Below are 230,668 nucleotides of genomic sequence, written 5' to 3' on the forward strand. Positions count from 1 at the left end.
TGTTAATGTAGCGTCTTCATCGACACTACCAGCATCGTTTACTGCTACTGGTAAATCGTTTACGGCATTTACGGTAATATTCTCATTTGCTGCAGCAGTTGCGCCTTCTCCATCATTGATTGCATATGGAAAACTAATTGATCCGTAGTAATCCAAACTTGGAGTAAAGGTAATTACTCCAGCAGCTGTTACATTCACTTTTCCGTTCGTTACCGAAATTTCTTGAGCAATCCCAGGTGTTAATAATGTTCCGTTAATTGAAGTAATCGATAAGGTATTTCCGTCTGCATCTGTATCTAAAGCTAATGGCAATAATGTTACTGTACCTTCTTCAGCAACTGTATAGTTGTCATCGACCGCTACTGGCGCTGAATTGGTGTATGATAAAACTGCCGATTCCGTAACCAATTCACAAACGTAATTTGTGTCGCTCGCAAATACCCTATAGCTATTATTTTTCATAGACAAGGTTACCCCTGTCAATTTTAAATTAGCTGTAGTAGCATCAGCATATACTCCACCATCAACAATATCAGTCCAATTCGTACCTCCATCTACGCTCTCTTGCCATCTGTAGGTTGCTGCGGATCCTCCAGAAACAGTCACAGAGAACATCACATTACCCCCTACTGTAGTTGTTTTGTTAGATGGATTGGTAAGTTTGAAGGGAACTATTACATTAGTATAAGAACCAGAATAAGGAGCTGCAACTGGGCCATTAACTTTTCCAGAGGCATCCACCGTTGGAGTACCCACTCCATAAACGCCTCCATCGCCTCCATCAGCAGTTTTAGAATTATAATACTCATTGGCATCAGAACAGCCATCATTATCAGAATCCAAATCTAATTGATTTATGATTCCATCTAAATCTGTATCGTATCTATCATCAATTCCATCTGAATTGGTATCTACAAAACCAACAGTTGAAGGATCTTGATAATTTGGTTTCTTATCTGCATCTGCATCCTCAAAAGGGTCGGGTAAACCTGCAAGCTCAACGGTATCTAAAATACCATCATTATCATCATCCAAATCGCAATTTTCTGGAACACTATCAGTATCGGTATTACCAACATAATTTGGATTTTCAACAGGAATGTACAAAGAAATACTACCTCCAGCTAATCCATCTTGAGAACCATTTCTTGAAGCATCATCATGCTGCCCTCCTGTACCACCAGATGCTTGCAAAGTAACATTTGAGGGTAATGAAGCCAATGAATACAACAAAGCACCACCACCACCACCACCACCTGGGCCGTGCTTCACAATTGTTCCAATATCTTGACCATCACCACCTTTAGCACTAACAACAAGTGATGTAGTGAACTTTGGTGTTTTTAATACCACAGTCCCACCTGCACCGCCACCACCACCGCCATCTGGATTCCCTTGAACGGTTACCGGAGTTGGTGATAAACCATCAGCAATAATTTTATATCCATTCCCAATTATTTCATTGGCAAAAACAATTACAATACCACCACCATCTGCTGCCGAAGAAGGATTACCTGTAGTCACAAAACCAGTACCCCCTGCACCTCCAAGAAACACTTTATCATTAGGAAGAAAGGAAGCTAAAGCAACACCTCCTATACCTCCTGCTGCTGCTGCAAATTCACACCAACGATTACCACCAGCTCCACCAGCTCCATAATTAGAACCACCACCACCACCAGAATCACCAGCAACACCAGCTCCTCCTCCATTTGCTCTAGGCGCACGGCCTCTCTCTGTGTTTATATCGTCAATAACGATACCGTCTCCTTTGGTAAAAGAGCTACCATTTGAAGAAGGCAATACAAATTGTGTATTTGGATTAATATTACAATTATTAAAAGTACTTGAAGCATTGGTTGACATTGTAATCCCTTCATAACCTTTACCAGCGACATTAATATCTGCATTAAATACTAATTTATCGGCACTAATAGCCAATACCCCTCCCGTTTTTGTTGCATCAGTCCAATCTTGCGCTGTTAATATCCCATCAATAGTTACTGTTCCAGTATATTTTGGAATCGTTACTACTTGCACTAGACCAGCTACATTGTAGCTTCGGATCAAGGGATAACGAGGTGTTAACACATTCCCCACAATACTTGCAATTTCAAAAAACTCGTAATTACCAGCATCATTTATAGCTGTTATACTTCCACCTGAAGCATTATTGGAAGTGTTAATCGTAGCCCCTTTCATTTGAATGATTAGAGCTTTGTCTCCAACAGTAAATTTTGACCCATCGGATACTGTAATTGTATGGGTACAATTTAAATCACAAGCATTACAAACTGGCAGATTTACCCCAGTAACTGAAGTATAAGAATTAACAATTCCTGAAATCTTTGTTTGTGCAAAAAAAGAAGTACTTGAAAAAAGCAGTAACACAAAAAGCAAAGAAAAAATTACTTTTTCTCTGAGCTTAAAAGTAGTTTTTGGCATAATTAGACGGTATAATTCTTAGTATTAATATTTTAACCAAAACCATAGTTTAAAATAAAAAGCAATAATTTTTTTAGCACTATTTATTGTGTTAAAATTTTAAAATATTTAATTGGAGGCGCGAAAGTAAATATTAATATTTTAAAATTGCTTTAAATATAGAATTATTAATCAAATACTTAATTTATATCGACATACTACGCTTTTAATCGATGAAATGCATTTTATTAGTTTTATAAAGCTAAAATATTTCATGTTAAATAATTACTTGTATATAGTATTAAACATATTAATTACTTCTAAAATTTTAACAAATAGTATCAAATAAAAAAGGGAAAAAATATTTTTTTTATTAGAAATATTCTGATCTAATAATATGATTTTAAAACAGAATAATTATCAAATAATTTGAAAAAAACTTGCTTTTGATATATTTTTAAATTTAAAAAACAGCAGGAATTTATATTACTTTTTAAAAACCAACTCCAATAACAAAACGATTTGAAATCTAGTTTACAATTTGTAAGGAATCCGCTAAAAGCTACCTTCCCATATAATAGACAAGTTTAAAAAAAACTTCAAAATATAAAAAAAAAAAAAAATGCATTGAAACGAATTTCAATGCATTTTGAAGGGAATACTATTCTCACATTTTTCTATACTCTTTACAGAAAAAGTAAAACTATATACTATCTAGAATAATTAGGAGCTTCTTTGGTAATGGTAACATTATGCGGATGACTTTCGTTAATTCCACTAGCGGTGATTCTAACGAAACGTCCTGTCTCTTTTAAAGTAGGAATATCTTTTGCTCCGCAATACCCCATACCAGCACGAAGTCCCCCAATAAATTGTTGCATGCTTTCGTTCAACTCTCCTTTGTAAGGTACACGTCCGACAATTCCTTCTGGAACTAATTTCTTAACATCGTCTTCTACATCTTGGAAATAACGATCTTTTGATCCTTCTTGCATGGCTTCAACAGAACCCATTCCTCTGTAAGATTTGAATTTTCTTCCTTCAAAAATAATAGTCTCACCTGGCGATTCTTTGGTACCTGCTAATAAAGAACCTAGCATCACACAATCCGCACCCGCTGCAATGGCTTTAGGGATATCTCCTGTATATCGAATTCCTCCATCGGCAATAACTGGTACACCAGAACCTTTGATCGCTGCAGCTACTTCAAGCACCGCAGAAAATTGTGGAAAACCAACACCAGCAACGATTCTAGTCGTACAAATTGATCCTGGACCAATACCAACTTTAACACCATCAGCACCATTTTCTACCAAATACTGAGCTGCTTCAGGTGTTGCAATATTACCAACAATAACATCAATTTGAGGAAATTTAGACTTTACTTCTTTTAATACATTAACCACACCTTGGGTATGACCGTGAGCAGTATCAATAATTATAGCGTCTACTCCTGCGTGAACTAAAGCTTCGGCTCTTTGCACTGCATCTCCAGTAACTCCAATAGCTGCAGCTACTCGTAAACGACCGTAAACATCTTTATTGGCAATTGGCTTTTGAGTCAACTTAGTGATGTCTCTAAAAGTAATTAGACCAACCAATTCGTATTTATCATTTACAACAGGTAATTTCTCGATTTTATGCCCTTGCAAAACCACTTCAGCTTGTTCTAAAGAAGTTCCTTCTGCAACAGTAATCAAATTATCTTTAGTCATTACTTCAACGATAGCTCTTGAAGTATTTTTCTCAAAACGCAAATCTCTGTTGGTAACAATTCCTTTTAGAATTTTATTTTCATCAACAATTGGAATACCTCCAATGCCGAATTCTTTCATCGCCATTTTAGCATCGGCAACCGTAGAAGTCAAAGGCAAAGTAACAGGGTCGATAATCATTCCTGACTCAGCTCTTTTCACTTTTTTTACTTTGGCTGCTTGCTGCGCAATAGTCATATTTTTATGCAACACTCCAATCCCTCCTTCTTGAGCCATAGCAATAGCCATAGCACTTTCAGTCACAGTATCCATAGCAGCGGATACAATAGGCACATTTAAAGTTATGTTTCTTGAAAATTTTGATTGGATACTCACTTCGCGAGGAAGAACGCTAGAGTAATTAGGAACTAATAATACATCATCGTAAGTTAAACCTTCACCGATAATCTTGGAATTGTGTGCTTTCATGGTGCAATTTCTAGTTGAATTGCGTGCAAATATAGACAATCTTAAGCAAAAAAACACATAAATTTTACATTAATTGACTAAATTTCAGGAATTGGAACATTTGCCACTATTTACTCAACAGACAAAAATCCAATAGAAACTTCAATAATTATGTCTGAATCCAATACTTACACAATTCAAGGGCTTTCTTCAGAAGAAGTAATTGCCTCTAGAACAAAAAACGGGGCCAATTCAACCGAACATCAACAAAAAAACAACTTTTTGCACTCGCTCTTCGAATTGATAAAAGAGCCTATGTTCTTATTATTACTAACAGCTTCCAGTGTTTATTTCATAACTGCGGATTACAATAATGGCATTTTTATGCTTTTGGCTATTATTTTGGTCGTATCCATTTCCTTGTACCAAGAATCGAAAAGTAGAAATGCCATCGAAGCCTTATCTAAATTAACACAACCCAAAAGCAAAGTCATTCGGAATGGAATTGTTGTTGAGATTCCGAGTGAAGAAATTGTTTTGGGTGACTTTATACAAACAGAAGAAGGAACTTTTGTTCCCGCAGACGGAATTATCATCCAATCCAATGACTTTTCGGTTAATGAATCCATAGTAACTGGCGAATCTTTATCGGTTTCAAAGAATGAACAATCCGAAAACAAACAAGTGTATCAAGGAACTATAGTCGCAAGCGGACTAGCTATTTGCCAAGTTACCGCCATTGGAAGTCAAACACAATTAGGTAAAATTGGAAAAAGTCTAGACAACATCGTCGAAGAAAAAACGCCATTACAAATTCAAATTAGCAATTTTGTTACTTACATTTCTTTGATTGGTTTGGTTGCTTTTATCATTGTCTGGGGAATCAATTATTGGAATTCAAAGCTAATTTTAGACAGTCTGCTTAAAGCATTAACACTCGCCATGAGTATCATCCCAGAAGAAATTCCGGTAGCTTTTACTACTTTTATGGCACTTGGTGCTTGGCGATTACTACGAATGGGTATTATTGTAAAACAGACTAAAACAGTAGAAACTTTAGGGAGCGCCACCGTTATTTGTACCGATAAAACTGGCACCATCACCGAAAACAAAATGAGTCTTGCCGAATGGTTTACTCTTGATGCTACAACGGTTACAGCAAGCCATACCAATTTAAACCCTAAAGAACAAGAACTTATCAAGGCTGCAATGTGGGCAAGTGAGCCCATCCCTTTTGATGCTATGGAAATAGCGTTGCATGAAGCCTACACAAACTCCACAGCAACAGACGAGCGTCCTTTCTATAAAATGATTCACGAATATCCTTTGAGTGGAAAACCACCCATGATGACACATTTATTCGAAAACAAAGAAGGAGTACGAATTATTGCAGCCAAGGGAGCTCCAGAAGCCATTATTGCCTGTTCTAAACTATTGGAATCTGAAAAAGAAAAAATCAACACAGCTTTTCTTGCTATGACAAAAAAGGGATTTCGTGTGTTGGGCGTTGGGACTGCTGATTTTAACGGAACCAATTTTCCTAAAACACAACAAGAATTTGAACTAAATTTCAAAGGGCTGGTTGCTTTTTATGACCCTCCAAAAAAGAATATAAAAGCTGTTTTAGAAACTTTTTATAAAGCTGGAATTACCCTAAAAATAATTACAGGCGACAATGCCGAAACCACCGCAACAATTGCTCAACAAATTCGTTTTAAAAACCCTGAAAAAATACTCAATGGAGACGAACTAATGCAAATGAGTCCTGCTACATTGAAAGAAAAAGTAATGGAAACTACTATTTTTACCAGAATGTTTCCAGAGGCAAAACTCAAAATCATTCAAGCGCTAAAAGACAATAATCAAATTGTAGCTATGACTGGTGATGGCGTAAACGATGGGCCTGCGCTAAAATCAGCGCATATCGGAATTGCTATGGGCAAAAAAGGAACAGAAATTGCCAAACAAGCCGCGAATTTAATTTTGGTTGACGATGATTTTTCAAAAATGACAGACGCCATTGCCATGGGAAGAAAAATCTATATGAATCTCAAAAAAGCCATTCGCTACATCATCTCTATCCATATTCCCATTATTTTAATTGTGATTATTCCGTTAGCTTTAGGTTGGATGTATCCCAATATTTTTTCGCCGGTTCACATTATCTTCTTAGAAATGATTATGGGCCCCACCTGCTCTATCATTTATGAAAATGAGCCCATGGAAGACAACCTCATGACACAACAACCAAGACCGCTGAGCACTACTTTTTTCAGTTGGAAAGAAATCACCATTAGCCTAATTCAAGGACTTTGGATTACCGTAGGATTGTTGTTTATTTACCAATTTGCTGTAATCAATCAATATAGCGAAAATAGTACCCGAACTATGGTATTTTTGACCTTAATTTTCTCGAATGTGTTCTTGACACTAGCCAATCGCTCCTTTTATTATTCGGTTTTAACCACTTGGAAATACAAGAATAATCTGGTAGTACTAATTATTGGCATCACACTTTTCATTACGGCTTTACTGCTTTTTATTCAACCATTATCTAAATTTTTCTTATTCGAAAAAATCACTTTACTTCAAATAGGATGGTGTACTCTAGTGGCTGCAATTGCCGTCTTTTGGATTGAAATTTATAAATTCTTCAAAAGAAGAAAGAGCTAAAAAGTTTAAATTTCAAGAATAAAAAATTCCAAATTCCAACTATAACTTTGGAATTTGGGATTTACTATTTAGGATTCAGGATTTGGGATTCAGGATTTGGGATTCAGGATTTAGTATTTGGGATTCAGGATTTGGGATTAAGTATTTGGGATTTAGTATTTGGGATTTGAATTATCTAGTATTCTCCCTCTTTTTTCTCAGCAAAAATCAGATTAAGTCCTAGTTGAAAAGAGGCACTTTGCGCCTTGGCAACATCTCTAAGTTCTAATAAATTATCAGCCATCAAATAAAAATTGACAGGCCCTATTTGTGTTGACAAACCTAAACCAATATTCTTACTCGAAAAAGAATCAACGGTATACGTGGCTTTAGCTTCTAAACCAGTAAAAATTTTCTTTCTATAAAAAGCCGTCAACGCCATCATTGGAAGTCTTGGTGTAGACATCGCAAAATATTGCAATCCGACAGAATTATTAAATTTCGTTGTTCCATCATTAGCTTTACAATTACAACTTTCATCTTCGGTTTGCCCGAAAGAATATTGATAAGAAGCATTCAATTTTACTGGTCTCCAAGACGTATAACTTCCTTTAAGTGTATCTCTAGGAAAAGCATCTTCAAATTCTTGCGACACATTATTACCCCCTGTTCCTGTAAAAAAATCAGGAAGAATTCCTTCATATTTATAAATTCCTCTAGCGCGATAACTCTCCGTTTCTTTAGTATGACGAATAAAACCTACATCCAGGATACTAGCTGTAATTTGGATATTCTTTTTCGGATAGTAGGTCAAACCCGCATCAAAACCCAAACCTAAATTCCCTCCTAAAAAGGCTCTTTTTTTAATGTCTTTAGCCACATCCGAATCATCTCCTTTATCATCATATTTAGCGATTCCAGAAGTATTCAAAAGCATGTCAGCCGAGATTACTTGGTCATAAATAGTGGTATTGCCTGTAGAAGGAATCGTGTAAAGATATCCTGAATTTTTAGTGGAACGCGCATCAAAAATGCTCGAATAAATTTTACCTCTAACTCCCCAAATAAGCTTCTCATTTTGTTTTTTATTGTACCCTAAATGAAAAACACTTACCATTTCGGCACGAGCATTGAAGTCACTCAAATTAAAATATTTTCCTAAATAGTTTTGATTGCCATCTAATGCTAAAATGGCGAAATCTTTAGGAACATAGCTCAAAACATCCGTTTCTTCATACATTCCAAAAGAGATATATGCGGTATGATTCCAATCGCCGACTTTAAATCCGCCTTGAAAAATTTCTAATTGTTGATTTACATTTACTTTGTCATTCCTTGAAGTCGAAAAAATCACCTTTCGCAATTTGGTATTAAAATCTACGCCATCAGCTGCAAATAAATCATAGACAGAAAAACCAGTAGACCCTACATTTGCAGAAAAACCTGACAATAAAGGCACTCCCGCATACCATTTATAAGTTACATCAGCTCCTGGATTCAAGGATAACGATTGAGGTATTGCAGTAAAATTATACAACACAGCTTTATTTTGAGCGAAAAACAGGTTACCTACTAGAAGAAGCACCATTAGAGTAATTTTTCTCATTTAATATCAAAAAAGGCGGTTAGATTAGAACGTAATTTCAAATTTCCTACACTACTAGCGTTCAACGGCGGCCCTGACAATAGTGTAATTACAAAGGCAATTTTCTTGGATTGTTTCAAAGCATCGAGGTTCGCTCCTTGATAAACCACTGTTTTTGTAACTATATTTGAACTCCCAATGTAGGCCGGAATATCCATTCTAATGGAAGTTACAGGCGCATTGGCATCATCCAAAAAGAAAAGTTGTAGTTCGAAGGCTCGGTTGATTGTATTATCGACTTCAAAAAACAAATCCGTTTGAATTAGATTTTTTTTAAAAAAAGTATCATTAAAAACTCCTAGTTCTGGAGTATCAATACTCACAGTTTGTTCTATACCATTATTTACAAACTGCTTTGCTGCCACGTCAAAACTTGCCAAATTACCTATAACAACAGGTCGTAGTTCAATATCATTAGCTTGGTCAAAATCAAGATCACTACTACAAGACCCTGAAATAAATAATAAAAACCAACTGAGAAAAATGGGGGCTATTTTCATCCTTTTAAATTTCATATTTTATACTAAACGAATAGTTACTAATTTTTAGTATCAGTTACTTAATGAAACGCCCCAAATAATTTGGAAGCTTCATTATAAGCACTTTCAAAACTCATTGCGCTCAAATTAGTATTTTCTTTTGCTGCGGTAAAATAAGAGAGTAGTTTTTCGGTAGGCATATTTCCTGTCAATCGATCAGTAGCCATAGGACAACCGCCAAAACCCTGAATCGCTCCGTCAAATCGTCGACACCCGGCATGATAAGCTGCATCTACTTTTTCAAACCATTTATCTGGAGTAGTATGCAAATGAGCGCCAAATTCAATTTCCGGGTACTTCGGAATCAAATTAGAAAACAAATGCGTGATGACCTCGGGGGTTGAACTTCCTACTGTATCAGATAACGAAAGGATTTTTACTCCCATTTGCGCCAATTGTTCCGTCCATTCACTCACAATTTCTTCGTTCCAAGGATCTCCATAAGGATTTCCAAAGCCCATAGAAAGATAAGCGATTACTTCTTTGTTAGTCGCCTCTGCTATGGCAAGAATTTCTTCTAATGTCACTAATGATTCGGCTATTGTTTTGTGGGTATTTCGCATCTGAAAGTTTTCAGATATAGAAAAAGGAAAACCTAAGTATTGAATCGGTTGATGTGATGCAGCATCTTTTGCTCCTTGTACATTGGCAATAATGGCCAGTAATTTACTTTCGGTTTTTGTCAAATCCAATTGCTCTAAAACCTCGGCCGTATCTTGCATTTGAGGAATTGCCTTTGGAGACACAAAACTCCCAAAATCGATACTATCAAAACCTACTCGCAACAAAGATTGAATATATGAAACCTTTCTAGCTGTCGGAATAAATGCTTTTATTCCTTGCATCGCATCACGAGGACATTCGATAATTTTTATTGGCTCCATAGCTTCAAAGATAAAAAAAGGAATTAAAGTACAAAGCCGAAAAGTAAGAAAGTGATTAGCAATTAGTCCTTAGTATTCGCTAATATTTAAGTACAGACAAAAAACGCAACAGATACTGTTGTTTTTACCTGAAAACCACTATTCCTTTTGCTTCAAAATCGCTTTATTAATCGCTTTGATCAAAGCGGGACCTTCATAAATAAATCCAGTGTACAACTGAATCAAACTCGCTCCTGCGGCCAATTTTTCAAGAGCATCGTCCGGAGTATGAATCCCTCCCACTCCAATAATTGGGAAAGCATGGTTACTTTTTTGCGATAAAAATCGAATCACTTCCGTAGATCTCTTAGTCAAAGGTTTTCCAGATAAACCACCTGCTTCCGATTTAGCTTCAGATACTAAACCTTCTCTCGAAAGCGTAGTGTTGGTGGCAATCAAACCTGCAATTTTAGTTTCGGCCATGATCTCAATAATATCTAAAAGCTGATCGTCCGTCAAATCGGGAGCTATTTTTAGCAAAATAGGTTTTGGTTTTGCTTTGGCTACATTCTTGGTTTGTAACGTTTGGAGTAATTGTGTCAATGGCTCTTTATCTTGTAAAGCACGTAAATTCGGAGTATTAGGCGAACTCACATTTACCACAAAATAATCCACATAATCAAAAAGGGCTTCAAAACAAATTTCGTAATCCGCAGTAGCTTCTTCATTGGGAGTCAGTTTGTTTTTACCAATATTCCCTCCGATAAGCACCTCAGTATTCGATTTTAAACGCTCTACCGCTTCTAAAACTCCGCCGTTATTAAATCCCATTCGGTTTATAATGGCTTCATCTGAAATTAATCTAAAAATTCTTTTTTTAGGATTTCCGTCTTGCCCTTTTGGGGTTAAAGTTCCTATTTCGATGAATCCAAATCCAAAGTTGGAAAATTCTTTATATAAACGAGCTTCTTTGTCAAATCCTGCTGCTAATCCTACTGGATTTTTAAATTTTAACCCAAAAACCTCTCGTTCCAAACGTGGATCTTCAACACAATATAACATTCTAAAAATAGCCGAAAAACCTGGAATTTTAGAAATAAATTTGATAAAAGCAAAAGTAAAATGATGTACTTTTTCAGGATCGAAACAAAAAAACAAAGGGCGAATAAATAGTTTATACATATTTGTAGTAAATCTTATTGTGTTGAAACGCAAAAATAAAGAATTGATTTTAGAAAGCATAAAAAACAAGCAATTATACACCAAATGAAAATTTAAAAAGCAACACGAAATATGTACCTTTGTTCAAAAATTAAATACCATGCAACACCTAATTGATCGTTTTATAGGTTATGTAACTATAGATACTGAATCAGACCCAAACTCTGAAACTACACCTAGCAGTGCAAAACAATGGGATTTAGCCCATAAATTAGTAGAAGAACTAAAGCAAATTGGCCTCCAAGAAGTAACTATTGATGACAAAGCCTACATCATGGCAACGTTACCTAGTAATATTGACGAAAAAGTTCCCACCATTGGTTTCATTGCTCATTTTGATACTACTCCAGATTTCACAGGAGCCAACGTAAAACCTCAAATTGTACCCAATTACGACGGAAAAGATATCGTGCTCAACGAAGCACAAAACATCGTTCTATCTCCCAAATATTTCAAAGATTTATTGCAATACAAAGGACAAACTTTAATCACCACCGACGGTACCACCTTATTAGGTGCCGATGATAAAGCGGGAATCACCGAAATTGTAACCGCAATGGAATTTCTAATCAATAATCCAGAAATTCCGCACGGTACCATCAAAATTGGATTTACCCCAGATGAAGAAATTGGTAGAGGAGCGCATCATTTTGATGTGGCAAAATTTGGTGCCGATTGGGCTTACACTATGGACGGCAGCCAAATTGGTGAATTAGAATATGAAAATTTCAATGCTGCTGGAGCTAAAATCACTTTCAAAGGAAAAAGTGTACATCCAGGATATGCCAAAGGAAAAATGATCAATTCAATGCTAATTGCTAATGATTTTATTAGTGATTTACCCAAAGGCGAAACGCCTCAAGAAACCAAAGGCTATGAAGGTTTTTATCACGTACATCATTTGAAAGGAAGTATCGAAGAAACCATTTTAGAGTTAATCATTCGAGATCATTCGAAGACTAAATTCGAGAAAATGAAAGAGCGTCTTGAGAAAATGGTCAAAAAAATCAACAAGAAGTTTGCCAAACAATTTGGAGAACCAATTGCCATTGCCGAAATCAAGGACCAATATTACAATATGAAAGAAAAAGTACTTCCCGTAAAACACATTGTGGATATCGCGGAAGAAGCTATGAAACAAGTTGGAATAAAACCCATCATTAAACCAATTCGTGGCGGTACTGATGGCTGTCAATTATCATACAAAGGATTGCCTTGTCCCAATATTTTTGCGGGTGGTCATAATTTTCATGGAAAATATGAATATGTTCCTGTAGAAAGCATGCAAAAAGCGGTAGAAGTAATTGTGAAAATTGCAGAATTGACTGCCAAAGAAGATTTCGACTCTCCTAAAGAAAAGTCTAAATCCAAAAAAAGTAATACTTAATTAATCCCCACAAAAAAATCCCAAATTCCATAGAGTATCTTGGAATTTGGGATTTTATATATAGAAAAAAAATACTATTTCTTAGTCAAAGCAGCACTCATTTCCATTGAAATGGCAGAACGTTCCATTTTCAATTTACCAGACATGGTTTCGATGATTACAGTAGTTGCTGCTAACTCGGCTATTTTTCCGTGCAAACCACTTTTAGTCACAATTTTATCACCCACTTTTAAAGCGCTTTCAAATTCTTTTTCATTTTTAGCACGTTTTTGTTGTGGTCTAATCATGAAGAAATAAATCACCACAAACATTAATAAAAACGGCAAAAACTGTTGCAATTGTTCCATAATAAAAATCTTAATTTGTTATTTATTGTTTTTTTTTTATTCTATACTGCCAATCCTATCAATTACAGCAATCCTCTTCCTACTTTTAGTAATTTCTTACTTTCTGTCAATTCTTTTACCAGATTATCTAAAATTCCATTAATAAAAATACTACTTTTAGGAGTAGAATATTCTTTAGCAATTTCTAAATATTCATTTAAGGTTACTTTAACTGGAATGGATGGAAATTTCAAAAATTCGCAAATAGCCATTTTCAAGATGATAGTATCGATTTCTGCGATACGATCACTATCCCAATTAGGTGTTTTATCTTCATAAGATCTCGCAAGTTCTTTTTCGTTTAAAACCGTTTTTCGAAACAAATCACGAGCAAAATCTCTATCTTCAATATCTTTGAATAATTTTGGCACTCTAAAATTATCCTCTTCAATAGGCTTCAAAGCTTTTAACTGTTTCAAAATTTGCGTATTCACCATTGGAATATCATCGATCCAAGTTAATTTATCATCTTCAAGATATTCATACAACTTCTCGTTCGGAACGATAACTTCTTCAAAAAGTGCGGCAATAAAATCTCTATCTTCTTCAAACGTATTGATGGTATTACTCATGTATTTGGCATACAATTTACTAGCCTTAATAGCATTCAACAAAATGATAATATAATCATCATTCAAAGTCCAATTGTTGATTTTACGATTTTCTAAGGCAATACTCAATGAATTGTTTTCAGCCAAAATCTGAAAAACAGCATTTTTAATAAATTTTTCATTGGGATTACGTTCTTGAGCTGTAGCAAGATGCTTCTTACTTGAGAGATGTAGAAAAACCTCTTCTTTTTTACAAACTTCCATCAAAGAAGAAACCATTGTTAAGTATAAATCTAATATACTATCAATGCTGTAAAAAAGAAATTTCTCCTCTTTTTCTAGATTATCTGAGCCATTTTGATGGATTGCATAAATGGATTGCATGACTTTAACGCGAATGTGTCTTCTGTTTACCACCGTGTAAGAACTTTAAAAATTAGCTGGCAAAATTAATGATTTCATCCTTTAAAATAAAATTTGGGCCGTTATTTATTTAATAAATAAAAAAGTGCTCTAATTACCGAAAGATTTAAAAAATCATTCGTTTAATCAGAACACTTTAATAGGAATAAAATTTTTATTTGCTATTAGCAAGTTTTCTTTCAGCAATACGACGTTGCGCAATAGTCAAAGCCGCTTGATGCGTTGTTATTTTATTAGCTAAAGCAAAATTGAAAATTTCCAAAGTGGTATTATAGATATTTTCAGTTTTCGCCATGATTTCAGCTTTACCATAATGCGCTAACTCAGCATACACATTAATAATTCCTCCCGCATTGATCAAAAAATCAGGTGCATACAAAATGCCTCTTTCTTGCAAAATTGCACCGTGAATAACTTCGTTAGCTAATTGATTATTAGCGGCACCTGCGATAATTTTGGCTTGAATTTTATGAATCGTGGCATCATTGATAGTAGCTCCCATTGCACAAGGCGCATAAATATCAACCTCAGCCGCATATACATCAGAACCTGTAAAAACAGTAGCATTGTATTTCTTAGCCACTTCATACAAGCGCTCTTCATTAATATCTGCAATAGTCACTAAAGCACCTTCTTTAGTTAAGTATTCTACCAAAGCTTCCCCCACATGACCGATACCTTGTACCAAAACTTTTTTACCCGTCAACACGTCTGAACCAAATTGTTGCTTGGCAGCCGCTTTCATTCCCATATACACTCCAAAAGCAGTAACAGGAGATGGGTTTCCTGCCCCCCCGCGTTCTTCAGAAATGCCGGTAACATAGGGTGTGACATCTCGAACGATATCCATATCTGCTGTTTCCATTCCAACATCTTCTGCTGTGATATATCTTCCACTTAATGAATGTACAAATTCACCAAACTTTCGCATTAACTCCGGCGTTTTTTGTGTTTTGGCATCACCAATAATTACCGCTTTTCCTCCTCCAATATTCAAGCCTGTAATTGCAGATTTAAAAGTCATGCCGCGAGACAAACGCAAAACATCATTTAAAGCCTCCCATTCATTAGCATAATTAAACATTCTAGTTCCTCCCAAAGCCGGCCCCATAACTGAATTATGAATACCAATTATTGCTTTTAAACCTGTATCTTTGTCATTGCAAAATACAATTTGTTCATGGTCATCAAAGGAAATTTGTCCAAAAACAGGATCCATTTTTTGAAACTCCTTGTCTGTTGCTAGTATTGCATCCATAAGTGTGGTGTTGTTTTATATTTTATAAATATGATAAAATTTCGATTCAAAAATATAAAATTTTTACACATAACCTAATTTTGAATGTATATTTTAATAATACCATAATTACCAACCTTATTTAGCGCCTTTTGAAATAGTCATTTTTTTAACACCAAAAAATAATTATTTACTCAAAACCGCTTGAACATCATTAAAAATGAAAGAATTACGCTATCTAGATAAATACTTTTTAAAATACAAATACAGTTTTTCAATTGGTATTCTAATCACCATTATCGCTCAGTTTTTTTCCCTTTACACTCCAAAATTAATCAGTAGTTCTATTAGCGCTATTGAAAAATTTGACAAGCTATCCAGTGTTGAAAAATCATCTACCTTACTCATTAGCAATTTTAGAAACGAACTTACTCAAAACGTTTTATTAATTATTACTACCACAATTGTTGCCGGTTTTTTAACCTTTTTGATGCGTCAAACATTAATTGTAATGTCTCGTCACATTGAATTCGATCTAAAAAATGAGGTTTTCAAACAATACGAAAACTTATCCCAAAACTTCTACAAACAAAATCGTACCGGTGATTTAATGAATCGAATTAGCGAAGACGTTTCCAAAGTCCGCATGTATGTTGGCCCTGCGGTGATGTACTCCATCAACACTTTTATCCGATTTGCCATTGTAATCGCCTATATGTACAATGTCTCACCCCGACTCACCATTTATACTTTACTCCCCTTACCCTTGCTCTCTTATGCAATTTTTAAAATCAGTTCAAAAATCAACCAAAGAAGCACGATTTTCCAACAATATTTATCCAAAATTTCAAGCTTCACCCAAGAAATTTTTTCTGGAATAAGAGTAATCAAAGCCTATTCGTTAGAAAACCAACAACAAAATAATCTTATCCAACTGGCAGAAGAAAGCAAAAGTAAAAGTTTAAATTTAGCTCGAGTACAATCCCTATTTGGCCCCTTAATGCTAGCATTAATAGGTATTAGCAACCTAGTAGTTATCTATTTTGGAGGTATGCTTTACATTGACGGGAGCATTCAAAGCATCGGGACAATTGCTGAATTTATTCTATACGTAAACATGCTCACTTGGCCCGTCGCTTCATTAGGCTGGGTTTCCTCTATGGTACAAGAAGCCGAAGCTTCACAAAAAAGACTAAATGAATTCTTGAAAATTATTCCAGATATTCAAAATAAAAACATAAAAAAATCTACAATTGAAGGACAAATTACATTCAAAAATGTAAGCTATACTTATCAAGACACAAATATTCAAGCCTTAGAAGACATCTCATTTACAGTAAAAAAGGGAGAAACCTTGGCTATTCTAGGAAATACAGGGTCAGGAAAATCAACCCTATTAGCACTCATTTCCAGAATGTATGATGTAACCAATGGACAAATTAACATTGATGAAAATGAAATTAGCCAATTGAATCTTTACGATCTCAGAAACAGTATAGGAATCGTACCTCAAGACGCATTTTTATTCTCCGATAGCATTAAAAACAACATCAAATTTGGCAAAGAAGATGCTACAGATGAAGAAGTTTTCGAAGCTACCAAAAACGCCGTTGTTCATGACAACATCATCGCTTTCAACAAAGGTTACGAAACGATTTTAGGAGAAAGAGGCATCACACTATCTGGCGGACAAAAACAAAGAGTCTCCATTGCCAGAGCCATTATCAAAAACCCTCAAATTTTACTGTTTGACGATTGCCTATCTGCTGTTGACACCGAAACAGAAGAAACAATCTTGAATAATTTATTCGAAATCTGCAAAGACAAAACTACTATAATTGTCAGCCATAGGGTCTCCTCAGCCAAAAATGCAGATAAAATTATTATTTTAGAAAATGGAAAAATTATTCAGCAAGGCACTCATAATCAATTACTAAATCAAGAAGGATATTATTCAGAACTCTATTTAAAACAACTTTCGGAAAAAGAATTACTATAAATGTTGTTTTATCAATAATTTTTTATGATTTTTGATTGCTATTTATAAAAGGATCGAAAGAATTATGAGAGAAAATGACATGTTAGAAAAAGAAGAAATTTACTCCAAAGTGTTACGCGCTGGAAGAAGAACGTATTTCTTTGACGTTAGAGCCACCAAGGCTGATGATTATTACATTACCATTACGGAGAGCAAAAAATTCACCGAAGAAGATGGATCTTTTCACTTCAAAAAGCACAAAATTTATTTGTATAAAGAAGACTTTGCAGCATTTGAAGAAATTCTAAATGATATGACTTCTTATATTTTAAACAACAAAGGCGAAGAAGTAATTTCTGAAAGACACCAAAAGGATTTCAAAAGAGACTATGTAACGGAATCTTTAGAAAACGAAAACACTCCTAAAATATCGAGTTTTACAGACATCGATTTTGATGATATTTAAAAATCAAATTAGAAACTAACAAAATCCAAAAGTCATTAGATTTTTGGATTTTTTTTTTTGAAACAAAATCTACTGCATCCAGCAAAATCTCAATAGGCATATCACACCAAGACACCCTTCAAATCAAGATTAAATTCAAGCTAGCTATTCGCTTAAAAAAAAGTAGCCGCGAATTCCACCAATTATCATTAATTGCCATCGAAATCGAAATTGAATACCATCAATGCTATCAACTTTAATAATTTGTGTCATTAAAACATTTCGTAATTCGGGATTTATTACTGAATTCGTGGTATAAATTTTTAAATGCGAATGCCCTGAAAAAAAATTAAATCAAGACCAACACTTTAAACCATCTTTAAATTATTAAACGCTTTCCTAAAACTGATTCAAAAAAATTGCACCTCCTTTCACCAAACTACTTTATGAAATTCGCAAACCGTTAGCGACTTTAAAATCGGGAGCAAGTAAAACAACATCTCCTTTGCCACCAACTGCACCCAACACTAGACATTCACTCATAAATTTACCGATTTGTTTTTTTGGAAAATTGATCACTGCTATTATTTGCCTACCCACTAACTCTTCTTTTTGATAACGCATTGTAATTTGAGCCGAAGATTTTCGGATACCAATTTCAGCTCCGAAATCAAGAGTAAGTTGATACGCAGGGTTTCTCGCTTCGGGAAAATCGCGCACTTCCTGTATCGTAGCCACCCTCATTTCTACCCGTTCAAATTCTTGCCAACTCAATGACATTTGATTCTCTAAACTCATAGTTTTTAGTTTTTAACAATACTACAAAAAAAATCTCAAAGCACTATTACTTTGAGATTTCTTAATTTATAAACTGTACATTGAGTTTCTAGAAGATACTCATTGAAAACTTTTTATTTCACATCCATTAATTCAACATCAAAAATCAAAGTGGCATGTGGAGGGATTACTCCTCCTGCACCACTTGGTCCATAAGCCAAATCAGATGGAATCACAAAGCGAGCTTTGTCTCCCACTTGCAACAATGCAATACCTTCATCCCAACCTTCGATTACTTGGCCTTGCCCTAAACGGAATTCGATTGGTTTTTTTCGTGGATAAGAAGAATCAAATACTTTTCCATTCTCAAGAGAACCTTCGTAATGCACCGCCACTGTTTTTCCGTTTTCTGCTTTTTTACCATCCCCTCTTTGAATGAATTGGTAACGCAAGCCACTTTCGGTTTTTTCAAAACCTGCAGCTAATTGCTCCATTTTTGCTTCTGCTTCCGCTTTAAGTGCCGCCTCTTTTTTCATTCTCGCGCCTCTTAAACCTATAAAAGCTTCGATTGCATTCCAGTTTTGAGCCTCTTCCCCTACACGGATTATCTCCAAAGTTTCTAATTTATCTCCCTGAGCCACTGCATCTACAATCTCCTGCCCTTCGATAACATGTCCAAAAACAGTATGCTTATTATCTAACCAATTCGTTGGTACATGGGTAATAAAAAACTGAGAGCCATTAGTTCCTGGACCAGCATTTGCCATAGACAATACTCCAGGACGATCATGTTTTAATGAAGGATGGAATTCATCATCAAATTTATACCCAGGATCTCCAGTACCTGTTCCCTGAGGACATCCTCCCTGAATCATAAAATCTGGAATTACTCTATGAAAAGATAAACCATCATAATATTTTACTCCTTGTGGCTTTACTTTATTTTCCATGTTTCCCTCTGCCAAGGCTACAAAATTACCTACAGTTCCCGGAGTTAAATCGTGAGTTAATTTTACTAAAATCGTTCCCTTTGAAGTATTAAATTTAGCGTATATACCGTTTTCCATTCTTTATTTATTTTTTATTGAGCAGCAAATTTACAAAAATAAACTCGATATCAATTTCAACATATTCAAATTAATAATGCAAAAGCAACATTAAAGCGCTCTTCAATATACTACCAAAGCCTTTTTAAGTCTCCTAGTGAAACTCAAAAAGGCTCTGAGAGATCCTAAAAATATTTTCAATGATAAAAAACTAATTCCTTCTCAAATTTGCTCTATTGCCAGCAGCAGATCTTGCACTCGAATTCGCAGCTGGCCTTGTCATTGGACTAGCCGCAGGCCTAGCCGTCGGCCTAGTAACTGGGCGACTTGCAGGAACAGATGGTCGAGTAGTTGGAACACTTGGTCTGTTAGCAGGCACCGTTGGTCTTGAGGAATTTGTATTTTGATTTGATGGAACAGTTACAGGGCGGTTTCCATTGCTATTGGGAGAAACAGGACGATTAGGCAGTTTATTAGATGGCAAGGTAGAAGGGCGATTACCATTAGTATTTGGTGCCACAGGACGATTTGGATACTTATTGGCTGGCAATGTAGAGGGACGATTTCCTGATGGACGATTGGGCACATTGGGTCGAACCACTGGTGATGCAGGTTTTTTATAAACCCTACCGTTATAAGTGGAACGATACAAACCATTTACACGATTGTTAACAACAATAGGTGAATAGGATCTTCTATTGGAGTAATAAGTGCGGTAATAAGGCGTTCTGATCACCACCGTTCGATGGTAATAAAAATGATTTTGATAATGCCTGTGATATCCCCAATAACTATGATAGTACACCGGGCGCCATGGCCTCCAATAAGAAGGATAGTAACCCCAACGCCAAGGAGAATGCCAAGGTATAAACAAAGGAGAAAAAAGATACAGCACCACTGGCCAAGCACTTACTGTTGGACCTGAATCTGCATTATAATTATTAGTTGTATTGTTAATTATAGTGGTGCTATTTCCTGAATAGCCGGGATTAGGTGTGTCGACTCTTTTAGAAACGTCTTTGGGCTCAATGATATAATTTTTACCATACAATTCTTCATCCCCGATAATTTGCACAATAACTTCCCCCTTTTTATTTCTTTCCACCTCAATAACAGCAACATCTTGTTTTTGCGTTGCATTTATCGCTACTTGTAAAACGATAAAATGAGTATTGTCTTTTTTCTCACTAACCACTTGAATGTAATCAATGTTATTATCATTATTTAAGTCTAAATTATTGATTTTGCTTTCTTGATTATTGATCGCTGTTTCAAAATCCTCTAAGGTTTTTGACTTTTGAAAAACATCTAAGACAGCGTATAAATTAAGGTTATCACCAGGCAAATCCAATGCTTCTGGTTCATCATTGTACTGTCCATAAACCGAAAAACTGAGACTATTTATAAGAAAAAGCATCAATAATGTTAAAATTCGTTTCATTTTATATCAATTTTAAAATGTTTATTAATTACTAAGATAAGAAAAATAAAGAATGGTTTAATGCAAATAAAAACTTGACCAACAAATAATTGTTTTTTTTTGCAGAGACCTAAGTTCTTAAAAATTATCCTTCTATTGCAATTATAATTTGTATTACAATAATTCCGAAAACGAAACGCCTATCCCGAAAATAGTTTGCTTGTAGTTATGATCTATCATAGAATCTCCATAGCCATTAAAAAACTGAAAATGCCCCCTTAGGTTTCCTTTGATTGGAAACCCCCAATCCAATTGAATTTGTCCATTATTAAATGCTCCTGTTCGAAGGGAATGCTGGCCATGTACCGTAATTATATTCCTTTTTAACAAATAAACAAAAGTAGCATCTGCTCTTCCAGTGTAATCTTTTATATCAGGATTATCTTCTAGTTGAAAGGCATACCATGCTCTAACAATAAGACTCCAATTTTTTTCTTCAAAAGCAGCAAAACCTATCACTCTATTCCAGCTTCTAGAAAGTGTTTGCGTTCTTCCATTGGATTGATGATTAATAGAAACTCCAACCATTTTACCTTCCAAACCAAAAACTTTAAAATTTACTGGAAAATTTAAAATGAGTTCTGGCTCATAATTAGTTTCTCGAAATGGCCTTGAAAACTCATTATTATACACTTGAAAAAATGATTTTTGTGTATATCCTAACCACAAATCTGCTTTTTTGAACAAAATGTCTTGAGCTAATTTTATTTTGACACTCAATTGAAATTTGGTTTCAACATTATTCAACGTCACATATTTATCAACCACCACTTCAGTTCCAGAATTATACGGAAGTTCATTGGGTTTAGAAGAGTATCGAAATGGCAACAAATAAATAGGCTTATATTTAGTGAGCAAAAAAGTGCCGTTTTGCTTATCTCCTTCCAACTCCCATATTTGGGTGAGCGTTTGAAACTGACCCAACTTTGAAGTAATCAAATTAGATTGTGCCTTACTAGTTAAAACAAATAACACTACAAAACATAGAATAAAAACCGAAGTGTTATCCTTTTTTATCACATTTTTCATAAACAAACTTCTAATAATAATTAATGAATTTTCAGTTTTATACTCTCAATTAAAAAAAACTTTCAATTTTACTTTTTGAAAATCTCTATCAAAGCTTTCGTACCTAGCTTAACTCCTAAAGGAATTGCGTTCAAATCTACTTCAAAATTACTGTTATGATTAAAAAACGGAAACAGCTTGCCTTCTTTAATAGCCTTTTCTGACGCTTCTTTATTGGCAATACCAAACAACATATAGTCATAAACTGGTTTTGGATTGTGTATAACCAAATGATGAAATTCTTCGGAACCCATAACTGCATTGATATACTTGGTAACAAAAACTACACTAAGTTTACTTTTCCAATTGTAAACCTAATTTAACTAAACATACAACTGATGTACATCTAAAAGTTCTTTATCTCTGAATACTGACCATGTTTTATTGGTCAAAAAAGAATAAGTCCATCCATAAGGCTCATTTAGAAAAACAATGATTGGACCTACCCTAAACTTCTTTGTTCCAAGAAAATCATTTGTGGAACTTGGTACTAAAACAGCTATACTAACTCCCAAAACTACTGTGTTTACTAATTTTCTTGGCAAAAAAAAAAGCATTTCCTAATGCATCGCTCAATCCAGTTTGTGTCTGATTTGGCCCTGTTAAATCTTGCTGAGAAACTATTTGCAAAACCATACGACTAATTAAGTTTAGATTTTCGTTTAGGTTCATTGGAACCACTAGCTGAAAATTAGTATTTGATCTTTATCCATTCAAAGGCCTCAAACCAACATACAAATTACTTTGAAAAGAAGCACTAATCAAAGATGAAATTGGATTTTCTTATTTCGCAACAAGTTGTTGTAGTTCTTTCCTTGATGTTGATGAATCTTGAACATAACTTGAATAGAGAACAAAAACAATTTTTAGTAAATAATTCATTAAATTATTTATTTAACATTTTACTAGAAAATAGACTTTTAAGCAAATGTAAATTCTAATATTTTGAAATAAAACACATTAAACAAATATTAACAAGTGTTGATCTTAAAAAAAGTATTAAAGAAAAAATTAAAATTAAAACTTAATCCTAAATATTTAAAAAACTGACTATAAACCTACGTTTTGGGAGATATTACAATTGTCGTAATTCTATAATCATTTATACCTTAAATAAAACACAACAAAAATCAGTAAGTAGTCAATTAAACTATGGTTAAAAAAATACATTTTTATCTACTTAATTAACAGCTATTTATAATTTAGAACGTTAATATTTTTATCTTTATAAATATTAACACTTTAAAAAAACAATTTTATGGAAAAAATCATTCATGTAGTGTCCATTTTTTTAGGATTATTAGTCCTAAACGAAGTCTTCAGAAGGTCAAAATGGCTTTCATTAATTGTTTTTGTAGGTATTGCTGCTGTTTTAACTTTTACAATTTGGCCAACTGCCGCAGATCATCCAGATGCAACCATCAATACTTGGTTCCACACAGCCAAATTGTATTCAGCGATTGCAGGAGTTCTAATCTTTATTGTTATTAGGTACACAAAATTAGGAGAAAACAAAAACTTACTTATTTTTCCAGCACTAATCCTTGCAATAAACATATTAGAAGCCGTGATGAGAGATTTTGAGCTTGGCGGACAAAATGGTGGCATTTGGCATTACCTTAATGGTGTTGCAGGCTTATTATCTATTGTAACTATCTCGGGTTGGGTTGGAATCAATGTAACCAAAGACAACATAAAAGACATGATTTGGCCAGACATGCTTGTATTTTGGATCATTGCTTATGATATTTGGAATTTTGCTTACATCTATTTCTGTGTTCCTCAACATACTTTCTATAATGTAGCTGTATTGTTTTCTTGTACAGTTCCAGCCATATTTATCAAAAAAGGAACTTGGCTTCAAGCTCGAGCCATAACATTAAGTGCTTGGATGATGTATTTATTCACATTCAATTATTATGTTGACAATCCAAATACTTATATAATGCCAGAATATAATGAAACGATGTTACTCATTGTTGGTCTAATCAGTTTTGGTGCCAATGCTGCTTTTGCTTGGATACATTTCTCTAAAATGTTCAGAGAAAAACGTTTTGGTTTTGGTCAAGAAGTACATGTTAACTAATTAACACTAAAAGATAAAATAAAAAAAGAATATTCAAAATGAGTATTCTTTTTTTTCATAAATTTAGCTATCTAATTTTAACATAACGCATTAAATAAATTCGTATGAACAAAAAATTATTTTTTCTTGTTGCGTTTTGTTTTGTAATAACAACTGCTATTTCACAAATTGCTGTTTCATCTAGTCTCGAGGAGGCCATCAATAAAGCATTACTTAAAAGTAGTTCCTTAAAAAACAAAGAGCTTGAAATTGAAAAACTTACATTGCAAGAAAAAGGAATTTGGAATAAATATATTCCAACAGTGGAGGCCACAGCCTTGTATTCCTATTTTGATAATAAACTCACAGTAGATTTGCCAGCTACACAAATTCCGATAGTAAACTATCCAATTTTTGACGGCAAAACATCATTTAAAAATTACGGCAATTTGTTTAATGGTAGTGTGATGGCTAAAACTGTTTTATTCAGTGGATTCCAAATTCCAAATGCAGCAAAAGCCGTTAAAGAAAAAGCAATAGGGACAGCCTTTTTAAAAGATTCAGAAAAAGATGGCATCATAAAAGACGTCATCACAACTTTTGATCAATTATCGCTTTTACATTCTATCGAAAAACTTTTAAACGACAGTAACAGTAGGTTAAACATAGAAACCAAACGAGTTACTAAAGCCGTCGAACAAGGACTTGCTATTCCTTATGATCGCGATAAAATAAAATTAGCCTCATTAGAATTAGATTCAAAACGAATAGAGTTAAATGGAAAAAGACAACTTATTTACAAAAAATTGAATTATTTAACAGGTTATAGTAATACAGAAATAGATCAGGTGGTCTACAATTTAGAACCTTACATACTAAGCAATGAGAAATTAACCACTGAAAACAAGCAAGAAATAAAAGCACTAGAATCATTCAAGAATGCCTATGAATTTCTATTGAAAAAAGAAAAAGGGACATATTTGCCTACTTTAGCGGCTTTTGGAGGAGTTGCTTATTCTAGTTTATTTAATGCTCGTGCCACAACTCAAGTTATTACAGGAATTAACGAGGCTTTGTATTTAGGATTAAATGAACTTACAATTAGTGATAATTGGATTGTTGGAGCTGGTTTAAAATGGGAAATTTTTGCAGGATTTGAAAGAGAACACAAAATACATGAGGCTAAAATAAATATTGAACAAGTTCAAAATCAAATTGATGACACCAAAGAAAAATTAGAATTGTTATTAGAAAACAATTATATCAACTATACTGTTTTAAATCAAAAAATTGCAATTACTTCACAGCAAGAAAAGATTGCTACTAATAATTTAAATCTAGCGGTAAAACAATATAAAGAAGGTCTAATTTCGATTTCAGAACGCTTAGAAGCAGAAAATGATCTTTTCAAAAATGCTGTTTTAAAAGTAAATGCCATCATAGAGCAACGTCTATCTGTAATTGAAACCATCATCGCTACAGGTGAACTATCTTCAAAACTAAAAAAATAATTTTTACTTATTGGCAAATAATTCAGCCACTGTTAAATCAAAAAAAGACTATCATGAAAAAAACGATTGTATTCCTTTCTTTAATTATAATGCTTTTTAGCTGTAAAAAAGCTGAAAATAGAAGCCTTATGCAAGGTAAAGTTGAAAACGAACAAATTGCAATAGTCAGTAAAGTTCCGGGTAAAATTGTACAATTACTGGTAAAAGAAGGTGACTTTGTAACTAAAGGAGATACTTTAGCAATTTTAGACATTCCTGAAGTCGATGCAAAGAAAAGCCAAGCTGAAGGCACTGTTGTAAGTGCTAAAGCACAATATTCAATGGCCTTAAAAGGAGCTACAGACAACCAAATAAAACAACTAGAGGCAAAAAAATCAGGATTAAAAGAGCAATATGAATTTGCACAAAAATCAATTAAACGATTAGGAAATATGCTTAAAGACTCGCTTGTATCTCAGCAAATGTTTGACGAAACTTTTGCAAAATATCAAGGAGCACAAGCACAATACAACGCCGTATTGGCGGAATTAGATGAAGCCAAAAAAGGAGCCAGAATAGAACAACAAACTATGGCCTTAGGACAACAAGAGAGAGCCTATGGAGCCCTACAAGAAGTAGAAACCGCAAATAAAGAACGATTTGTAATAGCTCCACAAGATATGAGTATCGAAACCATAACTTTAAATTTGGGTGAATTAGCTTTGCCAGGATACACTCTTTTTAATGGTTATATCAATAATAGTACCTATTTCAGATTCACACTACAAGAGAGTCAACTTAAAGGATTCAAAAAAGGACAAGAGATTACCATTAGTATCCCCAACTCCGATAAAAAGGTAAAGGGAAAAATATCATTAATAAAGCAACTTGGAGCTTACGGAAATATAGCTACTGCATATCCTGATTATGAACTACAAGAAAGCTTGTATGAAGTAAGAGTTTCTCCTATAGATTATAATGAAACTAAGGACTTAATTACAAAAACTACTGTAACTTTAGCTTTATAAATATGCGAAATTTCTTTCATTTATTAAAAAGAGAGTTCCAACTCTTTTGGCAAAATAAAATATTACGCATGCTCTTTATAGGTGCTCCTTTATTGTACGCAATATTATTAGGCTACGTATACAGCAAAGGAAAGGCTACTGATTTAGCTATCGTTGTAGTAGATTTGGATCAATCCGAAATGAGTGCCAAAGCTATTGAAATGTTTAATGATGACGAAGTTTTAACCATTAAAGCTGTGTTGTACGACAAAAACAATCTTTCAAAAATTGCAGTTGATAATGGTGCAAATTGTGTTGTAATTATACCGAAAGACTTTCAAAAAGATGTGCTCACTAAGCGTTATCCAGAAATAATCACCTTTGTCAATACGGCCAACATATTAACGGCTAACTTTTCATCAAATGCCATTCAAGTTTGCTTAGGCACTTTAAAAGTTGGGGTACAATACGAAACGTTGAGAAAACAAGGCGTCCCAGAAAAACTATTAGCATCACAATACGAACCCTTTAAGACAACTTTTATTAAAAAATTTAATAGAAGTAGTAATTACCTATATTATTTATGGCCTGGAGTATTATCAGCAGTTTTGCAGCAAGTAATGCTTTTAGCCTTAGCGCTATCGTTTGCTTCAGAATTTGAGAATGGCACTTTCCGCATTCTAGTGGATCAATGCCCTTCCATCATCAAAATGATGAGCATAAAAATCATCCCTTATTTAATAATGAGTTTTGGTGTTTGGTTATTGTATTGGATGTTTACTTTTTACTTTAATATTCCCTTTTTTGAAAATTTATGGGAACTCACATTTGTGGCAGGAGTATTTGTTATATCCGTATCGTTTATTGGTATATTAGTCAGTATTTTAATTCCAAGTCAATTAAAAGCAACAGAAATCTTAATGGTTATAGCTACTCCAAGTTTTATTTTGAGTGGATTTAGCTGGCCTTTAAGTCAAATGCCGGGGTGGATTCAAGGAATCGCTAATGTAATCCCGCTCACTCATTTCTTAAATGCATTCCGAATCTTAATAATCGAAAATGGAACACTAGGCCAAACTTATGCTTCTATCAAAGGCATGATTATTATTGGCGCGGTTTGTGCCATATTGGCTTTTATTGCTTTGTATTTTAAACGTAAAGAAGTTTTAAAAACGCAATTATAAACAAAAGACAAGTGAATGAACACTTGCCTTTTATATTATTTTAGAAAAAGTAACCTATTTCTTTTCGATTTCTCGCATGCTATCCATTTTCTTATGAGCAAGGAAACCTTTGATGTCTTCAAAATGTTCTACCACACGTTTGTTTCCAAACTCAAAAACTTTTGTTGCCAATCCGTCAAGGAAATCCCTATCGTGCGAAACTAGAATTAAAGTTCCGTCAAAATCACGCAACGCATCTTTAATAATATCTTTAGTTTTCATATCCAAGTGATTGGACGGCTCATCCAGAATCAAAAGATTTACGGGTTCTAATAACAATTTAATCATGGCCAAACGCGTTTTTTCTCCACCTGAAAGCACTTTTACTTTCTTTTGAATATCATCTCCTTGAAACATAAACGCTCCAAGAATATTTTTTATTTGCGTTCGAACATCGCCAACAGCTATTCTGTCAATGGTATCAAATATGGTTGCGTTTTCATCCAACATTGCTGCCTGATTTTGAGCAAAATAACCAATTTGTGCATTGTGACCAACTTCTACAGAACCTCCATTGATTTCAATTTCCTTCATAATGGCTTTAATCATGGTGGATTTACCTTCCCCATTTTTACCAACGAAAGCTACTTTTTGACCGCGCTCAATTACTAAATTGGCATCTTTAAAAATCAATTTATCACCATACGCTTTTTCCAAATCTTTAACAATAACAGGATATTGACCCGAACGAGCCGATGGTGGAAATTTCAATTTTAAAGCCGAAGTATCAATTTCATCCACTTCGATCGGAACAATTTTTTCTAGCATTCTTACACGTGATTGCACAGCATCAGTTTTAGAAAAAGTACCACGAAAACGCTCTATAAACGCTTGATTATCGGCGATAAATTTTTGTTGCTCATCATAAGCTTTTTGCTGATGAACGCGTCTGTCTTTACGTAATTCTAAATAGTGAGAATATTTGGCTTTGTAGTCATAAATTCTTCCCATTGTTACTTCGATAGTTCGGTTTGTAATATTATCAACAAAAGCTCTATCGTGAGAAATTACCATAACGGCTTTGGCTTGATTGATTAAAAAGTCTTCTAACCATTCAATACTATCCATATCCAAGTGATTGGTTGGCTCATCGAGTAGAATTAAATCAGGTTTTGTCAAAAGGATTTTTGCCAATTCAATTCGCATTCTCCAACCTCCAGAAAATTCTTTGGTGGGTCGATTGAAATCTTCTCTTTCAAAACCTAAACCTTTTAATATTTTCTCAACTTCAGCTTCATAATTAACCTCTTCTATAGAATAATATTTTTCAGACAGTTCAGAAACTCTTTCAATCAATTTCATATACGCATCACTTTCATAATCCGTACGAATAGTCAATTGCTCATTGATTTCGTCAATTTCTTTTTTCATATTCAAAACACCCGCAAAAGCTTTGGATGTTTCTTCCATAACGGTACAATTATCTTCCGTCAATAAATGCTGTGGCAAATAAGCTACCACCGCATCACTTGGAGCCGAAATTACACCACGAGTAGGTTTGTTTGCACCAGCAACTATCTTTAACAAAGTAGATTTTCCCGCTCCATTTTTACCCATAAGGGCAATTTTATCGGTTTCATTGATAGCAAAGGTAACTTCGCTAAAGAGCGTTGTGCCACCAAATTCAACGGCAATATCGTTTACTGTAATCATTAATTTAAAAATAAAAGGTTAGAGGTTAAAAATCAGATGATTTCGAACGCCAAAATTTTGAAGGTGCAAAGATAGTTTAAATAAAGAATTGCGCAATTGGTAACCCCATTAACTACAAAAAAAATGCCTCTCCAAAACAGAAGAGGCATTTTCTATAAATAACTGAAGCACCAACTATTCTTTGCGATATTTTTTTGTAACTTCAAAAACGTGCTCTAAAATTGCTGCTTCTTTTTCATCAAAAACAATATTTCTTCGAGACATCACCAATTTAGCAGTTTCAAAAGCTTTTTTGGTTAAGTAAGTGGTAAATCCTGAAGCACCTCCCCATGAAAAACTTGGCACAAAATTTCTAGGAAAACCACTGCCAAAGATATTAGCACTCACTCCTACTACAGTTCCAGTATTAAACATGGTATTGATACCGCATTTACTGTGGTCCCCCATCATTAAACCACAAAACTGAAGTCGGGTTTTCGCAAAACCCTCAGTTTCATAGCTCCACAAACGTACTTCTTCATAGTTATTTTTAAGGTTTGAATTGTTACTATCCGCTCCAATATTACACCATTCACCCACCACTGAATCACCTAAAAACCCTTCGTGTCCTTTATTAGCATTAGCAAAAAGCACTGAATTCTTTACTTCTCCCCCTATTCTTGAACCCGGACCAACTGTTGTCGCGCCATACACTTTAGCCCCCATTTTTACTTGAGCATTCTCACATAAAGCAAAAGGACCTCTAATAACTGAACCCTCCATAATTTCTGCATTTTTTCCAATATAAATTGGTCCTAATGTAGCGTTTAGGGTTACAAATTCCAATTGGGCACCTTCTTCAATAAATACATTTTCAGGAGCAATCACATTCACACTTTTAGGAATGAGTTGCGATCTTCTATCCTGAGTTAAACAATCAAAATCTTCCCGAATTGCAGCATCATTTTTAGAAAAAATATCCCAAGTATTTTCAATTGTAATACAGTCGTCGTTGTATTCTATAATCTCATACGTATCAAAATCAACTTCTTCTTGGTTTTCAGAAGTATAAAAAGCGATGATCTCGTCTCTTTTGAAAATAGCTTGATTGGGTTCTAAATTACTCACCAATTCCGCTAAAATCGCATTCGGCAAGAAAGAGGCATTAATCATAACATTACCCTCTAATTCAACCATTGGATATTTATCCGACAAGTATTCTTCCGTTAGAGTCGTGGTAGTAGACCCTAGATGTAATTCCCATTTTTGTCGAATGGTCATAATTCCTACCAAAATATCAGCGACAGGACGGGTAAAAGTAAACGGTAACAAAGCATTTCGAGCAGGACCGTCAAAAAGAATGTAATTCATAAAAAATTGATTTGGCTATTGTTTCTTTTTCGATTTGGTTATCACCTACAAAGTTACTTTATTTTATGGTACAATTTCAACTCAAGCCCTGAGTAATCACTACCCAACAAAAAAAGCCTCTCTAAAAAGAAAGGCTTCATTGTATTTGAAAAACGAGTTAAAATTATTTAACGTGTTTTGCGTATTTTGTTTTGAATTTATCAATACGTCCTGCAGTATCGATAAGTTTAGATTTACCTGTGTAAAAAGGGTGAGAAGTTCTAGAAATCTCCATTTTTACTACTGGATATTCAACACCTTCGTGAATAATTGTTTCTTTTGTGTCTGCAGTAGATTTAGTAATAAAAACATCGTCATTTGACATGTCTTTGAAAGCAACTAATCTGTAATTCTCTGGGTGAATACCTTTTTTCATCTTAAATCTTTTTTTATTAGTTCAATTATAATTTGTTTTGCAGCTTTTCTTCTGAATGAAAAGGTATAAACATCTTATAACTTTTTATTTATACTGTTATTTTTGAGTGTGCAAATTTACACTTATTTTTAGAAATACAAACCTTTGTTGCTTTTTTTTTGTGTTTACCTAAAAAACATTTTGTTCTACTCCTAATAAATGCAGAATTGTTATATTTGTAGATTAATTTAAAACCTAACCAATATGATTAACGAAACTATAAAAAAAAATGGGGTTACCTTTGGTATAATTAGCGGAATCATTTCCTGTTTAATTACGGCTACCATATATGCAATTGATTTAAATCTATTCCTTAATTCTTGGATTTTCATCATCATCATTTCATCTTCTCTTGTACTTTCAATCGTATTACTCTCAAAAACTAAAAAAGAAATTCAGACTGATTTTTCTTTTAAGGATGCTTTTACAACTTACTTTATTTATGCTGTTGTCGGGATTTTAATTGCAACAGTTTTCAATATAATTCTATGGAATTTTATTGACCCGTCTGCTAAAGAATCTTTAGAAGAAATGACTATAAAATACACCGTTTCTATGATGCAGAAATTCAACGCACCTTCCGCTGCCATCAACGAAGCCATTAAAGGAATGAAAGAAAATAGCCCTTATGACATAGCGGCACAATTAAAAGGCTTCTTTACTAATCTTGTTTTCAGCTCAATCTTTGGACTTATTATGGCTGCCTTTTTCAAAACTAGAAGATCTTCTCAAGAATAAAACAATTAAATGAATTTATCTATCCTAATCCCGCTTCTCAACGAAGAGGAATCCTTACAAGAATTGTACACTTGGATTCTAAAAGTGATGCAATCCAACAATTACTCCTATGAAATCCTTTTTTTGGATGACGGAAGCACCGACAATTCTTGGACTATTATTGAAAATTTTGCGTCAACAAATCCCAACGTAAAGGGGATTCGTTTCATGAAAAACTTTGGAAAATCACAAGCACTTCATGCTGGATTTGCTCAAGCCAAAGGTGATGTAATCATCACCATGGATGCCGATTTACAAGACAGTCCTGACGAAATTCCGGGATTATACAATAAGATTACCCAAGAAAAGTACGATTTAGTTTCAGGTTGGAAAAAGAAACGCTACGACTCGGTGGTGGCCAAAAACATCCCTTCTAAATTATTCAATTGGGCAGCGAGAAAAACCTCAGGCGTTGAACTTAATGATTTCAACTGCGGACTCAAAGCTTATAAAAATGTAGTTGTAAAAAATATAGAAGTATCAGGTGAGATGCACCGTTATATCCCTGTTTTAGCTAAAAATGCTGGATTTGGAAAAATAGGTGAACAAGTAGTACAACACCAAGCCAGAAAGTACGGAGAAACAAAATTTGGAATGGATCGTTTCATTAATGGTTTTTTGGATTTAATAACCATTTGGTTTTTATCCCGTTTTGGCAAAAGACCCATGCATCTTTTTGGCGCAATTGGTTCATTGATGTTTATTATCGGTTTTATGGCAGCAGCCTACATTGGAGTTTCTAAACTGTATCACATGTACAACGATATGAAATACATTTTAGTCACTAACAATCCGTGGTTTTATATTGCATTAACGACCATGATTTTGGGTACTCAATTGTTTTTAGCAGGTTTTCTGGGCGAAATTATCCTTAGAACAAAAAACAATGAAACTCGATATAAAATCGCGAATCAACTCAATTTATAATACCAACTCATTAAAAATTTAAACATAATTTATTGTTTCATATAAAATCAATATAAAATGAACATTCCTCAAAACATCCTAGACGCCTTGAATGTATGGCTTACGCCAACATTTGACACCGCCACACAAAAGGCCGTAAAAGAATTGATGACCACCGCACCAAAAGACTTAGAAGAAAGTTTTTACAAGAATTTAGAATTTGGAACAGGAGGAATGCGTGGTGTTATGGGCGTGGGCGATAACAGAATCAACAAATATACCTTAGGAAAAAGCACACAAGGATTATCTAATTACTTGAAAAGCGTTTTTCCAGGAGAATCTATAAAAGCAGCCATTGCATTTGACTGTCGTCACAACAGTAAAACATTGGCCAAAATAGTGGCTGATGTGTTTTCGGCTAACGGAATTGAGGTGTTTCTTTTTTCAGATTTACGCCCTACACCAGAATTGTCTTTTGCCTTAAAACATTTGAACTGTCATTGCGGAATTGTACTAACCGCCTCTCATAATCCTCCAGAATACAACGGTTACAAAGTATATTGGCAAGACGGTGGACAAATCGTTCCTCCACAAGACGGAGCGATTATTGATGCTATTGAAAACCTTAAATACGATGAAATTAATTTTACGGCGAACGAAGATTTGATTCATTTTATTGATACCGAAATAGACCAAGCGTTCATTCAATCTTCTATCGAAAACGCTAGTTTTAATACTCCTACTGCTGCCAAAGAAAATTTAAATATCGTTTTTACCTCTTTGCACGGAACTTCTATAACGGTTATTCCTGAAACGCTGTCCAAAGCAGGATATTCTAACGTTCAAATTGTTGAAGAGCAAGCTGTACCAAACGGCGATTTCCCAACAGTAAAATCTCCAAATCCAGAAGAGCCGGAAGCGTTAACCATGGCTTTGGCTTTGGCGGAAAAAACGAATGCGGATATCGTAATTGGAACTGATCCTGATTGTGATCGCCTTGGCGTTGCTGTTCGTGATAACGAAGGAAAAATGGTATTGCTTAACGGCAATCAAACCATGATTTTAATGACCGCTTTTTTATTGAAAAAATGGAAACAAGCTGGGAAAATTAACGGCAAACAATTCGTAGGCTCTACCATTGTTTCTACACCTATGATGATGGAATTAGCGACTGCTTATGATGTAGAGTGCAAAGTAGGCCTAACAGGATTTAAATGGATTGCCAAAATGATTAAAGACTTTCCTGAGTTGGAATTTATTGGCGGTGGAGAGGAAAGTTTTGGGTTCATGGTCGGCGACGCTGTAAGAGATAAAGATGCTGTGGCTGCCACGCTACTAATTTGCGAAGTGGCTGCTCAGGCTAAAGCCAAAGGAAGTACTGTGTATAAAGAATTAATCGAACTTTATGTGGATCACGGTTTTTACAAAGAACATTTGGTTTCGCTAACCAAAAAAGGAATGGATGGCTTACAAGCTATTACTCAAATGATGATTGATTTGCGCGAAAATCCTTTAAAAGAAATCAATGGCCAACGCGTGATTATGGTGGAAGATTACCAATCCTCTATTGCCAAAAATTTGTTGTCAGGCGAAGAATTGAGTATGGATATTCCAAAATCGAATGTCCTTATTTATTACACAGAAGATGGTTCAAAAATTTGCGCAAGACCAAGCGGTACCGAACCTAAAATTAAATTTTATATTAGTGTCAATACCGAACTTGAAGCAATAGCTGATTTTGAAACTGTAGAAAACATATTAGATCAAAAAATAAAAAATATCATTGCAGCTATGCAATTGAACTAATGGATAAAAATTTAATAAAACTAATTCCTTATACAAAAAAATATCAATCACACATCCTTTGGAATGTGATTCATAACATTTTGTATGCCTTATTTAGCACTATCTCAATGCTTACTTTATTACCAATGATTGAAGTATTGTTTGGTAAAAACAAAGTAATAGAAAAAGCACCTGTTTATAATGGCATAGAAAACATCATGCACTATGGAAAAGACTTGTTATATTACCAAATTTCAATAATAACAAAAGGAAGCGGTCCACAATTTGCGCTATTATTAGTAGTAGCTTTAGTAATCACTACCTTTTTATTAAAGAACGTTTTTAATTACTTAGCTTCCTATCACATCATGCACCTCAAAAACGGGGTATTAAAAGATTTGAGAAAAAAAATGTTCGATAAAATAATCGAATTGCCCATTTCTTATTATTCTGAAAAAAGAAAAGGTGATGTAATGGCGCGAATGCTTGGCGATGTAAATGAAGTACAAAATTCTTTTTTTTCAATTTTAGAACTTGTTGTTAAAGAACCACTAACCATTGTTTTTGCCTTAATAACCATGTTCGCCATTAGCTCAAAACTAACCTTTTTTGTTTTAGTTTTTATTCCACTCTCTGGCTTAATCATTTCAAAAATTGGTAAAAATCTTAAATCAAAATCTTTAAAAGCGCAGAATGAAAGTGGATTGCTCATTTCCATCGTTGAAGAAAGCCTAGGAGGATTGAAAGTTGTAAAAAGCTATAATGCCGAAAACACTTTTAAAAACAAATTCAACGATTCCATCACTAGATTATTACAATTATCTAACAGTATTGGAAACAAAAACAACCTTGCCTCCCCCTTAAGTGAGTTTATGGGTATTACTACTATTGCCGTTTTATTATGGTATGGCGGAAATTTAGTTTTAGTTGACAAGACTTTAGATGGATCTGCATTTATTGTCTATCTTACTTTGGCTTACAACATCCTAACACCTGCAAAAGCAATTTCTAAAGCATCGTATTCGGTAAAAAATGGTTTAGCCGCAGCGCAACGGGTTTTTGAAGTTTTAGAAGTTAAGAACGAAATAACCTCAAAAGACAATGCCGTAACAAAAACAGCCTTTGAAGACAAGATTATTTTACAAAACATCAACTTTAGATATGAAGAAGAAAATGTATTAAAAAACTTTTCTCTTGAGATAAAAAAAGGACAAACCGTAGCTTTAGTAGGACAATCAGGAAGCGGAAAAAGCACCATCGCCAATTTATTAACGCGATTTTACGACGTGAACGAAGGAATTATTTCGATAGACAATCACGATATTAAAAATTTGAATTTACACTCATTAAGAAGCTTAATAGGACTAGTAACACAAGACAGTATTTTATTTAACGACACTATTAAGGAAAACATTGCACTTGGCAAACCTGACGCCACCGATGAAGAAATCATTGAAGCTTTAAAAGTAGCTAATGCTTATGAATTTGTTTCGACGCTTCCTAAAGGCATTTACACTAATATAGGCGACAGTGGAAACAAACTGTCAGGAGGTCAAAAACAGCGTTTGTCTATTGCTAGAGCAGTACTCAAAAACCCACCAATCATGATTTTAGACGAAGCAACTTCTGCTTTGGATACTGAAAGTGAAAAATTTGTGCAAGTAGCACTTGAAAACATGATGCAAAACCGCACTTCTATTGTGATTGCGCATCGCCTTTCCACCATTCAAAAAGCAGACATAATTGTGGTGATGAAAAAAGGTAAAATAGTCGAACAAGGAACACATGAAGAATTGATCACTATGAAGGGTACTTATAACAAATTAGTAACCATGCAATCCCTTGAATAGTCTGAAATGATTTGTATCTTTAAAGAAGATTATTTTCTTTTTAAATTTTACAAATGTATCTAGACAACCCCAATATAAAACTTCCCGAAGCCCCTGAAACTATTGTCTGGAAATACCTAGACCTGTCTAAATTTTTAGATTTATTATTATCTCAAAAATTATTCATGTCTAGGTCAGACAAATTTGAAGATCAATATGAAGGCACATTTAGCGAGCCCACTTATGAAGAAATCAAGAAACTCTCTAAAGACAATCCTGATTTTTTAAAATACTACAAAACTCATCGCGAACAAGTAGCCATAAGTAGCTGGCATATTAACGAATATGAATCCTTTGCAATGTGGCAAATTTTCACTCAAAACAGTGAAGGTTTAGCAATACAATCCACCATCAAAAGACTACAAAAAGCCTTAGCGCCAGAAGATCATTTTAAACAATATATTGGAGAAGTAAATTATATCGACTACAAAAAGGAATACATTCCCTTTGACGACTTATTTTTTCCTTTTCTATATAAAAGAAAAAGTTTTCAATATGAACGAGAAGTTCGTATTATCAGCGATGTTACTGAAAACAATTTAAAATTGAATGATGGCTTAAAAATAAATGTGGATATCAATCAATTAATTGAGAAAATTTACATTCATCCCAAGTCCGAAAACTGGTATAAAAATTTAGTCATTCAATTAGTTTCTCAGTTAGGATTTGATATTGAAATAGAAAAATCTGATTTAGAAAGTGATATTTTAATCTAAACTATATTGGAGCATATCGAATCACTTCCCAATGTTTCTTACTCAAATCGATATAATTATAATGAACTACATCTTTCTCATCAAATTGCCCGTTTTTATTGGTATCTTCAATGGTTCTAAAATACAATCTGCTAGTGGATTCAATTACATTCCAATCAATCAATTCTTCTAAATCAGTAGAAATTTTAGTAAATTTTTTTCCGTTACTAAGACTTAAATAAAGCGTATTGATATCATTCGTATCTAGTTTTCCGTCTTTATTTGTATCCGCATCTACCATGGTGTATACCATAATTTGCTTTTGGATTCGATCAGCCACCGGCTTTAAGTAAGTCGCTGTTTCAATCAAAATAGGCTCATTGGATAATGCGTGTATCGAATCAGAATCAATTTTTTGAAATTTTAAATTTTGTAAAAAACCAGTGATTTCATTTTGAGCTACATTGCTAATTGTAAAACTAGCATCATTAACCGCCGAAGAACCATACTTTGATTTTAATCCTTTTTCATAAATTCGTAAATCTCCTATTGGATGAATCAAATACTCAGTTCCTTCCATTTGTATAGGCAAATCAGCAATAGCCACTTTGGAAGAGTCCCGTTTTGGCATTGAAGCTGTTTTTGGCGTTTTATCATAGATCACCTTCGGACTTTCTACTTCTTTTTGACAACTAGTCATAAAAAGTATTCCCAAAACCAAACCGACGATTGTATTGTTTTTCATGCTTGACATATTTATTCAAAAGTAATCAATTCTATCAAATCCCTTCCTACTCTTCTGCAAAATCAACCTAAAATTGAAAGGTTCTAAAATCGTGCATTTAATTTAATATTAAAAACACGAGTGGTCATATAATTTGGAATCCCATATTGTGTTTTTGTATAGACATCTCGAACCCACGTATTAGTTATGGCATTTTGATTATTAAAAATATTAAAAACCTCTAATCCAATAGCGAGTTCTTGAAAATGATTAGCCCATTTCTTATAGGATTTAGTACTATTTTTATCTACTAAAAGTTTAGAAAACCCTACATCGGCACGACGGTAATCTCTCAACCTATTTTGATATAAATAAGGATCTGCATAAGACGGTGATCCTCCAGGCAAACCGGTATTATATACCAAATTGAGATACAATTTCACACTCGGAATATTGGGCATATAATCTTGAAAAAGCATGGCAAATTTTAGCCGTTGGTCGGTAGGACGAGCAATAAAGCCTTTCCCATTAGTATTTTCCTCTGTTTTCAAATACCCAAAACTGATCCAAGATTCCGTTCCGGGGACAAACTCACCATTCCATCTTAGATCAATTCCTTTGGCATACCCTTTTGCCTCATTATTTGCAGCATATCGAATCCTCACATTATCGATGGTATAGGTATTTACATCCGTTAACGATTTATAATAAAGCTCCGAAACCAATTTAAAAGGACGATTCCACAAAGTAAACATATAATCATTTGCTACAACCAAGTGTATTGATTGCTGTGCCTTTACATTCGGCTGTACCGCGCCTTCATGATCCCGAAGTTCACGATAAGAAGGCGGTTGATGATAAAACCCTCCTGATAATCGAAACAACAAATTGGCCTCGACAGCAGGCTTGTAAGTCAATTGCACTCTTGGACTCACTGTAATCAATTGCTTTCCAGAAACAGCGCCTCCACTAACCTGCCAACTTTGGGTTCTTATCCCCACATTACTCCATACTAAACCGTTTCCTACATTCGCTTTACAACTCCATTGTACATACCCAGAAAATCGATTTATCGAATTAAAATTTATAGCGCGTACCGCTTGATAAGGCACTAATGGTCCTTTATAAACGGCATAAGGCTCGTCTTTTAGCGGAAAAACAAGTGGTCTATTTATTGAAAACCCTGCAGAATCAATTACTTCCCATTCGCTTATTCGATCACGAATAGACTCTCTAGTATATTTAACGCCCCATTCTACACTATTTTTATTCCAGTCATGCAGTCCTTTTAGCTCAATTGTAGCTATTAAAGCATCCAAATCATTTCTGGCATGATTTAATTGAGAACCTATCCCACGAGAAAAAGTTACTTCCCCGAGGTTTTCGGAGCCAATAGTAGCATCCACTTCGCCTAACCGGTATTCAGCCAAAATATCAAAATGCTCCTTTTCTAAAGTATGAAAAACCGATGCTATAAGTTTGTAAATATTGCTTTCAGAAGAAGAAAAAATTGTTTTTAAAGCTCCAAAATAAGTGCGATATTGATCTTTTTCTTGACCTTTATAAAAAATCAGTAAAGCTTTGGGATCATTAATGGTCCCAAAATTTGTCTTCCGAGTTAAAGGCTCATAATTATAATTGTTTTGAGATACATTTCCTAAAAAACTCCACTTCCATTTAGACGAAGCCTGAAAATTAACAGCCGTTTGCGCATCAATAAATGAGGGGGTGAAATTAGTTTGTGTTTCCTGACTATTAACTAACAAGCTATTATTGCGATAGCGTAACCCTGTAACTGCAGTCCATCGTTTGTCTTTCGAAATCAAATCTAAAGAAGCACTTCCCCCTAAAAAACTAGCTTCCATGGTAGCACCAAACTGCGTGGGAATTCTATAAGTGATATCTAAAACAGAAGATAATTTATCACCAAATTTTGATTGAAATCCTCCAGCAGAAAAGTCTATATTTTGAATTAAGTCGGTATTTGTAAAACTCAACCCTTCTTGTTGTCCAGAACGAATTAAAAAAGGGCGATATACTTCCACTTCATTTACATAAACTAAATTCTCATCGTAATTTCCGCCTCTAACGGCGTATTGAGTACTCAATTCATTATTAGAATTTACGCCAGCCAAAGATTTTAAGACATTTTCAATCCCGGGATTAGCCCCCGGAATGTTTTTTATAGTAGCAGCATCCATCGTCAAGATACCTTGTATTCGTTTTTTATTGTTTGCTGTAACAATCACCTCTCCCATCTGCTCTTCTTTATCATTTAAAACCATATTAAAATCAACCACCTCTTTAGGTTGAATCGTCAAAAATAAAGTCGCCTTTTTGAAAGAAAGATGGCTAAAAACTATCGTTAGCTTTTGATTTGAAGGAATCGAGATAGAATAAAAGCCTTTTGAATTTGATAGAGATGTCAGTCCTTGCACAGTTATAGTAACATCACTTATAGGATTATTAGTGGCATCGTAAATATACCCTTGTAACTTGCCTTTTTGACAAAAAACAGGAGATACTAAAAAGAGAAAAACAAGAAATAGTAGATGAAATTTTTTCAAATAGCAAGTTATTTAAGGATTTGACTTCTAAAAAAACGAGTCTCAAAGGTAGTAGAATTTCCCATTTGATCTACTACAACCACTTTGAGTATATTAGCTCCTTCTGCAACTATTCCATCACTAAAGTCATGGGTGAGTTGTCGGGTTTTGTTATCATACTCCATCAATATCCATTGGTCATTCAAAAAAGCATTGTAGGATTTAATACCAGATAAAGCATCATAAATAGAAAGTTTCAATTCTTTTTGAGAAGTAATCCATTTTCCTTCAATAGGTTTTGCAATAGTAATCACTGGATTTACATTATCCAAAACAAGCCCATATTTGCCTAAGGTTTTGACTCTGGCAGAAAATATATTTTCCTTTACAACTGTTGGATTATAGGAAATACGCCCGCCTTCAATCCTTCCCAAGAACATCTTTTCTTTTTCGAATGTGGTATGCGTTGAATCTTGCACTTGAATAGTAAAATTAGCATGTACCGGAACCGTATCATCATGTAAAGTAAGCACTTTATTAGCTACAGCGAAATTTAACTCAAAATCATTATAAAAAGTATTGGCTGGAAAAGTAACCGTCCAATTTTCTTTTTCAAAAATGTATTCTTTTTGGGCTTTGATAAAATAATTCGCAGGAGTCGCTTCTTTGGGAATCACCCCTGACTTTACATCATAAATTATAGGAATGGAGATTATTGTTTTATTTTTAAAAAAATCAGCCACCTCAATGCGATAAGTCCCAGTCAAATTAGGCACAACCGAAATTATTCCATTACTGGCATCGGTTTTCACAATACTCAAATCAAATGGTGCTGTTCGAAACAAGCGTTGTATGCGTTGTTGCGATTTTTTATACTTAGCATAATCTATCAACACATTGATATAACGCATTTCATCAAACGAATAAGTTCCAAATTGATAGGCATACGTGGGCGTTCCGTTGTAAAATGCTTGTACTTCAAAAATGCCATTTTTATTAAATGAAACATCATCCATGTCGGTAGCCACAATTCCAAAACCAATTCTTCCATTAGCCATAACGGGATCAGCCAAATAAGTACCGTCTTTTTGTAAGATCAAATTAATAGGAATGGGACGTAAGGACTGATTTACGATTGTTTTGTCATCTAAAGGGTAGGCATAAACGGCAGTAACTTGTGGTTTTTTGGAATCCTTTAATAAAGTATCAAAACCAAAAAACAAGGCATTAATCACAAATTCGGTTTGAGAATCTCTAATTTCAAAATGAAGGTGAGGTCCCTCAGAAGCACCCGTATTTCCTGATAATGCGATAAGTTGCCCTTTCGTAATTGGCACTTCATTAGGACGTAAAAAAATCTCTACTTCAAACGATTTTTCATCATACTGCCTTTTTTTAATCAATTCCTGAATAGTACCCACTGCTTTCTGCAAATGGGCATAAACTGTAGTAAATCCGTTAGGGTGGGTAATGTAAATTGTTTTTCCGTTCCCAAAGGTTGATATTTTAATTCGAGAAATGTAGCCCTCTGCAGCGGCATAAACGGGTAGCCCTTCTCGCTGTTGCGTCTTGTAATCCCATCCTGCGTGAAAATGATTGGGACGCAATTCACCAAAATTTCCAAATAATTGCATCGGAATATCTAAGGGAGCTCTAAAATAATCTTTAGGATATTGATTTTGCGCTGTCAGCGTAATTCCTAAAAACAGTAAAAAACAATAAAACTTCATTTTAATCTTTTTGCTAAGGTAACCAAAACTCTTAAAATTAAAAAAAAAGAATAAAAGAATAAATAAATCACTGACTATCAGCTCACTAAATATTTTAGCACAAAAAAACAAATAAAATATTGCAATACTAAAAAGGAATACTAACTTTGTAAGATTAAGAAATGAATTGGTTATAAAATGAGTGTAATTGCAGAAATAATTGATACTCTTGAAAATAAGATTGTAAAACTTTTTTCTAAACTAAAAATTATAGAAAAAAACAATCTAGAATTGCAAGATAAATTAAGTGATGCAACACAAATCATATCCCAACAATCTGTAGAGATTGAAATGCTGAAAAAGCAGTATGAAGCACTCAAAATAGCCAATGCATTATTAGGCAGTGACAACAATAAAAGAGATACAAAGCTTAAAATAAATTCATTAATTCGTGAAATTGATTACTGTATAGCCCAGCTATCAGATTAAAAAATGGAAGAAAAGCTTAAAATAAAAATATCAATTGCAGATAGAGTTTACCCGTTAACGGTAGATCCATCACAAGAAGAAGGACTGAGAAGTGCTTCCAAAAAAATTGATATGATGATTAAGCAGTTTGAAGAAAATTATGCCGTTAGAGATAAGCAAGATGTTTTAGCCATGTGTGCTTTACAATTTGCCTCTCAAGTGGAACAAAAACAGATTGACAATGCAATTAATGGCAATGAAACCATCGATAGATTGCAAAAAATCAATGCTGTTTTAGATCAATATCTCGATTAACGTTCATACAAAAGATTTAAGATACTGCCTACATTAGTTCTTATTTGATAAACTCAACACTAACAATTTAGAATGAGCGAATCATCGTTACTATAGCAAGCCAATTCAGTTTGGAAGCTTGAACAACGAGTTAGCTCAAAACTTGTCTTTTCGAGTTTATACAATCCCACTAATGTAGGTTTTTTTATACATATAATTTAAACACAAATGGATAGCACATTATTAATAATTGTTTCAGGAATAATAGGTATTGCGGTTGGTTTTGGTATTGCCAAAATCATTGAAAAAAGTAACATTTCTAATTTAATTAAGAATGCCAAAAAAGAAGCCTCCTCAATTTTAAAAGACGCCAACTTAGAAGCTGAAAACATTAAAAAAGATAAGATTCTTCAGGCAAAGGAAAAATTCATTGAATTAAAATCAGAGCACGAACAAGTAATTTTAGCAAGAGACAAAAAGGTAGCCGAAGTTGAAAAAAGAGTTCGTGACAAAGAATCACAAATTTCAAATGAATTGTCAAAAGCCAAAAAAGTAAATGACGAATTCGAAGCCAAAAAATCAGAATTTCAAACTAAAATTGAATCGCTTGATAAAAAACAATTAGAAGTTGAAAAATTACATAAAAGTCAGTTACAACAACTAGAGGTTATCTCGGGCTTATCTGCCGATGAAGCAAAAGAACAATTGGTGGAGGGATTAAAAGCTGAAGCAAAATCAAAAGCCATGTCTCATATTCAAGATACTATTGAAGAGGCAAAACTTACTGCACAACAAGAAGCTAAAAAAATAATCATTAACACCATTCAGCGTGTAGGTACTGAGGAAGCCGTGGAAAACTGCGTTTCGGTATTCAACATTGAATCTGATGATGTTAAAGGAAGAATTATTGGACGAGAAGGTAGAAACATCCGAGCGCTTGAGGCCGCAACAGGTGTAGAAATTATTGTGGATGACACCCCAGAAGCTATTATTCTGTCTTGTTTTGATCCTGTTCGTAGAGAAATTGCTCGTTTATCATTGCATAAATTAGTAACGGATGGACGTATTCACCCAGCAAGAATTGAGGAAGTAGTAGCCAAAACTACAAAACAAATCGATGACGAAATTATCGAAGTTGGAAAGCGTACCGTTATCGATTTAGGAATCCACGGATTACACCCTGAATTGATTAAAGTGGTAGGTAGAATGAAATACCGTTCTTCGTATGGACAAAACTTACTACAACACTCACGTGAAGTATCTAAACTCTGTGGTATCATGGCTGCCGAATTAGGTCTGAATGTTAAGCTAGCTAAAAGAGCTGGTTTACTTCATGATATTGGAAAAGTACCTGATGCTGAAAGCGATTTACCACATGCTTTACTTGGAATGCAATGGGCAGAAAAATACGGCGAGAAGGAAGAAGTTTGCAACGCCATCGGAGCACACCACGACGAAATCGAAATGAAATCGCTATTATCACCAATCATTCAGGTTTGTGATGCTATTTCAGGAGCTAGACCGGGTGCCAGAAGACAAGTATTGGATTCTTATATTCAACGTTTGAAAGATTTAGAAGAAGTAGCTTATGGCTTTACTGGAGTTAAAAATGCTTATGCTATTCAAGCTGGTAGAGAGCTTCGTGTGATCGTAGAAAGCGAAAAAGTATCCGATGACAACGCTGCAACCTTATCTTTTGAAATATCTCAAAAAATCCAAACAGAAATGACCTATCCCGGTCAAGTAAAAGTTACTGTAATTAGAGAGACAAGAGCAGTGAATATTGCTAAATAAAAATCAATTCTTTTTAAAAAGAGGGCAAAATTTAAAATTTGCCCTTTTTTTATGTCTAATGCTAATTTTTATTAGAAATCTACTATTACTAAACTAAGTTGTTGGCAATATAAATTGTCGTATTTAATTCCGACTTCGACTTACACTATTTCGCTAATAATTTACCCATCAATATTCTCGCTAAGACAGAAAGGCGCACTATTCACACTTTCTTTGCGACTTTGCGGCTTTGCGAGAAATTAATATAGAGTATGACACTATTTTATTCTAATTACTTAATTCACTATTCTTATACTCTTTTTAGCAGCGTTCTGTGAATGAATATCAGTTGTTGTAAAACTATGGTATTATTTGCCTACTGTCATCCTTTGTGCCTTCTGCAAGACTCAACCTGTAGGTCTATTAGCCTAGCATCTGCGTTTCAAGAAAGTCATGCTATGACAATTTACAACTAACTTAACCGCAAAGCGTTTGCAAAGGATAATCGCAAGGTTTGCGAAATTTTGTGCTTTGTGATAAATCTTAAACCCAGATTCCGCATTAGAAATCTACTACGACTAAATTCTTCTTCAAAACCAAGAACTTACTCCTATTTTTAAATTCAAAATACAAAAGTACTCCTTCTTCAAAAATAGTCCGTGAGCCCTTGCTTTTATTGAATAATTCAGTCTCGCTACGAAGTCTAATGCGGATTCTGGGTTAAAGATTTTGATATCGTTTTTGCAAACAAAATACCCCTTAACGAACCAGCATCAAGGGGTATAGTATAAAAATATTACGATAGCAGTTACAGTACTTAAATTTCTAAAAAAAATCAGTAATTATAGTACTAACTCTGAAATTCAATTTACTTAGAAAGAGAGAAAGTCACTCCTGCTACTAAAAACTGATGATTCAAAAAACCAAGATTTTCTCTGGCATCAGTGGCGTTGTAGGTATAGTTTAACCAAATTGGCATTACGATACTTTCTGATAATTTCACTTCCTTAGTTACTTTACAACCTAGATTCACAAAAGAAGGCTTGTCATAATCTCCTGCATTATAATATTGTGCTTTATTGTTCCAAACCACTCCTAAAACCGGAGCTATAGTAATTCCTAAAGGCGCCTCATAGTTGTACCCCACTTCTGTATAGGTGGTATAATTTTGCTTTCCTTTGGCATCAAATTCATCTTTGTATCTATAATCATTACCCGCCAAAAACGTACTTGTAGTAACCCAAAGTGGCAACCCATGCTCAGAGAAATCAAACATTAACATCAAATCGAGAGTATTTGAACTAGTGTTTCCCCAATCAAAAAACTTGTTGGAAACCCCTTCTTGTCTATCTGTAGAAGGCCAATAATACTGTTGAGCCGAAACCGTAAGAAAATCGCTCACAGTATAATTAAGCACAATATCAATTTCTCGATAGCCTTTGGTAGTACCATTGGCATCATAATATTCTTTTTTATAATTATGCGTTCCCCAAAAGCCTACCGAAAAACGATCAGTTACATTATAATTTCCGTATAACTGCGTTACAGGGTAGTCTCCTCCCCAAGATTGTCCACGCCAAATGTATCTTGAAGCTAAATCCAGGTTTAAATCCCAAGTCCCTTTTACAGACTCTGTCTCAGCGGTAGTTGAATCTTTGGCAACCGATTGTGCCTTCACGAAACTTGACAATACAAGCATTGATAATAAAATAGTTTTTTTCATTTGGTTTGGTTTTTATTGATTTGATTAGTATTCTTAAATAGTCATTTTTTTGATTACTTCTTGAGCAGCAATTCTTCCAGTTTCTGCAGCTCCATTCATGAATCCCTGATAGTCTACGCTGCAGTGCTCTCCAGCAAAAAACATGTTTCCAATAGGAGCTGCTGTATGCAACATAGCTGTATTCCATTGCCCTGGTTTTGGGCAAGTATAACTCGCTTTTACCCAAGGATAAGTAGACCATGCCGCAAAGACATGCTTATTGGCATACGCTTTTTTAGACCCAGGAAATACTTCATCTAATTCATGAAGATATCTGCTGATTTCATTCTCTGGTAAATCCGTTTTCCAAATATGATTAGCTGGAGCATATTTATTATTGATCGCTATTTTCGAAAGGCGGATAGATTCATCACCACCAAAGAAACAGCAGTAAGCACCTTTGTTACTGGCCACACTTTTAATACTACTAGAATCCCATCCATCGTGAATATCCTTATGAAATAAGTAACCATAAAATTTGTTTTTACCCTCACGCCACGGTCTATTTTCATATCCAATGAACAATTTATTATTTTGACCATATCCTAATTCTTGTATCGAATTCTTTTTTTCAGGAGTCATTTCTGGTAAGTCCATTTTCACCTCTCTCAACATCGTGAATGGTAATGTAAGAATCACAAAGTCTGCTTCAACTTCTTTGTTATCTTTAAAAGTCAAAATGTACTTTTCATTTTTTTTAGAAATTGCAGTAAGCATTGAATTCAAGACAACAGGTTGTTGCAATTTTGCAGCAATATTTTCAATCAGCTTTGAATTTCCTTCTTTAATTCTGTATTTTTCATCACTGTCACCAAAGATTTTAAAGCCTTCAGAAGTATCCGTATCAATCATATCTAAAAAATTAATAGCAGATTGTTCTGAAGTATCCAATCCAAATTCGGCCAAATAAGCTGCCGTGAAAGCATCCTTCAGCCATTGTACACATTTTAAAGATTTAATGTACGCTGATAAAGTCATTTTATCAAAAGCCAAAGCAGCTGGAGTATCATAATCTTCACCTAGGCTTTCGGCATCTTTGAGTATTTTCGGTGCTATTTTTTTAAATTCTTTTATTATTTCTTCATCAGAAATATGTCTTCCATCAAAAAAATAGGTTTCATGAACCAATGCTGCCGCTTTAGATTCAGCATACATGTCCACTAATTCTAGATTAAATTCTTTGGCCAATGCCAACATATCTTCATGATTAGAATCGACGAAATCACCACCAAATTCTGGATGAATTCCCATTTGTAAGGCATCGTTATAATGCGTCAAAATGCGACCTCCTAAACGGAAACTTCCTTCGTAAACTGTAGCATTTATACCTGATTTACTCAACTGATACGCCGCATTCAAACCACCTATTCCGGCGCCAACGATCACTACTTTTTTATCATTTTTAAGCGGTACTTTACCATTGGAAACCTCCTCAACATTTGGCTCTGTAGCTTTTTTACAACCTATCATTGAGGTTCCAATTATACCGGTAAGTAAACCAAACTTCGCTACATCACCTACAAATTTTCGTCGGGTAACCGCATCCGCATTTTTAAACGCAATGATTTTATCTACCTCAATTTCAGGGTTCTCGTTTGAAAATTGAGCTAATTTTAAATTTGCTAAAATGTTTTTTAATACTGTTGATTTTGGATTTCTCATGGGTTGGTTTATTTGGTTAGCACTAAATTATTACACAAAGATTTACAGTGAGATCACAGAGATGAACAAAGGTTTTTTAATAAAAAATCTATAATTTCTTTAAAGATTTTGAATGATTTCTGCATTCAAATAGTTGCTTTATGTTTCCTTTACGAATCCTTTGCGAAATGTCTATTCAATAATAACAGATTTCATATTCATAAATTCTTTCATTCCTATATCAGCTAGTTCTCGACCGTAACCCGATTTTTTGATACCTCCAAAAGGAATTCTCGAATCTGAACGAACTAAGGAATTCACAAAAACATTCCCCGCTTCAATTTTTCTAGCCAATTGATAAGCATGTGCTCTATCTTCAGTCCAAATTGCAGCTGCTAAACCATAGCGATGATTATTGGCAATAGCAATGGCATCATTCTCGTCCTTAGCTCTTATAATTGTTGCCAGTGGTCCAAAGGTTTCTTCTTGAAACGCGATATTATTGGCGTCAACAAAATCAATCAAAGTAGGTTGAAAATTACAATGATCACGCTCTCCTCCTACTAGAATTTTTGCTCCTTGTTTTAAAGAATGTTCCAATTGGTAGCTTAATTTTTCAGCCAAATCTATTCGCGCCAAAGGCCCCATGTTAATTCCGTTTTGCAATGGATTTCCTTGTTGTAATGCAGCAATTTTTTGCGCAAAAAGGGCAGCGAATTTGTCCGCTACTTTCTCTGTAACAATAAATCGTTTGGCACAAATACACGCTTGTCCAGCATTGAGCATTCTAGATTGAGTAGCAACTGTTGCTGCCTTTTCCAAATCGGCATCATTCAAAACGATAAATGCATCCGATCCTCCTAATTCCAATACCGATTTTTTAATATGCTTACCCGCCAATGCAGCTACTGATGCACCAGCCATTTCACTACCTGTTAATGTAATTCCAGAAACAATATCGGAAGCAATTACACTTTCTACTTGAGGAATATCAATATTTATTTGTTGAAAAACCCCTTCAGGAAAACCCGCTTCTAAAAATGCCTTTTCAATGGCTTTGGCACAACCAATTACATTTGGGGCATGTTTTAATAAGGTAACATTCCCCGCCATAATTGCTGGAGCTGCATAACGCAATACTTGCCAAAAAGGATAATTCCAAGGCATGATTGCAAAAACAGCACCCGAAGGATCGTATACCGACATACTTTTGAAAGGGGTATCATAATATTCGTCTTTCAACATTCGTTCAGCATTTTCAGCGTAATAGTCACAGTTCCCTGCTGATTTTTCAACTTCCGCAATACCTTCGTTAAGAATTTTACCCATTTCGTTAGAAATAAGCAATCCTAATGCTTCTTTTTTAGAGCGAAGAATATGGGCTAGTTTTTTCATTTTATCTGCTCTTTCTTGAAAAGAAGTAGTACGCCAATTCTTAAAAGCAGTTTCAGATATTTTAATTTTTTGAGTCAATTGCGCATCAGTTAATACCTCGTGCTCTGCTATTACTGCTTGTGTATACGGATTTATTGATTTGAATATCATTTTTTTAAGTTTCTAAGTTACTAAGAACCTAAGTTTATAAGTTTATTTTTAGAAAGTGAGAATTTTAGATTATAAGCGTATGTTTTTTTTACTCTTAAAAAACTTAGTTGCTTAGAATCTTAGAAACTCAGCATCTTCAATTTAGTACCATCCCACCGGATCAGTATCCAGATTGATGTTGACTTGTTTTACTTCCAAGTAATTTTCTATACCATACAATCCCAATTCTCTTCCTGTTCCAGATTGTTTGTAACCTCCCCAAGGCATTTCATTAAAGGTAGGATGATAGAAATTCACCCATCCAATACCGGCTCTAATTTTTGGCATCACCCTGTGTACTCTGGTAACATCTTGAGTAAACAAGCCATAGCCTAACCCATATTCTGTATCATTAGCCATAGCAATTGCTTCTTCTTCGGTTGAAAACTTTAACAATGCTACAACTGGTCCAAAAATTTCTTCTCTGGCGATGCGCATATTTGGAGTAACATTTGTAAAAATGGTGGGTTCAATAAAAAATCCTTTACTATCATCTGTATTTCCTCCAAAAGCCAATGTTGCTTCGCCTTTTCCTACTTCGATATAGGCTTTAATTTTATCAAAATGAGCTTGAGAAACTATTGGTCCCATTGTATTTTCGGCCTCACTTCCATCACCCACTTTTATATTTTTGGCTCTTTCAACAAACTGTTTTACAAACTCATCATAAATAGTGTCTTGAATCAAGATTCGAGAACCTGCTGTACAAACCTGACCACTATTGGCGAAAGCCGCAAATAATCCCCAATCTATTGCTAAATCCATTTTACAATCGTCAAAAATGACTACAGGGTTTTTTCCACCCAATTCTAAAGTGACTTTCTTAAGATTTTCGGCAGCGATTTTGCCAATGTATTTTCCTGTTGAAGTTCCTCCAGTAAATGCAATTTTATCAATTTTGGTATTGCTGATTAAAGCATTTCCCGCAATTGGACCATCTCCAGTTACGATATTGATTACTCCTTTTGGAATATCCAATTCATCAATTAATTGTGCCAAAAACAAAGCAGTAAGCGGTGTTACTTCGGAGGGTTTTAACACCACTGTATTCCCGGCCGCAAGAGCGGGAGCCAATTTCCAAGCGCACATCAAGAAAGGAAAATTCCAAGGAATGATTTGAGCACAAACCCCAATAGCCTCACGAGTCACATAACTAAAAGAATTACCCGGAACACTCATCGTTTCCCCATGTATCTTGGTTGCTAAACCTGCGTAGAACTCAAAGCAAGACGCCGCATCATCGATATCAAATTCAGCTTCACGAATGGGCTTTCCATTATTAGCTACTTCTAGTTTTACAAAAGCTTCAAAATTGTCTCTAATTTTTCCTGCAATTGCAAACAATATTTTCTGACGGTCCTGTGCTGTTTTACTCTTCCATTCCTCTCCATCAAAAGCAGCTCTTGCTGCATCTATTGCAGCATTTACATCTTCAATTTGCGCTTCTGGAACCGTTGCAATAATTGCTTTGGTCGCAGGATTAATAATAGTTCTTGTTTTTCCTGAAACAGCCTCTACAAAAGCTCCGTTGCTATACATTTTATACATAACTTGTCTTTTTATTTTATATATTTCTTAATTATCCTTCAATAACTACTAAAACAGTTCTTAATGCTTCTACAAATTCCGTCGCATTTTCTTTAGTAAAACAAAGGGGTGGTTTTATTTTTAGGATGTTGTAAAAATCACCCGTCGGGTAAACTATAATTCCATTTTTCTTCATAGCCTCACAAATCAGTAATGCTTTATGACTATCTGGGTTTCTAGACCTTTTGTCTGTTACAATATCGACTCCCAAATACATAGCATGTCCATAAACAGCGCCAACACAATCAAATTCGGGTAGCAACTTTTCGAATTCATTTTTGAGGTATTGACCTACCTCTAAAGCATGTTCTTGTAGTTTTTCGTCGGCAATAACATCCAAAACTGTATGGGCAATTTCACTAGCCACCGCATTTCCAGCGTACGTATTAAAATAGGTATATTTCTTTTTATAAGCATCTGCAATTGCTCTAGTTGTTACCACCGCCGAAATAGGATATCCATTTCCCATAGGTTTACCTAAAGTAACTATATCTGGCACGACACCTTCTTTTTCAAATCCCCAAAAATGAGTTCCCATTCGTCCGAAACCAATTTGAACTTCATCAGCAATACAAACCCCACCAGCATTTCGAACCGATTGATACACTTTCTGCAAATAGGTTTTAGGCATTTCTACACCACCACCAGAACCCAATAAAGATTCGGATATAAAAGCAGCAACACCCCGACCTTGAGATTGTATGTTTTCAATTTTGGCGGTGACATCTTGCGCATACAAATCAGCCACATTGGAAACATCTTCTCTGTATTTCCCTCTAAAAGTATTAGGTTGCATCAATGGATGTGTATAGGACCTAACACTTTTTGAAGCCGTTGGATTATCCATTAAACAACTGCTTATTTCGTCAACTGCGGTGGTATTTCCGTGGTATTCCCCATCAATAACAATGACATCTTGTTGTCCGGTATAACATCTCGCCAAACGCAAAGCCAAATCATTCGCTTCACTACCTGTACAAGCAAAAAAGACCACTTCAAGTGATTGAGGGAAATATTTCAGCAATCTTTCAGCATATTCGATATTGTTTTTATATAAAAATCGAGCATTTGTATTCAATTTTCTCAATTGATTGGTTGCTGCCTCTGTAATTTCAGTTCTGGAATGTCCAATGTGAGCTACATTATTTATGGCATCAAGATACCTTTGTCCATTTTCATCAAACAGATACTGTTTCCAGCCTCGAACCAAATTCATTGGTTTTTTATAATAATATTCTTGTGCTTGCTGAATCACGGCATCCCTTCTTATTGCCAAATTATCTTGATTCTCTTTGGCAATTTCATTGTCAATGCCCAGCAAAAAACTTGGATTTTGACATACTAAATTCCAACCTTTTACTTCGCTTGGAGAACAAAATACAGGAGCCGTTCCCGAATGATCGAGCTGAATCATAAAATGACTTGGAAAATTTTTCAAAGGACTTTCTTTTGAAACTGTTCCCAAAATTGATCCCGATTTTATCGAGGTATTTTCTTCAAATTTCGTGTCGATTCCGTAAACATTTAAATAGAATTCACCATATCTAAAAATAGATTTTCCATTAATTTCCTTTTCAAAAACCAAATTAAAAGGGGCAAAAATCACAGTTCCTTGTGGAGCAAAAACACAAACCCCCAACAAAAATGTTTCCGATTCATTCCTATTTTGACCAACAGATTTTATAATAGGTGTCAAATACTGGGTATATCCAAATCCATTTTGAAGCTGTTTTTCTATATTCATTTTGCATAAAGCATCATCAATACAAGCTCCATCATCATAAATTGGAGCAATAGGAGAAACGTCTACCAAAGGCAAACAAATCTCTTTATCCAACATAAAATCAAGATTTTTTTCTGTTTTTTGAAAAGGTGTGTAAAAACCACAGGCTTCTTGAAATAAATTTGTTGCAAATTCATTTTTCTCAGATAATAAACTTTTGAACGTATTTAGATCCACAATTGCCTGTTTACGTACATATGAATTCTCTGGCTCTAAATGTAATTGTCGAGCAGAAGCACAAACAATTAAGGCAGAACGCAACCGAATTAATGTATACAAAATTTCAACTTCCTCTTTTGTTATTGGAGCAATTTGATGGTAATTCTTGATTACTACATAAGCATCATCAAAAGGTGTTGTTGTGTCCGTCATTACTGTTTCCAATAACAAAACTGCTAATTCACCAATAGTCCAAGACCAGCAAACATCCCCAAAATCAATTAAACCCTGTACTTGATCTCCTGATTCATCAAGCAGCATATTATACCTTGTTAAATCGGCATGGATCACACTTTTTCTTAAATTTTCTAAGACACCCGATTTACTTTTACTATTAGAAAGTATTGCAACAATGGATTCTTTTGCCTCTTTATCTTCTACAAAAACGATCCAATCCTGAATCAGTTTTGCCGCAAATTGCAAATCCCATTGAATGGGACGATCTGCTGCTTCATGAGAAAAAGAAGCTAGCTTCTTGGACAAGTTTCCAGCGAATTGCCCAATATTAACCAATAATTTATCCGAATGAAAAGGCACATTTGACAACATTGTCCCTTCTAAAAATTCAAGCACACGCCACCAATGACCTTGATGAAATACCATTTCGTCACCTGAACTTAAATCAACTGTTTTGGGAATTTCATTCGAAGCTAAATGAAATAAGACTTTGTTTTGAAGATCCAACCAATTTTCTGGTGTTGCTACATTAGCAATTTTCAATACATACTTTTTTCCTTCTTTAGTTTTAACCAAAAAATTTTGATCCAAATAGCTGTCTAATGGCTTAAAAGAGCCATTAATATTCCAATGATCATTTAAAACTAAAGCAGCTTGCTCTATAGAAAAAGTTGGACAAGTTAAAGTAGTAGCTTCCACACTATTTATGAATTAAAAATTTGAATAAAATGTGCCGCTAAATAAATTGTAACCGATTGTCCTATTATTTTAGTCAACACAACTGATGAATCTTCTGTTTTAATAATCTTTTGACCATATGCCGTTACTAATTTGTATTTTCTATGATTCCCTACAAATATTATATCCTCAATTGTAACTTGAAGACTAATATCATGCACTGTATCAAAAGAAACATTCTCGGGTCTAATGAATAGAATTCCTGAATTATCAGTAATACCATGACTAAAACCAAAGGTCTTATCTTCTAAAACAAATGCCGTTTTGTTTTCTATTTTCACCGGAATCAAATTAGCTTCGCCAATAAAACTCGCTACAAATTTTGTTTTTGGATTATTGTACAACGTTTGACTGTCCGACAATTGCTCAATAATACCTTGATTCATAACTGCGATTCTATCCGACATGGTCAAAGCTTCTTCCTGATCGTGGGTGACGTAAACAAAGGTTTTATTCAAATCTTTGTGCAATTGTTTCAATTCAAATTGCATTTGTTTTCTTAATTTCAAATCCAATGCTCCCAAAGGTTCGTCTAATAAAAGAATTTCGGGATCGGGCGCAATGGCTCTAGCAATGGCAACGCGTTGTTGCTGTCCTCCTGACATTTCAAAAGGTTTTCTGTTTTTAAAAGCCGTCATTTGAACCAATTCCAGCATTTCATCCACTCGCTTATTGGTTTCGGTTTTGCTTACTTTTTTTTGGTGCAAACCAAAAGCAATATTCTCGGCCACATTAAGATGCGGAAACAAAGCATAATTTTGAAAAACCGTATTGACATTTCTTTTATAGGGAGGCAATTGTGAAATATCTTGTTTATTGAGTAAAACTTGGCCATTATCAGGTGTTTCAAAACCAGCAATCATTCGTAATGTTGTCGTTTTTCCGCAACCACTTGGGCCTAAAATGGTCAAAAATTCTCCCTCTTGAATTTCTAAATCTAAATTGTTTACAATAAGGGAACTTCCGTATGATTTACTGATTCCTTTTAATTCTAATTTACTCATTTTACTCTAGTTTAAGGACGACATCCTTTTATAAATCTTAATACAACCTACTTAGTAATAACTTTTTTCATTCTAAAACCAGAAGTTACAAAACCTTCATTTAGATAAAAATTCAACGCTTTTTCAGAAACATCAGGTCTTGGCGTATCGAGTTCTATTCTTTTCCAACCCTCTTTTTTAGCAATAGCGAGCACATACGCCATCAATTTTTGTCCATTTTTTTGAGAACGAAAATCAGGCACGATATACAATTCATTGACAACACCTAAATTGCCTTTTGCATAAATTGCATTAGTTACTACATACGTAACAAATCCAATAATTGTATTGGAAACAACAGCTACAATTATTTCTCCTTTAGTCAAAAAATCAGATACTATCTCATCATATTCCTCGGCTTTGTAATCAAAATCTATTTCTTTATAAAATTGAAGATTCATTTTTTTAAAAACTTCGATTTCTTCTTTTTGCAATGTTCTAATATCAACTTCAATAGTTGCATCCGAGGTTAAATTTGAGATTTCCTTCATTTTTAATTCTCTTTATTAAATTTTAATGAAATAAAAATGGCTGCTGACGATATTAAAAATACCAAAGTTGCTACAGCATTTACTTCGGGTGTAATCCCTCGACGCATCATTCCGTAAATTTCTATTGGCAATGTATTTTCTCTTGAAATCAGGAAAAAAGTAACAGGAATCTCATCCATTGATAACACTAGTGATAATAAAACGGCACCAATAATAGCTGTTTTTATATTGGGTAAGATCACTTTAAAAAACGCTTGCAATGGAGTGGCACCCAAATCAAAAGCAGCCATTTCTAAATAAGGATCTAATTTTTTGAAACGTGCTAAAAGCTGCGTAATCATAATCGCAATCAAAAAAGTGGTATGACCAATAAATACGGCTTTCAATGAAAGTTGAATTCCCATTAAAGGAAAAAGACTCAACATGGCCACTCCCGTAACAATTCCTGGAAGCGTAATGGGAAGCAAAATTAATTTTAGCAAAAAGTTTTTACCAAAATAATCATACTTGTGTAGCGCATATGCAGACGGTATTCCAATTACTAAAGCTGCCAGTGTACTTGATATTGCGATTACAAAACTAACTTCAACAGCATTAATCATCGATTGATTGTGCATTAATTTTATGTACCAATCCAATGAGTAATGTTTGATTGGAAATGAACTAACCGATTCTTTATTAAAGGAGAACCAAATAATAATGAATATAGGAAAATACAAAAACCACAGCACCGAAAAGGCAGAAAAGGAAATTATAAAGGCTCTTACTTTTTTCATAATTATTGCGTTTCGTGTTTTTTCTCGTATCGAGAGGAAAGTTCCAATACTATAAAAACCAAAATGAGTAAAACTGCTCCAACTGCTGATCCCAGTGGTTTGTCATTGGATGTTCCAAATAAATTTTGAACGATGCTGGATATAAACAATGTATTGGGACCACCCAAAAGTGACGCCGCCAAGAAATCACCAAGAGTCAACACCAACGCTAAAGTCCCTCCAGAAATAACTCCTGGCAAGATTAAAGGGAAAATTACTTTTCTAAAAGTTACCCAAGAATTAGCGCCTAAATCTTTACTCGCTTCTAGCAATGATTTTGAAATTTGTTCGAATGAAGTATATATAGGAATACATACAAAAGGCAAAAAGATATATATCAAACAGAGAATTACCGAAAAATCTGAATATAAAACAAAACGCAATGGTTTATCTATGATACCAGTATTTAGAAGTGAAGCGTTTAGAATTCCTTGTTCACCAAGAATAATTTTCCAAGCATAAGCTCTTACAATATAAGACATCCAAAAGGGCAATACAATTAATGTATAATAGAAAGATTTGTTTTTTGTTACTTTAAAAGCAATAAAATAGGCCAACGGCAAACTCAACAACACACAAACAATTGCAACAATAATTGCATAAATAAAGGTTCGAACCAACGTTTCATAATACAACGGATTCGTGAAAATTTTTACATAAGAATCAAAATTAAGATCATAAACTACTTTACCAAAGTCATCGGTCGCCAATACACTTTGTGTCAAAATAAAAAAGTACGGCAGGACTAAAAAAAGTAATAGCCAGAGCAATAATGGAAAAATTAATATGTATTTATTGAAGTTCTTCATTGTAAAAATCATACTTTATGGTTCAATATCAAAAATAGCAGTAGCCATTCTTTTTGTGATTTGTCCTGTAGGAAGTACTTCAGTTAAAATTAATTTTTGAGCACTTTCACTATTCAAAACCTCAGACATGTTTCTAATATCGCCGCAAGGCACTTTATTGTTTTTTAATTCATTGAGCAAATAATCACTTTCAAATTGTAGAAAAGCGTTGGCTAAATAAACACTTAAACTTTCCCTGTTTTTAACCCTTGAACTGTTCGATTTAAAGCGAACATCAGTTACTAAATCACTACTTTTTAAACAGCTACAAAGCGATGAAAACTGTTTGTCATTCCCTACCGCTAATACGATTGCTTTAGTATCTTTTGTGTAAAATGTTTCGCCATAAGGAGCAATATTTGGATGTAAACTTCCTATTCTTTCTGGAATTATTTCACCCATTAAATAATTTGTAGCCTGATTGGCCAATGTAGCTAAAGCAGCATTATACAAAGAAACATGAACTGTAGCGCCTATATTTGAAACACTCCTTTTTAATAATGCAATTAATATAGCCTCTTTAAGATGGTGCGCTGCCAGAATATCAATAATGGCAATTGGGACTTTTACAGCAGCACCTTCTTTTTCTCCATTTATATACATGAATCCAGCCTCTGCTTGCAATACAACATCAAAAGCAGGAGTATCATCAGTAGCACCGTAACCACTTATTTGTGCATAAATGAGTTTTGGAAATTTACTTCTAAGGGTTTCAGCATCTAATCCAAGTTGTATAGCAGAAGCGTGTTTGAAATTAGCAATAACAATATCTGCTTCTGCAATCTCCTGCAACACTTCATCAAAATCTTTTGGAACAGTTAAATCCGCCCACAACACTTTTTTATTATAATTCACAGAACTATAATACCCTGATTGATTTTCTTTGGATTCTGATGCTAATAGCCAGCTTCTAGTTACATCGCCATTATTAGAAGGGTTCTCGACTTTTATAACAGTAGCACCCAATTCTGCAAAAAACATTCCTACTGCAGGACCAGCCAAAACCCCCGATAATTCAAGGATTTTTAATCCTGCAAATAGTTCTTGTTTTTTCACACTGAAGTAATTTTGAAAAAATTAAGGATACCTATTGGTTTTTTACTTCACTCCAGATTTCATTGTATCTTTTTCTGTTTTTTACTGGTTGCCAAAAATTCAAAGTTTTAAACATATTATCCATGCTTGCCACATCCATTAATTTTTGAGTTTCTGGAGTTAACAGGGCATTCGCTTCTTGATTTGCAACATAATACTGCGTAAATTCAGCCACCTGAGCCATTACTTTAGGTTGGGATACATACTCCAACCAAAGTTGCGCCAATTGTTTATTTTTGGCTCCTTTTACAATCATTAAACGGTCAATCCAACCTGTTGCTCCTTCAGTAGGAATAACAGCTTTTATGTTCATACCTTGCTTGTTTAAATTCGCAGGAGTCAATGGCCATCCCACTGCAGCAACGACTTCTTTATTTTTGAATAAATTATCCAATTCCCCTGCTGAAGCCCAGTTTTTACGAACCTGAGGTTTCAATTCAACCAATTTAGCTTTACATGCAAGCAATTGTTCTTCGGTTAAATTGTATAAAACCGATTGATCTGTTTTATCATATCCTAACAACTGTGCCGCTAAATAAATAGACGAAATATCATCATACATCGCGATTTTTCCTTTGTATTTTGGATCAAAGAAAAGGTTCCATGAAGTTGGAGCTTCTTTAATTACATCTGCATTATATACTAAATAATCAGGCCCCCAAGTAAATGGCATTCCGTATGTTTTTCCGTCTTTTTGAACATCTTTCATTCCAGATAAAACGGGTGAAATTGATTTCCAAGCCGACAGTTGATCCACATCTAAAGGTTCTACTAAATCGGTTGAAACAATATAACCCGCTACATCAGATGACGGCGTAATTACATCATAACTTGCTCCACCACCACTTTGCAATTTTGAAACCAACTCATCTGAAGATCCAAAATAGGTGCCTTTAACGGTAACTCCATATTTCTCTTCAAATTCTTTGGTAAAAGAAGCATCAGCATATCCTTCCCAAGCAAGAATATTAAGAGTTGATCCTTTAAGTGCTTTTAGATCTAAAGCATCCGATTTAGTTTCTTCTGCTTTTTTGCCACAGCTTGAAAATAAGCCTGCAATTACTAATAATGATAGTGCAATTTTTTTCATTTGGTTTTTTGGTTGGTTATATAGATTATAGAAATTTAGAAGTCTAGTCAGAAACGTATCAACTCATTTTGGTTCTCTTAAAGGAAGCTTTACTTCTAATGATGCTCACTTAATTTAGTAGTCGGATCAATTGGCCAGTACATTAAAACTGAACAATTTCCTGATCGTGGATCATCTAAATAATCAAATAATGGTTCTACTAAAATGAATCCACATTTGGTTTGCGCGGTTACAGTAGGGTCAATAATTTCGCCTTTTATTAGTTTATCACAATATTCTGCAATAGTCATTTGATCTTTTACTTTGTCAAAACCAATTGGCATTCCGGCAGTCATTTGTCCTAAACATCCTAATTTTACAGCTACTTCTTGACGGGCATTGTAAATTTGCCTTCCAATTCCTTGCCCCTGATAATCAGGATGAACAGAAACATCAAGCCCATACAACCATTCCGCTTTTGGATCATGTGTTCCTAACCATAAATTATCCGATATTTCCAAGAAAGTATGGTGTCCTTTGTGATAATTTTGCTGTAAAGTTGTAGTAGCAGCAATTACTCTATCTCCATCTAAAACAATCATTTGACCTTCAGGAAAAATTTCCATGTGTCGCAAATATTGCTCTTCTGTCATTAATTCTTCAGCTGATAAAGTTGGAAAAACAATTTTTTGAAGTTCTGCTTCTTGTTTTGCATATTCTGGTGTAGCAGTCTGTAAAATGTATTTGCCTAAAATTTCTTTTTTCATTTGATAAAGTATTAAATATTTTAATTGGAATTTGAAATGCACTAGCACATATTGCCGTAACTAATCAATTTCATTTCCAAATATTCTTTCAATCCTTCGGATCCTGATTCGTGACCAATTCCACTACTTTTTATTCCAACGAAAGGCAATTCTGTTCCATGTGCTGCCCACTCATTGATTCCAACCATTCCAAATTCTAAATTTTCGGCATACACATTAGCATTTTTAATGTGATTGGTAAAAACATAAGATGCTAATCCATATTCTGTATCATTTGCCCATTCAATCACCTCTTCTTGAGTATCAAAAGGAATGACGATCATCAACGGTCCAAAAACTTCTGTTTTGATAAAAGCTTGATTTTGTCTAGCTTCAATTAATGCAGGATGTACAAAAAATCCTTTTTCTGATTTTTCTCCACCAATATGTACAATTGCTCCTTCACTTTTAGCTTTTTCGAGTAGTGCCAAAGAATGATTTTGCTGTGTTTTATTAATCAGTGGCCCCACAAAATCAATATTTCCACCATTGATTCCTGTTTTTAGTTTCGAAATATCCTCTTTTACAACAGCAACAAACTGATTGAAAATACTGGAATGCACATAAAAACGCTGCGGAGACACACATACTTGCCCACAATTTCTCAATTTTGCTACTAAAGCTTGATGAGCAATAGCCGCTACATCCACATCTTTATCAATAATTACAGGGGCGTTTCCTCCCAATTCCAATGACAATTTGGTAGATGTTTTGGATGCGCCATCCATCAATATTTTTCCAACACGGGTGCTTCCTGTAAAACTTATTTTCTTCAATAACGGATTTTCAATCATTTCGATTCCGGTAGTGACAGGTTCGGTATTGATTAAATTGAAAACGCCTTTTGGAATTCCGGCCTCATGCAAGGCTTTCGCCAAATTAAAACTTGACAAAGGTGTAAATTCAGACCCTCTTAAAACCACACTACAACCCGCCGCTAAAGCAGCACCGATGGCTCTTGCAGGATTATAAGCAGGGAAATTCCAAGCGGTAATAACTCCAACAACGCCCAGTGGTTGATAAATTACCATAGATCGTTTGTCAAGTCTACTTGAAGGAATTACTCTTCCATAACTGCGTTTTCCTTCTTCTGCATACCACTCAAAAAGATTAGCTGAAACTTGCCACTCCCCTCTTGCTTCCAACATTGGTTTACCTGTTTCTAAAGCGGTTTCAACGGCAAAACTCTCCACATTTGCTCTTATATAATCGGCTGCTTTTTTAAGAAACTCAGCTCTATAATAAGGCGTGGTGTTTTTCCACCCTTTGAAGGCAGCGTCGGCAGCAGTAATAGCTAATTTACAGTCTGCTACATTTCCGAAAGGAACTTTGTCAATTATCGCTTCAGTCGCAGGACTCTGCAAATCCCATGTAGTTCCGTCTATCGCGTCACACCATTCACCATTTATATATTGCTTTCTCATTACAGTACTTCTTTAATAGTTTCTTCCAATATGGCCAATCCTTTGTGTAACACTTCATCTTCAATAAACAATGGACTTAGTATTCTGATACAATTTCCGTAGGTGCCTGATGTTATAATAATTAATCCTTTAGCTAAACATTTGTCTACAATGGCTTTGGTAGAAACGCCGTCAGGCAAACCCGTAACAGGATTCGTAAATTCTATCGCAAGCATAGCACCCAAACCTCTTACATCTGTAATATTTTTGGGATACAAACTTCTCCATTGATTAAATTTATCGTGAACGATAGCTCCCACTTTTTCAGCAGCTTCGTTGATATTGTTTTTTTGCATGTAATTGATACTTGCTAAAGAAGCCACACAACTTAAAGGACCTCCTAAATAGGTTCCTCCTATTAGTCCAGGTTTGATACTATCCATAATTTCTTGCTTACCAATAACAGCACCAATAGGCATTCCTCCTCCCATGGATTTCGCCCAAGTGGATAAGTCAGGGGTAACTTCAAAATGTTCGTAAGCCGCCCATTTACCGGTACGACCAAACCCAGATTGCACTTCATCAAAAATTAAAAGGATGTTATTTTCGGTACAAAATTTTCGTAAATACTGAACATATTTTTTAGAGGCAACTGTGAATCCACCTTCGCCTTGAACCAATTCTAAAATCACAGCTGCGGTTTGAGTGGCAGATACCGTTGATGAAAAGGTTTTATGTAATTTCATGATCATTAAATCATCAAACTCGTCTTGAGTCATCCGAGAAGACATACTTGGCTTGTAATAAGGATATTCCAAACGATACACCTCAGGAGCATACGGCCCTGCTCCTTCTTTGTATTTCACATTAGAAGTGAGGGTCATGGCCATCATGGTACGTCCGTGAAAAGAACCATCAAAACAAATAATTCCAGATTTTCCTGTAACAGCACGCGCTATTTTTATAGCATTTTCTACCGATTCGGCCCCAGACAAAGTTAACATTGCTTTAGTGGCTTCTCCATGAGGCAAAAGTTCACATAATTTCTCTGTAAGATCTAAATATTGCTCATAAACCGAAACGTTAAATGAAGCATGAATGAATTTTTCAGCTTGTTGTTGAATTGCTTCGATGATTTCAGGTACGCCGTGCCCTGCATTATTCACGCCAATTCCACCGGCAAAATCAATCAATTCTCTACCATCTGCATCTACAATTATAGCTCCTTTGGCAGATTGAATGCTCGATGGGTTAAAGATTCCTAGTGCATTAGGAACACTTTTTTTTCTTCTTTCGTATAAGTTATCTGTTTTATTCATTTTATTTGTTTGATAATTTTGCAAATTCCAAATCCGGTTGAGCGAATTTGTGAATTCTCATATACATTTTGGTTTGGGTATCAAAAACCCCTTCTAAAACATGAATTTTGGTACTGATAAATTCATTCAAATGTCCCATATCTCTACACATCACATTGGCTTCGATATCAAAATCTCCAGATATTGATGCTAAAAAACTAATTTCAGGAAGTTTTCCTAGCGCTTCTAAAACACTATCCATGTGTTTTTTGGGCATGACCGAGATTAATAAACTTGCATAAGCATTAAAACCAATTTTGTTGGGCTCAATTCTTCCAATTATTTTAAGTGTACCGTCTTCAATTAAATTAATATACCGATGTCTTATGGTACTAACGGCAACATTAATTTCTTTTGAAATTTCGGTAAAAGACATTCTTCCGTCCTTTTGAAGCAAGGTCAGAATTTGAAAATCTAATTCGTCGTCTAAAATACTCATATTCTATTTTTTTGTAAATATTATTTAATTCAAATATAAAATTAATTTATTTACAAAAAAAATATTTTATTTTTATTTTTTTTACAATCTATATTCGTTCATAAACCAATCGTCCGGTACTCCAAGTTTGTAATGTTTGCACATTCGAAACCGTTTCCAACTCAAAAGGGTTTGTATTCAGAACAATAAAATCTGCATATTTCCCAACAGCTAAACTCCCTTTTATGTTTTCTAGATTGTCCGCAATGGCACTTCCTTGTGTATAAGCATAAAGCGCTTGTTGTAAAGAAATTTTTTGGTTTTCGCCAATAACAGAACCATCTGCTGCTTTACGAGTAATTGCCGTTTCGATATTTACCCACGGATTAATTTCCTTTACCACAGGACCATCGGTAGAAAGCGCCAAATTGATGCCATGATCCAAAACCGTTTTGCAGGGATACACTTCTTCGAGTAAATCGTCCGATAGCGTATTTTTGAAATTATTGGCCAATTCATAAATAAATATAGGCTGCATTGCAGCAGTCATATTCATCCGTTTGAAATCCTGAATATTTGACTCGGATAAAAAACCCAGGTGCTCAATTCGATGTTTCAAAGTAGGATCTACTAGAAACAAATCACTGTACACTTTTAAAGTTAAATCTACTGCTTGATGACCAATGGCATGAGTAGCTACAGAAAATCCTTTTTGCACCGCTTCTTTGGCTGTTTCAAAAAAACGATCATAATCCAAACGGAGCACTCCTTTATAGCCATCCGTGTTTTTGTAAGGCACATTTAGTGCTGCTGTGGCGGAACTTAACCCTCCATCAGAAAAAAACTTTACGGTTTTGATTTGTAAAAATTCGGATTCATAACGTTCCGGTAAGGGTTGAATTTGGTCACTCCCATCAGGAATTCTTAGCGGGAATACATTCATTCTAACTTTTAACAGGCCTTCTTTGTCTAATTGAAGGTAGGCTGCTAAAAGTTCTTCATTCGCTGCAGGATCGGTGGCACTAGTAATTCCAAGGCTTAACAAATAATTATGTGCTTCAAAAATCATCGTTTTATACTCCTCAAAAGTAAACTCAGGAATCGTATTCATGATTAACCCCAAAGCCCTTTCGGTAAAAATTCCTTGTAAACTTCCGTCTTCGTTTTTTCGAATTTCTCCTCCAAACGGAACAGGAGTTTGCTCATCTACATTAGAAACTGAGATAGCTTTGCTATTAGCAATACCAATATGTGCACACGTTCTTATGACAAATACAGGTCGATCTGCTACCACTTCATCTAAATCCTCTTTGGTAGGCAGTCGTTTTTCTTCCACTACCATTTCGTTGATACCACGAGCCAAAATCCAAGGAGTATTAGGATTCTTTTCTGCAAATTCTTTTAAAACTTTCTTGAATTCAACTATAGATTTCACGCCTCTAACGTCTAACATAAAGGTACGCAAATGACCAATTTTCCATACGTGAATATGGGCATCATTGAGTCCTGGCACTATTGTTTTTTGATCTACATCATATTCATTATCAAAAAAAGCATATGCTTTTCTAAGGTCTGACTCTTGACCAAGCGCCACTATCTTCCCTTCAACACCCACTACCATCGCTTCCACCAAAGGATTATGGGGGTCGAGTGTATAAATTTGGGCGTTATAAAACAATTGAAATCCCATACTTTCTTCGTTTATTATTCAATGACCATTTTTAGAATTGGTTTATAGGTATCCACCCTTCTGTCTCTATGAAACTGCAACAAATCAGCTGCTTCTTTACAAAAATCAAGATCAATATTGGCATAAATAATTTCTTCTGCATCGCCACCTTTGGTCATGATTTCACCCAAAGGGTTACTAACAAAACTAGCGCCATAGAAAGTCATATCAGAGCTTTTCCCTTGCTCGGTTCCTACTCTATTGACTGCTGCAATATACACCGAATTGCAAATTCCGTGGGCACTAATTACTTTTTCCCAAGCGCTTGCAGTACTCAATTCAGGACGATCAGGTTCAGAGCCAATAGCCGAAGGATAAAAAATTATTTGAGCCCCTTGAAGCGCAAAAATTCTAGCTACTTCAGGAAACCATTCGTCCCAACAAATGCCAACGGCGATTTTACCAAATTTTGTTTTAAAAATCGGATACCCTGTATTACCTGGGGTGAAATAGTATTTTTCCAAATATTGAGGCCCATCGGGAATATGATTTTTACGGTATTTTCCTAAATAAGTACCATCTGCATCATAGACCACTACACTATTAAAATAGATACCAGGTTGCACATATTCATACATGGGGACTATCGTAACAATTCCTAACTCTTTTGAAAGTGCTCCAAAACGATCAGAAGTAGCTCCGGGTAGAATTTCTGCATAGTCATAATAAGCAACATCAACATCTTGCCCAATATATAAGGTATTGAATAATTCTTGCAAGCAAACAATTTTAGCGCCATTTTGCGCAGCCTCTCTAGTTTTATTTAACGCGTTTTTTATATTTTGTTCTACATTTTCAACACAAGCAGACTGAATGAGTGCTATGGAAACATTTGTATTCATTGGTTTTTATTTTAAAATTTTAAACAATTACCATTTCAAAAAAAGGCAATTGAGGATAAAAAGAGAAAAAATCCTTGTATTTTTTTTAGTACTTAATTAATGGTTTTTGTTGGGTATTACAGTGAATTCCTCCTCCACCAATATTGATAGCTCTTGGATCAAAAGTGATTACTTTACGATCAGGAAAGGTTGCTTGGAGAATGTTTAAAGCTTTTTCATCGAGTTTTTTCCAAGCTTCAGGAGCACCGGGTTTCCAGAATTTTTGAGCAATTACTACTTTATTTGAAATTAAAAAATTCAAGTAACTAGAGGCCAAAATAACTTTAATTGGTTGGTCTTTAGGTAGTGGATTTTGCAATTTGATACTGTCATTAGAAGCCAAATAATCATAAACCCCATCACCTGGTTTCAACGTTTCTAGTATCGCTGGAGCTGAAGGCATTGGAACTAAACGAAAAGCTTTACCATCTTGATCTTTGGCTTGTTTTAGCACCGCTAAATTAGCATCCATTCGGCGTTTATTCTCGGCGGCGATTGGATCTTTTTTTGCTTCTTCAGCTGAGATTTCAGTGTATAAAATAGTCGTAGGGTTTGCAAAACGAGTGTGTTCATCAATATGTCCTCCGGTGGTGATAACGGTATAAATTTCCTTCACTCCTTTTTCATTAGGCAATTTAGATTTAAAGGTCAAATCATCATCATAACGTCCATAGGGAAGCCAAATTACATGAGACACTCCTAACAATCGCTTGTATTCTGCCTCCATTTGGGCTTTTGACATTTTAGGGTTTCGTTGTTTTTCAACTTTTTCCACCACAATCATGGTTCCTTTTCCATTAAATTCTCGGTTACCACCTTCGCTAATCATGGAAGAAGAATTGAATTTAAGTTTCGCTTCTTGCGCTACTTTTTCATCGATTTTTTCTTCTGCTAAGGAATAGTCTGAATTATCAGCTTCATACCCCCAACCATTAAATGCAAAGTCGGCAATTTCGAGTTGTTTTTTTTCATTGACTACATAAATCGGACCCATATCACGCCACCAAACATCATCATGAGCAATTTTATGAAAACGAACTTTAGCTTCTGGCACACCATATTTAGTCATCAATTCTTTGATTCTCTTAATCTGATCTTCATAGACGTATCCTTTTTCTGGATTATCCGGATTGACCGCAATATCTAAATATACATTAGGAGCAAGAGCGGCCCAAATTTGAACATGCAATTCTTCTACAGACCACCCCGCTTTGTTTTCATAAGTAGGCCATCCCATCCAAACTGACTCTTGAGGTTCAAACTCAGCAGGAAATCGCACTTTTGAAACAGCAGTAGTAGGAGTTGCATTATTTTCTTTTTTACAACCCAAATAAAAGGCACTACTTACTAACAAGACATAAAAGCCAATCTTTTTTTTCATAAACTATTTTTAGTTGGTATTACTTAAATTAAACTCCGAGCTACCTCCCGACTACGGTAGCAGTCGGAATTATAATTTGATTACAATTAATCGTGCCAATTGCAGAAGATTAAAAAAAAACGCTACAATTGCTATGATGATAATTGTTAAGCCAATTGCATTTTTTCGTTGGTCACTTCATGAATTGCCTTTTCAATCACGTCTAATCCTTCATTTAATTGCGCATCGGTGATTACAATTGGAGGTAGAAAACGAATACAGTTGGTGTACAATCCAGCTCTAATTAAGATGACCCCATTGCTAACTGATTTTTTGATCACTGCCATAGCAAAATCCATATCAGGTTCTTTTGTTTTTCTATCTTTTACAAATTCTACGACCAACATGGCACCAATGCCTCTCACCTCAGCTATAGCAGGATATTTTTCTTTCATAGCATTAATTCGGTCTGTTATGATTTGTCCTACATGCACTGCACGATTCAAAAATTCAGGCTTTATGATTTCTTTAACTGTGGCCAAAGCACCCGCTACAGCAATAGGGCTTCCGCTATACGTACCTCCTATTCCTCCTAAATGAGGGGCATCCATAATCTCGGCTTTCCCTGTAATTGCCGAAATAGGCAACCCAGAACCGATCGATTTTGCCATAGTTACAATATCCGGAACTACTCCAGAATGCTCAATGGAAAGGAATTTTCCGGTTCTTCCTGCTCCAGCTTGCACCTCATCTGCTATAAATACAATTCCGTGCGTGTCACAAACTTGACGTATTTTTTCTAAAAATCTTTTAGGTACAGGAATAAATCCACCTTCTCCTTGCACCGGTTCAATTATTATGGCTGCTACAGCTGAAGGGTCCACATGAGAGATTAAATTTTGATCAAAGCGCTCAATACAAAAATCAATGTATTGCTCTTCAGTCATACTGTCCGGTCTTCGGTACACATTAGGGGAATGAAAACGATAAATATCTTGTGCATAACTTCCAAACCCTTTTTTGAATAATCCATATTTACTAGTCAAACTCAAGGTCAACATAGTTCTACCGTGATACGCTCCTTCAAAACAAATTATAGCAGGTCTTTTGGTGTAATATCTTGCAATAGACACGGCATTTTCAACCGCTTCTGATCCAGAATTAGCCAATAACGTTTTTTTAGGAAAATCCCCAGGAGTAATCGCATTTAACAACTCGGCAAATTCTAGATAAGGTTCAAAAGTCGTAACCAATGCTCCGGGATGGATGTATTGGTCCAATTGTGCTTTCACAGCATCAACCACGGCTTGTGGCCTGTGCCCTAAATTTACCATTCCGATACCTCCAGCAAAATCAACTAATTGATTTCCATCAACATCCCAAATAAGGGCTCCTTCAGCTTTTTCTACTACCACTTCAGTAGATTTACCCAATCCTGCAGGCAATGCTGCGGCTCTTCTTGCTAAAATTTCTTTGCTTTTTGGACCAGGTATTTCAGTTACTTTTTTAATTTCAGTTCCCATTTTCATTTCTTTTATTTAAACTTATTGATTCAATTTTGTATTCATTATTTTAATGCAGCATACTACACCACAAAAACATATTTTATTTTGATTTATTTTTGAATGGTTATGTTAATTTATAATTCTCATCTACTGGATAATACATTAAGATACTAGCGAAACCAGCTTCAGGATCGTTGATGTAATTGTACATTGGGCGAATCCATCTAAAACCTGCTTTCATTTGAGGCGTAATGGTAGGATCGGTGTATTTTCGAATTTCAAGACCATAACAATATTCTTCAATACTAATTTTGTCTTTGTAGCGTCCGTAGCCAATGGTCATACCTGCGATAATTTGTCCTTTTAGTCCTAATTTCTTGCAAACTTCATGTCTGGCCAAATACAATTCTCTAGAAAGTCCTAGCCCCCTGTATTCAGGTAAAACTCCCATATCAATACCATACATCCAATCACCTTCGGGCATTTGCACCTTGGTAATCCATAAATTATCCGTTTCTTCCAAAAAAGTACTATCATGTTCCGGAAAAAAACATCTAAAAGTACTAGCAGAAGCAATCACTTCTCCGTCTTTCTCGATCACCAATTGGCCTTCTGGAAATACTTTGACATGATTTTCAAAATGAGCATGGTTCAAAATCTCTGAGGCATGTAAAGTGGGATAGCATTGAGACTGAACATACTCCATAGCCATTGCATCATATACTGTTGCGTTGCGCACTAAAAAATCACCATTCAATATACTTTTACTTATCATATTTTATCAACTTTAGGTGTTATAATAGCAAACCTGCTAAAAGATATAGTATCATTGAAATTGCAAAAATGATAAGTTGATAGGGAAATTGAGCAATACCATGTTTCATCATATCCACTTTACAAGCTTGAGCAGTAAGGACTCTGTTGTCTGAGAAAAAACAAGCAGAAGCTCCCCACACGGTACCAGAAGCCAAAGCGCCTTGAGTAAGCCAAAAATCAGCGCCCAAAGACTGGGACAATAAGGCAGTCGTTGGTACCAAAATTGCATAAATTCCCCAGTTTGAACCTGTTGCCCAACAAATCCAAGCCACCAATCCAAAAACAATCATAGGTAAAGTAGTCCCGTTTAACCAAGAAATACCTTGTAAATTAGTAGCTACAAACTCATTAAAGCCTAAGGCATTTTGCACATCTTTCAATAAATAAGTAAAGCCTAATACAGTTAAAACAAAAGTGATGGTTTCCAATCCTAACACAAAATGCTTAGATATTTTATTGAATTTAATCACTTTAAAAATTAAGAAATAACAATACGTAAAAACTACTCCGGTTGCAATTCCTCGCAAAGCATCTATGCTTCCAAAAATGGATTCTGCTGAAAAATCTAGCGCTCCCCAATATTCTTTATCCCATGGATAAGGAAAAATAGTACACCAAACTAACACACTTAGGGGCAAGATAAAGTATTGTAACTTTCCGGGTTTGCTGTTTTTTTTCTTTGTCAATTCAAGATTAACTTCAGGTACAACTACTTCGTTTTCTGCTTGTTTGATCAATTTAAAATCAGGAATCAGTTGAAACACCACCAAAGCACCTATTATTAAAGAAATCCAAGCGGAGAAATTATAAGGAATCGTGTGCACAAAAGCTTCAATAGCACCGCCATAAGGCTCACCATCTGCACCTACCAATCCTTTAACATTGACCAATTGTGAACCATAAAATATAGTCCACGTTGAGATAGGAAAAATAATCGTAAACGGCACGCAAACAAAACTAAGCACCATGGCCAATTTTTCTCTAGAAACACCAAATTTATCAGTAATAGGTCGCATAGTATTTCCAACAGATAAGGCACTCAAATAATCGTCAAGAAAAAAGAAAAAACTCAAAAAATACGCCATAATCAAGGACCCTTTTTTGGTTGTTACATGCTTTTCAGAATAACTAGCCACTGCTTTTATCCCGCCAGAAGCACTAAGTAATTGAACAAAAGCACCATACAAAATACATACTAAAATTACCCAAATCAACCCTTGGTCATGGGCATCACGAGCAATTGAGGTAAACATACCATCAAACATATTTAATGGAAAAATTAAATTTTCCCCGTTTGGAAAATACTCCTTAGAGCCTCCTAACATCGCTAATAAGCCAAATCCCACCGCGCAACCCACAATAAGTGGTTCGAGGGCTTTCCTTGTTATAATAGCGGTACCCAATACTATAAATGCTGGGACGAGCGCATAGGAATTATTGAAAAAAAACAGACTAGCTAAAAATAATAAAGCTATGCCGATAATTGTTGAAATGGACTTCATTTTTGGTTTTGTGGTTTTTGAGGTTAGTAAAAAAATGGGTTAGTTATAGCACTTCCCTGCAGTAATTAAATATACTATCCAAAAACAAGGTTTTGTAAATTAATTAACTTAATCAGGTTCGTTTTGTAAATCTAACAATATATTTCAAATAAACAAAAAAATATTTTATTATTTTGTTTAAAATTGTATATTTGAAAAAAATAACCACTAACTATGATATACCAAGAAGTAAAAAATTTCAGCAATGGCGCATTTGTTTCTGCCAGCTCTAGTACTATTCATAAGGTAATTTCACCTATTGATGGCCAATTATTAAGTACCTTCAATGAATCTACTATTGATGACTTAAATACCATAATTAAGCAAGCTAAAATTGCCCAAAAAGCATGGCAAAAAGTAACATTAAAAGAACGTGCTCAGGTTTTTTATCGTTACAAACAATTATTAGAAAAAAACAGTGACGAATTGACTCAAATTATTCATCACGAAAATGGCAAAATCCCCAGTGAAGCCAAAGCCGAAATTGACAAAGCTATCGAGTTAACGGAATTTGCCTGCTCTTTACCTCAATTTGTAAATGGAGAAAACATGGAGGTCAGCAAAGGAGTATATTGTTCCTCTACAAGAGTCCCATTAGGAATTGTGGCCTCAATTGTGCCTTTCAATTTCCCTACCATGGTGCCGCATTGGACGATAGTAAATGCTTTAGTTTTAGGAAATGCTTTTGTTCTTAAGCCCTCTGAAGCCGTTCCAATCAGCAGTCAATTTACAGCACGATTATTAAAAGAAGCCGGATTACCCGATGGATTATTCAATATTATTAATGGAACGCAACCCACCGTAGAAGCCATTTGTGACCATCCTGACATTACCGCCATCACCTTTGTTGGCTCTACAAAAGTGGCTAAAATTGTTTACCAAAGAGCGAGTCATAATTTGAAACAAGTGTTAGCATTAGGCGGAGCCAAAAATCATATTATAGTACTTCCCGATGCCAATCCTGAAATGGCAGCCTCTAATATCATTGCCTCAATGAGCGGATGTGCCGGACAACGATGCATGGCAGCTGCGACCCTTATAGCAGTAGGTAATTGTGAAGCCATACTAGAAAAACTTACCGCAGAAGCTCAAAAAATCCAATGTGGATCTACTTTAGGGGCAGTCATCTCAAAAGGAGCAAAAGAAAAAATTGAAGGCTATATCACAGAAGCCGAAGCACAAGGAGCAAGCATTTTATTAGACGGAAGAAACACTGTTGTACCCGGAAAAGAAAATGGCTTTTACGTAGGCCCTACGCTTATTGATCATGTAACGGCAGACATGAAAGTGGCTCAAGAAGAAATTTTTGGTCCGGTATTATCTATTATCAGAGTACAAACGCTTGAAGAAGCTTTGACTATCGAAAATAACAATCCTTATGGAAATGCTTGCTCAGTCTTCACTCAAAACGGAGGGTTAGCGAATTATGTTGCCGAAAATGCTTCGGCAGGTATGTGTGGTATCAATGTAGGAGTACCTGTCCCACGCGAACCATTTGGTTTTGGTGGATGGAACGAATCGCGTTTTGGATCAGGAGATATTACTGGCAAAAGTGCTATTACCTTTTTTACCAAAGAAAAGAAAACAACAACTAAATGGAATATTGAAGCAGGAATCAACTGGATGAGTTAGTACAAAATTATTTGTATTAATCCAGTCTCTGTATTTTAATTCTTACCAATCAATCTTTTTAAAATGCTAACAAAAGAACAAATCATCAATGACAGTAAACAATACAGTTTGTTTTCATGGTCAGCACAGCATAATCTCAACCCAATTGCCATTGAAAAAGCTTCAGGTGTCTATTTATATGACTATGACGGCAACAAAATAATTGATTTTTCCTCTGGATTAATGTCCGTTAACATCGGACATGGGGATCAAAGAGTCACCAATGCGGTAGTCGAACAAATGCAAAAAGTAAGTTTTGTGACACCAAGTTGCACTACGGAAGTACGCGCAAAACTAGCCAAAAAATTAGCTTCAATTTGTCCAGGCGATTTAAATAAAGCATTTTTTACCTTATGTGGCACTTCCTCTGTAGATAATGCTATTAAACTAGCGCGGCTTTTTACAGGTAGACACAAAATAATCGGAAGGTATCGTGCGTTTCATGGCGGATCCATCGGAGGAATGTCTGTAGGAGGCGACCCGAGAAAACTTGCTAATGATGGCCAACAAATGCCTAACACTGTTTTATTAGACGATCCCTATTATTTTTTCGGAATGAAACATTTGGACGATGCTACAAAACTGCAGCTTAGCTTAGAATATGTAGAACGTATCATTCATTTCGAAGGAAAAAACAATATTGCTGCTTTTATTTTTGAAGGAGAAAGCGGTTCTTCAGGTTGTCTTCATTATCCAAAAGGCTATTTAAAAGGCATCAAATCGTTGTGTGATACCTACGGGATTTTATTTATTGCAGATGAAGTAATGTCCGGATTTGGACGAACAGGAAAATGGTTTGGATTTGAAAACCATGACATCATTCCGGACATGGTATGCATGGCCAAAGGCTTAACCTCTTCCTATCTTCCCTTAGGATGCCTAATGGTTTCAGACAGGATTGCTGAAAAATTTGAAAACACACCGATGATGATCGGCTTAACCTATAATGCACACCCAGTAGCATTGGCGGCTGCTCTTGCCGTGATTAACATTTACGAAGAAGATCAATTAATTGAAAAAACAAGACAACGAGGGGCTTATTTGGAACAAAAAATAGAAATGCTCCGTAGTAAACATCCTAGTATGGGAACGTTTCGAAATACCGGCTTATTGGGATGCTTAGATGTACTAAAAAATAAAAATACCGGTGAACTCATCGCACCTTATAATGGAAGCGGAGATGAATTAAAAGTCACTAATTTGATTGCAGCCCAATTAAGAGAAGCTGGATTATACACTTTTGTTCGCTGGGGCTATATTTTCATCGCTCCTCCATTGTGCATCAGTGAAGCCGAAATTGATGAAGGTTTAGCCATCATTTCAAAAGCCTTAACAATTGCTGATGCTCACTTAGAAGACTAGTTATTATTTACTATAATTCCATTTTACAATGGGTATTCGCTTTTAAAAATTAACGCCACGAATTCACTAAGAAATCAGGAATTATAAGGTGCTTTAATGACACGAGTTATTAATATTGATGAAATTCGTGACATTCCATTTTAATTTAGATGATAATTAGTGGCTAGCACTGTAATTGCTTCACCGTTTCACAATGCTTGAGTTGTGGCTGACTTTTTTTACTTGACCATCCGTTACTTGTACCAACAATAAAAGGAAAACGGATGACACAAATTTAAACAGATTTTCTATTTACGAATCATTGAAAATCTGTACATCCGTGTCATCCGTGTTCCATTATTAAAATGAGGTACACATAGCTGACATTCCAATTAATCTTTTACGATCAAAAACAAAAAACCTACTAAAAAAGCACTGAATACGACAGAAACAAATCCTAAAAAATTACACTAATAGGATTCAGTAGCGTTAAGATCACAAACATTCTAACGAATATTCTTTTTAAAATAAATTTTGAAGGTAGAACCAAAATTCAATGCACTTTCAACTTCAATTTTACCCCCCATACTTTCCAATTGATTTTTGGTCAAATACAGTCCCACGCCTCGTGCATCGTTGTTTTTATGAAAGGTTTTATACAATCCAAAAATAGCATCTTTATGTTTGTTTAAATCGATGCCTAAGCCATTGTCTTTAATGTTCAGAATAATAAATTCCTCATTTTCTTCGGAGGTAAAAATTATTTTGGACACTTTCTTGCTATCGGAATATTTGATTGCATTAGTTATTATATTCAACAAAATACTCTCTAAATAAGCCGGTAATCCCTCTATAGTGACACAACTTTGGGTATAATTAAGCACTACTATCTCTCTTTGTTTAATTGAATCATGCAGTACATCCAAAACTTTATTGACATAAACATTCAAATTCAACTCTTCTATTTCTTTATCTTTTACGGTGTGGATATTCACCAAATCATTCAAGTTTTCGATGGTTGAAAATAACTCATCAGAGACAATTTGTATATTACTCAAGGTGTCAAAATCAGACAACAACGCTTCTTTGTGTAAGTCCAATAATGATTTAATATTACCACTATGGGTCCTCAAATTATGAGATACAATGTGAGCAAAATTGAGTAACTTATTGTTTTGAGTATTCAAAATTTCTAACATTTTTGCCAATTCCAATTCTTTTTCTTTTTGATCAGAAATGTCTGTATGAGTACCCACAATACGTAAAGGTTTCCCATCAGTATCTCGTTCAATGACTTTTCCTCTATCTAAAATCCACTTGTAGCGACCATTACACAAAACACGATGGCAAGTCTCATAAAAAGGAATTTTATTTTCAAAATGCAAATTGATGTTACCATAATATTCATTGCGATCATCGGGATGCACGCGTTCGTCCCATTCTTCGGGAGCCGCCACCAAATCGGACTCGGTAAGTTCTAAAATTTTCATAGACTCTGAAGAATAATATACCTTTCCGGTTACCATATCCCAGTCCCATACCCCACGATCTGAGGCTTGAACCGCAAAATGATAGCGTTCATCTGCCACTTTCATACGTATTTCCTGTTCTTTATTTTCGGTCACATCCGAAATTAAGCCATAAAAAACAATCTCATTGCTGTCATTTTTCTTTGGAGTCGCCTCGATTCTAATCCATTTATAGCTACTATCTGGCAACAGCAATCTAAATTCTGTATCCCAAACTTCAATAGTCGCCACTGACCGTTCATAAGATTCTAAAAAACCTTTAAAATCGGGTTCGTAAATCGTATAATTGGACAATTTGTTGGCGTCTTCTAAAAATTCATTAAAAGAAAATTCATTAAAAAAATCGACAGGCTTACTCAGAAAATCAATTGCAATCTTGCACTCCTCATTGATTCGTATTTGAAAAATAATATTGGGGAGTTGCTTGATTAGGCTTTCGTATAACTGATTTAAATCCTCAGGATTTCTATTTTTGGGAAATATCATGGGTAAGCTTCTTATATTTTGATAAAAATACTAAAAAGTTTTAATCCCACCACATGGTTATGAATTTCAAGCTTTTAATAGTAAAAAAAGCTAGTGCGGTGTCTCGGAAATCATTTCTAAAATGCACCAATTAGAAAAGTTTGTCCTTTACAAGTAAAAAAAATCAAAATAAGCTGATGTTACTCTTCTTTATTAGCTGCTGTTTTATTTGGTACTTCTAAAAAAATTCATGAAGTTCATTTTCTTGGATGATACGTTTGTAGCACTTGTTTTAGAAATTTACGGTCTAAGTGCACATAAATTTCTGTTGTAGTTATCGATTCATGTCCTAGCAATAATTGAATAGAACGAAGATCCGCTCCGTTTTCTAATAAATGTGTAGCGAAGGAATGCCTAAAAGTATGGGGACTTATTATTTTCTTTAATTCGATCAATTCTGCAAGATTTCTGATAATAGTAAAAACCATCGCTCTTGTTAGCTGACGGCCGCGTCTGTTTAAAAACAAAGTATCCTCAAAACCTTTTTGTATATTTAAATGTATTCTTTTGGTTTCTTTGTAGAGAGTAATATACTTTTGAGTTAGCTCGCCTACCGGAACAAAACGTTGTTTATCCCCTTTTCCACTTACTTTGATGAATCCTTCCTCAAAAAAAAGATCTGAAATTTTTAAACTTATCAATTCTGTAACCCTAAGACCACATCCGTATAGCGTTTCAAGCATGGCGCGATTGCGTTCCCCTTCATTCGAACTTAAATCAATGGCCAAAATGAGATCATCTATTTCATCAATTGTCAAGGTATCCGGAAGTTTTCTACCTAATCTAGGCGTTTCAATCAATTCCATTGGATTGTCACTCCGAATATCTTCAAAAATCAAGTAAGAAAAAAAACTCTTGAGCCCAGAAATTACCCTAGATTGAGATCTAGCATTCACCTCTTTGGATAAGGCATAGATGAAAAATTGCACGGTTTCCTCTGTAATAGAAATAGGAGTTTCCGTAATTCTTTGCTCTGATAGAAATAAGCAAAGGCGTTCGATATCAAAAGTATAGTTCGCCACCGTATTCGCTGACAAACCACGCTCAATTTTCAAATACGATTGATATTCTTTTATGTAATGACTCCAACTCATTCTACAAAGAAACATAAATTTAGGGCATAAAAAAACCTCCTTTTTAGGGGAGGTTACTACCGCAATTCAAAAAAAACGTTTTAAAAGCATACCAAGGCTTAAAGAAGAAAATAGTACCTAGTAACCTATTCACCAATCTGTTTTACTAAATAAAATCACTACACTAGGTTGAGAGGAATGCAATTAACAAGGTAAAGCTTATTTACAATTCTTGGATACCAGAAAAAAATAGTGTTAATTCGCAGCTTGTAAACCCAAATAAAAAACTACCATGAAAAAAATGATTATTGTTGCCGCTTTTGCTTTGTTAGGCAGCTGGAATACACAAGCTCAATTGTTACACTTCGGGGCCAAAGCAGGAATCAACTATGCTAATCTTACAGGATCTGAGATTATTGTGAACAAAGAAAATTATAAATCTGAAGCGATCTCAAGTTATCATATTGGTCTGTTAGCAGAAATCAAGTTAACCGAAAAATTCGGCGTGCAACCTGAACTTTTATACTCTACTCAGGGGGCTTCCTACAAAAATGCAATCAAAGAATTCACTAACGAATTGGGCTACTTGTCTATACCTGTAATGGCTAAAATTTATTTAAACAATACATTTAGTCTTGAATTAGGCCCTCAAGCTTCCTTCTTATTAAGCGAAAAGAAAAATGTAGATTTTGAAGATTCTAAAACATTTGACTTTGCCATTGCAGGCGGTTTAGGTGTCAAAATCACAAAAAGCATTTTTGTTCAAGGACGCTACGGATTAGGATTAACAGAAGTTTCAACGAATGCTAAAGCTAAAAATTCTGTAGTACAGGTCTCTGCAGGGTTTATGTTTTAATAAATTTCAAAAACAACTACAAAACCGTACTAGTATTTAGTGCGGTTTTTTTATTTTTACCAAAAACAACCATTATGCAAATTGCTATTATTAACGGTCCTAATCTCAATTTATTAGGAAAACGCGAACCTGAAGTGTACGGAAAAGTAACCTTCGAAGACTATCTTGAAACCCTTAAAGAAAACTTTCCAGAAGTGCGGTTTACATATTATCAAAGCAACATTGAAGGTGAATTGATTGATAAAATTCAAGAATTCGGATTTTCTTATACCGGAATTATCCTCAACGCAGGAGCTTACACGCATACCTCCATAGGAATAGGCGATGCGGTAAAAGCCATTACCACTCCAGTTATTGAAGTACATATTTCCAATACCTTTTCAAGAGAAAGTTTCAGACATCAATCTTATATTTCGGGCAATGCGAAAGGAGTCGTCCTTGGATTTGGTTTAAAAAGCTATGATTTAGCAATTCAATCCTTTTTATAGATTTAAAAATTAACAAAAAATTAAGGTGTAAGTTTTTTCACATGTGTATTTTTACAGAAAAAACACATGAAACAATTTTATGTACTTGCCTTTCTTTTATTTACCTTTTCTTGCTTGTCGCAAATAAGAGGAACGGTAACTGACGAAAAAGGAACACCGTTGCCTTTTGTTTCCGTAATTGTTCAAAATTCCTATTCAGGAACGACTACCAACGAAAAAGGAAAATACGAACTTCAACTCAAAAAAGAAGGGGATTACATACTCCTTTTTCAATTTCTTGGTTTCAAAACCATCAAAAAAAATATCCACTACGAAAAAAAATCAATTCTACTTGACATCCAATTGTTTGAAGAAAACTACAACCTCAACGAAGTAGTCATCAATCCAAAAAACAATCCTGCTAATGCCATCATCAAAAGTGCCATAGCCGCACGAAAAGAAAACGCTGAAAAAACGGCACGATTCACCGCTGATTTTTACTCCCGTGGATTATTTAAAATCAAAAATTTACCCAAAAAGATTTTAGGGATGAAAATCGAAATGCCAGATCAAATGACTGCAGGATTGGATTCAACCGGTAGCGGCATTTTGTACTTATCAGAAACCGTTTCAAAACTCACCTTCGAAAAACCCAATAACTACAAAGAAAAAATAATTGCTTCCAAAATTTCAGGAAACGATAAAGGCTTTAGTTACAATACTGCTCGCTCTTCATTTTACGATTTTTATGACAATACAGTCGATTTTGATGTAAAAATGATTTCGCCCATAGCTAGCAATGCTTTTCAATATTACAGATACAAACTCGAAAGCACTTTTTTTGACGAAAACAACCATCAAATCAACAAAATTAAAGTGATTCCAAAACGCGACAAAGAGCCCGTTTTCGAAGGTTATCTCTATATCGTTGAAGACAGTTGGGCGATTTATGCCGTTGATTTAGACATCAAAGGCTATCGTATGCGTAATGAATTCACCGAAGTGATGACCTTAAAACAAAATTTCAATTATAATTCAAAAACCAAAATTTGGAGCAAAAATGCCCAAAGTTTAGCGTTTACCGCTGGTGCTTTCGGAATCGTGTTTTCTGGAAAATTCAATTATGTGTACAGCAATTATGAATTCTTAAACACTTTCGATAAAAAAACCTTCAGCAACGAAATTGTTAGTTTTGAAAGTAATGCGAATAAAAAAGAAGCAACTTTCTGGGAAAACACAAGACCTATTCCACTCACCGAAGAAGAAAGCAAAGATTACATCAAAAAAGACAGCATTCAAACCATACGTTCGTCCAAAACCTATTTGGATTCAATAGACAAAAAACATAATAAATTCAAAATAACAGCCCCAATAATGGGTTATAATTACAAAAACACTTTCAAAAAATGGTCATTCGATTATGCGGGTCTACTAGATATTAGCTCCCTAAGTTTCAATACTGTGCAAGGATTCAACCTGAATTCCGGCTTTACCTATAAAAAATGGGATGAGGATTCAGGTAAAAGTACCGCCATCGCCACTACATTCAATTATGGTTTTTCAGACGAGCGTCTTCGCGTAGTCGGAAACTTTAGCCATCGATTCAATAATCAAAATTATGCCACAATTTGGGTTGCTGGAGGAACGGCTGTTAAACAATTCAACGAAAACAATCCAATTTCTCCTTTGATCAATTCGATAAGCACACTCTTCTTCAAAAACAATTTTATGAAATTGTACAACAAAGAGTTTTTCAATGTTACCTATTCTCAAAATATAGCCAACGGTATCAACTTTACCGGAAAACTAGAATACAGCCAACGCAAACCTTTATTTAATTCTACTAACTATACCTTTATCAAAAATGATGACCTTTATTCTTCAAACAATCCTTTGGATCCTAATGATTATTCAACTGCTGGTTTCACAACTCATCAGTTACTAAAAGCCAATTTGAACTGGCGTATTAACTTTGGCAACCAATACATTTCGCGCCCTGACGGAAAATTCAACCTCCGAAACGACAAGTATCCAACCGTGCTTTTAGGCTACGAAAAAGCCTTTGCCGCTAGTCAAAAAAATAACGAGTACGATTTAATTAGCACACGAGTTCTGTACGATATTTCGCTGGAAAACAAGGGCAAATTAGGAATAAATCTAAAAGCTGGAAAGTTCTTTAATGCAAAAAACATTGCCTTCATGGACTACAAACATTTCAACGGCAACCAAACCCACATTGGGCAATCAGAACGCTATTTGAATGTATTCAACCTTTTACCTTATTATAGCCAAAGCACAAACGATGCCTATTTTGAATTCCATTCTGAGTACAACGACAATGGGTTTTTCATGAACAAAATCCCTGGGCTCAACCTTTTAAAAAGCAATTTAATGCTCGGTTTTCACAACTTAGCCGTTCCAAATCGCAAACCTTATCAGGAACTAAGTATAGGTTTGGACAATTTAGGCTTCGGAAAATTCAAACAATTGCGAATAGATTATGTGCGTTCCTACCAAAATGGCTTCCAAGGAGATGGAGTTATTTTCGGTTTAAAATTCTTGAATATTTTAGAATAATTAGGAGCAGAAAAAAGGGGCTTTCTGGCCAGCAAAGTCCCGTCATCCGCTATATCTTTTTTTAATAACCCAAACAAAACCCTTCTAGAATTCAAAACTCCAGAAGGGTTATTAAAAAAAGGATGCCGCTACTACCGGGGCTAAAAGGAAGCATCTTACCTTTTTGCTTTCGTAGTGACTTAAAATTAATTCGGTTCTACATGAATCAACACATGTCCTAAAGAAGGATTTTTTGCTCGAAGGGTATCTTTTAAATCATGTGCAATATCATGTCCTTCTCTCACTGTAATGGTACCTTCTACCCTTGCGTGCAAATCCACATGATACTGCATTCCTGCTTTTCTAATAAAACATTTCTCAGTATCTAGCACTCCTGGAACCGTTAAGGAAACGACTCTAATTTCCTCCACCAATTCATCATATAGATGTTCATCCATGATCTCGCTCAAAGCCGGTCTAAATATTTTATAGCTATTGAATAAAATAAAACCAGAAGCAAAAAGAGCTGCCCAATCATCGGCAGATTCATAACCTTTACCAAAATAAAGCGCAATAGAAATCCCCAGAAATGCCGCTACCGAAGTAATAGCATCGCTTCTATGATGCCAAGCATCGGCTTCCAAAGAAGAACTATTGGTTTCTTTACTTCTTTTCATCACTAGTTGAAACGAATATTCTTTCCAAATAATAATGGCTCCCAAAATATAAAGTGTCCATGATTTAGGTAATTCATGAGGAGTACCTATATTCTGAATACTCTCATACGCAATAATCGTTGCCGAAGTAATCAAAAAACCGACCACTAGAAACGTAATCAAAGGTTCTGCACGACCATGACCGTATGGATGATTGTCATCCGCAGGCTTACTTGAATATTTGATTCCAAAAAGTACCAAAAAGGACGCGAAAATATCAGTAGTAGATTCAATCGCATCGGCAATTAACGCATACGAATTACCAAAAAAACCAGCCAATCCTTTTACTATTGCCATACATGTATTGCCAATAATACTGAAATAAGTTGCTTTTATAGCTGTTTGTTCGTTAGTCATAAATTAGTCCTTAGTACTTAGTGATTAGTCCTTAGCATTTAGTCCTTAGCAATTAGTCAATTTGGCTAATTACTAAGGACTAAAACTAATTATTAATTTTAAGCGAATTGTTGATTTAGTAAAAACTACTATTTTATTTGATTAAGATTTAGCAACTAGTCCATTGAGCTATTCACTATTGACTAATTACTAAGTACTCAAAAAAATTAAGCTCTTACAATATTGGCTCCGATAGCTCTAAGGCGCTCATCAATGCGCTCATAGCCTCTATCAATTTGTTCAATATTTTGAATAGTGCTTGTTCCCTTGGCAGAAAGTGCAGCAATCAATAACGAAATACCCGCACGAATATCTGGTGAAGACATAGTAGTAGCTTTCAATTGCGATTTGAAATCATGACCAATAACTACCGCTCTATGGGGATCACACAAAATGATTTTTGCTCCCATATCAATTAACTTATCTACGAAAAATAAACGGCTTTCGAACATTTTTTGATGTATCAATACATCCCCTTTTGCTTGAGTCGCTACAACCAAAACAATACTCAATAAATCTGGAGTAAAACCAGGCCAAGGCGCATCAGCAATGGTTAAAATAGATCCATCAATATCTGTTTTTACCTCATACCCATTTACGTGTGCTGGAATAAAAATATCATCTCCTTTTTTCTCTAGTGTAATCCCTAGTTTACGGAATACATTTGGAATAACGCCAAGATTTTCCCAACTTACATTTTTTATAGTAATCTCAGATTTAGTCATTGCTGCTAATCCTATCCAAGAACCAATCTCAATCATATCTGGAAGTATGCGGTGTTCACAACCTCCTAAAGCCTCAACGCCTTCAATAGTCAACAAATTAGACCCAACACCAGAAATTTTAGCACCCATGGAGTTCAGCATTTTGCATAATTGTTGCAAATAAGGCTCACAAGCAGCGTTGTAAACTGTAGTTGTACCTTTAGCCAAAACGGCAGCCATTACGATATTGGCAGTTCCGGTAACCGAAGCTTCATCTAATAACATGTTCGCTCCAGTTAACCCTTCTGGCGCCTCAACTCCATAAAAATGGTCTTCTCTATTGTATCTAAACTTAGCACCTAAATTGATAAATCCTTCAAAATGGGTATCCAATCTTCTTCTTCCAATTTTATCTCCCCCTGGTTTAGGAATATAGCCTTTCCCAAAACGAGCTAATAATGGACCAACAATCATAATCGAACCACGCAAAGAACCACCTTCTTTCTTAAAGGCTTCAGTCTCTAAATAGCCCATATTTACTTCATCGGCCTGAAAAGTAATCGAACTATTGCCGTTTTTTTGAATTTTAACTCCTAGATTGCCCAACAAAGTGATTAACTTGTTGATGTCAATAATATCTGGAATATTATTGATTGTTACTTTTTCTGGAGTAAGTAATACGGCACATAAAATTTGTAACGCTTCATTTTTTGCTCCTTGTGGGGTGATTTCTCCTTTTAATTGAATTCCACCTTCGATTTTGAAAATTCCCATTTGTTATACCAATTTATATTAATCAATAATTACCCAAATATAATTACTGCGGTTTTCTATTTTGATTTTTGTGCATCGGAGTTTTGCCCGACTTGTTCTTATTGTTTTGATTCTTCTGTTGATTAGAAGGTGTGATTTTATTTGACATCCTTTTATTGGTTCGAAGTAAATCTGTAGTCCCTAAAAGCTCTTCTTTACTTTGCAATAAATTCAATTTTCCTCCTGAAAGTTCGTATAAATGCTCAAAAATAACATCGTCTTTTACGGTATCTTTATTCCAACTCAAATACGATTTCTTCATGTGATTGGCAATTACTTTGACCAAAGCACTTTTCATTTCTCCTTCCTCCCATTTATTGGCAACATCAATCATGTACTTAATGTTATTCCCATAATAACGGTACTTAGGATAGTTTTGCGGATATTGCAGGACCTCAGGCTTCAATTGTAAAACTTCGCGAGAAGGTATCGGATATGGAGAATCTACCAACAAACGAAAATCAGACATGATAAACAATTGATCCCATAACTTATGCTGAAAATCAGGCACGTCCCGCAAATGAGGATTTAAGCTCCCCATTACTTGAATGATGTATCTTGCGGCTTTATTACGCTCTTCATCACTTTCTATAACAGTAGCCTGCTCGATCAACTTTTGCAAATGACGACCATACTCAGGAATGATTAAATGTATTCTTTCAGAATTGTATTCTAAATGATACACGACATCATTAGCATTTTCTTTTTTATATTTTTCGATCATATTTATAGGGAAACAATACCTTCAATTGTAGATAATTCTTGATATTTTTCGATAATTTCTTGTGAATTCTTCATGGTCACATCCACAGAAACGCTTGTAAATTTACCCGTCTTCGATTTGGTGGTTTTAATAACTGCTCCCATACAATTAAAGGCTTCTTCAACTTTTTCTACGTTACCATTAACAGAAGGAACGATAAATTTAAACAAATATTCGGCTGGCCAAGTATTGCTTTTATCCAATTCAACTTGCAATCTTTCATAAAAGGCTGCAGTATCTTTTTCTTTGTCTTTATCCATTGCTAAATTAAAATAAAGGCAAATATACGTTTTTGAATGCAGATTCAAGAATTTACTTCTGGGATTTCGTTTTTTAAGAAAGATTTTAAAGCAAAATTAAGAGGATTCTGAAAAAATCATCCCGAAGCAGTAAGCTAACACTTGAGATAATTTCGCCACAAAAAAGAAAAAAATGAGAAAAAAAACCAATCTAACACCAAACTAAGGCGAAAAAGTTTTAGAAACCAATAAGTTTAGGTAAATTTGCATTTTTATTTTCAAAACGTGCAGAAAGAAATCATCGTAATAATTGGTGGCCCTGGAACTGGGAAATCAACCCTCATCAATCAGCTCACTTCTTTGGGACATTGTTGTTATCCCGAAATATCCAGACAAGTAACCGCTGAAGCTCAAAAATCAGGCATAGAACAATTGTTTTTAGAAGACCCTTTATTGTTTAGTCAAAAATTATTAGAGGGTAGAATTCAACAATTTAATGACGCCGAGAAAGAAGAGCATCCATTTATTTTTATAGATCGCGGAATTCCTGATGTGGTGGCATACTTGGATTACATTGGCGATCCCTATCCTTCTCATTTTGAAGAAGCTTGCAGCACCTATCATTATTCTAAAATTTTCATGCTCCCCCCTTGGAAGGAAATTTACCAAAGTGATAAGGAACGATACGAAAATTTTGAACAAGCACAACAAATTCATCTTCATCTAAAAGAAACCTATCAAAAATATGGTTATGCTATAATTGAGGTCCCTAAAGAAACCGTTGACAATAGAATTCTATTTATCTTAGATCACATTTCAGAAAAATAATTTCCCTAATTCAACTGATTTCTATTTGTGAACCCGAAACTATAATCCATGCAAGAAGCCTTATCTATTTTAAGTAAGTACTGGAAACACGATAGTTTTCGTTCGCTTCAAAAAGAAATCATTGCATCCGTTTTAAATGGAAAGGATACTTTAGCTATTCTCCCCACCGGTGGAGGTAAGTCGATATGCTTTCAAGTACCGGCACTAATGAAGGAAGGCATCTGTCTTGTAATTTCGCCACTTGTCGCTTTAATGAAAGACCAAGTAGCAAATCTTCAACTCCGAGGTATAAAAGCCATAGCGTTAACAGGAGGTATCGGATCTAACGAAATGATTGACTTATTAGACAATTGTCAGTTTGGTAACTATAAATTTTTGTACCTATCCCCTGAACGATTACAATCGGAATGGATTTTAGATCGCGTAAAAAACTTACCTATTAACTTAATTGCTATTGATGAAGCACACTGCGTCTCTCAATGGGGACACGATTTTAGACCTGCTTATTTAAAACTAAGTTTACTAAAAAATCATTTTCCAAAAATCCCTTTCTTAGCCTTAACCGCAACTGCTACCCCTAAAGTTAAAGAAGAAATCATAAGAGATCTTGCCATGGATTCCCCTGTCATTTTTCAAAAATCATTCGCTAGAAAAAATCTGGCCTATATGACGTTTGAAACTGAAGACAAATTATTTCGAATTCAACAAATTCTAACCAAAAACCCTGAGCCTTCCATCATCTATGTAAGAAACAGAAAATCGTGTTTAACTATTGCGTCACAACTCAATGCTCTAGGATTTAAAGCTACATTTTATCACGGTGGCTTATCCTATAAAGAGAAAGAAAAAAACATGCAATGCTGGATGAATGAACAAGCACAAGTTATGATCGCTACCAATGCCTTTGGTATGGGAATTGACAAAGCCAATGTAAAAACAGTCATTCATATTCAATTACCAGAAAATCTGGAGAATTACTACCAAGAAGCGGGAAGAGCAGGAAGAAATGGTGATAAATCATTCGCTATTTTACTACACACACCCTCGGATACCCTTCAAGCAACATCACAATTTATTCATAATTTACCAGATCGCGAATTTGTCAAAACCATTTTTGTAAAACTTTGTAATTACTTCCAAATTGCGTACGGAGAAGGCATAGACGAACGATTTAGTTTTAATTTAAATCATTTTTGCACTAAATACAATTTTTCAGTTTTAAAATCCTATAACGCTATTCAGTTTTTAGATCAGCAAGGAATATTGACTTTATCGCAAGAATTTTCAGAAAACATTACCTTACAATTTCTAATTCCTTCAAAAGAAGTTATTCGATACATAAGTCTTAACCCAAATGACGAAGAAATCATACTTACTATACTTAGAACGTATCCCGGAATATACGACATGCAAACAGCTTTTAACCTTCCTTTAATTGCAAAAAAAACAAAAGAAAAAGAAGAAAAAATTCACTTGGTTTTAAACAAACTGACCGAAAAAGGCATCTTAGAATATCACTCCAAAAATAATGACAGCACACTAATTTTCAATGAAGTTCGAGAAGATCAGCTAACTATCAATCGCATTATTAAACATTTAGACCCACAAAACCAAGTTAAAAAAGACCACTTAAACAGTGTTTTAAACTATATCAACAACCAAAAGCAATGCAAAAACGAATTGCTTTTAGCTTATTTTGGGGAAATAACACATCAAAATTGTGGTACGTGCTCCTATTGCATTTCCCTCTCAAAACCCATAAAACCTGAGACACCACTGACTGAAACCATCCTAACACTCTTACAAAATAACGCTTTAAATTCTAGAGAAATTGAAACTATAACTCGTAAAAAATCTGAAGCCATTATCTTTGCACTGCAAGAATTATTGGAACAAAATAAAATCAGCATACAAACTAACAATAAATACACCTTAGCATAAAATGGAAAAGTTACGAATCGTTTTCATGGGCACACCTGAATTTGCCGTAGGAATCCTAGACACCTTATTAAAAAATAACTACACCATAGTTGGGGTCATCACGGCCGCAGACAAACCTGCCGGCCGCGGACAAAAAGTAAAATATTCTGCAGTAAAAGAATATGCATTAAAAAACAACTTAAAAACACTCCAGCCAACCAATTTAAAAGATGAAAATTTCATTGAAGAACTAAGAAAGCTAAACGCAAATCTTCAAATTGTAGTTGCTTTCAGAATGCTACCAAAAGTAGTCTGGGAAATGCCTGAACTAGGCACTTTTAATTTACACGCTTCGCTATTACCAAATTATCGCGGCGCAGCACCTATCAATTGGGCCATCATCAATGGAGAAACCCAAACAGGAGTAACCACTTTTTTTATTGATGATAAAATTGATACGGGCGCTATGATTTTGAGTAATAGCACCGTTATTGAAAAAGACGAAAATGCTGGAGAATTACACGATCGACTAATGCACCTTGGCAGCAAAACAGTGCTCGATACACTCCAACTTATCGAAGCAGATAATGTTAAAACAACCCTACAAGAAGATGACAACGAAACAAAAACTGCCTTTAAATTAAACAAAGAAAACTGCAAAATAGACTGGAATCAACCGCTCGAAAAAATACATAATTTAATAAGAGGCCTAAGTCCATATCCAGCTGCATGGTGCTACTTTCAAGACCTTGAAAAAGAATACACTGTAAAAATTTACGAATCAAAAATCGAATATGCTGAACATTCTAATCCTATTGGAAGCATTGTTTGTTCTAAAAAAGAGATCAGAGTCGCCGCCCAAAATGGCTATCTATTGCTTTTGAATCTACAATTACCCGGAAAAAAAAGAATGAAAGCTTCAGAAATCCTAAATGGGTTGATTTTTTCAGAAAACGCAAAAGCTTTATAAAGTCAATAAAATAAGGCTATCACAAGGCTTTTATGGCTTTATGAAGGACTTTTATGAACAAAAAAAGTAAGTTATTAACAAATACAGCTAAAAAACACAAAATCTCTTGCGAAGTACCTAAATCCTACTAAATTTGTTCTGATAACATTTTTAACCAACAATTAATAACTATTTATTATGAACAAATCAGAATTAATCGACGCTATTGCTGCTGATGCAGGTATTACTAAAGCAGCTGCAAAATTAGCATTGGAATCATTTTTAGGAAATGTGGGTGAAACTTTGAAAAAAGGCGGAAAAGTATCTTTAGTAGGTTTTGGATCTTGGTCAGTTTCTTCAAGAGCTGCTAGAGATGGAAGAAATCCACAAACTGGAAAAACTATTCAAATTGCAGCTAAAAATGTTGTGAAATTTAAAGCTGGTGCCGAATTAGAAGGAGCTGTTAACTAATCCTTTCTAACAAAAATACAATCAAAACCTTCCCTATGGGAGGTTTTTTTTTGCTTTTTAACGATTATTTTTGGCTATACTTTTATTTTTTTGTTAAATTTAAAGAAAAAAACAAAGATGATTACAGAGAAATTAAAAAAAGGCCATTTGCTCATCGCAGAACCTTCCTTAATCGGAGATCTATCATTTAATAGATCTGTAATACTTTTAGCTGATCATAATCACGAAGGCTCCATCGGATTTATTATTAACAAACCTCTGAAATACACCATCAATGACTTGATACCTGATATTGACGCCCGCTTTAAAATTTACAATGGAGGTCCGGTCGAACAAGACAATTTGTACTTTATTCATAATATCCCACAATTAATCCCAAACAGTGTTGAAATTTCAAACGGGATTTATTGGGGAGGTGACTTTGAATCTGCGAAAGAGTTAATCAATTCAGGACTTATCAGCAAAAACAACATTCGTTTCTTCTTAGGATATACGGGTTGGGAAGAAAAACAACTAGAAAACGAAATGGAAAGTCATTCATGGATAGTGGCACAAAATCCCTACGAGAACAAGATAATTGGAAAATCATCTACCCATTTTTGGAAAGAACAATTAATGGAACTAGGAGGCGATTATTTAATTTGGTCAAACGCCCCCGAAAACCCTTATTTGAACTAATTACTGAAGTTTATTATTAAGCAAGGTAAGTAACAACTGTGAAGTCTCAGTAACAAAAGTCTTTTTTCTATAATTAGTTATGGGCTGTATTCCCTTGATTACATTTGTAATAAATAATTCATCTGCTTTTTGAAGATCAAAAGGAGAGATAGTACCTTCCACAACATCTAACGCAGTCTCCTTTTTAACCAATTCTAAAATTTGCTTTCGCATAATCCCATTCAAACAACCTTCTGAAATCGGAGGAGTAGTTAAAGTGTTTCCTACTCTCATAAACAAATTTCCCTGAAGCGCCTCCACCACATTTTTGCTGTCATTTAGAAGAATACAATTATCTAAATCATTTTCTTTTGCAAAAATACTACCCGTTACATGAATCATCTTGTTCGTAGTCTTTAGAGTAGAAAGTAATTGCTTAGTCACATAGAAATCTTTGTATAAATCCACCTCATACGCTTTCTCTACAATAGTATAAAGCACATTATCTAACTCAGATGCTTGAACCAAATAAGAAACGGTTGTGTCTGTTGGCAAATAATACCCTCCAGAATTTCTAAAAACAGTAATACGAACGCGAGCAGCAGGAGTATACTTAAGATTTTTAACTAAAAAAAGGATTTGTTCTTCTAAAAATTCCAATGTAAAATGCATCGGTATTTCCATTCGAACGATTCTCATGGCCGACATTAGCCTAAAATAATGATCTTCAAAAAACAATATTTTTCCATCCACTACTTTTAGGGTTTCAAAAACACCATCACCATAAAGAAAACCCCTGTTTTGCACTAATACATTTGAATCTGATTCCTGTACCTCACCATTAAAAATAATCATAAAAAAAGCCCTAAAATTAATTCAGGGCAAATATAATCAAATATAGTCTTAATTAAAGACTTTTACTAAACTGAACCTATGAGATGTTTTAAATCTGAAATTTGATTTCCCCACAACTGGGAAGCTTCTTCTATCTCGTTTTTTTCAGCGAAATCAATCACTAACAACGACACATCTTTAGTCAACTCGTCCTCAAGAATGTGTAATTCAAAAAAATACTCTGTATCTTTATTTTTATCATCCACCCATTTAAATTTCACCTTCTCTCCAGATTTTTTGGAAGCTAACCTCGCCTTTTCTTGCGTATCATCCCAAATAAACGTGAAGAATTCTCCTCTTGAATTGACATCATCAGCAAACCATTCCGCTAATCCTGAAGGGGTTGAAATATATTGATACAACAATTGTGGAGAAGAGTTTATAGGGAATTCAATTTCATATCTTACTTTTTGAATCATGGCTACATTTTTTTTGGAAATATAAGAATTTAATGCTTAATGAAAAGAATTTTTAAAAAAATATTTTTTTTTTGCTTCTAGCTTGTCAACTCTAAAATTATTTATATATTTGCACCCGCATTCAGGAATTACTTTAAAATCCCGAACACGGCGAGATAGCTCAGTTGGTTAGAGCGCAGGATTCATAACCCTGAGGTCCCGAGTTCAAATCTCGGTCTCGCTACTAGGTTGAAAAATTGAAAAATGTAGATTTTATGCGGCTTTAGAGTGATTTAAAGCCGCTTTTTTTATGTCTAAAATTATCGCCCTTTTAACAAATGAACTCGCTAGCGCACACGTTTTGAGTTTAAAAAAGAAATATTCTACACCCAATATTTACGATGCCAATGGAGATTTATCCAAAAGATGGTACGTATATTATTCCTTCAGAAATCCTGAAACTGACAAGCTAGAAAGACAAACTCATATCTATGCTGGCGTTAATAAATTCAAAACTCTCAGAGAACGTAAGAATGCCATTAAGATCTTAGCTCAAGCCGTTGAGAATATTTTGGAAAGTGGATACAATCCTTACGAGGATGAAGAAATCGTTTCTACTAGTGAAGAAAAGAAATATACAATTGAAAATGCTGTTACTTTTTCTTTGGAATTAAAGAAGAACACTTTAAAAGATAACAGCTTTAGAGATTACAGGGTAAGAATAAAATCATTTGAAAAATGGCTTTTTGCTAATGGATTTGAAAACCGCACCATCAATTCTGTAGATAAAAAAACAATTATTACGTTTTTAAATAGTGTTTTATCCGCCACTAGTGCTAAAAACCGCAACAATACCCGAGCCATTTTATCGATGTTTTTTCAGTCTTTGGAGGATAACGACATTATTCCAGACAATTTTGTCAAAAAAATCAATGTATTAAAATCCAATCCTGAGCGAAACAAAACCTATAGCAGTACACAAGAAGTAGATATTTTCAATTATCTGAAAAGTAACGATGAATTGATGTTGCTATTCATTCAATTCATTTCTTATAATCATTTACGCCCTGTTGAAGTGGTACGCTTACAAATTAAGGACGTAAACGTAAAAGATAGACGACTTTATGTGAGAGCCAAAAACAAAGCCGTAAAAGTGAAAATCATTCCCGAGATATTACTTTCTACATTGCCTAATTTGGATAAATTCAATCCCGAGAGTTATTTATTCACTCCCAGTGGAATTGGGCAAGACTGGGCAACGAATGAGACCGACAAAAGAGACTATTTCAGTAAACGTTTCAAAAAAGTAAAAGATAGTTTAGGCTTAGGTAAGGATTATGGTCTTTACAGTTTCCGACATACTTTTATTACCAAACTGTACCATGAGTTTGTAAAAAATAGTACACCATTTGAGGCTAAAAGTAAATTGATGCTGATTACTGGTCACGAAACTATGGTTGCTTTGGATAAATATTTACGTGATATTGATGCGGTACTTCCTGAGGATTATTCGCAACACATTAATAAAGCAGAATAATTCTTTAAATAAACAGATTTATGGTTATTGCTTATTATTTGCAATCATAAAACATGGGTTGTTCAAATAGTTCTAAAATAGACAGACTATTGCTTTCTGGCTCGCTGTTTTCAAGTGCAACTAATCTTTTTGCAAAATCAGTACAAGAATTAAAAAAGAAATTTATTTTACCAAAAATATCATTACGTTGAGAAATAGATTTGTTAGATAACGCATTATCAAACTTATGTTCTTCAACGATAGTGTTGTTTTGGTCTAAAATGTAAAAATGATAGGATTTAATTTTACTTGATTCGGATAGATCTTCCACCTTAAAAACTAGCGAATGAATACTATTTTCACATAAAACAAAAAATCCTTGATAACCGTTAGCTCGACCAAAATTTATTGTTACAAACTTTAAATTTTTAATGACAACATATTTAAATTCACTAAATTTTAATTTGACCTCTTTAGCAATAGCACTTTCTTTATAAATTATAAATTCATTAGCTTGGTCTAATCTGAAAAAAGCAGGGTGAATTAAAACTTTCTCTCCATTGTTTTTCAGTACATAATTACCAGAATCATTATTAGAAAAAACACTTGTTAAAGTAAAAAACATAATAAATAGTAAAAAATACCTCATTTGGATTGAAAAATTTAATTTTTTCAAATGTAATTGCAATGTTTTTCTAATGTGTTAAAAAAACATTAAGCAAAAATTATTAAAAAAAATCCTAAATGTAACTACTCTGATACGTTCAATCGATGCGGTACTTCTTGAGGATTATTCTCATCATATCATTGCTATCCGAAAGTCAAAAATAAAAAATGCCTGAGAACCCGATAGCGCGGATTTGCAATCCGTGCCCACAACGGCTATCACGCTGAAATAATAGAAACCAATTGGTTAATAAAACAAAAAGTGAATTATATCCACAACAATCCAGTAAAAGAGAAAGTAGTTAGCTCACCTGAAGATTACTATTTTAGTTCTGCTAGAAATTATGCGGGGTTGGACAATGATTTAGAGGTCGTAATGTTGGACTTATTTTAGATTGTTGATGCACTGTGTGGGCACGGATTGCAAATCCGCGATATCCAACCGAAGAAATTTATGCCATATCCGAGCGATCGGGCTCGCTACTAAAGCCTCAAATTTTATATTTGAGGCTTTTTTTATCTCATAGTTAAGGGTGTCCTACTCTATTTAAACCAAAAACAAAGTTTTCAGAAAATATAAAATTGTATTACTACTGCACTCTGAATCATTTAATTCTTATATTTGGGGCATACAAATAGTATTTAACCCCTCTTAATCAGATTACAATGAAAAAAATAGCCACTATTTTAGCTTTTTCATTCTTTGCTTTATCGATTCAAGCACAAGAAGCTCCAGCTAAAGAGAAAACAAAGAAAGAAGCAACAACTACAAAAAAAGAAGCAACTAAAACAAAGTCCGAATGCAAAGCAGAAGGAAAAAAATGTTGCTCTTCTAAAAAATCAAAATAAAAAAATGCCTCAATCGAGGCATTTTTTTTATAGTTTACTTAAATCTAGCACTTATTATTTTACTCTAACGCTCCACTCAAAATCCATCTCAGAAACCTGAATTCCCTTTTCATCGGTTCCAATAGATTTCATCCAAAAGGTTTGTCCCTCCCCTGTAGCAATAGTCTGTTGTATTGCTTCTTCTATCAAATGCCCATCATTACAGATAAATGTAATTCTTCCGGTGGCTTTTTTGGTAAAACTCCCTTTATTGTTAGCCACTAACATAGATATTTTTCTACCGCTTTTTTGAATTTGATACATTACTAAAGCCCCTGTAGACAACTCTGCAGCCATAGCTTGAACAGCAAAGTACATAGAATTAAACGGATTTTGATTGATCCAGCGGTGCTTTACACTCACTACACATTGTTTTTCATTAATAACCTTTACTCTTACTCCGCACAAAAAAGCAGAAGGCAATTTGAATAATAAGAATTTATTCAATTTTGATACATTTATTTCCATTATTGGTTAGTTTTTGGGTAAAAATACAAAAAAATACTATGCATACATATAAAAATAAAACTTACGCCTCATTCAAAACGCTTTAAAGTTATAACAGCTCTAAACAACTGTAAAACAACGCAAAACATATAGCACGCAAAAGATTAAAACACATCAAAATTGTTAATATTGTGTTAACATTTACTACTATGCGATACAAGATACTTTCTTTTAGATATATATTTGCATAAGAAATTACTATATACTTTAAATCATGGAAACAGCATCAGAAAAAAACATTGCAACATTTACTCACCTGAGTACATTGAGCCAGTATATAATTCCTTTTGGAAATTATATATTCCCTATCTTGATTTGGACTTCAAAAAAAGATCAATCAGAATTTGTAGACCATCACGGAAAACAAGCTATTAATTTTCAATTGAGTATCCTTATTTACTCTTTGGTTATGGCAGCCATTGCGTTACCGATATTAATTTTTACTGTTTTTAACAATATGACCTTTGATGAATTCTATCATAATCAAGGATTAGTGATGAGAGATTTTAATTTTGAAAACCACATTGGACTTATTACAGTTGGAATCATCGCTGCTCTTGCTTTTGTTGGATTCAAAATAGCAGAATTCTTCTTAATAATTATTGCAGCTGTAAAAACATCAAATGGAGAAAAATACCAATATCCATTCACTATTCCCTTTATAAAGTAATCAATTATAAAGTAGTATGTAGTAGTCTAATCAACTCTATAAATCATCTCAACTATCACCTGTAATGGAAAGTAATCAAAAAACGAACAGTTCTAATCCAACAAAAAATCAAAACGAAAATTATGAACATTGAAAACACAAAAGCCCAGATGCGTAAAGGTGTTCTCGAGTTTTGCATCTTATCTGTATTAAAAGAAAAAGATGCCTATACTTCTGAAATATTAGACACTTTAAAAGACGCTAAATTGTTAGTCGTAGAGGGAACCATTTATCCTTTGTTAACTCGATTAAAAAATGACGGATTACTCAACTATCGCTGGGAGGAATCAACCTCAGGGCCACCACGAAAGTATTATGGTCTAACCGAAATAGGTCAAACCTTTTTAACTGAATTAAGCGGCACTTGGAATGAATTATCCGACGCTGTAAATCTAATAACCAACCAAAAACAATAGTCATGAACAAAACTGTAAATATAAACCTAGGCGGAATGTTCTTCCATATTGACGAAGATGCATACCAAAAATTAACTCGTTATTTTGAAGCTATAAGACGCTCATTATCTAAATCTTCTGGTCAAGAAGAAATCATAAAAGATATCGAAATGCGTGTTTCAGAATTGTTGAATGAAAAACAAAAAAGCGAAAAACACGTAGTAGGACTGAAAGATGTTGACGAAGTTATCGCAGTAATGGGACAACCCGAAGATTATATCATTGAAGAAGAAACCAATAATTCTCAAAAATTTAATGATTACAGCACTAGAGCTACCAAAAAATTGTACCGTGACAAAGAAAAAGGGATGATTGGTGGTGTAGCTACAGGTTTAGGACATTATTTTGGTATTGATGCCGTTTGGTTAAAAATCATGTTCTTAATCTTTGTTTTTGCTGGATTTGGCACTGGTATATTGGCTTATATCATTCTTTGGATTGTAACTCCTGAAGCCATCACTACTTCAGAGAAACTAGAAATGACGGGAGAACCCGTAACGATTTCGAATATTGAAAAAAAAGTCAGAGAGGAATTTGAAAACGTATCTGGCAAATTCAAAAATGCCGATTATGACAAAATGGGAAACCAAGTAAAATCGGGAGCCGAAAAAATTGGTAACTCCTTGGGCGATTTTATTATGACTGTTTTCAAGGTTTTTGCTAAAGTATTAGGGGTAATTTTAATTATGACTGGACTTTCCATACTTGTCTCATTATTCATTGGAGTCTTTACATTAGGTTCATCGGCTTTCGTGGATTTTCCTTGGCAAAATTTTATTGAGGCTGGTAATTTCTCTGATTATCCGGTTTGGAGTTTTGGATTACTCATGTTCTTTGCGGTGGGAATTCCGTTCTTTTTCTTGACCGTTTTAGGATTCAAATTATTGTCCCCTACCATTGGCTCAATAGGCGCTATTGCTAAATATAGCTTACTCGCTTTATGGTTAATATCGATTGCTATTTTAATTTCTATTGGTATAAAAACAGCCACGCAAGTCTCTCATGATGGAAAAACAGTTGAAAAACAAAATATTCCTTTGAGTACAAACGACACTTTATTCGTAAAATTCAGATACAATGATTATTACACCAAAGATATTGACGACCATACTGAGTTTGAATTTGTACAAGATGCTGCGAACAACAAATTGATCTATTCTAATAATGTAAGCTTACGAATTCTGTATACCGATGAAAAAGCACCTTACCTCCAAATTGAAAGGACTGCTAAAGGAAAATCGTTTCAAGAGGCTAAATTCAGAGCCGAAAAAATTCAATACACTATAAAAATTGAAGGGAATCATCTGTACTTAGACAATTATTTATTGACGGATGTGAAAAATAAATTCCGTGACCAAGAAGTAGAATTGTATTTATACTTACCAGAAGGCACTTTATTGAAACCAGACGCATCGGTGCAAAATTATGATCGTTCGGATGACAGCTTTTTTAATTTACACTACAGTTCAGACAATTACGTTTACAAAGTAAGCAATTCTCAAATAAAATGTTTAAATTGCCCAGAGGATGAAAATGAGTGGAATGATGTAGAAAACAACGACGAGACTGCCAATGTAACAATTAACGACGAAGGCATTTCGATTAAGAAAGATACTTTGATAAAATCAAACAACGATTTTAAAGAATTAAAGATTAGCAAAGACGGTATTATTATTAAAACCAAATAGTCATGGTAAAAATCATCACTTTAGTAACCAAATTCATAATTGCTACCTTAACCACTTTACTGTTTGCTTCCTGTAACTTGTCTACAAATTTCAATTCCATCACGGGAAGTGGCAAGGTTACTACCGAAAAAAGAATTGTAAATGGCGATTTTAAAAGTATTGAAGTAGGAAACGCTATAGATTTGGTCATAGAACAAGCCGATAAAATTGAAATCATAGTAGAAGCCGATGATAATTTGCAAAAGGAAATCACTACCAAAGTAGAAAACGGCAAGCTAATTATTGGTTGTAAATACAGTTCATTCATAAATATTACTTCCAAAAAAGTAATTGTTCGTGCTCCTATTATAGAAGGTATCGAAGCCAATAGTGCTTCGACTGTAAATAGCAGATTTACTCTTAAAGCTGCTGAATTTAAGATTGATGCATCGAGTGCGGCTTCTTTGGATTTGAACGTAGAATCTGAAAAAATAATTTGCGATTCTGGAAGCGGAAGTAGTATTGAATTGAAAGGTAAAGCAATTAACCTGCAAACCAATTCTTCAAGCGGAAGTTCGATCAATGCTGGCGAGTTGTTGGCAAACGACATCAAATCTGAGGCTTCATCAGGAAGTATTCAATCGCTACATCCGTTGGTGAGTCTTGATGCCGAAGCGTCGAGCGGAGGAAATATCTCCTACAAAAACAAACCGAAAAGACTTAAGAAAAGTGAAAGCTCTGGCGGTTCGATAAGCCAAGAATAGTTTTTAGTTGAAACAAAAAAAAGTCCTTCGCTGTGAAGGACTTTTTTTTGTAATACAAATTTCAGTATGTAACTAAATAAGAGACCATTGCTCCTCTTTAGCCCCGATCGCAGTGGAAATCCTTTGTTGCCGGGGTTCGGCAACAAAGATTGTAACGGAGAGCGGGACTTTGCTCACAAAAAAGCACTTTGATTACTGCTCCTAACAAAATTATTCTTTGGCAGCCAAATAACGTTCGGCATCCAATGCAGCCATACAACCTGTACCTGCAGCGGTAATGGCTTGGCGGTATACGTGATCGGCGGCGTCTCCTGCTACGAAAACTCCTGCTACATTCGTTTTTGAACTTCCCGGAACGTTTACGATATAACCCGTTTCGTCTAAAGTCAAGTAATCTTTGAAAATATCGGTGTTGGGTTTGTGACCAATGGCTACGAAAAATCCGGTAGCTGGAATATCATACACTTTATCGGTGGTTTTGTTTTTTACTTTGATAGCTGAAACCACTTGTTCATCTCCTAAAACTTCAACTGTATCGTGGTTTAAAAGGATTTCGATATTTTCGGTTTTGCGTACTCTTTCCTCCATAATTTTGGAAGCTCTGAATTTTTCGCTTCTAACCAACATGGTTACTTTTTTGCATAACTTAGATAAGTAGTGCGCTTCTTCGCAAGCAGAATCTCCTGCTCCAACGATTACTACTTCTTGATTTCTGTAGAAAAATCCATCGCAAACGGCACAAGCAGAAACGCCGCCACCCATTTTTAAATAATGTTGTTCTGAGGGTAATCCTAAATATTTTGCTGAAGCTCCGGTAGAAATAATTACGGTTTCGCAGTGCAATTCGATAGTGTCATTAATCCAAACTTTGTGGATACCACCAGTGAAATCAACTTTGGTAGCCCAACCATCGCGTATATCTGCACCAAAACGTTGTGCTTGTTGTTGCAACTGAATCATCATTTCTGGACCAGTCACACCGTCTACATAACCTGGGAAATTTTCTACTTCATTGGTTGTAGTCAACTGTCCTCCCGGTTGCATTCCTTGGTACAAAACTGGATTCATATTGGCTCTAGCAGCATATATGGCAGCTGTGTATCCCGCAGGACCTGAACCTATAATTAGGCATTTTATTTTTTCGATAGTATTTGACATGATGTTTTGAGTTTTTTAAAATACACGCAAAAATAGGATTTTAAAAAATAATAACTCACTTTGAAGTATTTGTTTTGATTATGGAGGAATAAAAAAAATCCCTTCTGAAACTCAGAAAGGATTTAGTCGGGGTGGCAGGATTCGAACCTGCGACCTCCTGCTCCCAAAGCAGGCGCGATAACCGGGCTACGCTACACCCCGTAACGCGGGTGCAAATATAAAATTGTTTTTTGGGTATCACAAGTATTATCACAAAAATTAAATTAAAAAAATAAAGTACGTCCATAAAATCACAAAAACCTTTGTTCCCAAGGAATTTCGAAGTAAACAAATTGATGCCAACAATTAGATTCAGAAAACATTCACAAATGTTAGAAAATAGATTTTCAATAACCATAAAAAATTGTATTTTTACCGCTCAAAATTTAAAAATAAAATGGGCAAAATCATTGCTATTGCTAATCAAAAAGGAGGAGTTGGAAAAACCACAACATCCGTAAATCTTGCAGCTTCCTTAGGAGTTTTAGAAAAAAAAGTATTATTAATTGATGCTGATCCTCAAGCCAATGCCACTTCTGGTTTAGGGATTGATGTTGAATCTGTAGAAATTGGTACCTATCAAATTTTGGAGCACAGCCATACACCAAGAGAGGCCGTATTACAATGTACCGCACCCAATGTTGATGTAATTCCAGCACACATTGACCTTGTCGCCATCGAAATTGAATTGGTTGACAAAGAAAACAGAGAATATATGCTTAAAAAAGCATTGGAAAGTGTAAAAGCTGATTACGACTACATTTTGATTGATTGTGCACCTTCTTTGGGACTTTTAACTTTGAACGCGCTTACTGCAGCAGATTCTGTTATCATTCCGATTCAATGTGAATACTTTGCCCTTGAAGGATTAGGCAAACTGTTAAACACTGTAAAAAGTATTCAAAAAATACACAACCCTGATTTGGATATTGAAGGATTACTACTCACCATGTATGATTCGAGATTACGTTTGTCAAATCAAGTATTAGAAGAAGTTCAAAAACACTTCAATGATATGGTTTTTGAAACGGTAATTCAACGCAATGTGAAATTGAGCGAAGCGCCAAGTTTTGGTGAAAGCATCATTAATTATGACGCTACTAGCAAAGGGGCTGTAAACTATATTCATTTAGCTCAAGAAATAATTAAGAAAAATAGCAAATAGGTTTTATGACAAAAGCAATAAAAAAACAAGCACTTGGCAGAGGTTTATCCGCATTATTAAAAGATCCTGAAAACGACATTAAATCGGTTGAGGATAAAAATGCTGACAAAGTTGTTGGTAATATTATTGAGCTTGAAATTGAGGCTATTGAAATAAATCCATTTCAACCTAGAACAAATTTCAACGAGGAATCGTTGCGAGAATTAGCCACTTCTATCAAGGAATTAGGCGTGATTCAGCCTATTACTGTTCGAAAATTAGATTTTAATAAATACCAGTTAATTTCGGGAGAACGTCGTTTACGTGCTTCAAAACTAGTTGGCCTTACGAGTGTTCCTGCTTATATTCGTATCGCTAATGATAACGAATCATTGGTCATGGCCTTGGTGGAAAACATTCAACGTCATGATTTAGACCCCATTGAGATTGCACTTTCGTACCAAAGATTGATGGATGAAATTCAATTAACTCAAGAGCAAATGAGTGAAAGAGTAGGAAAAAAGCGTTCTACTATCGCTAACTATTTGCGCTTATTAAAACTAGACCCTATCATTCAAACGGGTATTAGAGATGGTTTTATTAGCATGGGACACGGACGAGCTATCATAAACGTTGAAGATTTAGATGTTCAAGCTCAGATGTATCAAAAAATTGTGAGTCAAAATCTATCCGTTCGTGAAACAGAAACTTTGGTGAAAAACTACCATGAAAGTTTACTGCCAAAACCAAACCTTCCTGGTAAATCAGCCGCTTTTCTAATAGATGAAGAGCAGCAAAATAACTTTAATTCTTATTTTGGAACCAAAGTTGATTTGAAAGTAGACCCTAAAGGGAAGGGAAAAATCACCATTCCTTTTCATTCTCAAGAAGATTTAAACCGAATTATGAAATTAATAAAAGGGTAGTGAATAAATTGCTTTCCATATGCATCATTACACTTATACTTCTAAATCATACTGCTTTTGCTCAAAATAAAAAAGCTGATGTACTAGCAGTAAAAGAATCCGTTGCACCACTTGATATTGACCCTCTAACTCCGGCTAAGGCGGCTTTTTATTCTGCCATTTTACCTGGATTGGGACAAGCCTACAACAAAAAATATTGGAAAATCCCATTAGTTTATGCGGGAATAGGCACGAGTTTGTATTTTTATATTGACAATAATAGAAAATACAATCAATATCGTGATGCTTACAAAAGAAGATTAGAAGGCTTTACCGATGATCGATTTTCTTTTTTAGACAACAGCAGGCTTGTTGCGGGGCAGAAATTCTACCAACGTAATCGTGATTTATCAGCTTTGGTAACCGTTGGATTTTATGTGTTGAATATTATCGATGCCAATGTAGATGCTGCAATCATCCAGTTTAATGTCAATGAAAATCTTTCATTAAAACCGGAAATTTATCCCAACGATGTAACGTTTCGTCCTAATGTGGGACTAACTTTTAATTATACTTTTTAAAAAAGGACTTATTTTAAATCAAAGAAAATGAAAATTGCGCTTTTAGGATACGGAAAAATGGGACAAGTGATTGAAAGAATCGCTTTGGAAAGAGGCCATGAAGTGGTTTTGAAAAAAGACGAATTCAATACTTATGATGGATTAGAAACTGCAGATGTTGCCATTGATTTTAGTGTTCCTGCAGCAGCAGTAGCTAATATTTCTGCTAGTTTCCACAATAATGTTCCTGTCGTTTCTGGTACAACAGGTTGGTTAGCACATTATGACGAAATGATTGCCCTTTGTCAAGAAAAAAATGGGGGCTTTATCTCAAGTTCTAATTTTAGTTTAGGCGTCAATCTTTTCTTTGAATTGAACTCCTATTTGTCCAAAATCATGGCTCCTTACGATTCGTATAAGGTAGCTATGGAAGAAATTCACCATATCCATAAATTAGATGCTCCTAGTGGAACGGCAATCACTTTGGCCGAGGGAGTAATAGAACACAGCAAGTATACCCAATGGACTTTGGAAAATCCGACGGAAAATGAGATTCAAATTGAAGCTATCAGACAAGGCGAAGTACCAGGGACACATACCGTAACCTACACTTCCCCGATTGATGCCATCGAAATCAAACACACGGCTCACAATAGAGAAGGATTTGCATTAGGTGCTGTTATTGCTGCCGAATGGTTAGCAGGAAAAAAAGGGGTTTTCACCATGAAAGACGTTTTAAATTTTAATAATTAGAGCACTACGTAGCTTTTAAAATACCGTTTGTATGACACTATATTCTTGGTTTGTATTCTTTTTAGTTATTCAACTCATTCATTTTTTAGGCACTTGGAAAATGTATGAAAGTGCCGGCAGAAAACGCTGGGTTGCCGCTGTTCCTATTTATAATGCCATTGTTTTGATGAAAATCATTGGCAGACCTACTTGGTGGACGGTTTTATTGTTCATTCCAGTAATCAACTTGATTATGTTCCCGGTTATTTGGGTAGAAACCCTTCGCAGCTTTGGAAGACGTACTACACTAGATACTGTTTTGGTGATCGCCACTTTTGGCTTTTATTTGTATTATATCAATTATACTCAGCCATTAAATCATGTAACTGATAGAAAATTAAGCCCTGATCACAAAGCTGCTGATACGGTTAGTTCTTTACTTTTTGCTGTAATCGTGGCAACGGTAGTGCATACTTACTTTATCCAACCTTTTACAATTCCTACTTCCTCTTTAGAAAAATCATTGTTAATTGGTGACTTTTTATTTGTGAGCAAAGTAAATTATGGCGCTAGGGTACCTATGACCACTGTTGCGCTGCCTATGGTGCACGATACGATCCCACTTACCAAACAAAAATCGTATCAAAAATGGCCTCAATTGCCTTATTTCCGATTGCCATCTATTGAAGATATTAAGAGAAATGACATTGTGGTGTTCAACTGGCCTGTGGATACCGTTTATAAATTCAGAGATAAATCTGGTTTACGCGTGGATAAACCTATCGATAAAAAATCAAATTATGTAAAACGTTGTGTGGGTTTACCCGGCGATAATTTATCGATAAAAGATGGAGTAGTTTATATTGACGGAAAAGCACTTGTTTTACCAGAAAGAGCTAGACCGCAATACTCTTACAAATTGGCTTTAGATGGTAAAACACCCATTGATTTTGAATCTTTGTTTAAAGAATTGGATATCACGGATCCTGCGGGATTCATGGACAATGAAAGACGTGATACTTTATATATTAGCGCCTTAACAAAAGAGGCAGCAGCACGTTTCAAACAGGTAGCCGGCATAACTGCTGTTACAAGAATTGTCTCTAAAGAAGCAGAAAAAAGTGTTTTTCCTCATACCCAAAACTGGAATCAAGATAATTACGGACCAATTTATATTCCACAAAAAGGGAAGACGGTTGCTTTAAACTTACAGACGCTTCCTTTTTACAAAACTCTTATTACTGATTACGAAAATAGAGAATTGAAAGTAAACGGCACTGAAATCAGAATTGATGGAAAAGTGGAGACTAGCTATACTTTTGGTCAAAATTATTACTGGATGATGGGTGACAACCGTCACAACTCTGAAGACAGTCGTTATTGGGGATTTGTGCCTGAAAACCATATTGTAGGAAAGCCTGTTTTTATATGGATGAGCTGGGATACAAACGGAAAAGGACTCAACAAAATCCGTTGGGATCGCTTGTTTACGACGGTGAACGGTGAAGGACAGCCTCAATCGTATTTTAAATATTTTTTAATCGCGCTAATTGCTTTTTTTATTGGAGAGTATTTCTGGAAAAAAAGAAAAGCGAAAACCGAACTTTAAATTCAAATTGTAAGTATATCCAAAAGTCATATTCTCCTTATCGGATGATATGACTTTTGCCTTTTAAATCAAATGTTATGAATACACTGCTACATCCTTCCTACTTTCCATCGATTAGCCAAATGGCAACGATTATCCAATCGGATGCTGTGACCTTTGAAGTGGAGGATAATTTTCAAAAACAAACGAATAGAAACCGTACTTATATTTATAGTCCCAATGGGATTCAGTTGTTGAATATCCCTGTAAAACATTCTAATAAAGGCCATCAGAAAACAAAAGACATTGTGATTGAAAATGATTTTGATTGGCAAAAACAGCACTTTAAATCGCTAGAGGCGGGGTATAGAAGTTCGCCTTTCTTTGAGTTTTTTGAGGATGATTTTCGGCCTTTTTTTGAAAAAAAGCACACGTATTTGATGGAATTGAATTTTGAAACCTTGGCTTTGATTGAAAAGTGCCTTCGTTTACCGATTTCTTTTACTAAAACAGAGGAATATTTTCACGAAGTTGGCGCGGATGTTTTGGATTGTAGAACGCTGATTAATGGCAAAAAAGATCCCAACCTATTTGAAAGCTACTCCCAAGTTTTTGATGACAAACATGGTTTTATCAACAATTTAAGCGTGTTGGATTTAATCTTTAATGAAGGAAAATTTGCGTTGGAGTATTTAAAAACTCAAAAGGTGGTGTTGTAATTTTAGCAAAAAAGCCAATTGTTTGATTTTAGCCCTGATCGAAGCGGCATCCTTTTGTGTAGCGGTAGCGGAACAAAAGATATAGCGTAGAGCAGGAATCCATGTTTACTGAAAAGGCCTTTTGTTTCGCTCCTGAAAAAAAATTAAAAACTCAATTTGGCCATGATGGGATAATGATCTGAGTTTTGAAATTCTGGAAAACTTTGAAATTCTTTGACTTCCATTTGATCATCGGCGAAAATGTAGTCAATTCTTGCTGGGTAATAACGAAAAGTGTAGGTTTGCCCGAATCCTTTTCCGGCTTCTTCAAAAGTGTCACGTAGTTTGCCTTTTACATTGCGATACACGTAGGAAAAGGCGCTGTTGTTTAAATCACCACAGATGATTACGGGGTATTTTGTTTCTTTTTTATGAGCTATAAAAATGGCGGCTTGTTCTTGTTGTTGTTTGAAAGCTTTGCTAATACGATTCAATAATTTTTGGGATTTTTGTTGATTGATTACTTCGATGTTTTCTGAAATTTCATGTACGTCGGGTGAGATTTTGATGGATTGAAAATGGATGTTGTACACTCGAATAATATCTTTTCCGCGTTTGATGTCGGCAAAAATGGCATTATTGTTTGAATTTGGAAAAACAATATTCCCTTGATTGATGATTGGAAATTTGGAAAAAATGGCTTGTCCGGTGCGGATTTTGTCCCCTTCTATAAAAATATAACGATGTGGGTAGACTTTTAAATCGATGTTTCCATGATTTGAATATTCTTGAATACAAAGAATATCAGGGTTGTTTTGATTGATAAAAGCTAGTATTTCTTGTGGAATATCTTCTCTGTCTATCCATTTAAAGACATTGAATAGCCGAACATTGTAACTCATGATTTTGAAATCTTTGGGAGAATCTTGGTAAGGCTTGGTGGTGAATTTGTAAAATTTATTGATAAAAGTAATTCCCATTAGTAAAACTAAGCCGGATAATATCATTCTTTTTTTGAATTGAAGCGCCCAATAGATAAAAAACAATCCGTTGAGTACAAAAAACACGGGCATAAACAAGGTGAATACTGCTAATAACGGAAAGACTTTGGGGGATAAAAAAGGAAACAAATAGGCCGTAAACGTGAACACAGTCAGTACTATGTTCAAGAAAAACATTATTTTATTAAACCAAGAAAGGTTTTTCATTTTGTGTTTTTTGTTTAGGGTTTTGTATTTTTTGTCGATAGCGATAATTATTGCGAATAGGGTGAAATTACTATATTTAACTAAATACGCCAACGATAACGCTTTTTTTTGCTATTTACCTGCTTTGAATAAAAATTCTTTTTCTTCGCTAGTTAAACAATCATAACCGGATTGACTGATTTTATCTAAAATCTCATCGATTTGCTGTTGTGTTTTGTCTTTGGTTATAATTTTGGAGGTCGTTCTAGGTGCTTCTTTTTTATGGTAATTGACATGTACTTTTTTGAAGGGTGTTTTGTTTTTTTTTTGAAACAATTGGGTAATAAAATCAATACTTCCTGTTACTAATTTACTTAAATCATAGCCATTGACCAACAATTTTATAAATAAGAATCCAAAAAAGGCTCCCGCAAAATGAGAGATATGTCCCCCCATATTTTCTATACGAAATTGAAGTACATCAAGCAATAAAACAAAAGCGGTTATGTACCACAACTTTACTCGGCCAAAAAGGAGCAATTGTACTTCCATTAGAGGTTGATAAGTTGTAGTGGCTACCAATATTGCATAAATTGCTGCAGAAGCCCCTACAATTAACGAATTGTATTGCATAAAATAATAAGACAACACAAAGACAATCCCTGAAAATAGCGCACTTAAAACATACAATCCTACGAACTGTTTGGTTGTAAAAAACGTCAAAAACATCTGACTGCAAAAGTGTAAAACGATCATATTGAAGAACAAATGACCTATCCCGTCGTGAAAAAACGCATAGGATATATATGTCCAAGGCGAGCGTAAAGAAACCAAAGGATCTGATGACAATGCAATCCAATCAGGAAATGCAAATTGACCTAATTTAAATTGGTAAAAAAGCGGTATAGAGATTAAAAATATCCCCACATTCCAGAAAATGAAGTGCAACGCAACATTCCCCAAACGGTAACGCGACTTTAAATCATCGAATATATTCATAGTAATTATGATGCATTAATAATCCAAAAAGTAACAAAGCTATAAAAAAGAAATTTCTTTTAATTCCAACGATTGTTGTTGAATTGATTTTTTTTCCAATACCACATCATTATAAACCCTAATAATGCTCCGCCAAGGTGAGCAAAATGTGCAATTCCTGAAGAACCACCAAAGATAGAGCCGCCAGAAACACCCGAGTACAAATCAATTAATAGTAAACCTGGAACGAAATATTTGGCTTTGATAGGAACAGGAATAAACAATAATGCCAATTCAGCATTTGGAAACATAAACGCAAAAGCCACCAACAGTCCATAAATTGCTCCGGAAGCTCCTACCATTGTACCCATGTAAGCGCCTATGAATTCTCTGAATTCCGTTACTGTTAATAATTCTTGCCAACGAGTATCCATTTTGCCTTCACTTAAAACCTGTAGAATTTCAGCTTTAGAAAAACCACTAGACACTAAGGTTTGCAACCCATTTTGGAAAAAATAATAATTTACAGCCGTATGCAATAATGCCGCTCCTAATCCGCAAGAGATGTAAAAAAACAAAAACTTTTTACCGCCCCAAAAATGTTCAAGAGCAGAGCCAAACGAATACAAAGCAAACATATTGAACAAGATATGCATGATATTGGGCAAAGGAGCATGCATAAACATATGCGTAAAAATTTGCCACACCTGAAAATCAGGATTCTCAAAATAATACATAGACAATAAGTGATAGGCGGGTTCGCCCACAATCATAGAGCCAATATAAAACAGCACATTAATAATCAATAATTGCTTAACGGTTGGGGTGATATTCATCATACAGCAAATTTTTTATCTAAATCTTCCACACGCATAGTAATGAAAGTAGGTTTATTAAAAGGAGAAACATTGGGTTCTTTACAAGCAAAAAGTCCGTTCACTACGTTTTCTTGTTCTTTTTCGGCTAAAAAAGTACCGGTTTTAACGGCTAAACTCTTGGCCATAGATTTGGCAATTGTATCGCTTTGACTAAAACTGTTTTCTGGAATCCCGTCTTGCAAATCAGCTAATAATTGTTCGATTACTAAGGCTACTTCGCTTTCCGTTATGGTCACAGGAATCCCCGAAATCACCACATGATCTGTGGCAGAGGTGTCAAAAACAAAACCTGTCGCCTGTAATGTACTTTGCAATTCTGTGATTAATACCATCTCATCTGTTGAAAAAAACAAATTCAACGGAAACAACAATTGCTGACTAGCTGCTTGATGCATGGTCATATTGGTCAAAAATTGCTCGTACAAAATTCGTTGGTGTGCACGTTGTTGATCTACAATAAGCATACCTGATTTTATTGGCGAAACGATATATTTTTTATGTATTTGATAGGTTTTTTGAACCGTTTGTTCTACTTCATTCTCTGAAAATAAGGAAGAAGAAATCGCTTCTGTTTCAAAAGCCCTACTGGAAAACGGCTCGGGTTCAGGTTCAAAATCTTGCTTCAAGCCTACATATAAACTTTCCCAACTTGTGGAAGCTTCTGGTTTTTTATAACTAGAATAGGATTTTTGAGGTGTTGGCGACGATGCTGCAAAAGGATTAAAATTGCCATTTACTTCAATGGTGGGGACAGCCCCTTCTAAATCCTTATAGTGGTAAGGTGTGTCTAGATTAGCATCGCGTTCAAAATCTAAAACAGGAGCCACGTTAAATTGTCCTAAACTGTGTTTGACAGAAGCTCTAAGAATAGCATACAAGGCATGTTCATCATCAAATTTAATTTCTGTTTTGGTAGGATGAATGTTGATGTCAATTGTATTAGGTTCCACCGTGAGATACAAAAAGTAACTGGGTTGTAATCCATCTTTCAAAATGCCGTCAAAAGCAGCTAAAACTGCATGATGCAAATAACCACTTTTTATGAATCGGTCATTGACAAAGAAGAATTGCTCTCCTCTGCTCTTTTTAGCAAATTCAGGTTTACTCACAAACCCTTGAATGCTCACTATTTCTGTTTCTTCGTTTACAGGAACTAGTTTTTCATTGGTTTTACCTGCAAAAATACCTACAATTCGCTGACGCAAAGTAGCTGGAGGCAAATTGAACATTTCATTTCCGTTATGATAAAAAGTAAAATGAATTTTGGGATGTGCCATAACGACTCTTTGAAATTCATCCACAATATGACGAAACTCTACTGTATCTGATTTTAAAAAATTACGCCGAGCAGGAATATTAAAGAAAAGATTTTTTACGGCAAACGAGGTTCCTTTAGGCAAAACAGCGACTTCTTGGGAAACAAATTTACTTCCTTCAATGATGATATGAGTTCCTAATTCTTCCTGATCTTGTTTGGTTTTCATTTCAACATGTGCAATGGCAGCTATAGAAGCCAAAGCTTCTCCACGAAAGCCTTTGGTGTTTAATGAAAACAAATCTTCGGCCAAACGAATTTTGGATGTAGCGTGGCGTTCAAAACACAAACGCGCATCTGTCACGCTCATACCAACGCCATTATCTATAACTTGTACCAGCGATTTTCCGGCATCTTTTATAATCAATTTAATATCGGTGGCTTTGGCATCTACGGCATTTTCTAGTAGTTCTTTTACTACAGATGCAGGTCTTTGTACTACTTCTCCAGCGGCAATTTGGTTAGCGACGTGATCCGGAAGCAATTGAATAATACTCGACATTAAAAAAAATAAGATTTAGAGGTTACGAATTTCTGATTTGGATTTAAAATACAAAACCAAGGAGGACAAATTTAAGCAAAAACTATTGGGTTTTACTAGCGTCGTACTCATAAAAAAAAACAAAAAACCTATACTTGAAAAATCGAAGTATAGGCTGTATTATTGAGAAACTATTACGCTATTCTTCGAGTTGTAATGGCTTGTCTTCAAGTTGTAAAGCTCCTGCTTGTAATAAATTTTGATGCTGAAATTGGTGTGTAAGTGTGGCTTGATGACGAATATAGGCCATTTTTATGGCTGCAATGGCGGCTTCCGTACCTTTATTACCGTGAATACCGCCACTTCTATCAATAGATTGTTGCATGGTATTATCTGTTAAGACGCAAAATATCACGGGGATATCGGTTTGTACATTGAGATCTTTGATACCTTGGGTAACACCTTCGCATACAAAATCGAAATGCTTGGTTTGTCCTTGAATAACACAGCCAATTACGATTACGGCATCTACATTTTGAGTTTGCAGCATTTTTTTGGCTCCATAAATTAGTTCGAAACTACCGGGTACATTCCAACGAATAATGTGTTGTGCGGGTACTTGATTTTCTACAAGTGCCTGTAAAGCGCCATTGTATAATCCTTCGGTGATGGTTTCATTCCATTCGGCTACTACAATTCCGAAACGGAAATTTCTAGCATCAGGAACTTCATTTTTGTTATAATCTGATAAGTTTTTGTTTTCGGTTGCCATGGTATTCTTTCATTTTAATTAAACGTGCTGTGGTACAATGTTGCTTTGTCAGGATGTTTACAAAAAAGGACTTTTGCTACTCTCTAGCCCCGATTGTAGTGAAAATCCTTATGGCCCGGGGTTCGGGGCATAAGATTGTAACGAAAAGCGGGACGATGATGGCATAAAAGCCTTATTTTGCTGCTCCTGAAAAAGCGGTATAAATATAGGTATAAAAAAAGAGGTTAGAAATGAAAGTATTCAAAATTGATTTCGAATGCTTTGTTTTCTAACCTCTGAATTATTTTTGAAATTAGGGCTTTGTTACTGCGCTAATCCGATTAGTCCATCTACTGATGCGGCTTCTGGTGAGGCATCGTAATTGTCTTTGATGTCAGTAAAATATTTCAAAGCTTCTTCTTTTTTACCAAGACTCAAAGCTGTTTTTCCTGCTTTCATTAAAAAACGAGGTGTAGTAAAATCGTTTTTATTACTTTCGGCGGCTTTTACATAAAAATCAAGCGCTTCTTGTGCTTTGTTTGTTTGTGCATAAGCGTCTCCGATAGCACCTTTGGCTAAGGCGCTTAGGATAGCATCTTTAGAACTGAATTTTTCTAAATAAGTGATCGCTTCAGTGTATTTCCCTGTGTTTAGGTAAGCAATTCCTGCGTAGTAATTCGCTAAATTTCCGGCATCTGTTCCTGAATATTCGTCAGCGATTTTAACAAATCCGAATTTTCCTTCAGAACCGTTTAGGGCTAATTTGTAGAGAGAATCACTCGCTACACCATCGGTTGCTTTTTGGAAATTTTGTTGTGCTACAAACATTTCATTGGCTGCTTCTTCTTCTTTTGGAGTAGCAATAAATTTCTGATAGGCTAAATAACCAACGGTTACTAAAGCAATACCTGCCACAAAACCTATGATTATTTTTTGATTTTTGGCTACAAAATCTTCGGTTCTTGAAGCGGTTTCGTCTAGTTTAGAGAAAACCTCAGCGGTAGCGCTGTCTTTTTCATTAACTTGAACCTCTTCGATGGGTTCTTTAACTTCTTTTTCTTTTGGTGCTTTATATCCTCGTTTGCTGTAAGTAGCCATTTAAAATTAATTTAGTGAGTCGCAAAAATAAAATTTTTATTGAAACCCACACAAAAAAAATCAATTTTATATTCAGTTTACTTCTATTTATGGTTTCAATTGGTGAAAAGCACATAATATCAATTATATTAAATAAATTTGCCACTTGCAAAATAACTAGCTAATAATGCTTTTTTGCAAAAAAAAAACGAGATGCTGACACCATGTATTTAAAAAAAATTTCTCTTTTCAATTATAAAAATTTTGCCGAAGCTGAATTTGAATTTGACCATAAAATCAACTGTTTTGTTGGCAAAAACGGAATTGGGAAAACGAATGTTCTGGATGCCATTTATCATTTGGCTTACGGTAAAAGTTATTTTAATCCGTTAGCTATTCAAAACATTAAACACGGTGAAGATTTTTTTGTAATTGATGCTTTGTTTGAAAAAAATAAACGCAATGAGCAAATTGTTTGTAGCATTAAAAAAGGGCAAAAGAAGCTTTTAAAAAGAAATGGCAAGGCTTATGACAAATTTTCTGATCATATTGGACTCATTCCTCTAGTGATTATTTCGCCTGCTGATAGGGATCTAATAAGTGAGGGAAGCGAAACACGAAGAAAATTTATGGATAGTGTGATTTCACAACTTGACCCTATTTACCTTCAACAGCTCATTCAGTATCAGAAAATCCTCAATCAACGGAACGCTTTGTTGAAATATTTCGCTTTGAATCATGTTTTTGACCACGATACGTTATCAATTTACAACGAACAATTGGATGGCTTCGCCGATACTATTTTTGAAAAACGGAAAGCATTTGTTTCAATTTTTATTGCTATATTTAACAAACATCATAAAGCCATTACTGGAAACGCCGAGGAGGTGCAACTAGTATACGAGAGTCATCTTTATGAAAACTCGCTCTTAAACTTATTAAATGGAAATTTAGGAAAAGATCGAGCCTTACAATACACCAGCGTCGGCATCCATAAAGACGATTTATCGTTTGAAATCGATTCGTTTCCTATCAAAAAATTTGGTTCACAAGGCCAACAAAAATCATTTTTGATTGCGCTAAAACTGGCTCAATTTGATTTCCTAAAACAACAAAGTGGCGTAAAACCAATATTGCTTTTTGATGATATTTTTGATAAATTAGATGAATTTCGCGTATCCAAAATTATTGAAATGGTCAAAGATGACTCGTTTGGGCAACTCTTTATTTCAGACACACATCCGGAACGAACTGAGGCTATCATTCAATCAACGCATCAAAGTTATACCGTTTTTAAACTATAATTCATTGCCATATGAATACTCTAACGATAAAAAAAACAGGCTTACTATTGCTTTTTGTTTGTACGCTTTTAGCGCAATTTTTTGTCTACAAAATATGGCGTTCTGATACTTATTTGCAAAATAATATTAACCAAAATGCCGCTTCTTTTTTAAAACCAAATCAATCTTTAGTGTTATCCAACTTGGCTACCAAAAATTATCTTGAGGCAGGAAATCATTTTAATGAATATATACAAAATCATAATCCAATTTATTTGAAAAAATACCAGCTATCTCTTGATAGTATGGCCGTATATCTTGATAGTTTAAACTATTTAAGTAGTACTAACAGGGATTTTTTTGTCGTAATTAAAAACAAAAAACAAATAGAATTAGAAGTTATCACCCTAAAGAAAGCATTGGACCAACTCATTAATCAAAAAATTGATACCGACAAAAAAGGTCTTAACGCTACTCTATTCATTAAAAAATTCAATTACGAAAAAATATTAAGTTCTATTACTTATGATACCATTAAAAAAATAACAGAAACTAAGAAAAAATCACTTTTTGGAAGAATTGGAAATGCACTAAAAGGAAAATCTGATGTTAACAAACAAGAAGTACAGTCGATTATAAAAATGGTCTTTAACAATCAGGAGAAGAGCGGCACCTTTGAAGACCAACTTCGAAATACATTTTTACTAACCGAAAAATATTACATAAACAATCTTGAAAGAATAAAACACACTTACAATTCCCTAAAAAACAAGGACCAAGAACTATTAAATATTAATAAAAAGATTCAAGATAAAAGTCAAAAACTTATTCTTGCCTATTCAAAATCGGCTCAAGAAGCAAGCCGAAAAAAATTCAACCAAGCAATTCAAGTCTACAGCATCGAAAATAGTCGGCACAAAAAAAGTATTTTCTATTTACTGATTTTAATGAGTGCCGCCACTGTTATTTTAATTTTGTACACTATTTACGCCTACCTAAACGAGAACAAATTAGCCAAAGCTAAGGCTACGGCCGAAAAAAATCTTGATATCAAAAATCAACTCATAGGAATGCTAAGCCACGAAATGAGAGCGCCTTTGAATATTATTGCTACTTTTTCAGAAAAACTTAAACTACAAAATCTTAATAGGGAATTGAAGCCTACTATTGATTCACTTCATTTTGCGGCCTCATCATTACAAAATACAGTAAATCAAATTTTAGATTTTCTAAAAAATGAACAATCAAAACTAAAACTGTATAATTCCAAAATAAATCTCTACCATGAAATCAAGTCGCTCTTAGAATCGTTGCAATCACTTTCAGAAGTTAAAAAGATTATCATAATTCCGAATATAAATTCATCAACCAATACAGAAGTATGGGCAGATCACGTGAAAATTCATCAGTTATTTTACAACATTATTATAAACGCTATCAAGTTTACCAATGAAGGAACCATAACTGTAACTGTTGATTTAACTAGACAACCTAATAAATACCGACTCGATGTTTCCATAATTGATACCGGCATTGGTATTCCGCAAGAGGACCTAAAAAAAGTTTTTAATCAATTTTATCAAAGTAAAAGTCACGAAAAACAAATGAGCTCCGGCGCAGGATTAGGACTCAATCTATGCAAAAACATTGTAGATCTTTATGATGGCAAAATCACTATTGATAGTATCCTAGATCAAGGAACCACGATATCATTCTATCTGCTACTTGACATTCCTACTGTAGATCAAGAAACTTTTGAACTCAAATTGACCCGTAAATTTAAAGATAAAAAAATAAAAACTGCGGTTATTGACGATGACCCTATCACCTTACAAATCATCCAAAAATTAATCACTTCCATAGGATTTGAGGTGTTTTTATTTGAAAGAGCTCCCGCTTTACAAGACTTTTTAAATAAAAACACTGTTGATGTAATCATTAGCGATATGCAAATTTTTGATTATACTGGAATTGAACTTTCCAAAGATATCAAAGCACTCAAAAATCAAAACAGCAGCAAACCCATTATTGCATTATCAGGCGACACCTATTTAGACAGCATTGAAGTCAAAGAAATAGGGTTTGACGATTTAATCATTAAGCCCATAAACAAGGAAGAATTTTATCAAAAACTGTACAACCTATTATAAAGATAATTGTACTTTTATCCCATAAAATTAGCCGTTATGAAATACTATTTCCCATTATTACTGTCTTTTATTTTGTTTATTAATTGTCAAGGACAACCTTCCCAAAACATACAACTACTAGAAGCTTCAGCTTTTGCAGAAAAAATACAAAATACACCTAACTCACAAATCCTTGACGTAAGAACGCCTCAAGAATTTGCGGGCGACCATATTGAAAATGCCAAAAATATAAACTGGCTCAATGCTGATTTTGCTACAAATGCTGCAACATTAGACAAAACAAAACCCGTATTTGTGTACTGCAAAGCAGGAAGCCGCAGTAATAAAGCCGCAGCAAAACTAGCAGAAATGGGATTTACAACCATTTATGACCTACAAGGTGGTATCCTAAAATGGGAAGCAGCTGGACTTTCAAAACCAAGTGACAAGCTTGTTGGCATCAACAAACAACAATTTGAAGCGCTTTTGAAGTCAGACAAAAAAGTACTAATCAATTTCTTCGCGCCTTGGTGTGCGCCTTGCAAAAAAATGGAACCGTACATTTTAAAAATGCAAAAAGAAAATAGCGACAAAGTTGTTATTGTTCGTTTGAACGCCGATGAAAACAAAACCATTATGAAAGAACTAAAAGTAGAAGAACTTCCAACCCTACTTTTATATGAAAACAAAAACCTAAAATGGAAAAGTAGCGGATTTGTAAGCGAAGAAGATTTGAAAAAACAAATACTATAACTATGGTTTCTGAAAGCACGATACAATTCTTGAAAGATTTAAAAACCAACAACAACAGAGAGTGGTTTTTAGACAATAAAAAACGATACGAAGCGGTAAAAAAAGAATACTACCAACTAACAGCTGATATATTGGATAGTATGAAAGCTTTGGATCCAGCCTTAGCACTTTTGGAAGTAAAAAACTGTGTATTCAGAATCAATCGTGATATTCGTTTTTCAAAAGACAAATCACCTTACAAGACCCATTTGGGCATTTGGCTTTCTACTGGCGCAAAAAATGTAGAAACGGCTGGATATTATTTACAAATCGATGCCGAAAATCCTTTTGTTGGTGGCGGAATGTACTGTCCTCAACCCGAACAAATTCAGAAAATCAGAAAAGAAATCAACTTTTTTTATGACGATTTAGTAGCCATAACTAGCGACAAAGATTTCGTGTCTAATTACAAAGCACTGAATCGTGACGAAAATTCAACGTTAAAAAATCCACCAAGAGGCTACGAAAAAGACAATCCTGCCCTAGAGTTTTTAAAGTTAAAAAGCTACACCGCCACAGAAAACTTTAGTCCTGAACTTTTGACGCACAAAGATTTCATTCCGTTAATGGTCCAAAAAATGATTGCTTTGCGACCGCTAAACGAATTCCTCAACAGAGCTTTAGAAATAGAATAACCTGTTTGCAACAGACAAAATACTACTCCCTATGGAAATCCTTGAAAATTTTTCATTAAAAAAATACAACACTTTTGGCATTGAAGCCAAAGCCAAACAATTCGTTGCCGTACACTCTACCGAAGAACTACAACAAGTGTTAGCACAGCATCCCAACGAAAAAAAATTCATTTTAGGAGGAGGCAGCAATATGCTGTTAACCCAAGATATTGACTCCTTGGTCATCCACATCGATTTGAAAGGAAAAAAGATAATCGATGCCAATGACGATTTCGTTTGGGTCGAAGCCCAAGCTGGCGAAAACTGGCACGACTTCGTACTTTGGACCATCGAGCAAGATTTTGGTGGACTAGAAAATATGTCGCTTATTCCGGGTAATGTGGGTACCACTCCGGTTCAAAACATTGGGGCTTATGGCACCGAAATCAAGGATACTTTTATTTCGTGTCACGCGATGCACATAGCCACTCAAGAAATCAAAAATTTCACCAATACCGATTGCCATTTTGGATACCGAGAAAGCATTTTCAAAAACGAAGTAAAAGGTCAATTCGTAATCACTAGCGTGATTTTCAAATTAACCAAGAGAAATCACCACATCAACATCTCTTACGGCGATATTACTGGAGAATTAGCCAAAAACAACATTACGCAACCCACGCTAAAAGACGTGAGCAATGCCGTAATTGCCATCCGACAAAGCAAATTACCCGACCCAAAAGAACTTGGCAACAGCGGTAGCTTCTTCAAAAACCCAATCCTTCCGAAAGCCGATTTCGAAAGCATCCATAAAAAATTTCCCGAAATGCGCTTTTTCGAGGTCTCTCCTACCGAGGTCAAAGTACCTGCGGGTTGGCTAATCGAGCAAGCGGGTTTCAAAGGCAAACGCTTTGGCGACGCCGGAATTCACAAAAATCAGGCGCTAGTGCTGGTCAATTATGGCAACGCAACAGGGCAAGAAATCGTGGCGGTCTCCAAAAACATCCAAGAAACTATTTTCAACACCTTTGGCATCCACATCGAGGCCGAAGTGAATATCATTTAGGAGCGAAACAATAGGCTTTTCAGGAAACAAGATTCCCGCTCTTCGTTACAATCTTTGTTGCCGAACCCCGGCAACAAAGGATTTCCACTACGATCGGGGCTAGCGAGCCACAAATGGCTTTTTTGTAAACATCCAAAACTCTCAAAAAATGTACACACCCGATATTTACCAATTAGAAAATCCCGATAGCATTCGCGCCTTTCTAAAAGAAAATGCTTTTGGTATATTAATCAATCAAACCAACGGAAAATTGTGGGCCACGCACATCCCAATGGAATTGGATTACAATAGCGAGGGTAAAGAAATTTTGCACGGTCATCTCTCCAAAGAAAACCCTCAAGGTATCGCTTTTGAAGACAATACCGAAGTTTTGGCCGTTTTTACGGGTCCGCACGCTTACATTTCGTCTTCTTGGTACGACCACGAAAACGTGCCCACTTGGAATTACACCGCCGTTCACGTATACGGCAAAATAAAAATCATTCACGGAGAAGCACTAATCAATTCTCTAACAAAATTGGTAGACAAATACGAACAAGCTTCAGCCTGTCCGGTAAGAGTTAGTGAACTATCCAAAGCTACGATGCGACAAGCCAAGGGCGTAATTGGCTTTGAAATTGAAATAACCCAAATTGAAGCGACACAAAAAATGTCTCAAAATCGCGATGACCACAATTACAAAAACATCATTCAAGAATTAGCAAAAACACAATCTCCTTCAGCTATTGCCGTTTCAGAAGAAATGAAAAAATTAAGAAAGTAAATCACCGTTTGTATGGATAGTTTGCAATTGATAAGTAACTTTGCAGCCATCCTATCAGAAACTAATTAATACAATGTTTTTATATCTACTATACTTTTTTATCGCTCTAATCGTAATACAATTTGTATACTATATTGGCGTTTTTAGTAAATTTTCCTTCACAAAACCAGAAGTAATTACACCCAAAAACATTCCCGTTTCAGTAATCGTTTGTGCCAAAAACGAAGAAGAAAACGTCAAAGAATACATTCCGATTCTTGCACAACAAGACTATCCAACTTTTGAATTAGTATTAATAGATGACGCTTCTAGCGACGAAACATTAGAGGTTTTTGAAGCCTTTGAACAACAATACCCAAACATCCGATTAGTAAAAGTAAAAAACAACGAAGCCTTTTGGGGCAATAAAAAATACGCTTTGACCTTGGGGATTAAAGCGGCAAAATACGAGCATTTGTTATTCACCGATGCAGATTGCTTCCCACTTACCAAAGACTGGATTACCCATATGGTCGCTCATTTTGACCGTGACAAAAAGATAGTTTTAGGCTATGGAGGTTATACCAAAATCGCCAATTCTTTTTTAAACAAAATCATTCGCTACGAAACGGTACTAACGGCTATACAATATTTTTCTTGGGCAAAATCTGGTCGCCCTTATATGGGAGTTGGACGAAATTTAGCCTACAAAAGAGACGTTTTTTTTAATGTAAACGGATTTATTGACCACATTCAAGTGCGTTCTGGCGACGATGATTTATTTGTCAATCAAGCAGCCAATAAAGAAAACACAACCATTGCTTACACTCCAGAAAGCTTTACGTATTCTGAACCTAAAAAAACATTCAAAGAGTGGTTCAATCAAAAAAGAAGACACGTAGCCACGGCTGAACATTACAAATGGGGAGACCAATTCCAACTTGGTGTCTTTTATTGTTCTCAATTACTTTTCATTGTATCCGCAATTGTATTGCTAGCTTTTCAATTTGAATGGATTATCGTTGCAAGCTTAATCGCTTTCCGATATTTATTCACTTGGATTAGTTTTGGATTAGGAGCTAAAAAACTAAAAGAAAAAGACATCATCTATTGGTATCCTGTTCTTGAATTTTGGCTTATATTCACACAAATTAATATCTTTATTACCAATATTTTTTCAAAACCTGTCCATTGGAAATAAATAAAAAAATTGAAAAAGCTAAAAAAGGAGATCAAATCGCCTTTACTTTCTTACTAGATCACTACTGGAATGAAGTATACGGCTTTATGTTAAAACGTACAGAAAACGAGACAGACGCTGAGGATATTGCCATAGAAACATTCTCAAAAGCATTCGATAAAATTAGCACCTACAACAGCGAATTTCAATTCAATACTTGGTTAATTGCCATTGCAAAAAATGTTCACATCGACTTATTGCGCAAAAAAAGATCCAATCTTTTCGTAGAAATCACCGAAGAGCAAGACAGACAAGCTCAAAATATTGCTGACACTACTCCATCAGCAGAAGACGAATTGATTACAGAGCAAAATTTATCTCGTTTATTGCAGTTCATCAAGGAATTAAAACCACATTATCAAGAAGTCATTCACTTGCGTTATTTTCAAGAATTAAGCTACCAAGAAATCGCTACTAAAATTGACGAACCTATCAGTAATGTAAAAATCAAACTCTTAAGAGCTAAAAAATTACTAGCAGAAATTATCCAGCAAAAACGCTAGTTTTATCAAGAAGCCAAACTTCTTCATTTTAATTTTTACAACCAAAATACCGTATTACAAAACATTATACATTAAAAAAGTTAAATACTTGCAATTGTTTTTATAATTTAACACAATAAGAAAACACTTATTGACGTTGTTAAATATAAAAATACTGCTTATGATTCTATAGTTACTTAACCTCTAAAACTATACACCATGTCTAAATTAAGTATTTACGAAAGCCGCTGGATCGACCTTGTTTTTGAAGACAAAAACAAAAATTATGGAGCCTATCAATTACGACAAGAAAGCACCAAAAACACGGTATCTGCTTTTTTTCTTGGGATATTACTGATCACAACTATCGTCTGTATTGCTGTAGTTGCCAACAAAGTGAGCCCCAACACCCTTGCCATACCTGAGATTCCCGAATTTGTAGTACGTCCAATTGATTTAGATAAAATCATTCCAGTAACACCTGAAGAACCTGTTAAAAAAACTGCGCCTCCAACGGTAAAAAATCCTGTTGAAAACGTGGTAACCACTCAACAAATGACCAATCCACAAGTTGTAAATGCAGATGTAGCTACTCCAGACGTCCCTAAAAACAGTGAATTCTCGCAATCTAGCACTACAACCGCTGTTAGTGGCGACGCTACAACTGGAACAGTGACTACTGCAACGCAAGGCACAACTCCCGAAGTAGAATTACCCAATAATAGTATTGTAAACACCACTATACTTGACAAATCACCAGAATTTCCTGGTGGAATGAAAAAATTCTATAGCTACATAGGAAATAACTTTGCAAAACCAGATATCGAAGGAATAGAAACCATCCGTATATCAGTAGCTTTTGTAATTGAAAAAGATGGAAGCTTGACAGATATTCGCATCCTTAAAGATCCTGGATATGGATTAGGACAAGAAGCCATTAGAGTCTTGAAATCCCTAAAAACCAAATGGTCGCCCGGAATTTTAAACGGTAAACCGATGCGCACCGCTTACACACTACCCATAGTTATCAAAGCAGAATAACTTCAAAAAAGCAGCACAATTAGTCCTGCTTTTTTTTACTTGACTATACGTTACTTGTACCAATAATAAAAAGGAACGCGGATGACGCAGATTCAAACAGATCTTTTTTTATACAAATTATTGAAAATCAGCAAAAATCCGTGTCATCCGTGTTCCATTGTTGAAATGTGGTACACATAGCGGACAGTCATATTTTTTTATGCAAAATTCACTCAAAAACTGATATGTTAACTTCTTTTTTTTCAATACAACTTTGCCCTATCTTTGTGACTCTGAAAAAATGAAGATATGGAAACCTTAACAGATAACAACTTACCCGTTGGCAAACCAAAATGGTTAAAAGTAAAATTACCCATTGGACAAAAATACACTGAATTACGCGGATTAGTAGACAAATATAGCTTAAACACCATTTGTACCTCAGGGAGCTGCCCAAATATGGGAGAATGCTGGGGAGAAGGAACTGCAACGTTTATGATTTTAGGGAATATTTGTACTCGTTCCTGTGGTTTTTGTGGCGTAAAAACAGGTAGACCAGAAACCATTGACTGGGACGAACCTGAAAAAGTAGCACGATCAATAAAAATCATGAATATCAAACACGCTGTCATCACAAGTGTAGACAGAGATGATGTTAAAGATGGCGGATCAATTATTTGGAACGAAACGGTAAAAGCAATCCGAAGAATGAATCCAAACACCACACTAGAAACACTAATCCCAGATTTTCAAGGAATAGAAAGAAATATTGATCGCATTATTGAAGCCAATCCAGAAGTGGTTTCACACAATGTAGAAACCGTTCGAAGATTAACCCGTGAAGTCCGCATTCAAGCCAAATACGACCGAAGCCTAGAAGTGTTGCGCTATCTAAAAGAAAAAGGCATCAACAGAACAAAATCTGGAATCATGTTGGGTCTAGGCGAACAAGAAGAAGAAGTTTTTCAAACTTTAAGAGATTTACGCGAAGCTAAAGTAGACGTTGTAACTATTGGTCAATACTTGCAGCCCAGCAAAAAACACCTTCCGGTAAAAGAATTTATCACTCCAGAACAATTTGCTAAATACGAAGCTTATGGGCTTGAACTTGGTTTCAGACATGTTGAAAGCGGACCACTTGTTCGTTCTTCTTACAAGGCACAAAAACACATTTTATAATTAGGATTCCCCAAAAAAAACACCAAATAAACAATTGAAAACAAGAATTGCAATTAATGGTTTTGGACGCATTGGCCGAAATTTATTTCGCCTTTTAGTCAACCACCCTACAATTGAAGTTATCGCCATAAACGACATTGCTGATGTGGCAACAATGGCTCATTTGATAAAATACGACAGTATCCATGGAATCCTATCCGAAAAAGTAAGCCACGACGGCACCAATTTAATCGTGGCCGATAAACATTACTTGTTTTTTAACGAGAAAAACATAGCTAATCTGGATTGGAGAAAACACAACATCGACTATGTCATCGAATCTACGGGTAGATACAAAACTTTCGAAGAGATCAATGCACATATTTTAGCCGGTGCCAAAAAAGTGATTCTATCAGCTCCCGCTGAAGTAGAACAAATAAAAACGGTGGTTTTAGGCGTAAACGATCACATCCTTGACGGAACCGAAACTATTATATCCAACGCCAGCTGCACCACAAATAACGCAGCACCTATGATCCAGATTATAGATGAATTATGCGGTATTGAGCAAGCTTATATTACCACCATACACTCTTTCACTACTGATCAAAGTCTTCACGACCAACCTCACAAAGACTTGAGAAGAGCGCGTGGCGCAAGTCAATCGATCGTACCCACAACAACAGGTGCAGCCAAAGCACTCACAAAAATATTCCCTAAATTAGAAGGGAAAATTGGAGGCTGTGGCATTCGCGTCCCGGTTCCGGATGGTTCATTGACTGATATTACTTTTAATGTCAAAAGAGCCGTGACCATTGAAGAAATCAATCAAGCTTTTAAAAATGCTGCACAAAAAGAATTAAAAGGAATTTTAGACTATACAGAAGACCCCATCGTTTCAGTAGATATTCTGGGAAATTCCCATTCTTGCCTTTTTGACGGTCAGCTTACTTCTGTCATAGACAAAATGGTAAAAGTCGTAGGATGGTATGACAACGAAATAGGGTATTCCTCTAGAATCATTGATTTAATTTTACGTACTAAATAGAGGTTCAGAAAATGAAACAAAAAATAAAATACTTTTTGATGACCCTTTTAGCGAGCAGCACTCTGCTCTTCGCATCGAGTACACCAATCATCGATAGTATTTCTATTTACCATGATTTATCGCAATATAATTTCAAAATTCACAATTATGAAAAGGCATTATATTTTGCTAATAAATCATTTCAATTTGGACAAACCTCTAAAAATATTGAAGCTCAAATTAAACAAAGTTTCGACTTAGGTAAAATGTATTTTAATCTTAAAAGATTCCATGAAGCACAGTACTATTTTGAACACAGTATTCAACTAAACAACTTATCTCCCTCAGACTTCAACAAATTCAAAGCCTTATATTTCGCGGCTTTCTGTGCTCTTGAAAAAAAGGAATGGAACAAAGCTACCGCACTTTTTTCAAAAGCCGACAGCATAAAACTCACAAACAGCAGCGAAAACAGCAGAAGAAATCATTTGCTTTTAAGAAAAGCAAAAACCTATTTCAACAAAAATCAATTACAAACAGCCTCTAATAATTTCGAAAGCCTTCTACTAAAACTTGATCCCAATGTAGAAAAAAACATTCTCGAAGAAGTGTATTTATATTCTGGAATTATTGCCTTAAAGAATAAAAATTTCTCGGTTGCTCAGCGTTTCTTAGAAAAAGCCTTACCCCTAAATCAGACCACAAAAAATTTAAAAAACAAGGAAACGTTACTACTTAATTTAAGCAAATGTTACAAGGGTCTGAGAAATTTTGATCGAGCTTATTCCTACTTAGAGGAATATCATTTATTAAAAATGCATTTGGCACAAAAAATAAATGCGCAACAAAACATTGAAAATTTTAAAAAATTCAAACTAGACGAAGAATACAAAACAACCATTAAAAAAAATAAAGAAAAACAAAAGGAAGAAGAAACTAGCAGGTATTCTAAGCTTATTAATATTTTGGCCATAGCACTCATCACTATTTTATCACTCTTAAGTTTATCCCTTTACAAAAACAATATCATTAGAAACGAATCCAACAACCTGCTTAAAGAAAAAAATCAAGAGCTCATCATTGCTAAAAACAATGCCGAAAAAGCTTCAAAAGCCCGTGCGGAATTCCTTTCAACGGTCAGTCATGAATTAAGAACACCGCTAAATGCTATTAACGGAATCACCCATTTATTACTAGAAGAAAAACCTAAAAAATCTCAATTAAATTATTTAGCTTCCCTACAATTTTCAGGAAATTATTTGGCTACTTTCATCAATGAGATACTAGAAATCAACAAAATTGAATCTAATAAAATAGAATTAGAAAGTATCTCTTTTAATTTAAAAGAACTCTTAGAGAACATCCAAAGTTCCTTACACAAATTTGCGGTTACAAACAACAATAGCTTTGAGCTTCATTTTGATAGCGAAATTCCTGAGTATTTAATTGGTGACCCAACTAAATTGTCTCAAGTGTTTTTAAATTTAATCAACAATGCACTGAAGTTTACTCATGATGGAAAAGTAACAATAGTCGCAAAATTGATTTATATAAATGAGGAAGACACCAAAATAAAATTCAGAATCATCGACACCGGAATTGGAATTCCGAAAGACAAACTTAAATTAGTCTTTGAAAATTTCTCTCAAGGATCCGTAGAAATCAATAGAAAATATGGCGGAACAGGACTCGGCTTGACCATTGTAAAAAAATTAGTTAAAGTTTTAGGTGGAAAAATTAAGCTTGAAAGCGAAGAAGGAAAAGGATCTACTTTTTCCTTTACTTTACCTTTTAAATTAGCAGAAAGTTTAGAAGAAATTCCTGAAAAAGTCGCCAATTATGATGAAAATCAGTTCAAAAGCAAAAAAATATTATTGGTAGAAGATAACAAAATCAACCAAATGATTACCCAAAAAATGCTTGAAAACAAAGGAATTATTTGTCTTATTATTGACAACGGTGAAGGTGCTGTACAATTAATGAATGACACAGAACATGAATATGATTTGGTTTTAATGGACGTACATTTACCAGGTATAAATGGAACAATAGCGACCCAACAAATCAGAAATTTTGACACCAAAACCCCAATTATTGCCTTAACCGCTATTTCCCTGGATGAAAACAGAGAAATGCTACTTTCTTACGGCATGAACGATGTTATCACCAAGCCTTTTATTCCAGAAGAATTTTACACCACTATTTCTAAATATATTTAAACCGAGATTTATTCACATTAGAAATCTACTGTCACTAAATTCTTCTTCAAAAAGTCGAACATTGCGGGTTATTATAAAACTTAAAATCCCATTCAAATTTCAGACAAAAAAACTTAATAAGTCATTATTAACTCACGGATTAATTTTCTGACTTTGGGTTCTGCCCCTTTTGCAGCCTCCAATACTTCATCATGAGAAATACTATCAATACTATCTGCGTCTCCCATATCGGTAATTACTGAAATCCCAAAAGTCTCCACTTCCATATGGCGTGCTACAATCACCTCAGGAACGGTAGACATTCCTACACAATCAGCCCCTAAAATTTTCACCATTTTGTATTCCGCCAAAGTTTCAAAAGTGGGACCTTGTAAACCTAGATAGATGCCAACATGTATTTTAATGGCTAATTGTTTTGCTAAGTGGGAAGCATGCACAATCATTTTTCGGCTGTAGGGTTCACTCATATTCACGAAACGAGGACCAAAACGTTCATCATTCTTACCTCGCAATGGATGTTCAGGCAAAAAATTAATATGATCTTTTAATACTACTATCGAACCCACTTGGTACTCCGAATTCACCCCTCCAGAAGCATTAGAAACAATCAATTTGCTTATACCTAGATATTTCATTACTCGAATAGGAAACGTCACTTCTTTCATCGAATACCCTTCATAATAGTGAAAACGACCTTGCATCGCCACCACCTTTTTGTCTCCAATAGTTCCAAAAACCAGGGCACCTTTATGACCTTGTACAGTGGATACTGGAAAATTTGGAATTTCAGTATACGGCAAAGTGTACACAATTTCCATTTCGTCCGTAAAACTTCCTAATCCTGAACCTAAAATCACCCCATATTCGGGTGTAAAATTGATTTTATTTTGAATAAAACTAACGGTTTCTTGCACTTGTTCCCACATAATCTAAAATGGTTTGATCGAATTCTTTTTCATTATTGACAAAAGAACTTCGAATTGGTAAATAATACAATTGTTCGGAAAGCATGGAGTCTTTCAAACGAACGTAATCTTTTTCAGTAGTAATAATTTTTCTTCCCTTGGCTTGTTTTTGAATAGCAGTAATTTCGCTTTCACTAAAATGATGATGATCTGGAAATGTCAAACAAAGGTCATTTTCTTTTTTTAGGTACTCAAAAAAAGGTTCTGGTTTTGCAATTCCTGCCAAAAGCAATTTGGATTCATTGCCTAAATCGGCCAATTTCAACTTAGTCTCTTTTGAGTAAATCGAATCCTCATACTCAATAAAGGTAAAGTATAATTGTTGATTTTCGGATAAATTGAGCTGCTTTTCAATGCTTATTTGCTCTGCCTCAGAAAGGTTTTTAGGACATTTAGTCACCACTATAATCGCTGCTCTTTGGGCTCCTGTTCTACTTTCTCTTAAATTACCGGTAGGCAATAGAAAATCATGGGCATATAGATCCCCAAAAGCCGTTAAAAGAATATAAAAACCTGCTTTTACTTTACGATGTTGATACGCATCATCTAATAAAATAATTTCTGGAGACTTTTTTTGAGACAACAATTCTTCGATACCGTTTTTCCTATTAGCATCAACAGCTACTTGAATCGCAGGGAATTTTTGAAAAAACTGAAAGGGTTCATCTCCCAAAATCGCAGCATTGACCGAAGCATCAGCCAAAATAAACCCTTTGGATTGCCTTTTGTACCCTCTGCTCAAAGTCGCTACGCTATATTTATTTGAAAGCAACCGAATCAAATATTCAATTTGCGGAGTCTTACCTGTTCCGCCTACACTTAAGTTCCCCACTGTAATAATGGGCAATGAAAATGTATAGGATTTTAACAATCCAACATCAAAAAGATAATTCCTTATGAATGTAATGCTACCATAAATAATGGCCAAAGGAAACAACAAGGTTCGGAGTAACTTCATACTACGAAATTAGAACAAAATATTAAAACATGCCCAAGGAAGCATCATTTTATAGCAATAATAACACTAATTAGGGCTAGTTCTTCTTTCCATGTATTCTTTATGTTTTGTAAACAAAAAATCAAGTAAAGTCAACTCATTTTTATTCAGAAACACTTTTTTTGACTCAGGATCTTCCGCACAAAACTCCAAAAAATTAGCTGTTTCCTGTTTTTGAAGTTTGAATTTTTCTTGAAAAAAATCAGCGTCTAGATTATTTAGTGCATACGTTTTAAAATCCTCCTTAGCTTGTTTTTTTCTTTTTTGGTTCTCGGAATTTTTGAATAGACTAATAATTTTTCTTCCTATTTCAATAAAATCCATACCGTTAGTAATAGTCCCGTCATATACCGCAGGGTTTTTGAGAATAGCGGCTTGTTTTGCCATTCGCAATGCAGCGGCTTGCTCATAATTCAATTTCGGCACTTTAATCGTGTTGTTTTTAACCACAACTTCATCCAATTCAATGGCCGAACCTGTAAGTTTGACAACCAATCTATCGGTTTTAAAACTGGCGGGAGTGATCACCATTTTTTTAAAAACATAGTCCTTTGAATACAATACTACCACATCATTATTTTTAGCCCCAATTTCAAAAAAACCATGTTCATCCGTTTTCGTACTTTGTTCAGTATTCAAATTGATTACCTCGACTCCTTTCACGACTACAGTATCACTTACTACTTTGCCTCGTAAAAAAGTAGTGGTTTGTGCATTTCCGTTAAAAACAAATAAAAACCAAAAAACCAGCAAAAATCGCTTCATACGAAAATAATATTTAGACTACAAAAATATTAATTCCCTGGTTTATCCTTCAAAAAACATCATAAATTACTGTTAACAAATCTTCAAACATCCCAAAAAAAACAAAAACTAGGGGCAAACTCTCTTTCATCTTCAAAATAAAAAATCTAGAAAAACTGTATCTTTGTTAACAATTATGAGCACTCACAATGTTGAGAAAAATGCAAATTCTGACCTATATAAAATATTTTTTGAATGAAAATAAAACAAATCCTGACCATACTAGAAGAAATGGCACCGCTAGGCTATGCCGAAGATTTTGACAATGTAGGCTTACTGGTAGGCAATCAAGAGGCCGAAACTACTGGTGTTTTGGTTTGTCACGACGCCTTAGAAAACGTGATTACAGAAGCCATGGATAAAAACTGCAATTTGGTTGTTTGCTTTCACCCCATTCTTTTTTCGGGCATCAAAAAAATTACGGGCAAAAATTATGTTGAAAAGGCTATTCTAAAAGCGATTAAAAACGACATTGCAATTTATGCCGTTCACACTGCTTTAGACAATCATCCTGAAGGGGTGAATAAAATTTTCTGTGATGCCTTAGGTTTATTCAATACCAAAGTATTGGTTCCCAAACAAAATTATATTCGCAAATTAGTTACTTATACTATTCGCGAAAATGCTGATGCCGTTCGCAATGCTTTGTTTCAAGCAGGAGCAGGAAGTATAGGAAACTATGACAAATGTAGCTTTAATTCCGAAGGCACATTTACTTATCAAGGGAACGAAAACAGTAATCCGGTGATTGGAGAACGTGGTATTTTGTCAACGGGAACGGAGACTCGCATTGAAGTAGTTTTTGAAAAACACTTACAATCCAAAATCCTTAAAGCGCTTTTTGATACTCATATCTACGAGGAAGTGGCCTATGAAATTTTTGATTTGCAAAATAATTATCAAAAAATTGGGCTTGGAATGATTGGCGAATTAAAAACTCCAATGGAAGAATTGGCATTTTTGCATTTTGTAAAAGAAAAAATGCAAGCAGGAGGCATTCGCTATTCCTCATTATTAGGAAAGCCAATAAAAAAAGTAGCGGTTTTGGGAGGCGCTGGAAGTTATGCCATTTCACATGCCATCCAAGCAGGAGCCGATGCGTATTTGACCGCAGATTTGAAATACCATCAGTTTTATGAAGCAGAAAACCAACTCCTTTTGGCTGATATCGGACATTTTGAAAGTGAACGCTATACAAAAAATTATATTGTTGAGTATCTTCGAAAAAAAATCCTTAATTTTGCACCCGTCTCGCTACCAAGCGGAATCGTTTTATCAGAAGAAAATACAAATCCAGTTAAGTACTTATAGAATATGGCTACTACGAAAGAATTAAGTGTTGAAGAAAAGTTAAGAGCAATCTACGATTTACAACTTATCGACTCAAGAATTGACGAAATCAGAAACGTTAGAGGAGAACTTCCTTTAGAAGTGGAGGATTTAGAAGACGAAGTTGCAGGTTTAAGCACCCGTACTGAAAAATTAAAAGCGGATCTTGAGGTGATCGAAGACTTGATTAAAGCAAAGAAAAATGCTATTGATGAACACAAAGAAGCCATCAAAAAATACACCAAACAACAAGAAACAGTTCGTAATAATAGAGAATTCAACTCTTTGACTAAAGAAGTAGAATTTCAAGAATTAGAAATTCAATTGGCTGAAAAGCAAATTAAAGAAATGAAAGCTTCTATCGAACACAAAAAAGAAGTAATTACGAATTCAAGAGAAAAATTAGAAGCTAAATCATCTCACTTAAAGCATAAAAAATCAGAGTTAGAAGCAATCATGGCTGAAACTCAAAAGGAAGAAATGTTTTTGACTCAAAAATCAGAAGAGTTTCAAGCTACTATTGAAGAGCGTTTATTAGCCGCTTACACCAGAATTAGAACAAGCGTTCGTAATGGTTTAGCGGTAGTTTCTATTGAAAGAGGTGCTTCTGCAGGTTCATTCTTTACCATTCCGCCACAAACTCAAGTGGAAATCGCTGCAAGAAAAAAAATCATTATTGATGAACATTCCGGAAGAATCTTAGTCGACAGTGTATTAGCCGAAGAAGAAAGAGAAAAAATGGAGCAATTGTTTGCTACTATATAATTCATGTAAAGCCTCCGCAATGGAGGCTTTTCTTTTAAAATGAAAACCCTTTACATTAAAGCTATTGGCTTTGCCATTAATATTTTAAGCATTGCTTTTCCCAAGAAAGCTACACAATGTGCCTATGCCCTTTTTAGTGAGCCTAGAAAAGGGAAACTTTCTCCTGAGCAACTTCCGAAGATTCTTCAGGAAGCCAAAACAGAAAAAATACAGCACGGAGATTCGTGTTTTCAAACGTATACCTGGAAAGGTAACGATACCGTAATTTTATTAGTACACGGTTGGGAAAGCAACGCTTCTCGATGGGAAAACTTACTACCCTTTCTTCAAAAATCCGGCAGTACCATTGTGGCCATAGATGCTCCCGCGCATGGTTTATCCAGTGGAACTGAATTTAGCATTCCTCTATATTCAGCTTTTATCCATCAAACTGTCCAAAAATTTAAGCCTAACTACTTAATTGGTCATTCAATAGGCGGTCAAACTTGTTTGTACTATCAATCCTTACATCGCAATAAAGACATTGAAAAAATGGTGATTCTAGGAGCTCCAAGTGATTTCAATATTATTCTTTCTAATTTCATCTCCTTACTCCAACTCAATTCCACCATTGCAAAAAATATTGAGAACCATTATTTGACACATTTCAAATTGAATATTCATGAATTTTCCAGTCAATTGTTTGCACAAAAAATTAGTACCAAAGGATTCATTGCCCACGATATAGAAGATACAGTGGTGAAAATTACAGAAGCCAAAAAAATTGCTAATTCCTGGAAAAATGCAGACTTATTAGAAACTAAAGGATTAGGGCACAGTATGCATGATGGTCATTTGTATACTAAAGTAACCCAATTTTTGTTTGAATAAACCAAAAAAATGGCGATTCACTGTAGCCATCGAGTAATATTTCAACATAAAGTATCACAATAAGTGCTCTAAACTGCTATTCCTTTTTGTATTTTTGCACTATGGAAGAAAATCTAAAACGACTGAATAAGTTTATTGGAGAAACGGGATATTGTTCTCGTCGAGAAGCCGATAAATTAATAGAAGATGGCCGAGTAACCCTTAATGGTGTGGTTCCTGAAATGGGAACTAAAGTTTCACCACTAGATGAAGTGCGCATAGACGGGAAATTGATTACCGAAAAGCATGATAAATTGGTCTATTTAGCTTTCAACAAACCCGTTGGCATTGAATGTACCACCAACTTGGAGGTTCGAAATAATATTGTGGATTACATCAACTATCCTAAACGCATTTTCCCAATTGGTCGATTGGACAAAGCCAGTGAAGGCCTGATTTTTATGACTAATGACGGAGACATCGTGAACAAAATTCTCCGTGCGAGAAACAACCACGAAAAAGAATATACGGTTACCGTAAACAAACCCATTACTGATCGTTTTATCGAACGAATGGGCAATGGTGTTCCAATATTAGATACAGTAACTAGAAAGTGTAAAGTAGAGCAAATTAGTAAATACATTTTCAAAATTATTTTGACCCAAGGATTGAACCGTCAAATTCGTAGAATGTGTGAGTATTTAGGGTATGAAGTTACTGCTTTGAAACGTATCCGAATCATTAACATCTCTTTGGATATTCCTGTAGGACGCTACAGAGATTTAACCGATACTGAAATCAAAGAGCTCAACGCACTAATCGAACCTTCTAGTAAAACAGAAGAAGCCAGTTTACCCAAAACAGAAGCTCCCAAACGAAGAGCCGAGTTCCTCAAAAAAGACGATCCTAGATTTAAGAAAAGGGGAGAATATTAAGAAGTCCTTCCATAAAAAAAGATGTAATAGCGCTAAAGAGCCCGTTCTAAAAAGCGGGCTTTATTTATGGGTAAAAATTATAACATCTCCTTTTTGAAAACAATCAAAACCAGCGTTTCTTTTTAAATAAAAACACCCCAAAAGTAGAGAGCAATACCGATACAAAAATCAAAATAAGCATTCCATAATTGTTTTCTTCCAAATTATTCGGCACATTCATTCCATACAAACTTGCTATAACCGTTGGAATCATCAAAATAATAGAAATAGAGGTCATTTGCTTCATGATCGTATTCATATTATTGGATATTACCGAGGCATAAGCATCCATAGTCCCAGTCAAAATATCACTATAAATGTTCGTCATTTCCTGTGCTTGACGCAATTCTATTTCTACATCTTCTAACAAATCGGGATCGAAAGACTCTCTTTGTACTTTTAGATTTTTTAATTTGTGCAACAATATATCGTTCCCTTTCAGAGAGGTTACAAAAAAGACCAAACATTTTTCTATTTGAAGTAAGGCTTGTAATTCTTCGTTTTTGATGGACTTTTCTAGGTTTTCTTCTGCTAATTTAATTTTTTGATTGACTTGTTTTAAATACTTCAAATACCAAACACTTGAAGACAGTAACAACTTCAAAACCAAATCAAAATAATCTTTAATATCGCTGTTTTTCCGTCTGGTATAAAGCACAAAATCACTTAACATTTCTGTTTTATGAAAACTGATTGTTACACATAAATCTTCTTTAAAAACTAAACCAACCGGAATAGTATTAAAAGGCAATTTTACATCATTGGTGTTTATGGGAATTCTGAGAATGATCAAAGTCCACCCATTCTCCACTTCTATACGGGGTCTTTCATCAATATCTTCGATGTCATTATAGAATTCTTCAGGAACTTTGAGTTCTTCTAAGAGATATTTTTTTTCTTCTTCTGTTGGACATTCAACATTAATCCAACAATTAGGAGTCCACACACTAGACTCTATCAATCCGTTATTATTTTTGTAAAACGCTTTCATTTCAAAATTCTATAGGTTAAGTTACAGCCTCTTGAAATGAGTTTCAAGAGCTTTAAATTTTAAATACTTCCGAATAATAATCGTCCATTTGGGCTAATACTTTTAAGTTTTGCAAAAGTATTCTTTAATTTTTAAAAAAAAGAGCTATTGCATCATTAATAAATTCATTAAACAAAAAAACCCCAAACTTTCATTTGAGGTTTAAGAGTGGTATACCATATTTTGTTATTTCATTCTCATTTTTCTAGCTAATAAAGTATTTTGTAACAGCATCGCTATGGTCATTGGTCCAACACCACCAGGTACTGGAGTGATGAATGAAGATTTTTTGCTTACCCCATCAAAATCAACATCACCGGTGATTACATATCCTTTTGGGTGGGAGGCGTCTTCCACTCTAGTGATTCCTACGTCAATTACAACCACGCCGTCTTTTACCATATCGGCTTTCAAATAATTAGGAACACCCAATGCTGTGATGATGATATCCGCGTTTTTAGTAAATTCTTCAATGTTTTTGGTTCTACTATGAGTTAAGGTAACGGTTGAATCACCAGGATTCCCTTTACGACTCATCAAAATACTCATTGGTCGGCCCACAATATGACTTCTTCCAATAACAACTGTATGCTTCCCAACTGTATCCACTTTATAGCGTTCTAGCAATTGCATGATTCCAAATGGAGTTGCTGGGATAAAGGTATCCATATCTAAAGCCATTTTTCCGAAATTTGCTGGATGGAAACCATCAACATCTTTATCTGGGTCAATTGCCATTAATATTTTTTGTTCATCAATATGTTTTGGCAATGGCAATTGTACGATGTAGCCGTCTAAATCATCATCTTCATTCAATTCTTTTATTTTCAGCAACAGCTCTTCTTCTGTAATATTTTCTGACAAACTCACCAAAGTAGATTCAAAACCAATTTGCTGACAAGAGCGTACTTTGCTGCCTACATAAGTTAAACTTGCACCATCTGTACCTACAATTACTGCTGCCAAATGAGGTACTTTCTCCCCATTATCTTTCATTTGTTGTACTTCGATGGCGATCTCTTTCTTGATATCTTCCGATGTTTTTTTACCGTCTAATAATTGCATTATTTGTATTTGATTTAGTTGTGTTATGTTTTAAATAGTTATAAAAGACAAAGGTTTAAACCTCATGTGATATGACTTTTAAACCTTTGTTTTTTTATCTTGGCATACCTCCTGGCATTCCTTTCATTCCGCCCATCATTTTCATTAAATTCTTTCCGCCTGGACCTTGCATCATTTTCATCATTTTGCTCATTTGGTCAAATTGCTTCATCAATTGATTGACTTGTTCTACTTTGGTTCCAGAACCTTTTGCGATTCTAACTTTGCGTTTGGCGTCGATTAGTGCGGGTTTACTTCTTTCTCCAGGTGTCATAGAATGGATAATGGCTTCAATATGTTTGAACGCATCGTCTTCAATTTCGATATCTTTCATGGCTTTAGAAGCACCTGGTATCATTCCAACCAAATCCTTCATGTTACCCATTTTCTTTACTTGTTGAATTTGAGTCAAGAAATCGTCGAAACCAAATTCATTTTTAGCAATTTTCTTTTGTAATTTTCTAGCTTCTTCTTCGTTGAATTGCTCTTGTGCACGCTCTACCAAAGAAACTACGTCTCCCATTCCCAAGATACGTTCAGCCATACGAACAGGGTAGAATACATCAATGGCATCCATTTTTTCTCCTGTTCCTACAAACTTAATCGGTTTGTTTACAACAGTCTTGATAGATAAGGCAGCTCCACCACGAGTATCACCATCTAATTTTGTCAAGATTACGCCATCAAAATTCAAACGATCGTTGAAAGCTTTAGCGGTATTTACTGCGTCTTGACCTGTCATAGAATCGACTACAAACAGGGTTTCTTGTGGTTGAATGGCTTTGTGAACGCGTTCGATTTCGTTCATCATTTCTTCATCCACAGCCAAACGACCTGCGGTATCGACAATCACAACATTGAATCCGTTGGCTTTGGCGTGTTTGATAGCATTTTGAGCAATTTCAACAGGATTTTTGTTTTCTGGTTCAGAATATACCTCAACGGCTATAGAGTCTCCAACCACATATAATTGTTGAATCGCTGCTGGACGATAAATATCACAAGCAACTAACAGTACTTTTTTATTTTTTTTGGTTTGAAGATAGTTGGCTAATTTACCTGAGAAGGTAGTTTTACCAGAACCTTGTAAACCTGACATCAAAATTACGGATGGATTACCAGACAAATTAATTCCAGCAACATCACCTCCCATTAATTCTGTCAATTCATCTTTTACTAGTTTTACCAATAGTTGTCCTGGTTGCAGTGTTGTCAATACGTCTTGACCGATTGCTTTTTCTTTAACTTTGGCTGTAAAATCTTTGGCTATTTTAAAATTAACATCGGCATCTAACAACGCACGACGCACTTCTTTTAGCGTATCGGCTACATTGACTTCGGTGATTTTTCCATGACCTTTTAGAATATGGAACGCTTTATCTAACTTATCGCTTAAATTATCGAACATGGTAGTATCTCTCTTAAATTAAGGCGCAAATATAAGGTAAAGTTGCAAAGTCTCAAAGATACAAACTTGTAAAATTTAGATTTTATTCAATAAAAAAACCAGCCAAAATGACTGGTTTATACCGTAGAATGCTTTTTTTAGTTAGTCTTTGTCATCTAAATGCGTTTCATTTTCGAGTAAATCTTTTATTTCATGTCCAATAGCAGAATGACTGTCTTCAATACTTGTACTAATTTCAATTACTCCATCCCCATCAGTATCCAATAACAAACCTTGATTAGCTAATGTCACTAGTTTAGCCATCAAAGCATCCAGTTGTATTTTTATATTAAGCGCAACACCGCTTCCATCAACAGAAAAATCTTTTGTCGGGTCGATAAAATCCATTTCAAGTTCTGCATCTTGATCGCTCCATATCAAGAGTGGTTTGCCATTCACTGTTCCTTTGATTACAAATGTTTTACCATACATATCTCCTGCAACAAGGCTTTTGGTAAACATGAATTTTATTTCTTCATACTTAGCATTTGGAACATCTACAGAAGTAATAAATTGGCTCAAAGGTTTGTTTGGATCTAGTAAATCCAGTAAAAAAGGACCTACAAACTTTACATCTTCATGCAAAGGGTCTTTGTCATGCATTGCATCTTCTGCATCTGTCTCTAACTTAATATTTCCAATATTTACCTGAAAATCTGTGATAACCACTGTTGATGCAGCCGTACGCCCAGTTAAAGAAGTCTTTCCTGTTGTAGAAAGTGCCGTAGCTTTTAAACTAACATTCCCACTTGTTGTATTTGACGAATCGTTTGAGCAAGAAATTGCGACAAGAGCAGCGATTGCTAGAATTAAATGTTTTTTCATTGTATAGTATTTTTAATAGTTAGTAATTCATTGTTAATTATTCTTTTCGAAATACAGATAATCGTTATCTGTATTGCCATCATTTTTTCTAAAACGCAATTGGGAATTATTGAATTCAAACACTTTCCAATCTTCATCTAATTTTTCCAAGACATCTGATTCAAATTTCATTTCAAATTCACGAACTCCATTGTCAATCTTTGTTTTCCAAGTCCCATTATAGGAAACTCCAGATTTCACAGCGGTAACAGTATAATTTGTATTAAAAGTAAACGTATAACCAGCATAATTCGAAGTTTTTTCGGTTTCATGATAGAAATAGGAAATTTTCCAAGAATTACTGGTGATTACTTGTGTAAAATCAAGTGATGCATTACTGTTTTCAGGGCAATTGTCAATGGCATACTTAATAGCATTTTCAAACTGAGAATTATTTGAAATTGTAGTAACTGAATTGTTAGCTCCTACTATCGAAATAGGATACCTCAAGGCTATAAATTGCCCACCATTCAAATTCTTTATAAAATCAAAAAATAATCTATCACTTGTTATTTGAACAGAACTTGCAATTTGATTTAAACTATTATAAATATTAATTGTAATTGGATAATTAATAGTTAGACAATTTATCTTAGACAAAAGATCAGGTTCTGCATTCCAAGTAGCCAGTAGAGCATCAAAATCAGATTGGTTACCAATAACTTTTTCTACATAATTATAATAAATCAATGTTACAGGAAAACCAATTTTGACGATATCATTATCATTTGATTGAGCATTAATGTTATCTCGTACTTTTTGATAATCTGAAGTAGAATTTATTGCAATAACCACGTCATTTACAGTTACATTGTATGAGAATTTAACAGTACAATAACTAGATTGATCAATAATATTGTCTTCTACTGTTTTTACCATTGCAACTCTTTGCAGATAGGTAGTAAGCGGAGAAGACTTTGTAATTGTTTCTTGTGTACTGTATTGCTGTTCATCTATTTCACTTTGGCAAGAGAAAAAAAGGAACAAACTCATAATAGTCAAAAAATGCAAATAATTTTTGAAACTTAGCATAATATCTTTTTAATCAAATGTAAAAATTTAAACTTATTTATTTTAGTGCCCTCTTGACATACTTTACTTACTTCTTGTACTAAATACATTTTTTAATAACATAAAAGTGAACTGGCTTCTATCATATAAGCCTAAATTTCACGTTAAAGAATTGGTGGTGTTTTAGTATTTAGCTAATTTTAAACAGCCAATCTATGATAAAACAATTTAGTTTACTTTTACCCTACCAAAATTTACAACAATCGTATTAAAAAAGTAAAAATCGAAAGACACAAATGCTAAAAGATTACAATTCAAATACTTGTGATGAAATTATTTTTTCGTCTTTTTTTAAAAATCATGCAAAATCACTTCGAAATTTTCTATACTACAAGTTTGGAAATATGGAACAAGCTGAGGATTTGACTCAAGAAGCATTCATTAAACTTTGGCAAAATTGTGCCTCTGTACCTATTGAAAAAGCAAAATCATATCTATATACTATTGCCAATAATAGTTCACTTAATGAAATTAAACACAAAAAAGTAGTCTTAGAATATGAAAAGCAAAATACAGGACTTGATAAAACAAACGAAAATCCCGAATATATTCTAGAAGAAAAACAATTTAAAAACAAACTATTAAAAGCCATTGAAGATTTAAATGAAACACAGCGTGTTGCTTTTTTAATGCATCGTATTGATGGTAAAAAATACAGCGAAATTGCTCTAGAATTAAATATAAGTGTTAAAGCTGTTGAAAAAAGAATTCATTTAGCTTTAGTAACCTTAAAAAAAACAATTGATTTAAAGTAGGGTCAATCAAACTTTACTTGTTTTATAATTATAATCACAAATTTCATGAAAAAAAACTACCTTTTATCTAAATGGTTGAATAACGACCTGACAGAGTCTGAATTAATTGATTTTAAAGCTGATCCGAATTTTGAAAAATATGAAAAAATTAAAAAATATTCGGCTGATTTAAAAGTAACTGATTTTGATGAAGACGCTATCTTAAAGGAAATTCTTAGCCAGAAAAAAACACAACCAAAAGTTATTCCATTATACAAAAATTGGATGTTTAGAGTAGCTTCAATACTATTGATTGCACTAAGCATTACATTCGCTTTTCAAAATTTTGCAACGGAATCACAAAAAGCACTTAACGCAAAAAGAACAACTTTCTCCTTACCGGACAACTCCGAAGTAGTCTTAAATGCTGGTTCCGAAATTGAGTATAAAAAATGGAATTGGAGTCATAATAGAAAACTGGATTTACAAGGAGAAGCCTACTTTAAAGTGGCAAAAGGGAAAAAATTTGAAGTGGTGACCAATTTGGGAAAAGTAACTGTTCTTGGTACACAATTTAATGTAAAAGCCAGAAAAAATCGTTTTGACATCACCTGCTACGAAGGAAGGGTACAAATAAACTACAAGAATTTTGAAACCATAATAACCCCTGGAAAAAGTGTGACTTTTGAAAATGGTAAGCAAATCAATACTACTTTAAAGGCGTCAAAACCAGAATGGCTTGAAAATCAAGTTTCCTTTAATCGTGAAAATTTACGCAATATATTAGATGAAATTCAACGGCAATATAATGTAACCATTATTCTAAAAAACAAGTTCTCTAACGAATTATTTACCGGTAAATTGCCAACCGACAACCTTACTGTAGCCATTAAAATCATTACTACAACATATGATTTGAAATCAAATAAAATTACAGCAAACAAGATAATACTTGAATGAAAATAAATGCTTTTTAGACTCTATTTTTACATTTTATTTTTCTGCCTTGTTTTTGTCACAGCCACACATGCTCAAGACAAAAACAAAGCCGTTGCCTTAAAAAACATCCTCGAGTCAATTGAAAAGCAACATCATGTGTCATTCAATTATTTAGAAAATGACATTATTACTTCAAAAATAGTCCCTCCAAAAAAATCGTTGTCTTTGGATATGAAGATTAGTTATCTTCAAAAAAAAACAACCCTTCAATTTCACAAATTAGACGAAACATTTTATACTATTTCGAGTCAAAAAGAAACAGAATTTGTATGCGGGTACCTATTTAATAAAACTGACAATTCACCTATTGCCGGGGTAAACATTCTGTCTTCAAATGGAACCCATACTATAACTAGTGACACTGGGTACTTTGAAATAAAAGGAGAAACTTCAAACTCAATTACCATAAGTCATATTGGATATGCTACCCAGATAGTTTCACTTCAGAAACTAACTCATACAAATTGTCTTAAAATATACCTAGAGATTGAAACTTTAAATTTAGACAGTGTAATCGCAAATCATTATTTGGCCTCTGGTATTTCTAAAACAATTGATGGCACATTCGAAATAAAACCAAAAAAACTAGGGATCATGCCAGGCCTAATTGAACCCGATGTATTACAAACCATGTTACAAATTCCTGGTATTTACAGCACAGAAGAAAGTCTTGCGAGTATAAATGTAAGAGGTGGGACAAATGATCAAAATTTATTTTTATGGAATGGCATAAAAATGTATCAAACCGGACATTTTTTTGGTTTAATATCAGCTTTCAACCCCTATTTACCCCATACAATTTCTATTTCAAAAAACGGAAGTTCTCCTTTTTATGGAGAAAGCGTTTCGAGTGTAGTCGATATTTCATCGGATTCAAAACAGCTGAAAAAATCAAGTTTTAGTGCTGGAATAAATATGATAAACGCGGATATTTATTTTAAATTTAACGTAAATAAAAAAGGCTTTTTGGAAATTGCTTCTCGACGCTCAATTACGGATTTAGTGCATACTCCAACTTATGATTCCTATTACAATAAGGCGTTTCAGAATACAACAATCACTAACTATACTACCAATCAAAATATAGATTTCAAAAGCGAAGAAAAATTTAAATTTTATGATATTTCGCTCAAATATTTACAGAAAATTGGAAAAAAAGACCAACTCGTTTTAGACCTCATTACTATAAATGATCAACTTAATGTGTTTCAAAAGTCCACTATTAACAATGCAGCACAATCTGAGAATAATATTTTAATTCAAAAAAATCACGGAGCAAATTTTTCTTGGACCAGAAACTGGAATCCAAAAAGCAGTACTAAAATGAACGCATTCATCTCCTCCTATGAACTTGATGCAGAAACTAGTAAAATTGAAAGTTTTCAAACAGTCAAGCAAGAAAACTTAATGCTGGATAATGGTTTTAAAATCGAAAATAACCATCAAATTAATTCTAAACTTAGCATCAATGAAGGCTATCAATTTGATGAGATGGGAGCAACAAATTTGGATGCAGTGAACAATCCCCTATTTTATAGAAAAATTAAACAAGTGTTACGAACTCATGCTTTAATAGTCGAAGGAAAATACAATAACCCGACAAAAAAAATAAATTTAAATACCGGAATACGTATAAATTATATAGAACAATTTAAAAAAACACTCGTTGAACCCAGACTACAGTTCAATTACGAAATGATGCCAGGCTTAAATTTAGAGGTATTGGGCGAATTCAAAAGCCAAAACTCTTTACAAATAATTGATCTTCAAAAAGACTATTTTGGAATTGAAAAAAGGCGTTGGATATTGTCCAACAATAACAGTATTCCGATTCAAAAAAGCAAACAAGCCTCTATTGGCATGTCTTTCAACAAAAACAATTGGTTGTTGAGTCTTGATAATTTTTATAAAACAGTAACGGGAATTAACAGTTCAAGTCAAGGTTTTCAAAATCAGTTAGAACTGGTAAAAATTAATGGAGACTATACAGTTTGGGGTAGTGAAATACTGATTCAAAAGAAAATAAATCATTTTACAACCTGGATAAGTTATGCTTACAACAACAATAATTACCTCTTTTTGGATAGTACTCCTAATGAATTTCCAAACAATTTTGAGGTTACTCATTTTGTCTCGTGGGCAGGAACTTATGAAATAAAAAAAATAAAAATGGCCTTAGGGTCAAAGTGGCATTCCGGAAAACCCGAAACTACCCCTTTGTCAAATGACATAGACAATAGCAATCCATCAAACCCAAAAATTACTTACAATTTTCCTAATAATAAAAATTTGAATGACTTTTTTCAAATCAACTTTTCGACAACTTACAAATGGCAAACTTTTAATAAAACGGAATATGATTTTGGCTTTTCTGTGATAAATGTTACCAATCGAAAAAATGAAATTAACGAATTTTATAAAATAAATTCTACTACAAATACCATTGAAGATGTAAAAACATATTCGTTGGATCGCACTTTCAATCTCAGTTTAAGAGTTTCTTTTTAAAGCTTTTTCTCTTTTTAAGCTTTAAAAATTAAAAATTATTTTCCTCTTTACAACTAATTATAACTACTTGTAAAACAATTTTTTAGACTTAATTTTTAAGCTATTAATTTATTTTACACTGAAGTTATATTTCATTACTCTCAAAAAAAACACATCATTAGGTAGGGTAAATCACTAGATGATGGTTTTATGTATGTACTCAAATTAGTAACGTTACTCTGAATACAACCCAAAAAGACACCATCTGTATCTTTTAATTTTTAAAACAAAAAACAATCCAACAAAAAGAGCCAAATGACAAACACTAAAAAAATAGTACTCCTATCATTACTCGCCATTGTCCTTTTGGGAGTAACAAGTTATAGCTATATCATGTATGGCGGAGCAAGAGACTTAGCCTCCGAGGAGACTGCGTATGTGGTTAATTCAACAAGTATAATTGAAGAATTTACGAAAAACATTGATGTTTCCAACACAAAATACCTTGAAAAACCAATTGCAATTTCAGGAACGATAACAGCAATTAATGGTCGTCAGATTATCATTGACCATTCAATTATTTGCAATTTAAAAAACCCAGATATTAGCATTAAAGAAAAACAAAAAGTGATAATAAAAGGGAGAGTCATCGGGTATGATGACTTAATGCTTGAGCTAAAACTAGATCAATGTTTCATTGTTAATAACTAAACTTCATGAATATTAAACCCATTTTGCTCGCCGTTCTTCTATTTGTATTTTTTCAAAAAGCAAATGCACAAGATGATTTACTAGACCAACTAGATGTAAAATCAGACAAGAAAGAAGTAGCAACAGCCGCTTTCAAAGCATTGCAAATATGCAATATGCAATCGACAAAATTACCTGTAAAAGGAGAGTTTTACTTTTTAGTTTCACATCGCTTTGGTGATTTGACAGAGGGACTTCAAAACTTTTTTGGATTGGATGAAGCCAATACCAAAATTGGAGGTATCTATGGTATTACCAATTGGCTGTCCATAGGAGCATCAAGACATACTGACAAAAAAATATATGAATTGGGCTTAAAATATAAACTTGCCAATCAAATGGTTGATGGATTTCCTGTTACAATTGTAGGATATAATACCATTGATATCAATAGTGAACTTGATAAAGCCAATTATCCTCAATTACAGTTTAATAATCGGGTGGCATTTTCCTCTCAATTATTAATTTCAAGAAAATTTACCGAATCCTTATCGTTTCAAATAGCTCCAATATACATTCATAAAAATCTTTATGATAACCAGAATGAATATGCTGATCTGATCCTTTTAAGTTATGGAGCCAGATACAAACTAACCAAAAGATTGAGTTTAAATGTTGAATATGGCTCTCGATTAAGTGTTTTGGATGGCTTTTTGGATACAAAATACCATAATCCAATAAGTGCTGGTTTAGACATAGAAACTGGTGGACACGTTTTTCAATTGGTTTTTTCGAACAGTCAAGCGATGAACGACGTTTCTTTTTTTTCGAATGCCAGTGGAGCCTGGATTGGGAAAGGAATTTACTTTGGATTTAATATGTATCGCGTTTTTTAAATATAAAATAAACAATAACAAAACCAACAATAACCTATAAATAAAGTGATTATGAAAAAAGTAGCAATGTTTTTAGTAGTCGTAAGCAGTATACTAATGTTATCCTGCGAACCAAATACTTACGCAGAAATTGAACAACCAGTAGGAACTCCAAGTCCGACACCAACGCCGACTCCAACTCCAACACCAACTCCAACACCAACTCCAACGCCGACTCCAACTCCAACTCCAACACCAACTCCGACGCCGACACCGACACCAACAAACGTAACTTACACCAAAAACATACAACCTATTATTGCTACAAACTGTACTTCTTGCCATAGTTCTGGAGGACAATCACCTGCTTTAGGAACGTATACACAAGTAAGTAATGCATCCAAAACTGGTAAATTATTATGTACTATACAAGCACAAAATTGTAAAGTAATGCCACCAAGCGGTAAAATGTCTCAAGCAAATATTGATTTAATTCTTCTATGGAAAACCCAAGGATATTTACAATAAAAAACATGAAAAAGTCAACACTTATACTACTAATTTTGATGCTGGGAAATACTGTTTTCTCACAAAAAATGATTACCAGAACAGGTTTAGTTACTTTTGAAGCCTCAATGCCAAGCTTTGAAGAAATTGCTGCAAAGAATAATACTGCCTCTTGTATTTTGGACAAATCTACAAGTGATTTTGTTGCATTGGTTTTGATAAAAGGATTTCAATTTAAATCCCCATTAATGGAAGAACATTTTAATGAAAATTATATGGAATCGTCTGTTTATCCAAAAGCAACTTTTAAAGGGAAAGTTTTAAATCTTGATTATAAAAAATTAACCAGTACAAAAAGCGCTTACGATTTAGAAGGAGACCTGACTATTCATGGTGTTACAACAAAAATTAAAACAAAATTAAACTTAAGTTTAGTCTCCGGAAAAATCATCGCAACTTCTAGTTTTGATGTAAAACCTCAGGATTATAAAATAGAAATTCCAAATCTAGTAAAAGGTAAAATTGCTAAAAGTATCAATATCAATTTAAATTTTTCATTGGAAGATCAATAATTTAAAAAGACACCAAGCAATTTAGAGTAAGTAAAACCAAGCATATTTTGATTAGCTTTAATCTTTGTGCTGCATGAAATTCAAATAAAATAATTAATGTAACTACATAGAATCATGGATTAATAATAGGCAAAGAATAATTACAAATAGCACTATTTCATTCTTTTAAACTATTAATCCTATTTTTTATATGTGGTAAAAATAATTCACCCAACTGCTTTTGAATAAAAAAAACGCTTGTAACAGGATTGTGAATATCCTATACAAGCGTTTTTATATTTGCGACGATTAAAATCCTGATTTTATAAATGTCAAATGCGTTTTGTAATGGTGCATCATTTTTACATCCTACTTTAACAGTTTTCGGCTATTTTTTTCGTGCTGATTTTTTTGTATTTGTTTAAAATTTGGAGCGTATTATCTAAGGGAACTTTACATAATCAAACTTGATTTTCAACTATTTGGTATGAATCCAAAAAAGCTTTATGTTTACTTTTTAGCCCTGATGGGAACGGCATCCTCCTGACTTGTGACTAAACAAGGCAGGAGATATAGTGGACAGCGGGAAACCTGCCTACAAAAAAAGCCTATTGCCTCCGCTCCTAAAAATTATTGTATTCTAAAACTGGAAATAAATAAAAGGTACCAATTCGCTTGAAGCCATTGCAGTAACCAACCAGAAGGTAAGCGCAAGAATTAGGGCTTTGAAAAGCATCGGTAGCTTGTCGAAAATCGTTTTTAGTCCTTGAGTGATTTGGGCTGGAACAAAATGCAATGCGTACCCAATGGCAATCATTATAAACACGTTTTCGTAGCCTGAAATTACTATCGCCCATTGTTCCCAATTGAATTGTAATTCCCCAATTGAAGTAATCATATCTAAGGCCACAGAGAAATCTTTGGCTCTAAAAAATATCCAACAGAAAACTACAAAATGAAACGTAACTAATACCGAAATAACTGTGGTAATGGCTTTCCAAAACGTGAATTTAGAATCTTTAGAAGAAGGAAAATAATCCGAAAACAATTTATTAACTGCCAAAGCAATGCCGTGTAAAGCCCCCCAAATAATAAATTTAACACTAGCACCGTGCCAAAAACCACCTAGTAACATTGTAGTCATTAAGTTCACATTAGTAAACATCGTTCTTTTCTTGTCTTTGGCTAATAAGAAAGTCAAACAGAAAACCAACAGTGAAGCAATAGCAATCACCAAAGGAATTGGACTCACTGGATAATACCAAGTTGCCCAAGCTATTAATCCTGCAAAGAATAATGAAGGAAATAAAAACCCTCCGAAACTCCCGCGACGGTTTCCACCTACTGAAATGTATAAGTAATCGCGCAACCAAGTAGATAATGAAATGTGCCATCGTCTCCAAAACTCGGTGATAGAAGCGGATTGATAAGGCGTTCTAAAATTGAGTGATAATTTAAATCCCATTAACAGCGCAATCCCGATTGCCATATCCGAGTAGCCTGAAAAGTCGCAATAAATTTGAATGGTGTAGCCATAAGAGGCCATTAGGTTTTCGAAGGCAGTATAGCTTTTTGGGGCATCAAATACACGATCGACAAAGTTCAAGGAGATATAATCGGAGATGACGGTTTTTTTGATTAAACCGCCTATGATTAAGAAAATGGCAGAGTCAAAATCTTCACGAGACAATTTTATTTTACCATAAATTTGTGGGATAAACTCCGATGCTCGCACGATAGGTCCCGCCACCAACTGTGGAAAGAAGGATACGAAAAACATATAGTCCAACATGTTCTTTGTTGGTTCTAATTCTCGTCTATAAATATCGATGATATAACTCATAGACTGAAAGGTATAAAACGAAATTCCGACAGGTAAAATCACATCGATAAAATGGATTTGGCCTTCGAAGATTTGATTATAAGAATCAATTAAAAAATTAGAATATTTGAAATACCCTAGGAAAGACAAATTGAAAACAATACTGATAAACAAGAAGAATTTGCGATAGCTTTCTTTGGTTTCTTCGTAAAGAAATTTGGCCAACGTATAATCTACTAATCCCGAAAACAGCAACAAACAAAAATAGATTCCGCTGGATTTATAATAAAAGAATAACGAGAAAGCAAAGACATAAATATGTCGGTACACTCTAGTTTTGGCTTTGGTGGTGAGTATATAAATAGGATAAAACAATAAAAATAATCCCAGGAAAAAAGCGGTATTAAATAAAATTGGCTCTTTAGGATTAAAGGTAATCCATTCTTCTAGCCTTATAGCATCTATAGTGCCAAAAGTAGTATTTAACCAATTTGTTATATCTGAAAAAGTAATCAAAATCGTTGTTATTTATTAAATTCGTTAAAAGCGTTTAGCAATACATTGTAGAGCATATTCCCTTGTAGTTGATAACCGTTAGTGGTATAGTGCACTCTATCTGGACTCATCAATCCTTTTCCGTAAATTTTACTTACGCCATGCATCCCACCGAGAGTTTGAAACAAATCCCATACGGCATAATTTCCTAATGTGGCATAACTTACTAAACTTTTGGCATACTCATCTACAAAAGTATTGAGTGTATGATGAGGCAAATAAGAAGGTGGCGGTGTGACCACTAAGACATCGGCTTGCGGATTTTGTGTTCTTACCTTCAATAAAAATTCTTGTACTTGTTTTAAATACTCCAAAGGGGTGATTTTACCATAAGATTCATTAGTCCCTAATGATACAATAATTAAATCTGGCTGTAGGACTTTCAATTGGTCAAAAAACAAAGGATTTTTATTATAATCCGAATATTTAGCTCCATTTACTCCTATATTATGATAGAGGATTCCGGAGTTGTTGTTTTCTAAAACCAATCCGTTTAGGGTGTAAACAGAGGCTTCTTTGTTGGGCAAAATCACAAAACGATCCAATGGTTTTTCGGATGCAAACGCATAATAATTTTCTTTTTGTTCAAAAGAATCGGAATGATAAAGAGTACTGGTTACCGTTTTTTCATGAGTTTCATTGCTAGGAATTTTTAATGTTTTCCCTGCGGTTATTTTAGTATTTGCTAAATTATTCTCTTTTTTTAATTGAGCTGTGCTACAATGATAACGTGCCGCAATGGTAGAGAGTGATTCCCCTTTTTTGATGGTATGTGTTACTTTTTTGGGCACTGTTTTTACGGTTACCTTTTTCTCAACCTCCCCTGCCCTTTCAAAAAGAGGTTCATTGTTAGGTGTAATTAATTTTAAGGTAGTAAAAGCATACGCCTTGTTTTTTACCATTACATTTAAACGCAAACTTTTGGAGGTGCTGCTTAATGAAAAACCACTGATTCCCACGGGACTTCCGTTTACGGGCAAAATATTTTTATAATTAGACCATTTTACATTTGAGGAAAATCGGACATCAGGCGAACCATTAGTATGCGCCAATGTGTAAGGAAAAACCAAACCTCGACCGGCATTTCCAAATTGTTTTTGCAGTTGTGTTCTAGTCACCGCTGTCATGACATCGCCTTGAATATGAGAATCGCCAATGTGAACTATATTCAATTTTCCTTTTTGGGTATTTTGAAGTACTTTTAATTTGGTAAAAAAAGTTGTCAGTTGCGCTTGGTTTTGAACTCTTTGTGGATAGAATTCTTGTCCAGCAATGTCTTGGGTAGCACCAAAAACCATAAGCAATAGTATTATAGTGTTTTTAAAAAACGTTTCAAAACTTAATATCGCCAAAGACAAAATATTAGTGTTCATCTACTTCTTCTAGTTTAGTTTCTATCGGGATTTCGAGCAGCGTGTCTTTTTGAATTTTAGGTTTAACCGCATTGGCCGTATTCCTCAACCTTTTATAGTCTTGGTAACCTTTCATGAGATGTTGGTACAACAAACCCGCTACTTTTTTGGAACCACGGATGTTAAAATGAGTATAATCCTTATTAGCCAGTACAGGTTCGTTTTCAACCCATTTCACAATAGAACCATCACCTCCCATAAGCGTATATAAGTTCACATAGGCCGACTGCGTTTTCAGGGCATAATTGCGTTGTGCGAAAGTCAAAGGTACCACAGCAGAATCAGTTTTCATCTCCGTTTTGTACTTGGTTGCCTTATCCGCTGTTGAAACAATCAAAATAGATGCCCCTGGAAAACCCTCTCGCAAACGGTTGACAGTTTTGGTCATACTTCGGGAGTACCAATTGTAATCTTTGGTCCCATAATTTAACACATTAGTCCCATAATGCAAGACAATTAAATTATAGTTCAATTTCTTTTGGAAAGCTTGCATCAACGCAGGGTCGAATTTCGAAATTGGGATTCCAGAATTACCTCGTTGCGAGAAATTATCAACATGCACTCCTTTCCCATCATCAAAATTAAGTCCGTAAATGGGGACGGATTGTGCATTTTTGAAGCTCAATCTCAGGGTCTTCAAGCTTCCTTTTTTTAAAATAATGGTATTCAATCTGTTGACTGCGGTCAAGGTTTTGTGAACAGAATCTGTAGCTATAGTGTAATTGACTACCCCAAATAAATTATCGGAACTCCCATAAAATATGGTTGGATTATCCAAAACATTGGCGTTTTTATATCGTCCCGCAGTATATTTAACCCAAATATCCTCCGAAGGATGATTTGCGAAAAATACCTGGCCATTTACTCCAAAAGGACGGATTGGATTTTTTACCGTGAGATACGATTGCTTTTTCCAATTGGTCGAGAACTCATGCAAAATTGAACTTCTAGAAGCCGCGGATTCAGAAGAGATCGAGACAAACCCAACTCCTTTCCCTCCAAAATTATTTTGAAAAGCACTACGTATATCTTGTACGATCATATCGCCATCTGTCATTGAATCTCCATAGTAGGCGATACGAACTTTGGCATTTGGGTTGTTTTCTAATTGATATAATTGTTCGTAAAAAGGAATCAAATATTGATATCCTTTATAATTTTCTAGTGTTTCTTCTGGAAAAGTTACGCCTAGCGATTCCTCAAAAACAATCTTTTGATCTGCTAGTGTATCATTGGGCGTTACCAAAACACTATCCGATTCTGACTCAAAAGCATCAATAAGCATACTATCGATGAGTACATTTTTGGAAGGCCCTTTGGACTCGGCAAAAATTCTTTTGGGTAAAACTTCTTTTAATCCCAAAAAAAAGCAAGCCGCTAAAAAAATCACCAAAAAGGATCTAAAGAAATACGAATTGGGTGTATTCACAGGTATAGGAGAGTTATCGGTTATCAGTATGAAGTAGTAAGATGGAACTGGTACCACTTGTTACTTATTTACTGCACTATTTTACATTACATGCGTTCAGGTACATTGATTCCCATCAAGCCGAAAGCAGCCGCGATGGTATCAGCCACTTTTTTAGACAATTGTACTCTGAAAATTTTCTTAGGTATGTCTTCTTCTCCCAAGATAGAAACCGCTTGGTAGAACGAATTGTACTCGCGAACCAACTCATACGTGTAATTGGCAATCAAAGCAGGGCTATGATATTGAGCTGCATTTTGAATCACTTCTGGGAACAATTCTAATTGTTTGATCAATTCTTTTTCTTTTTCGTTTAATTCGGTTAGAGCACTTGTCGCAGAAAAATCAAAAGCCGCTTTACGAATAATCGACTGGATTCTTGCATAAGTATATTGAATGAAAGGCCCCGTATTTCCAGCAAAATCTACCGATTCTTCTGGATTAAACAAGATGCGTTTTTTAGGGTCCACTTTTAGAATGTAATATTTCAAAGCTCCTAACCCAATGGTGCTATATAAAGCCGTCTTTTCTTCGGCTGAATATTCGTCTAATTTCCCTAAATCTTCTGCGATTTTTTGAGCTGTATCCGTCATTTCTTGCATCAAGTCATCGGCATCAACTACCGTTCCTTCACGGCTTTTCATTTTTCCCGAAGGTAAATCTACCATTCCGTACGAAAGATGATACAAGCTAGAAGCCCAGTCAAAACCTAGTTTTTTCAATATCAAAAACAATACTTTGAAGTGGTAATCTTGTTCGTTACCTACTGTGTACACCATCCCTCCTACATCAGGCATGTCTTTTACACGCTGAATGGCGGTTCCAATGTCTTGTGTCATATAAACCGCTGTCCCGTCGGAACGCAAAACAATCTTACGGTCCAAACCTTCATCGGTCAAGTCAATCCAAACGGAACCATCAGGATCTCTTTCGAAAATACCTTTATCTAATCCTACTTGCACGACATCTTTTCCTAGCAAATAGGTATTGCTTTCGTAATAATAACTATCAAAATCAACACCCAAATTCTTGTAGGTAGTCGCAAAACCATCATACACCCATTGGTTCATTGTTTTCCATAGCGCTTTTACTGCAGCATCACCAGCTTCCCATTTCAATAACATTTCTTGGGCTTCCAAAAGAATTGGCGCTTGTTTTTTCGCTTCTTCTTCGGTTTTACCTTCGGCTATTAATTGGTTGATTTCTTCTTTATAGGCCTTATCAAAAGCTACGTAATAATTACCCACCAATTTATCTCCTTTCAAGCCTGAGCTTTCTGGAGTAGCTCCGTTTCCGAATTTTTGCCAAGCCAACATCGACTTACAAATATGGATTCCTCTATCGTTGATGATTTGTGTTTTGTATACTTTTTTTCCAGAAGCTTTGATGATTTCCGCAACAGAATACCCCAAAAGATTGTTTCTAACGTGCCCTAAATGCAAAGGTTTGTTGGTATTGGGAGAAGAATATTCTACCATTACCGCTTTGGCATCCGGACTTGGCGTTACAAAACCATAACGGGTGTCGTCTTTGATTCCGTTAAAGAAATTCAAATAATAGGCATCGGCAATGACAATATTCAAAAATCCAGAAACCACGTTGAATCGTGCCACTTCCGCTACGTTTTCTACCAAATAGGTTCCTATTTTGTTACCTAACTCTACCGGATTACTTTTGATCACTTTCAATAAGGGAAAAACAACTAAGGTAATATCGCCTTCGAATTCTTTTCGAGTCGCTTGAAATTCAACTTTATCAAGAGAAACGTCAAATAAGGTTTGAACGGCTTTATGAATAGACGGGGTAAGAATATTTTGTAATGACATGTAAACTGTGTTTTAAAAGTGGGCAAAGATACTGCTTATTTAGCAATTAGAAAACCGCTTATTTTATGAATATGTTCGATTTTTCCTAATACTATTCAAAAAAATAACAGTGTTTTCTGCATTCTTTGAAATAGAATCAAAAAAAGATGTTACAGCACCCTTTTCTAGCAATAAATCCCTGACTTAAAATCAATTAAAAACAAATATTGTTTAGCAAAAACGAGCCCAAAAAGCCTACAAAAAGGGAATAATCGTCTCTCAAAGTAAACATTTCTTAATTTTTCTTGTAACATATCGCAAAGTTAGTAGTCTAAATACAACATCAATCAAAATCAATCAATAATGAAAATCAAACTAATCACTTTTCTACTACTATGCGTAGTGGGAATAGGAACGGCACAAAATTCTGGGAAAATCACCGGAAAAATCACCGAAAAAACTTCAAACGCTCCGATATCTTATGCTATCGTTTCAATCAAAGATAACGGAAAAGTTATCTCGGGCGCAAACACTGATGACAATGGCGAATTCACCATTAAGAATTTGGCGTTAAAAAGCTATACTATCGAAATTCAATACATCGGATTTAGAAAATACATCGGTTCAGCCATTTTAAGCGAAAATAAAAAAGAAGCTACTTTTAAAGTTAGTTTAGAAGAAGAAGCCACACAATTGAAAGGCGTAAACATTGTAAGCGAACGCTCAACCATTGAACAAAAAATCGACCGAAAAGTAATCACTGTCGGAAAAGATTTGACCACGGCAGGTGCTTCGGCTTCTGACATTATGAATAATATTCCTTCTGTAAATGTGGATCAAGACGGAAAATTATCGCTGCGTGGCAATGAAAATGTGCGCGTCTTAATTGACGGTAGACCGACCAATATTGACCCAGCGCAATTGCTAAAACAAATCCCATCGACTTCTATCAAAAAAATAGAATTGATTACCAATCCGAGTGCCAAATACAATCCTGAAGGAATGTCGGGCATCATCAACATCATCTTGCACAAAAATGCTAATAACGGCTTTAACGGAAGCTTTAGTGGTGGTATTACCTTTGGTGAAACTGCGAAATACAACCAATCTTTGGATATGAATTACAAAGTAGGCAAAGTAAATTTCTTTGGTAATGGAGGACGTAATTTTGGCACCTATTTCAACGATGGAAACCTTAGACGACTGGATCAGGATATTGATCAAAAATTGGATATTTCTAATGAAAACGATTCGTACTTGTACAAAGTAGGAATGGATTATTTGATCAACGACCACAACACCTTGTCTTTTTACACCAACCAAAACAAAGCGGATGGAACTGGAAATGTAAACACCAATATTGACTACAATAACGGGGGAATGACTGACAGAATTCTGCAAAAATCCACTTATGAAGGACCCAATAAAACCGGAACTTACAACTTGGCGTACAAACATATTTTCAAAAAAGAAGGTCACACGCTTGATGTAGAAGCCAACTTTAACGATTACAAAGAAACACAAAGAGCGAGTTTTGATACCGAAACAACGACGACTAACAATTCAAACAGCACTGTTATTTTCAAAGACAATATCCAAGACGCTCAAAAACTAAGTACTTTTAATATTGATTATGTCAATCCAATTAACGAAAAATCGACACTTGAAGCAGGTGCTGAAGCCAGAATTACAAGAACCGAAAACAACTACAGTACCGGAAATCCATTAGTAGCTCCAGCCGATCAACAATCGAATTATACTTACGATATTGACATTTATTCTGCCTATGCCACTTTTGGTCAAAAATTCAAAAAAATCAGCTACCAAGTGGGAGCGCGTTTTGAAAGTTATAAAGTTGCTGCCAACTTAAACAGAGGAAAAACCACCTTTGATGACGATTACCTTACCGTTTATCCTTCTGCTTATTTGACTTATAATTTGAATGAGAAAAATACGCTGCAATTTAGCTATAGTCGTCGTGTAGACCGACCTAGTATAGATCAAACGAAACCTATTCGTGAATTTGCAACTCCATTGGTAACTTCTTTTGGAAATCCAGAATTACGTCCACAATTTACCAATTCGATTGAAGTAAACTATACCAAAGTTTTAACAAAAGGAAGTATTACCGCTGGGGTGTTTGTGAGAAGCATCAACGACCAAATCAGCCGTATCTTGTACCCTGACGAAAATGACCCGAGTGGACAAAGACAGATTTTGACCTACACCAACTTCGACAACAATACGGCTTCTGGATTTGAAGTGTCTGCCAATTATAAAATCACCAAATGGTGGGACATACAACCAGCTATTGATTTTTCGAGCATCAAACAACAAGGTGTGGTTTTCCAATTCGATCCAACTACCAACACTAGCAAACCTTTGGAAAGAAATGTGACTGTTTCAGCTTTCAATGGCCGATTGAATTCTAACTTCAAAGCCAACAAGCGCTTGAGCTTTTTACTTTTCGGATTCTACAGAGGAAGTGTGGATGGATTGCAAAACAACAGCAAGGAAATGTACAAAATAGACAGTGGTGCACGCTATACTTTGCTAGACAACAAAATGAACATTAGTGTGCGTTTCAACGATATGTTCAACACTATGCGTTATGCCTTTGATGCTGAATATCCTTACCCACAAACGGGAGAATTTACTTGGGAAAGCCAAACGGTATACTTGGGTGTAACCTACAGTTTTGGTGGTGGAAAAAACAAAAGTTTACAACGCAAACAAAGAGACGACAATACGAATAAAGGAGGCGGAGGTATGTTTTAATTTTTTATTTTTTATTTCTTGTAGTAAGAATCCCTCTAAAGACTGCCAACTTTGGAGGGATTTTTTGTAAAACCTTTTTCGGTGTTAGTATTGATATTTTTTCTTTCTAGTTCAACCATTTCTTGAAATTTGAAATAAAAAAAGGGCAGCCAAATTAAAATTCTGCTATTTTTACTTTTTAAACGAATAAAAAAGTATTCCTTATTTTCCATGAACAAAATTTCTAAATTTCAATCCCCACCCTTTTTAAAAAAAGGAAACACCATTATGATTGTTTCTCCTGCTGGATTTTTGAAAGAAGCATCTGTAATCCAATCAGGGATACAATTAGCAGAAAGTTGGGGGTTGCATGTTGTACTTGGTCAGCATTATGATAAGAAATTCAATCATTTTGCAGGTACTGATGAAGAACGCCTTGAAGATTTACAAAATGCATTAGACGATCCAAACATTCATGCCATTTGGTGTGCGAGAGGTGGCTATGGTACCGTTAGAATTATTGATCAACTCGATTTTTCAAAATTTATTCAACATCCCAAATGGATTATCGGTTTTTCAGACATTACCACTTTACATTGCCAATTGCATAAAATTGGTTTTCAATCGTTGCATGCCACAATGCCCGGAGGAATTGCATCGGCAACAACTTTAGCCAAGGAGACGCTTTATAATGCTCTTTTTCACAAGCCATATCAAATCAACATTCCTTCAAACTCGCTTAATAAAACTGGATCTACAGAAGGAATTCTAGTTGGAGGTAATTTATCAATAATCGATTCAATGCTAAGTAGCGCTTCCCAAATTGATTGGAAAGATAAAATCATGTTCATCGAAGAAGTTGGAGAGCACCTCTATCGTGTGGACAGAATGATTTATAGCTTAAAAAGAAGTGGCGCATTGGAGCATTTAAAAGGAATTATCGTTGGTGATTTTGAATACGAGGTAGAAAGCAACTTACAATTTGGAGGTTCGCACAGAGAAATTATACTAAATGCTGCGAAAGCGTATTCTTATCCTGTAATTTTTGATTTCCCTGCCGGGCACATCAATAATAATGCTGCCTTAATCTTTGGAAAAAAAATAAGGCTGATTTCAAATTTAGAAACCACTCAAATTAACTTTTAGCCATGATACAAAAAGTACTAGCAATACGTTTGAATGCTTTTTTTAAACTTTGCAGCGTATTACTGTTCACATCCCTTTTTATAAATTGTTCTAGTCAAAAAAACAGATTAACCACTAAATCCCCACCAAACCTAAAAAAAGGGGATACTATAATGGTCCTTTCACCTTCCAGTAATTTATCTGATACTACTGTTTTAAATGATGGCATCCAATTGATGAAAGATTGGGGATTCCATGTACTATTAGCGCCACATGTTTACGCCAAACATTATACATTTGCAGGTACTGACCAACAGAGAACTCAGGATTTACAAACGGCTTTTGACAATCCGAAAATTAAAGCCATAATGTGTGGCAGAGGGGGTTATGGTTTAAATAGAATCATCGATGCTTTAGATTATACTAAGTTCAAAAAAAAACCAAAATGGTTTATTGGGTACTCTGACATTACTGTTTTACACAATGAATTCAATAGGCTTCGTATTCCCTCCATTCATGCCACCATGCTTGGCGCCATCACAAAAGCCACTCCCGAAGCCAGAAACACATTGCAGAAAGCTTTGTTTGGATTACCTTATTCAATACAAACTCCAACTGCTTTAGAAAGTATACTTGGGGAAGCTGAAGGCGAATTGGTTGGGGGTAATTTATCTTTGATTGATGCCATGACAGGTAGTCGTTCACAATTAGAAACTAAAGGTAAAATTTTGTTTTTAGAAGAAGTTGATGAACCCGCATACAAAATAGACAGTATGATTAGAAGTCTATTGCGTAGTGGTGCCTTTGACGGAATAAAGGGACTTATAATTGGCGATTTTTCTATGAAGGAATCCAAAGAGGATTTTGGATATACCTACAAACAGATTATTTTTGAAGCAGTAAAGAAGTACCATTTCCCTATATATTTTGACTTCCCAGCCGGACATATAAAGGATAATAGAGCTTTGCTATTTGGTAAAAAAGCAACACTAAAAGTAGGTAAAGAGCAATCCGAATTGCAATTCAATTAACATCCGAATAGTAAAAATGCCCAAGATTTAATTTTAGATCTAGGGCATTCTTTTGGCTTGTATATAGCTTATTAAATAATTTCTTTTATAAACTTTTCTATTTCCTCTGGTTTGGTTATGGGAGCAAAACGTTTGATTGGCCGTCCTTCTTTGTCAATAACAAATTTGGTAAAATTCCATTTGATTCGATTTCCTAAAATACCACCTAAGCTATTTTTCAAAAAGACAAATAAAGGGTGAGCGTTGCTTCCGTTTACGTCAACTTTGGCGAACATTGGAAAACTTACCCCATAATTAACCGAGCAAAAAGTTTCGATTTCTCTCTCAGAGCCTTTTTCTTGTTGCCCGAATTGATTGCAAGGAAATCCTAAAATCACCAGTCCTTTATCAGAATACTTTTGATACAATCTTTCCAATCCTTCGTACTGTGGTGTCAAGCCACATTGACTAGCGGTGTTTACTATTAGGACTGTTTTACCTTTATAGTTATCCATCACCATTGACTTCCCCTGAATCGTTTTGGCTTCAAAATCATAGAAATGCTTAACGGAAAAAGAGGTGCTTTTGTTTCTAAAAAAAGTAAAAGCCCCAGTACACCAAAGTGCCCAAATTAGTAACAAAGGTTGAAAAAACAAGCGAATCAGTCGTTGATTATCTGTATTTAACCCAAAGGAATCGATGTGGTGATAATACTGTGAAAGATTGCCAGGGAAAATCAAAATAAAAAATAGTCCTAATACTACGCCTACCGCTCTTTTTTGTTGTATCCAAAATAAAAGGGCAATTCCCAAAACTATTTCGACGATTCCTGAAATCAAAACCACAAATTCCATAACGTTCTGATCTGTACTAAGCCATTTAGGGACTTGCGCTAAAAAAGCAGTGCTATTGAATGTAAGATGACTTACTCCCGCATAAATCATGAAGCTTCCCAAAAGAAGCCTTGAAAAATTTTGTAAATGTGCTGTTTTCATTTTTTTAATTTGAATACCTTTTAGTGATGTTCCCTACAAATATTACTTTTTTAATTTAAACACTTATAACAGTAGCTTTTTAAAAACCTATTATAAAAGATGTCAAAAGGAGTATTTGAACGAAAAAAATAAATTCCAAAACTACTAGCCCGGTACATTAGACACTTCATTTTTGAGATTCCCTGTAGCTTTACTAAACGTAATAGTACAATAAATTACCTTTTCCTTGGTTGCAATCGTATCCATTTTTTGAAACGCATCCATTGCCATCAATTGTTGTAATTCTTGATACAATTGATCGATTCGGTTTGCTTCAATTTCAATTACTAGAGTAACCGCAACATCTGAAAACATCACAGCATTGATAATACAACCAAATCTAGAAACGACACTCTGAATTGCTTCTAATGCGAAATGTCGTTCTAGAGAAGTATACCCTTTCCAATAAATATTTTTCATTCTCCAATTGATTATTTCTGCAAATTACAAATCGAATGGTAAAAAATAACCCAATAAAAATATAAAAAACAACGGCTTAAAATCCGTTGTTTCAAAATACATAGATTCAAGAAAACTATTGCATTACTCCTTCAATACCTTACGCTGCGTAACATAATACACTGGAATTCCGGTAAGCATAATCAGTACGCCCCAACCACAAGTAGAGAATTTTGTAAACAATAAGGAAATACAAATTGCCGAAGCAATGACAATATACAAACCTGGTAAAAACGGATAACCAAACGCTTTGTAGGGACGTTCTGCATTGGGCATTTTTTTACGCAGAATAAAAATACCATAAATGGTCAAAATGTAAAAAATCAAGACAATGATGATTACAAAATCCAATAAATCACCGTATTTGCCCGTCAAACACAAAGCCGAAGCCCAAACACACTGTGCCCAAAGCGCCCAACCTGGTACACTTTTCTCATTCAGTTGTGCGGCTTGTTTGAAGAACAAACCATCTTTGGCCATGGTATAATACACTCGGGAACCCGCCATAATCAATCCGTTGTTGCACGCAAAAGTCGAGATCATAATCATCACTGCAATAATCACCGTGCCATACTCGCCAAACGTATACTGAGAAGCTACCACGGCTACTCTATCGGATTTGGCGGTTGCAATTTCTTCCATTGGAATAACAGCCAAATACATCAAATTGGTCAATACATAAATAATCGTAACGATAAAAGTCCCGAGAAATAAACTCAAACCTACATTGCGCTTTGGGTTTTTTATTTCCGCGGCGATAAATGTAACGCCAACCCAAGCATCACTAGAAAACAAAGAGCCTACCATGGCGGCAGAAATTCCGGTTAGCAAGGCGGTTCCTGCAATGGGAGTCCATTGTTTTGTATCTAAATTATAGGATTTGGGTTCCCATACATCAGTCCAATTCATATCCCAAACTTCCGCTTTTGCAGCGAGGAGGAATCCAAAAACAATCAAACCAAAGAGAGATACAATTTTGATAATCGTAAGGACAGTTTGTAATGTTTTACTATTTTTTACGCCGCGACTATTAAGATAGGTCAAGAAAACAATAGTAATAATAGAAACGATCTGAGCCGCATTGAGTTGAAAGGCACCTAATTGCATTACAACATTTTCATCACTTAAAGAAGGAATCAAATAGGCGGCAAATTTAGAAAAACCTACACCCACCGCAGCAATAGTTCCGGTTTGAATCACGGCAAAGAAACTCCATCCGTAGAGAAAGGCAATCAATTTGTTGTAGGCTTCTTTAAGGTAGACATATTGCCCCCCTGCATTGGGCATCATGGCGCTCAGTTCGCCGTAACTCACAGCGGCTATCATGGTGATGATTCCTGAAATGAGCCAAATTAAAGTTAGCCAAGCGGCTGATCCTACTTGTCTGGCAATATCAGCACTTACAATAAATATTCCGGAACCGATCATGGATCCTACTACTAGCATGGTGCCGTCTAAAAGTCCGAGTTCGCGTTTGAAATCTTCGGGGTGGTTTTGTTGCATGGGTTATTATTATTTGGTTTTAGTTGGGCTAAAGATATACTTTTTTGTTAAAAATAAAATTTTTGAATGAGTTCACCATTAAGATAGTATGGAAATTAAGGTTTTATTACCTATTTCTTACTGAATCTTAATGTCTTAATGGTGAAAGAATTTGGTGGTTTTTATTACTTACTGCTACTGGTTTAAAAAAACACTAAGCCGATACATAGAACTTGTTTTTTTAGTATTTTTGAAGGTGTCTCCAAAAGGGTACTTTGATTACTTTTAGCCCCGGGAGGAGCGGTATCCTTTGTCTTTTTTCTTTAAAAAGACAAAGATATAGCGGATCACGGGACTTTGATGGCCAAAAATCCTATTGCCTTCTGCTCCTAATTTTTTGACTATTAAAACTATTGACTATGGAAACTGTTGCTTCTTATTTAGCGAAATTCCCGGAAGCAAGTCGGATGAGAATGTTGCAAATAAGAGCGCTACTAATGAAAAAAGTTCCGGAGGTGGAGGAAAGCATTAGTTATGGGATGCCAGCATACAAAACTTTTGGGAAGCCTTTACTTTATTTTGCTGCCTATAAAAATCACATTGGTTTGTATGCTACTCCTTCAGGGCATACTCATTTTGCTGAGGCTTTATCGAAATACAAACAAGGGAAAGGTTCTGTCCAATTTCCAAACGAACAGCCACTCCCGCTTGATTTAATCGCTCAGATTATAGCGTTTAGGGAGGAAGAAAACAGAAAAAGGTTTGGCAACTAAATTTTAACGGTAATGAACTGCTATTTGCCCTAATTGTCCTACTATTTTTACAGAATCTTTCATGGAAAGTTTGGACCCGTCCGCGTGAATCCATCGATTTAATGGTTTTTCAAGGATCATTCCTTTAGTTTCATTGAGTCCGTATATTTTTTTCATTCGCATAAAAATTTCTACATCAAATAGCCATTTGGTAATAAATTTTTCTTGAAATGTTTTTTGTACAATTTCTTTGGTCATGATTTTGGCTCCACATTGGGTATCATTGATTTCCATGGACAAGGTTTTTCGAATGATAAAATTGATGGTTTTACTGATGATGGCTCGTGCGGATTCTTTGGTAATATCTGCGCCCATTCTGGAGATTCGGGATCCAAATACGAGTTTGTATTTTGAATTAGAAATGGCATCGGTTAAATCATTAAAATCTTCGAAATTAGTGGACAAATCAGCATCTAGGAATCCTACATAATCAAATTGGGATTGTTTGGCTAAATGAAGCATTCCTAGGCGCACGGCTTCGGCTTTACCTCCGTTTTTTTCGCAGTCATAGATGCTGATGTAATCCTCTTTTCCTTTGATTAAATCTTGGAGTACTTCTAGAGTTCGGTCTTTGCTGCCGTCATTGACAAAGCAGAGATGGTAGCCTAAATTTTTGTGTACAAATTTCCTAAAATCTTCTCCTAAAAGACGTTTTTCTTCATTGTAACAAGGGATTACGACTCCTACACATTTGTTTTGTATGTAGCGTTCTTTTCGGTCAATTTGTGGGCTTTTTTCGGCATCTTCTTTTTCTGGACTTCCTATTAATCGTTTTACTCGGAGTCCGATTTCACTCAAACTTAATGGTTTTTTCATATAGTCATCAATTCCTAAATCAAAGCCCTTGATGATGACTTCTTCGTCTGTATTGCCAGACAAAACCATTATGGGAGTGGTTGCTTTCTTGTCGTGTTTGATGTATTTGACCACTTCCAATCCTGAATTTTCAATATTGAGTTCTTCCCCTGACAAATTGATGTCTACGATAACCAAACTTGGTGTGTACAAATCAAATTTCTCAATAGCTTCAGTGATGGATGTGGCAGTTACCACTTCGTATCCTAGATCGTGCAACGATTTTTCTAATGATAATAAAACTAATTGTTGATCATCAATAATTAAAATTTTCATGGTGGTTAAGTTTTAGATTTTGCTAAATGGTGTGAAATGCTTTTAGGTACATAGCGACAATTTTGTCCATTGTCAGTGCATTGGCTGCATTAAAATTAGCCATGGCAATATTTTTTCGATGAGTATCATCTAGAAGGATGTTTTGAATTGCGCTAGCTAAGGAATCAACGTTGTCTGGTATAAAAAATTCGCCTTGATAGCCTTCGTCTTTGACCAATAAGGCTAAGTCCCCAAGATCCGGCATGATTACAGCTTTGCCGTAACTACCGGCTTGATGTAAAACCCCTGAACTACCGGTAGTGGAGGTATAGGGAAAAACAACAATGGAACTTTCGGTAAAAATTCGTTCTACATCATTTTCTTCGACATATCCTGTAAAGATATTGCCTTTAATGTGTTGGTATTTTTTTTGAACAGATTCAAGATAGCCTGGGGTATTAGGGCTATCCGTTCCTGCTATGACAACGACTAGTTCCTCTGGATACATTTTTCTAACTTTTTCTACGGCTTCTATTAAAATTTCTACTTTTTTGTAGGTTCCAAATTTTCCAAATGCCATAATTTGAAGTGGTGCCGGTTTTTTATCGAAGTTGGGTTCTTTGATTGTTTCGAAGGTGCCGTGCGGAATTAGTAGTACCCTTTTTGTTTTGTATTTTTCTTCTAAAATTTCTTTATACTTATGAATAGTTACCGCTACTCTATTGGCCTTTAACAAGCATTTAGTCAAATTTGAACCTATAAAATTATAGATACTAATTAAAATTTTACTATCGGTAAATCCCGCTTTCTCTAAATCTACTTGCTCGAGTATGTTATGTAACAACACTATGGTTTTGTACCCCATGAATCGCAAAAACATGGGGGTCAGCAATCCTAAAGCCGAGGGAATTTTTTTATCTCCAAATTTCACAAACTGCAGATTAAATAAAACACAATCGGGCTTGGTTTTATGTACTCTATACAGGATACGAAACAGCGTACTATAACTATTGAATTTCCAGCACGATTCCACGCTGATTTTTTCTTTATTTTGAAAATCCAATTGCTTATTTTCTTTCGTTTCATCAGAAAGTAAAATAAGCTCGGTTACCTCATCATTTAACACAAAGTTTTTAACCAAATGATATCCGTATTCATTGAGTGTTACCTTGCTTGGAGGGTAGGCGGTTACTACTGCTAATTTCATCTTATAATGGCTATTAAATTATTAATTTGAATTGTTTTTATTCAAAAGAAAAAATAAAGTTTGGGACAACAACAATAAAAACATAGCAATCAATTGCATACTAACAACCTGTTCCAAAGAGCTATGATACAATAGAATTAATACAATTTGAAAACCACCAAAAAAAGCGGCTAGAGCAACGGGAAAATATTTTTGTATAGATAAAAAATAATAGGCAAAAATATTGGAAATAGCAAAAACCGAGGTTGCCAAGGCATACTTCCAAAGTAAATTGGCAATGGACAGATAATCGTTACCAAAAAGTATTTTGACCATTAACTCTGGGAATAAAAACGTAGCACCAACGATAATTGTAGCCAAAATAACAACATAAAAAACATATTTGAATAAGACTCCGTGGGTCGCTTTTCCTTCCTTTTTCAGTAAAATGACTTTGGGCAAAAGCAACATCACAAACATCCATGCGACAAAGTAAACCACCCGTCCTATAAGGGCTAAGGAAGCATAGAGTCCTGCGTTATAATTATCAAAGTAATGCTTGACTAGCAAAATATCGCTGTTGTTTATGATTATTAATGTGAATTCATAGCAAGCGGTAATTAAAAAAAACAGCACAATAGGCTTGGTTTGAAGAGGCTCATCAACTTTTTCTTTAGGTTGCATGATTATTTTTTGAAAAGGAATCAATCCTACCACTATTGAAATCAGTATTCCAATGGATACAAAAACGGAAGAAGTTGTTTTTGGAAAAAAATAAAGCAAGCAAAAAGTCACCGACAACCGGCAAAACATTTCATAAAAGTAGGTTTTAGAGAGGTCGAATAAATTATTTTGTCCTTGATACAAGCCCCTATTTACGCTCATTAAAAAATAAAAAGGGAGGGAAAACGAAAATAGTGTAAAAATAATGGAAGTTTGTGTGTTCAAAATTTGACTTAAATACCCACTAAATACAATTCCAAAAACAGCCAAAATACTACCAAAAATAACGGCTCTAGTAGCTATAAAACGCAAAAATTGTGATAAAAAAGAATTTGAAAATAGAACCGCATATTTAGCCGAGACGATTTGAAAAGTCATCCCTACAAAGGAAAGCACTAAAAGCAGTGTAATTAGGATGGCTGCATCAGCAAATGCAGCAGGACCTAGAATTCGTCCTAGCAACAAATTATAGAAATAATTACCGAAATTAACAACAAACATGGTAATCATAAAAAATTTATCGGGGCCTAAATTTTTGTAAACCTGTTTTATTTCCATTATAAAATTTGGGTATAGAGTATTGTTACTACACTTTTTTATCTCAAGTATCCCATCTTCATATCTCATTGATAATCAAATGTAATAAAAAAAAATTATTAATTTTTTATTTACATAAAAAAGAATGACGTACTACTCATTTACCCATAAAAAAAACAACTATTTCCCCTTAAATATGCTTTTCAAAAATCAAATTCTTCAAATTATCATAAAAGTAAGCCTTTTTTATTCGAATTATTATTTCTAAATCGAAAGTCAAATCAGAGTAAAATTGATTTTGAAAAGTATCCACTATCACTTCTTTCAGCATCACCTTTGGCGTGTTTTTCGAGGAGCACCATTGTAAACCGGATATGTTTCTAACGAAATTCAACAGTATGTCGTTAGCTATTTCTCTAAAATTAATTGCTTTTACCTTTTTAGGAAATTGACACCAAGGATTACCTACTACAATTTTAGCACTTGATTTTTTTATTTCCTCAACCATCATATTGAATTGTGTCAAGGAAACAGTTAAGTCTTTGTCAAGGTAACCAATATAATCCATTTGATGATTTTGCGACAGCCTTATCATAGCCAATCGAAGTGCTTCTGAAAGACCACTTTTAGTGTTGCATTTGAAAATGGTGATTCTATTTTTATGTTGTTTTTTTATTTTTTTCAGAAACTGAGAATACACTTTATTACTTAAATCATCTAGAAAACATAATTGATAACTTGCGTTTTTGTGAACGTAGTCAACATATTCGTTTAGTTTGGCCGTATCTACGAATAGCAAATAAGGAATTATCACACCTATAATTTTGTCCTGTAAGAAGCTTTCACATTGCGCATCCAAATAACTTGTATTTACTGCTATAATCTGGCTTAACTTTTGGGTCAAATCCTGATACCCAATTTGTTTTTTTATAAAATCGGTTGCGCCTATGGCTAGACTTCTAGATTTAATGTTTTCGTCCATATTCCCAGATAGGACGAGTACAGGAATGGAATCTTTTTTTATGTTCTTGATATAATCAACGATGTCAAGTCCTGTTTTTTTGCCCTCAACCAACAAATGATTGTTGAACAAAATATCTTCATTACTGACTGGCATGTTAATATCTGTAATTACAATATCAGGCATAAATTGATCATACAAACTTATTGCTTCCGTAATATTTCGGGATTTAATCACCTCAATATTCAAATCTGATAAACATTTTTCGAGAAACAATAAAACTAATTCTTGATCGTCTGCAATTAAAGCTTTCATAATAAAAACATTTAGATACTGTAAAATTACTACTGATCTAGCATTTAAATTAAATTGTTAGATTAGCGCCAATTATTTAAGGTCGAATGGTTTATATCTATAGATGATTCGTTATTTTAATATGAATTATTGTTATATTTACATAACTGATAACCAAAAAAACATCCCTTGATTAGAGAAAAATCCAACAAATATCTTCTCACTGCCTTGTTATTTGGAGTGGTTTTCCATTCTAGTGCCATATTTTACACTCTTGAGAACACCTACGACGCACTTATTCACTTATTTTTCGGGAATCATTACGCTCATAGTTGGTTTGAACCATGGAATTATAGTTGGTATACCGGATTTACTGTAATGGGTTATCCGCCATTAGTGCATCAAAGTATTGGTTTGTTGTCGTTAATTGGTGGGTTAAAATTTGGTTTATACACTGTAGCCATCATCGGAATCGTGCTTTTTATCACAGGAGTATATCGTTTTTCACTACTCATGACGGGTAACAAAAACGTTGCTGGATATGCCTCGCTCTTAGCCATTTTTTCTTCTTCTTTTGTTGAAACGCTACATGTTTTTGGACAATTACCCAGTATTGTGGGCATTTCGGTTTTGATGCATGCTTTGCCTGAAATTTATAATTGGATTAAAAAGGGTAAGAAAAAAAGTTTCTTCAACGCAGTGTCATTAATAGCAGTTACCGTTTGCTCGCATCATGTTACGCCTTTGTTCGGAATGATATTCTTCATACTACCCTTAATTGGCACAGCGGTCATGGATGCCGCTCGAGATAAAGTGGAAAATTACAAAAAGGTCACTTTTAAAATTTTCATAATCACGGCCATTCAACATTTAAAGCGAATGATTTTGTTTGGGGGTACCGCTGTCTTTTTGATTGTTTTTTGTATTCTTCCTTATTGGATCAATTCTAAAAAAAATCCAATAACTCAAGTGCCTATTCCACATGGAAGCAGAGATAATTTTATTGAAGTTACCTCATCTGGATTGATGTTTTTTGTTATTCCGTGGGGTGTTCTGTTGTTTTTATTACCTTACTTTTTTTATCGCTATTTTAGTAAACGCTACCTCTTTTTTGGGTTGTCTTTTTCGTTATTAGCCTTATTGGGTACTGGAGGGACAACGCCTATTCCGTTGAAAATTTTAGGCGACAATGCTTTCAACATTCTGACCTTGGACCGTTTTACTTTATGGGCGACGTTCATGAGTTTGCCGCTTTTTGGCGAATTGATTTATCGATTGGTTGAAGGTGATTTGCGAGATAGTTTAGAAGCAAAATTTGGCTCGGTTTATTACAAAATTGTAACGGGACTTTTTGCAGGCGCTTTTTTATTGATGGCAATTTTCACAATCACGCTTAGCTATTTTCGTCCCTTACAGCCTCAAAAAATCAATACGCTTCCAATTGTCAATTTTTTAAATCAAGATCAACATGACAAATGGCGTTATTTGCCTTTAGGATTTGGCGATCAAATGGCAGTGTTATCCTATCAAACCAGAGCCATGACCGTGGACGGAAATTATCACTCCGCCAGACGGCTTCCGGAATTAACCTCCAGAGCCATCGAACGTTTAGAAAATTCAAAGTTTAGAGGACTCGAAGGCATCGGGTCATTACAACAATTTTTGACCGTTCCCGAAAAATACAATCTGAAATATGTCTTTTCCAATGATAAGTTTTACGATCCTATTTTGTACTTCTGTGGATGGCATCGCTTGTCACAATTAGAAAATGGCATCATGGTTTGGGAAAAACTTAATGTTCCTCCTTTGTCCAAAATTTTGCCTTTTGAAGAAGTACCGGTTTACCAAAAATTACTTTGGGCCATCACCCCTATGGCGACAGTGCTTATTGCTTTCATCCTAAATATTCAAATGATTTTCTATCAGGCATTGAAAATAAAACTCCTTGTGCAACCTGATTTTCTAAAATATTCCCTTAAATATGATCATTTTTCTAATAAGATACTCACCGTTATGCACATTTGGGTGATTCTAATTATGGGAATTTTATCCTACTGCATTTATCTTTTTTACATCAATAATACCGCTCAAATTAGCCCAAAAAATGTAGTAAAAGCATATTATGATGCCTTAGATTACAAAGAATTTGAAAAAGCCCATTCCTATTTGGATCCTACCTATCATAAATCTTTATCCCAATTTATGTTAGAAACTTCCGTACAAGATGGTATTTTAAATTCTTATGCAAAACTCGATGCTATTGATATGAAGATTACTAATCTTTCTGCCAATAGAGCCAAAATTAAAGTGTTTACAAAATGGATAACCCCAGTCCGAAAATTATCCAAAGAATACCTGCATGAAGTCATCAAACGTAAAGGAAAATGGTTCATCATTCCAAATAAAATTGATTTAGACATTCCTCCTGATCAATTTGTAGCCAATAATACAACCGAGTATTACAAACACGGAAGACGCGCTGTATCTACTCAAGTTACCTATCATGAGGACATTTTAAAACAACCTGTCCTAGAAATCTTATCGGCAAAACTCATCTACTTTAAAGGGGAATACATCATCATTGGAGAACTACAAAACGTAGATGACTTACCCGCAGATGTGGTGTTGAAATCGACGCTATACAACAAAAACAATAAAATGGTGGCTACATTCAACTCCAAATATGAAATCAAACACAAACTCTTACCCAAAGAAATTACCAGTTTCAAAGTCAATTTTGAAGATATCGCTTGGGCAAAAAAAACAGATATCAAACCAAAAACTTTTGATCCAACCGAATTTACTCCTGCAGAGCTCAACGATAAACCCTTTACTTTTGATATTCAAAGTGCCGGAAACGTTGCCATAACCGATTTATACAATCAAGTAGCCCTTTCTGAATTAACCATTGAAGAAAATCATCTCAAAGGCACACTATTTAATTACGGAATACAAGAAAGTACTATTCCGGAATTACTGATTTCCTATTATGACCAAAACAAAGAACTAATCTACGTGGATCATTTTTTCCTGGGAGATGGAGTAAGAGTGGAACGCAAAAATTATTTTGACTATGAACTTAAAAATTTAACCCACTGTAAAGTCATCCTTTCGAGTCTAAAAAATTGTTTTGTAAACGGCTTGAGTAACGCCTCAATTTCAGAAGCTATTGTACCAAACAGAAATTATACACATGCTCCACAACAACTGCAAAAAGTGAAAGGCAGAGGTTTTAGCTATATTAAAATTGAAATCAATAATTTCATAGGTAATCCAAGATAATGAAAAAAAGCTATTACATCATACTCAGCATTATCTTGTTGTTCCTTTTAGGATTTGGATACTCATTGCCGGATAGAAAACCAGTATTCCAATTCCAAGAATCGCCTACGCCTCCTATTGCAGGACATCCTCTTACATTGGCCTTCAAAAGTAATCTTAGTAATCTAAAACCTGAATTATTTATTATCCATTCCTACGGAAAAACAGTTTTAGAAGCTACAGAAAAAAACAATACTTATTTTTTTGAACTGCCCAAAAGTTATTATTTCAAAACAGGTATTGTGTCTTGGTTTTTAATTGTAAAAAACCAAACCCTTCAAAAAGGAATTCTTAAAATAGAGCCCAATGACGCGACAAAAACGGAGATAGAAAACTATTTAGGCCCCAGAACCATATTGGCAGGCGGGAAGGAATTTACAATGCTCGTAACCATCCCAACAGACGCTTATGATAATCCTAAAAAAGATCAAACTAACGTACTAGTGAAATATCAATTTTTAGAAAATATAACAACAACTCTTTTAAAAACGAATTTTTTCATCACCTGGTACTCCATCTATTCACCTAACAAATCCGGAAAATTATTAGCTTCATCAGAATGTGAAAAGATAGCCACTAAAGAAATTGAGACCGAAATTTATCCCAATATCCCTACTAATTTCACGATATCGTTTGACAGAAACCACCGCTTTGCAGATGGCAATCATTTTACCAAGTTTAGTACTTCCCAAATAAAAGACACCTACGGCAACATCATCAGTGACGGCACCCTAGTTTCCTTTATAATTAGAACTAAAAATGACTACATCCTAAAAAGTTTTGGGGCAACTATCAACGGAATCGCTACAGCAACTATCTTACACCCTGATCATGCCGAAAAATATAACGTTAAAGGATATGTAACCGGTATTGCAGAAAGTAATGATCTTTTCATCACTTATGCTCCAGTAATTACTACCTTTCAATATCAATTTTCTAAAGATCATAGAACACTCAAAGTAGGACCTTTAAAAAGTTTTATGAAACAATTAGTACCCGACGGCATCAAAGTAGTGGTAAAAGTGTTCCATAAAAATATGCTCCGTAACACCATTCAAGAAGAAACCACCAATGGGGTTGCTACATTTAATTTTTTAAAAGAATATTACCCCTTAAAAAAATATAGCTTCGAAATCTCTACCATGGGAATCACTAAAAAAACAAAAACACTAAACTATGAGTCTCATCAATAATAAAAATATCATCCGATTAGTGTTATTAAGTTCCTTTATTTTTATAAACGTTCTCTTACTTTATGGTTTAAGTAACGTATTAGAATTTCTAAATTCAGGCGCTGATAGAAAAAATATTCTTCACTTAGAAAAAGAAACCATCAATACCTATCTACCGAAAGTAATTTGGGAAAAAATCGACAATGAAGGCCGTGTCATGGAGCCTAATACCTTACAAATTTTAGAAAAACATTACCTCCTTTCTTGGTACATAAGAAACAATGCCTTTGAAGAAAATAAAAAAAATGGTATCGAAGATTTTTATACCAAAAGCTCTAGAGCCAATTTATTTAAAACAATAGATTACAATAAAAAAAATAACATCCACATTGAGAGTACCACGATTGAACATCATCCCAGAATAGAATTTTATAGTGCCGATGGACAACAAATTGCTTTAACCGATAAAAATGTAATCGAATTTCAACATGTTTACAAAGACAAAAACCTGATAGCTGAAATTCAAGATACGGCTACTTACAAAATTGTCTTCCTATTAGAAGATGGATTTTGGCGCATTCGCCACTTTTATAAAGCGCCAAAACTTCCATTTTTAAAAGACACGCTTCCCACGCTTTCCGAATTTAAAATCGTAGGCAAAAAAATAAAATTCAAATCCAATGACTTTGTCATCAAAGGCATCAATTATTATCCAAAAAACGCGGCCTGGGACATGTTCGGAAAATCATTCCAATTAGACACGATTGCAAAAGATTTTGATATTATTAGCCATGCTAAATTGAATACCATTCGAATTTTTATTCAATATGAAGATTTTGGTAAAGCGGATGTAAAACCTGAAAAATTAAGAAAATTAAAAGCAATTTTGGACTTAGCCGAACACAAAAAACTAAAAGTTATTGTGACTTTATTTGATTTTTATAGCGATTATTCTTTAAAAGATTGGTCTCTAACATTACGACATGCTGAAAAAATTGTGTCCACTTTTAAGTTACATAAAGCCATATTAGCATGGGATTTAAAGAACGAACCCAATTTAGATTTTGAAAATCGTGGCAAAGAAAATGTGCTACATTGGCTAGAGCAAATGGCCACCTTAATTAAAGAAAGTGACCCTAATCATCTAATTACCATTGGCTGGTCAAACTCCACAGAGGCCACTCATTTAAAAAACAAAGTTGACTTTATTTCGTATCATTTCTACAATGCAATTAGTGATTTTGAAAATGAACAAGCTCAACTTAATAAAAAAACCTCCAAACCTATTGTCGTACAAGAATTTGGAATCCCCTCCTATAAAGGAATTTGGAATTGGAATGGATACAACGAGGAAGAACAAGCACAATATCATAAGCAAATGCAACTTCTTTTTAAAAAAAACAACGTCGCCTTTATGTCATGGACACTGTATGATTTTCCAAAAGTCCCTGATATTGTAGCGGGCAAATGGCCTTGGCAAAAATTAAGACAGAAAAAATTCGGTTTTATAAATGAGAAAGGAATCAAAAAAGCCGCTTTTCAATATATCAATCATTAAACATCTTGGTGCAATCCCTTATTAAGTAGTTTAGAAAATAGAAGTGAAAATTTTACCAATAGTTATTAAGAAAATTAACTTAATAGTAAAAAAACACTCGAAAGCAGCAACAACCGTTTAAATCTTATATTTTAATTTAGCCTTGCGTCGCTATTTCTCTGATTTTATCGTTTAAAGTTGTAACTATTTTCGTAAATTAGACCTTGACTGTCAATGCATTAGTCCCGTAACATTTATAAAACCTACCCATGAAAAACTCAGCTAAATTACTGCTTCTTTTAGTATTAATGCCTGCCCTACTGTTTTGTCAAAACATGCAATCTGGATTTTCGAATTTAGAAAAAGGAGAATTTGATCAAGCTGAAATTTTTTTCAACACTATTTTGAAAGAATATCCACAAAATAAGACCGCGAGGCTTTGTTATGCCAGAGCTGTGGGATTAAACAAAGACCCACAAAAAGCGCTAGCCTTATTCACAACCTTAAGAGCCGAATATCCCGAGGATCTCGAAATAAAACTGAATTATGCTGAATCGTTACTTTGGAATAAAAAATTTGATGACGCAAAAGTTTTTTATAAAGTACTCGTTACGGATTATGAAAGCAATTTTGTAGCTCATTTAGGCTATGCAAATACCCTTTCAAATTTAAAAGAATATAACGAAGCCTTGCAACAAGTCAATAGAGCACTTGAAATTTCTCCAGGTAATCAGGGAGCATTAGTCTCCAGAAAATACATAAAATTAGGCTACGCAAACGAAAAAATAAGCGACAAAGAATATGATAAAGCGGAACAATTTTATGACGAAATACTAAATGATTTTCCCGGAGATAAAGAAACTTTATTGAATAAAGCCAATTTGTATTTAATTACAAAAAATATTGCCAAAGGTAAAAGTACTTACGGCATACTTTCGAAAGACAATCCAATACTTTCCTTAAACGGACTTTCGTTACTTGAACATCTAGATGGAAAAGAAAAAAAAGCATTAGAAAATTCCAATAAAGCGATCAGCGAACTTTCGACTTCAACACCAATTGAATTAATCAAACAAACGCAAGAACGTAATGTTCAAGCCTTAATTTGGAACAAAAAATACACACCAGCAGCAAATAAAATTGATGAATTAACCAAAACTTACCCTAATGAAAACTGGGTTTTATCCTTAGCCGCCACCCTTGCTATCTATAAAAGTGAATTTAAAAGTAGTATTTCAAATTATTCCAAAATACTCGAAAATGATAACAAATCCTTTGATGGTAATCTAGGAATTGCCAACGCTTTTTATGCCTCAGGAAAAACAGACGATGCCGTTAAAGCAGTATATCAAACACTTGAAATCTTTAAAAAACAAAATGATGCCACAAACTTTTTAAATAAGATAAAGGAGGATTATACACCCTACTTGGAAGAAAAAATAAGCTATTCATTTGATAATGGTAATAATACAGCCCAATCATTTAAAACTTTGTTATTCTTTCCAATATCTACAAAATGGGCTGCAAGTGCTACCTACCAATTTAGAAAAACCGGAAATTCACAAACAGACATACAAGCAAATTCAAATGATTTTTTATTGGCTTTTGAGTATAAATTCCATCCTAAAATAAGTTGGAATTTTGAAGGAGGTGTAACCACTGCTAATGCAACGCAAACAAGTTATTCTCAACCTCTTTTTCATTCATTTTTCAAAATAAAACCATACAAATTGCAAGATTTAGAAGTGGGATACAAAAGAGAAGTTCAAAATTTCAATACCGATTTAATTGAAGAAAAAATAGCAACGAATAATTACTATTTCAATTTTAACCTTTCTAGTAATTTTAACCTAGGCTGGTTTACACAATATTTTTTCACTACTCAAACAGATGACAACACAAGAAACTTACTTTTTACCTCGCTTTACTACAACATTCTGCCAAAACCTGCTGCCAAAATAGGACTAAATTATCAATATATTAGCTTTAAAAATCAAGTTCCAAACACCTATTTTAGTCCCAGTAAATTCAATGCTTTTGAAATTTTTATAGATTGTTTGAAAGATGAAAAAATAAGCTTAGCCAAAGAATGGTTTTACAGTGCTAATGCGGCCTCGGGCTTCCAATTTATTGAAGACAATAAGAAACAATTTACCTACCGAGTACAAGCTAAAATAGGCTATAAATTCTCTAATAGATTACTAATGAATTTATACGGCGGACGAAGCAATATCGCATCGGTTACTGTGGCTGGATTTACATACACGGAATTCGGATTACGAATAAAATGGTATTTGTACAAACTTCCACTTTTTAAATTATAAGGCTAGCTTTTTTATTACCCTTAAAATTCTAACCCTATTTTCAAGGTAAGTTATTGGCAAAATCAATTATCGCATTTAATTCCGGTTTCGACTTACACTATTTCGCTAGCAATTCACCAATCAATATTCTCGCTAAGACGCAGTATTCATATTGCTTTCTTTGCGGCTTTGCTAGAAATCAATATAAAGCATAACAGTATTTTATTCTAATTATCCCAGAATCCGCATTAGACTTCGTAGCGAAACTGAATTATTCAATAAAAGCAAGAGCTCAAGGACTATTTTTGAAGAAGGAATACTTTTGTATTTTGAATTTAAAAATGGGAGTAAGTTCTTGGTCTTGAAGAAGAATTTAGATGTAGTAGATTTCTAATGCGGAATCTGGGATTATTCAAATCTAAAAGTTGTTAAACCCAGAATCCAATAAAAAAACCACCTTTTGTGCATAAAAGGTGGCTTTCAACATTACTACAAAATAACTAATTAATCAATTCACTATGAACTTGTTACTGTATTTTTTATTCTCTTTTGTGGTGACTTCAAAAAAGTAAATTCCTTTATTTAGGTTGGCTACATTTACCTTCACTTCATTAGAACCTGTTTTTTGATTGTAGTTCTGAATCAAATTACCCAAAACTCCGATAATTTTAACCGTAGCTTCTTCTGTAAATTCAGGAAGTACTATTGTAGTTTCTACTGAACAAGGGTTAGGATAACTGAAAATTTTATTCGTGGCTAGAGAAAAGTCATTTATTCCTAAAGTGCCGTTTGTCGATAACCTCAAATCATTGATGGCTATGGCAAAACTTTGAAAGGAAGCATAATCCCCAATAGTTGAAAAAACAAATCCTTTTAATTTTTCATTGTTATAGCTTTGTCCTTGAGCATTTTTAAAATCTGCGAAACTTATACTTAATTCTTTGGCGGTGAGGTTCGGATCTACTTGAAGACGGTATCGTTTATTCCAATCTGTCAAATTTTCTGTTACTAGCACCATTTCTAGCGCTTTACTATTCTCAACTTTAAATTTGACATAAGAAAAGCCTGTTGCGTCAAGTACTAATTCTCCCGGAAGTAAATTTCTGAATAAGTTTACTGTACCTTTCACTGTACCTTCCACTTTGACATCTCTTTCCACCATATAGTCATTTAAATTAGCTTTACTAGAAGCCACTTCTTTGGATACTTTCGTGGCTATATTGTTAATTTCAAATTTAGTAATTACAGTTTCAGCAGCTTGATAATCTAAACCCCAAGGCCCATCGGCCATGTATGCAGCATCAAATTTTGAGGTATTGTTTTCTTGAATAGAAAGTCCTAAATCGAATAAATATCCTGTATCTACTTCTACATTTTCAGTGTAACTTCCGCTTAAAGTCAAATTTTTGGTAAAATTATCGATTGAAGAAAACTCCGTCACTTTTTTGTTGCCTGTAAATAGCAAAGAGGTCGCTTTTGATTTATTGACTAACGATAGGGTTAGCTTTCCGTCTTTGTAAACTCCTTTTCGTATAAAAACAGCAGGGATTTTATCAGAAACCACATCTTGCGTTAGTGCAGCTTTGGCTTTAAATTCTTTGATGATACTATTTGTAATACTGCAAACTTGTCCCATATTCATTCCCCAAACTTGAAAATTCAAATAGTCTCCTTTGGGATACTGGCTCAAATTCCAATAACTCTGCAATTTTGCAGTTCCATTTGGATTCAGAATTGAGAAATGCAATGCATATTCAAGTGCTCCATTTTCTCTTTTTATTTTACTCATAATCATTTCAAAATCATCTATGGTAATCGTTCTGATATCCTCCAAAGAAGAGCTATTCAAACGATCACAAATCGCTTTGGAGTGACTATATACTTCAGTTTGCGTAGTTGTTGCGAGCACCGCTGCCACTCTTTCATTGGCTTGATAATAATCAACCGAAAATACTTCAGTAGCATTAGTAATACTTTTTAAATCATTGGGGCTAGAAACAGTACTAGTTTCTGAACCATACATAGCTGTGACTGGTAATAAGGAATTAATAGCAATTCCTGCGGCACTCTTTGCTCCTGCACTGGATTTAATGTATTTTTTTTGAGTTTCTTTTTTATCATTATAGGAATTGTTTTTCATTCTACTAAAGTTCCTTTTAGCAATTAGAACCGCCAAGCTACCCTCACTTTCAAGTCCACCGTTATTCCCCGAAGTCACATTATTAGAAATGCTTACATCCGCAATGTTTTCAGAAGTAATAGCATCATAAGGGTTGGCCGTAATATAAAAAATAGCATCATTAAAATCTTGATCACAATTGCCGTAATCCCTTCTAATATCCTCAAAACCTAACAAAATTCTCTGGTTGGTTGGATCATTTAATAACACATTGTGTTGTCTTAAACTAGCGGTCCCTTCAGGATTAAATCTCGTATCTGAGAATAATCTCCACAAGCCATTGGTCACCGCTGATCCATTCCACGCGTTGGCTAACAATACCCATCCAATACCTGTTCCTGCTGGAAAAGTACCAATTTTTACTTTATCTCCAGCTAGCAATGAGCCACCACTCCCTTGTCCTGAAACATTTGGAAAAATTATAGTAATATCTGAGCTACTAGGAGCAGCAGTGGGGGGATTATTAATGTCGTAAGTGTAAAATCCTAAAACATTTCTATATCCCGCTCCTTCACTTACAAAAGTAACCCAAACATCGGCTGGTTTTGTAACAACAATATTTGTATCATATCCTGAGGAGATGTACTGTGGATTGTAAGTAGGTACCGGATAATTCTCTGGTAAAGAATTCGATACTAGTGCCAAAGTTGCGGCATTAACCACATCCTTTGTATCAAAATACATTGGTGTTCCGTCAGAGGTATAGGATCCTAAAAACTTGTAGCCCTGGGAATACCCAAAAGAAGTTAATAATAATACCAAAAAAAGTAATGCTGTTTTCATAGCTTGTAATTTTAGATTTGAGACTAAATTAAAAATACTTTTGTTGCTAAATTGTAGTAATAGCCCAACGAAAGATATCTATCGATGAGTAGCAAAAAAATAACGATTAGAAAAAAAATAAGATGCGCATTTTTCCTGAGGTACAGAAAAATTAAGCTACAGTAGCTTGAGATCCCACTCTAAAATTTAAAGAGGCTAAATTTTAGACACACCATACAAAAATTTATTACTATAATAAATTTAAACGTTTCATTAATTCAGGTCGATTTGATCGACTAACGGGCACTAATTGTTTAGTGATTAACACACTATTATCTTCAATGTCGATAATTTTGGTAATATTAATAATAAAGGAACGATGTACTTTTAAAAATAAATGTTTTGGTAATTTCTCTTCAATTTTTTTTAAGGTAGAATGTACAATGTAATTTTTATTTTCAGTTAAAATGTGAATATAATCTCCTTTTGCTTCTACAATTGTTAAAGAATTAAATTCAATTTTAATCAATCTTCTATCAATATTAACATAAAACTCCTTGGTATTATCCACTGATACTGGCGCATTTACAAAATCAACAGGCTTTGTATTTTGAGAAACTAATACTTTGTGAACCGCTTTTTGAAAACGTTCTAAAGTAATTGGTTTCACTAGATAATCTATGATACATTCATATTCAAAAGCTTCAATAGCTAAATTTTTGTCAGACGTCACCAAAATAATCTTTGGCGGATTTTTAATCAATTGTATAAAGTCAAAGCCTGTAAAATCAGGCATATGAATATCCAAAAAAATTAAATCAACGTCATTTTGATTTAAAAATTTTATGGCATACACCGCATTATCAAAATGATCTATCAGGTTAAGCTTTTCTTCGGTAGCAATCATTTGGGCAATTACTGCTCTTGCTAATGCTTCATCATCAATGACTATACAATTCATAAACTATTCATTATCATAAAGTTACAACAAAATTTTGTATTTTGTTTAAGATTTCTTCAAATTCTTTTTTCATTTCAATTTGATCGATTTTTAGGGCGTTTTCATATTTTTCGGCTATAGCATATCCTTCTATTAACCCTAAAAAAGACACTTTATGTTTTAATTTATGCACACAATCTGCGGCTACTTTATACTCGTTTGAGATAATAGCTTCCTGATAAATTTTCACTTCTTGGGGAAGTTCAGATTTTAAGATTGAAATAATTTTAATTTCAAATTCCTTATTTCCAGCCGATAGTTGGTTGATATATTCTAAATTAGGATTTTCCATTGTTTTTAGGTAAGGTAAAATAAAAAGTAGTTCCTTCTTTTTCTTCGCTTTCAAGCCAAACTTTGCCATGATAAAGTGAAATAATTTTCTTTACAATGGAAAGTCCAATTCCAGGGGCTTGGGTATCGTTATCTAATTTAGTAAACACATTGAAAATTCGCTCAAAATACTTTGGATCAATGCCTTTACCGTTATCTTTTACAAAAAATTCAAAATGATCAGATTTGTCAATACAACCTACCCTAATACTTCCGTAGTCTTTATCTGAATTTTTGACAGCATTTTCGATTAAATTTAATAAAACTTGTTTAAATCTAACAAAATTACCATACACAATCGGTAAATCATCTTCAATCGTAATTGTTATGTTTTTTGGAATTACAATCGTTTTAACCACTTCATCGCATAAATGATTAAAATCCACTAATCGATCTTCGGACTTAATTTTATCAATGGTAGAATAATCTAATATTCCTTTAATGAGTAAATCCATTTTTTCAACATTGAAAATCACCTTTTTTAAGGATTCCATTCCATCTTTCGCAATTACTCGCTCATAATCTGACATGAACCAACCTATCAAAGTATCAATATTACGTAAAGGAGCCTTAAGATCGTGAGACACCACATGAGCATAATCACTCAATTCTTTATTTTGTTTTTCTAAATTTTGCAATAAAATTTCTCTTTGTTCATTGATAGAAACAATTTCGAGAGCTTGTTGTTTTAAATACTCGGCGGTATTGAAGGCTGTATCCTTATTTATTTTGGATACTTCGACATTCATAGATTCGAATATTTCTTCTAATTTTTTGTTGATTTCTTTTAAACTTTCGGCTTCTGCACGTAATTTTTGATTGGCAAAAAATAATTCATCTGAACTAATTTTCATTGCCCTTTGCAACATGATAAGTTGTTGATCAAAATCATCATATGAAGCGTTAACTAAATTAAGAAAATCCTGAATCTCTTCTAATTGTTCAGGTTTCAATTTCTTCTTAATTTGTCGGCTTAAAAGTGGATTCATTATTCGCTGATTAATGTTAATGTCATGGTTTGATTATGTAATTCACAAAAGGTATTATCTGAAAAAGGAGCCATCTCGCCATAAGAATAAAACCCACAGATTGCCGTTTTTTGACCAATTACATTATGAACTTCTTCAATTTCTTCTTCTACTCTTTGCTTCATTACAAGCTTACGGCCTACGCAACTTACAATTAATGCTAATTGAGGAGGGTTCACTCGGTTTTTCATTGCTTGATTCCCAGCATTATAGGCACCTTGAACCAATTCATCATTAGACGCCATCATTAATTGTACTTTTGAATTCATAGGTACATCACCTGCAAGTGTCATTGAATTATTATTTTCATCAATACTTAAAATGGTTCTAACAACAGGTCTATCTTTGTTTTCTTTGGTAACATTTAAGGGATACAAGAGAGAAGATTGCGGCAATTCGTTGGCTAACTCTCCTAAATATTTTTTATACAATTCTAATGCAGGTAATCCATCAATTTCATAAAGCACATTTTGATCTGATTTTGTGATCATTCGTTCAGGCCCAAAGGCGCTCCAACCTCCCACACTAGCTACAGAAAATTCCAAACTATCACCATAAAAACCAATCAGTACTACTTCACCTGCTTTGGGATTTTCTTTGTATGAGGCAACTGTTTTTTCAAATTTATGGCCATCTCCACACATACCGCCAGAAATGATATGCTTGTCTTTTAAATCGGTTTCTAAGCCTTGAATTAAGGCGCTACCATTAACAAAACTTCCTTCAGATATCAAAAAAAGATGCTTGAGGTTTTGTTCAGGAAACTGTGCATACAAATCTACACCTAATTTAACTGCATCAAAATTATAATCCAAAATATTAGCCCTTTTGATAATAAAACTTGATTTTTCAAATTCTACAACAGTGACTGTAATCGATTCATCAAAAACATTAGTGGCCAGAATTTCACCTGATGTAGAGCCATACACAATATCTTCATAAGGAAATTCCTCTCTAACTGCATCGATAATCATAGTATTTTCTAACATCGCTCGATTTCCAAAAACGAGAACTAATGGATTCTTTACCTCTATTTTTGGTGACAAATAACACCATTCTTGGTTTTGCATCAAATATGCTTGTATAATTTTCATAAGCAAAAAATATATGTAAGGTTACTACTGATTTACTATTTACAATCTGAATAGGTACTCTAAAAAATATTTTTAGGGATTCTAACAAAAAATGTTGTGCCAACTTTTACTTCACTTTCGATCCAAATCTCACCTTTGTAGTTGTCAATAATTCTTTTAACAATAGACAGTCCGATACCTGTTGAATGCTCATTTTTTGTAAATGATTGAAATATCGCAAATACCCTTTCTTGATTCTCTTTTGCTATGCCGGGGCCATTGTCTTCTATTGAAAATACATAATTATTTTCATCTTCCTTAAAATCTACTTTAACCCATCCCGGGTTTTTATCAACATAGGTAACGGCATTTCCAATTAGGTTTTGAAAAAGTTGCTGCATTCTATATTTATCGGCTCTTATTGTAGGTAATTTTTGAACAATTTGCACCGTCACCGTTTCAGGAATATGGATGATGCTTATTAAATTGTTAATGATATCATTAACATCAACAAAATCCGTTGTAAGTTCGATAGTATCAATTTTAGAGTACGTCAAAATTCCTTGGATAAAGTGATCCATCTTTTCGACTTTACCTTGTATTTTGTTCAAGTAATCCAAAGTATTCATGTTTAAGGCATCTTGATTATCTTCTTTGATCCAAGAAATCAAAGCGTGAATACTTCGTAGTGGTGATTTTAAATCATGAGCTACAATTTGGGCATAATTATTCAATTGCTCATTTTGATTTTCTAAACGCAACAAGAGTTGTTCCTTTTGATGCTCTAAATTTTTTTGATCTGTAACATCCAAATGTACTCCTATGGATCCGATCAACTCTCCTTTTACATTATAATTTGGAGCTCCACTTATAAGTAAATATTTTTCTGTCCCATTTTTGATTCTAACTTTTACTTCATAGGAAATGATACCTTCCGTTTTATTGTGTTTAAGATTTAATACATTTTCACCAGCATTGAAATAGAAAAAATCTGATTTTTTACCTATCAATTCTGAAATAGTGTAGCCAGTGATATCACAAAAAGTTTGATTTGCAAATACTATTTCGTCTTCTAGATTTACCTCAAGAAGTCCCATTTTCATACTTGCGATAACATTGCTGTACTTATCCTTCTCTACTTTGATAGATTCTAAAAAGTTTTTTTCAAGGCTAACATCTTGCTCTATCGCAAAAAATTTAAAAATTTTACCATATTTATCCCGTAAAGCCTGTCCTTGTACTCGAATCCAGTATTTTTGTTTAGATTTTGAATAATTTAGAATATCACAATTAAAAGGTTCTCCTTTTGCTATTTGATTCCTTAAATATTTTACAGTTTCCGGATCCGTTTCTTCACCTTGTAAAAAATTTCCTGGTCTCTTTCCTATAACCTCATCGGAGGTATATCCCGTCATTTTTTCAAAACTTTTATTAACCCATTCAATATTGCCGTTTTTATCAGAAATAATCACCGCGTTAATATTTACATCTGCTATGGACGACAAAATATGTAATTTTTCTTCTTTTTGTTTTTCAAGCGTTATATCATCAATCATCGCAAAATAATGAGTTAAACCATTTTCGTTTTTTATGGGTTGTCCTTTAGATCTTGACCAAAAAGAGTGACCACTTTTTGTGTTGTGCAATAATTCCACATCAAATGTTTTACTTTCGTGAAAAGCCGTTACCATTTTTTTAACGTCTTCAAGATCTGTATCCGCGCACTTACCAATTTCTATGGGAGTCCTTCCGTAAATTTCATGCTTGGTATATCCCGTTAAGCTTTCGTAAGCTTCATTGCACCAATAAATTTTTCCATCTGGATAACAGAAAATTACTCCATTTTTGTTAGCACTTGCAACTACAGATATCTTATTAAGTTCTTGTTTATCTTTCTCTAAAACTGCCTGTTCTAATTTTACAGTAGTCAGCATATTCTTCAAACCTTCGTTATGGGCTTGATATCCTTTTAAATCAGACAGATATTCGAAAATAGGGGCGTGAACCGAAAAATCATGATTGGACAGTCCCATATTTTCAATACTCTCTATATCTTTAAAAATAGGAGTGCCTAGAAATAAATAATCAGAATCACTTTTTGTTATTTGCCCTTCGAGTCTTATCGTGTTTTCTGGTAAAAAATTCAGAGTTACAGTTTCCTTTGAAACTAAGCAAATCGTTTCTAAATCTGTGATAGTATCATATGGTTTATCTAATTTAAAAAAAGTCCAGAAGTTTGCGCCACTACTGAGCATTGGACACATTTTTTTAAGGGAAGAACCAATATTTTTAATATATAAATCTTCATTAATCAAAATATGAAAAGGAAAGATTGTATCAAAGGTAGGCTGATTGAAGTGGAATTGAATATTTTCCATGTTGAAAAAATTTGGGGATTTTTATTCGAGAAAAAAAACAAAAACTAGCAAGCTATCAAACAACTATAATAGCTTAGCAATCACTAATTTACAATATTTTATCTTTAAACGACACATTTCATCGATGAAAAACACTTTGATGGAATAATTACGTAAAAACACGTAAGAAAAAATCAATGTTTCATAAAAAAACACCTTAATTATTTTCGACTAAGGTGTTTCTCAATGCTTGCAAAAGAAATTATTGTTCAATCAATTCATTCGTACTCCAATATTCTATTAACTTCTTAATTCGTACCAGATAATCGTCATACTTTAAGGGTTTAATTAGATATCCTGCAATTCCAATTTTGTAACATTCCAACAAATCACTATGATTGCTAGAGGTAGTTAGAACAATAGAAGGTATGTATTTCAAAACGGGATCGTCTTTCAAAATTCTCAAAAATTCTATACCATTTAATTTAGGCATGTTTAAATCTAAAACAATAATGTCAGGAATTATTGAACGGTCTTTCAAAACTTCAAGGGCTTCTTCTCCATTATTAGCTTCAATAATCTTATGGTTTATTTCTAGATTACTTAAAACTCTATTAAATTTCATTACTTCAATAGCATCATCTTCTATTAAAAGTATATTTAGTGCATTTGCCATTTTTATAAGTTATAAGATTGTTTAGTAAAATTAACTTAAAGATACATTTGTTTTTTTAAATATCGTTAATTAACGAGTAAGTATCGATGAATAAACCATAAGTATCGATGAATGGTAATATTAAACCTAAACTATTATTAATCCTTAGATTTTACACAATCTTGCAAAGCAGCTTCTAAACTTTTAAAATGAAAACGAAATCCAAGATGTAGTAATTTATGGTTTGATATCCGACGACCTGTTAACACAATCACAGCCATTTCACCAAGAATGAGTTCCAATACAAAAGCGGGGATATTAGGCAACCAAACTGAATAATTATAAACAGACGCTAGGGTTTTGGTAAAAAGACTATTGGTAGTACTGTCCTCAATTGTTGCGTTATAGGCCCCTTCCATCTGATCATTTTCAATCGCCTCGAGATAAATTGCACATAAATCATGAATATGTATCCAAGGCATAAATTGTTTTCCTGAACCTAAAGGAGCTCCTAATCCTTTTTTAAATATAGGAATCATTTTTTGTAAAAAACCTGCTTTATTTCCCAATACTAAACCTGTACGTATCTTTACCGTCCTAATACCAAGGGATGCGATACCATCGGCAGCTTTTTCCCATTCTTCGCAGACTTTTCCCAAAAAATCATGTCCCACTTGCGTTTCTTCTGTGCAAATACCTTTCCCATTCAAGGCGCCATAAATACCTATTCCAGAGGCTGATATAAAGGCTTGTACTTTTTTAGCATTTGACTTTAATACATTTCCTATTAAAGTAGTCGATTGCACTCTACTCTCTAAAATAGCTTTTTTACGGGCCGCCGTCCATCGTGTGTCACCAATGGATTCTCCTGCGAGATGAACGATGTAATCAGCCTCCAAAATCGCTTTTTCATCTATCGTCCCCGAAGAAACATCCCACAAATAATAAGAAACCGCTGCAGTATTTGGCCGTAATGTTCTAGACAAAACCAAAACTTCATAGCCTTTCTTGACCAACAAAGAAGTTAAATAAACACCAACAAATCCAGTTCCTCCTGATATTACGACCTTCTTTTTCATTTTATTTTTTGTGTTATCAAAAATAATTATACAAACATAGGTTAAATTTTTGTTTAACTTTATTAATAATAAGTTAAACAGTATTATCTTTATACTCGAATTCAAATACAATCAAAATGGCAACTAAAAAGACCGTAATAACCAAAGATCAAATTGTTTCCTATTACATGAATCATGTTTTAGAACATCATGAAAAACCAAAATCAATTTACCAATTTGCTAAGAACAACGGATTTCAAGAAAGTGAATTCTACACTTTTTTTGGCACGTTGGACGCTATCGAGAAAGAAATCTTCATACAATTCTTTGATAAAACCCTAGAATTACTGGAAAAAAACCCGGCATATACTAGTTATGACATGAGAACTAAATTGCTAAGTTTCTATTTCACGTTCTTTGAATTGCTTACTGCGAACCGAAGTTATGTTTTATATGCATTGCAACAGCATAAAAATCAGTTAAAAAACGTAATGCTTTTGACAGATGTTCGAAAAAAATTCAAAAATTATATAGGCGAAATAACGACCGATGATTTCCGTGTTCAAATAGAACGTTTTCAAGAATACCAAGAAAAAGCAACCAAAGAATCCCTTTGGATACAATTTTTACTCACTTTAAAATTTTGGATGGAAGACAGTTCCGCTGGATTTGAAAAGACAGACATTTATATAGAAAAATCGGTAAAAGCAGCTTTCGAATTGATGAACATCACTCCTATTGACAGTTTAATAGATTTTGGGAAATTCCTATTCAAAGAAAAAATACAGAAAAACAAATGAAAACCATAGACTATATTCCTACTTCAAAAATTGAACGAGCGACCAAATTGGTGCAAACGGGGGCAAAAGTAGGCGTGAATTACTTAAAATATTACGGCGAAAAAATGGTCAACTCAGACCTCACAAAAGACAAACTCAACGAAGACAATGCCGAAGATATTTATGACGGCCTAAAAAGCTTGAAAGGAAGTGCGCTGAAAGTAGCACAAATGCTGAGTATGGATAAAAATTTTCTGCCTCAAGCCTATGTAGAAAAATTTTCATTGTCGCAGTTTTCTGTTCCTCCGCTTTCGGCTCCTTTAGTACTTAAAACCTTCAAAACTAATTTTGGCAAAACTCCTTATGAGATTTTTGATGAATTCAATGCCGAATCGGTAAACGCTGCGAGTATTGGTCAAGTGCATTTGGCTAAGAAAAACGGAAAAAAGTTGGCGGTAAAAATTCAATATCCTGGCGTTGCCAATAGCATTTCTTCGGATTTAGCGTTGGTCAAACCAATGGCGATTCGAATGTTCAATCTACAAGGCAAGGATTCTGATAAATACTTTAAAGAAGTAGAAGACAAATTGATTGAAGAAACCAATTATACGCTTGAACTAAAACAAAGTCAAGAAGTAGTGGCTGCCTGCCAAAAAATTGACAACTTGGTTTTTCCAGCCTACTATCCTGAATTTTCATCCGATAAAATCCTAACGATGGATTGGATGACGGGCAATCATTTATCGGAGTTCACTGCTAAAAACAGCAATCAAGAAACCGCCAACAAAGTAGGACAAGCGTTGTGGGATTTTTATATGTACCAAATTCACATCTTACGAAAAGTACACGCCGACCCACATCCTGGCAACTTTTTGGTAGACGAAAACCAACAATTGGTCGCTTTGGATTTTGGCTGTATGAAAAGCATTCCGAATGACTTTTATGTGCCTTACTTTGAATTAATCAACAAAGAAATTATTGACAATAAACAACTCTTTAATGCCAAATTGTTTGAGCTTGAGATTTTAAGAAAAGAAGATACTCCAGAAGAAATTGCCTATTTTACGAGTATTTTTTATGATTTGCTATCGCTGTTCACTTTGCCGTTTCAAAACACGCATTTTGATTTTTCAGATGAAGTATTCTTTACCAATATTGCACAATTGGGCGAGCGATTTGCCAAAGACACCAACCTCCGCAAGATGAATGGTAATCGAGGCTCCAAGCATTTTATTTATATGAATAGAACCTTCTTTGGTTTGTATAATTTGATGTTTGACCTCAAAGCTTCCATCACCGTAAATCAATACCAAAACTATTTATAAAATTGAAAAAAACGCACTTACCTTCCAAAATATGCATGGTCTGTAATCGCCCTTTTGATTGGAGAAAAAAATGGGAAAAAGTTTGGGACGAAGTAAAATATTGTAGCGAAAAATGCAAAAGAAACAAAAAGGTTTAGTTTGGTTCAGAAATGACTTAAGAATCGCGGATCATCCAGCGCTGCAAAAGGCTATTGCTGAAAACGAAAGCGTAGTTGGCGTGTATTGTTTTGATCCAAAACAGTATGCAATAACAGCATTTGGGTTTAAAAAAACAGCTCATTTTCGAGCACAGTTTACTATAGAATCCGTTCAAGAATTAAGAGCAAATTTGGCAACTCTTGGTATTACACTTTTGGTGTATCAAGACGCAGCGGCAGCTGTTCTTCCTAGTTTAATTGAAAGCACCTCTTCGACTACGATTTACTTTCAAAACGAATGGACCAGCGAGGAAAAAGAAGAAATTGAGAGCGTGAAAAAAAATTGCGGCCCAACGGTTGAATTTGTCGCTACTTATCATCAATTTTTATTTCCACCAGAAGTCATTCCGTTTTCAATAGCCGAAATACCTGCTGTTTTCACACAATTCAGAAATGCTTGTGAAAAAAAAGCAATAGTCCCAAAAATTGGTAAGCTAACCGCCATGCGAGAATCCAATACAATTGACACACAAACCGCAATTCCTACTTTAGAAGATTTAGGATTTACAACCTTTCAAGTAGATAGGAGAACCGCTTTTCCTTTTCGTGGTGGCGAAAATCAGGCATTGGCAAGACTGCAAGAATACCTTTGGAACACCAAAAAAATCAGTCAGTACAAACAAACTCGTAACGGATTGATTGGAACAGATTACAGCTCAAAGTTTTCGCCTTGGTTGGCCAATGGATGCCTTTCGCCCAAAACCATTTATTGGGAAATCAAGCGCTACGAAAAAGAAGTAGAAGCCAATGAGTCCACGTATTGGTTGATTTTTGAATTGCTTTGGAGGGATTACTTCAAATACATTTCGCTTCAAAATGGCAATGTGATTTTTAAAATTGGGGGCATTCAAAACCGAGAGTATCAATGGTCGCAAGACAAAAAAGCCATCCAACAATGGATTAACGGGACTACGGCAGCACCTTTTGTGAATGCGAATATGCTGGAATTGCAACAAACAGGTTGGATGAGCAATCGCGGACGACAAAACGTAGCTTCTTACTTTGCCAAAACTTTACTCCTAGATTGGAGAATTGGAGCAGCCTATTTTGAATCGATGCTTTTGGATTATGACGTACACAGCAATTATGGCAATTGGATGTATGTTTCAGGTGTAGGCAACGACCCTCGTGATAGAAAATTCAATGTCGCCTTGCAAGCTCAAAACTATGATAAACAGTCCAAATTCCAACAACGCTGGCTACAACAACAACTTTTTTAAAAGATGAATTCGAATAAAAAACATATCAATATCGTTTGGTTCAAAAGAGACCTTCGTTTACAGGACAACGAGGCTATCCATAATGCAATCCAATCCGGTCAGCCTACACTTTTACTATATGTTTTTGAAAAATCGTTGCAGAACGATGGACATTATAGCGAAAGACATTGGAATTTCATCAAGCAATCTATCATAGCCCTCAACGCAGAACTTCAACCGTATCAAACAAAAGTATTAGCTGTAAATGGAGAAGTCATTAGCACCATTAATAGCATACTCGAACTATACACCATCAAAAATGTCTACTCGCATCAAGAGACGGGAATAAGAATTACGTACGAAAGAGACAAAGCTTTCAAAAGATTTTGCAAAAACAACCAAATCAATTGGGTAGAAAACATCAATAATGGCATTTTTAGAGGGCTAAAAAACCGAAGCAATTGGGTGATGCAATGGGAAAAATATATGAATGAGCCACAACTTGCTTTTTTACCAAATGAAGATAGTTTTCTAAAATTGACCCAAATTGATAAATTAGAACGCTTACTAGAGAAAACAAATTTGACCACCATTCCCGATGCCATTTTTCAAAAAGGAGGCACAGAAATGGGGCAGAAATATTTGGAGTCCTTCTTTAAAAATCGGTATTTCAATTATAGCAATCATATTTCAAAACCATTATTGGCAAGAAAAAGCTGTAGTCGGCTTTCTCCCTACATCGCTTGGGGAAATTTATCTACCCGAGAAGTATTGCAGAGAGCTGCTACTTTTCGATTGATTTGTACTGACAAAAAACAAATAGATTCCTTTGTATCGCGACTCACTTGGCAAGCCCATTTTATTCAAAAATTTGAAATGGAAGAAATTATGGAATTTGAAAGCATCAACAAAGGCTATCACGATTTAAAAAAGAAAGTCAATCCCTATTTCGTTGAAGCTTGGAAGAAAGGACACACAGGGGTGCCTCTTGTGGATGCATGCATGCGCTGCCTTAACGAAACGGGCTACCTCAACTTTAGAATGCGCGCTTTATTAGTGTCGTTTTTTACTCATAATCTCTGGCAACCTTGGCAAGAAGCTACACAACATTTATCGCAAATGTTTTTGGATTTTGAGCCGGGTATTCATTATCCACAATTGCAAATGCAAGCCGGAGAAACTGGGGTTAACTTATTGCGCATTTACAATCCAATAAAGAATAGTTTAGAACATGATCCGCAGGGAGAATTCATCAAACATTGGGTTCCAGAGCTTCGAAATTTACCCGTTGTCTTTGTACATGAACCTACTAAAATGACCTTTTTGGATCAAAAATTCAACAATTTTGAATTGGGAAAAGACTATCCTAAACCGATTGTCAATATTGAACGAACGCGAAAATTTGCTTCAGATTATTTATGGAAAATGAAGAAAAATCCTCTAGTTAAAGAAGAAAGTAATCGGATTTTGAAATTACATACCCTAGCCGATATTGGCGATAGCGATTAAAAAAACTATTCACAGAACAAACAACATTTAATACCAAAATATAAGTCAACTAAGTTTTTTAAAAAAGCCTATTCATCCAATTAGTTATAAGTAAAAATAAGACACTAGTAGTTTCAACTACTTATTTGAACTATAAATTTCACTTTTAGTAATTCAACCCAAAACTAATTTGACTGATATGTTTAAATATTTTTTGATAAAAAAGGGATTCAGATATAACCAAAAAAATTATAAAAAGCCTTAGCTATGCCTAACAAAATAGCCCTTACCGAATTAGAAATCGACCGAATTATAGAAATGGCTTGGGAAGACCGAACCACTTTCGAAGCCATACAATTGCAATTTGGATTAAAAGAACAAGAAGTCATCGACTTGATGCGAACCGAAATGAAACCTTCAAGTTTCAGACTTTGGCGTGCTCGAGTGCAAGGTCGCAAAACCAAGCACGAGAAACTTCGAAATTTTAGTGAAGGAAGATTCAAATGTACTCTCCAGCGACAAATCACGCATAACAAAATATCAAAACGATAATCCAAACTCAACTACATTATGAAAAACATCGTAATCATCGGCGGAAGCAAAGGAATTGGTAGTGCAATATTACTACAACAGTTACAATCCAATCAAGTATATAATATCAGCAGAACGGCGCCAGATTTGTCACATCCCAATTTAACACACTTTGCAGTTGACATTTTGAAAGACCCGCTTCCAGATATCGAAAATGTGGACACATTGATTTATTGTCCTGGCTCGATTACGCTAAAACCCATTGGGAGTCTAAGTGTTACCGATTTTAAAAATGATTTTGAAATCAATGTCATCGGAGCTGTACTGGCCATTCAAAAATATTTGCCTGCACTACGAAAAGGAAAAAACCCCTCGATACTTTTGTTTAGCACCGTGGCGGCCAAGTTAGGAATGCCTTTTCATGCGAGTATTGCTACTGCCAAAGCAGGAGTAGAAGGTTTAGTAAAATCTTTGGGAGCAGAATTGGCTTCGGTGATCCGAATAAACGCCATCGCACCCACAATTACAGAAACCTCATTAGCCGCAGGAATTTTAAGAAATGAACGAATGAAAGAAAACATGATCGAACGCCATCCGATGAAAGGTTTTTTAAAACCAGATGAAGTAGCTCACATGGCGAATTTCTTGATTTCGGAAGAAGCAAAATCCATTTCGGGACAAGTTTTTGCGTTGGATTATGGAATCGTAAGTTTTAAAATATAAGGCGAGGTGCTTTCATCGACAAAAAACATAAGAATATCGATTTTATTTATTTTTTAAACACTATTTTAACTATATTTATAATAAATAAAAAACATTTTAAATAAATTATTAAATTTTTCATAAACTTATTTTTATTTAAAGTGTATTAAAAAATCCCTTTACATTCATTCTATGCTCTCTTGAGATAATTGTTAGATCCATAAATTAAGTAAGTATGAATATTCTATTAACAGGAGCCACAGGATATATTGGCAAACGACTACTTCCGCTTCTAGTGGAACAAGGGCATTATGTGATTTGCTGTGTTAGAGATAAAGATCGCTTTTTCTTACCGGATCACTTAAAAAATCAAGTCAAAGTAATTGAAGTTGATTTTTTAAACCAAGAAAGTTTAATTGCCATTCCTAATGAAATAGATGCAGCTTATTATTTAATACACTCCATGTCTGGCTCCGCTACCAATTATGATGAGTTAGAATACAATGCTGCTGTACATTTCGTAGATCGAATGAATGTTACTAGAGTCAAACAAGTGATCTACTTGAGTGGAATCATAAATGACACGCAATTATCCAAACATTTAGCCTCAAGAAAAGCAGTAGAAAATGTACTAAATACGGGTTTATACGCCATTACCACCTTGAGAGCAGGAATTATAGTAGGCTCAGGAAGTGCTTCCTTCGAAATTATTCGCGATTTAGTTACCAAACTTCCGGTAATGATTACTCCAAAATGGCTCAATACCAAATGTCAACCCATTGCAATATCTGATGTTTTAGAGTTCCTGACCAAAAGTTTGTATCACCCCGAAACCTTAGATCGAAATTTTGATATTGGTGGTCCAGATATTTTAACCTATAAAGAGATGCTCTTGGGCTATGCCGAGGCTGCGGGTTTGAAACGCCACATTTACACAGTCCCTGTTATGACTCCAAAACTCTCTTCTTATTGGCTTTATTTTGTCACTTCAACCTCTTACAAATTAGCCACAGCCTTAGTAAGTAGCATGAAAGTAGAAGTAGTTTGTCAAGACAATCGCATCAATACCCTATTAAAAGTTACTCCCATCAGCTACAAAGAAGCCGTGAGAAGAGCTCTTGTAAAAATTGATAAAGACGATATTGTCTCAAGCTGGAAAGACGCTATGATAAGCGGGCAATTTATGGGCAATGTAGCCGATTATCTGAAAATACCCAAAAAAGATTGTTTTATTGACCGCCGCAAAAAAGAAATTGTCAATCGAAAATTTACTATGGAACGCATTTGGTCCATTGGGGGAGAAACCGGTTGGTATTATGGTGATTGGCTGTGGAAAATCCGCGGTTTTTTTGACAAAATAGCTGGAGGCGTAGGCCTTCGAAGAGGACGAACTAACCAACATGACATTCATTCAGGAGATGCCTTAGATTTTTGGAGAGTACTGTATGCCAACAAACAAGAAGGTAAACTCGTTTTGTACGCCGAAATGAAACTCCCCGGCGAAGCTTGGCTAGAATTCAAAATCATACACAATACCTTATACCAAGCCGCTACCTTCAAACCCCACGGTTTTTGGGGCAAATTGTATTGGTACTCCGTTCTGCCTTTTCATGGCTTTATCTTTGAAGGCATGATTAATAAATTGATTAAAAAATAAATTCCAAAAGTTAAATTCCAAATTCCAAGGCTTGTGCAAAACCTTAGGATTTGGAATTTATTTTTTCTGGAATTTAGCTCAGCTATTAAAAAACATCTCAAAATCATTTACGTAAAGCTTTTGCAAAAAAAAGAATATATTTGGTTAGGATTAAAGAAAAGGATTCAATTAGCTGAAAAAAAAGTATGGCAAAAGACAATTCAAAAGTCAACACTAATAACGAATTAATACTACGTTCTTCTACAGCAGAATATTTGACATTTATTGCAGCAACTGGAGAAGGTGGCGTGGAAACTATTTATGCAGATGAAAATATTTGGCTGACACAAAAAATGATGGGAACACTTTATAATGTAAATGTAAGAACCATTAGTGACCATCTTCAAAAAATATTTGTAGACAACGAATTAGAAAAAGATGCAGTTATCCGAAAATTTCGGATAACTGCATCAGATGGCAAAAATTATAATACACAACATTACAATCTTTCAGCTATTATTGCTGTTGGTTATAAAGTAAATTCTGAGCGAGCTGTCCAATTCAGAAAATGGGCAACACAAATAGCAAAAGAGTTTACCATCAAAGGATTTACTATGGATGATGAACGTCTAAAAAATGACGGTACTATTCTAGGTAAAAAATACTTTGAAGAACAGCTACAAAGAATACGGGAAATCCGATTGAGTGAACGTAAATTCTATCAAAAAATAACCGACATTTATGCTACAGCTATTGATTATGACGTAACAGCTCAAGCAACTAAACGTTTTTTTGCCACAGTACAAAACAAATTACATTGGGCAATACATGGTCAAACAGCGGCAGAAGTTATTGTTAACAGAGCCCAATCACCAAAACGAAAATATGGGCTTGACAACTTGGAAAGACGCTCCAAAAGGTAAAATTCAAAAATTTGATGTTAGTGTTGCCAAAAACTATTTGTCTGAAAACGAAATGAAACAATTGCAACGCCTAGTTTCAGCCTATTTAGATATTGCTGAAGATATGGCGTCAAGGCAAATTCCAATGACAATGGAAGATTGGGAAAATCGCCTAAATAAATTTATTGAAGCCACCGATAGAGAGATATTACAAGATATAGGAAAAGTAACTGCTGAAATAGCCAAAGCTCACGCAGAAAGCGAGTTTGAGAAATACAGAATAATTCAAGACCAATTATTTGAAAGTGATTTTGATAGAATCGTTCAAAATCAATTGGCTCCTAAAAAAGAATAAGATACACCAAACGTTGGAAATAAAACTTAAATGTATCACTACTATGACACCCTTTTAAATTCCAAATTCCAAATGGCTAATAGCCTTGGAATTTGGAATTTGTATTTTTAAAAGTTTACTACCCTACAACTTTTTCACTTTCAATCGCAAACTATTACTTACCACACTTACACTGCTGAGAGCCATAGCTGCACCCGCGAGCATCGGATTGAGTAAAAAGCCATTAAACGGAAATAGAATCCCCGCCGCGATAGGAATGCCAATCACATTATAAATAAAAGCCCAAAATAAGTTTTGGTGTATAGTAGCCACAGTAGCTTTTGACAATCGAATCGCTTGCGGAATCTTATGCAAATCCGAGGTCATTAGCGTCATATTGGCGACTTCCATCGCAATGGCGCTTCCTTTTCCCATAGCAATACTGACATCGGCTTGGGCCAATGCGGTGCTGTCATTAATCCCATCACCCACCATAGCAACTGTTTTGCCTTGAGCTTGTAATTCTTTGATAAAATCGGCTTTTTGTTGAGGCAACACTCCGCCTTTATAGTGAGTAATTCCCATTTGTGTAGCCATCGCTTGTGCGGCTTTTTCAGCATCGCCCGTTAGCATATATACCTCAACACCAATCTGTTGCAACTCACGAATCGCTGCCGCAGAAGTTGGTTTTACTGCATCCGAAATGGCCAAGAGCGCTAAAACGCTAATTGCATTAGCAAAGCCAATTACGGTTTTGGCTTCGGCTTCCCAAACGGTACTTTTTTGAAGAAAGTCTTCGCCTATTTCGATTTGGTTGGCTTTTAAAAAAGAGGGATTCCCTACAAAATACTCCTCACCTTCTACTTTGGCTCTAACGCCTTGCCCTGTTATACTCTCAAAATTAGTAATCGCAACCGTTGGAACTCCTTGTAAATGTTGCACCACGGCTTCCGCCAAAGGATGCTCGGATTGCGATTCGATACTCAACAAAATGGAACGTAAATGAGAATCGACAGTACTCCATTGTTCACCAGTTACTTTCGGTCTTCCTTCGGTGATGGTCCCTGTTTTGTCTAGAACGATGGTGTCTATTTTTTGTGCCAATTCTAAACTCAGTGCATCTTTAATGAGAATGCCATTTTCGGCACCCTTGCCTACTCCAACCATAATGGCTGTTGGAGTTGCCAATCCCAAAGCGCACGGACAAGCAATCACCAAAACAGTGACTAAAGCCATAATACCTTGCGTAAAGCCATTTTCACCCCCTAAAATCCACCACAAAACAAAAGCCAAAACTGCAATCACCATAACCACAGGCACAAAAATACTAGCGATAAAGTCGACCTTTTTTTGAACTGGGGCCTTGCTTCCTTGTGCGTCTTGGACCGTTTTGATAATATGAGCCAAAAGCGTTTCGGAGCCAATTTGGACGGCTTTGAACACCAAACTACCTTTTTGATTCAACGTACCTGCCCAAACTTTTTCGTTTGCCTTTTTGAGTACGGGAATGGGTTCGCCGCTTAACATACTTTCATCCACATAAGAATCTCCACTTATGACAACACCATCGACTGCAATACGTTCGCCAGGTTTTACCAGCAATCGATCCCCAACTTTAACTTGCTCGATAGGAATTACTTTTTGCTGCTCGTTGTCGAACCACAAAGTAACCGTATTGGGTTGCAACTCCATCAACTTTTTTATAGCGGTGGAGGTATTGGATTTGGCGTTTTCTTCTAACCATTTGCCTAATAAGATAAAAGCTACTACAACAGCAGCCGCTTCAAAATAGACGTGTCCGTGCAATCCTTTTTGATGCCAATACTCCGGAAACAACGTATTGAAAACACTAAATATATACGCGACTCCTGTACTCAGCGCTACGAGTGTGTCCATATTGGCTGTACGATGTTGGGCTTGCTTCCAAGCATTTATAAAAAAACTACTTCCAAATCCGAAAACAACAGGAGTTGCTAACACCCACATAATTTCGTTAGCATAAGGCATTTCCATAAAAAACATACCAATAATTACAATAGGCAAAGCCAATAGCAAAGCCCAAATGGTTTTGGTTTTTAAAGTGGTCATTTTTTCTTCTTGTATCGCAGCCAAGGTTTTACTTTCATTGGCTTCTTCCTCAATAAACAAATCATAGCCTGCGTCTTGCACCGCTTTTTGGACTTCGGATAGGGTAATGATTTTTGGAAAGAACTCAAGGGAAAGGATTGCCGAAGCATAGTTGACTTCGGCTGAAACAATCCCATTTAAGGCTTGAACTGTAGAAGCGATTTTATTGGCGCAAGACGCACATCCCATTTGTAAAACTGGAATTTGTCTCTTTATAGTAGTTTTCATAGTATACTGTTTTAAATTACAGTACAAAATTACTTGGAATCAAATTGAGAAGTATTACACAATTATCCTAAAGAATTACAACAATTTCCGAAGATAAACAGTGAATACTTTTTCAAGCATCCGTCATCTAAAAAAGAGCCACGAATGCACCAATTGCAGCTAGAATGCTATAATAATTGTGGTGCACTTTGCTTTGGTTCTTCAATTCACAAATAACATGAATTTTAGAATTTACGCCATAAAAAACACCTTATAATCAAGAAAATTTCCCCAAAAAAAACAAGAATAAACACTAATTTCTAACCGTTTTTTATTCCACGAATTCTTAAGGATCTATAAAATTAGTGCAATTCCATTTTAATATTTATAAAAATTAGTACCAATTTGTGCATTCGTGGCTAACTTTTTTAAGGGAAACGAACTACTTTGCTTACACTTGATCTAAAGGAATCCGTCGTTCGGTACGAAGATTTTTGAAATAACTCGGTGTTAATCCTGTTACACTTTTGAATTGATTGCTCAAATGGGCCACACTTGAATACTGTAACTGAAAGGCAATTTCACTCAAAGTCAACTCGTTGTATACTAATAACTCTTTTACTTTTTCAATCTTTTGTGCGATGAAATATTTCTCAATTGTGGCCCCCTCGAGTTCAGTAAACAAAGTAGTAATGGATTTGTAATCACAATCCAATTGGGTACTCAAATAGTCGGAAAGGGTATTTTTGAGTGCCGAATTTTGATTTTGAACCAAATCAATAATCAAGGTTTTCACTTTTTCAACCCCTTGCTTTTTTTGGTCTTCGATGATTTCAAAACCAACATTTTGAAGTGTTTTAGCTATAATTTCTTGGTCGCTTACAGCAAGTTCCTTTTCAAAAACTACTTCACCAAGAGATACGGAAAGTGGCGTAAATCCGCTCTTTTCTAACTCGGATTGTACCACCATAATGCAACGATGGCACACCATATTTTTGATGTAGATTTTCATTTTTGGAGTTTTTTGTAAAAGTACAAAATATGCGATTGCTTATTTCAAAATCCCAGCTTTGTATGTAGCGATGGCGCGGTCTCTAGCCATAGCGTGTTCTACCATAGGTGCACCGTAACCTAAATCAAATTCAGGAATCCATTTTCGGATGTAGTGGCCTTTGGCGTCAAATTTTTGCAATTGAATATCAGGATTGAAGACTCTAAAATAAGGAGCAGCATCGCAACCAGTACCTGCAGCCCATTGCCAATTACCTACATTGGCAGACAAATCATAGTCTAAAAGCTTTTGAGCAAAATAGGCTTCGCCCCATTGCCAAGGCAATAACAAATGTTTGCACAAAAAACTAGCCACCACCATACGCACTCGATTGTGCATATAACCTGTAGCATTGAGTTCGCGCATACCTGCGTCAACCATTGGATAACCTGTATTTCCTGAACACCACCGCTGAAAATCAGCTTCGTCATTGCGCCATTCTATACCGTCGTAAGCTGATTTAAAATTGTGTTGGACTACTTTGGGGAAATGATACAAGATTTGCATAAAAAATTCTCTCCAAATGAGTTCGCTCAAGAAAACGTCATTTTTACGAGCAGCCCAATTCACTAATTTTCGGACACTAACGGTACCAAATCGCAAATGTGGCGACAAATAAGAGGTCGTATCTAATGCTGGAAAATCACGGGTTTCGTGATAATTTGCGATTTTAGTCAAATTGTGGGGTTTGACTTTGATGGCACTAGCTTCAAAACCAATAGCAGACAAGGAGGGAAATTCGAAAGAACTAGAAAACCAATTTTTAGAAAAAACGCTCGTATCTTGCTCCGCAACGGGTGACATCGTTCTGTATTTTTCTAACCATCTGTTTTTATAAGGCGTGTAAACCGTGTAAGGCAAACCGTCGGCCTTGGTGATTTCGGCTTCTTCAAAAATGACTTGGTCTTTGAATGCCTGAACTTTTACGCCATTTTGAGCTAACAATTCGGTAATCTGTTGGTCTCTTTTTATAGCATAGGGCTCGTAATCTTTATTAAAAAATACTTCTTTGACCTCAAAATCTGTCATTAATTGTTGCCAAACTTCTTGGGTTTTTCCTTTTTTTACTATAAGAGAACTGCCAAATTCAGCTAATTTTTCGTTGATTTTCGAAAGTGATTCGTAGATAAAAGTAACTCTAGCATCGTCTTTGGGCAACTGCTCCAAAATGGCATCGTCAAAAATAAAAAGAGGAATTACGGGAAACGGACTTTGCAAAGCCTCAAATATCCCGACATTATCTTCTAACCGCAAATCGCGACGAAACCAAAAAAAAGTAACCGATTTCGACATTATTTCTGGGTATTAAAAATAGAATCCACTGCTTTTTCACGGAAAGAGAAAATTTCATTCAACTTGTTTTTGACTACAAGTCGATTCATTATTCTTCCTAAAATCCCTAAAGGCAAGGCATAGTGCACAACATCAGTCATTTTAACTCCTGTGGGTGTGGCTTCAAAAAAATGTTTATGATGCCATAATGTGTAAGGGCCAAATCGCTGCTCGTCTATAAAATAACTTTTATCTTTTACGGCTGTTATGATGGTCATCCAACTGAGTTTTATTCCCAGTAATGGTGACACTTTGTACTGAATAACCTGTCCGGGATAAGCGGTGCGTCCATCAAAATCAGTAATTTGAAAGCCCATGTCTGCCGGAGTTATCTTCTGTAAATTCTGTGGACTAGAGAAAAAAGCCCAACATTCCTCAAGAGTAGCATTGATGTGTTGAACGGATTCTTTTTTATAAACTTTCATGATGTGTACGATAAATGTTGTTGATTGCCCTGCGTGAGGGGTAGTAATGGAGCTCTTGTTGTAGTGGCGATCAAGGCCACTACAACAAAGCGGGAATGGATGACCCGACCCCCGATTGGGGAATGGTGTCGGTAGTATACTCGTGTTTCGGGGGGCACGCCCAAAACTACATTTTATAATATTTGAACGGAACGAATAGCATTCCGAAACATTCGCCTTGTTCTTTACCTAAATGTTTGTGGTGTACTTTGTGGGCTTTTCGTAGTCCTATGAGATATTTGTTGTTGGTGTTTTTGAACCATTTAAAGCGTTGATGAATCAATACATCGTGGATTAGAAAGTAACACAATCCATAAAAAAAGATACCCAAACCTATAAAAAAAAGATAATTAAGACCGCCTTCTGCACCAAAATAAAAAAGAAGAATACTAGGAATGGCAAAAATTACGAAGAAAATATCGTTGCGTTCAAAGATATGCGCATATTTTGGCTGATGGTGGTCAGCGTGAAAATACCACATAAAACCGTGCATGACGAATTTGTGGGTACACCAAGTGACACATTCCATAATCAGAAAAACCCCTAAAAAAATAAAAAAGTTAAGCATTGTTGTTGTGTTTATTTTAATTTAGAATTAAACCATTCTCAATTTGTACGTCACAAAAGATTGTGCTAATAAGCCCGCTTTGGAATAATTGGATACTCGTATTCTTTCGGTTCCGATTTTATGACAAGGAGTACTTTCGAGTTTGCGTAACAATTTCAGATAATACACATAGGCTGTAAAAACCCCAAATTTAGCTTCGAGTGGTAATTTTTTGATGCCTTCGCGTGCTACTCTAAAATCTTCTTTAATTTCGGCAATGATTGTTTTCTTGGAATCTTCATCAAACGATTTCAAGTCGACACCTGGAAAATAATTGCGATTTAGCACCAGATTATCGTCTTTTAAATCTCTAAGAAAATTCACTTTTTGAAAAGCAGAACCCAAACGCATAGCTTCATCCTTTAGGAAATTGTATTTGTCTTCATCGCCTTTTACAAAAACTTTCAAACACATTAACCCTACCACATCAGCCGAACCATAAATGTATTCTTGGTATTCGGATTGGGTGTGATAGTCTGATTTTATCAAGTCGAGTTTCATACTCTTTAGAAAAGCCTGTACCAAATCATCCGAAATATTATTTTCTTTTACAGTAGTTTGAAAAGCATTGAGAATCGGATTCAAACTGATACCTGATTTTAAGGCTTTATAATATTCGATTTCAAACTCTTGAATTAATTGTTCTTTGTCAAATCCATGAAAAGAATCGACAATTTCATCGGCAAAACGAACAAATCCGTAGATATTGTAAATGTCACGTCTGATGCTTGGCGCAAGCATATAAACGGCTGTAGAGAAGGAAGTACTGTAATTTTTGGTTACTAATTTACTGCACTTAAAGGATACCTCATCAAATAATTGTTTCATAATTAGGCTACTGAAATTTGGTTATGGATTAATTCTGATACTAGTTTTCCTGAAATTAATGCAGGAGGTACTCCTGGACCTGGCACGGTTAATTGCCCTGTGAAAAATAAATTTTTGACTTTTTTACTTTTCAATTTTGGTCTAAGAAAAGCCGTTTGTAACAATGTGTTCGCCATTCCGTAAGCATTTCCTTTATAGGAGTTGTAGTCTGCTACAAAATCATTTTTACAAAAGGATTGTTTAAATATAATATTTTTTTTGACAGATTGTTGCGTAAGTAGCTCAAAACGAGTAATTATTTTATCAAAGTATTCTTCTCTCAATGCCTCTGTATCATTTATTCCGGGAGCTAAGGGCACTAAAAAAAAGGCGGATTCCATTCCATCAGGAGCTGCGGTTTTGTCAGTCAAGGATGGAAAATTAGCATAAAATAGTGGTTCTTTAGGCCATTGTGGCTCATCGTAAATATCTTTGGCATGTTGGTAAAAATCGACATCGAAAAACAAGGCATGATGCGAAATATTTTCTATTTTTTTATCAAAACCTACATAAAACAGTAATGAAGACGGTGCAAAAACGCGACTTTCCCAATACGCTTCTGAGTAAGCTCGATGCTCTTTATCCAATAAAGTTTCTGTATGATGATAATCGGCACCGCTAAGCACAATATCAGCAGTAATAGTTTGCCCGTTGACCACAATTCCGGTAGCGGTTTTATGCTCTACAACAATTTTTTCGATGGTTGCTTCGGTGACAAATTTCACCCCAACTTCTTTCGCTAAAGTTTCCATCGCGCGAACCACGTCAAACATGCCTGTTTTGGGGTGCCAAGTACCTAAACCAAAATCAGCATAGTTCATGAAACTATAAAATGAAGGCGTATCCGAAGGTTTTGCTCCAAGAAATAATACTGGAAACTCTAAAATTTGAATTAATCGTGGGTTTTTAAACTTTTTGCGAACGTCGCGGCTGATATTACTAAAAAACTGTCCTACTTTTTGGGCTGTTTTTAGAGTCACCAATTCCAGAGGAGAAACACCTGGACGATAGACTAAATCTTTAATGGCTATATTATAATTACTTTGTGCTTCGGCCATGAAAGCTTGCAAAACTTTCCCACTTCCTTTTTCAATTGCTTCGAAAGTATGAGCTATATCATCAAGATTATCAGCTATAGCTATAAAATCATTGATTCCGAAATATACTCGATAGGCAGGAGACAGTTTTATTAGCTCATAATAATCTGTGGTTTTCTTTCCAAAGTCGGCAAAAAATCGTTCAAAAATATCTGGCATCCAATACCAACTCGGACCCATATCAAAGGTAAAACCTTGCACTTTGAGTTGTCTTGCTCGACCTCCAATGGTTTGATTTTTTTCAAAAACAGTAACGTCATGGCCACTTTTAGCTAAATAACAGGCGGCCGACAGGGACGAAAATCCTGAGCCAATAATTGCAACTTTATTCATTTTATTGTTGGGGCGTTAATTGTATTAGGGTTGCTCTAAACGGCATCAATTAATTCTGGGATAGATTCAAACACTCTGCAATCATCCCCTAATACTTCGGGTCGAATTGCTTCTACTAATCTACCTATAAACCAAAGTTGTGTTCCATCTCCCAGTAACTCTTTTTGCATTGTTTTTACATATTCATTCACACTTTCACGATCCGGTTGCACAGTCATATAGGAAATATAAGTAATGTTATCAAAAGTGTTTTTCAACATAGGCAAGTTATCGATTGGCATGCTTTCACCTAGGTAAATCGTTTTATAACCTTGTAATAACACTTCATAATGCAAATACATCAAACCTAATTCGTGAATTTCATTCATTGGCAAAGACAACACAAATACTTTGTGAGTATTTGTAATTTCTTGCTTTTGTTGTTGTTCAATATTGACTAATAATTTCTGCTTGATTAAATAACTCACAAAATGCTCATGAGCTGGGGTTATGGTATCTGTCTGCCATAATAAACCCAACTCATTCATTAACGGCACAAAAACCTGCATAAAAACTTCTTTAAAAGTCTTTTTAGTTATTAACCAATCATAAGTTTTAAAAAACATGTCTTGATCAAAATTCATCATGGCTACCTTAAAATCACTAATTGCATGATTATTTGCATTTTTGGTAGTTACAATTTCTCTAACTAAAGTAGGTATTTTCTCTTCTGAATAAGTAGCTATTTTCGATATTTTATACCCATAATCATGAAGCAAGGTAATATTCAACAGCTTTTGTAAACTTTGTAAATCATACAAACGAATATTAGTATCCGTTCTCATCGGTTGCAGCACATTGTATCGCTTTTCCCAAATACGAATGGTGTGCGCTTTGATCCCAGAAAGATTTTCCAGGTCTTTAATGCTGAAAACATTTTTTACATTGTTCATTGTTTTTTAAATTTTATTAAACAAAAGTAAAAATTATTTTTGACAAACCGCGAAAATTTACAAAGTTATTTTTTCATAATGATTTAGCTTATCTAAGTGAAGTATGGTAAAAATGTGTTTTTCGCTGCTTTCAAAATTGGGTTGAAATTTTGCACCATATACTATTTCAGAAAAAATATAGGAAGTTCGTGTGGCTACCGTGGTGCTGTACATATCGTCAAATGTTTTTACAAAAACAAGCACTTCTCCCGTAATGGCAGCGAAATCAGCAGCAGTAAATTGAAAAAGAGGGCTTTTTTCAGTAATTGGATGTACTAGAGTCCAGCTCAATACTAGAGAATTTAATTTATTCATCTCTAAATCTAGGACATAAAAGGTGTTGATCGGTTTTCCATTTTCTATGCTATTCAGCCCTAAAGTAACACTGACTTCCGTGTCCAAATAATTGGTATTCTTGTAAGGTGCCATCCTAAACATGAGCGCATTACCGTCTTTGTAAGGCGCTATTATCGCATTATCGGAAAATTTTAAATAGACTTTCGGCTTACTAAATCGACCAAAAAATAGTCCCGTTGCAATTGCAAAACTCAAAAGACCAATTAATGCTTCAGCCGCAGACAAGGAACTCGCTAAGAAACCTACGGGACTAATGTGTCCATAACCCACCGTAGTAAATGTTTGAGCACTAAAAAAATAGGCGTGACCGAACTGTATCCATTGACTTTGATTTTGGGATATTCCATTTAAATTTTCAATTCCAATGGCGAAGTAGCCTATAGCAAACACAAAATTTATAGCGATATAGAACAAAAACAATAGCGCTAAAAATTTCCAGGAGGGCATATCAATGAGCGTATGATACCAACTGTGGTGCTCCAAAAAAGACAACCCAACTCGCTTTACACTAGTTTTTCCATTTTTATCAAAAAAACGTTTGCCATTAGTTGCTGCATTTGCTCCAAATCCAGTGTTGTTTATTGGGGTTAATTTAGAATTTAATCGTTGAAATAGTGCCATAAAATGTGATGATTATTTCCTTAAAATAGGGATTTGCTTAGGTAAATTAAGTAACTTTTTTAGTGGATGCCGAAAAAATATTGGTAGTAAGATAATTACTTCTAAAAACAAAATAAACACAAATACAACCATTTGGCAAGAATGAAAAAAATCGAACCTGAATAAGAAAAATTCGGTTTATTTCAATTTTAGTCCTAATGAAACGCTTGTAATTAAAGTGAATTCGTGAAAATTCTTTTATAATAAACAAAGCCTACATGTGTAAACATTCGAAAGCTTACCTCCCTCCTTTTTGAACACAATAAAAGTAACCAATTAAGGCTAGAATTTATATGCTACATTTATCTAAACAAAAAAAAGTTATTTTTATAGGCGCAACAGTATTCTAAACAAAAAAACAAACTTATGAAAGAAATTACCAAAGCTGACATCAGTCAAGAAGTTTTTGATTTATATGATGATTACGCCCATAATAAAATTGAAAGAAGGCAATTTATTGAAAAATTATCGCTTTTTGCTGTGGGGAGTTTGACTGTTCCTACCTTACTTAGTTTCATCACACCCAACTATAAAGACAATCAAACTATCGCAGCCGACGATCCAAGATTAGAGTCAGCCATAATTAGCTACCCTTCGCCAAAAGGAGGCGGAACAATCAAAGGATTACTTTCTAAACCAACAGACAAAAAGAAAAAACTACCCGGTGTTATTGTAGTTCATGAAAACAGAGGCCTAAATCCTTACATTGAAGACGTGGGAAGAAGAGGTGCACTCGAAGGCTTTATCACTTTAGCACCCGATGCTTTGAGTCCGCTTGGTGGATATCCTGGCAATGATGATGCTGGTCGAGAATTACAAAAAAAACGGACCCGTGAGGAAATGCTAGAAGATTTTATAGCGGCTTACGAATTTTTAAAAGACCATAAAGACTGTAATGGCCATGTGGGAGTAGTAGGATTTTGTTTTGGTGGATGGATTGCCAATATGATGGCCGTTCGGGTTCCAAAATTAGGAGCTGCAGTCCCGTTTTATGGTGGCCAACCTAGCGCAGCAGATGCCCCGAAAATTAAAGCACCGCTCTTGATCCAATATGCAGGCTTAGACATTCGAGTTAATGAAGGTTGGCCCGCTTATGAAACTATATTAAAACAAAATAAAATCGATTATACAGCCTTTATCTATCCCGATGTCAATCATGGTTTTCATAATAATACCACACCGCGTTATGATGAAAAAGCCGCTAACTTGGCTTGGGAAAGAACTATTAACTTCTTTAGAAAGCATCTTAAATAAATTTTTCAAAATACATTTTATATGAACGAATCATTAAGTCCAATAATTGAAGCTCAACAACTCAAAGAGATGCATAAAAAAAAATCTTTGGTTTTGGTTGACGCTTCCAATGGAACGAATACGAGACAAAACTATGAATTAAAACACCTTGAAGGAGCCATTTTTGCAGACTGTAACACCCAATTGGCCACTATCGGCGCAGATGTTTCCAATGGAGGAAGACATCCCTTGCCAAGTATTGACGATTTTTCAAAAACGTTGGGCAATTTAGGGATAACGCCTCAAACTTGGATAGTGGTCTATGATGATAAAAATGGAGCGAATGCAGCTGCGCGATTTTGGTGGATGCTTAAAGCGATAGGTCATGAAAAAGTCCAAGTGTTAAATGGTGGTATTCAAGCAGCAGAAAAAATAGGTTTTCCTGTAAATTCAGATCCAGTTGCTATTATAAAAAAGGACAAATATCCTTGTACCACTTGGCAATACCCATTGGCTTCGATTGATGAAGTTGAGACAGTAGCCAAACTTCCTTCACATACCATAATAGATGTTAGAGAAACTTTTCGCTATAACGGCGAAAGTGAACCAATAGATGTAGTTGCAGGACACATTCCTGGAGCCATAAACATTCCTTTTACGCAAAACCTCGATGAAAACGGTCTCTTTTTAGCTCCTGAAATTTTAAAAGAAAAATACGAAGCTATCCTTGAAAAGTCTTCATCAGAAAATACCATTGTACATTGCGGATCGGGAATTACGGCTTGCCATACTGTATTGTCCCTACATCTTGCTGGTTTTGCTATCCCGAAATTATATGTAGGCTCTTGGAGCGAATGGAGTAGAAATGACAAACCCATAGCGAAACTGTAATTTATAAAAAAAAGCAGTGGTGGTATCACTGCTTTTTTGACGCAATCCAATTTCAAAACTGTTTAGTACTGATACTGGTTTCAAGATGGATTAGTAGTTTTGGATTCATTTGGCCTAATGATCATTCTCAAATCATGGTCTTTGGTGAAATATGCGATAGACCAGTTGTAAAAGGTTGCGATTTTATTTCGATAATGCATTAAAGAAATGAGGTGAACAAAAACCCAAATAAACCAGGCAAAAAACCCCTTAAAATGAAGGTTTTTAGGCAAATCCGCCACTGCTTTATTTCGGCCGATTATAGCCATAGAACCTTTGTCATGATATGAAAATTCTTTTAAAGGTTTTCCATTCGCTAAATTATCAAAGTTTATGGCCAAATTTTTGGCTTGTTGCAAGGCGACTTGGGCAACTTGTGGGTGGCCATCCCTAAAATTTGGATCTAAAAATTGAATAGCGTTATCTCCAATTGCGTAGGCATTTTCTAAACCTTCAATAGCGTTAAAAGCATCAGTTTGAAGTCTTTTTCCTCTTCCAAAACAGTGCTCAGGAATTCCATCAAACTTTTGTGATGTAACTCCAGCAGCCCAAATTAAATTTTCAGTTTCTATTATTTTTCCATTACTCAAGATCACTTTTTGATTTGAAAAATCGGTAACCTGCGTATTTAAATAAACTTTGACTCCTATTTTTTTTAGTTCTAGTAGCGTACTTTCTTGTGCTTTTTTACTCATAGGAGATAAAAGTTGCGCACTTCCATCTACTAAGTAAATATGAGCATTTACAGGCAGTTTGTTGAATTCTGGATAGTCTTTTTTAAAAATGGTTTTGCGCAATTCTGCAAGCATTCCTGAGATTTCAACTCCGGTTGGCCCACCTCCAGCCACCACAATATTGAGTTTTTCTTTTAATTTCTTCTTGTTATCGAGTAATCTTGTAGCTTCTTCTAATTGTTTTAGTAAAAAATTACGCATTTCTAAAGCATCGTTCAAGGTTTTCATGGGAATTGCGTTTTTCTTTACATTTTCCATACCAAAATAGTTCGTAACGGTGCCTGTAGCCATTACAAGATAGTCATATGATAATGTTCCTGTATCCAGTAGTACTTTTTGTTGAGATACGTCAATTTTGACGAGAGCCCCATTCACAAAACGCACATTTTTTTTATCCCGTAAAAGTTTTCGATAGGGATAACTAATATTAGAAGGTTCTAAAAATCCAGTGGCAACTTGATAAAGTAAAGGTGGAAAAAAAACATAATTATTCTTATCCACTAAGATGATTTCGTAGCTGGTATTTTTGATGTCTTTTGCTAAATTCAGACCCGCAAATCCTCCTCCAATAATGATGATTTTTTTCATTTATGTAAAATTTATTTTTTAGCGGTCATATATGGTATCGCCTTTTATTTATTGGTTTGTGCTTGCAGCAAACTCTTTGTTAATGGCGATTTCATGTGATTAGGCTTTAATGTGAAACTACTTTTAAACCAATAATGGAAGCAATCAAGGTAGTGATAAAAAACAATCGCCAAAAACTAGCCGGTTCTTTGAATACAAAAATTCCAATTAAAACGGTACCCACTGCGCCTATGCCTGTCCAAACACCATAGGCTGTTCCTATTGGAAGCGTTTGTGTGGCTTTAATTAATAAAGTCATACTAATCAATAAAGAAAGTAAAAAACCAGCATACCAATAATACATTTCGATACCAATTGTTTCTTTGGCTTTGCCTAAACAAGCAGCAAAAGCTACTTCAAATAATCCAGCGATAATAAGTAGGATCCAATTCATGTTTGTGTTAATTTATTTGTAATGAATCTAAATTAATGAATTAAAACGAGATGACCTCTTTTTAAGGACATTTAAAATGTACAATTTCCATTAGTATTATTTTTTTGTAAATAATTCCTTCTACTTCTAATAATTTTAAAATAAAAGTCCTTTTTTTATTCGACTATAACAACCCTAAAATCATAAAAATACACAACGGTGTTACTGAGTGCAACAAGTGTAACATCTTGTTTTACAAATAGTAACGTTATATTTTTGCACTGTTAAAAAATATAACTGTTCATGAAAAAATTAATTTATGTTGTAACTTTATCGTTACTAGTAACATTGAGCTATTCACAAAAAAAGTCAATTATGAAAAATGAAAATGAAGTTTTGAATCCATTCCCAAAAACCTTTTCCCATGTCGGAATTACTGTTCCAGATATTGAAAAAGCAGTTAAATTTTATACAGAAGTTTTGGGATTTTATGTCATCATGCAGCCAACAGTTGTTAAAGAAGAGAACGAAACCGCCATCGGTAAAATGTGTATCGATGTATTTGGAGAAGGCTGGGGTACTTTTAAAATTGCTCATTTATCTTCAGGAGACAGAATTGGATTCGAATTGTTTGAATTTAAGGAAAGTAAAGAACTAAAACCTAATTTTGAACCTTTCCGTTCTGGGCTGTTTCACTTTTCAATTCAAGATCCTGATATTGAAGGATTGGTTAAAAAAATTGTAGCCGCAGGAGGAAAACAAAGAATGCCTATTCGCGAATATTACCCTGGTGAAAAACCCTACCGCATGTGTTATGTAGAGGATCCTTTTGGAACGGTATTCGAAATTTACACGCACTCTTACGAATTGCATTATTCACAAGGTGCGTATAAATGATTTGATTTTGCAAAATCTTGTCCCCACTGATTCAATTGTAGAATAATGGGGATAATGGTTTTACCAGCTTCCGTTAATTCGTAGTCCACTCTTGGAGGAGTAACTGGAAAAACGGTTCGTTTCACTAAAGCATCTTTTTCCAAAGCACGCAAAGAATAAATAAACATTCTATTAGAAATATCTGTGATACTTTTTTGTAATTCTCCCGATCGAATTGCGCCGTCTTTTAAGTGAAATAAAATAAGGCTTTTGTATTTGTCTCCAATTAAACGCAAGGTAAAGGCAAGGGAGCAATTGAATTCCTTGTTGTCGTATCGTATGGTTTCTTTTTCCTTTTTCGGACTCATCTTTTTTAAATTTAAAGTTAGATAAAAATTAAAATACAAAGGTTGAAATTTTAAAGTATTCGAACTTCCTATAGCAATTTATGTTTTGTAATTTACATCAAAATTAACAATTGTTGTAATTTGAAAAACAACAATTTATGTAATTTAACGTTGTTTTCTAAAAAATAAATTACCCATTTTAATTGTAAGGTTATGAAAAATGTCGCTCTTTTTTTAATTGGACTAACTACGGTTTATTTAGTTTTTTTTATTGCCTTTTGCCAAGTAGCAACTTCCTTTACAGCAATGAATGTTTTATTCATCATTGGCAATGTATTAATCGTTGTCATGGTATATAAGGTACTAAAAGATGTGTACAATACCTCCAAAACATTCAAAGATTGGTATGAAGATCATTCAAAAATAGTAGAAAAATCATAGCTAGTCACTATATTTTTTTGATAGTAGAATACAAAAGATTAAGATATATTTTTCCTTTTTTGGTAGCCTCAACTTTCATTTTTTTTCGATCAATGGTTGTTCCTTTTCCAAGAAAATTTACTGGAATTTTTAATTTTTCAATTTCAAAACTCACGGCCACTTTTTTAGGTAAAACATCTTTGGTTTTTTCATATTCCATAGCCATTTGATAGGCGCCATCTTTTTTGGTATTGATTTCGGTAGTATGAAGGCGTTTTGTTTTTTCATCCAGCCAAACCGTAGCTATCGAAAAATCGGCTTTTGGATCGATAGGGATAATATTTAAGACTTTACAGAGTTTACCATTTTTAACTTCTTTTCCTCTGTCTACCGTAATATAAGGATATTCGGTGAGACTATTTAGTGAAAAATCTAAACCACGTTTGGGTAAAAGCACAAAATCATCGGCATCTATTTTTATTCTTTTACCTTTAGAATACGTAATAGTGGCTTGTTTTTCGGGCATATTGATAAAAGAAATGTCCACTTTCAAATTCAATTTAGCATTGAAAAAAGTCACAGAATCCATTCGCTGTTTCAAAGCCACTATATCCTTATCGATTTGTTGCGAAAAACAGGAAGTAATAGACCATAATAATAGTCCTATGTAAGATGATATTCTCATTAGTCTAGGTCTTTTCGGATAAATAAATAAGTGCCCAATAAGGTAGTCATCAGGCTGTAAAAGGAAAGTAAAATAGTATTGAAATATACTTGATTCCAAGCGATTTCAGGATAAAAGAAATATTGCCAACTATCAATTAATTTCACATAAAACCATTGGTTTAAAAAGGCGGAATTTAAATCTATTTTGAGAAATAAATTGGTAAAAACAAGAAAAAAAGTACAGGCTATCCAAGTAGCGGTGGCCTCTTTAATTTGAATGGCTAAAGTCATACTTACTACAGTGTAAAAGACCATAGAAAATCCACCAGAAATAAAGGCCAACAAAATGCGCTGTTTAGCAATTGTGTCTGTGAAAAAGTTCAATGATTCTAAATATACAATCAAATCACCTTGACCAAATAATGCATTTGAAAAGAAAATGGAAGTGATCGCAAGAAATAATAAAACAACTATAGTCAACTGAATGGCAACGAGATATTTTGCAACGATGAATTGACTTTTACTTACCGGCTGTAAGAATGTAGCTTGTAGCGTTTTGTCCTTGTATTCCGTTGTGATCATTCCCGAAACCAAAATCATCAAGATTAAAGGCAGATGAAACCAAAGCGTATTCAATAACAAATACACCATCAAATTACCATTTAACAAATTACCATTAAAATAGAACGATTTCCGTAAATTTTCAAGCAGAAGTTCGATAATGTCAGTACCCTGAAAATAGGCGCCAACCAAGACCAATCCTTCTATGATTATAATAGCCCCAAGTGCCCAATAGGTTCTGTTTTGTTTGAATAGTTTGTACCATTCTATTTTGATTAATTGCCACATCGTAGTTAAATTTCAAAGAGTTCTTTTATGCTGTAATCGGGTATGCAGGATTCTATTGCGATTCCTTCCAGCAGTAATTCTTGCAATAAACCGCTAATTTTATCAGATCCAATGGCCACCCATGCCATTTGCCCGCGTATTTGAAATTCATACTTTTTCAATGCTTTTGCTTGAGCAATTCCTTTTCCATACAAAGCATAGCCAATAGTGTGTGTTGATAATAGTTCTTGTGTTGGGCCACTATGCGCTATTTTCCCTTGTTTTAAGACGTAAAGACGATGGCAGGTTTTGGCAATTTCTTCAGTGATATGCGAAGAAAGTATAATAGAAAGTTGATGTTGTTCACAAAGAGTAAGAATGAGCTCTCGCAGGGCTGCCACACCTACTGGATCCAATCCATTGAAAGGTTCGTCTAAAACCAATACAGCGGGTTGATTGAGTAACGCAATGGCAATCGCCAATCGTTGTTTCATTCCCATTGAAAATCGACTAACTTGGTCATTACGATTGGGGTCAAGGCCCACTCGTTCGAGGTATCCATTGGCGAGACTTGTGGAAAGTTGTAACCCTTGAATACCCGCAAAAAGTTTTATGTTTTCTGCAGCCGAAAGATATTCGTAAAGTCCAGGTTTCTCAATGATGCCTCCCAAAGGTTTGGCATGATGCCTTGGAAGTACTACCGTTCCACTATCAGGTCGGATTAAGCCAAAAATAATTTTAAACAAAGTGGTTTTTCCAGCACCGTTAGCTCCTAATAAGCCAATGATTTCCCCAGGAGGACAATGCATGGAAACCCCGCGAAGGACTTCCAAATCGCCGTAGGATTTGTAAATATTTTGTATTTCCATTTATTGAGTAATCTTTATTTGAATCGCGTGATAATCAAATCTTGATTGATAACTTGGTTCCAAAAAAGTGCGATTCCAGAATTTTTTGCGGAATAAAAACAAGGGATCATTGACCATAAAATAAGGTACGAAATGATACCATTTTACTCCTTTTTGTTTGTAATAATTATCTATTTGATCTTTGTAACCTAGCTCATTTGCTGCAACTGTGGCTGCTATGCGTTGGCATTTTGAAACTATATAGGTATCACAAATACGTCTGTTGAAGCCATGTACAAAAAATTGATCTTTAGCTCTTTTGTAGTTTTGAAAGCGTGACCAACCATCGGCTAGTACCAAAAAAATGTGTAGAAAGGAAAACAAAAAACAGCTTAGCCAAAACAGTATTGCTATTTTACCTCTATTCAGAACTGCATCATGCAATTGAATACCATAAATCCAAGCTTCAAGGATGAATAGAATTAGCGAGTAGTATAAAAGCTCACCCACCTTCAAATAGGAAATAAATAAAGGGGGTTGTTTAGGCAAATCAGTAACAAACATTTTGAATAGCTTAATTTAAAGGTCTAGTCTAAAGTTAATAAAAAGAAATATTTTGAAAACAAGTATTTCTAGAAATCATTAATTGCGTCAATACTACTCATTTCCAACACCCTGTATTGATAATTATTTATTTGTTTCTTATTTATGCAACTGATTTTCAGGTCGTGCTATTACAAATTAAAGAAAAACAATTCGAATTACCTTTAAACTCGAATTTATTTAGCGTAGAATTATGATGTCTAAAAAATAACGTTATTATTTTGCAAAAAAGTATACAAAGTATTGTTTTATTCTAAATAATGATAAAAAAAAACCACTAATTACAAATGATGTAAATAGTGGTTTTTGATTGAATTTAGTGATGTTTACCCTCTAATCAATTTTCGGTATTTCAATCGTTTTGGAGTCAAATCGCCACCTAAACGTTTCTTTTTGTTTTCCTCGTATTCAGAGAAACTTCCTTCGAAAAAGTAGACTTCTGAATCTCCTTCAAATGCCAAAATATGGGTGCAAATTCTATCTAAGAACCATCTGTCGTGAGAGATAACTACGGCACAACCTGCAAAATTATCTAAACCTTCCTCAAGAGCACGTAACGTATTTACGTCCAAATCATTCGTTGGCTCATCTAAAAGCAATACGTTGCCTTCTTCTTTCAAGGTCATCGCTAAGTGTAAACGGTTGCGCTCTCCACCAGAAAGCATCGATACTTTTTTGTTTTGCTCGCCTCCTCCAAAATTGAAACGTGACAAATACGCTCTTGAGTTTACTTGTCTTCCACCCATCATGATTAACTCTTGCCCATCGGCAAAATTTTCCCAGATGGATTTGTTTGGATCAATGTTAGAATGTGATTGATCAACGTAAGCGATTTTTACGGTTTCTCCTACCGAAAATTCACCGCTGTCTGTTTGTTGTTCGCCCATAATCATTTTGAAAATAGTCGATTTACCAGCGCCATTCGGACCGATAATCCCAACAATTCCTGCTTGTGGCAAGGTAAAGTTCAGGTTATCATATAATAATTTTTCTCCAAAAGCTTTGGCAACATTTTTAGCTTCGATTACATTGGTTCCCAAACGCGGACCATTAGGAATATAGATTTCTAATTTTTCGTCTAATTGTTTTTGGTCTTCATTCAAAAGTTTGTCGTAGTTCTGCAAACGTGCTTTTTGTTTGGTTTGACGACCTTTGGCACCTTGACGAACCCAGTCCAACTCACGCTCTAAAGTCTTTCTGCGTTTCGAAGCCACTTTTTCTTCTTGCGCCATTCGATTCGATTTTTGATCTAGCCAAGAAGAATAGTTTCCTTTCCAAGGAATTCCTTCTCCACGATCTAATTCTAAAATCCAACCGGCTACATTATCCAAGAAATAACGGTCGTGTGTCACGGCAATTACAGTTCCAGCATATTGTGCTAAATGTTGTTCTAACCACAATACAGATTCAGCATCCAAGTGGTTGGTTGGCTCATCTAAAAGTAATACGTCAGGTTGTTGCAATAACAAACGACATAAAGCTACACGACGACGTTCTCCACCTGAAAGATTTTTGATGGGTGTATCACCCTCTGGAGTACGCAAAGCATCCATTGCAATTTCAAGTTTTGTATCGATTTCCCAAGCGCCTAAAGCATCAATTTTATCTTGCAAAGCCGCTTGACGATCCATCAATTTGTCCATTTTGTCTGGATCAGAATAGTTTTCTTCAAGACCAAACAAATCGTTGATTTGGTTGTATTCTTCGAGAACTGCCATCGTTTCGGCAACCCCTTCACGAACAATTTCGATTACGGTTTTGGAATCATCCAAAATTGGTTCTTGCTCTAAATAACCAACGGTATAGCCGGGTTGAAAAACAACATCCCCTTGATAATTTTTATCAACGCCTGCAATAATTTTTAAAAGAGAAGATTTACCAGAGCCATTAAGACCCAAAATACCAATTTTGGCTCCATAAAAGAAACTCAAATAAATGTTTTTTAATACTGGTTTATCTGCACCTTGATAGGTTTTACTCAATTTCTGCATCGAGAAAATGACCTTCTTATCGTCTGACATATTCTTAGTTTATTAAATTAATGTGTATTGTTTGTAATCGAGGACTTTTTTCAAAAAACTACACGCGGCCTTTCAGAGAACTAAAAACCCATGCGTTAGCCAGAAAACCAATTCCTACTGCTGCAAATCCCCATCCCGAAACATCTCTGTAACGAAATGCGCCTAATGCAATAAGTAGTAATCCCATTACTATCATTATAAATGTTGCCCATCCCAAGATGGTATTTTTATTCATTCCCATAATTTGCGGTATATTATTTTTTTTCGGAACTGCAAATATCGGTATTTTTTATAGATTTTTGAACTAAATTCTTATTCCTGAAATAAAATCATTGCGCTATGAGCAGGAATCGTTAGGGAATGATTTGTTGATTTTTCTGACAAAGTCAATTCTATAACCGTGCCATCAGCCGCAATTTTCCATGTACCGTCAAGTTGTAATGTTTTTGGACTTGAATCACCATTATAGTACACTCTGATATTTTTCCAGACATCACCATTAGCATTATCTTTTAGTGTAAAGCCTACTAAAAGAGGGTCGTTTGTATTCAAAAATTCCAGATGGTCTTGAATCATTTTTTCGGAAGGCATTTTAAAAGCAGGATGTGCTTTTCTCAGTGCTACTAAGTTTTTGTAATAGTGATACAATGCTGCGTTTTCGTGTTTCCAATTCCAATTGATTTTATTGATACTGTCCGGGGCGTTATAGGAATTTTCTACACCGCTTTTGGTGCGTTTCATTTCAACTCCCATGTGTAAAAACGGAATGCTTTGAGCTGTAAAAACAATGGTATTGGCTAATTTATCCATAGCCACCAAATCTTTTTCTGAAACAGAAGGATTCGCAATTTTTAACTTATCGTATAGTGTGTTATTATCGTGACAAGAAACGTAACCAATGACTTTTGTTGGAGCATCAGCATAAGGAAACTGTGCATAACTTCTACTTTTGTCATACTTTATCTGCGGATGATTAGTGGAGGCAACCACACCAAATTCAACTATTTCTTTGAGATTTTTATGGCCACTCACAAATCCTTTCTCTTCAACATTGGACCAATGTCCTTTTATACCATCTCGAATGTCATCTGAAAAAACAGCTATATCATTCAATTGTTTGACATGATTTTTTAAGGCTCTTTTCTCTAAAGGAAGCGGTGAATCTCCAGCTGTCCAGCCTTCACCGTATAAGAAAATGGAGGGGTCAATTTTTTTAAGTTCTTTTGAAATGAGATTCATAGTTTCGATGTCATGAATAGCCATTAAATCAAAACGAAAACCATCTACATGATATTCTTTTACCCAATATTTTAAGGATGAAAGCATGAATTGTCTTGCCATTGGTGTATCTGATGCGAATTCATTACCACAAGCCGATGCATCGGAACGCTTGCCGTCAGCCCAGTTTCTGTAATAATAACCAGGAACCAATTGGTCAAAAATATCCGTCGAACTGGTGTGATTGTACACTACATCCATCACCAATCGAATATTGGCTTGATGCAAGGCAAGCACCATTTCTTTGTATTCTTTCATTCTCACCAATCCATCAAAAGGATCGGTGGCATAAGAACCTTCTAGAGCATTGTAATTTTGTGGATCGTATCCCCAATTGTATTGTGGTTTATCTAAAGTAGCTTCGTCAATTGATTTGTAATCAAAAACCGGAAGCAAATGAAGATGGGTAATCCCTAATTCTTTGAGATGATCTAATCCAGTACTTTCTCCAAAACTATTTTTGGTGTTTTTCTCAGTTAATCCAAGAAATTTGCCTTTGTTTTTAATACCTGATGAAGGATCTATCGAAAAATCACGAACATGAGCTTCATATAAAATAATATCTGCTACCGATTTCAGTACGGGTTGTTTGTCGGTATTCCAACGGGTAGGATTTGTTTTTTTGGGATTGAAAATTAGTCCTCGATTACCATTTACACCAACACCTTTTGCATAAGGATCGGGCATTTCTTTAGACCATTTGCCCTCATTTTTGGCCTGCAAAGTGTAATAGGTATTATGAAAATCTCCTTTTAATTCGATGCTCCAAACGCCTGTTTTAGCCTCATATATCAAGTTTTTTGTAGCAAAGGCATTGCCTCCATTTCCTTTAGTGTATAGATGAAGCTGTACTTCTTCGGCGTTAGGACTCCAAAGCTTTAAGATTGTTTTACTAGAAGAATACGTCACTCCAAGATCTTCCTGAGAATAAACAGGATAGGAGTCAAATGAAGCGTATTTTATAGTGTTAGTTCTGGAATTTTGAGCTTTAGCCCAAGGCATCATTAGAAGTATCCCGATACTTAAAATGATATTTTTAAATAAAGTTGTCATGAGTATTTAGTTGAAAATTTTATATAACATTTCTTTTAGCAAATCGCCATTCGAAAGTGCATTGGCTCCAACTCCTTTGCTTTTTACATCAATATCGCGCAAGGAGCCCACAATTTGGCTCACTTTTCTCATCGGATAATTTTTAATAGCCACATCATAATCTTTTAAGAAATATGGATTAACCCCTAAAACAGCTGCTACATTTTTTGGATTTTTATCTTTCAATCCATGATATTTCAGTAGTTGAATGAAAAAACTAAAAACCAATCCTGTGGTCATTACAAGAGGATTGTCTTTTGGGTTTTGCGCAAAATTTTCTGCAATGGTATACGCTTTTAATTGATTGCGTTCGCCAATTGCTTTTCGTAATTCAAAAACATTAAAATCTTTACTAAAACCAATATTTTCCTCAATATGATGTGCAGTAATGGTACTTCCTGCAGGTAGTATGATTTTTAGTTTTTCAAGCTCATTGTTAATTCGGCTCAAATCGGTACCCAAAAATTCAACCAACATTGCAGATGCTTTGGGTTCGATAGCGTACTTTTTTCCAGCCAAAACTCGTTTAATCCAATCGCCTACTTGGTTTTCATATAGTTTTTTACTTTCATAAACTAAACCGTTTTTGGCTAGGGTTTTGGTGACTTTTTTGCGTTTGTCTAGTGTTTTGTATTTGTAACACAACACCAAAACGGTAGTAGGCATAGGCTTTTCGGCATAGCTTTCTAATTTGTCGATGGTTCTTGAAAGCTCTTGTGCTTCCTTAATAATCACCACTTGACGTTCAGCCATCATAGGATAGCGTTTGGCGGTACTTACAATGTCTTCAATAGTGACATCACGACCATACAATACAGTTTGATTGAAGCCTTTTTCATCTTCGCTCAAAACCGTATCTTCTATAAAATCGGATAATTTATCAATGTAGTAAGGTTCTTCCCCCATCAAAAAATAAATAGGTTTTAGATTCCCTGCTTTTATATCGTTTACAATTTTTACTACTTCGTCCATTTTTTGGGTATATAATTTGAAACGGAAGGTGTGTTCTTTATTTTGGCTCAGGCCATTCGCTTTTAAAAATATCCGCCACGATTTCACTAATGAATCACAAATTAAAACGTGTTTTAATACTGCGAATCACTACTATTGCTGGAATTCGTAATATTCAATTTCAGTTTCGATGATAATTAGTGTCAATTGTTGTAATTCGTGGCTAACTTTTTTTTAGATGCGAATGCCCAGTATTTGGTTGCTATCAAATGAAAACAACCAACAAAATAACTATTTTTGCTGCATGCAAGAACTCAATTTTCCATTTTACACTTTTCGATTCAAAAATAGCGAAAATAAAGCGGCTATTTTTGATGAAATACGTAAAAAATTCATAATTCTCACCCCGGAAGAATGGGTCCGACAACATGTAGTACAGTATTTAATTCAAGAAAAAAAATACCCAAAATCCTTGATCAATGTTGAAAAAGTATTGCATGTGAATGGAGTACGAAAACGATATGATATTGTGATTTATAATCCAAACGGAAGTATTTTTGCTTTGGTTGAATGTAAAGCGCCACATATTACCATCAGCCAAGCTACCTTTGATCAAATTGCACAATACAACATGACTTTAAAAGCCCAATTTTTGATGGTGACTAATGGTTTACATCATTTTTACTGTACCATGGATTTTGAAAACGAAAAGTATGACTTTTTGAGAGCACTTCCAGAATACCAAAATTTAAATTTTTTACCTAAATAAATACAATGACTTTAGCTGTAGTAATCTTGAATTGGAACGGAGTTTCTTTGTTAGAACAATTTCTACCCACACTCATAAAATGTTCATCCGAAGCTACTATTTACATAGCTGATAATGCGTCTACTGATGCCTCGATTTCTTACGTTAAAACAAACTTTCCTCAGGTCCAAATTATCCAAAATGAATCCAATTATGGGTTTGCAGGCGGGTATAATGAAGCGTTGAAAAATGTAACTGCTGATATTTTTGTATTGGTGAATTCGGATGTGGAAGTTACTCCAAATTGGTTGAATCCGATGATCACAACATTTGAAAATGAACCACAAACGGCTATCATCCAACCCAAAATTTTAGATTTTAAAAACAAAGAATATTTTGAATATGCCGGTGCAGGTGGCGGTTTTATTGACAAATATGGCTTTCCGTTTTGTAGAGGACGTATTTTTGAAACCATAGAAAAAGACTTAGGACAATATGATGACGCCCTGTCTATTTTTTGGGCCTCTGGGGCTTGTTTTTTTATTCGTAGTGTGGTTTACAATGAATTAAAAGGATTTGATGCTAGCTTTTTTGCACATCAAGAAGAAATCGATTTGTGTTGGCGTGCCCATAACAAAGGATATGCTGTAAAATATAATCCTAAATCCGTTGTATATCATGTGGGTGGAGCCACTTTACAACAAGGTAATCCCAAAAAGACCGAATTAAATTTCAGGAATTCACTTTTTATGCTGACTAAAAATTTGCCTAAAAACGTTTTATACCAACGGCTTTTTATACGGCTTTTGCTCGATGGTGTTGCAGCACTTCAATTTTTAGTAAAAGGAAAACCAAAACATTTTTTTTCTGTTTTGAAGGCGCATCTCGCTTTTTATCAGTATTTTAGTAGTCAATTTAAGAAAAGAGCAACAGTTCAGAATGTGTCTTATTACCAAGTAAATAGTATTGTTTTCTCCTATTTTATAAAGAATGGCACTGTTTTTGGAAAGTTAGTTTAACAATATTTTATACCTAGGGATTTACAATTTGATTTAACTTTGTACAACATTATTAAAATAAAAATTATGAAAAAAATAGTATTAGCTTTATCAGTTTTAGCTTTATTAACTTCCTGTGTTTCTAAGAAAAAATATTCTGCTTTAGAAGCAAAAAATAAAGAAACGCAAGATTTGTTAAATACAGCTACGGTAAAATTAAACTCTTGTTTGGAAGAAAGAGCAGGATTAGCCGCTACCGTTGAAGGATTAAAAGAAAAAAATCAATTATTGATTAATACCTCTAAAGATATGACAGTGCTTACTACAAAAGGAGCCGAAAATATCGAAAAAGCATTAGAATCTATCAAAGAAAAAGATTTGAAAATCAGCAGAATGCAAGATGCTTTAACCAAAAAAGACAGTGTTACTTTGGCTTTGGTTACCAGTTTGAAAAGTTCTGTTGGTATTTCTGACCCAGATATCGAAATTAATGTAGAAAAAGGAGTTGTATTTATCTCTATTGCCGATAAATTATTATTCAAAAGCGGAAGCTATGATGTTACTGATAAAGCCAAAGCAGTATTAGCTAAAGTGGCAAAAGTGGTTAACGACAAACCTGATTTTGAGTGTATGGTTGAAGGTCATACCGATAACGTTCCTTACAGAAGTAATGGTGTTTTATTAGACAACTGGGATTTGAGTGTAAAACGTTCTACTTCTATTATCAGAGTATTGACTAATGATTTGGGGGTAAAACCTGCTCAATTAATCGCCGCAGGAAGAAGTTCTTATGTGCCTTTATTTGAAAATGATTCACCAGAAAACAAAGCTAAAAACAGAAGAACAAGAATTGTGGTGATGCCAAAAATTGATCAATTTTATGACATGATCGAAAAAGAAATGAAAAAACAACAACAATAATTTTTGTTTTCAAAATTCAAAAAAGGCTATTTCAATTGAAATAGCCTTTTTTTTATCCCTAATCAGTCTCCTCAAGAATACTATTTCATTAACCTAAAGCGAACTGAATTGCAAATTACTTAAGTTTTTGTATATCCCATTTTCCAAGGCAATTAACTCTTGGTGTGTCCCTTTTTCAGCAATGCGACCTTGATCTAAGACCAGAATTTGATCCGCACTTCGGATAGTGGATAAGCGATGGGCAATAATGATACTCGTTCTTCCCTGCATCAAAATTTCTAACGCTTCTTGTACTAATTTTTCACTTTCACTATCCAAAGAGGAAGTCGCTTCATCTAAAATCAAAATACTTGGATTTTTAAGTAATGCTCTTGCAATGGCGATCCGTTGTCGCTGCCCTCCGGAAAGCTTTATTCCACGCTCGCCAACAATAGTCTCAAATTGTTCCGGAAAACCTTGTATGAACTGCAATGCATTAGCTTGTTTAGCCGCCAACATAATTTCATCATCAGTAGCATTAGGCTTTCCATACGCAATATTTTCTTTGATCGTTCCGCCAAACAAAATAACATCTTGAGGCACCACACTCATATTACCACGTAAAGCCTCTAAATCATAATCGAGCATGTTTTTATCATCAATCTTGATCGTGCCCCCAGTGACATCATAAAAACGAAGCAACAAAGACGCAATCGTAGATTTTCCAGCCCCACTAGGCCCCACAATGGCAATTTTTTGGCCAGCCAAAGCCGAAAAACTTACTCCTTTTAACACTTCAATTTCTTTGCGTGAAGGGTAGGTAAAGGCAACATTCTGAAAAGTAACCTCTCCTTTTATTTTGGGGAAATTAGGAAATTCAGTACTATTGGTATTTTCAGGTACTTCTGCTAATAATTCAAATACACGCTCCGTTGCTCCAATGGCTTTTTGCATTTGGGCATACAACTCAGCAATTCCACCAGAAGAAGCCCCAACATAGCTTGAATATAAGATAAAAGTAAACAGTTCCCCTACCGTAATTTCGCCAGCTATGCTTAATTGCACGCCATACCAAACTACACCAACAATAGTTCCGAACAAACAAACAATTATAAAAGAAGCAAAATAGCCACGCAATTGCCCGCCTTTTATAGCGACTTTTACCACTTCTCTAATTTTTGTAGTATATCTTTCTATTTCATACCATTCATTGGCAAAAGCCTTAACAATACTTATCCCTTGCATGGTTTCCTCAACAACAACCTGACTTTCGGCGACCTGATCCTGTACTTTCTTGGAATATTTTCGAATGTATCTCCCAAAAAAGACAGCTGCAACACCAACCAAAGGAACTACAGAAATCATCATTATGGTTAACTTAATGTTGATGCTAGCTAACATCACAAAACTCCCTACAATAAGAATAAATTGCCTCAAAAACTCAGCAATAGTAGTAGTTAACGTATCCTGAATTTGACTAATATCGTTACTGATTCTACTATTTAATTCCCCTACTCTTTTTTGAGAAAAGAAAGACATTGGTAATTTAACCAAATTAGTATACAGCGCTAAACGAACATTTGCAAGCGTATTCTCCGTAAAATTGACAAATAATGATAATCGAAAAAAAGAAAAAATAGATTGCAATACTAAAACCAACGCCAACCCTAAGGCAATTTGATTTGCTAAGCCACTGTCTTTCTTATTGACACAGTCCACGAGCATTCCCATAAATTTAGGAAACGCAAGCGCTGTGACACTTGTTAGTAATAAAAACAATAATCCTAAGTAAAATTTCCAAGTGTGGTTTTCAGCATAGTTGAATATAATCTTAGCTTTATTGATAGAGGTAGTCGTAATTTTAGCTTTCGGCAAATCGTTTTCTTTAAATCTTCCCATGGTATTTTTTTATAATGGCCAAATGTACCATTATGATGCCCTATTACAAAAAAATAATCACAGTTAGTTCAAAATTTAAGACACTGAATTACAGCTATTAAAAAAACAACTCGATTTTTTTTTATTTTTTTAATCAAAAAGGCTTGCAAATACGAATTCTAGCTGTATATTTGCACACGCAATAGGGCGATTAGCTCAGCTGGTTCAGAGCACCTCGTTTACACCGAGGGGGTCGGGGGTTCGAACCCCTCATCGCCCACAAATAAAATCCGTAATAACTTGAAAAAACAAGTTTTTACGGATTTTTTATATTATTTATCCCGAAATTTTCTCAAAAATATGGGATCCCTTTCAAAAATTGAAAAGTAAACCATCTCAATAAGACTATATTTTCACTTCCTAGACTGTCTTTTTATTGTATTAAAAATTCTACAATGACTTTATTTTTTACTAAAATACCCTCAAAACAAGTAGTGCAATTAAAAAATAATTAATACAACTCGGTTATTATTAAAAATTTTATTTAATTTACTAAAAGAATGAATTAAATTACAAAACTAAACAAATTCAAGATAAGCTTGCGTTTATATTCTTGTCATTTTTTTAAAACATTATAAAAAAATCTTATCCTTCACACCTCTTTTCCTTCTCAAAACCATCAAACCTTTATAAAGCATGAAAATTAATTATATAGTCCCTTTCTTTATAGCCTCTTTATTTTTGGCAAGTTGCAGCGCTTTAAAAAAAGACCCATTAAAAGAAGTTGTACACGTTAAATCCGGAATTATTCAGGAAGTTATTCAAAACCCAGAACATGAAGTTCAAATTATTTACACTCAAATCAAAAGAGGAAAACATGGAAAAATAACTTTTAAAGATTACAAATACCAAGTAAATAACAATAATTATCACTATCCAGCGAGCACGGTTAAATTTCCAATTGCAGTAATGGCGCTAGAAAAACTTAGTAGTATCCCAGACGCTTCCATTAATTCAGAATTTAGTATTGGAGACAATCCTAAAAAATGGAAATTTTCGGAAGAAATATCAAAACTATTTGCTGTTAGTGAAAACGAAGCTAGTAACCATCTCTTTGAATTCATAGGATATGATTACTTGAATGATGGCATGCATAAAAAGGGTTTGTACCCCTTTCGCATTACCCATCGTTTGTCTACTCCCAATTCAAGTAGCTTGACCATTCAACCTATTACCTTATACAAAGACAACCAAACAACAAGTATTTTTCCATCCACCATTTCTAAAAAATTCGAACCTTTAACATTGAATAATGTTAAAAAAGGAATAGGATATTTGAATGACGAAACCAACACTATAATAAATTCGTCCTTTGATTTTTCAATGAAAAACGATTACCCCGTTGAGACATTGCACAACACACTCAAAAGAATTATTTTCCCAGAAACTTTCAAAGAAAACGAGCGTTTTCATCTTTCAGAAAAATTTAGAGAATTTGTACTTTTTTCCATGCAAAATTTACCCAAAAATGCAGGGTATGATCCTAAAGAATATTACGACGGATATTGCAAATTTTTAATGTTTGGTGATACCAAAGAAAATATCCCTGATCATATCAAAATTTACAATAAAGTAGGAGATGCCTACGGAACCCTGACTGACTGCGCTTACATTGTAGACACTAAAAACAACCTAGAATTTATGGTAACCGCTACTTTATTAGTAAATAAAAACAAAATTTTTAATGATGGCGTTTATGAATATGAAACCGTAGGCTTCCCGTTTTTAGCAGAACTTGGTCGCCAACTCTATGAAAAAACGAAAAACAAGTAAACTCTTTAGAGCTTGTTTTTGATGCTAGGTGAAATGGCATTTGAATGAAATAAAAAAAATAATTTTCACAAATAAATAGTTTTTTTATTTCAGAATTACAAGGTAGTCGTATACAATCGAATCCAAAATAATTATACCAAATCAGAAATAATCTTAAACAAGCTCTTAATTCAAGGTCAAAGCACCTAAAATTTCTTCTGATAAGAAAGGACCTCCTGGATACTTGGCGGTATAATCTAAATTCATCCAAACTTGACCACGTTCGTCAATATGATAATGAATTTCTTTATTCCAACTTTCTCTCAGAAACAATTCATTTTTAATCAAATAATTAATTTTTTCCAAATCTTGCTTGGAGCCAATAAGTATTTCTGGATAGATATGCCCCTTGGTATGAATTAATCTTGGTGTGCCGCCTATTGCCCGTACACAAGCCGCCATCAAAATCGAATGATCGTCACAATCTCCCGAAAAATAAAGCAACGATTCAGAGGCCGTAGCGATATAATCACCATCTTTCGGATCGTGAACATAATTCCATCGCGCATTTATCTCTTTAAATACTGCAAAACACTGAATGATGGTTCTATAATCTGAATAGCCAGTTATCGTTTTAAAATGTTTAGTCGTTGCCATAATAGCAAAGTTTCTAACCTTAGGACTTTGATATTCTATGGCACTTTTAATTTTTGACTTATTAGGAAAAGGTAGCAATTTTGCAATGATAATATCTTGCGGATAAGGACTATCAGACATGGTATACAGCATAGAATTATAATCTTCTACTACACTATCAAAACCATAACTACCAAAAACGCTACCATAAATAAGCATAAAAAAATAAAGTAAAATAGCCAAAAAGGCTAGCGTTTTTAATGCATTTAAAATATAATGAACAAGGATAAAAACTAGAATAAAAATAAAAATACGATCCAAATTATAGCCCCAATTTAGATCTATTACATTATGATGAATGATAATAAAAACAGGAAAGGTTATTAATAAATTTAAAATAGAAATAATAACTATATCCCATGGTTTCCTGACTTGAAGTTGGGTTTTAAACGTATTGAAATCAATGTTTCTTGGTGTTATCATATCATTGAAAAGAAGTAGTATTATACCTCTTTAACTACATTGGCAAATGTACTTTTTTTATCAATAATACCGAGTTTCAATAATTGATTTTGGACATTGTTTAACACATTCTCACTCAATTGATTTTGGGACCATTCGGTTAAAGCCAACCATTTTTCAAGATCTTCCTCTTTTTGATGATAACGAGCAGCAAGAATGGCTAAGACACCGGTTAATGATTTAAAAACTAGCGTATAGCCATTAATTACTCTCAGTATTTTTCGAATAGCGTCTGGATTTTGATCCAAAATTTCCTCTCGGACAGCAATAACAAAACAAGGCCAAGGTGTGGGACAATCATCTATTCTCCTGAAAATTCCTTTGTCAACAAGTGGCTGCGTCATAAATCGTTCCCACATAAAATAATCAGCGGTACCTTCCGTCAAAGCAGTAACGGCACCGTCAATGGTATTGACAATTTCGAATTGTAATGAATTTACATCCCACTTTTGGTTACCGGCATTGACATAAGCCATTAATTGAGAACCAGAACCTATTCTTGAAATGGCAGCTTTGGTACCTTCAAGTTGCGCTAAGTTTTCGTATTTGGATTGTGTTGCAACATGAATTCCCCAAATCAAAGGAGTTTCTACATAGACTTGAACGATTTTTGAAGGATTGCCTGCGGTAATATCTTTTACGATACCTTCGGTTAAAATAATAGCAACATCCGTACTTCCATCGCGAAGCATTTGACACATTTTACCGGTGCCTTCTGGAACATCCGTCCATTGCAAATCGATAGCTTCTTTTTTAAAATCTCCATTTTCTATGGCTAAATGCCAAGGCAAATTAAAATGTTCTGGAACACCAGCTATTCGTATTGTTGTCATTTATTTTTGATTTAGATTCAATAGTTGCCACCATTTCCAATTGATGCCGTCTTCAGCTGTATATTCTTCTACAAATTGCATCCCACATTTGCTTAGGATATGATTAGAAGCACCATTTTGAGCGTGGGTGTAAGCATTCATTTCTTGTATTTGCATTTGATTAAAACCATAATCCAACCAGAATTTTGTGGCTTCGGTGGCGTAGCCTTTGTTCCAAAAGCGCTCGTCCAGGCGGTATCCGTAATCGTAGAAGTTGGTATTCCCATTTTCTACATGATCGTTGATGAACTTAATACCTGTCCAACCGATGAACTGACCATCTTCTTTTAAAAAAGTAGCAAAACGACCAATTCTATTGGCTGCATATTGTTTTTGGAGCGATTCAATCACTGGATATATTTCTGTAATATCATGAACTGGTTTGTTCCATAAATATTTGTGAACAATAGGATTAGAATCCATAATAAACATAGCTTCGGCATCGTCAATCGTAAAAGGGCGCAGTATTAATCGGTCGGTTTCGAGGTTTAAATTCATATTTTGTTGTAATTATTGCGCTAGTTTATTCAGTGTATACAAAATAAGTTCGTCTACAGCTTTATAAGGATCTTGGCTGAAAGTTCCGTTAGCACGATTAGCAATGATGGCATTCATAGATAAGCAATGATGTCCAAGTAACTTACCGAGACCATAGATTGCGCTGGTTTCCATTTCTAAATTGGTAATTCGATGTCCTTCGAAAGTAAAGGAATCCATTTTAGAATTCAATGCTGTATCTTGGATTCCTAAACGCAACACACGTCCTTGTGGTCCATAAAAACCACCAGCGGTTGCTGTAATTCCTTTGTGAATTTGCTCACTTGCAATTAATTGCTCCAACTCAGGGGAACAACCTATAAAATAAGGCGTTCCTTTTTTCAAATCCCAGTTGGTATGCTCGATAAACGCTTTTTCTAAACGAGTCTCAGAAATCGAATCAATCAAATAGGAGCGAAGCATGTTGTCTAATCCTAGTCCGTATTGGGCCATCACAAAATGATCTACTGGGATATCAGCTTGCAGAGACCCTGAAGTTCCAATTCTGATGATTTGCAATGCTGTTAGAGTATCTTTTACCTTTCTAGTTTTCAAATCGATATTGACTAAAGCGTCAAGCTCGTTGAGTACGATATCAATATTATCAGGACCAATTCCAGTAGAAACCACACTAATTCGCTTGCCTTTATAGGTACCAGTTTGCGTTTTGAATTCTCTTTTTTGAACGGTAAACTCAATAGCATCAAAGTGCTTAGTGATTTTTTCTACACGATCTTGATCACCCACAAACAGAATTGTAGTTGCAATTTGTTCTGGCTTTAAGTTAAGATGATACACACTACCATCAGGATTGAGTATTAATTCGGAATCTTTAATCATAACCTATGTTTAAATTGTTTAAGGTTTAATCGTTTAATGTTGTTAAACTGAGTACTAAAAGCTGCATACTGAACACTCTATTTTACCCTCCAACTCTTTTTGTTTTAAAGCCTTTTTCTTTTAAAAGAGTCATTATTTTATCGCGGTAATCTCCTTGAATGATAATCGCTCCTTCTTTAAAAGTACCACCAACACTCAATTTTGTTTTTATTTCTTTGGCTAAAATTTTGAAATCTTCATCGGTTCCTTCGTAGCCTTCTATAATAGTGGTAGCTTTTCCTTTTCGTTTTTCATATTTGCAAATCATCGGTTCTTTTTGCACATACAATTCGTGTGCTACTTCCTCAATGGGTTCGTCAGGAAGGGGTTGATGATCTGGAAAAAGATGTTTTAATTGGTCTTGTAAATCCATAAAATTGAACTTTTGAAAAAATCAAATTCCAAATTCCAAGAAGGTAGGCTTTGGAATTTGGAATTACTGATAGTATGTTTATACTTTTACTTTTTGATTAAACCCAAATCCACCAAACGCTCATATAAATAATCGCCAGCAGTGATATCATCAAATAATTTAGGGTGTTGGTCATTGATACAATTTTCCAAGCAATTCAGCTTCATATCGCTAACAGGATGCATGAAAAACGGAATAGAATAACGTGAGGTTCCCCATAATTCTCTTGGTGGATTCACCACTTGATGAATAGTTGATTTCAAACGATTATTGGTATGACGAGATAACATATCACCAACATTAATCATTAATTCATCAGGTTGTGCCATAGCATCAATCCATTCGCCATCGTGGTTTTGCACTTGTAAGCCTTTTCCTTGAGCACCCATTAATAAGGTAATCAAATTAATATCTCCGTGAGCTGCTGCACGAACGGCGCCGTCTTTTGGCTCATCTGTGATTGGCGGATAATGAATAGGTCGCAAAATGCTATTACCATCTTTTACGTATTGGTCAAAGTAAAATTCGTCCAAACCAATAAACAAGGCTAATGCTCTTAATACATAAACCCCTGTTTTCTCAAGCATTTGATAGGCTTCTTTACCAACTGAATTAAAATTAGCTAATTCTGAAACTTCAACATTGGCAGGATATTCGCCAGCGTATTTTGAACCTTCGCTTACATATTGGCCAAAATGCCAAAACTCTTTCAAATCTCCAGCTGAGCGTCCTTTGGCATGTTCTTTTCCAAAAGAAATGTAGCCTCTTTGTCCGCCAATACCTGGAATTTCATATTTTTCTTTTACTTCGAGAGGAAGTGTAAAAAAGTTACGAACTTCGGCATACAAGTTCTCAACTAATTCGTCATTCAAAAAATGACCTTTTAATGCTACGAAGCCTATTTCTTCGTAAGCGGTTCCGATTTCATTTACAAATTTTTGTTTACGTTTCGGGTCATCCGAAAGGAAATCACGCAAGTCAACACTAGGAATGTTTTGCATATTATTTGAATTTTGATAATTTAGAAGCTTTTTAAAACTTCTAGTTACAAATGTAAAGAATATTTTCAATTCTGACTTTTTAAAAAATCATTTGAAATTCAAAAAATATAACAAAAACAATCAAAACTGTTATATTTTTATATCTTTGAAGCACTCATAAAAATCGAAAACCATGACTTTTGATAGAAAAGAACTTAGCAACGAACAATTAATTAGTCTCTATAAAAAAATACTGCTTCCTAGACTTATTGAGGAAAAAATGTTAATCTTGATACGACAAGGTAAAGTATCCAAATGGTTTTCAGGCATTGGTCAAGAAGCTATTGCTGTAGGTATTACCGCTGCTTTAGAGCAAGATGAGTATATATTGCCAATGCACAGGAATTTAGGAGTTTTTACAGGAAGAGACATTCCGTTACACCGATTATTTTCTCAATGGCAAGGTAAAGCAAATGGTTTTACAAAAGGTAGAGATCGCAGTTTTCACTTCGGTACCCAAGAATATAAAATTATTGGAATGATTTCGCACTTAGGCCCTCAATTAGGAGTGGCAGATGGGATTGCTTTGGCCAATACTTTAAAAAAGAATAATAAAATTACTGCTGTTTTTACGGGAGAAGGAGCGACAAGTGAAGGCGACTTTCACGAAGCTCTAAATATTGCGGCTGTTTGGGATTTACCAGTTCTTTTTGTGATTGAAAATAACGGTTATGGACTTTCAACGCCAACGAATGAACAATACCGTTGTGAAAATCTAGCCGATAAAGGAAAAGGTTACGGAATGGAAAGCCATATTGTGGATGGCAATAATATTTTGGAAGTTTTTACTTTGATTTCAGAATTAAAAGCTTCAATGATTGAGCGTCCACGTCCTATTTTGCTAGAGTTTAAAACCTTTAGAATGCGAGGTCACGAAGAGGCAAGTGGTACCAAATATGTTCCTCAAGAGTTGATGGATTTATGGGCAGTGAAAGACCCTGTTGCGAATTATAAAGACTTTTTACTTCAAAATGGCATTCTTACAGAAGCAGAAGATGCTGAAATCAAAGCAAAAATAAAACAGGAAATCGATACCGATTGGGCTATGGCTAATGCCGAACCTGAAATTGAAGCTAGTTTTGCTGAAGAGTTAAATGATGTTTATCAACCCTACGTTGCAGAAATTGTTGAACCATCAGGAGCTACAGAAAATATTCGTTTTATAGATGCCATTAGTCAAGGATTAAGACAATCCATGCAGCGCTTCGAAAACTCTGTAATCATGGGGCAAGACATTGCTGAATATGGTGGAGCCTTTAAGATAACCGATGGCTTTGTGGCTGAATTTGGAAAGGAACGCGTTCGAAATACCCCTATTTGCGAAAGCGCCGTAGTATCTGCCGCTATGGGATTGTCCATTAATGGATACAAAGCCATAATGGAAATGCAATTTGCAGATTTTGTGTCTACAGGTTTTAATCCAATAGTGAATCTTTTGGCTAAATCACATTATCGTTGGTTAGAAAAAGCCGATGTTGTGGTCCGAATGCCTTGCGGAGGTGGAACTCAAGCGGGACCTTTTCATTCTCAAACCAATGAAGCATGGTTTACCAAAACACCAGGTTTGAAAGTAGTGTATCCTGCTTTTCCTTATGATGCCAAAGGATTATTAAATGAATCCATTACTGATCCAAATCCGGTTTTGTTTTTTGAACATAAATTATTGTATCGTTCTGTTTATCAAGAAGTACCAAAGGAATATTATACGATTCCTTTAGGTAAAGCAGCCGTTTTAAAAGAAGGTAATCAAATCACTATTATTGCTTTTGGAGCTACCGTTCATTGGGCATTAGAAACATTGATTAAAAATCCACAAATAAGTGCAGATGTAATTGATTTAAGAACCTTACAACCTTTAGATACCGAAACTATTTTTACTTCGGTAAAGAAAACAGGAAAGGCAATTATTGTTCAAGAAGACAGTCTTTTCGGCGGAATCGCAAGTGATTTGTCAGCATTGATTATGGAAAATTGCTTTGAATATTTAGATGCACCAGTAAAACGAGTAGCCAGTTTGGATTCACCTATACCTTTTACAAAAACTTTAGAAGATCAATATTTACCCAAAGGCAGATTCGAAAAGGAATTATTAGAGCTAATCCAGTACTAA

At 34.7% G+C, this 230,668-nt stretch carries 201 protein-coding genes, 3 tRNA genes and 1 other RNA gene; 91 read left to right on the top strand and 114 right to left on the bottom strand.

Going from position 1 to position 230,668, the window contains the following annotated elements; genetic code table 11:
- Together ACSVH7_RS11770 and guaB are read right to left on the bottom strand one after the other, a co-directional pair.
- The coding region (locus tag ACSVH7_RS11770; protein WP_438066893.1) for a cadherin-like domain-containing protein at window positions 1-2,445 on the bottom strand (2,445 nt) is incomplete at its 3' end.
- A 689-nt stretch (window positions 2,446-3,134) separates the two neighbouring features.
- Window positions 3,135-4,607, bottom strand: a complete 1,473-nt coding sequence (guaB, locus tag ACSVH7_RS11775) for an IMP dehydrogenase (RefSeq protein WP_438066894.1) — start codon at window positions 4,605-4,607, stop codon at window positions 3,135-3,137.
- Between the two features lie 150 nt (window positions 4,608-4,757).
- Between guaB and ACSVH7_RS11780 the strand changes: the two genes are divergently transcribed.
- A complete protein-coding gene (locus ACSVH7_RS11780) occupies window positions 4,758-7,259 on the top strand; it encodes a cation-translocating P-type ATPase (RefSeq protein ID WP_438066895.1) in 2,502 nt (833 codons plus the stop codon).
- A gap of 175 nt (window positions 7,260-7,434) precedes the next feature.
- On the opposite strand, the gene ACSVH7_RS11785 is transcribed toward ACSVH7_RS11780, so the two are convergent.
- The 4 genes from ACSVH7_RS11785 to ACSVH7_RS11800 all read right to left on the bottom strand — a co-directional run bounded on the left by ACSVH7_RS11785 (window position 7,435) and on the right by ACSVH7_RS11800 (window position 11,467).
- Window positions 7,435-8,826 carry a DUF5723 family protein gene (locus tag ACSVH7_RS11785; RefSeq protein ID WP_438066896.1) on the bottom strand — a complete coding sequence of 464 codons (1,392 nt, stop codon included), beginning with the start codon at window positions 8,824-8,826 and terminating at the stop codon, window positions 7,435-7,437.
- A 14-nt stretch (window positions 8,827-8,840) separates the two neighbouring features.
- Window positions 8,841-9,383, bottom strand: a complete 543-nt coding sequence (locus ACSVH7_RS11790) for a hypothetical protein (RefSeq protein WP_438066897.1) — start codon at window positions 9,381-9,383, stop codon at window positions 8,841-8,843.
- 59 nt (window positions 9,384-9,442) lie between these two features.
- Entirely contained in the window at window positions 9,443-10,306 is an 864-nt protein-coding gene (locus tag ACSVH7_RS11795) for a hydroxymethylglutaryl-CoA lyase (RefSeq protein WP_438066898.1), read from the bottom strand.
- Between the two features lie 138 nt (window positions 10,307-10,444).
- Complete coding sequence (locus ACSVH7_RS11800) at window positions 10,445-11,467, bottom strand: quinone-dependent dihydroorotate dehydrogenase (RefSeq protein ID WP_438066899.1); 1,023 nt, start codon at window positions 11,465-11,467, stop codon at window positions 10,445-10,447.
- Between the two features lie 139 nt (window positions 11,468-11,606).
- On the opposite strand from ACSVH7_RS11800, the gene pepT reads away from it, so the two are divergent.
- Window positions 11,607-12,893, top strand: coding sequence for a peptidase T (gene pepT, locus ACSVH7_RS11805; RefSeq protein ID WP_438066900.1), 1,287 nt, complete (start codon window positions 11,607-11,609; stop codon window positions 12,891-12,893).
- Window positions 12,894-12,967: 74 nt separating this feature from the next.
- On the opposite strand, the gene yajC is transcribed toward pepT, so the two are convergent.
- The 3 genes from yajC to ACSVH7_RS11820 form a co-directional block, all read right to left on the bottom strand.
- A complete protein-coding gene (gene yajC, locus ACSVH7_RS11810; RefSeq protein ID WP_438066901.1) occupies window positions 12,968-13,240 on the bottom strand; it encodes a preprotein translocase subunit YajC in 273 nt (90 codons plus the stop codon).
- A gap of 62 nt (window positions 13,241-13,302) precedes the next feature.
- Window positions 13,303-14,214, bottom strand: a complete 912-nt coding sequence (gene nusB / locus ACSVH7_RS11815) for a transcription antitermination factor NusB (protein WP_438066902.1) — start codon at window positions 14,212-14,214, stop codon at window positions 13,303-13,305.
- A gap of 193 nt (window positions 14,215-14,407) precedes the next feature.
- Window positions 14,408-15,511: a Glu/Leu/Phe/Val family dehydrogenase gene (locus ACSVH7_RS11820; protein WP_438066903.1), complete on the bottom strand. Its 1,104-nt coding sequence runs from the start codon at window positions 15,509-15,511 to the stop codon at window positions 14,408-14,410.
- A gap of 199 nt (window positions 15,512-15,710) precedes the next feature.
- On the opposite strand from ACSVH7_RS11820, the gene ACSVH7_RS11825 reads away from it, so the two are divergent.
- Both ACSVH7_RS11825 and ACSVH7_RS11830 read left to right on the top strand, forming a co-directional pair.
- Window positions 15,711-17,489, top strand: a complete 1,779-nt coding sequence (locus ACSVH7_RS11825; protein WP_438066904.1) for an ABC transporter ATP-binding protein — start codon at window positions 15,711-15,713, stop codon at window positions 17,487-17,489.
- A gap of 64 nt (window positions 17,490-17,553) precedes the next feature.
- Window positions 17,554-17,934, top strand: a complete 381-nt coding sequence (locus ACSVH7_RS11830; protein WP_438066905.1) for a PUR family DNA/RNA-binding protein — start codon at window positions 17,554-17,556, stop codon at window positions 17,932-17,934.
- Window positions 17,935-18,357: 423 nt separating this feature from the next.
- Here the strand turns inward: ACSVH7_RS11830 and ACSVH7_RS11835 are convergent, their stop codons facing one another.
- From ACSVH7_RS11835 to ACSVH7_RS11860, 6 genes are all read right to left on the bottom strand, one after another.
- A complete protein-coding gene (locus ACSVH7_RS11835) occupies window positions 18,358-18,693 on the bottom strand; it encodes a tRNA-binding protein (protein WP_438067087.1) in 336 nt (111 codons plus the stop codon).
- A gap of 131 nt (window positions 18,694-18,824) precedes the next feature.
- Window positions 18,825-19,757 carry a peptidylprolyl isomerase gene (locus ACSVH7_RS11840; protein WP_438066906.1) on the bottom strand — a complete coding sequence of 311 codons (933 nt, stop codon included), beginning with the start codon at window positions 19,755-19,757 and terminating at the stop codon, window positions 18,825-18,827.
- A gap of 190 nt (window positions 19,758-19,947) precedes the next feature.
- The gene (locus tag ACSVH7_RS11845) at window positions 19,948-21,177 is read right to left on the bottom strand and encodes a hypothetical protein (protein WP_438066907.1); all 1,230 of its coding nucleotides are present in this window, start codon (window positions 21,175-21,177) and stop codon (window positions 19,948-19,950) included.
- 153 nt (window positions 21,178-21,330) lie between these two features.
- Entirely contained in the window at window positions 21,331-22,245 is a 915-nt protein-coding gene (locus ACSVH7_RS11850) for a phospholipase A (protein WP_438066908.1), read from the bottom strand.
- A gap of 68 nt (window positions 22,246-22,313) precedes the next feature.
- Window positions 22,314-22,538 carry a hypothetical protein gene (locus ACSVH7_RS11855; protein ID WP_438066909.1) on the bottom strand — a complete coding sequence of 75 codons (225 nt, stop codon included), beginning with the start codon at window positions 22,536-22,538 and terminating at the stop codon, window positions 22,314-22,316.
- Window positions 22,539-22,607: 69 nt separating this feature from the next.
- The gene (locus tag ACSVH7_RS11860) at window positions 22,608-22,799 is read right to left on the bottom strand and encodes a hypothetical protein (protein ID WP_438066910.1); all 192 of its coding nucleotides are present in this window, start codon (window positions 22,797-22,799) and stop codon (window positions 22,608-22,610) included.
- Window positions 22,800-23,542: 743 nt separating this feature from the next.
- Here ACSVH7_RS11860 and ACSVH7_RS11865 point away from each other — a divergent pair.
- The 4 genes from ACSVH7_RS11865 (at window position 23,543) to ACSVH7_RS11880 (ending at window position 28,030) form a co-directional block, all read left to right on the top strand.
- Window positions 23,543-24,370, top strand: a complete 828-nt coding sequence (locus ACSVH7_RS11865) for a DUF5692 family protein (protein WP_438066911.1) — start codon at window positions 23,543-23,545, stop codon at window positions 24,368-24,370.
- 104 nt (window positions 24,371-24,474) lie between these two features.
- On the top strand, window positions 24,475-25,860 hold the full coding sequence (locus ACSVH7_RS11870; protein WP_438066912.1) for a TolC family protein: 1,386 nt from the start codon (window positions 24,475-24,477) through the stop codon (window positions 25,858-25,860).
- Between the two features lie 53 nt (window positions 25,861-25,913).
- Window positions 25,914-26,867, top strand: coding sequence for an HlyD family secretion protein (locus tag ACSVH7_RS11875; protein WP_438066913.1), 954 nt, complete (start codon window positions 25,914-25,916; stop codon window positions 26,865-26,867).
- A gap of 68 nt (window positions 26,868-26,935) precedes the next feature.
- A complete protein-coding gene (locus ACSVH7_RS11880; RefSeq protein ID WP_438066914.1) occupies window positions 26,936-28,030 on the top strand; it encodes an ABC transporter permease in 1,095 nt (364 codons plus the stop codon).
- 54 nt (window positions 28,031-28,084) lie between these two features.
- On the opposite strand, the gene ACSVH7_RS11885 is transcribed toward ACSVH7_RS11880, so the two are convergent.
- From ACSVH7_RS11885 to ACSVH7_RS11895, 3 genes are all read right to left on the bottom strand, one after another.
- Window positions 28,085-29,722, bottom strand: coding sequence for an ABC-F family ATP-binding cassette domain-containing protein (locus ACSVH7_RS11885; RefSeq protein WP_438066915.1), 1,638 nt, complete (start codon window positions 29,720-29,722; stop codon window positions 28,085-28,087).
- 174 nt (window positions 29,723-29,896) lie between these two features.
- Window positions 29,897-31,072 (bottom strand): GlmU family protein, encoded by a 1,176-nt coding sequence (locus ACSVH7_RS11890; RefSeq protein ID WP_438066916.1) that lies wholly within the window; start codon window positions 31,070-31,072, stop codon window positions 29,897-29,899.
- A 163-nt stretch (window positions 31,073-31,235) separates the two neighbouring features.
- A complete protein-coding gene (locus ACSVH7_RS11895; RefSeq protein WP_315152961.1) occupies window positions 31,236-31,487 on the bottom strand; it encodes a type B 50S ribosomal protein L31 in 252 nt (83 codons plus the stop codon).
- Window positions 31,488-31,730: 243 nt separating this feature from the next.
- Here ACSVH7_RS11895 and ACSVH7_RS11900 point away from each other — a divergent pair, with 243 nt between their 5' ends.
- The 5 genes from ACSVH7_RS11900 to ACSVH7_RS11920 are packed head-to-tail and all read left to right on the top strand — an operon-like array spanning window position 31,731 to window position 37,599.
- The gene (locus ACSVH7_RS11900; protein ID WP_438066917.1) at window positions 31,731-32,264 is read left to right on the top strand and encodes a DUF4199 domain-containing protein; all 534 of its coding nucleotides are present in this window, start codon (window positions 31,731-31,733) and stop codon (window positions 32,262-32,264) included.
- Between the two features lie 9 nt (window positions 32,265-32,273).
- A complete protein-coding gene (locus ACSVH7_RS11905; protein ID WP_438066918.1) occupies window positions 32,274-33,230 on the top strand; it encodes a glycosyltransferase family 2 protein in 957 nt (318 codons plus the stop codon).
- A gap of 57 nt (window positions 33,231-33,287) precedes the next feature.
- A complete protein-coding gene (locus ACSVH7_RS11910) occupies window positions 33,288-35,015 on the top strand; it encodes a phospho-sugar mutase (protein WP_438066919.1) in 1,728 nt (575 codons plus the stop codon).
- Window positions 35,015-36,844: an ABC transporter ATP-binding protein gene (locus ACSVH7_RS11915; RefSeq protein WP_438066920.1), complete on the top strand. Its 1,830-nt coding sequence runs from the start codon at window positions 35,015-35,017 to the stop codon at window positions 36,842-36,844. The genes ACSVH7_RS11910 and ACSVH7_RS11915 overlap by 1 nt, the downstream gene beginning before the upstream one ends.
- Window positions 36,845-36,897: 53 nt before the next feature.
- A complete protein-coding gene (locus tag ACSVH7_RS11920; RefSeq protein WP_438066921.1) occupies window positions 36,898-37,599 on the top strand; it encodes a hypothetical protein in 702 nt (233 codons plus the stop codon).
- Between the two features lies 1 nt (window position 37,600).
- Here the strand turns inward: ACSVH7_RS11920 and ACSVH7_RS11925 are convergent, their stop codons facing one another.
- The 3 genes from ACSVH7_RS11925 to ACSVH7_RS11935 form a co-directional block, all read right to left on the bottom strand.
- On the bottom strand, window positions 37,601-38,323 hold the full coding sequence (locus tag ACSVH7_RS11925; protein WP_438066922.1) for a hypothetical protein: 723 nt from the start codon (window positions 38,321-38,323) through the stop codon (window positions 37,601-37,603).
- Window positions 38,324-38,406: 83 nt separating this feature from the next.
- Entirely contained in the window at window positions 38,407-40,869 is a 2,463-nt protein-coding gene (locus tag ACSVH7_RS11930) for a TonB-dependent receptor (protein ID WP_438066923.1), read from the bottom strand.
- A gap of 8 nt (window positions 40,870-40,877) precedes the next feature.
- On the bottom strand, window positions 40,878-42,578 hold the full coding sequence (locus ACSVH7_RS11935) for a M23 family metallopeptidase (RefSeq protein ID WP_438066924.1): 1,701 nt from the start codon (window positions 42,576-42,578) through the stop codon (window positions 40,878-40,880).
- Between the two features lie 177 nt (window positions 42,579-42,755).
- Between ACSVH7_RS11935 and ACSVH7_RS11940 the strand changes: the two genes are divergently transcribed.
- The 4 genes from ACSVH7_RS11940 (at window position 42,756) to rny (ending at window position 45,113) form a co-directional block, all read left to right on the top strand.
- Entirely contained in the window at window positions 42,756-43,046 is a 291-nt protein-coding gene (locus tag ACSVH7_RS11940) for a hypothetical protein (protein WP_438066925.1), read from the top strand.
- A gap of 3 nt (window positions 43,047-43,049) precedes the next feature.
- Window positions 43,050-43,340, top strand: a complete 291-nt coding sequence (locus ACSVH7_RS11945) for a cell division protein ZapA (protein WP_438066926.1) — start codon at window positions 43,050-43,052, stop codon at window positions 43,338-43,340.
- 51 nt (window positions 43,341-43,391) lie between these two features.
- A non-coding RNA gene (ssrS, locus tag ACSVH7_RS11950) (6S RNA) lies at window positions 43,392-43,498 on the top strand.
- 49 nt (window positions 43,499-43,547) lie between these two features.
- Window positions 43,548-45,113 (top strand): ribonuclease Y, encoded by a 1,566-nt coding sequence (gene rny, locus ACSVH7_RS11955; protein WP_438066927.1) that lies wholly within the window; start codon window positions 43,548-43,550, stop codon window positions 45,111-45,113.
- Window positions 45,114-45,960: 847 nt separating this feature from the next.
- Here rny and ACSVH7_RS11960 read toward each other — a convergent pair.
- The 21 genes from ACSVH7_RS11960 to ACSVH7_RS12060 all read right to left on the bottom strand — a co-directional run bounded on the left by ACSVH7_RS11960 (window position 45,961) and on the right by ACSVH7_RS12060 (window position 71,722).
- Window positions 45,961-46,815, bottom strand: a complete 855-nt coding sequence (locus ACSVH7_RS11960) for a hypothetical protein (protein WP_438066928.1) — start codon at window positions 46,813-46,815, stop codon at window positions 45,961-45,963.
- 33 nt (window positions 46,816-46,848) lie between these two features.
- Window positions 46,849-48,516 (bottom strand): flavin monoamine oxidase family protein, encoded by a 1,668-nt coding sequence (locus ACSVH7_RS11965; RefSeq protein ID WP_438066929.1) that lies wholly within the window; start codon window positions 48,514-48,516, stop codon window positions 46,849-46,851.
- 171 nt (window positions 48,517-48,687) lie between these two features.
- Window positions 48,688-50,040: an NAD-dependent succinate-semialdehyde dehydrogenase gene (locus ACSVH7_RS11970; protein WP_438066930.1), complete on the bottom strand. Its 1,353-nt coding sequence runs from the start codon at window positions 50,038-50,040 to the stop codon at window positions 48,688-48,690.
- A gap of 141 nt (window positions 50,041-50,181) precedes the next feature.
- Window positions 50,182-51,627 carry an aldehyde dehydrogenase family protein gene (locus ACSVH7_RS11975; protein WP_438066931.1) on the bottom strand — a complete coding sequence of 482 codons (1,446 nt, stop codon included), beginning with the start codon at window positions 51,625-51,627 and terminating at the stop codon, window positions 50,182-50,184.
- Window positions 51,628-51,658: 31 nt separating this feature from the next.
- The gene (locus tag ACSVH7_RS11980) at window positions 51,659-54,544 is read right to left on the bottom strand and encodes an aminotransferase class III-fold pyridoxal phosphate-dependent enzyme (RefSeq protein WP_438066932.1); all 2,886 of its coding nucleotides are present in this window, start codon (window positions 54,542-54,544) and stop codon (window positions 51,659-51,661) included.
- Window positions 54,545-54,549: 5 nt separating this feature from the next.
- The gene (locus ACSVH7_RS11985) at window positions 54,550-55,587 is read right to left on the bottom strand and encodes an ABC transporter ATP-binding protein (protein ID WP_438066933.1); all 1,038 of its coding nucleotides are present in this window, start codon (window positions 55,585-55,587) and stop codon (window positions 54,550-54,552) included.
- A 47-nt stretch (window positions 55,588-55,634) separates the two neighbouring features.
- Window positions 55,635-56,117: a GNAT family N-acetyltransferase gene (locus ACSVH7_RS11990; RefSeq protein WP_438066934.1), complete on the bottom strand. Its 483-nt coding sequence runs from the start codon at window positions 56,115-56,117 to the stop codon at window positions 55,635-55,637.
- A 2-nt stretch (window positions 56,118-56,119) separates the two neighbouring features.
- Window positions 56,120-56,893 (bottom strand): ABC transporter permease, encoded by a 774-nt coding sequence (locus ACSVH7_RS11995; RefSeq protein WP_438066935.1) that lies wholly within the window; start codon window positions 56,891-56,893, stop codon window positions 56,120-56,122.
- Window positions 56,894-56,895: 2 nt separating this feature from the next.
- Window positions 56,896-57,657, bottom strand: a complete 762-nt coding sequence (locus tag ACSVH7_RS12000) for an ABC transporter permease (protein ID WP_438066936.1) — start codon at window positions 57,655-57,657, stop codon at window positions 56,896-56,898.
- Between the two features lie 99 nt (window positions 57,658-57,756).
- Window positions 57,757-58,836 (bottom strand): CaiB/BaiF CoA transferase family protein, encoded by a 1,080-nt coding sequence (locus ACSVH7_RS12005; RefSeq protein WP_438066937.1) that lies wholly within the window; start codon window positions 58,834-58,836, stop codon window positions 57,757-57,759.
- A 31-nt stretch (window positions 58,837-58,867) separates the two neighbouring features.
- Window positions 58,868-59,965, bottom strand: coding sequence for an ABC transporter substrate-binding protein (locus ACSVH7_RS12010; RefSeq protein WP_438066938.1), 1,098 nt, complete (start codon window positions 59,963-59,965; stop codon window positions 58,868-58,870).
- Between the two features lie 95 nt (window positions 59,966-60,060).
- Window positions 60,061-60,711: a GNAT family N-acetyltransferase gene (locus tag ACSVH7_RS12015; protein ID WP_438066939.1), complete on the bottom strand. Its 651-nt coding sequence runs from the start codon at window positions 60,709-60,711 to the stop codon at window positions 60,061-60,063.
- Window positions 60,712-60,752: 41 nt separating this feature from the next.
- On the bottom strand, window positions 60,753-62,174 hold the full coding sequence (locus ACSVH7_RS12020; RefSeq protein WP_438066940.1) for an aldehyde dehydrogenase family protein: 1,422 nt from the start codon (window positions 62,172-62,174) through the stop codon (window positions 60,753-60,755).
- Window positions 62,174-63,472, bottom strand: coding sequence for an aspartate aminotransferase family protein (locus tag ACSVH7_RS12025; protein WP_438066941.1), 1,299 nt, complete (start codon window positions 63,470-63,472; stop codon window positions 62,174-62,176). Before ACSVH7_RS12025 ends, ACSVH7_RS12020 begins: the two co-directional genes overlap by 1 nt.
- 1 nt (window position 63,473) lies before the next feature.
- Window positions 63,474-63,950 (bottom strand): Lrp/AsnC family transcriptional regulator, encoded by a 477-nt coding sequence (locus ACSVH7_RS12030; RefSeq protein ID WP_438066942.1) that lies wholly within the window; start codon window positions 63,948-63,950, stop codon window positions 63,474-63,476.
- 88 nt (window positions 63,951-64,038) lie between these two features.
- Window positions 64,039-65,619, bottom strand: coding sequence for an amidohydrolase (locus ACSVH7_RS12035; protein ID WP_438066943.1), 1,581 nt, complete (start codon window positions 65,617-65,619; stop codon window positions 64,039-64,041).
- A 14-nt stretch (window positions 65,620-65,633) separates the two neighbouring features.
- Window positions 65,634-66,500 (bottom strand): carbon-nitrogen hydrolase, encoded by an 867-nt coding sequence (locus ACSVH7_RS12040; RefSeq protein ID WP_438066944.1) that lies wholly within the window; start codon window positions 66,498-66,500, stop codon window positions 65,634-65,636.
- Window positions 66,501-66,585: 85 nt separating this feature from the next.
- Window positions 66,586-67,920, bottom strand: a complete 1,335-nt coding sequence (locus ACSVH7_RS12045; RefSeq protein WP_438066945.1) for an agmatine deiminase family protein — start codon at window positions 67,918-67,920, stop codon at window positions 66,586-66,588.
- Window positions 67,921-68,066: 146 nt separating this feature from the next.
- Entirely contained in the window at window positions 68,067-69,422 is a 1,356-nt protein-coding gene (gene gabT, locus ACSVH7_RS12050; RefSeq protein ID WP_438066946.1) for a 4-aminobutyrate--2-oxoglutarate transaminase, read from the bottom strand.
- A 106-nt stretch (window positions 69,423-69,528) separates the two neighbouring features.
- Entirely contained in the window at window positions 69,529-70,179 is a 651-nt protein-coding gene (locus tag ACSVH7_RS12055; RefSeq protein WP_438066947.1) for a GNAT family N-acetyltransferase, read from the bottom strand.
- A 19-nt stretch (window positions 70,180-70,198) separates the two neighbouring features.
- Window positions 70,199-71,722, bottom strand: coding sequence for a Na+/H+ antiporter NhaC family protein (locus ACSVH7_RS12060; RefSeq protein WP_438066948.1), 1,524 nt, complete (start codon window positions 71,720-71,722; stop codon window positions 70,199-70,201).
- 213 nt (window positions 71,723-71,935) lie between these two features.
- On the opposite strand from ACSVH7_RS12060, the gene ACSVH7_RS12065 reads away from it, so the two are divergent.
- Complete coding sequence (locus tag ACSVH7_RS12065) at window positions 71,936-73,393, top strand: CoA-acylating methylmalonate-semialdehyde dehydrogenase (RefSeq protein WP_438066949.1); 1,458 nt, start codon at window positions 71,936-71,938, stop codon at window positions 73,391-73,393.
- Between the two features lie 63 nt (window positions 73,394-73,456).
- Entirely contained in the window at window positions 73,457-74,794 is a 1,338-nt protein-coding gene (locus ACSVH7_RS12070; RefSeq protein WP_438066950.1) for an aminotransferase class III-fold pyridoxal phosphate-dependent enzyme, read from the top strand.
- Between the two features lie 485 nt (window positions 74,795-75,279).
- Here ACSVH7_RS12070 and ACSVH7_RS12075 read toward each other — a convergent pair whose 3' ends face one another.
- Both ACSVH7_RS12075 and ACSVH7_RS12080 read right to left on the bottom strand, forming a co-directional pair.
- Window positions 75,280-76,788 carry a PAS domain-containing protein gene (locus ACSVH7_RS12075; RefSeq protein ID WP_438066951.1) on the bottom strand — a complete coding sequence of 503 codons (1,509 nt, stop codon included), beginning with the start codon at window positions 76,786-76,788 and terminating at the stop codon, window positions 75,280-75,282.
- 236 nt (window positions 76,789-77,024) lie between these two features.
- Window positions 77,025-77,921 (bottom strand): site-specific tyrosine recombinase, encoded by an 897-nt coding sequence (locus ACSVH7_RS12080; protein WP_438067088.1) that lies wholly within the window; start codon window positions 77,919-77,921, stop codon window positions 77,025-77,027.
- Window positions 77,922-78,192: 271 nt separating this feature from the next.
- On the opposite strand from ACSVH7_RS12080, the gene ACSVH7_RS12085 reads away from it, so the two are divergent.
- From ACSVH7_RS12085 to ACSVH7_RS12095, 3 genes are all read left to right on the top strand, one after another.
- Window positions 78,193-78,756 (top strand): porin family protein, encoded by a 564-nt coding sequence (locus ACSVH7_RS12085; protein WP_438066952.1) that lies wholly within the window; start codon window positions 78,193-78,195, stop codon window positions 78,754-78,756.
- Window positions 78,757-78,830: 74 nt separating this feature from the next.
- The gene (locus ACSVH7_RS12090) at window positions 78,831-79,244 is read left to right on the top strand and encodes a type II 3-dehydroquinate dehydratase (RefSeq protein WP_438066953.1); all 414 of its coding nucleotides are present in this window, start codon (window positions 78,831-78,833) and stop codon (window positions 79,242-79,244) included.
- Window positions 79,245-79,310: 66 nt separating this feature from the next.
- Window positions 79,311-81,800 (top strand): DUF5686 and carboxypeptidase regulatory-like domain-containing protein, encoded by a 2,490-nt coding sequence (locus tag ACSVH7_RS12095; protein ID WP_438066954.1) that lies wholly within the window; start codon window positions 79,311-79,313, stop codon window positions 81,798-81,800.
- A gap of 185 nt (window positions 81,801-81,985) precedes the next feature.
- Here the strand turns inward: ACSVH7_RS12095 and ACSVH7_RS12100 are convergent, their stop codons facing one another.
- The 4 genes from ACSVH7_RS12100 to ACSVH7_RS12115 form a co-directional block, all read right to left on the bottom strand.
- The gene (locus ACSVH7_RS12100) at window positions 81,986-82,852 is read right to left on the bottom strand and encodes a cation diffusion facilitator family transporter (protein WP_438066955.1); all 867 of its coding nucleotides are present in this window, start codon (window positions 82,850-82,852) and stop codon (window positions 81,986-81,988) included.
- 206 nt (window positions 82,853-83,058) lie between these two features.
- Window positions 83,059-84,369: a UDP-N-acetylglucosamine 1-carboxyvinyltransferase gene (gene murA / locus ACSVH7_RS12105; protein ID WP_438066956.1), complete on the bottom strand. Its 1,311-nt coding sequence runs from the start codon at window positions 84,367-84,369 to the stop codon at window positions 83,059-83,061.
- Window positions 84,370-84,412: 43 nt separating this feature from the next.
- Window positions 84,413-85,132 (bottom strand): DUF4290 domain-containing protein, encoded by a 720-nt coding sequence (locus ACSVH7_RS12110; RefSeq protein WP_438066957.1) that lies wholly within the window; start codon window positions 85,130-85,132, stop codon window positions 84,413-84,415.
- Window positions 85,133-85,134: 2 nt separating this feature from the next.
- The gene (locus ACSVH7_RS12115) at window positions 85,135-85,431 is read right to left on the bottom strand and encodes a DUF493 family protein (RefSeq protein ID WP_438066958.1); all 297 of its coding nucleotides are present in this window, start codon (window positions 85,429-85,431) and stop codon (window positions 85,135-85,137) included.
- Window positions 85,432-85,695: 264 nt separating this feature from the next.
- On the opposite strand from ACSVH7_RS12115, the gene ACSVH7_RS12120 reads away from it, so the two are divergent.
- The 5 genes from ACSVH7_RS12120 to ACSVH7_RS12140 all read left to right on the top strand — a co-directional run bounded on the left by ACSVH7_RS12120 (window position 85,696) and on the right by ACSVH7_RS12140 (window position 90,256).
- The gene (locus ACSVH7_RS12120) at window positions 85,696-86,238 is read left to right on the top strand and encodes an AAA family ATPase (RefSeq protein WP_438066959.1); all 543 of its coding nucleotides are present in this window, start codon (window positions 85,696-85,698) and stop codon (window positions 86,236-86,238) included.
- Window positions 86,239-86,286: 48 nt separating this feature from the next.
- Window positions 86,287-88,179: a RecQ family ATP-dependent DNA helicase gene (locus tag ACSVH7_RS12125; RefSeq protein WP_438066960.1), complete on the top strand. Its 1,893-nt coding sequence runs from the start codon at window positions 86,287-86,289 to the stop codon at window positions 88,177-88,179.
- A gap of 1 nt (window position 88,180) precedes the next feature.
- Window positions 88,181-89,128, top strand: a complete 948-nt coding sequence (gene fmt / locus ACSVH7_RS12130; RefSeq protein ID WP_438066961.1) for a methionyl-tRNA formyltransferase — start codon at window positions 88,181-88,183, stop codon at window positions 89,126-89,128.
- A 177-nt stretch (window positions 89,129-89,305) separates the two neighbouring features.
- Window positions 89,306-89,578 carry an HU family DNA-binding protein gene (locus ACSVH7_RS12135; RefSeq protein WP_438066962.1) on the top strand — a complete coding sequence of 91 codons (273 nt, stop codon included), beginning with the start codon at window positions 89,306-89,308 and terminating at the stop codon, window positions 89,576-89,578.
- A gap of 117 nt (window positions 89,579-89,695) precedes the next feature.
- Window positions 89,696-90,256, top strand: a complete 561-nt coding sequence (locus ACSVH7_RS12140) for a YqgE/AlgH family protein (protein WP_438066963.1) — start codon at window positions 89,696-89,698, stop codon at window positions 90,254-90,256.
- Here ACSVH7_RS12140 and ACSVH7_RS12145 read toward each other — a convergent pair whose 3' ends face one another.
- Both ACSVH7_RS12145 and ACSVH7_RS12150 read right to left on the bottom strand, forming a co-directional pair.
- The gene (locus tag ACSVH7_RS12145; RefSeq protein WP_438066964.1) at window positions 90,257-91,090 is read right to left on the bottom strand and encodes an aminotransferase class IV; all 834 of its coding nucleotides are present in this window, start codon (window positions 91,088-91,090) and stop codon (window positions 90,257-90,259) included.
- A 65-nt stretch (window positions 91,091-91,155) separates the two neighbouring features.
- A complete protein-coding gene (locus ACSVH7_RS12150; protein WP_438066965.1) occupies window positions 91,156-91,548 on the bottom strand; it encodes an START-like domain-containing protein in 393 nt (130 codons plus the stop codon).
- 149 nt (window positions 91,549-91,697) lie between these two features.
- Between ACSVH7_RS12150 and ACSVH7_RS12155 the strand changes: the two genes are divergently transcribed.
- Both ACSVH7_RS12155 and ACSVH7_RS12160 read left to right on the top strand, forming a co-directional pair.
- Window positions 91,698-91,771 (top strand) — tRNA-Met (locus ACSVH7_RS12155).
- A gap of 66 nt (window positions 91,772-91,837) precedes the next feature.
- Window positions 91,838-93,064 carry a tyrosine-type recombinase/integrase gene (locus ACSVH7_RS12160; RefSeq protein WP_438066966.1) on the top strand — a complete coding sequence of 409 codons (1,227 nt, stop codon included), beginning with the start codon at window positions 91,838-91,840 and terminating at the stop codon, window positions 93,062-93,064.
- Window positions 93,065-93,098: 34 nt separating this feature from the next.
- Here the strand turns inward: ACSVH7_RS12160 and ACSVH7_RS12165 are convergent, their stop codons facing one another.
- Window positions 93,099-93,719 (bottom strand): hypothetical protein, encoded by a 621-nt coding sequence (locus ACSVH7_RS12165; RefSeq protein ID WP_438066967.1) that lies wholly within the window; start codon window positions 93,717-93,719, stop codon window positions 93,099-93,101.
- A 656-nt stretch (window positions 93,720-94,375) separates the two neighbouring features.
- Between ACSVH7_RS12165 and ACSVH7_RS12170 the strand changes: the two genes are divergently transcribed.
- Window positions 94,376-94,558, top strand: coding sequence for a hypothetical protein (locus ACSVH7_RS12170; RefSeq protein ID WP_438066968.1), 183 nt, complete (start codon window positions 94,376-94,378; stop codon window positions 94,556-94,558).
- A 54-nt stretch (window positions 94,559-94,612) separates the two neighbouring features.
- Here the strand turns inward: ACSVH7_RS12170 and ACSVH7_RS12175 are convergent, their stop codons facing one another.
- Window positions 94,613-95,065: a DUF4442 domain-containing protein gene (locus ACSVH7_RS12175; protein ID WP_438066969.1), complete on the bottom strand. Its 453-nt coding sequence runs from the start codon at window positions 95,063-95,065 to the stop codon at window positions 94,613-94,615.
- 253 nt (window positions 95,066-95,318) lie between these two features.
- Here ACSVH7_RS12175 and ACSVH7_RS12180 point away from each other — a divergent pair, with 253 nt between their 5' ends.
- The 4 genes from ACSVH7_RS12180 (at window position 95,319) to ACSVH7_RS12195 (ending at window position 98,699) form a co-directional block, all read left to right on the top strand.
- Window positions 95,319-95,774, top strand: coding sequence for a DUF4870 domain-containing protein (locus tag ACSVH7_RS12180; RefSeq protein ID WP_438066970.1), 456 nt, complete (start codon window positions 95,319-95,321; stop codon window positions 95,772-95,774).
- Between the two features lie 122 nt (window positions 95,775-95,896).
- Window positions 95,897-96,229: a PadR family transcriptional regulator gene (locus tag ACSVH7_RS12185; protein ID WP_438066971.1), complete on the top strand. Its 333-nt coding sequence runs from the start codon at window positions 95,897-95,899 to the stop codon at window positions 96,227-96,229.
- A gap of 2 nt (window positions 96,230-96,231) precedes the next feature.
- Window positions 96,232-97,956: a PspC domain-containing protein gene (locus ACSVH7_RS12190; RefSeq protein ID WP_438066972.1), complete on the top strand. Its 1,725-nt coding sequence runs from the start codon at window positions 96,232-96,234 to the stop codon at window positions 97,954-97,956.
- Window positions 97,957-97,958: 2 nt separating this feature from the next.
- On the top strand, window positions 97,959-98,699 hold the full coding sequence (locus tag ACSVH7_RS12195) for a head GIN domain-containing protein (RefSeq protein ID WP_438066973.1): 741 nt from the start codon (window positions 97,959-97,961) through the stop codon (window positions 98,697-98,699).
- 210 nt (window positions 98,700-98,909) lie between these two features.
- Here ACSVH7_RS12195 and trxB read toward each other — a convergent pair whose 3' ends face one another.
- Together trxB and ACSVH7_RS12205 are read right to left on the bottom strand one after the other, a co-directional pair.
- The gene (gene trxB, locus ACSVH7_RS12200; protein ID WP_438066974.1) at window positions 98,910-99,857 is read right to left on the bottom strand and encodes a thioredoxin-disulfide reductase; all 948 of its coding nucleotides are present in this window, start codon (window positions 99,855-99,857) and stop codon (window positions 98,910-98,912) included.
- Between the two features lie 126 nt (window positions 99,858-99,983).
- A tRNA-Pro gene (locus tag ACSVH7_RS12205) sits at window positions 99,984-100,058 on the bottom strand.
- 235 nt (window positions 100,059-100,293) lie between these two features.
- Here ACSVH7_RS12205 and ACSVH7_RS12210 point away from each other — a divergent pair.
- From ACSVH7_RS12210 to ACSVH7_RS12235, 6 genes are all read left to right on the top strand, one after another.
- Window positions 100,294-101,061 carry a ParA family protein gene (locus tag ACSVH7_RS12210; RefSeq protein ID WP_438066975.1) on the top strand — a complete coding sequence of 256 codons (768 nt, stop codon included), beginning with the start codon at window positions 100,294-100,296 and terminating at the stop codon, window positions 101,059-101,061.
- A 5-nt stretch (window positions 101,062-101,066) separates the two neighbouring features.
- A complete protein-coding gene (locus ACSVH7_RS12215) occupies window positions 101,067-101,966 on the top strand; it encodes a ParB/RepB/Spo0J family partition protein (protein ID WP_438066976.1) in 900 nt (299 codons plus the stop codon).
- Window positions 101,966-102,526 (top strand): DUF5683 domain-containing protein, encoded by a 561-nt coding sequence (locus tag ACSVH7_RS12220; protein WP_438066977.1) that lies wholly within the window; start codon window positions 101,966-101,968, stop codon window positions 102,524-102,526. The genes ACSVH7_RS12215 and ACSVH7_RS12220 overlap by 1 nt, the downstream gene beginning before the upstream one ends.
- Window positions 102,527-102,553: 27 nt before the next feature.
- Window positions 102,554-103,258, top strand: a complete 705-nt coding sequence (gene dapB / locus ACSVH7_RS12225) for a 4-hydroxy-tetrahydrodipicolinate reductase (protein ID WP_438066978.1) — start codon at window positions 102,554-102,556, stop codon at window positions 103,256-103,258.
- Window positions 103,259-103,289: 31 nt separating this feature from the next.
- Window positions 103,290-104,846 carry a signal peptidase I gene (lepB, locus tag ACSVH7_RS12230; protein WP_438066979.1) on the top strand — a complete coding sequence of 519 codons (1,557 nt, stop codon included), beginning with the start codon at window positions 103,290-103,292 and terminating at the stop codon, window positions 104,844-104,846.
- Window positions 104,847-104,923: 77 nt separating this feature from the next.
- Window positions 104,924-105,544 carry a WbqC family protein gene (locus ACSVH7_RS12235; RefSeq protein ID WP_438066980.1) on the top strand — a complete coding sequence of 207 codons (621 nt, stop codon included), beginning with the start codon at window positions 104,924-104,926 and terminating at the stop codon, window positions 105,542-105,544.
- A 143-nt stretch (window positions 105,545-105,687) separates the two neighbouring features.
- Here the strand turns inward: ACSVH7_RS12235 and ACSVH7_RS12240 are convergent, their stop codons facing one another.
- From ACSVH7_RS12240 to ACSVH7_RS12265, 6 genes are all read right to left on the bottom strand, one after another.
- Window positions 105,688-106,731: an endonuclease/exonuclease/phosphatase family protein gene (locus ACSVH7_RS12240; protein ID WP_438066981.1), complete on the bottom strand. Its 1,044-nt coding sequence runs from the start codon at window positions 106,729-106,731 to the stop codon at window positions 105,688-105,690.
- 111 nt (window positions 106,732-106,842) lie between these two features.
- A complete protein-coding gene (locus ACSVH7_RS12245) occupies window positions 106,843-107,709 on the bottom strand; it encodes a rhomboid family intramembrane serine protease (RefSeq protein WP_438066982.1) in 867 nt (288 codons plus the stop codon).
- A gap of 59 nt (window positions 107,710-107,768) precedes the next feature.
- Complete coding sequence (locus tag ACSVH7_RS12250) at window positions 107,769-108,527, bottom strand: rhomboid family intramembrane serine protease (RefSeq protein ID WP_438066983.1); 759 nt, start codon at window positions 108,525-108,527, stop codon at window positions 107,769-107,771.
- Window positions 108,524-110,383 (bottom strand): DNA mismatch repair endonuclease MutL, encoded by a 1,860-nt coding sequence (mutL, locus tag ACSVH7_RS12255; RefSeq protein WP_438066984.1) that lies wholly within the window; start codon window positions 110,381-110,383, stop codon window positions 108,524-108,526. The genes ACSVH7_RS12250 and mutL overlap by 4 nt, the downstream gene beginning before the upstream one ends.
- A gap of 178 nt (window positions 110,384-110,561) precedes the next feature.
- Entirely contained in the window at window positions 110,562-111,134 is a 573-nt protein-coding gene (ribH, locus tag ACSVH7_RS12260) for a 6,7-dimethyl-8-ribityllumazine synthase (protein ID WP_438066985.1), read from the bottom strand.
- 303 nt (window positions 111,135-111,437) lie between these two features.
- Complete coding sequence (locus ACSVH7_RS12265) at window positions 111,438-112,211, bottom strand: tetratricopeptide repeat protein (RefSeq protein WP_438066986.1); 774 nt, start codon at window positions 112,209-112,211, stop codon at window positions 111,438-111,440.
- 203 nt (window positions 112,212-112,414) lie between these two features.
- On the opposite strand from ACSVH7_RS12265, the gene recF reads away from it, so the two are divergent.
- The 12 genes from recF to ACSVH7_RS12325 all read left to right on the top strand — a co-directional run bounded on the left by recF (window position 112,415) and on the right by ACSVH7_RS12325 (window position 125,962).
- Window positions 112,415-113,494 carry a DNA replication/repair protein RecF gene (gene recF, locus ACSVH7_RS12270; protein ID WP_438066987.1) on the top strand — a complete coding sequence of 360 codons (1,080 nt, stop codon included), beginning with the start codon at window positions 112,415-112,417 and terminating at the stop codon, window positions 113,492-113,494.
- A gap of 11 nt (window positions 113,495-113,505) precedes the next feature.
- Window positions 113,506-115,623 carry an ATP-binding response regulator gene (locus ACSVH7_RS12275; RefSeq protein WP_438066988.1) on the top strand — a complete coding sequence of 706 codons (2,118 nt, stop codon included), beginning with the start codon at window positions 113,506-113,508 and terminating at the stop codon, window positions 115,621-115,623.
- A 36-nt stretch (window positions 115,624-115,659) separates the two neighbouring features.
- Window positions 115,660-116,355 (top strand): thioredoxin domain-containing protein, encoded by a 696-nt coding sequence (locus tag ACSVH7_RS12280; RefSeq protein WP_438066989.1) that lies wholly within the window; start codon window positions 115,660-115,662, stop codon window positions 116,353-116,355.
- Between the two features lie 2 nt (window positions 116,356-116,357).
- Complete coding sequence (locus tag ACSVH7_RS12285; protein WP_438066990.1) at window positions 116,358-117,029, top strand: DUF2461 domain-containing protein; 672 nt, start codon at window positions 116,358-116,360, stop codon at window positions 117,027-117,029.
- A 31-nt stretch (window positions 117,030-117,060) separates the two neighbouring features.
- Window positions 117,061-118,074: a UDP-N-acetylmuramate dehydrogenase gene (murB, locus tag ACSVH7_RS12290; protein ID WP_438066991.1), complete on the top strand. Its 1,014-nt coding sequence runs from the start codon at window positions 117,061-117,063 to the stop codon at window positions 118,072-118,074.
- A 148-nt stretch (window positions 118,075-118,222) separates the two neighbouring features.
- Window positions 118,223-118,837, top strand: a complete 615-nt coding sequence (locus ACSVH7_RS12295; RefSeq protein ID WP_438066992.1) for an FMN-binding negative transcriptional regulator — start codon at window positions 118,223-118,225, stop codon at window positions 118,835-118,837.
- 73 nt (window positions 118,838-118,910) lie between these two features.
- Window positions 118,911-120,017: a glycosyltransferase gene (locus tag ACSVH7_RS12300; RefSeq protein ID WP_438066993.1), complete on the top strand. Its 1,107-nt coding sequence runs from the start codon at window positions 118,911-118,913 to the stop codon at window positions 120,015-120,017.
- A complete protein-coding gene (locus tag ACSVH7_RS12305; protein WP_438066994.1) occupies window positions 120,008-120,559 on the top strand; it encodes an RNA polymerase sigma factor in 552 nt (183 codons plus the stop codon). The genes ACSVH7_RS12300 and ACSVH7_RS12305 overlap by 10 nt, the downstream gene beginning before the upstream one ends.
- A gap of 198 nt (window positions 120,560-120,757) precedes the next feature.
- Window positions 120,758-121,579 carry an energy transducer TonB gene (locus ACSVH7_RS12310; protein WP_438066995.1) on the top strand — a complete coding sequence of 274 codons (822 nt, stop codon included), beginning with the start codon at window positions 120,758-120,760 and terminating at the stop codon, window positions 121,577-121,579.
- Between the two features lie 288 nt (window positions 121,580-121,867).
- Entirely contained in the window at window positions 121,868-122,737 is an 870-nt protein-coding gene (gene lipA / locus ACSVH7_RS12315; protein ID WP_438066996.1) for a lipoyl synthase, read from the top strand.
- Between the two features lie 34 nt (window positions 122,738-122,771).
- On the top strand, window positions 122,772-123,764 hold the full coding sequence (gene gap / locus ACSVH7_RS12320) for a type I glyceraldehyde-3-phosphate dehydrogenase (RefSeq protein ID WP_438066997.1): 993 nt from the start codon (window positions 122,772-122,774) through the stop codon (window positions 123,762-123,764).
- Window positions 123,765-123,775: 11 nt separating this feature from the next.
- Window positions 123,776-125,962: an ATP-binding protein gene (locus ACSVH7_RS12325; RefSeq protein WP_438066998.1), complete on the top strand. Its 2,187-nt coding sequence runs from the start codon at window positions 123,776-123,778 to the stop codon at window positions 125,960-125,962.
- 113 nt (window positions 125,963-126,075) lie between these two features.
- Here the strand turns inward: ACSVH7_RS12325 and ACSVH7_RS12330 are convergent, their stop codons facing one another.
- The 3 genes from ACSVH7_RS12330 to ACSVH7_RS12340 form a co-directional block, all read right to left on the bottom strand.
- Window positions 126,076-126,888, bottom strand: coding sequence for a purine-nucleoside phosphorylase (locus ACSVH7_RS12330; RefSeq protein WP_438066999.1), 813 nt, complete (start codon window positions 126,886-126,888; stop codon window positions 126,076-126,078).
- A complete protein-coding gene (lpxK, locus tag ACSVH7_RS12335) occupies window positions 126,860-127,885 on the bottom strand; it encodes a tetraacyldisaccharide 4'-kinase (protein WP_438067000.1) in 1,026 nt (341 codons plus the stop codon). Before lpxK ends, ACSVH7_RS12330 begins: the two co-directional genes overlap by 29 nt.
- Window positions 127,886-127,951: 66 nt before the next feature.
- Window positions 127,952-128,689: a hypothetical protein gene (locus tag ACSVH7_RS12340; protein ID WP_438067001.1), complete on the bottom strand. Its 738-nt coding sequence runs from the start codon at window positions 128,687-128,689 to the stop codon at window positions 127,952-127,954.
- Between the two features lie 234 nt (window positions 128,690-128,923).
- Here ACSVH7_RS12340 and ACSVH7_RS12345 point away from each other — a divergent pair, with 234 nt between their 5' ends.
- The 4 genes from ACSVH7_RS12345 to rluF all read left to right on the top strand — a co-directional run bounded on the left by ACSVH7_RS12345 (window position 128,924) and on the right by rluF (window position 132,606).
- Window positions 128,924-130,039 carry a Nif3-like dinuclear metal center hexameric protein gene (locus tag ACSVH7_RS12345; RefSeq protein ID WP_438067002.1) on the top strand — a complete coding sequence of 372 codons (1,116 nt, stop codon included), beginning with the start codon at window positions 128,924-128,926 and terminating at the stop codon, window positions 130,037-130,039.
- Between the two features lie 3 nt (window positions 130,040-130,042).
- Window positions 130,043-130,822: a zinc ribbon domain-containing protein gene (locus ACSVH7_RS12350; protein ID WP_438067003.1), complete on the top strand. Its 780-nt coding sequence runs from the start codon at window positions 130,043-130,045 to the stop codon at window positions 130,820-130,822.
- Window positions 130,823-130,861: 39 nt separating this feature from the next.
- The gene (locus tag ACSVH7_RS12355) at window positions 130,862-131,692 is read left to right on the top strand and encodes an alpha/beta fold hydrolase (protein WP_438067004.1); all 831 of its coding nucleotides are present in this window, start codon (window positions 130,862-130,864) and stop codon (window positions 131,690-131,692) included.
- A 101-nt stretch (window positions 131,693-131,793) separates the two neighbouring features.
- Window positions 131,794-132,606 (top strand): 23S rRNA pseudouridine(2604) synthase RluF, encoded by an 813-nt coding sequence (gene rluF / locus ACSVH7_RS12360; protein ID WP_438067005.1) that lies wholly within the window; start codon window positions 131,794-131,796, stop codon window positions 132,604-132,606.
- Window positions 132,607-132,709: 103 nt separating this feature from the next.
- On the opposite strand, the gene ACSVH7_RS12365 is transcribed toward rluF, so the two are convergent.
- The 5 genes from ACSVH7_RS12365 to ACSVH7_RS12385 form a co-directional block, all read right to left on the bottom strand.
- Complete coding sequence (locus ACSVH7_RS12365) at window positions 132,710-133,636, bottom strand: magnesium transporter CorA family protein (protein WP_438067006.1); 927 nt, start codon at window positions 133,634-133,636, stop codon at window positions 132,710-132,712.
- Window positions 133,637-133,861: 225 nt separating this feature from the next.
- Window positions 133,862-134,740 (bottom strand): bifunctional 5,10-methylenetetrahydrofolate dehydrogenase/5,10-methenyltetrahydrofolate cyclohydrolase, encoded by an 879-nt coding sequence (locus ACSVH7_RS12370; RefSeq protein WP_438067007.1) that lies wholly within the window; start codon window positions 134,738-134,740, stop codon window positions 133,862-133,864.
- A 94-nt stretch (window positions 134,741-134,834) separates the two neighbouring features.
- Window positions 134,835-136,187 (bottom strand): signal recognition particle protein, encoded by a 1,353-nt coding sequence (gene ffh, locus ACSVH7_RS12375; RefSeq protein WP_438067008.1) that lies wholly within the window; start codon window positions 136,185-136,187, stop codon window positions 134,835-134,837.
- A 141-nt stretch (window positions 136,188-136,328) separates the two neighbouring features.
- Window positions 136,329-137,051, bottom strand: a complete 723-nt coding sequence (locus tag ACSVH7_RS12380; RefSeq protein WP_438067009.1) for a hypothetical protein — start codon at window positions 137,049-137,051, stop codon at window positions 136,329-136,331.
- 33 nt (window positions 137,052-137,084) lie between these two features.
- Window positions 137,085-138,122, bottom strand: a complete 1,038-nt coding sequence (locus ACSVH7_RS12385; RefSeq protein ID WP_438067010.1) for a hypothetical protein — start codon at window positions 138,120-138,122, stop codon at window positions 137,085-137,087.
- A 275-nt stretch (window positions 138,123-138,397) separates the two neighbouring features.
- Between ACSVH7_RS12385 and ACSVH7_RS12390 the strand changes: the two genes are divergently transcribed.
- From ACSVH7_RS12390 to ACSVH7_RS12420, 7 genes are all read left to right on the top strand, one after another.
- Window positions 138,398-138,916, top strand: coding sequence for an RNA polymerase sigma factor (locus tag ACSVH7_RS12390; RefSeq protein WP_438067011.1), 519 nt, complete (start codon window positions 138,398-138,400; stop codon window positions 138,914-138,916).
- A 45-nt stretch (window positions 138,917-138,961) separates the two neighbouring features.
- Window positions 138,962-139,855, top strand: a complete 894-nt coding sequence (locus tag ACSVH7_RS12395; RefSeq protein ID WP_438067012.1) for a FecR family protein — start codon at window positions 138,962-138,964, stop codon at window positions 139,853-139,855.
- A 6-nt stretch (window positions 139,856-139,861) separates the two neighbouring features.
- Window positions 139,862-142,402, top strand: a complete 2,541-nt coding sequence (locus ACSVH7_RS12400; RefSeq protein WP_438067013.1) for a TonB-dependent receptor — start codon at window positions 139,862-139,864, stop codon at window positions 142,400-142,402.
- A 294-nt stretch (window positions 142,403-142,696) separates the two neighbouring features.
- Window positions 142,697-143,092, top strand: a complete 396-nt coding sequence (locus tag ACSVH7_RS12405; protein ID WP_438067014.1) for an OB-fold protein — start codon at window positions 142,697-142,699, stop codon at window positions 143,090-143,092.
- A 5-nt stretch (window positions 143,093-143,097) separates the two neighbouring features.
- Window positions 143,098-143,967, top strand: coding sequence for a DUF5777 family beta-barrel protein (locus ACSVH7_RS12410; protein WP_438067015.1), 870 nt, complete (start codon window positions 143,098-143,100; stop codon window positions 143,965-143,967).
- A gap of 51 nt (window positions 143,968-144,018) precedes the next feature.
- On the top strand, window positions 144,019-144,474 hold the full coding sequence (locus tag ACSVH7_RS12415) for a hypothetical protein (protein ID WP_438067016.1): 456 nt from the start codon (window positions 144,019-144,021) through the stop codon (window positions 144,472-144,474).
- 68 nt (window positions 144,475-144,542) lie between these two features.
- On the top strand, window positions 144,543-145,025 hold the full coding sequence (locus tag ACSVH7_RS12420; protein WP_438067017.1) for a YceI family protein: 483 nt from the start codon (window positions 144,543-144,545) through the stop codon (window positions 145,023-145,025).
- A gap of 619 nt (window positions 145,026-145,644) precedes the next feature.
- On the opposite strand, the gene ACSVH7_RS12425 is transcribed toward ACSVH7_RS12420, so the two are convergent.
- The 4 genes from ACSVH7_RS12425 to argS are packed head-to-tail and all read right to left on the bottom strand — an operon-like array spanning window position 145,645 to window position 152,087.
- Entirely contained in the window at window positions 145,645-147,342 is a 1,698-nt protein-coding gene (locus tag ACSVH7_RS12425; protein ID WP_438067018.1) for an MBOAT family O-acyltransferase, read from the bottom strand.
- 8 nt (window positions 147,343-147,350) lie between these two features.
- On the bottom strand, window positions 147,351-148,754 hold the full coding sequence (locus ACSVH7_RS12430) for a LysM peptidoglycan-binding domain-containing protein (protein ID WP_438067019.1): 1,404 nt from the start codon (window positions 148,752-148,754) through the stop codon (window positions 147,351-147,353).
- Window positions 148,744-150,279 carry a hypothetical protein gene (locus ACSVH7_RS12435; RefSeq protein ID WP_438067020.1) on the bottom strand — a complete coding sequence of 512 codons (1,536 nt, stop codon included), beginning with the start codon at window positions 150,277-150,279 and terminating at the stop codon, window positions 148,744-148,746. The genes ACSVH7_RS12430 and ACSVH7_RS12435 overlap by 11 nt, the downstream gene beginning before the upstream one ends.
- A 29-nt stretch (window positions 150,280-150,308) precedes the next feature.
- Complete coding sequence (argS, locus tag ACSVH7_RS12440; protein WP_438067021.1) at window positions 150,309-152,087, bottom strand: arginine--tRNA ligase; 1,779 nt, start codon at window positions 152,085-152,087, stop codon at window positions 150,309-150,311.
- 342 nt (window positions 152,088-152,429) lie between these two features.
- Between argS and ACSVH7_RS12445 the strand changes: the two genes are divergently transcribed.
- The 3 genes from ACSVH7_RS12445 (at window position 152,430) to ACSVH7_RS12455 (ending at window position 156,979) form a co-directional block, all read left to right on the top strand.
- Window positions 152,430-154,844 (top strand): TonB-dependent receptor domain-containing protein, encoded by a 2,415-nt coding sequence (locus ACSVH7_RS12445; protein ID WP_438067022.1) that lies wholly within the window; start codon window positions 152,430-152,432, stop codon window positions 154,842-154,844.
- A 210-nt stretch (window positions 154,845-155,054) separates the two neighbouring features.
- Window positions 155,055-155,969: a S66 peptidase family protein gene (locus ACSVH7_RS12450; RefSeq protein WP_438067023.1), complete on the top strand. Its 915-nt coding sequence runs from the start codon at window positions 155,055-155,057 to the stop codon at window positions 155,967-155,969.
- 152 nt (window positions 155,970-156,121) lie between these two features.
- Complete coding sequence (locus ACSVH7_RS12455) at window positions 156,122-156,979, top strand: S66 peptidase family protein (RefSeq protein WP_438067024.1); 858 nt, start codon at window positions 156,122-156,124, stop codon at window positions 156,977-156,979.
- Between the two features lie 71 nt (window positions 156,980-157,050).
- Here ACSVH7_RS12455 and ACSVH7_RS12460 read toward each other — a convergent pair whose 3' ends face one another.
- The 3 genes from ACSVH7_RS12460 to ACSVH7_RS12470 form a co-directional block, all read right to left on the bottom strand.
- Window positions 157,051-157,590, bottom strand: coding sequence for a glutathione peroxidase (locus ACSVH7_RS12460; RefSeq protein ID WP_438067089.1), 540 nt, complete (start codon window positions 157,588-157,590; stop codon window positions 157,051-157,053).
- Window positions 157,591-158,097: 507 nt separating this feature from the next.
- Window positions 158,098-158,412 carry a hypothetical protein gene (locus tag ACSVH7_RS12465; protein WP_438067025.1) on the bottom strand — a complete coding sequence of 105 codons (315 nt, stop codon included), beginning with the start codon at window positions 158,410-158,412 and terminating at the stop codon, window positions 158,098-158,100.
- A 123-nt stretch (window positions 158,413-158,535) separates the two neighbouring features.
- The gene (locus ACSVH7_RS12470; RefSeq protein WP_438067026.1) at window positions 158,536-159,954 is read right to left on the bottom strand and encodes an APC family permease; all 1,419 of its coding nucleotides are present in this window, start codon (window positions 159,952-159,954) and stop codon (window positions 158,536-158,538) included.
- A gap of 398 nt (window positions 159,955-160,352) precedes the next feature.
- On the opposite strand from ACSVH7_RS12470, the gene ACSVH7_RS12475 reads away from it, so the two are divergent.
- Complete coding sequence (locus ACSVH7_RS12475; protein WP_438067027.1) at window positions 160,353-160,706, top strand: iron chaperone; 354 nt, start codon at window positions 160,353-160,355, stop codon at window positions 160,704-160,706.
- Window positions 160,707-160,709: 3 nt separating this feature from the next.
- On the opposite strand, the gene ACSVH7_RS12480 is transcribed toward ACSVH7_RS12475, so the two are convergent.
- The 4 genes from ACSVH7_RS12480 to ACSVH7_RS12495 all read right to left on the bottom strand — a co-directional run bounded on the left by ACSVH7_RS12480 (window position 160,710) and on the right by ACSVH7_RS12495 (window position 165,577).
- The gene (locus ACSVH7_RS12480; protein WP_438067028.1) at window positions 160,710-161,876 is read right to left on the bottom strand and encodes a glycosyltransferase; all 1,167 of its coding nucleotides are present in this window, start codon (window positions 161,874-161,876) and stop codon (window positions 160,710-160,712) included.
- Window positions 161,877-161,898: 22 nt separating this feature from the next.
- Window positions 161,899-163,062, bottom strand: a complete 1,164-nt coding sequence (locus ACSVH7_RS12485; RefSeq protein ID WP_438067029.1) for a glycosyltransferase — start codon at window positions 163,060-163,062, stop codon at window positions 161,899-161,901.
- 21 nt (window positions 163,063-163,083) lie between these two features.
- Window positions 163,084-164,322, bottom strand: coding sequence for a sugar isomerase (locus tag ACSVH7_RS12490; RefSeq protein WP_438067030.1), 1,239 nt, complete (start codon window positions 164,320-164,322; stop codon window positions 163,084-163,086).
- A 169-nt stretch (window positions 164,323-164,491) separates the two neighbouring features.
- Entirely contained in the window at window positions 164,492-165,577 is a 1,086-nt protein-coding gene (locus ACSVH7_RS12495) for a response regulator (protein ID WP_438067031.1), read from the bottom strand.
- Window positions 165,578-165,748: 171 nt separating this feature from the next.
- On the opposite strand from ACSVH7_RS12495, the gene ACSVH7_RS12500 reads away from it, so the two are divergent.
- From ACSVH7_RS12500 to ACSVH7_RS12515, 4 genes are all read left to right on the top strand, one after another.
- Window positions 165,749-168,838, top strand: coding sequence for a hypothetical protein (locus ACSVH7_RS12500; RefSeq protein ID WP_438067090.1), 3,090 nt, complete (start codon window positions 165,749-165,751; stop codon window positions 168,836-168,838).
- On the top strand, window positions 168,838-170,070 hold the full coding sequence (locus ACSVH7_RS12505; protein WP_438067032.1) for a hypothetical protein: 1,233 nt from the start codon (window positions 168,838-168,840) through the stop codon (window positions 170,068-170,070). The genes ACSVH7_RS12500 and ACSVH7_RS12505 overlap by 1 nt, the downstream gene beginning before the upstream one ends.
- Window positions 170,054-171,607, top strand: coding sequence for a glycoside hydrolase family 2 TIM barrel-domain containing protein (locus ACSVH7_RS12510; RefSeq protein ID WP_438067033.1), 1,554 nt, complete (start codon window positions 170,054-170,056; stop codon window positions 171,605-171,607). The genes ACSVH7_RS12505 and ACSVH7_RS12510 overlap by 17 nt, the downstream gene beginning before the upstream one ends.
- A 248-nt stretch (window positions 171,608-171,855) precedes the next feature.
- Window positions 171,856-173,910 carry a tetratricopeptide repeat protein gene (locus ACSVH7_RS12515; RefSeq protein WP_438067034.1) on the top strand — a complete coding sequence of 685 codons (2,055 nt, stop codon included), beginning with the start codon at window positions 171,856-171,858 and terminating at the stop codon, window positions 173,908-173,910.
- Between the two features lie 487 nt (window positions 173,911-174,397).
- Here the strand turns inward: ACSVH7_RS12515 and ACSVH7_RS12520 are convergent, their stop codons facing one another.
- From ACSVH7_RS12520 to ACSVH7_RS12555, 8 genes are all read right to left on the bottom strand, one after another.
- On the bottom strand, window positions 174,398-176,851 hold the full coding sequence (locus ACSVH7_RS12520; RefSeq protein WP_438067035.1) for a DUF4114 domain-containing protein: 2,454 nt from the start codon (window positions 176,849-176,851) through the stop codon (window positions 174,398-174,400).
- A gap of 229 nt (window positions 176,852-177,080) precedes the next feature.
- Window positions 177,081-177,791, bottom strand: coding sequence for a LytR/AlgR family response regulator transcription factor (locus ACSVH7_RS12525; protein WP_438067036.1), 711 nt, complete (start codon window positions 177,789-177,791; stop codon window positions 177,081-177,083).
- A 13-nt stretch (window positions 177,792-177,804) separates the two neighbouring features.
- Entirely contained in the window at window positions 177,805-178,122 is a 318-nt protein-coding gene (locus ACSVH7_RS12530) for an Hpt domain-containing protein (RefSeq protein ID WP_438067037.1), read from the bottom strand.
- A complete protein-coding gene (locus tag ACSVH7_RS12535; RefSeq protein WP_438067038.1) occupies window positions 178,109-179,149 on the bottom strand; it encodes a sensor histidine kinase in 1,041 nt (346 codons plus the stop codon). The genes ACSVH7_RS12530 and ACSVH7_RS12535 overlap by 14 nt, the downstream gene beginning before the upstream one ends.
- The gene (locus tag ACSVH7_RS12540; protein ID WP_438067039.1) at window positions 179,149-180,282 is read right to left on the bottom strand and encodes an FIST signal transduction protein; all 1,134 of its coding nucleotides are present in this window, start codon (window positions 180,280-180,282) and stop codon (window positions 179,149-179,151) included. The genes ACSVH7_RS12535 and ACSVH7_RS12540 overlap by 1 nt, the downstream gene beginning before the upstream one ends.
- A gap of 59 nt (window positions 180,283-180,341) precedes the next feature.
- Entirely contained in the window at window positions 180,342-182,639 is a 2,298-nt protein-coding gene (locus ACSVH7_RS12545) for a PAS domain S-box protein (RefSeq protein WP_438067040.1), read from the bottom strand.
- Between the two features lie 241 nt (window positions 182,640-182,880).
- Window positions 182,881-183,294, bottom strand: a complete 414-nt coding sequence (locus ACSVH7_RS12550; protein WP_438067041.1) for a response regulator — start codon at window positions 183,292-183,294, stop codon at window positions 182,881-182,883.
- 137 nt (window positions 183,295-183,431) lie between these two features.
- Entirely contained in the window at window positions 183,432-184,352 is a 921-nt protein-coding gene (locus ACSVH7_RS12555; RefSeq protein ID WP_438067042.1) for a TIGR01777 family oxidoreductase, read from the bottom strand.
- A 116-nt stretch (window positions 184,353-184,468) separates the two neighbouring features.
- Here ACSVH7_RS12555 and ACSVH7_RS12560 point away from each other — a divergent pair, with 116 nt between their 5' ends.
- The 10 genes from ACSVH7_RS12560 to rhuM (ACSVH7_RS12605) all read left to right on the top strand — a co-directional run bounded on the left by ACSVH7_RS12560 (window position 184,469) and on the right by rhuM (ACSVH7_RS12605) (window position 193,445).
- Window positions 184,469-185,131 (top strand): TetR family transcriptional regulator C-terminal domain-containing protein, encoded by a 663-nt coding sequence (locus ACSVH7_RS12560; protein WP_438067043.1) that lies wholly within the window; start codon window positions 184,469-184,471, stop codon window positions 185,129-185,131.
- Window positions 185,128-186,435 (top strand): ABC1 kinase family protein, encoded by a 1,308-nt coding sequence (locus ACSVH7_RS12565; protein WP_438067044.1) that lies wholly within the window; start codon window positions 185,128-185,130, stop codon window positions 186,433-186,435. Before ACSVH7_RS12560 ends, ACSVH7_RS12565 begins: the two co-directional genes overlap by 4 nt.
- A gap of 2 nt (window positions 186,436-186,437) precedes the next feature.
- The gene (locus ACSVH7_RS12570; RefSeq protein ID WP_438067045.1) at window positions 186,438-186,572 is read left to right on the top strand and encodes a DUF2256 domain-containing protein; all 135 of its coding nucleotides are present in this window, start codon (window positions 186,438-186,440) and stop codon (window positions 186,570-186,572) included.
- The gene (locus ACSVH7_RS12575; RefSeq protein ID WP_438067046.1) at window positions 186,548-187,852 is read left to right on the top strand and encodes a DASH family cryptochrome; all 1,305 of its coding nucleotides are present in this window, start codon (window positions 186,548-186,550) and stop codon (window positions 187,850-187,852) included. The genes ACSVH7_RS12570 and ACSVH7_RS12575 overlap by 25 nt, the downstream gene beginning before the upstream one ends.
- 3 nt (window positions 187,853-187,855) lie before the next feature.
- Window positions 187,856-189,340, top strand: coding sequence for a deoxyribodipyrimidine photo-lyase/cryptochrome family protein (locus ACSVH7_RS12580; protein WP_438067047.1), 1,485 nt, complete (start codon window positions 187,856-187,858; stop codon window positions 189,338-189,340).
- 246 nt (window positions 189,341-189,586) lie between these two features.
- On the top strand, window positions 189,587-189,871 hold the full coding sequence (locus ACSVH7_RS12585) for a TIGR03643 family protein (protein ID WP_438067048.1): 285 nt from the start codon (window positions 189,587-189,589) through the stop codon (window positions 189,869-189,871).
- Window positions 189,872-189,889: 18 nt separating this feature from the next.
- Window positions 189,890-190,573, top strand: a complete 684-nt coding sequence (locus ACSVH7_RS12590; RefSeq protein WP_438067049.1) for an SDR family NAD(P)-dependent oxidoreductase — start codon at window positions 189,890-189,892, stop codon at window positions 190,571-190,573.
- A gap of 214 nt (window positions 190,574-190,787) precedes the next feature.
- Window positions 190,788-192,209, top strand: coding sequence for an SDR family oxidoreductase (locus ACSVH7_RS12595; RefSeq protein ID WP_438067050.1), 1,422 nt, complete (start codon window positions 190,788-190,790; stop codon window positions 192,207-192,209).
- Between the two features lie 185 nt (window positions 192,210-192,394).
- Window positions 192,395-193,111 carry a RhuM family protein gene (rhuM, locus tag ACSVH7_RS12600; protein WP_438067051.1) on the top strand — a complete coding sequence of 239 codons (717 nt, stop codon included), beginning with the start codon at window positions 192,395-192,397 and terminating at the stop codon, window positions 193,109-193,111.
- Window positions 193,074-193,445, top strand: coding sequence for a RhuM family protein (gene rhuM / locus ACSVH7_RS12605; protein ID WP_438067052.1), 372 nt, complete (start codon window positions 193,074-193,076; stop codon window positions 193,443-193,445). The genes rhuM (ACSVH7_RS12600) and rhuM (ACSVH7_RS12605) overlap by 38 nt, the downstream gene beginning before the upstream one ends.
- Window positions 193,446-193,568: 123 nt before the next feature.
- Here the strand turns inward: rhuM (ACSVH7_RS12605) and ACSVH7_RS12610 are convergent, their stop codons facing one another.
- The 9 genes from ACSVH7_RS12610 to ACSVH7_RS12650 form a co-directional block, all read right to left on the bottom strand.
- The gene (locus ACSVH7_RS12610) at window positions 193,569-195,779 is read right to left on the bottom strand and encodes a heavy metal translocating P-type ATPase (RefSeq protein ID WP_438067053.1); all 2,211 of its coding nucleotides are present in this window, start codon (window positions 195,777-195,779) and stop codon (window positions 193,569-193,571) included.
- Between the two features lie 430 nt (window positions 195,780-196,209).
- A complete protein-coding gene (locus ACSVH7_RS12615) occupies window positions 196,210-196,770 on the bottom strand; it encodes a helix-turn-helix domain-containing protein (protein ID WP_438067054.1) in 561 nt (186 codons plus the stop codon).
- 39 nt (window positions 196,771-196,809) lie between these two features.
- Window positions 196,810-198,102, bottom strand: a complete 1,293-nt coding sequence (locus ACSVH7_RS12620) for a cryptochrome/photolyase family protein (RefSeq protein ID WP_438067055.1) — start codon at window positions 198,100-198,102, stop codon at window positions 196,810-196,812.
- Entirely contained in the window at window positions 198,102-198,566 is a 465-nt protein-coding gene (locus ACSVH7_RS12625) for an SRPBCC family protein (protein ID WP_438067056.1), read from the bottom strand. Before ACSVH7_RS12625 ends, ACSVH7_RS12620 begins: the two co-directional genes overlap by 1 nt.
- A 166-nt stretch (window positions 198,567-198,732) precedes the next feature.
- Window positions 198,733-199,173, bottom strand: coding sequence for a sterol desaturase family protein (locus ACSVH7_RS12630; protein ID WP_438067057.1), 441 nt, complete (start codon window positions 199,171-199,173; stop codon window positions 198,733-198,735).
- Between the two features lie 27 nt (window positions 199,174-199,200).
- The gene (locus tag ACSVH7_RS12635; RefSeq protein WP_438067058.1) at window positions 199,201-200,040 is read right to left on the bottom strand and encodes a phytoene/squalene synthase family protein; all 840 of its coding nucleotides are present in this window, start codon (window positions 200,038-200,040) and stop codon (window positions 199,201-199,203) included.
- Between the two features lie 2 nt (window positions 200,041-200,042).
- Complete coding sequence (locus ACSVH7_RS12640; RefSeq protein WP_438067059.1) at window positions 200,043-201,509, bottom strand: phytoene desaturase family protein; 1,467 nt, start codon at window positions 201,507-201,509, stop codon at window positions 200,043-200,045.
- A gap of 35 nt (window positions 201,510-201,544) precedes the next feature.
- Window positions 201,545-202,441 (bottom strand): MerR family transcriptional regulator, encoded by an 897-nt coding sequence (locus tag ACSVH7_RS12645; RefSeq protein WP_438067060.1) that lies wholly within the window; start codon window positions 202,439-202,441, stop codon window positions 201,545-201,547.
- A gap of 57 nt (window positions 202,442-202,498) precedes the next feature.
- On the bottom strand, window positions 202,499-203,458 hold the full coding sequence (locus ACSVH7_RS12650; RefSeq protein WP_438067061.1) for an ion channel: 960 nt from the start codon (window positions 203,456-203,458) through the stop codon (window positions 202,499-202,501).
- Window positions 203,459-203,863: 405 nt separating this feature from the next.
- Between ACSVH7_RS12650 and ACSVH7_RS12655 the strand changes: the two genes are divergently transcribed.
- Window positions 203,864-204,751: a dienelactone hydrolase family protein gene (locus ACSVH7_RS12655; RefSeq protein WP_438067062.1), complete on the top strand. Its 888-nt coding sequence runs from the start codon at window positions 203,864-203,866 to the stop codon at window positions 204,749-204,751.
- 21 nt (window positions 204,752-204,772) lie between these two features.
- Window positions 204,773-205,621, top strand: coding sequence for a sulfurtransferase (locus ACSVH7_RS12660; protein ID WP_438067063.1), 849 nt, complete (start codon window positions 204,773-204,775; stop codon window positions 205,619-205,621).
- Between the two features lie 80 nt (window positions 205,622-205,701).
- On the opposite strand, the gene ACSVH7_RS12665 is transcribed toward ACSVH7_RS12660, so the two are convergent.
- The gene (locus tag ACSVH7_RS12665; RefSeq protein WP_438067064.1) at window positions 205,702-206,982 is read right to left on the bottom strand and encodes an NAD(P)/FAD-dependent oxidoreductase; all 1,281 of its coding nucleotides are present in this window, start codon (window positions 206,980-206,982) and stop codon (window positions 205,702-205,704) included.
- A 106-nt stretch (window positions 206,983-207,088) separates the two neighbouring features.
- Window positions 207,089-207,415 (bottom strand): DMT family transporter, encoded by a 327-nt coding sequence (locus ACSVH7_RS12670; protein WP_438067065.1) that lies wholly within the window; start codon window positions 207,413-207,415, stop codon window positions 207,089-207,091.
- A 354-nt stretch (window positions 207,416-207,769) separates the two neighbouring features.
- Here ACSVH7_RS12670 and ACSVH7_RS12675 point away from each other — a divergent pair, with 354 nt between their 5' ends.
- Window positions 207,770-208,291 (top strand): lactoylglutathione lyase family protein, encoded by a 522-nt coding sequence (locus ACSVH7_RS12675; protein ID WP_438067091.1) that lies wholly within the window; start codon window positions 207,770-207,772, stop codon window positions 208,289-208,291.
- Here ACSVH7_RS12675 and ACSVH7_RS12680 read toward each other — a convergent pair.
- Window positions 208,267-208,638: a winged helix-turn-helix transcriptional regulator gene (locus ACSVH7_RS12680; RefSeq protein ID WP_438067066.1), complete on the bottom strand. Its 372-nt coding sequence runs from the start codon at window positions 208,636-208,638 to the stop codon at window positions 208,267-208,269. The two genes, ACSVH7_RS12675 and ACSVH7_RS12680, sit on opposite strands and share 25 nt — an antisense overlap.
- A gap of 192 nt (window positions 208,639-208,830) precedes the next feature.
- On the opposite strand from ACSVH7_RS12680, the gene ACSVH7_RS12685 reads away from it, so the two are divergent.
- Window positions 208,831-209,058, top strand: coding sequence for a hypothetical protein (locus tag ACSVH7_RS12685; protein ID WP_438067067.1), 228 nt, complete (start codon window positions 208,831-208,833; stop codon window positions 209,056-209,058).
- Window positions 209,059-209,065: 7 nt separating this feature from the next.
- Here ACSVH7_RS12685 and ACSVH7_RS12690 read toward each other — a convergent pair whose 3' ends face one another.
- The 8 genes from ACSVH7_RS12690 to holA all read right to left on the bottom strand — a co-directional run bounded on the left by ACSVH7_RS12690 (window position 209,066) and on the right by holA (window position 217,345).
- Complete coding sequence (locus ACSVH7_RS12690; RefSeq protein WP_438067068.1) at window positions 209,066-209,722, bottom strand: hypothetical protein; 657 nt, start codon at window positions 209,720-209,722, stop codon at window positions 209,066-209,068.
- Window positions 209,722-210,552 carry an ABC transporter permease gene (locus tag ACSVH7_RS12695; RefSeq protein WP_438067069.1) on the bottom strand — a complete coding sequence of 277 codons (831 nt, stop codon included), beginning with the start codon at window positions 210,550-210,552 and terminating at the stop codon, window positions 209,722-209,724. The genes ACSVH7_RS12690 and ACSVH7_RS12695 overlap by 1 nt, the downstream gene beginning before the upstream one ends.
- A gap of 5 nt (window positions 210,553-210,557) precedes the next feature.
- On the bottom strand, window positions 210,558-211,400 hold the full coding sequence (locus ACSVH7_RS12700; protein WP_438067070.1) for an ABC transporter ATP-binding protein: 843 nt from the start codon (window positions 211,398-211,400) through the stop codon (window positions 210,558-210,560).
- Complete coding sequence (locus ACSVH7_RS12705) at window positions 211,401-211,943, bottom strand: hypothetical protein (protein WP_438067071.1); 543 nt, start codon at window positions 211,941-211,943, stop codon at window positions 211,401-211,403.
- A 365-nt stretch (window positions 211,944-212,308) separates the two neighbouring features.
- Window positions 212,309-214,003 (bottom strand): energy-dependent translational throttle protein EttA, encoded by a 1,695-nt coding sequence (ettA, locus tag ACSVH7_RS12710; protein ID WP_438067072.1) that lies wholly within the window; start codon window positions 214,001-214,003, stop codon window positions 212,309-212,311.
- Window positions 214,004-214,061: 58 nt separating this feature from the next.
- The gene (locus tag ACSVH7_RS12715; protein ID WP_438067073.1) at window positions 214,062-214,244 is read right to left on the bottom strand and encodes a CAL67264 family membrane protein; all 183 of its coding nucleotides are present in this window, start codon (window positions 214,242-214,244) and stop codon (window positions 214,062-214,064) included.
- 71 nt (window positions 214,245-214,315) lie between these two features.
- Window positions 214,316-216,334, bottom strand: a complete 2,019-nt coding sequence (pulA, locus tag ACSVH7_RS12720; protein WP_438067074.1) for a type I pullulanase — start codon at window positions 216,332-216,334, stop codon at window positions 214,316-214,318.
- Between the two features lie 6 nt (window positions 216,335-216,340).
- Window positions 216,341-217,345, bottom strand: a complete 1,005-nt coding sequence (gene holA, locus ACSVH7_RS12725) for a DNA polymerase III subunit delta (protein WP_438067075.1) — start codon at window positions 217,343-217,345, stop codon at window positions 216,341-216,343.
- Between the two features lie 283 nt (window positions 217,346-217,628).
- Between holA and ACSVH7_RS12730 the strand changes: the two genes are divergently transcribed.
- The 3 genes from ACSVH7_RS12730 to ACSVH7_RS12740 all read left to right on the top strand — a co-directional run bounded on the left by ACSVH7_RS12730 (window position 217,629) and on the right by ACSVH7_RS12740 (window position 219,991).
- Window positions 217,629-218,093, top strand: coding sequence for a type I restriction enzyme HsdR N-terminal domain-containing protein (locus ACSVH7_RS12730; RefSeq protein ID WP_438067076.1), 465 nt, complete (start codon window positions 217,629-217,631; stop codon window positions 218,091-218,093).
- Between the two features lie 5 nt (window positions 218,094-218,098).
- A complete protein-coding gene (locus tag ACSVH7_RS12735) occupies window positions 218,099-219,091 on the top strand; it encodes a glycosyltransferase family 2 protein (RefSeq protein WP_438067077.1) in 993 nt (330 codons plus the stop codon).
- 66 nt (window positions 219,092-219,157) lie between these two features.
- On the top strand, window positions 219,158-219,991 hold the full coding sequence (locus ACSVH7_RS12740; protein ID WP_438067078.1) for an OmpA/MotB family protein: 834 nt from the start codon (window positions 219,158-219,160) through the stop codon (window positions 219,989-219,991).
- A 93-nt stretch (window positions 219,992-220,084) separates the two neighbouring features.
- Here the strand turns inward: ACSVH7_RS12740 and ACSVH7_RS12745 are convergent, their stop codons facing one another.
- Window positions 220,085-221,869: an ABC transporter ATP-binding protein gene (locus ACSVH7_RS12745; protein WP_438067079.1), complete on the bottom strand. Its 1,785-nt coding sequence runs from the start codon at window positions 221,867-221,869 to the stop codon at window positions 220,085-220,087.
- Window positions 221,870-222,053: 184 nt separating this feature from the next.
- Here ACSVH7_RS12745 and ACSVH7_RS12750 point away from each other — a divergent pair.
- A tRNA-Val gene (locus tag ACSVH7_RS12750) sits at window positions 222,054-222,128 on the top strand.
- A 416-nt stretch (window positions 222,129-222,544) separates the two neighbouring features.
- A complete protein-coding gene (locus ACSVH7_RS12755; RefSeq protein ID WP_438067080.1) occupies window positions 222,545-223,681 on the top strand; it encodes a serine hydrolase in 1,137 nt (378 codons plus the stop codon).
- A gap of 165 nt (window positions 223,682-223,846) precedes the next feature.
- Here ACSVH7_RS12755 and ACSVH7_RS12760 read toward each other — a convergent pair whose 3' ends face one another.
- The 6 genes from ACSVH7_RS12760 to ACSVH7_RS12785 all read right to left on the bottom strand — a co-directional run bounded on the left by ACSVH7_RS12760 (window position 223,847) and on the right by ACSVH7_RS12785 (window position 228,519).
- The gene (locus ACSVH7_RS12760; protein WP_438067081.1) at window positions 223,847-224,779 is read right to left on the bottom strand and encodes a transglutaminase; all 933 of its coding nucleotides are present in this window, start codon (window positions 224,777-224,779) and stop codon (window positions 223,847-223,849) included.
- Window positions 224,780-224,799: 20 nt separating this feature from the next.
- Window positions 224,800-225,651 carry a substrate-binding domain-containing protein gene (locus ACSVH7_RS12765; protein WP_438067082.1) on the bottom strand — a complete coding sequence of 284 codons (852 nt, stop codon included), beginning with the start codon at window positions 225,649-225,651 and terminating at the stop codon, window positions 224,800-224,802.
- Window positions 225,652-226,188, bottom strand: a complete 537-nt coding sequence (locus ACSVH7_RS12770; RefSeq protein ID WP_438067083.1) for a GNAT family N-acetyltransferase — start codon at window positions 226,186-226,188, stop codon at window positions 225,652-225,654.
- A gap of 12 nt (window positions 226,189-226,200) precedes the next feature.
- Window positions 226,201-227,067: a nucleoside phosphorylase gene (locus ACSVH7_RS12775; RefSeq protein WP_438067084.1), complete on the bottom strand. Its 867-nt coding sequence runs from the start codon at window positions 227,065-227,067 to the stop codon at window positions 226,201-226,203.
- An 82-nt stretch (window positions 227,068-227,149) separates the two neighbouring features.
- Window positions 227,150-227,479: a translation initiation factor gene (locus tag ACSVH7_RS12780; RefSeq protein ID WP_300977934.1), complete on the bottom strand. Its 330-nt coding sequence runs from the start codon at window positions 227,477-227,479 to the stop codon at window positions 227,150-227,152.
- Window positions 227,480-227,565: 86 nt separating this feature from the next.
- Window positions 227,566-228,519, bottom strand: a complete 954-nt coding sequence (locus ACSVH7_RS12785; RefSeq protein ID WP_438067085.1) for an isopenicillin N synthase family dioxygenase — start codon at window positions 228,517-228,519, stop codon at window positions 227,566-227,568.
- Between the two features lie 172 nt (window positions 228,520-228,691).
- Here ACSVH7_RS12785 and ACSVH7_RS12790 point away from each other — a divergent pair, with 172 nt between their 5' ends.
- A complete protein-coding gene (locus ACSVH7_RS12790) occupies window positions 228,692-230,668 on the top strand; it encodes an alpha-ketoacid dehydrogenase subunit alpha/beta (protein ID WP_438067086.1) in 1,977 nt (658 codons plus the stop codon).

Source organism: Flavobacterium sp. TSSA_36, assembly GCF_051547165.1.
In the GTDB taxonomy this organism is placed as follows: domain Bacteria; phylum Bacteroidota; class Bacteroidia; order Flavobacteriales; family Flavobacteriaceae; genus Flavobacterium.

Excerpts from the sequence above, each read along its gene's own strand:
- ACSVH7_RS12385 (WP_438067010.1), bottom strand. The coding sequence starts at position 138,122 with ATGCTAAGTTTCAAAAATTATTTGCATTTTTTGACTATTATGAGTTTG.
- ACSVH7_RS12495 (WP_438067031.1), bottom strand. The coding sequence starts at position 165,577 with ATGAAAGCTTTAATTGCAGACGATCAAGAATTAGTTTTATTGTTTCTC.
- ACSVH7_RS11870 (WP_438066912.1), top strand. The coding sequence starts at position 24,475 with ATGAACAAAAAATTATTTTTTCTTGTTGCGTTTTGTTTTGTAATAACA.
- ACSVH7_RS12785 (WP_438067085.1), bottom strand. The coding sequence starts at position 228,519 with ATGCAAAACATTCCTAGTGTTGACTTGCGTGATTTCCTTTCGGATGAC.
- ACSVH7_RS12170 (WP_438066968.1), top strand. The coding sequence starts at position 94,376 with ATGAAAAAAATAGCCACTATTTTAGCTTTTTCATTCTTTGCTTTATCG.
- ACSVH7_RS11905 (WP_438066918.1), top strand. The coding sequence starts at position 32,274 with ATGAATTTATCTATCCTAATCCCGCTTCTCAACGAAGAGGAATCCTTA.
- ACSVH7_RS11830 (WP_438066905.1), top strand. The coding sequence starts at position 17,554 with ATGAGAGAAAATGACATGTTAGAAAAAGAAGAAATTTACTCCAAAGTG.
- ACSVH7_RS12580 (WP_438067047.1), top strand. The coding sequence starts at position 187,856 with ATGAATTCGAATAAAAAACATATCAATATCGTTTGGTTCAAAAGAGAC.
- ACSVH7_RS12470 (WP_438067026.1), bottom strand. The coding sequence starts at position 159,954 with ATGCAACAAAACCACCCCGAAGATTTCAAACGCGAACTCGGACTTTTA.
- ACSVH7_RS12210 (WP_438066975.1), top strand. The coding sequence starts at position 100,294 with ATGGGCAAAATCATTGCTATTGCTAATCAAAAAGGAGGAGTTGGAAAA.
- ACSVH7_RS12510 (WP_438067033.1), top strand. The coding sequence starts at position 170,054 with ATGAGTCTCATCAATAATAAAAATATCATCCGATTAGTGTTATTAAGT.
- ACSVH7_RS12770 (WP_438067083.1), bottom strand. The coding sequence starts at position 226,188 with ATGAATTTAAACCTCGAAACCGACCGATTAATACTGCGCCCTTTTACG.
- ACSVH7_RS12085 (WP_438066952.1), top strand. The coding sequence starts at position 78,193 with ATGAAAAAAATGATTATTGTTGCCGCTTTTGCTTTGTTAGGCAGCTGG.
- ACSVH7_RS12045 (WP_438066945.1), bottom strand. The coding sequence starts at position 67,920 with ATGAAAAAAAAGATTGGCTTTTATGTCTTGTTAGTAAGTAGTGCCTTT.
- dapB (WP_438066978.1), top strand. The coding sequence starts at position 102,554 with ATGAAAATTGCGCTTTTAGGATACGGAAAAATGGGACAAGTGATTGAA.
- ACSVH7_RS11915 (WP_438066920.1), top strand. The coding sequence starts at position 35,015 with ATGGATAAAAATTTAATAAAACTAATTCCTTATACAAAAAAATATCAA.
- ACSVH7_RS11910 (WP_438066919.1), top strand. The coding sequence starts at position 33,288 with ATGAACATTCCTCAAAACATCCTAGACGCCTTGAATGTATGGCTTACG.
- ACSVH7_RS12550 (WP_438067041.1), bottom strand. The coding sequence starts at position 183,294 with ATGGCAAATGCACTAAATATACTTTTAATAGAAGATGATGCTATTGAA.
- ACSVH7_RS12175 (WP_438066969.1), bottom strand. The coding sequence starts at position 95,065 with ATGGAAATAAATGTATCAAAATTGAATAAATTCTTATTATTCAAATTG.
- ACSVH7_RS12025 (WP_438066941.1), bottom strand. The coding sequence starts at position 63,472 with ATGAATAAAACAGATAACTTATACGAAAGAAGAAAAAAAAGTGTTCCT.
- ACSVH7_RS12625 (WP_438067056.1), bottom strand. The coding sequence starts at position 198,566 with ATGAAAGTTTATAAAAAAGAATCCGTTCAACACATCAATGCTACTCTT.
- ACSVH7_RS12400 (WP_438067013.1), top strand. The coding sequence starts at position 139,862 with ATGCTTTTTAGACTCTATTTTTACATTTTATTTTTCTGCCTTGTTTTT.
- ACSVH7_RS11940 (WP_438066925.1), top strand. The coding sequence starts at position 42,756 with ATGAGTGTAATTGCAGAAATAATTGATACTCTTGAAAATAAGATTGTA.
- ACSVH7_RS12615 (WP_438067054.1), bottom strand. The coding sequence starts at position 196,770 with ATGAAAATCTACATCAAAAATATGGTGTGCCATCGTTGCATTATGGTG.
- ACSVH7_RS12180 (WP_438066970.1), top strand. The coding sequence starts at position 95,319 with ATGGAAACAGCATCAGAAAAAAACATTGCAACATTTACTCACCTGAGT.
- ACSVH7_RS11925 (WP_438066922.1), bottom strand. The coding sequence starts at position 38,323 with ATGAAAAACAATACAATCGTCGGTTTGGTTTTGGGAATACTTTTTATG.
- ACSVH7_RS12590 (WP_438067049.1), top strand. The coding sequence starts at position 189,890 with ATGAAAAACATCGTAATCATCGGCGGAAGCAAAGGAATTGGTAGTGCA.
- ACSVH7_RS11960 (WP_438066928.1), bottom strand. The coding sequence starts at position 46,815 with ATGAAAAAAACTATTTTATTATCAATGCTTGTATTGTCAAGTTTCGTG.
- ACSVH7_RS12090 (WP_438066953.1), top strand. The coding sequence starts at position 78,831 with ATGCAAATTGCTATTATTAACGGTCCTAATCTCAATTTATTAGGAAAA.
- ACSVH7_RS12705 (WP_438067071.1), bottom strand. The coding sequence starts at position 211,943 with ATGTTTGTTACTGATTTGCCTAAACAACCCCCTTTATTTATTTCCTAT.
- ACSVH7_RS12110 (WP_438066957.1), bottom strand. The coding sequence starts at position 85,132 with ATGATCGAAAAATATAAAAAAGAAAATGCTAATGATGTCGTGTATCAT.
- ACSVH7_RS12265 (WP_438066986.1), bottom strand. The coding sequence starts at position 112,211 with ATGGCTACTTACAGCAAACGAGGATATAAAGCACCAAAAGAAAAAGAA.
- ACSVH7_RS11880 (WP_438066914.1), top strand. The coding sequence starts at position 26,936 with ATGCTCTTTATAGGTGCTCCTTTATTGTACGCAATATTATTAGGCTAC.
- ACSVH7_RS12525 (WP_438067036.1), bottom strand. The coding sequence starts at position 177,791 with ATGAATTGTATAGTCATTGATGATGAAGCATTAGCAAGAGCAGTAATT.
- ACSVH7_RS12485 (WP_438067029.1), bottom strand. The coding sequence starts at position 163,062 with ATGAAATTAGCAGTAGTAACCGCCTACCCTCCAAGCAAGGTAACACTC.
- ACSVH7_RS12745 (WP_438067079.1), bottom strand. The coding sequence starts at position 221,869 with ATGGGAAGATTTAAAGAAAACGATTTGCCGAAAGCTAAAATTACGACT.
- ffh (WP_438067008.1), bottom strand. The coding sequence starts at position 136,187 with ATGTTCGATAATTTAAGCGATAAGTTAGATAAAGCGTTCCATATTCTA.
- ACSVH7_RS12690 (WP_438067068.1), bottom strand. The coding sequence starts at position 209,722 with ATGAGAATATCATCTTACATAGGACTATTATTATGGTCTATTACTTCC.
- ACSVH7_RS12370 (WP_438067007.1), bottom strand. The coding sequence starts at position 134,740 with ATGCAATTATTAGACGGTAAAAAAACATCGGAAGATATCAAGAAAGAG.
- ACSVH7_RS12700 (WP_438067070.1), bottom strand. The coding sequence starts at position 211,400 with ATGGAAATACAAAATATTTACAAATCCTACGGCGATTTGGAAGTCCTT.
- ACSVH7_RS12340 (WP_438067001.1), bottom strand. The coding sequence starts at position 128,689 with ATGAAGCGATTTTTGCTGGTTTTTTGGTTTTTATTTGTTTTTAACGGA.
- ACSVH7_RS12445 (WP_438067022.1), top strand. The coding sequence starts at position 152,430 with ATGAAAATCAAACTAATCACTTTTCTACTACTATGCGTAGTGGGAATA.
- pepT (WP_438066900.1), top strand. The coding sequence starts at position 11,607 with ATGCAACACCTAATTGATCGTTTTATAGGTTATGTAACTATAGATACT.
- ACSVH7_RS12280 (WP_438066989.1), top strand. The coding sequence starts at position 115,660 with ATGAAATACTATTTCCCATTATTACTGTCTTTTATTTTGTTTATTAAT.
- ACSVH7_RS11855 (WP_438066909.1), bottom strand. The coding sequence starts at position 22,538 with ATGGGTTCCGAAGAATTTCATCATTTGGTTATACACAATCCAAAACCA.
- ACSVH7_RS12780 (WP_300977934.1), bottom strand. The coding sequence starts at position 227,479 with ATGGATTTACAAGACCAATTAAAACATCTTTTTCCAGATCATCAACCC.
- ACSVH7_RS11845 (WP_438066907.1), bottom strand. The coding sequence starts at position 21,177 with ATGAAACGAATTTTAACATTATTGATGCTTTTTCTTATAAATAGTCTC.
- ACSVH7_RS12545 (WP_438067040.1), bottom strand. The coding sequence starts at position 182,639 with ATGGAAAATATTCAATTCCACTTCAATCAGCCTACCTTTGATACAATC.
- ACSVH7_RS12390 (WP_438067011.1), top strand. The coding sequence starts at position 138,398 with ATGCTAAAAGATTACAATTCAAATACTTGTGATGAAATTATTTTTTCG.
- ACSVH7_RS12345 (WP_438067002.1), top strand. The coding sequence starts at position 128,924 with ATGAAAATAAAACAAATCCTGACCATACTAGAAGAAATGGCACCGCTA.
- ACSVH7_RS11800 (WP_438066899.1), bottom strand. The coding sequence starts at position 11,467 with ATGTATAAACTATTTATTCGCCCTTTGTTTTTTTGTTTCGATCCTGAA.
- ACSVH7_RS12685 (WP_438067067.1), top strand. The coding sequence starts at position 208,831 with ATGAAAAATGTCGCTCTTTTTTTAATTGGACTAACTACGGTTTATTTA.
- ACSVH7_RS12285 (WP_438066990.1), top strand. The coding sequence starts at position 116,358 with ATGGTTTCTGAAAGCACGATACAATTCTTGAAAGATTTAAAAACCAAC.
- ACSVH7_RS12595 (WP_438067050.1), top strand. The coding sequence starts at position 190,788 with ATGAATATTCTATTAACAGGAGCCACAGGATATATTGGCAAACGACTA.
- murB (WP_438066991.1), top strand. The coding sequence starts at position 117,061 with ATGGAAATCCTTGAAAATTTTTCATTAAAAAAATACAACACTTTTGGC.
- ACSVH7_RS11970 (WP_438066930.1), bottom strand. The coding sequence starts at position 50,040 with ATGATATTCAAATCAATAAATCCGTATACACAAGCAGTAATAGCAGAG.
- ACSVH7_RS11975 (WP_438066931.1), bottom strand. The coding sequence starts at position 51,627 with ATGTATAAAATGTATAGCAACGGAGCTTTTGTAGAGGCTGTTTCAGGA.
- ACSVH7_RS12520 (WP_438067035.1), bottom strand. The coding sequence starts at position 176,851 with ATGAAAACAGCATTACTTTTTTTGGTATTATTATTAACTTCTTTTGGG.
- ACSVH7_RS12135 (WP_438066962.1), top strand. The coding sequence starts at position 89,306 with ATGAACAAATCAGAATTAATCGACGCTATTGCTGCTGATGCAGGTATT.
- ACSVH7_RS12760 (WP_438067081.1), bottom strand. The coding sequence starts at position 224,779 with ATGATAACACCAAGAAACATTGATTTCAATACGTTTAAAACCCAACTT.
- ACSVH7_RS12480 (WP_438067028.1), bottom strand. The coding sequence starts at position 161,876 with ATGAAAATTTTAATTATTGATGATCAACAATTAGTTTTATTATCATTA.
- ACSVH7_RS12670 (WP_438067065.1), bottom strand. The coding sequence starts at position 207,415 with ATGAATTGGATCCTACTTATTATCGCTGGATTATTTGAAGTAGCTTTT.
- ACSVH7_RS11785 (WP_438066896.1), bottom strand. The coding sequence starts at position 8,826 with ATGGTGCTTCTTCTAGTAGGTAACCTGTTTTTCGCTCAAAATAAAGCT.
- mutL (WP_438066984.1), bottom strand. The coding sequence starts at position 110,383 with ATGTCGAGTATTATTCAATTGCTTCCGGATCACGTCGCTAACCAAATT.
- ACSVH7_RS12325 (WP_438066998.1), top strand. The coding sequence starts at position 123,776 with ATGAAACAAAAAATAAAATACTTTTTGATGACCCTTTTAGCGAGCAGC.
- ACSVH7_RS12070 (WP_438066950.1), top strand. The coding sequence starts at position 73,457 with ATGCTAACAAAAGAACAAATCATCAATGACAGTAAACAATACAGTTTG.
- ACSVH7_RS12250 (WP_438066983.1), bottom strand. The coding sequence starts at position 108,527 with ATGATGAATATCACCCCAACCGTTAAGCAATTATTGATTATTAATGTG.
- ACSVH7_RS12575 (WP_438067046.1), top strand. The coding sequence starts at position 186,548 with ATGCAAAAGAAACAAAAAGGTTTAGTTTGGTTCAGAAATGACTTAAGA.
- ACSVH7_RS12430 (WP_438067019.1), bottom strand. The coding sequence starts at position 148,754 with ATGAACACTAATATTTTGTCTTTGGCGATATTAAGTTTTGAAACGTTT.
- lepB (WP_438066979.1), top strand. The coding sequence starts at position 103,290 with ATGACACTATATTCTTGGTTTGTATTCTTTTTAGTTATTCAACTCATT.
- ACSVH7_RS12535 (WP_438067038.1), bottom strand. The coding sequence starts at position 179,149 with ATGAATCCACTTTTAAGCCGACAAATTAAGAAGAAATTGAAACCTGAA.
- ACSVH7_RS12080 (WP_438067088.1), bottom strand. The coding sequence starts at position 77,921 with ATGAGTTGGAGTCATTACATAAAAGAATATCAATCGTATTTGAAAATT.
- ACSVH7_RS11780 (WP_438066895.1), top strand. The coding sequence starts at position 4,758 with ATGTCTGAATCCAATACTTACACAATTCAAGGGCTTTCTTCAGAAGAA.
- ACSVH7_RS12515 (WP_438067034.1), top strand. The coding sequence starts at position 171,856 with ATGAAAAACTCAGCTAAATTACTGCTTCTTTTAGTATTAATGCCTGCC.
- ACSVH7_RS12775 (WP_438067084.1), bottom strand. The coding sequence starts at position 227,067 with ATGATTAAAGATTCCGAATTAATACTCAATCCTGATGGTAGTGTGTAT.
- ACSVH7_RS11965 (WP_438066929.1), bottom strand. The coding sequence starts at position 48,516 with ATGAGAAATCCAAAATCAACAGTATTAAAAAACATTTTAGCAAATTTA.
- ACSVH7_RS12740 (WP_438067078.1), top strand. The coding sequence starts at position 219,158 with ATGAAAAAAATAGTATTAGCTTTATCAGTTTTAGCTTTATTAACTTCC.
- ACSVH7_RS11990 (WP_438066934.1), bottom strand. The coding sequence starts at position 56,117 with ATGAAGGAAATCTCAAATTTAACCTCGGATGCAACTATTGAAGTTGAT.
- murA (WP_438066956.1), bottom strand. The coding sequence starts at position 84,369 with ATGGGAATTTTCAAAATCGAAGGTGGAATTCAATTAAAAGGAGAAATC.
- argS (WP_438067021.1), bottom strand. The coding sequence starts at position 152,087 with ATGTCATTACAAAATATTCTTACCCCGTCTATTCATAAAGCCGTTCAA.
- ACSVH7_RS12665 (WP_438067064.1), bottom strand. The coding sequence starts at position 206,982 with ATGAAAAAAATCATCATTATTGGAGGAGGATTTGCGGGTCTGAATTTA.
- rluF (WP_438067005.1), top strand. The coding sequence starts at position 131,794 with ATGGAAGAAAATCTAAAACGACTGAATAAGTTTATTGGAGAAACGGGA.
- ACSVH7_RS12355 (WP_438067004.1), top strand. The coding sequence starts at position 130,862 with ATGAAAACCCTTTACATTAAAGCTATTGGCTTTGCCATTAATATTTTA.
- ACSVH7_RS12150 (WP_438066965.1), bottom strand. The coding sequence starts at position 91,548 with ATGATTCAAAAAGTAAGATATGAAATTGAATTCCCTATAAACTCTTCT.
- rny (WP_438066927.1), top strand. The coding sequence starts at position 43,548 with ATGGATAGCACATTATTAATAATTGTTTCAGGAATAATAGGTATTGCG.
- ACSVH7_RS12195 (WP_438066973.1), top strand. The coding sequence starts at position 97,959 with ATGGTAAAAATCATCACTTTAGTAACCAAATTCATAATTGCTACCTTA.
- ACSVH7_RS12295 (WP_438066992.1), top strand. The coding sequence starts at position 118,223 with ATGTACACACCCGATATTTACCAATTAGAAAATCCCGATAGCATTCGC.
- ACSVH7_RS11790 (WP_438066897.1), bottom strand. The coding sequence starts at position 9,383 with ATGAAAATAGCCCCCATTTTTCTCAGTTGGTTTTTATTATTTATTTCA.
- ACSVH7_RS12565 (WP_438067044.1), top strand. The coding sequence starts at position 185,128 with ATGAAAACCATAGACTATATTCCTACTTCAAAAATTGAACGAGCGACC.
- ACSVH7_RS12675 (WP_438067091.1), top strand. The coding sequence starts at position 207,770 with ATGAAAAATGAAAATGAAGTTTTGAATCCATTCCCAAAAACCTTTTCC.
- lipA (WP_438066996.1), top strand. The coding sequence starts at position 121,868 with ATGGAAACCTTAACAGATAACAACTTACCCGTTGGCAAACCAAAATGG.
- rhuM (WP_438067052.1), top strand. The coding sequence starts at position 193,074 with ATGGGCTTGACAACTTGGAAAGACGCTCCAAAAGGTAAAATTCAAAAA.
- ACSVH7_RS12635 (WP_438067058.1), bottom strand. The coding sequence starts at position 200,040 with ATGAAACAATTATTTGATGAGGTATCCTTTAAGTGCAGTAAATTAGTA.
- ettA (WP_438067072.1), bottom strand. The coding sequence starts at position 214,003 with ATGTCAGACGATAAGAAGGTCATTTTCTCGATGCAGAAATTGAGTAAA.
- ACSVH7_RS12645 (WP_438067060.1), bottom strand. The coding sequence starts at position 202,441 with ATGAACAATGTAAAAAATGTTTTCAGCATTAAAGACCTGGAAAATCTT.
- holA (WP_438067075.1), bottom strand. The coding sequence starts at position 217,345 with ATGGACGAAGTAGTAAAAATTGTAAACGATATAAAAGCAGGGAATCTA.
- ACSVH7_RS11835 (WP_438067087.1), bottom strand. The coding sequence starts at position 18,693 with ATGTCATTGAGTTGGCAAGAATTTGAACGGGTAGAAATGAGGGTGGCT.
- ACSVH7_RS11865 (WP_438066911.1), top strand. The coding sequence starts at position 23,543 with ATGGAAAAAATCATTCATGTAGTGTCCATTTTTTTAGGATTATTAGTC.
- ACSVH7_RS12100 (WP_438066955.1), bottom strand. The coding sequence starts at position 82,852 with ATGACTAACGAACAAACAGCTATAAAAGCAACTTATTTCAGTATTATT.
- ACSVH7_RS12415 (WP_438067016.1), top strand. The coding sequence starts at position 144,019 with ATGAAAAAAGTAGCAATGTTTTTAGTAGTCGTAAGCAGTATACTAATG.
- ACSVH7_RS12410 (WP_438067015.1), top strand. The coding sequence starts at position 143,098 with ATGAATATTAAACCCATTTTGCTCGCCGTTCTTCTATTTGTATTTTTT.
- ACSVH7_RS11820 (WP_438066903.1), bottom strand. The coding sequence starts at position 15,511 with ATGGATGCAATACTAGCAACAGACAAGGAGTTTCAAAAAATGGATCCT.
- ACSVH7_RS12140 (WP_438066963.1), top strand. The coding sequence starts at position 89,696 with ATGATTACAGAGAAATTAAAAAAAGGCCATTTGCTCATCGCAGAACCT.
- fmt (WP_438066961.1), top strand. The coding sequence starts at position 88,181 with ATGGAAAAGTTACGAATCGTTTTCATGGGCACACCTGAATTTGCCGTA.
- ACSVH7_RS11795 (WP_438066898.1), bottom strand. The coding sequence starts at position 10,306 with ATGGAGCCAATAAAAATTATCGAATGTCCTCGTGATGCGATGCAAGGA.
- ACSVH7_RS12235 (WP_438066980.1), top strand. The coding sequence starts at position 104,924 with ATGAATACACTGCTACATCCTTCCTACTTTCCATCGATTAGCCAAATG.
- ACSVH7_RS12735 (WP_438067077.1), top strand. The coding sequence starts at position 218,099 with ATGACTTTAGCTGTAGTAATCTTGAATTGGAACGGAGTTTCTTTGTTA.
- ACSVH7_RS12020 (WP_438066940.1), bottom strand. The coding sequence starts at position 62,174 with ATGAGAAAGCAATATATAAATGGTGAATGGTGTGACGCGATAGACGGA.
- lpxK (WP_438067000.1), bottom strand. The coding sequence starts at position 127,885 with ATGAAGTTACTCCGAACCTTGTTGTTTCCTTTGGCCATTATTTATGGT.
- rhuM (WP_438067051.1), top strand. The coding sequence starts at position 192,395 with ATGGCAAAAGACAATTCAAAAGTCAACACTAATAACGAATTAATACTA.
- ACSVH7_RS12620 (WP_438067055.1), bottom strand. The coding sequence starts at position 198,102 with ATGTCGAAATCGGTTACTTTTTTTTGGTTTCGTCGCGATTTGCGGTTA.
- ACSVH7_RS11840 (WP_438066906.1), bottom strand. The coding sequence starts at position 19,757 with ATGGAAAACGGTATATACGCTAAATTTAATACTTCAAAGGGAACGATT.
- ACSVH7_RS12040 (WP_438066944.1), bottom strand. The coding sequence starts at position 66,500 with ATGAATACAAATGTTTCCATAGCACTCATTCAGTCTGCTTGTGTTGAA.
- ACSVH7_RS12765 (WP_438067082.1), bottom strand. The coding sequence starts at position 225,651 with ATGACAACAATACGAATAGCTGGTGTTCCAGAACATTTTAATTTGCCT.
- ACSVH7_RS12680 (WP_438067066.1), bottom strand. The coding sequence starts at position 208,638 with ATGAGTCCGAAAAAGGAAAAAGAAACCATACGATACGACAACAAGGAA.
- ACSVH7_RS12695 (WP_438067069.1), bottom strand. The coding sequence starts at position 210,552 with ATGTGGCAATTAATCAAAATAGAATGGTACAAACTATTCAAACAAAAC.
- recF (WP_438066987.1), top strand. The coding sequence starts at position 112,415 with ATGTATTTAAAAAAAATTTCTCTTTTCAATTATAAAAATTTTGCCGAA.
- ACSVH7_RS12350 (WP_438067003.1), top strand. The coding sequence starts at position 130,043 with ATGGCTACTACGAAAGAATTAAGTGTTGAAGAAAAGTTAAGAGCAATC.
- ACSVH7_RS12655 (WP_438067062.1), top strand. The coding sequence starts at position 203,864 with ATGAAAGAAATTACCAAAGCTGACATCAGTCAAGAAGTTTTTGATTTA.
- ACSVH7_RS12365 (WP_438067006.1), bottom strand. The coding sequence starts at position 133,636 with ATGAAAGCGTTTTACAAAAATAATAACGGATTGATAGAGTCTAGTGTG.
- yajC (WP_438066901.1), bottom strand. The coding sequence starts at position 13,240 with ATGGAACAATTGCAACAGTTTTTGCCGTTTTTATTAATGTTTGTGGTG.
- ACSVH7_RS12555 (WP_438067042.1), bottom strand. The coding sequence starts at position 184,352 with ATGAAAAAGAAGGTCGTAATATCAGGAGGAACTGGATTTGTTGGTGTT.
- ACSVH7_RS12035 (WP_438066943.1), bottom strand. The coding sequence starts at position 65,619 with ATGGGATTTCAATTGTTTTATAACGCCCAAATTTATACACTCGACCCC.
- ACSVH7_RS11875 (WP_438066913.1), top strand. The coding sequence starts at position 25,914 with ATGAAAAAAACGATTGTATTCCTTTCTTTAATTATAATGCTTTTTAGC.
- ACSVH7_RS12790 (WP_438067086.1), top strand. The coding sequence starts at position 228,692 with ATGACTTTTGATAGAAAAGAACTTAGCAACGAACAATTAATTAGTCTC.
- ACSVH7_RS12630 (WP_438067057.1), bottom strand. The coding sequence starts at position 199,173 with ATGCTTAACTTTTTTATTTTTTTAGGGGTTTTTCTGATTATGGAATGT.
- trxB (WP_438066974.1), bottom strand. The coding sequence starts at position 99,857 with ATGTCAAATACTATCGAAAAAATAAAATGCCTAATTATAGGTTCAGGT.
- ACSVH7_RS12015 (WP_438066939.1), bottom strand. The coding sequence starts at position 60,711 with ATGAAAAAAGAAATTTTAGGCAAATACATTTTACAGACTGCTACACCA.
- ACSVH7_RS12310 (WP_438066995.1), top strand. The coding sequence starts at position 120,758 with ATGTCTAAATTAAGTATTTACGAAAGCCGCTGGATCGACCTTGTTTTT.
- ACSVH7_RS12540 (WP_438067039.1), bottom strand. The coding sequence starts at position 180,282 with ATGAAAATTATACAAGCATATTTGATGCAAAACCAAGAATGGTGTTAT.
- ACSVH7_RS12650 (WP_438067061.1), bottom strand. The coding sequence starts at position 203,458 with ATGGCACTATTTCAACGATTAAATTCTAAATTAACCCCAATAAACAAC.
- ACSVH7_RS12730 (WP_438067076.1), top strand. The coding sequence starts at position 217,629 with ATGCAAGAACTCAATTTTCCATTTTACACTTTTCGATTCAAAAATAGC.
- ACSVH7_RS12245 (WP_438066982.1), bottom strand. The coding sequence starts at position 107,709 with ATGAATATATTCGATGATTTAAAGTCGCGTTACCGTTTGGGGAATGTT.
- ACSVH7_RS12755 (WP_438067080.1), top strand. The coding sequence starts at position 222,545 with ATGAAAATTAATTATATAGTCCCTTTCTTTATAGCCTCTTTATTTTTG.
- ACSVH7_RS11885 (WP_438066915.1), bottom strand. The coding sequence starts at position 29,722 with ATGATTACAGTAAACGATATTGCCGTTGAATTTGGTGGCACAACGCTC.
- ACSVH7_RS12115 (WP_438066958.1), bottom strand. The coding sequence starts at position 85,431 with ATGGATAAAGACAAAGAAAAAGATACTGCAGCCTTTTATGAAAGATTG.
- ACSVH7_RS12060 (WP_438066948.1), bottom strand. The coding sequence starts at position 71,722 with ATGAAGTCCATTTCAACAATTATCGGCATAGCTTTATTATTTTTAGCT.
- ACSVH7_RS12395 (WP_438067012.1), top strand. The coding sequence starts at position 138,962 with ATGAAAAAAAACTACCTTTTATCTAAATGGTTGAATAACGACCTGACA.
- ACSVH7_RS11890 (WP_438066916.1), bottom strand. The coding sequence starts at position 31,072 with ATGAATTACATTCTTTTTGACGGTCCTGCTCGAAATGCTTTGTTACCG.
- ACSVH7_RS12660 (WP_438067063.1), top strand. The coding sequence starts at position 204,773 with ATGAACGAATCATTAAGTCCAATAATTGAAGCTCAACAACTCAAAGAG.
- ACSVH7_RS11995 (WP_438066935.1), bottom strand. The coding sequence starts at position 56,893 with ATGAAAAAAGTAAGAGCCTTTATAATTTCCTTTTCTGCCTTTTCGGTG.
- ACSVH7_RS11985 (WP_438066933.1), bottom strand. The coding sequence starts at position 55,587 with ATGAGTAAATTAGAATTAAAAGGAATCAGTAAATCATACGGAAGTTCC.
- ACSVH7_RS11895 (WP_315152961.1), bottom strand. The coding sequence starts at position 31,487 with ATGAAAAAAGGTATTCACCCAGAGAATTACAGATTAGTTGCTTTCAAA.
- ACSVH7_RS11825 (WP_438066904.1), top strand. The coding sequence starts at position 15,711 with ATGAAAGAATTACGCTATCTAGATAAATACTTTTTAAAATACAAATAC.
- ACSVH7_RS12215 (WP_438066976.1), top strand. The coding sequence starts at position 101,067 with ATGACAAAAGCAATAAAAAAACAAGCACTTGGCAGAGGTTTATCCGCA.
- ACSVH7_RS12185 (WP_438066971.1), top strand. The coding sequence starts at position 95,897 with ATGAACATTGAAAACACAAAAGCCCAGATGCGTAAAGGTGTTCTCGAG.
- ACSVH7_RS12075 (WP_438066951.1), bottom strand. The coding sequence starts at position 76,788 with ATGATATTTCCCAAAAATAGAAATCCTGAGGATTTAAATCAGTTATAC.
- ACSVH7_RS12010 (WP_438066938.1), bottom strand. The coding sequence starts at position 59,965 with ATGAAAAAAATTGCACTATCATTATTAGTAATTGCAGGCTTATTTTCA.
- ACSVH7_RS12330 (WP_438066999.1), bottom strand. The coding sequence starts at position 126,888 with ATGTGGGAACAAGTGCAAGAAACCGTTAGTTTTATTCAAAATAAAATC.
- ACSVH7_RS12380 (WP_438067009.1), bottom strand. The coding sequence starts at position 137,051 with ATGAAAAAACATTTAATTCTAGCAATCGCTGCTCTTGTCGCAATTTCT.
- guaB (WP_438066894.1), bottom strand. The coding sequence starts at position 4,607 with ATGAAAGCACACAATTCCAAGATTATCGGTGAAGGTTTAACTTACGAT.
- ACSVH7_RS12560 (WP_438067043.1), top strand. The coding sequence starts at position 184,469 with ATGGCAACTAAAAAGACCGTAATAACCAAAGATCAAATTGTTTCCTAT.
- ACSVH7_RS12190 (WP_438066972.1), top strand. The coding sequence starts at position 96,232 with ATGAACAAAACTGTAAATATAAACCTAGGCGGAATGTTCTTCCATATT.
- ACSVH7_RS12475 (WP_438067027.1), top strand. The coding sequence starts at position 160,353 with ATGGAAACTGTTGCTTCTTATTTAGCGAAATTCCCGGAAGCAAGTCGG.
- ACSVH7_RS12585 (WP_438067048.1), top strand. The coding sequence starts at position 189,587 with ATGCCTAACAAAATAGCCCTTACCGAATTAGAAATCGACCGAATTATA.
- ACSVH7_RS11920 (WP_438066921.1), top strand. The coding sequence starts at position 36,898 with ATGTATCTAGACAACCCCAATATAAAACTTCCCGAAGCCCCTGAAACT.
- ACSVH7_RS12715 (WP_438067073.1), bottom strand. The coding sequence starts at position 214,244 with ATGGGAATGAATAAAAATACCATCTTGGGATGGGCAACATTTATAATG.
- ACSVH7_RS12275 (WP_438066988.1), top strand. The coding sequence starts at position 113,506 with ATGAATACTCTAACGATAAAAAAAACAGGCTTACTATTGCTTTTTGTT.
- ACSVH7_RS12450 (WP_438067023.1), top strand. The coding sequence starts at position 155,055 with ATGAACAAAATTTCTAAATTTCAATCCCCACCCTTTTTAAAAAAAGGA.
- ACSVH7_RS12125 (WP_438066960.1), top strand. The coding sequence starts at position 86,287 with ATGCAAGAAGCCTTATCTATTTTAAGTAAGTACTGGAAACACGATAGT.
- ACSVH7_RS12610 (WP_438067053.1), bottom strand. The coding sequence starts at position 195,779 with ATGAAAACTACTATAAAGAGACAAATTCCAGTTTTACAAATGGGATGT.
- ACSVH7_RS12030 (WP_438066942.1), bottom strand. The coding sequence starts at position 63,950 with ATGAGTATTTTAGACGACGAATTAGATTTTCAAATTCTGACCTTGCTT.
- ACSVH7_RS11850 (WP_438066908.1), bottom strand. The coding sequence starts at position 22,245 with ATGAAAAATGTGATAAAAAAGGATAACACTTCGGTTTTTATTCTATGT.
- ACSVH7_RS12065 (WP_438066949.1), top strand. The coding sequence starts at position 71,936 with ATGATATACCAAGAAGTAAAAAATTTCAGCAATGGCGCATTTGTTTCT.
- ACSVH7_RS12530 (WP_438067037.1), bottom strand. The coding sequence starts at position 178,122 with ATGGAAAATCCTAATTTAGAATATATCAACCAACTATCGGCTGGAAAT.
- ACSVH7_RS11935 (WP_438066924.1), bottom strand. The coding sequence starts at position 42,578 with ATGAAGTTTTATTGTTTTTTACTGTTTTTAGGAATTACGCTGACAGCG.
- ribH (WP_438066985.1), bottom strand. The coding sequence starts at position 111,134 with ATGGCAACCGAAAACAAAAACTTATCAGATTATAACAAAAATGAAGTT.
- pulA (WP_438067074.1), bottom strand. The coding sequence starts at position 216,334 with ATGACAACTTTATTTAAAAATATCATTTTAAGTATCGGGATACTTCTA.
- ACSVH7_RS12420 (WP_438067017.1), top strand. The coding sequence starts at position 144,543 with ATGATTACCAGAACAGGTTTAGTTACTTTTGAAGCCTCAATGCCAAGC.
- ACSVH7_RS12640 (WP_438067059.1), bottom strand. The coding sequence starts at position 201,509 with ATGAATAAAGTTGCAATTATTGGCTCAGGATTTTCGTCCCTGTCGGCC.
- nusB (WP_438066902.1), bottom strand. The coding sequence starts at position 14,214 with ATGCAATCCATTTATGCAATCCATCAAAATGGCTCAGATAATCTAGAA.
- ACSVH7_RS12490 (WP_438067030.1), bottom strand. The coding sequence starts at position 164,322 with ATGGAAATAAAACAGGTTTACAAAAATTTAGGCCCCGATAAATTTTTT.
- ACSVH7_RS11945 (WP_438066926.1), top strand. The coding sequence starts at position 43,050 with ATGGAAGAAAAGCTTAAAATAAAAATATCAATTGCAGATAGAGTTTAC.
- ACSVH7_RS12145 (WP_438066964.1), bottom strand. The coding sequence starts at position 91,090 with ATGATTATTTTTAATGGTGAGGTACAGGAATCAGATTCAAATGTATTA.
- gabT (WP_438066946.1), bottom strand. The coding sequence starts at position 69,422 with ATGGGAACTGAAATTAAAAAAGTAACTGAAATACCTGGTCCAAAAAGC.
- ACSVH7_RS12240 (WP_438066981.1), bottom strand. The coding sequence starts at position 106,731 with ATGAAAAACCTTTCTTGGTTTAATAAAATAATGTTTTTCTTGAACATA.
- ACSVH7_RS12055 (WP_438066947.1), bottom strand. The coding sequence starts at position 70,179 with ATGATAAGTAAAAGTATATTGAATGGTGATTTTTTAGTGCGCAACGCA.
- ACSVH7_RS11900 (WP_438066917.1), top strand. The coding sequence starts at position 31,731 with ATGATTAACGAAACTATAAAAAAAAATGGGGTTACCTTTGGTATAATT.
- ACSVH7_RS12505 (WP_438067032.1), top strand. The coding sequence starts at position 168,838 with ATGAAAAAAAGCTATTACATCATACTCAGCATTATCTTGTTGTTCCTT.
- ACSVH7_RS12300 (WP_438066993.1), top strand. The coding sequence starts at position 118,911 with ATGTTTTTATATCTACTATACTTTTTTATCGCTCTAATCGTAATACAA.
- ACSVH7_RS12405 (WP_438067014.1), top strand. The coding sequence starts at position 142,697 with ATGACAAACACTAAAAAAATAGTACTCCTATCATTACTCGCCATTGTC.
- ACSVH7_RS12455 (WP_438067024.1), top strand. The coding sequence starts at position 156,122 with ATGGTCCTTTCACCTTCCAGTAATTTATCTGATACTACTGTTTTAAAT.
- ACSVH7_RS12160 (WP_438066966.1), top strand. The coding sequence starts at position 91,838 with ATGTCTAAAATTATCGCCCTTTTAACAAATGAACTCGCTAGCGCACAC.
- ACSVH7_RS12095 (WP_438066954.1), top strand. The coding sequence starts at position 79,311 with ATGAAACAATTTTATGTACTTGCCTTTCTTTTATTTACCTTTTCTTGC.
- ACSVH7_RS12465 (WP_438067025.1), bottom strand. The coding sequence starts at position 158,412 with ATGAAAAATATTTATTGGAAAGGGTATACTTCTCTAGAACGACATTTC.